At 71.8% G+C, this 223,716-nt stretch carries 211 protein-coding genes, 2 tRNA genes, 1 other RNA gene, 7 pseudogenes and 1 riboswitch (2 of these 222 cut by a window edge); of the genes and pseudogenes, 101 read left to right on the top strand and 120 right to left on the bottom strand.

Features of this window, described 5'->3' with window-relative positions:
• Nucleotides 1–66 carry the final stretch of a GNAT family N-acetyltransferase gene (locus N5875_RS27780; protein ID WP_318211355.1) on the top strand. It extends 453 nt beyond the left edge of the window, so only the last 66 of its 519 coding nucleotides appear in the window; its start codon lies off the left edge, out of view; its stop codon occupies nt 64–66.
• On the opposite strand, the gene pulA is transcribed toward N5875_RS27780, so the two are convergent.
• The 7 genes from pulA to N5875_RS27745 all read right to left on the bottom strand — a co-directional run bounded on the left by pulA (nt 53) and on the right by N5875_RS27745 (nt 13,239).
• Nucleotides 53–5,353, bottom strand: coding sequence for a pullulanase-type alpha-1,6-glucosidase (gene pulA, locus N5875_RS27775; RefSeq protein WP_338496872.1), 5,301 nt, complete (start codon nt 5,351–5,353; stop codon nt 53–55). The two genes, N5875_RS27780 and pulA, sit on opposite strands and share 14 nt — an antisense overlap.
• 80 nt (nt 5,354–5,433) lie before the next feature.
• Nucleotides 5,434–7,134 (bottom strand): carbohydrate-binding module family 20 domain-containing protein, encoded by a 1,701-nt coding sequence (locus tag N5875_RS27770; protein ID WP_318211357.1) that lies wholly within the window; start codon nt 7,132–7,134, stop codon nt 5,434–5,436.
• Between the two features lie 122 nt (nt 7,135–7,256).
• Entirely contained in the window at nt 7,257–8,342 is a 1,086-nt protein-coding gene (locus N5875_RS27765) for a LacI family DNA-binding transcriptional regulator (RefSeq protein WP_338496871.1), read from the bottom strand.
• On the bottom strand, nt 8,330–9,997 hold the full coding sequence (locus N5875_RS27760; RefSeq protein ID WP_338496869.1) for a glycoside hydrolase family 13 protein: 1,668 nt from the start codon (nt 9,995–9,997) through the stop codon (nt 8,330–8,332). The genes N5875_RS27765 and N5875_RS27760 overlap by 13 nt, the downstream gene beginning before the upstream one ends.
• 62 nt (nt 9,998–10,059) lie before the next feature.
• A complete protein-coding gene (locus tag N5875_RS27755; protein WP_338496868.1) occupies nt 10,060–10,932 on the bottom strand; it encodes a carbohydrate ABC transporter permease in 873 nt (290 codons plus the stop codon).
• Nucleotides 10,929–11,942 carry a sugar ABC transporter permease gene (locus tag N5875_RS27750; protein WP_073917450.1) on the bottom strand — a complete coding sequence of 338 codons (1,014 nt, stop codon included), beginning with the start codon at nt 11,940–11,942 and terminating at the stop codon, nt 10,929–10,931. The genes N5875_RS27755 and N5875_RS27750 overlap by 4 nt, the downstream gene beginning before the upstream one ends.
• Before the next feature lie 19 nt (nt 11,943–11,961).
• Entirely contained in the window at nt 11,962–13,239 is a 1,278-nt protein-coding gene (locus tag N5875_RS27745) for an extracellular solute-binding protein (protein ID WP_318211361.1), read from the bottom strand.
• Nucleotides 13,240–13,597: 358 nt separating this feature from the next.
• Here N5875_RS27745 and N5875_RS27740 point away from each other — a divergent pair, with 358 nt between their 5' ends.
• Together N5875_RS27740 and N5875_RS27735 are read left to right on the top strand one after the other, a co-directional pair.
• On the top strand, nt 13,598–14,626 hold the full coding sequence (locus N5875_RS27740; protein ID WP_318211362.1) for a LacI family DNA-binding transcriptional regulator: 1,029 nt from the start codon (nt 13,598–13,600) through the stop codon (nt 14,624–14,626).
• 123 nt (nt 14,627–14,749) lie between these two features.
• Nucleotides 14,750–15,784, top strand: coding sequence for a phosphatase PAP2 family protein (locus tag N5875_RS27735; RefSeq protein WP_338496864.1), 1,035 nt, complete (start codon nt 14,750–14,752; stop codon nt 15,782–15,784).
• On the opposite strand, the gene N5875_RS27730 is transcribed toward N5875_RS27735, so the two are convergent.
• Together N5875_RS27730 and N5875_RS27725 are read right to left on the bottom strand one after the other, a co-directional pair.
• Nucleotides 15,768–17,348, bottom strand: coding sequence for an amidohydrolase (locus tag N5875_RS27730; protein ID WP_338496862.1), 1,581 nt, complete (start codon nt 17,346–17,348; stop codon nt 15,768–15,770). The genes N5875_RS27735 and N5875_RS27730 overlap by 17 nt on opposite strands.
• Nucleotides 17,255–18,847, bottom strand: a complete 1,593-nt coding sequence (locus tag N5875_RS27725) for an APC family permease (RefSeq protein ID WP_338496861.1) — start codon at nt 18,845–18,847, stop codon at nt 17,255–17,257. The genes N5875_RS27730 and N5875_RS27725 overlap by 94 nt, the downstream gene beginning before the upstream one ends.
• 99 nt (nt 18,848–18,946) lie before the next feature.
• Between N5875_RS27725 and N5875_RS27720 the strand changes: the two genes are divergently transcribed.
• A complete protein-coding gene (locus tag N5875_RS27720; RefSeq protein ID WP_318211366.1) occupies nt 18,947–19,594 on the top strand; it encodes a TetR/AcrR family transcriptional regulator C-terminal domain-containing protein in 648 nt (215 codons plus the stop codon).
• A 49-nt stretch (nt 19,595–19,643) separates the two neighbouring features.
• On the opposite strand, the gene N5875_RS27715 is transcribed toward N5875_RS27720, so the two are convergent.
• A complete protein-coding gene (locus tag N5875_RS27715) occupies nt 19,644–22,631 on the bottom strand; it encodes a bifunctional [glutamine synthetase] adenylyltransferase/[glutamine synthetase]-adenylyl-L-tyrosine phosphorylase (protein WP_318211367.1) in 2,988 nt (995 codons plus the stop codon).
• 403 nt (nt 22,632–23,034) lie between these two features.
• Between N5875_RS27715 and N5875_RS27710 the strand changes: the two genes are divergently transcribed.
• From N5875_RS27710 to N5875_RS27700, 3 genes are all read left to right on the top strand, one after another.
• A complete protein-coding gene (locus N5875_RS27710; RefSeq protein WP_338496858.1) occupies nt 23,035–25,263 on the top strand; it encodes a PIG-L family deacetylase in 2,229 nt (742 codons plus the stop codon).
• Between the two features lie 149 nt (nt 25,264–25,412).
• The gene (locus N5875_RS27705) at nt 25,413–25,922 is read left to right on the top strand and encodes a pyridoxamine 5'-phosphate oxidase family protein (RefSeq protein ID WP_338496855.1); all 510 of its coding nucleotides are present in this window, start codon (nt 25,413–25,415) and stop codon (nt 25,920–25,922) included.
• Between the two features lie 11 nt (nt 25,923–25,933).
• Nucleotides 25,934–26,365 carry a VOC family protein gene (locus N5875_RS27700; protein ID WP_318211370.1) on the top strand — a complete coding sequence of 144 codons (432 nt, stop codon included), beginning with the start codon at nt 25,934–25,936 and terminating at the stop codon, nt 26,363–26,365.
• Here the strand turns inward: N5875_RS27700 and N5875_RS27695 are convergent.
• Both N5875_RS27695 and N5875_RS27690 read right to left on the bottom strand, forming a co-directional pair.
• Nucleotides 26,292–26,981: a histone deacetylase gene (locus tag N5875_RS27695; RefSeq protein ID WP_318211371.1), complete on the bottom strand. Its 690-nt coding sequence runs from the start codon at nt 26,979–26,981 to the stop codon at nt 26,292–26,294. The genes N5875_RS27700 and N5875_RS27695 overlap by 74 nt on opposite strands.
• Before the next feature lie 49 nt (nt 26,982–27,030).
• Nucleotides 27,031–27,525: a GNAT family N-acetyltransferase gene (locus tag N5875_RS27690; protein WP_318211372.1), complete on the bottom strand. Its 495-nt coding sequence runs from the start codon at nt 27,523–27,525 to the stop codon at nt 27,031–27,033.
• Nucleotides 27,526–27,592: 67 nt separating this feature from the next.
• On the opposite strand from N5875_RS27690, the pseudogene N5875_RS27685 reads away from it, so the two are divergent.
• Nucleotides 27,593–28,029 (top strand): annotated as a pseudogene (locus tag N5875_RS27685) (transposase family protein); the annotation flags it as partial.
• A gap of 111 nt (nt 28,030–28,140) precedes the next feature.
• On the opposite strand, the gene N5875_RS27680 reads toward N5875_RS27685, so the two are convergent.
• Together N5875_RS27680 and N5875_RS27675 are read right to left on the bottom strand one after the other, a co-directional pair.
• The gene (locus tag N5875_RS27680) at nt 28,141–29,502 is read right to left on the bottom strand and encodes a PQQ-binding-like beta-propeller repeat protein (protein WP_318211373.1); all 1,362 of its coding nucleotides are present in this window, start codon (nt 29,500–29,502) and stop codon (nt 28,141–28,143) included.
• 422 nt (nt 29,503–29,924) lie between these two features.
• Nucleotides 29,925–31,286, bottom strand: a complete 1,362-nt coding sequence (locus N5875_RS27675) for a glutamine synthetase family protein (protein ID WP_015033133.1) — start codon at nt 31,284–31,286, stop codon at nt 29,925–29,927.
• Nucleotides 31,287–31,534: 248 nt separating this feature from the next.
• Here N5875_RS27675 and N5875_RS27670 point away from each other — a divergent pair, with 248 nt between their 5' ends.
• The 4 genes from N5875_RS27670 (at nt 31,535) to N5875_RS27655 (ending at nt 34,008) form a co-directional block, all read left to right on the top strand.
• On the top strand, nt 31,535–31,972 hold the full coding sequence (locus N5875_RS27670; RefSeq protein WP_338496841.1) for a hypothetical protein: 438 nt from the start codon (nt 31,535–31,537) through the stop codon (nt 31,970–31,972).
• A gap of 74 nt (nt 31,973–32,046) precedes the next feature.
• Complete coding sequence (locus tag N5875_RS27665) at nt 32,047–32,694, top strand: DUF3105 domain-containing protein (protein ID WP_318211375.1); 648 nt, start codon at nt 32,047–32,049, stop codon at nt 32,692–32,694.
• A gap of 86 nt (nt 32,695–32,780) precedes the next feature.
• The gene (locus tag N5875_RS27660) at nt 32,781–33,380 is read left to right on the top strand and encodes a DUF305 domain-containing protein (protein WP_318211444.1); all 600 of its coding nucleotides are present in this window, start codon (nt 32,781–32,783) and stop codon (nt 33,378–33,380) included.
• A gap of 208 nt (nt 33,381–33,588) precedes the next feature.
• Nucleotides 33,589–34,008 (top strand): CBS domain-containing protein, encoded by a 420-nt coding sequence (locus N5875_RS27655; protein WP_318211376.1) that lies wholly within the window; start codon nt 33,589–33,591, stop codon nt 34,006–34,008.
• 26 nt (nt 34,009–34,034) lie between these two features.
• Here the strand turns inward: N5875_RS27655 and N5875_RS27650 are convergent, their stop codons facing one another.
• Both N5875_RS27650 and N5875_RS27645 read right to left on the bottom strand, forming a co-directional pair.
• Nucleotides 34,035–34,856 (bottom strand): alpha/beta fold hydrolase, encoded by an 822-nt coding sequence (locus N5875_RS27650; RefSeq protein WP_318211377.1) that lies wholly within the window; start codon nt 34,854–34,856, stop codon nt 34,035–34,037.
• Nucleotides 34,853–35,650 carry a DUF998 domain-containing protein gene (locus N5875_RS27645; RefSeq protein ID WP_338496837.1) on the bottom strand — a complete coding sequence of 266 codons (798 nt, stop codon included), beginning with the start codon at nt 35,648–35,650 and terminating at the stop codon, nt 34,853–34,855. The genes N5875_RS27650 and N5875_RS27645 overlap by 4 nt, the downstream gene beginning before the upstream one ends.
• A gap of 233 nt (nt 35,651–35,883) precedes the next feature.
• Between N5875_RS27645 and N5875_RS27640 the strand changes: the two genes are divergently transcribed.
• Nucleotides 35,884–37,641, top strand: coding sequence for an NAD+ synthase (locus N5875_RS27640; protein WP_338496835.1), 1,758 nt, complete (start codon nt 35,884–35,886; stop codon nt 37,639–37,641).
• Here the strand turns inward: N5875_RS27640 and N5875_RS27635 are convergent.
• Both N5875_RS27635 and N5875_RS27630 read right to left on the bottom strand, forming a co-directional pair.
• Nucleotides 37,610–38,857 carry an MFS transporter gene (locus N5875_RS27635; protein WP_338496833.1) on the bottom strand — a complete coding sequence of 416 codons (1,248 nt, stop codon included), beginning with the start codon at nt 38,855–38,857 and terminating at the stop codon, nt 37,610–37,612. The two genes, N5875_RS27640 and N5875_RS27635, sit on opposite strands and share 32 nt — an antisense overlap.
• Before the next feature lie 202 nt (nt 38,858–39,059).
• Nucleotides 39,060–40,070 (bottom strand): endonuclease/exonuclease/phosphatase family protein, encoded by a 1,011-nt coding sequence (locus tag N5875_RS27630; protein ID WP_318211381.1) that lies wholly within the window; start codon nt 40,068–40,070, stop codon nt 39,060–39,062.
• 418 nt (nt 40,071–40,488) lie between these two features.
• On the opposite strand from N5875_RS27630, the gene panB reads away from it, so the two are divergent.
• The 3 genes from panB (at nt 40,489) to N5875_RS27615 (ending at nt 43,360) form a co-directional block, all read left to right on the top strand.
• A complete protein-coding gene (panB, locus tag N5875_RS27625; protein WP_338496831.1) occupies nt 40,489–41,352 on the top strand; it encodes a 3-methyl-2-oxobutanoate hydroxymethyltransferase in 864 nt (287 codons plus the stop codon).
• A 164-nt stretch (nt 41,353–41,516) separates the two neighbouring features.
• Complete coding sequence (locus tag N5875_RS27620) at nt 41,517–42,509, top strand: ATP-binding cassette domain-containing protein (RefSeq protein WP_318211383.1); 993 nt, start codon at nt 41,517–41,519, stop codon at nt 42,507–42,509.
• Complete coding sequence (locus N5875_RS27615; RefSeq protein ID WP_318211384.1) at nt 42,506–43,360, top strand: ABC transporter permease; 855 nt, start codon at nt 42,506–42,508, stop codon at nt 43,358–43,360. The genes N5875_RS27620 and N5875_RS27615 overlap by 4 nt, the downstream gene beginning before the upstream one ends.
• Before the next feature lie 51 nt (nt 43,361–43,411).
• Here N5875_RS27615 and N5875_RS27610 read toward each other — a convergent pair whose 3' ends face one another.
• Entirely contained in the window at nt 43,412–46,759 is a 3,348-nt protein-coding gene (locus N5875_RS27610; RefSeq protein WP_338496828.1) for a BTAD domain-containing putative transcriptional regulator, read from the bottom strand.
• Between the two features lie 114 nt (nt 46,760–46,873).
• Here N5875_RS27610 and N5875_RS27605 point away from each other — a divergent pair, with 114 nt between their 5' ends.
• Nucleotides 46,874–47,668 carry a site-2 protease family protein gene (locus N5875_RS27605; RefSeq protein WP_318211385.1) on the top strand — a complete coding sequence of 265 codons (795 nt, stop codon included), beginning with the start codon at nt 46,874–46,876 and terminating at the stop codon, nt 47,666–47,668.
• Here N5875_RS27605 and N5875_RS27600 read toward each other — a convergent pair.
• Both N5875_RS27600 and npdG read right to left on the bottom strand, forming a co-directional pair.
• Nucleotides 47,665–47,903 (bottom strand): annotated as a pseudogene (locus N5875_RS27600) (hypothetical protein). The gene N5875_RS27605 and the pseudogene N5875_RS27600 overlap by 4 nt on opposite strands.
• Before the next feature lie 72 nt (nt 47,904–47,975).
• Nucleotides 47,976–48,689 carry an NADPH-dependent F420 reductase gene (gene npdG / locus N5875_RS27595; protein ID WP_338496826.1) on the bottom strand — a complete coding sequence of 238 codons (714 nt, stop codon included), beginning with the start codon at nt 48,687–48,689 and terminating at the stop codon, nt 47,976–47,978.
• Nucleotides 48,690–48,796: 107 nt separating this feature from the next.
• Between npdG and N5875_RS27590 the strand changes: the two genes are divergently transcribed.
• Together N5875_RS27590 and N5875_RS27585 are read left to right on the top strand one after the other, a co-directional pair.
• Entirely contained in the window at nt 48,797–49,399 is a 603-nt protein-coding gene (locus N5875_RS27590; RefSeq protein WP_318211387.1) for a hypothetical protein, read from the top strand.
• An 89-nt stretch (nt 49,400–49,488) separates the two neighbouring features.
• Nucleotides 49,489–50,805: an MFS transporter gene (locus N5875_RS27585; RefSeq protein WP_338496823.1), complete on the top strand. Its 1,317-nt coding sequence runs from the start codon at nt 49,489–49,491 to the stop codon at nt 50,803–50,805.
• 32 nt (nt 50,806–50,837) lie between these two features.
• On the opposite strand, the gene N5875_RS27580 is transcribed toward N5875_RS27585, so the two are convergent.
• Nucleotides 50,838–51,077 carry a hypothetical protein gene (locus N5875_RS27580; RefSeq protein ID WP_318211389.1) on the bottom strand — a complete coding sequence of 80 codons (240 nt, stop codon included), beginning with the start codon at nt 51,075–51,077 and terminating at the stop codon, nt 50,838–50,840.
• 61 nt (nt 51,078–51,138) lie between these two features.
• Here N5875_RS27580 and map point away from each other — a divergent pair, with 61 nt between their 5' ends.
• Together map and N5875_RS27570 are read left to right on the top strand one after the other, a co-directional pair.
• Nucleotides 51,139–51,996, top strand: coding sequence for a type I methionyl aminopeptidase (map, locus tag N5875_RS27575; RefSeq protein WP_318211390.1), 858 nt, complete (start codon nt 51,139–51,141; stop codon nt 51,994–51,996).
• Nucleotides 51,997–52,111: 115 nt separating this feature from the next.
• Nucleotides 52,112–52,762: a biliverdin-producing heme oxygenase gene (locus N5875_RS27570; protein WP_318211391.1), complete on the top strand. Its 651-nt coding sequence runs from the start codon at nt 52,112–52,114 to the stop codon at nt 52,760–52,762.
• Between the two features lie 51 nt (nt 52,763–52,813).
• On the opposite strand, the gene N5875_RS27565 is transcribed toward N5875_RS27570, so the two are convergent.
• The 3 genes from N5875_RS27565 to N5875_RS27555 form a co-directional block, all read right to left on the bottom strand.
• The gene (locus N5875_RS27565) at nt 52,814–53,494 is read right to left on the bottom strand and encodes a PhzF family phenazine biosynthesis protein (protein WP_318211392.1); all 681 of its coding nucleotides are present in this window, start codon (nt 53,492–53,494) and stop codon (nt 52,814–52,816) included.
• 105 nt (nt 53,495–53,599) lie between these two features.
• On the bottom strand, nt 53,600–55,270 hold the full coding sequence (locus tag N5875_RS27560; protein ID WP_338496816.1) for an HtaA domain-containing protein: 1,671 nt from the start codon (nt 55,268–55,270) through the stop codon (nt 53,600–53,602).
• Between the two features lie 58 nt (nt 55,271–55,328).
• Nucleotides 55,329–56,783 carry an HtaA domain-containing protein gene (locus tag N5875_RS27555; protein WP_338496813.1) on the bottom strand — a complete coding sequence of 485 codons (1,455 nt, stop codon included), beginning with the start codon at nt 56,781–56,783 and terminating at the stop codon, nt 55,329–55,331.
• Nucleotides 56,784–56,974: 191 nt separating this feature from the next.
• Between N5875_RS27555 and N5875_RS27550 the strand changes: the two genes are divergently transcribed.
• The 7 genes from N5875_RS27550 to N5875_RS27520 all read left to right on the top strand — a co-directional run bounded on the left by N5875_RS27550 (nt 56,975) and on the right by N5875_RS27520 (nt 64,717).
• Nucleotides 56,975–57,946, top strand: a complete 972-nt coding sequence (locus N5875_RS27550) for an ABC transporter substrate-binding protein (protein WP_338499282.1) — start codon at nt 56,975–56,977, stop codon at nt 57,944–57,946.
• A 50-nt stretch (nt 57,947–57,996) separates the two neighbouring features.
• Nucleotides 57,997–59,040, top strand: coding sequence for an iron ABC transporter permease (locus N5875_RS27545; RefSeq protein ID WP_338499281.1), 1,044 nt, complete (start codon nt 57,997–57,999; stop codon nt 59,038–59,040).
• Nucleotides 59,037–59,951: a heme ABC transporter ATP-binding protein gene (locus N5875_RS27540; protein ID WP_338496811.1), complete on the top strand. Its 915-nt coding sequence runs from the start codon at nt 59,037–59,039 to the stop codon at nt 59,949–59,951. Before N5875_RS27545 ends, N5875_RS27540 begins: the two co-directional genes overlap by 4 nt.
• 195 nt (nt 59,952–60,146) lie before the next feature.
• Nucleotides 60,147–61,301 carry an iron uptake system protein EfeO gene (efeO, locus tag N5875_RS27535; protein ID WP_338496809.1) on the top strand — a complete coding sequence of 385 codons (1,155 nt, stop codon included), beginning with the start codon at nt 60,147–60,149 and terminating at the stop codon, nt 61,299–61,301.
• Nucleotides 61,302–61,329: 28 nt separating this feature from the next.
• The gene (gene efeB / locus N5875_RS27530; RefSeq protein WP_338496807.1) at nt 61,330–62,775 is read left to right on the top strand and encodes an iron uptake transporter deferrochelatase/peroxidase subunit; all 1,446 of its coding nucleotides are present in this window, start codon (nt 61,330–61,332) and stop codon (nt 62,773–62,775) included.
• 30 nt (nt 62,776–62,805) lie between these two features.
• Nucleotides 62,806–63,684 carry an iron uptake transporter permease EfeU gene (efeU, locus tag N5875_RS27525; protein WP_318211399.1) on the top strand — a complete coding sequence of 293 codons (879 nt, stop codon included), beginning with the start codon at nt 62,806–62,808 and terminating at the stop codon, nt 63,682–63,684.
• Nucleotides 63,644–64,717 carry a hypothetical protein gene (locus N5875_RS27520; RefSeq protein ID WP_338496805.1) on the top strand — a complete coding sequence of 358 codons (1,074 nt, stop codon included), beginning with the start codon at nt 63,644–63,646 and terminating at the stop codon, nt 64,715–64,717. Before efeU ends, N5875_RS27520 begins: the two co-directional genes overlap by 41 nt.
• A 210-nt stretch (nt 64,718–64,927) precedes the next feature.
• Here N5875_RS27520 and N5875_RS27515 read toward each other — a convergent pair whose 3' ends face one another.
• Both N5875_RS27515 and N5875_RS27510 read right to left on the bottom strand, forming a co-directional pair.
• A complete protein-coding gene (locus N5875_RS27515; protein WP_318211401.1) occupies nt 64,928–65,707 on the bottom strand; it encodes a bifunctional DNA primase/polymerase in 780 nt (259 codons plus the stop codon).
• A 115-nt stretch (nt 65,708–65,822) separates the two neighbouring features.
• Complete coding sequence (locus tag N5875_RS27510; protein ID WP_318211402.1) at nt 65,823–66,443, bottom strand: TetR/AcrR family transcriptional regulator; 621 nt, start codon at nt 66,441–66,443, stop codon at nt 65,823–65,825.
• 180 nt (nt 66,444–66,623) lie between these two features.
• Between N5875_RS27510 and ddaH the strand changes: the two genes are divergently transcribed.
• Together ddaH and N5875_RS27500 are read left to right on the top strand one after the other, a co-directional pair.
• Entirely contained in the window at nt 66,624–67,454 is an 831-nt protein-coding gene (gene ddaH, locus N5875_RS27505; RefSeq protein WP_338496802.1) for a dimethylargininase, read from the top strand.
• A 218-nt stretch (nt 67,455–67,672) separates the two neighbouring features.
• Nucleotides 67,673–67,981: a hypothetical protein gene (locus tag N5875_RS27500; RefSeq protein WP_338496799.1), complete on the top strand. Its 309-nt coding sequence runs from the start codon at nt 67,673–67,675 to the stop codon at nt 67,979–67,981.
• A gap of 13 nt (nt 67,982–67,994) precedes the next feature.
• On the opposite strand, the gene N5875_RS27495 is transcribed toward N5875_RS27500, so the two are convergent.
• Both N5875_RS27495 and N5875_RS27490 read right to left on the bottom strand, forming a co-directional pair.
• A complete protein-coding gene (locus tag N5875_RS27495; protein ID WP_318211404.1) occupies nt 67,995–68,978 on the bottom strand; it encodes a small ribosomal subunit Rsm22 family protein in 984 nt (327 codons plus the stop codon).
• Nucleotides 68,979–69,064: 86 nt separating this feature from the next.
• Nucleotides 69,065–70,363, bottom strand: a complete 1,299-nt coding sequence (locus N5875_RS27490; RefSeq protein ID WP_338499280.1) for a Bcr/CflA family multidrug efflux MFS transporter — start codon at nt 70,361–70,363, stop codon at nt 69,065–69,067.
• A gap of 121 nt (nt 70,364–70,484) precedes the next feature.
• Between N5875_RS27490 and N5875_RS27485 the strand changes: the two genes are divergently transcribed.
• Nucleotides 70,485–71,507 carry a Gfo/Idh/MocA family oxidoreductase gene (locus tag N5875_RS27485; protein ID WP_338496796.1) on the top strand — a complete coding sequence of 341 codons (1,023 nt, stop codon included), beginning with the start codon at nt 70,485–70,487 and terminating at the stop codon, nt 71,505–71,507.
• Here N5875_RS27485 and N5875_RS27480 read toward each other — a convergent pair.
• Nucleotides 71,494–73,134, bottom strand: a complete 1,641-nt coding sequence (locus N5875_RS27480) for an alkaline phosphatase D family protein (protein WP_338496793.1) — start codon at nt 73,132–73,134, stop codon at nt 71,494–71,496. The genes N5875_RS27485 and N5875_RS27480 overlap by 14 nt on opposite strands.
• A 102-nt stretch (nt 73,135–73,236) precedes the next feature.
• Between N5875_RS27480 and N5875_RS27475 the strand changes: the two genes are divergently transcribed.
• Nucleotides 73,237–74,013: an SDR family oxidoreductase gene (locus N5875_RS27475; RefSeq protein ID WP_318211407.1), complete on the top strand. Its 777-nt coding sequence runs from the start codon at nt 73,237–73,239 to the stop codon at nt 74,011–74,013.
• Nucleotides 74,014–74,122: 109 nt separating this feature from the next.
• Here N5875_RS27475 and N5875_RS27470 read toward each other — a convergent pair whose 3' ends face one another.
• The gene (locus N5875_RS27470) at nt 74,123–74,446 is read right to left on the bottom strand and encodes a nuclear transport factor 2 family protein (protein ID WP_318211408.1); all 324 of its coding nucleotides are present in this window, start codon (nt 74,444–74,446) and stop codon (nt 74,123–74,125) included.
• A gap of 150 nt (nt 74,447–74,596) precedes the next feature.
• On the bottom strand, nt 74,597–75,688 hold the full coding sequence (locus N5875_RS27465; RefSeq protein ID WP_338496790.1) for an excalibur calcium-binding domain-containing protein: 1,092 nt from the start codon (nt 75,686–75,688) through the stop codon (nt 74,597–74,599).
• Nucleotides 75,689–75,856: 168 nt separating this feature from the next.
• On the opposite strand from N5875_RS27465, the gene N5875_RS27460 reads away from it, so the two are divergent.
• Nucleotides 75,857–76,303 carry a hypothetical protein gene (locus N5875_RS27460; RefSeq protein ID WP_318211410.1) on the top strand — a complete coding sequence of 149 codons (447 nt, stop codon included), beginning with the start codon at nt 75,857–75,859 and terminating at the stop codon, nt 76,301–76,303.
• A 100-nt stretch (nt 76,304–76,403) separates the two neighbouring features.
• Here N5875_RS27460 and N5875_RS27455 read toward each other — a convergent pair whose 3' ends face one another.
• Both N5875_RS27455 and N5875_RS27450 read right to left on the bottom strand, forming a co-directional pair.
• Complete coding sequence (locus N5875_RS27455; RefSeq protein ID WP_338496788.1) at nt 76,404–77,114, bottom strand: response regulator transcription factor; 711 nt, start codon at nt 77,112–77,114, stop codon at nt 76,404–76,406.
• Nucleotides 77,111–78,367, bottom strand: a complete 1,257-nt coding sequence (locus tag N5875_RS27450; RefSeq protein ID WP_338496786.1) for a histidine kinase — start codon at nt 78,365–78,367, stop codon at nt 77,111–77,113. Before N5875_RS27450 ends, N5875_RS27455 begins: the two co-directional genes overlap by 4 nt.
• Before the next feature lie 208 nt (nt 78,368–78,575).
• Here N5875_RS27450 and N5875_RS27445 point away from each other — a divergent pair, with 208 nt between their 5' ends.
• A complete protein-coding gene (locus N5875_RS27445; protein ID WP_338499278.1) occupies nt 78,576–79,679 on the top strand; it encodes a serine hydrolase domain-containing protein in 1,104 nt (367 codons plus the stop codon).
• A gap of 1,008 nt (nt 79,680–80,687) precedes the next feature.
• Here the strand turns inward: N5875_RS27445 and N5875_RS27440 are convergent.
• On the bottom strand, nt 80,688–81,149 hold the full coding sequence (locus tag N5875_RS27440) for a VOC family protein (protein WP_318211413.1): 462 nt from the start codon (nt 81,147–81,149) through the stop codon (nt 80,688–80,690).
• A gap of 125 nt (nt 81,150–81,274) precedes the next feature.
• On the opposite strand from N5875_RS27440, the pseudogene N5875_RS27435 reads away from it, so the two are divergent.
• From N5875_RS27435 to N5875_RS27425, 3 genes and pseudogenes are all read left to right on the top strand, one after another.
• A pseudogene (locus N5875_RS27435) lies at nt 81,275–82,216 on the top strand (YafY family protein); the annotation flags it as partial.
• Between the two features lie 154 nt (nt 82,217–82,370).
• Nucleotides 82,371–82,754, top strand: a complete 384-nt coding sequence (locus N5875_RS27430) for a VOC family protein (protein WP_318211414.1) — start codon at nt 82,371–82,373, stop codon at nt 82,752–82,754.
• 154 nt (nt 82,755–82,908) lie between these two features.
• On the top strand, nt 82,909–83,439 hold the full coding sequence (locus N5875_RS27425; RefSeq protein WP_338496783.1) for a DUF1203 domain-containing protein: 531 nt from the start codon (nt 82,909–82,911) through the stop codon (nt 83,437–83,439).
• 40 nt (nt 83,440–83,479) lie between these two features.
• On the opposite strand, the gene N5875_RS27420 is transcribed toward N5875_RS27425, so the two are convergent.
• Complete coding sequence (locus tag N5875_RS27420) at nt 83,480–84,439, bottom strand: SMP-30/gluconolactonase/LRE family protein (protein ID WP_338496781.1); 960 nt, start codon at nt 84,437–84,439, stop codon at nt 83,480–83,482.
• Between the two features lie 108 nt (nt 84,440–84,547).
• Between N5875_RS27420 and N5875_RS27415 the strand changes: the two genes are divergently transcribed.
• On the top strand, nt 84,548–85,012 hold the full coding sequence (locus tag N5875_RS27415) for an Lrp/AsnC family transcriptional regulator (protein ID WP_318211417.1): 465 nt from the start codon (nt 84,548–84,550) through the stop codon (nt 85,010–85,012).
• Between the two features lie 99 nt (nt 85,013–85,111).
• Here N5875_RS27415 and rnpB read toward each other — a convergent pair.
• Nucleotides 85,112–85,510, bottom strand: an RNA gene (gene rnpB / locus N5875_RS27410) — RNase P RNA component class A.
• A 124-nt stretch (nt 85,511–85,634) separates the two neighbouring features.
• Nucleotides 85,635–87,077, bottom strand: coding sequence for an RNB domain-containing ribonuclease (locus N5875_RS27405; protein WP_318211418.1), 1,443 nt, complete (start codon nt 87,075–87,077; stop codon nt 85,635–85,637).
• A gap of 236 nt (nt 87,078–87,313) precedes the next feature.
• On the opposite strand from N5875_RS27405, the gene yaaA reads away from it, so the two are divergent.
• Nucleotides 87,314–88,081, top strand: a complete 768-nt coding sequence (gene yaaA, locus N5875_RS27400; protein ID WP_318211419.1) for a peroxide stress protein YaaA — start codon at nt 87,314–87,316, stop codon at nt 88,079–88,081.
• A gap of 89 nt (nt 88,082–88,170) precedes the next feature.
• On the top strand, nt 88,171–88,827 hold the full coding sequence (eda, locus tag N5875_RS27395; RefSeq protein ID WP_338499276.1) for a bifunctional 4-hydroxy-2-oxoglutarate aldolase/2-dehydro-3-deoxy-phosphogluconate aldolase: 657 nt from the start codon (nt 88,171–88,173) through the stop codon (nt 88,825–88,827).
• Here the strand turns inward: eda and N5875_RS27390 are convergent.
• The 5 genes from N5875_RS27390 to N5875_RS27370 form a co-directional block, all read right to left on the bottom strand.
• Complete coding sequence (locus N5875_RS27390; RefSeq protein ID WP_318211420.1) at nt 88,808–89,626, bottom strand: GNAT family N-acetyltransferase; 819 nt, start codon at nt 89,624–89,626, stop codon at nt 88,808–88,810. The two genes, eda and N5875_RS27390, sit on opposite strands and share 20 nt — an antisense overlap.
• A 212-nt stretch (nt 89,627–89,838) precedes the next feature.
• Nucleotides 89,839–91,431: a bifunctional RNase H/acid phosphatase gene (locus N5875_RS27385; protein ID WP_338496776.1), complete on the bottom strand. Its 1,593-nt coding sequence runs from the start codon at nt 91,429–91,431 to the stop codon at nt 89,839–89,841.
• The gene (locus N5875_RS27380; RefSeq protein WP_318211450.1) at nt 91,431–92,174 is read right to left on the bottom strand and encodes a C4-type zinc ribbon domain-containing protein; all 744 of its coding nucleotides are present in this window, start codon (nt 92,172–92,174) and stop codon (nt 91,431–91,433) included. The genes N5875_RS27385 and N5875_RS27380 overlap by 1 nt, the downstream gene beginning before the upstream one ends.
• Complete coding sequence (locus tag N5875_RS27375) at nt 92,171–92,989, bottom strand: Nif3-like dinuclear metal center hexameric protein (RefSeq protein WP_318211421.1); 819 nt, start codon at nt 92,987–92,989, stop codon at nt 92,171–92,173. Before N5875_RS27375 ends, N5875_RS27380 begins: the two co-directional genes overlap by 4 nt.
• A 243-nt stretch (nt 92,990–93,232) precedes the next feature.
• Nucleotides 93,233–94,267 carry an iron-siderophore ABC transporter substrate-binding protein gene (locus N5875_RS27370; RefSeq protein ID WP_318211422.1) on the bottom strand — a complete coding sequence of 345 codons (1,035 nt, stop codon included), beginning with the start codon at nt 94,265–94,267 and terminating at the stop codon, nt 93,233–93,235.
• A 228-nt stretch (nt 94,268–94,495) separates the two neighbouring features.
• Between N5875_RS27370 and N5875_RS27365 the strand changes: the two genes are divergently transcribed.
• A complete protein-coding gene (locus N5875_RS27365) occupies nt 94,496–95,680 on the top strand; it encodes a hypothetical protein (RefSeq protein WP_338496774.1) in 1,185 nt (394 codons plus the stop codon).
• A gap of 48 nt (nt 95,681–95,728) precedes the next feature.
• Nucleotides 95,729–95,857, top strand: coding sequence for a hypothetical protein (locus tag N5875_RS27360; RefSeq protein WP_267499917.1), 129 nt, complete (start codon nt 95,729–95,731; stop codon nt 95,855–95,857).
• Between the two features lie 144 nt (nt 95,858–96,001).
• Here N5875_RS27360 and N5875_RS27355 read toward each other — a convergent pair whose 3' ends face one another.
• Genes N5875_RS27355 through N5875_RS27345 form a run of 3 tightly spaced genes read right to left on the bottom strand, consistent with a single transcriptional unit; the run spans nt 96,002 to nt 98,914 of the window.
• Complete coding sequence (locus N5875_RS27355; RefSeq protein ID WP_318211424.1) at nt 96,002–96,946, bottom strand: 3-oxoacyl-ACP reductase; 945 nt, start codon at nt 96,944–96,946, stop codon at nt 96,002–96,004.
• Between the two features lie 15 nt (nt 96,947–96,961).
• Nucleotides 96,962–98,038 carry a Zn-dependent alcohol dehydrogenase gene (locus tag N5875_RS27350; RefSeq protein ID WP_318211425.1) on the bottom strand — a complete coding sequence of 359 codons (1,077 nt, stop codon included), beginning with the start codon at nt 98,036–98,038 and terminating at the stop codon, nt 96,962–96,964.
• A 21-nt stretch (nt 98,039–98,059) separates the two neighbouring features.
• Nucleotides 98,060–98,914 carry a MaoC/PaaZ C-terminal domain-containing protein gene (locus N5875_RS27345; RefSeq protein ID WP_318211426.1) on the bottom strand — a complete coding sequence of 285 codons (855 nt, stop codon included), beginning with the start codon at nt 98,912–98,914 and terminating at the stop codon, nt 98,060–98,062.
• 259 nt (nt 98,915–99,173) lie between these two features.
• On the opposite strand from N5875_RS27345, the pseudogene N5875_RS27340 reads away from it, so the two are divergent.
• Nucleotides 99,174–99,329, top strand: a pseudogene (locus N5875_RS27340) (sensor histidine kinase); the annotation flags it as partial.
• Nucleotides 99,326–99,769, top strand: a pseudogene (locus N5875_RS27335) (response regulator transcription factor); the annotation flags it as partial. The pseudogenes N5875_RS27340 and N5875_RS27335, both read left to right, overlap by 4 nt.
• Nucleotides 99,770–99,794: 25 nt before the next feature.
• Here the strand turns inward: N5875_RS27335 and N5875_RS27330 are convergent.
• The 4 genes from N5875_RS27330 to N5875_RS27315 are packed head-to-tail and all read right to left on the bottom strand — an operon-like array spanning nt 99,795 to nt 106,162.
• A complete protein-coding gene (locus N5875_RS27330) occupies nt 99,795–101,081 on the bottom strand; it encodes a phospholipase D-like domain-containing protein (protein ID WP_338496766.1) in 1,287 nt (428 codons plus the stop codon).
• A gap of 10 nt (nt 101,082–101,091) precedes the next feature.
• On the bottom strand, nt 101,092–102,582 hold the full coding sequence (locus N5875_RS27325; protein ID WP_318211428.1) for an MFS transporter: 1,491 nt from the start codon (nt 102,580–102,582) through the stop codon (nt 101,092–101,094).
• Between the two features lie 49 nt (nt 102,583–102,631).
• A complete protein-coding gene (locus N5875_RS27320; RefSeq protein ID WP_338496763.1) occupies nt 102,632–103,828 on the bottom strand; it encodes a lipid-transfer protein in 1,197 nt (398 codons plus the stop codon).
• Between the two features lie 12 nt (nt 103,829–103,840).
• Nucleotides 103,841–106,162, bottom strand: a complete 2,322-nt coding sequence (locus tag N5875_RS27315; protein WP_338496761.1) for an acyl-CoA dehydrogenase — start codon at nt 106,160–106,162, stop codon at nt 103,841–103,843.
• A gap of 134 nt (nt 106,163–106,296) precedes the next feature.
• On the opposite strand from N5875_RS27315, the gene N5875_RS27310 reads away from it, so the two are divergent.
• Complete coding sequence (locus tag N5875_RS27310) at nt 106,297–106,683, top strand: hypothetical protein (RefSeq protein ID WP_338496759.1); 387 nt, start codon at nt 106,297–106,299, stop codon at nt 106,681–106,683.
• Between the two features lie 42 nt (nt 106,684–106,725).
• Here the strand turns inward: N5875_RS27310 and N5875_RS27305 are convergent, their stop codons facing one another.
• The gene (locus tag N5875_RS27305) at nt 106,726–107,691 is read right to left on the bottom strand and encodes a helix-turn-helix domain-containing protein (protein ID WP_338499274.1); all 966 of its coding nucleotides are present in this window, start codon (nt 107,689–107,691) and stop codon (nt 106,726–106,728) included.
• Between the two features lie 242 nt (nt 107,692–107,933).
• Nucleotides 107,934–108,260, bottom strand: a complete 327-nt coding sequence (locus N5875_RS27300) for an FKBP-type peptidyl-prolyl cis-trans isomerase (protein WP_318211432.1) — start codon at nt 108,258–108,260, stop codon at nt 107,934–107,936.
• 160 nt (nt 108,261–108,420) lie between these two features.
• Between N5875_RS27300 and N5875_RS27295 the strand changes: the two genes are divergently transcribed.
• On the top strand, nt 108,421–108,822 hold the full coding sequence (locus N5875_RS27295; protein WP_318211433.1) for a cupin domain-containing protein: 402 nt from the start codon (nt 108,421–108,423) through the stop codon (nt 108,820–108,822).
• Nucleotides 108,823–108,869: 47 nt separating this feature from the next.
• Here N5875_RS27295 and N5875_RS27290 read toward each other — a convergent pair whose 3' ends face one another.
• On the bottom strand, nt 108,870–109,862 hold the full coding sequence (locus N5875_RS27290) for an endonuclease/exonuclease/phosphatase family protein (RefSeq protein WP_338496755.1): 993 nt from the start codon (nt 109,860–109,862) through the stop codon (nt 108,870–108,872).
• A 123-nt stretch (nt 109,863–109,985) separates the two neighbouring features.
• Between N5875_RS27290 and N5875_RS27285 the strand changes: the two genes are divergently transcribed.
• Nucleotides 109,986–110,408, top strand: coding sequence for a DUF4259 domain-containing protein (locus N5875_RS27285; RefSeq protein ID WP_318211435.1), 423 nt, complete (start codon nt 109,986–109,988; stop codon nt 110,406–110,408).
• A gap of 25 nt (nt 110,409–110,433) precedes the next feature.
• Here N5875_RS27285 and N5875_RS27280 read toward each other — a convergent pair whose 3' ends face one another.
• The 4 genes from N5875_RS27280 to N5875_RS27265 are packed head-to-tail and all read right to left on the bottom strand — an operon-like array spanning nt 110,434 to nt 112,679.
• Entirely contained in the window at nt 110,434–111,135 is a 702-nt protein-coding gene (locus tag N5875_RS27280) for a hypothetical protein (protein WP_318211436.1), read from the bottom strand.
• Nucleotides 111,132–111,593 (bottom strand): hypothetical protein, encoded by a 462-nt coding sequence (locus tag N5875_RS27275; protein ID WP_338496752.1) that lies wholly within the window; start codon nt 111,591–111,593, stop codon nt 111,132–111,134. Before N5875_RS27275 ends, N5875_RS27280 begins: the two co-directional genes overlap by 4 nt.
• Before the next feature lie 2 nt (nt 111,594–111,595).
• Complete coding sequence (locus tag N5875_RS27270) at nt 111,596–111,871, bottom strand: DUF397 domain-containing protein (RefSeq protein WP_338496750.1); 276 nt, start codon at nt 111,869–111,871, stop codon at nt 111,596–111,598.
• Nucleotides 111,840–112,679: a helix-turn-helix transcriptional regulator gene (locus N5875_RS27265; protein WP_338496746.1), complete on the bottom strand. Its 840-nt coding sequence runs from the start codon at nt 112,677–112,679 to the stop codon at nt 111,840–111,842. The genes N5875_RS27270 and N5875_RS27265 overlap by 32 nt, the downstream gene beginning before the upstream one ends.
• Before the next feature lie 84 nt (nt 112,680–112,763).
• Between N5875_RS27265 and N5875_RS27260 the strand changes: the two genes are divergently transcribed.
• Together N5875_RS27260 and N5875_RS27255 are read left to right on the top strand one after the other, a co-directional pair.
• Nucleotides 112,764–113,171, top strand: a complete 408-nt coding sequence (locus N5875_RS27260) for an ATP-binding protein (RefSeq protein ID WP_318211440.1) — start codon at nt 112,764–112,766, stop codon at nt 113,169–113,171.
• A 56-nt stretch (nt 113,172–113,227) separates the two neighbouring features.
• Nucleotides 113,228–113,860: a class I SAM-dependent methyltransferase gene (locus N5875_RS27255; protein WP_318211441.1), complete on the top strand. Its 633-nt coding sequence runs from the start codon at nt 113,228–113,230 to the stop codon at nt 113,858–113,860.
• 67 nt (nt 113,861–113,927) lie between these two features.
• Here N5875_RS27255 and N5875_RS27250 read toward each other — a convergent pair whose 3' ends face one another.
• Nucleotides 113,928–115,553 carry a hypothetical protein gene (locus N5875_RS27250; protein WP_338496741.1) on the bottom strand — a complete coding sequence of 542 codons (1,626 nt, stop codon included), beginning with the start codon at nt 115,551–115,553 and terminating at the stop codon, nt 113,928–113,930.
• A 601-nt stretch (nt 115,554–116,154) separates the two neighbouring features.
• Here N5875_RS27250 and N5875_RS27245 point away from each other — a divergent pair.
• The 4 genes from N5875_RS27245 to N5875_RS27230 all read left to right on the top strand — a co-directional run bounded on the left by N5875_RS27245 (nt 116,155) and on the right by N5875_RS27230 (nt 119,843).
• Nucleotides 116,155–117,042, top strand: coding sequence for an N-acetylmuramoyl-L-alanine amidase (locus tag N5875_RS27245; RefSeq protein WP_318210957.1), 888 nt, complete (start codon nt 116,155–116,157; stop codon nt 117,040–117,042).
• Between the two features lie 125 nt (nt 117,043–117,167).
• Entirely contained in the window at nt 117,168–118,025 is an 858-nt protein-coding gene (locus tag N5875_RS27240; RefSeq protein ID WP_338496739.1) for a DUF5336 domain-containing protein, read from the top strand.
• A 124-nt stretch (nt 118,026–118,149) separates the two neighbouring features.
• Nucleotides 118,150–119,160 carry an LLM class F420-dependent oxidoreductase gene (locus tag N5875_RS27235; protein WP_318210959.1) on the top strand — a complete coding sequence of 337 codons (1,011 nt, stop codon included), beginning with the start codon at nt 118,150–118,152 and terminating at the stop codon, nt 119,158–119,160.
• A gap of 290 nt (nt 119,161–119,450) precedes the next feature.
• Nucleotides 119,451–119,843 (top strand): nuclear transport factor 2 family protein, encoded by a 393-nt coding sequence (locus N5875_RS27230; protein ID WP_318210960.1) that lies wholly within the window; start codon nt 119,451–119,453, stop codon nt 119,841–119,843.
• Between the two features lie 142 nt (nt 119,844–119,985).
• Here N5875_RS27230 and N5875_RS27225 read toward each other — a convergent pair whose 3' ends face one another.
• The 4 genes from N5875_RS27225 to N5875_RS27210 all read right to left on the bottom strand — a co-directional run bounded on the left by N5875_RS27225 (nt 119,986) and on the right by N5875_RS27210 (nt 124,098).
• A complete protein-coding gene (locus N5875_RS27225) occupies nt 119,986–120,546 on the bottom strand; it encodes a hypothetical protein (RefSeq protein ID WP_318210961.1) in 561 nt (186 codons plus the stop codon).
• A gap of 243 nt (nt 120,547–120,789) precedes the next feature.
• Nucleotides 120,790–121,875, bottom strand: coding sequence for a prenyltransferase (locus N5875_RS27220; RefSeq protein WP_318210962.1), 1,086 nt, complete (start codon nt 121,873–121,875; stop codon nt 120,790–120,792).
• The gene (locus N5875_RS27215; protein ID WP_338496732.1) at nt 121,872–122,684 is read right to left on the bottom strand and encodes a class I SAM-dependent methyltransferase; all 813 of its coding nucleotides are present in this window, start codon (nt 122,682–122,684) and stop codon (nt 121,872–121,874) included. Before N5875_RS27215 ends, N5875_RS27220 begins: the two co-directional genes overlap by 4 nt.
• Before the next feature lie 70 nt (nt 122,685–122,754).
• A complete protein-coding gene (locus tag N5875_RS27210) occupies nt 122,755–124,098 on the bottom strand; it encodes a glycosyltransferase family 4 protein (protein WP_338496729.1) in 1,344 nt (447 codons plus the stop codon).
• A gap of 227 nt (nt 124,099–124,325) precedes the next feature.
• On the opposite strand from N5875_RS27210, the gene N5875_RS27205 reads away from it, so the two are divergent.
• Nucleotides 124,326–124,955, top strand: a complete 630-nt coding sequence (locus N5875_RS27205; protein WP_318210965.1) for a TetR family transcriptional regulator — start codon at nt 124,326–124,328, stop codon at nt 124,953–124,955.
• Between the two features lie 189 nt (nt 124,956–125,144).
• Here the strand turns inward: N5875_RS27205 and N5875_RS27200 are convergent, their stop codons facing one another.
• The 19 genes from N5875_RS27200 to N5875_RS27110 form a co-directional block, all read right to left on the bottom strand.
• On the bottom strand, nt 125,145–125,669 hold the full coding sequence (locus tag N5875_RS27200; protein ID WP_318210966.1) for a hypothetical protein: 525 nt from the start codon (nt 125,667–125,669) through the stop codon (nt 125,145–125,147).
• A gap of 116 nt (nt 125,670–125,785) precedes the next feature.
• Complete coding sequence (locus tag N5875_RS27195) at nt 125,786–126,343, bottom strand: hypothetical protein (protein WP_318210967.1); 558 nt, start codon at nt 126,341–126,343, stop codon at nt 125,786–125,788.
• A gap of 137 nt (nt 126,344–126,480) precedes the next feature.
• Nucleotides 126,481–126,714, bottom strand: a complete 234-nt coding sequence (locus tag N5875_RS27190) for a ferredoxin (protein ID WP_338496726.1) — start codon at nt 126,712–126,714, stop codon at nt 126,481–126,483.
• Nucleotides 126,714–128,177 carry an aldehyde dehydrogenase gene (locus N5875_RS27185; protein ID WP_318210969.1) on the bottom strand — a complete coding sequence of 488 codons (1,464 nt, stop codon included), beginning with the start codon at nt 128,175–128,177 and terminating at the stop codon, nt 126,714–126,716. Before N5875_RS27185 ends, N5875_RS27190 begins: the two co-directional genes overlap by 1 nt.
• A 131-nt stretch (nt 128,178–128,308) precedes the next feature.
• Nucleotides 128,309–129,574, bottom strand: a complete 1,266-nt coding sequence (locus N5875_RS27180; RefSeq protein ID WP_338496723.1) for a site-specific integrase — start codon at nt 129,572–129,574, stop codon at nt 128,309–128,311.
• A gap of 78 nt (nt 129,575–129,652) precedes the next feature.
• Nucleotides 129,653–129,880 (bottom strand): helix-turn-helix domain-containing protein, encoded by a 228-nt coding sequence (locus N5875_RS27175; RefSeq protein WP_338496721.1) that lies wholly within the window; start codon nt 129,878–129,880, stop codon nt 129,653–129,655.
• Nucleotides 129,881–130,064: 184 nt separating this feature from the next.
• Nucleotides 130,065–131,258 carry a DUF3631 domain-containing protein gene (locus N5875_RS27170; protein ID WP_338496719.1) on the bottom strand — a complete coding sequence of 398 codons (1,194 nt, stop codon included), beginning with the start codon at nt 131,256–131,258 and terminating at the stop codon, nt 130,065–130,067.
• Complete coding sequence (locus N5875_RS27165) at nt 131,255–131,428, bottom strand: hypothetical protein (RefSeq protein ID WP_338496718.1); 174 nt, start codon at nt 131,426–131,428, stop codon at nt 131,255–131,257. The genes N5875_RS27170 and N5875_RS27165 overlap by 4 nt, the downstream gene beginning before the upstream one ends.
• Before the next feature lie 167 nt (nt 131,429–131,595).
• Nucleotides 131,596–132,525 carry a bifunctional DNA primase/polymerase gene (locus N5875_RS27160; RefSeq protein ID WP_338496717.1) on the bottom strand — a complete coding sequence of 310 codons (930 nt, stop codon included), beginning with the start codon at nt 132,523–132,525 and terminating at the stop codon, nt 131,596–131,598.
• A 176-nt stretch (nt 132,526–132,701) separates the two neighbouring features.
• Entirely contained in the window at nt 132,702–133,121 is a 420-nt protein-coding gene (locus tag N5875_RS27155) for an RNase adapter RapZ (protein WP_338496716.1), read from the bottom strand.
• Between the two features lie 11 nt (nt 133,122–133,132).
• Nucleotides 133,133–133,633: a hypothetical protein gene (locus N5875_RS27150; protein WP_338496715.1), complete on the bottom strand. Its 501-nt coding sequence runs from the start codon at nt 133,631–133,633 to the stop codon at nt 133,133–133,135.
• Nucleotides 133,634–133,802: 169 nt separating this feature from the next.
• Nucleotides 133,803–135,854 (bottom strand): plasmid transfer protein TraB, encoded by a 2,052-nt coding sequence (gene traB / locus N5875_RS27145; protein WP_338496713.1) that lies wholly within the window; start codon nt 135,852–135,854, stop codon nt 133,803–133,805.
• A 17-nt stretch (nt 135,855–135,871) separates the two neighbouring features.
• Nucleotides 135,872–136,447 (bottom strand): plasmid transfer protein TraA, encoded by a 576-nt coding sequence (gene traA / locus N5875_RS27140; RefSeq protein WP_338496710.1) that lies wholly within the window; start codon nt 136,445–136,447, stop codon nt 135,872–135,874.
• Nucleotides 136,448–136,464: 17 nt separating this feature from the next.
• The gene (locus N5875_RS27135) at nt 136,465–136,944 is read right to left on the bottom strand and encodes a hypothetical protein (RefSeq protein WP_338496708.1); all 480 of its coding nucleotides are present in this window, start codon (nt 136,942–136,944) and stop codon (nt 136,465–136,467) included.
• A gap of 47 nt (nt 136,945–136,991) precedes the next feature.
• The gene (locus N5875_RS27130) at nt 136,992–137,207 is read right to left on the bottom strand and encodes a hypothetical protein (protein WP_338496707.1); all 216 of its coding nucleotides are present in this window, start codon (nt 137,205–137,207) and stop codon (nt 136,992–136,994) included.
• A 14-nt stretch (nt 137,208–137,221) separates the two neighbouring features.
• On the bottom strand, nt 137,222–137,557 hold the full coding sequence (locus tag N5875_RS27125) for an RRQRL motif-containing zinc-binding protein (RefSeq protein ID WP_338496705.1): 336 nt from the start codon (nt 137,555–137,557) through the stop codon (nt 137,222–137,224).
• Nucleotides 137,557–138,558 carry a DUF2637 domain-containing protein gene (locus N5875_RS27120; RefSeq protein WP_338496704.1) on the bottom strand — a complete coding sequence of 334 codons (1,002 nt, stop codon included), beginning with the start codon at nt 138,556–138,558 and terminating at the stop codon, nt 137,557–137,559. The genes N5875_RS27125 and N5875_RS27120 overlap by 1 nt, the downstream gene beginning before the upstream one ends.
• Nucleotides 138,555–138,893, bottom strand: a complete 339-nt coding sequence (locus N5875_RS27115; protein WP_338496702.1) for a hypothetical protein — start codon at nt 138,891–138,893, stop codon at nt 138,555–138,557. The genes N5875_RS27120 and N5875_RS27115 overlap by 4 nt, the downstream gene beginning before the upstream one ends.
• Nucleotides 138,890–139,153, bottom strand: coding sequence for a DUF6284 family protein (locus N5875_RS27110; protein WP_338496699.1), 264 nt, complete (start codon nt 139,151–139,153; stop codon nt 138,890–138,892). Before N5875_RS27110 ends, N5875_RS27115 begins: the two co-directional genes overlap by 4 nt.
• 491 nt (nt 139,154–139,644) lie before the next feature.
• On the opposite strand from N5875_RS27110, the gene N5875_RS27105 reads away from it, so the two are divergent.
• Together N5875_RS27105 and N5875_RS27100 are read left to right on the top strand one after the other, a co-directional pair.
• Nucleotides 139,645–140,511 (top strand): winged helix-turn-helix domain-containing protein, encoded by an 867-nt coding sequence (locus N5875_RS27105; RefSeq protein WP_338496698.1) that lies wholly within the window; start codon nt 139,645–139,647, stop codon nt 140,509–140,511.
• A 13-nt stretch (nt 140,512–140,524) separates the two neighbouring features.
• Entirely contained in the window at nt 140,525–141,196 is a 672-nt protein-coding gene (locus N5875_RS27100; RefSeq protein WP_338496696.1) for an HAD family hydrolase, read from the top strand.
• Nucleotides 141,197–141,330: 134 nt separating this feature from the next.
• Here N5875_RS27100 and N5875_RS27095 read toward each other — a convergent pair whose 3' ends face one another.
• On the bottom strand, nt 141,331–143,034 hold the full coding sequence (locus N5875_RS27095) for a PIN domain-containing protein (RefSeq protein WP_338496693.1): 1,704 nt from the start codon (nt 143,032–143,034) through the stop codon (nt 141,331–141,333).
• 393 nt (nt 143,035–143,427) lie between these two features.
• Here N5875_RS27095 and N5875_RS27090 point away from each other — a divergent pair, with 393 nt between their 5' ends.
• The 7 genes from N5875_RS27090 (at nt 143,428) to N5875_RS27060 (ending at nt 151,263) form a co-directional block, all read left to right on the top strand.
• Entirely contained in the window at nt 143,428–144,465 is a 1,038-nt protein-coding gene (locus N5875_RS27090) for an MBL fold metallo-hydrolase (RefSeq protein WP_338496691.1), read from the top strand.
• Nucleotides 144,466–144,537: 72 nt separating this feature from the next.
• Nucleotides 144,538–144,614, top strand: a riboswitch (cobalamin riboswitch).
• A 95-nt stretch (nt 144,615–144,709) separates the two neighbouring features.
• Nucleotides 144,710–145,972, top strand: coding sequence for a prenyltransferase/squalene oxidase repeat-containing protein (locus N5875_RS27085; protein ID WP_318210971.1), 1,263 nt, complete (start codon nt 144,710–144,712; stop codon nt 145,970–145,972).
• Nucleotides 145,973–146,106: 134 nt separating this feature from the next.
• Entirely contained in the window at nt 146,107–146,775 is a 669-nt protein-coding gene (locus tag N5875_RS27080) for an SCO2322 family protein (protein ID WP_338496689.1), read from the top strand.
• A 40-nt stretch (nt 146,776–146,815) separates the two neighbouring features.
• Nucleotides 146,816–147,970 carry an energy-coupling factor transporter transmembrane component T gene (locus N5875_RS27075; RefSeq protein WP_338496687.1) on the top strand — a complete coding sequence of 385 codons (1,155 nt, stop codon included), beginning with the start codon at nt 146,816–146,818 and terminating at the stop codon, nt 147,968–147,970.
• Complete coding sequence (locus tag N5875_RS27070) at nt 147,967–149,697, top strand: ATP-binding cassette domain-containing protein (RefSeq protein ID WP_338496684.1); 1,731 nt, start codon at nt 147,967–147,969, stop codon at nt 149,695–149,697. Before N5875_RS27075 ends, N5875_RS27070 begins: the two co-directional genes overlap by 4 nt.
• On the top strand, nt 149,694–150,575 hold the full coding sequence (locus tag N5875_RS27065) for an ECF transporter S component (RefSeq protein ID WP_338496681.1): 882 nt from the start codon (nt 149,694–149,696) through the stop codon (nt 150,573–150,575). The genes N5875_RS27070 and N5875_RS27065 overlap by 4 nt, the downstream gene beginning before the upstream one ends.
• A 286-nt stretch (nt 150,576–150,861) precedes the next feature.
• Complete coding sequence (locus N5875_RS27060) at nt 150,862–151,263, top strand: transglycosylase SLT domain-containing protein (RefSeq protein WP_318210976.1); 402 nt, start codon at nt 150,862–150,864, stop codon at nt 151,261–151,263.
• A 113-nt stretch (nt 151,264–151,376) separates the two neighbouring features.
• On the opposite strand, the gene N5875_RS27055 is transcribed toward N5875_RS27060, so the two are convergent.
• Complete coding sequence (locus N5875_RS27055; protein WP_318210977.1) at nt 151,377–152,546, bottom strand: steroid 3-ketoacyl-CoA thiolase; 1,170 nt, start codon at nt 152,544–152,546, stop codon at nt 151,377–151,379.
• Between the two features lie 227 nt (nt 152,547–152,773).
• On the opposite strand from N5875_RS27055, the gene N5875_RS27050 reads away from it, so the two are divergent.
• The 3 genes from N5875_RS27050 to N5875_RS27040 all read left to right on the top strand — a co-directional run bounded on the left by N5875_RS27050 (nt 152,774) and on the right by N5875_RS27040 (nt 155,879).
• Entirely contained in the window at nt 152,774–154,039 is a 1,266-nt protein-coding gene (locus tag N5875_RS27050; RefSeq protein ID WP_338496677.1) for a cytochrome P450, read from the top strand.
• A gap of 77 nt (nt 154,040–154,116) precedes the next feature.
• The gene (locus tag N5875_RS27045; RefSeq protein WP_338496674.1) at nt 154,117–155,214 is read left to right on the top strand and encodes a DUF2330 domain-containing protein; all 1,098 of its coding nucleotides are present in this window, start codon (nt 154,117–154,119) and stop codon (nt 155,212–155,214) included.
• Entirely contained in the window at nt 155,211–155,879 is a 669-nt protein-coding gene (locus N5875_RS27040) for an O-methyltransferase (protein ID WP_338496672.1), read from the top strand. Before N5875_RS27045 ends, N5875_RS27040 begins: the two co-directional genes overlap by 4 nt.
• Before the next feature lie 51 nt (nt 155,880–155,930).
• On the opposite strand, the gene N5875_RS27035 is transcribed toward N5875_RS27040, so the two are convergent.
• The 4 genes from N5875_RS27035 to N5875_RS27020 form a co-directional block, all read right to left on the bottom strand.
• Entirely contained in the window at nt 155,931–156,803 is an 873-nt protein-coding gene (locus N5875_RS27035; protein ID WP_338496670.1) for an alpha/beta fold hydrolase, read from the bottom strand.
• Nucleotides 156,804–156,982: 179 nt separating this feature from the next.
• Nucleotides 156,983–158,155, bottom strand: a complete 1,173-nt coding sequence (locus tag N5875_RS27030; RefSeq protein ID WP_338496669.1) for a serpin family protein — start codon at nt 158,153–158,155, stop codon at nt 156,983–156,985.
• A 130-nt stretch (nt 158,156–158,285) separates the two neighbouring features.
• Nucleotides 158,286–158,483 (bottom strand): hypothetical protein, encoded by a 198-nt coding sequence (locus N5875_RS27025; protein ID WP_338496668.1) that lies wholly within the window; start codon nt 158,481–158,483, stop codon nt 158,286–158,288.
• Nucleotides 158,480–158,671: a hypothetical protein gene (locus N5875_RS27020; RefSeq protein WP_338496666.1), complete on the bottom strand. Its 192-nt coding sequence runs from the start codon at nt 158,669–158,671 to the stop codon at nt 158,480–158,482. Before N5875_RS27020 ends, N5875_RS27025 begins: the two co-directional genes overlap by 4 nt.
• Before the next feature lie 190 nt (nt 158,672–158,861).
• On the opposite strand from N5875_RS27020, the pseudogene N5875_RS27015 reads away from it, so the two are divergent.
• The 3 genes and pseudogenes from N5875_RS27015 (at nt 158,862) to N5875_RS27005 (ending at nt 160,466) form a co-directional block, all read left to right on the top strand.
• Nucleotides 158,862–159,116 (top strand): annotated as a pseudogene (locus tag N5875_RS27015) (hypothetical protein).
• Nucleotides 159,088–159,603, top strand: coding sequence for a DUF6879 family protein (locus N5875_RS27010; RefSeq protein ID WP_338496664.1), 516 nt, complete (start codon nt 159,088–159,090; stop codon nt 159,601–159,603). Before N5875_RS27015 ends, N5875_RS27010 begins: the two are co-directional and overlap by 29 nt.
• Nucleotides 159,604–159,617: 14 nt before the next feature.
• On the top strand, nt 159,618–160,466 hold the full coding sequence (locus tag N5875_RS27005) for a helix-turn-helix transcriptional regulator (RefSeq protein ID WP_338496662.1): 849 nt from the start codon (nt 159,618–159,620) through the stop codon (nt 160,464–160,466).
• Nucleotides 160,467–160,549: 83 nt separating this feature from the next.
• Here N5875_RS27005 and N5875_RS27000 read toward each other — a convergent pair whose 3' ends face one another.
• Nucleotides 160,550–161,074, bottom strand: coding sequence for a hypothetical protein (locus N5875_RS27000; protein ID WP_338496661.1), 525 nt, complete (start codon nt 161,072–161,074; stop codon nt 160,550–160,552).
• A gap of 776 nt (nt 161,075–161,850) precedes the next feature.
• On the opposite strand from N5875_RS27000, the gene N5875_RS26995 reads away from it, so the two are divergent.
• Nucleotides 161,851–162,003 (top strand): hypothetical protein, encoded by a 153-nt coding sequence (locus tag N5875_RS26995; RefSeq protein ID WP_338496659.1) that lies wholly within the window; start codon nt 161,851–161,853, stop codon nt 162,001–162,003.
• A gap of 299 nt (nt 162,004–162,302) precedes the next feature.
• Here N5875_RS26995 and N5875_RS26990 read toward each other — a convergent pair whose 3' ends face one another.
• Nucleotides 162,303–162,641 (bottom strand): HNH endonuclease, encoded by a 339-nt coding sequence (locus tag N5875_RS26990; protein WP_338496656.1) that lies wholly within the window; start codon nt 162,639–162,641, stop codon nt 162,303–162,305.
• A 42-nt stretch (nt 162,642–162,683) separates the two neighbouring features.
• Nucleotides 162,684–162,753: transfer RNA gene (locus N5875_RS26985), tRNA-Leu, on the bottom strand.
• A 112-nt stretch (nt 162,754–162,865) separates the two neighbouring features.
• Here N5875_RS26985 and N5875_RS26980 point away from each other — a divergent pair.
• Complete coding sequence (locus N5875_RS26980) at nt 162,866–163,156, top strand: hypothetical protein (protein ID WP_338496653.1); 291 nt, start codon at nt 162,866–162,868, stop codon at nt 163,154–163,156.
• A gap of 335 nt (nt 163,157–163,491) precedes the next feature.
• On the opposite strand, the gene N5875_RS26975 is transcribed toward N5875_RS26980, so the two are convergent.
• Complete coding sequence (locus N5875_RS26975; protein WP_338496651.1) at nt 163,492–165,240, bottom strand: recombinase family protein; 1,749 nt, start codon at nt 165,238–165,240, stop codon at nt 163,492–163,494.
• On the opposite strand from N5875_RS26975, the gene N5875_RS26970 reads away from it, so the two are divergent.
• Both N5875_RS26970 and N5875_RS26965 read left to right on the top strand, forming a co-directional pair.
• Nucleotides 165,241–165,579 (top strand): antibiotic biosynthesis monooxygenase, encoded by a 339-nt coding sequence (locus N5875_RS26970; protein ID WP_338496648.1) that lies wholly within the window; start codon nt 165,241–165,243, stop codon nt 165,577–165,579.
• A gap of 58 nt (nt 165,580–165,637) precedes the next feature.
• Nucleotides 165,638–166,123: a GNAT family N-acetyltransferase gene (locus N5875_RS26965; protein WP_338496646.1), complete on the top strand. Its 486-nt coding sequence runs from the start codon at nt 165,638–165,640 to the stop codon at nt 166,121–166,123.
• 80 nt (nt 166,124–166,203) lie between these two features.
• Here N5875_RS26965 and N5875_RS26960 read toward each other — a convergent pair whose 3' ends face one another.
• Nucleotides 166,204–167,010 carry a hypothetical protein gene (locus N5875_RS26960; RefSeq protein WP_338496644.1) on the bottom strand — a complete coding sequence of 269 codons (807 nt, stop codon included), beginning with the start codon at nt 167,008–167,010 and terminating at the stop codon, nt 166,204–166,206.
• Nucleotides 167,011–167,100: 90 nt separating this feature from the next.
• Nucleotides 167,101–169,164, bottom strand: coding sequence for an MFS transporter (locus N5875_RS26955; protein ID WP_338496643.1), 2,064 nt, complete (start codon nt 169,162–169,164; stop codon nt 167,101–167,103).
• A gap of 171 nt (nt 169,165–169,335) precedes the next feature.
• Between N5875_RS26955 and N5875_RS26950 the strand changes: the two genes are divergently transcribed.
• The 5 genes from N5875_RS26950 (at nt 169,336) to N5875_RS26930 (ending at nt 173,972) form a co-directional block, all read left to right on the top strand.
• Nucleotides 169,336–170,463 carry a peptidoglycan-binding domain-containing protein gene (locus N5875_RS26950; protein ID WP_338496642.1) on the top strand — a complete coding sequence of 376 codons (1,128 nt, stop codon included), beginning with the start codon at nt 169,336–169,338 and terminating at the stop codon, nt 170,461–170,463.
• A gap of 263 nt (nt 170,464–170,726) precedes the next feature.
• Nucleotides 170,727–171,395, top strand: a complete 669-nt coding sequence (locus N5875_RS26945) for an HAD-IA family hydrolase (protein ID WP_318210988.1) — start codon at nt 170,727–170,729, stop codon at nt 171,393–171,395.
• 338 nt (nt 171,396–171,733) lie between these two features.
• The gene (locus N5875_RS26940; protein WP_318210989.1) at nt 171,734–172,384 is read left to right on the top strand and encodes an HNH endonuclease family protein; all 651 of its coding nucleotides are present in this window, start codon (nt 171,734–171,736) and stop codon (nt 172,382–172,384) included.
• Between the two features lie 186 nt (nt 172,385–172,570).
• Nucleotides 172,571–173,149 (top strand): DoxX family protein, encoded by a 579-nt coding sequence (locus N5875_RS26935; protein WP_338496639.1) that lies wholly within the window; start codon nt 172,571–172,573, stop codon nt 173,147–173,149.
• A 199-nt stretch (nt 173,150–173,348) separates the two neighbouring features.
• Nucleotides 173,349–173,972, top strand: a complete 624-nt coding sequence (locus N5875_RS26930) for a VTT domain-containing protein (protein ID WP_338499272.1) — start codon at nt 173,349–173,351, stop codon at nt 173,970–173,972.
• Here N5875_RS26930 and N5875_RS26925 read toward each other — a convergent pair.
• Entirely contained in the window at nt 173,932–174,192 is a 261-nt protein-coding gene (locus tag N5875_RS26925; RefSeq protein ID WP_318210991.1) for a DUF2277 domain-containing protein, read from the bottom strand. The genes N5875_RS26930 and N5875_RS26925 overlap by 41 nt on opposite strands.
• Before the next feature lie 40 nt (nt 174,193–174,232).
• Nucleotides 174,233–174,454 carry a hypothetical protein gene (locus N5875_RS26920; protein ID WP_318210992.1) on the bottom strand — a complete coding sequence of 74 codons (222 nt, stop codon included), beginning with the start codon at nt 174,452–174,454 and terminating at the stop codon, nt 174,233–174,235.
• 187 nt (nt 174,455–174,641) lie between these two features.
• Here N5875_RS26920 and N5875_RS26915 point away from each other — a divergent pair.
• Nucleotides 174,642–175,398, top strand: a pseudogene (locus tag N5875_RS26915) (GntR family transcriptional regulator).
• Here N5875_RS26915 and N5875_RS26910 read toward each other — a convergent pair.
• Complete coding sequence (locus N5875_RS26910; RefSeq protein ID WP_338496635.1) at nt 175,340–176,146, bottom strand: MBL fold metallo-hydrolase; 807 nt, start codon at nt 176,144–176,146, stop codon at nt 175,340–175,342. The pseudogene N5875_RS26915 and the gene N5875_RS26910 sit on opposite strands and share 59 nt — an antisense overlap.
• 125 nt (nt 176,147–176,271) lie before the next feature.
• Between N5875_RS26910 and N5875_RS26905 the strand changes: the two genes are divergently transcribed.
• Nucleotides 176,272–176,721: a lamin tail domain-containing protein gene (locus N5875_RS26905; RefSeq protein ID WP_318210995.1), complete on the top strand. Its 450-nt coding sequence runs from the start codon at nt 176,272–176,274 to the stop codon at nt 176,719–176,721.
• Between the two features lie 109 nt (nt 176,722–176,830).
• On the opposite strand, the gene N5875_RS26900 is transcribed toward N5875_RS26905, so the two are convergent.
• The 3 genes from N5875_RS26900 to N5875_RS26890 form a co-directional block, all read right to left on the bottom strand.
• The gene (locus N5875_RS26900; protein WP_338496634.1) at nt 176,831–177,394 is read right to left on the bottom strand and encodes a DUF4231 domain-containing protein; all 564 of its coding nucleotides are present in this window, start codon (nt 177,392–177,394) and stop codon (nt 176,831–176,833) included.
• 122 nt (nt 177,395–177,516) lie between these two features.
• A complete protein-coding gene (locus N5875_RS26895) occupies nt 177,517–178,107 on the bottom strand; it encodes an SMI1/KNR4 family protein (protein WP_318211212.1) in 591 nt (196 codons plus the stop codon).
• 161 nt (nt 178,108–178,268) lie between these two features.
• Nucleotides 178,269–178,343: transfer RNA gene (locus N5875_RS26890), tRNA-Val, on the bottom strand.
• A gap of 177 nt (nt 178,344–178,520) precedes the next feature.
• Here N5875_RS26890 and N5875_RS26885 point away from each other — a divergent pair.
• From N5875_RS26885 to N5875_RS26875, 3 genes are all read left to right on the top strand, one after another.
• Entirely contained in the window at nt 178,521–179,291 is a 771-nt protein-coding gene (locus N5875_RS26885) for a DUF4097 family beta strand repeat-containing protein (protein ID WP_338496632.1), read from the top strand.
• A 221-nt stretch (nt 179,292–179,512) separates the two neighbouring features.
• The gene (locus N5875_RS26880; RefSeq protein WP_318210998.1) at nt 179,513–180,787 is read left to right on the top strand and encodes a hypothetical protein; all 1,275 of its coding nucleotides are present in this window, start codon (nt 179,513–179,515) and stop codon (nt 180,785–180,787) included.
• 123 nt (nt 180,788–180,910) lie between these two features.
• A complete protein-coding gene (locus tag N5875_RS26875; protein ID WP_229314900.1) occupies nt 180,911–181,129 on the top strand; it encodes a zinc ribbon domain-containing protein in 219 nt (72 codons plus the stop codon).
• Between the two features lie 9 nt (nt 181,130–181,138).
• Here N5875_RS26875 and N5875_RS26870 read toward each other — a convergent pair whose 3' ends face one another.
• The 3 genes from N5875_RS26870 to N5875_RS26860 form a co-directional block, all read right to left on the bottom strand.
• Entirely contained in the window at nt 181,139–181,981 is an 843-nt protein-coding gene (locus N5875_RS26870) for an HAD family hydrolase (protein WP_338499270.1), read from the bottom strand.
• 170 nt (nt 181,982–182,151) lie between these two features.
• Nucleotides 182,152–184,782, bottom strand: coding sequence for a phosphoribosyltransferase (locus tag N5875_RS26865; protein ID WP_338496627.1), 2,631 nt, complete (start codon nt 184,780–184,782; stop codon nt 182,152–182,154).
• A gap of 18 nt (nt 184,783–184,800) precedes the next feature.
• Complete coding sequence (locus tag N5875_RS26860; protein ID WP_318211000.1) at nt 184,801–186,042, bottom strand: HpcH/HpaI aldolase/citrate lyase family protein; 1,242 nt, start codon at nt 186,040–186,042, stop codon at nt 184,801–184,803.
• Nucleotides 186,043–186,219: 177 nt separating this feature from the next.
• On the opposite strand from N5875_RS26860, the gene N5875_RS26855 reads away from it, so the two are divergent.
• Entirely contained in the window at nt 186,220–187,191 is a 972-nt protein-coding gene (locus N5875_RS26855) for a TerD family protein (protein WP_338499269.1), read from the top strand.
• A gap of 87 nt (nt 187,192–187,278) precedes the next feature.
• Here the strand turns inward: N5875_RS26855 and N5875_RS26850 are convergent, their stop codons facing one another.
• From N5875_RS26850 to N5875_RS26825, 6 genes are all read right to left on the bottom strand, one after another.
• Nucleotides 187,279–188,019, bottom strand: coding sequence for a Tellurium resistance (locus N5875_RS26850; protein WP_338496626.1), 741 nt, complete (start codon nt 188,017–188,019; stop codon nt 187,279–187,281).
• 148 nt (nt 188,020–188,167) lie between these two features.
• On the bottom strand, nt 188,168–189,316 hold the full coding sequence (locus N5875_RS26845; protein WP_318211002.1) for a DUF475 domain-containing protein: 1,149 nt from the start codon (nt 189,314–189,316) through the stop codon (nt 188,168–188,170).
• Between the two features lie 28 nt (nt 189,317–189,344).
• Nucleotides 189,345–189,920 (bottom strand): TerD family protein, encoded by a 576-nt coding sequence (locus N5875_RS26840; RefSeq protein ID WP_318211003.1) that lies wholly within the window; start codon nt 189,918–189,920, stop codon nt 189,345–189,347.
• A gap of 82 nt (nt 189,921–190,002) precedes the next feature.
• The gene (locus N5875_RS26835; RefSeq protein WP_318211004.1) at nt 190,003–190,578 is read right to left on the bottom strand and encodes a TerD family protein; all 576 of its coding nucleotides are present in this window, start codon (nt 190,576–190,578) and stop codon (nt 190,003–190,005) included.
• A gap of 127 nt (nt 190,579–190,705) precedes the next feature.
• Nucleotides 190,706–191,164 carry a peroxiredoxin gene (locus N5875_RS26830; protein ID WP_318211005.1) on the bottom strand — a complete coding sequence of 153 codons (459 nt, stop codon included), beginning with the start codon at nt 191,162–191,164 and terminating at the stop codon, nt 190,706–190,708.
• Between the two features lie 163 nt (nt 191,165–191,327).
• Nucleotides 191,328–191,750, bottom strand: a complete 423-nt coding sequence (locus tag N5875_RS26825) for a DUF3052 domain-containing protein (protein WP_030321821.1) — start codon at nt 191,748–191,750, stop codon at nt 191,328–191,330.
• A gap of 418 nt (nt 191,751–192,168) precedes the next feature.
• Here N5875_RS26825 and aceE point away from each other — a divergent pair, with 418 nt between their 5' ends.
• Nucleotides 192,169–194,901, top strand: coding sequence for a pyruvate dehydrogenase (acetyl-transferring), homodimeric type (gene aceE / locus N5875_RS26820; protein WP_318211006.1), 2,733 nt, complete (start codon nt 192,169–192,171; stop codon nt 194,899–194,901).
• A 101-nt stretch (nt 194,902–195,002) separates the two neighbouring features.
• The gene (locus N5875_RS26815) at nt 195,003–195,806 is read left to right on the top strand and encodes a potassium channel family protein (protein ID WP_318211007.1); all 804 of its coding nucleotides are present in this window, start codon (nt 195,003–195,005) and stop codon (nt 195,804–195,806) included.
• Here the strand turns inward: N5875_RS26815 and N5875_RS26810 are convergent.
• Both N5875_RS26810 and N5875_RS26805 read right to left on the bottom strand, forming a co-directional pair.
• Entirely contained in the window at nt 195,787–196,173 is a 387-nt protein-coding gene (locus tag N5875_RS26810; RefSeq protein WP_318211008.1) for a peptidase inhibitor family I36 protein, read from the bottom strand. The genes N5875_RS26815 and N5875_RS26810 overlap by 20 nt on opposite strands.
• 127 nt (nt 196,174–196,300) lie before the next feature.
• The gene (locus N5875_RS26805) at nt 196,301–197,923 is read right to left on the bottom strand and encodes an MFS transporter (protein ID WP_318211009.1); all 1,623 of its coding nucleotides are present in this window, start codon (nt 197,921–197,923) and stop codon (nt 196,301–196,303) included.
• A 117-nt stretch (nt 197,924–198,040) separates the two neighbouring features.
• Between N5875_RS26805 and N5875_RS26800 the strand changes: the two genes are divergently transcribed.
• From N5875_RS26800 to N5875_RS26770, 7 genes are all read left to right on the top strand, one after another.
• Nucleotides 198,041–198,676, top strand: a complete 636-nt coding sequence (locus N5875_RS26800; protein WP_318211010.1) for a TetR family transcriptional regulator — start codon at nt 198,041–198,043, stop codon at nt 198,674–198,676.
• Between the two features lie 84 nt (nt 198,677–198,760).
• Nucleotides 198,761–199,975 (top strand): alpha/beta hydrolase, encoded by a 1,215-nt coding sequence (locus N5875_RS26795; RefSeq protein WP_318211011.1) that lies wholly within the window; start codon nt 198,761–198,763, stop codon nt 199,973–199,975.
• A gap of 74 nt (nt 199,976–200,049) precedes the next feature.
• The gene (locus tag N5875_RS26790) at nt 200,050–200,937 is read left to right on the top strand and encodes a DUF4429 domain-containing protein (RefSeq protein ID WP_338496619.1); all 888 of its coding nucleotides are present in this window, start codon (nt 200,050–200,052) and stop codon (nt 200,935–200,937) included.
• Between the two features lie 162 nt (nt 200,938–201,099).
• Nucleotides 201,100–202,452: a sensor histidine kinase gene (locus tag N5875_RS26785; RefSeq protein WP_318211215.1), complete on the top strand. Its 1,353-nt coding sequence runs from the start codon at nt 201,100–201,102 to the stop codon at nt 202,450–202,452.
• Nucleotides 202,449–203,129 (top strand): response regulator transcription factor, encoded by a 681-nt coding sequence (locus tag N5875_RS26780; protein ID WP_318211013.1) that lies wholly within the window; start codon nt 202,449–202,451, stop codon nt 203,127–203,129. Before N5875_RS26785 ends, N5875_RS26780 begins: the two co-directional genes overlap by 4 nt.
• 286 nt (nt 203,130–203,415) lie before the next feature.
• Nucleotides 203,416–204,396: an alpha/beta hydrolase gene (locus N5875_RS26775; RefSeq protein WP_338496616.1), complete on the top strand. Its 981-nt coding sequence runs from the start codon at nt 203,416–203,418 to the stop codon at nt 204,394–204,396.
• Nucleotides 204,393–205,610 (top strand): acyltransferase, encoded by a 1,218-nt coding sequence (locus tag N5875_RS26770; RefSeq protein WP_318211015.1) that lies wholly within the window; start codon nt 204,393–204,395, stop codon nt 205,608–205,610. The genes N5875_RS26775 and N5875_RS26770 overlap by 4 nt, the downstream gene beginning before the upstream one ends.
• A 113-nt stretch (nt 205,611–205,723) precedes the next feature.
• On the opposite strand, the gene N5875_RS26765 is transcribed toward N5875_RS26770, so the two are convergent.
• Nucleotides 205,724–206,740, bottom strand: coding sequence for an aldo/keto reductase (locus N5875_RS26765; protein WP_318211016.1), 1,017 nt, complete (start codon nt 206,738–206,740; stop codon nt 205,724–205,726).
• Complete coding sequence (locus N5875_RS26760; RefSeq protein WP_318211216.1) at nt 206,737–207,156, bottom strand: MerR family transcriptional regulator; 420 nt, start codon at nt 207,154–207,156, stop codon at nt 206,737–206,739. The genes N5875_RS26765 and N5875_RS26760 overlap by 4 nt, the downstream gene beginning before the upstream one ends.
• Before the next feature lie 61 nt (nt 207,157–207,217).
• On the opposite strand from N5875_RS26760, the gene N5875_RS26755 reads away from it, so the two are divergent.
• Nucleotides 207,218–208,048, top strand: a complete 831-nt coding sequence (locus N5875_RS26755) for a serine hydrolase domain-containing protein (protein ID WP_318211017.1) — start codon at nt 207,218–207,220, stop codon at nt 208,046–208,048.
• A 34-nt stretch (nt 208,049–208,082) separates the two neighbouring features.
• Here N5875_RS26755 and N5875_RS26750 read toward each other — a convergent pair whose 3' ends face one another.
• From N5875_RS26750 to N5875_RS26730, 5 genes are all read right to left on the bottom strand, one after another.
• On the bottom strand, nt 208,083–208,793 hold the full coding sequence (locus tag N5875_RS26750) for a hypothetical protein (RefSeq protein WP_318211018.1): 711 nt from the start codon (nt 208,791–208,793) through the stop codon (nt 208,083–208,085).
• On the bottom strand, nt 208,790–210,223 hold the full coding sequence (locus N5875_RS26745; RefSeq protein ID WP_338499267.1) for a HAMP domain-containing sensor histidine kinase: 1,434 nt from the start codon (nt 210,221–210,223) through the stop codon (nt 208,790–208,792). The genes N5875_RS26750 and N5875_RS26745 overlap by 4 nt, the downstream gene beginning before the upstream one ends.
• 146 nt (nt 210,224–210,369) lie before the next feature.
• The gene (locus N5875_RS26740; protein ID WP_318211019.1) at nt 210,370–211,062 is read right to left on the bottom strand and encodes a response regulator transcription factor; all 693 of its coding nucleotides are present in this window, start codon (nt 211,060–211,062) and stop codon (nt 210,370–210,372) included.
• A 48-nt stretch (nt 211,063–211,110) separates the two neighbouring features.
• Nucleotides 211,111–212,751, bottom strand: a complete 1,641-nt coding sequence (murJ, locus tag N5875_RS26735; protein ID WP_338496613.1) for a murein biosynthesis integral membrane protein MurJ — start codon at nt 212,749–212,751, stop codon at nt 211,111–211,113.
• Nucleotides 212,748–213,923 carry a peptidoglycan bridge formation glycyltransferase FemA/FemB family protein gene (locus N5875_RS26730; RefSeq protein WP_318211021.1) on the bottom strand — a complete coding sequence of 392 codons (1,176 nt, stop codon included), beginning with the start codon at nt 213,921–213,923 and terminating at the stop codon, nt 212,748–212,750. Before N5875_RS26730 ends, murJ begins: the two co-directional genes overlap by 4 nt.
• A gap of 208 nt (nt 213,924–214,131) precedes the next feature.
• Here N5875_RS26730 and N5875_RS26725 point away from each other — a divergent pair, with 208 nt between their 5' ends.
• The gene (locus tag N5875_RS26725) at nt 214,132–215,310 is read left to right on the top strand and encodes an Ig-like domain-containing protein (RefSeq protein ID WP_338496610.1); all 1,179 of its coding nucleotides are present in this window, start codon (nt 214,132–214,134) and stop codon (nt 215,308–215,310) included.
• A 19-nt stretch (nt 215,311–215,329) separates the two neighbouring features.
• Here N5875_RS26725 and N5875_RS26720 read toward each other — a convergent pair whose 3' ends face one another.
• Nucleotides 215,330–216,073 carry a pirin family protein gene (locus tag N5875_RS26720; RefSeq protein ID WP_338496608.1) on the bottom strand — a complete coding sequence of 248 codons (744 nt, stop codon included), beginning with the start codon at nt 216,071–216,073 and terminating at the stop codon, nt 215,330–215,332.
• Nucleotides 216,074–216,201: 128 nt separating this feature from the next.
• Here N5875_RS26720 and N5875_RS26715 point away from each other — a divergent pair, with 128 nt between their 5' ends.
• From N5875_RS26715 to fabF, 5 genes are all read left to right on the top strand, one after another.
• Entirely contained in the window at nt 216,202–217,383 is a 1,182-nt protein-coding gene (locus tag N5875_RS26715; protein WP_073917732.1) for a helix-turn-helix domain-containing protein, read from the top strand.
• Nucleotides 217,384–217,472: 89 nt separating this feature from the next.
• Nucleotides 217,473–218,390 (top strand): ACP S-malonyltransferase, encoded by a 918-nt coding sequence (locus N5875_RS26710; RefSeq protein ID WP_338496603.1) that lies wholly within the window; start codon nt 217,473–217,475, stop codon nt 218,388–218,390.
• A gap of 18 nt (nt 218,391–218,408) precedes the next feature.
• On the top strand, nt 218,409–219,440 hold the full coding sequence (locus N5875_RS26705; RefSeq protein WP_318211025.1) for a ketoacyl-ACP synthase III: 1,032 nt from the start codon (nt 218,409–218,411) through the stop codon (nt 219,438–219,440).
• A gap of 56 nt (nt 219,441–219,496) precedes the next feature.
• Complete coding sequence (locus tag N5875_RS26700; protein ID WP_030321861.1) at nt 219,497–219,745, top strand: acyl carrier protein; 249 nt, start codon at nt 219,497–219,499, stop codon at nt 219,743–219,745.
• 79 nt (nt 219,746–219,824) lie between these two features.
• Nucleotides 219,825–221,087 (top strand): beta-ketoacyl-ACP synthase II, encoded by a 1,263-nt coding sequence (fabF, locus tag N5875_RS26695; protein WP_318211026.1) that lies wholly within the window; start codon nt 219,825–219,827, stop codon nt 221,085–221,087.
• Between the two features lie 135 nt (nt 221,088–221,222).
• Here the strand turns inward: fabF and N5875_RS26690 are convergent, their stop codons facing one another.
• A complete protein-coding gene (locus N5875_RS26690; RefSeq protein ID WP_073807023.1) occupies nt 221,223–221,717 on the bottom strand; it encodes a DUF3145 domain-containing protein in 495 nt (164 codons plus the stop codon).
• A 259-nt stretch (nt 221,718–221,976) separates the two neighbouring features.
• Between N5875_RS26690 and N5875_RS26685 the strand changes: the two genes are divergently transcribed.
• Nucleotides 221,977–222,894 (top strand): SGNH/GDSL hydrolase family protein, encoded by a 918-nt coding sequence (locus N5875_RS26685; RefSeq protein ID WP_338496598.1) that lies wholly within the window; start codon nt 221,977–221,979, stop codon nt 222,892–222,894.
• 57 nt (nt 222,895–222,951) lie between these two features.
• Here the strand turns inward: N5875_RS26685 and N5875_RS26680 are convergent, their stop codons facing one another.
• Nucleotides 222,952–223,716, bottom strand: partial view of a glycoside hydrolase family 3 C-terminal domain-containing protein gene (locus N5875_RS26680; RefSeq protein ID WP_338496596.1) — the end only. The gene runs 1,695 nt beyond the window's last position; 765 of the gene's 2,460 nt are visible here — the last part of the coding sequence; its start codon lies off the right edge, out of view — the gene reads right to left on this strand; its stop codon occupies nt 222,952–222,954.

The following is a 223,716-nucleotide window of genomic DNA, read 5'->3' as shown; positions in this document are numbered from 1 at the left end:
AAGCTCGCCGCCGACGGCACGCGTTACGGGGTCACGCTCATGGAGCGGGCGATCACCCTGCCGTGAACACCGCCACCGTGCGCGCCGGGACCGTGAAGGTGCCCGAACCCGACTCGTAGGACGACGACTTCACGACCGTGTCCCCGCCCGCCGCCTGCACCGGGTGCAGCGCGTACGAGGTGCCCGCCAGGTCGGCGATCTTCTGCGACGTGCTCCGCGGGCTCGCGTTGAAGACCACCACCAGGTCGCCCAGGCGCATCGTGATCACGCCCGGGGTCTCCTCGCGGCCCGAGAGCGGGAAGGTCAGGGCGTCCTGCACCTGGCCCGTGGTCGCGAGGGAGAAGGCCGGCTCGGTGGTACGGATCTTCTGCAGGTCGCGGTACGCGGCGGAGGCGCCGTCGATCTGCTCGCAGCCGACCGTCAGGGCCGGGTTCACCAGGAGCGGCTTTCCGTAGCCCCACTTGGCCTTGTTGTCGGGGGCCGGCGGGAGACCGATGCCGAAGCCGTTGCCGTCGCCGCAGTCCCAGTGGATCGCGTTGAACCAGTCTCCGCTGTCGTACGAGTTGCGGTCGAGGGACTTGGAGCGCAGCAGGTCCGAGCCCGCCTGGGAGAGCGCCGGGCCCTGCGAGAGGGTCGCGGTCGCCATGGCGAGGACCTGCATCCGCGCACGGTCCGCCGGGGACACGGACGCCGGGAGCTTGAAGGCGAGCGCGTCGTACAGGGTCTCGTTGTCGTGGGCGTCGGCGTAGGCGAGGGCCTCACCGGGGGCGGCGGCGTATCCGGCCGGGGCGCCGTTGTAGTCGACCTCGGAGCCCTTGACCGTACGGCCCGAGGTGTCCGTGAAGGTGTACGAGGCGAGGTTGCCGGTCAGGCCCACCTTGATCAGGTCCTGGTAGTGGAGCAGGCGGGCCTTCTGCTGCTCCGGAGTGCCGTTCGCCGTGGAGGTGTTGGGGTCGGTGTAGAGGCCCGAGGCGAAGCCCTGCACGCCCGGGTCCTCGTCGAAGGGGCCGCCGCCGCGCACCGCGTCGCGGGCCCGGTCGGAGAAGGTGGCCACACCCGTACCGGCCATGTTCTTCTGGGTGGCCTGGACGAAGCGGGAGTCGTCGGCGATCTCGCCGAAGTTCCAGCCCTCGCCGTAGAGGATGATCGCCTTGCCGTCGACGCCGTCCTCGGCGAGGGTCAGCTCGTCGAGGGCCTTGCGCACGGCGAGGATGTTGGCCTTGGGGTGGTGGCCCATGAGGTCGAAGCGGAAGCCGTCGACCTTGTAGTCCTTGGCCCAGGTGACGATCGAGTCGACGACGAGCTTGCCCATCATCGCGTTCTCGGGTGCGGTGTTGGCGCAGCAGGTGGAGGTGGCGACGGTGCCGTCGGCCTGGAGGCGCTGGTAGTAGCCGGGGACGATCTTGTCGAGGACGGACTTGTCGGACTGTCCGGCGGCGACGGTGTGGTTGTAGACGACGTCCATGACGGTGCGCAGGCCGGTGCCGTTGAGGGCCTGGACCATCTGCCGGAACTCGACCGTGCGGCGGGTGCCTTCGGGGTCGGTGGCGTAGGAGCCCTCGGGGACGGTGTAGTGCAGCGGGTCGTAGCCCCAGTTGTAGGCGTCCTTGGCCGCGGCGGCTGCCACGCAGGCCTGCTGCTCCTCGGAGTCGGGGGCGTAGACCTTCAGGTCGCAGGCGGGGGCCTTCTGGTCGGACTTCTTCTCGGGGATGGTGCCGATGTCGAAGGCCGGGAGGAGGTGGACGTAGGAGGTGCCGGAGGCGGCGAGCGCCTTCAGGTGCTGTGAGCCCTTGCTGTTCTTGTCGGTGAAGGCGAGGAAGGTGCCCTGGTGGGCGTCCTCGGCCGTGGGGTCGGCGATCGAGAAGTCGCGGACGTGGAGTTCCTGGATCTGGGCGTCGCGCAGCGGAACGGCCGCCGGCTTCTTCAGGGTCTTCCAGCCCTGCGGGGCGAGCTTCGGGTCGGTGAGGTCGACGACGAGGCTGCGGGCGGAGTCGGTGGTGAGGGCGGTGGAGTAGGGGTCGGTGACCTTGTTCACGACGACCTTCTGGACGGTGGGCGCCCAGACCTTCACCACGTAGCGGTACGGCTTGCCCGTCCAGGACTTCGGGCCGGTGACGGACCAGACGCCGGAGCTGTCGTCGCGGCGCATGGGAACGGTCCGGCCGTCGAGTTCGAGGGCCACGGACTGGGCGGTGGGGGCCCACAGGGAGAGGCCGACCTTGCCGCCGCGGAAGACGGGGCCGAGAGCGGCGCCAGTGGCCTTCTGCGCGTACAGGTCGTCGAGGATTCCGGCGGTCTGCACGCCGGTGGCGGCGAGCAGGGCGCCGTTGGCGGCGCGCTGGGTGGCGACGAGCTGGCCGCGCAGGGAGCCGCGGACGCGGTCCCTGTCCCGGGGGTCGACGGTGAAGGCCGGGTACTCCTTGAGGTGCGGGTACTTCGCCTTCTGGGCGTCAGTCAGCGAGGAGGAGGTGAGCCGGAGCCACTGGCCCTCGGTGTTCAGTGCGCCGTCGGTGACGGTGATCCCGCCGTCCTTCGCGTACACGAGCTGCTGGCTGGTGGCCTCGGTGGCCTTGACCTTCCAGACGACGGTGTCGCGGTCGATCCACTGGGCCTCGGCCTTGCCGAGGTCCAGGTTCGGGGCGCCGCCGACGGTCGGGAGCAGGTACTTCTGCTGTCCGGAGAGCAGCCACACCTCGTGGCCGAGGCTCGCGAGGTCGAGGGACTGGTCGGTGGGCAGGTCCTTCTCGTCGCCCTTGTGGAGGATGTACGAGAGGGAGCTCGCGCCCTCGGTGAGCGGGACCTCGTAGACGGCGCCGTAGGCGTCGATCCGGGTCGGCATGAGGGGCTTGGACCAGTCGGTGGGCTGGGCGGCGCCGGTCCAGGTGTGGAGGCCCCAGCCGTCGTAGTTCCCGTCCGGGCGCTGGTAGTGGAGGACGGCCTTGGTCTTGTCCGGGGCGGTGGGGGCCGGGTTCGTGTCGGACTGGCCGTCCTGGCCCTGGGTGATCCAGACCTCGCCGGTGCGGCCCAGGTTGACGCTCCGCTGCGGGCCGTCGGTGGTGCCGTTCCGCTCGACGGTGTACGCGACGGTGGAGGCGCCCTCGGGGACCTTGACCCAGGCGAAGGCGCCGTGGGCGTCGCGGCCGGTGAAGGCGGCTTCCTGGCCTGCGGCCTTCAGGGTCCAGCCGTCGTAGTTCCCGTCCTCGCGCTTGTAGTGGACGACGGCGTACGTGCGCTCGACGGCGACCGGCTTCTCGGGCGCGGGGGCCTGTCCGGCGGTGCTTGCGGCGGTGGCGCTCGCGGTGCGGCCCGTGCTGTCGACGACGACGGCCTTGTAGCGCAGGGCGGTGCCGGCGGGGGCGGTGACGTGCTGGGTGACCTTGTAGGGGGCGTGGTCGGCGGTGCCGAGGGTCTGCCAGCGGCCGTTGCCGGTCTGGGCGGCGAAGACGACGCGGTTGAGGCCGCCGCCGCTGACGTCGGCGGTGAGCTCGACGGTGCCGGTGGCTCCGGCGGCGGGCGCCTTGAGGCTGACGGAAGGCTTCACGGCGGGGGCCGGGAGGGGCTTGTCGGCCTTGAGGACGAGGGAGGAGAGGGCGGGGACGGTGACGGTGACCTTGCCGTCGGTCGCCGTGACGGCGCCCTGGCTTCCGTACAGGGCGCGGAAGTTCGCCGAGTCGACGGGGACGGTGACCGTCTTCGTGGTGGTGGCGCTGTTGGTGGCGACGAGGTACTCGGTGCGCGTCTTCGTGTCCGTACGGGAGAAGGCGTAGACGGAGCCCTCGGCGTACCGTTCCTGCTGGACGCCGTCGCGGAGGGCCGGGTGGTCGCGGGTCAGCTTCGACAGGGCGGCGACGGACGTGTAGACCGGGTGCGTGGGGTCGTACGCGTCGGTGGCGTGGGTGCGGTCGGTGCCGAGCTGGTCGTCGTCGAGGTAGTCGGCGGTCTTCGAGGCGAAGAGGGTCTGGCGGGCGTCCTTGTCACCGCCGGGGCCGGTGAAGCCCTGCTCGTCGCCGTAGTAGATCACCGGGTTGCCACGGGACAGGAACATCAGCTCGTTGGCGAGGGTGGCCCGGCGGACGAGTTCGGTGTCGGAGGCGCCGGGGTTGTCCTGCTTGAGGAAGGTGCCGATGCGGCCCATGTCGTGGTTGCCGAGGAAGGTCACCTGCTCGTAGGCGTTGGCCTTGTCGGTGGTGTACCGGTAGTCCTCGGCGAAGACCTTGGCGAGGCGGTCGGCTCCGGCGCCCTGGGAGGCGAAGGCGCGGGCGGCGTCCTGGAAGGGGAAGTCGAGGGTGGCGTCGAGCCGGCCCCGGGTGACGTACGGGGAGGTGACGGCGGTGTCGGCGGAGTAGACCTCGCCGAACATGAAGAAGTCCTCGCGGCCCTGCTTCTTGGCGTAGGCGTCGAGGGCGGTGGCCCACTGGGTCCAGAAGTCGAGGTCGACGTGCTTGACGGTGTCGATGCGGAATCCGTCGATCTTGAAGTCGCGGACCCACTTCTCGTAGATCTTCCGCATGCCGTCGACGACCTCGGGGCGCTCCGTCCACAGGTCGTCGAGACCGACGAAGTCGCCGTACTCGGCGGACTCGCCGACCCAGGTGGAGTCGCCCCGGTTGTGGTACATCGTGGGGTCGTTGAGCCAGGCGGGGACCTTGGTGTCCGCCTTCTCGGTGGAGCCGACCGGGGTGTACGGGAAGGAGCCCGCGTCGACCTTGCCGATGGCGTCCCGGTCGTCGAAGGGGCGGCCCGAGGCGTCGAGGTACGGGTAGGCGCCCTTGGGGCGGTAGCCGTACTTCTGCTCGGCGTAGTCGACGGTGTCGGCGGTGTGGTTGGTGATGACGTCGAAGAAGACCTTCATGCCCTTGCGGTGGGCGGCCTCGATCAGCTTCTCCAGGTCCTCGTTGGTCCCGAAGTGCGGGTCGACCTGGGTGAAGTCGGTGATCCAGTAGCCGTGGTAGCCGGCGGAGGCGTCCTTGCCCTCCCCCTGCACGGGCCGGTTCTTGAAGATCGGCGCCATCCAGATGGCGGTGGTGCCGAGGCCCTTGATGTAGTCGAGCCGCTCCGTGAGGCCCTTGAGGTCGCCGCCCTGGTAGAAGCCCTTGTCGGTGGGGTCGAAGCCGGTCTGGGTCCGGCTGCCGGTGAGTCCGCCCCGGTCGTTGGAGGTGTCGCCGTTGGCGAAGCGGTCGGGCAGGACGAAGTAGAACTGCTCGCGGGTGAGGTCCTGGCGGGCGGGCTCGGCCGCGAGCGCCCGGTCGGAGGGCGGGGCCGGGGGCCTGGGCGCGGCGGCCGCGGGGACGGCCGGCACGAGGGCGGCGCACAGGGCGGCGGCCAGTGCGACCGCCGTTCTCTTGCGTGTCACGGGGGTGCTCCCTGGAGGAGGGACGGGGGTACGGGTGGGAGGGCCGCCCCGGCTGGGGGCGGCCCTGCGGGTGCGGAGAGTCAGCTGCGGAAGGTGTCGTTCAGCGTGATCTGACCGGAGGCGGGGACGGTCGCGGTGCGGTTGGCGCCGGACTCCCAGGTGACGTTTCCGGCGGCGTCCTTGCGGATGTACTTGTACTCGAAGGCCGTTCCGGCGGGCAGGCCGACGGTCAGCTTCCAGACGGGGTACGTGGCCGGGTCGAGCTTGAGGGCGGCGGCCGGGGACCAGTTGCCGAGTTCGGCGCGGTTCCCGGTGACGTAGATGTTCTGGCCGGACACGGTGGTGGCGGTGGCGTTGAAGGACGCGCCCGAGGTGGCGGGCGGGGTGGTGGTGCCGCCTCCGCAGCTGGTGGCGTTCACGTGCAGGGCCAGGGCGGTGTTGGCGCCGAGGGTGGCCGTGAACTGGCCGGATCCGTTCACCGTCACGGGCGTGTTCGACTGGACGTCGCAGTAGGTGCCGGCGGGCAGCGAGGTCTGGAAGGTGCGGCTGAGCGCCGAGGTCTCGTGGTTGATGGCCACGTAGGCCTTGCTGCCGCGGCCGAACGCGATCGCGTTGTTGCCGTTGTCCCACCAGCCGGTGACGGCCTGGCCGCGGGCGGTGTTGCGGAAGCCGACCATGGAGGAGATCTCGCGCCAGGCGTGCTGGCACTTCCAGCCGTCCGTGTAACAGGCGTTGACCTGGCCGCCGTTGGGCGGTCCGGCGTCCTTGTCGGTCCACTCGTAGCCGGAGTGGACGTCCGGGGCGCCGTAGGGCCAGGCGAGGGCGAAGACGGAGGCGAGGGTGTAGTTCGCGCCGTCCTTGTAGGAGAGGGTGTCGCCGCCGCGCTCGGTGTCGTGGTTGTCGACGAAGACGCCGGACTGGCCGGAGGGCATGTAGCCCCAGGCCTCGCCGAAGTTCTTGAGGTAGGCGAGCTTCTCGCTCTGCAGGACCCGCTTGAGGTCCCGGGCGTAGCGGAACTCCTGGACGTCCCCGCTGCCGAGGTACTCGCTCGGGGAGACGGCCTCGCCGGCGCCGTGGATGGCCTCCAGCTTCCAGTACACGCCGGGGTTGGTGAGCCGCGACTTGATGTTCGCGAGGTCGGCGGCCGGCATGTGCTTGGCGGCGTCGATGCGGAAGCCGTCGACGCCGAGCGAGAGCAGGTCGTTCAGGTAGCCCGCTATCTTCCCGCGGACGTAGTCCTCGCCCGTGTCGAGGTCGGGGAGCTGGACCAGTTCGCAGTTCTGGACGTTGCCGCGGTCCTGGTAGTTGGTGATCGAGGAGCGGCAGTCGTCCATGTCGGAGCCGGAGTAGAGGCCCGGGTAGTCGTACTTGGAGAACGGGGTCCCGCCCGTTCCCGTACCGGAGCCGTTCGCCATGTGGTTGATGACGGAGTCGGCGACGACCTTGACGCCGGCCGCGTGGCAGGTGTCGATCATGCTCTTGAAGGCGGTGCGGTCGCCCAGACGTCCGGCGATCTTGTAGCTGACGGGCTGGTACGAGGTCCACCACTGGCCGCCCTGGAGGTGTTCCTGGGGCGGGGAGACCTGGACGTATCCGTATCCGGCGGGGCCGAGGCGGTCGGTGCACTCGCGGGCGATGGAGCTGAACTTCCATTCGAACATCACCGCGGTGACGTCCTTCTCGCCGGGCGGGGCGGCCTGCGCCGGGGCGTTTCCCGTGACGGCCACAGCGGCAGCTCCCGCCACGAGGGCGAGTGCAGCGGCCACGGTTTTTCTGGCCATGATTCCTCCTGCTGACTTCACTGTCGCAAGAAGTTGCCGAAAACTTCAGCAACTGTTTTCAGCCGTGACCGTACGAGTGCCCCGACGCCCGGTCAACCCTCCGGACACCGCAACGCAAGTTGTTACGCAAGGACTTGCGGCAGCGCGGCGCGGGCGGGCGGCTGCGCCGTCGACCCGCGCACCACCAGCTCAGGCTGGAACACGAACTCCGTGCGCTGCACCGGATTCCCCTCGATCTCCTCCAGGAGCGCGCCGACGGCCGCCGTCGCCATGGCCTGGACGGGCTGGCGCACGGTGGACAGCGGAGGGCTGGTGAAGGCGATCAGCGGCGAGTCGTCGAAGCCGACGACGGAGACGTCCCCGGGCACGTCGAGGCCCCGGGCGCGGACGGCGCGGATCACGCCGAGCGCCATCAGGTCGGAGCCGCAGACGATGCCGGTGCAGCCCTCGCGGAGCAGGATGTCGGCGGCCGCGTGCCCGCCCTCGACACCGAAGAGCGTGGGTCTGATGAACCGTTCCGCGTCGGCGCGCTCGACGCCGAGGAGCTCGTACAGCTCGGCGGTGAAACCCTCGGCCTTGCGGCGCGAGGGCACGTAGCGGGTGGGGCCGATGGCGAGGCCGATGCGCTCGTGCCCCAGCTCGACCAGGTGCCGTACGGCCATGCGGGCCGCGGCCCGGTCGTCCGGGGAGACGAAGTTGGCGTCGATGTGCTCGTTGTAGCCGTTGATGAGGACGTACGGCACGCCACGGGCGGTCAGCCGGGCGTAGCGGGCCGGGTCGGCGGAGGCGTCCGCGTGCAGCCCGGAGAGGAAGACGATGCCGGCCACCCCGCGCTCCACGAGCTGCTCGACGAGCTCGTCCTCGGTGGCGCCGCCGGGCATCTGGGTGCAGAGCACCGGGGTGTAGCCGTGCCCGGCGAGGACCTGCTCGACGACCTGGGCGAACGCCGGGAAGATCGGGTTGGTCAGCTCGGGCACGACGAGCCCGACGAGTCCCGCGCTGCGGCGTTTCAGGCGTACGGGACGCTCGTAGCCGAGCACGTCGAGCGCCGCGAGCACCTTGTGCCGGGTCGCGCCGGCCACCCCCGCCTTGCCGTTGAGGACCCGGCTGACGGTGGCCTCGCTGACCCCGGACTGGGCCGCGATGTCCGCGAGCCGCGGGGCGCCGTTCCCGGCGCCCCGCGGCAGGGGGATCGTCACACCGCCCACCAGGCGGTCGAGTCGGCAGGCAGGACCGCCTCGTCGTCGACGATCGTGATCTCCTCGTTGGAGAGAAGGAACCGGCCGGGCAGCGGGACGGAGATGGCCCGGCCGGTGGTGTTGGCGATGCAGGCGAAGCCGTCGCGGCGGAAGGAGAGCACACCCTCGGGTGCCTCCAGCCACTCGACGGCCTCGCCCGCACCGAGTCCGGGCTGCGCCCGCCGCACGGCGAGGGCGCTGCGGTACAGCTCCAGGGTGGAGCCGGGGTCGCCGGCCTGCGCCTCGACGCTCAGACCGCCCCAGGTGGCGGGCTGCGGCAGCCAGGAGCCGCCGGCGCCGAAGCCGTACGAGCCGCCCTCGACGGTCCACGGGATCGGGACCCGGCAGCCGTCGCGGAAGCCGTCCTGGCCGGACGCCCGCCAGAACGACGGGTCCTGGCGGACCTCGTCGGGCAGGTCGGTGACGTCGGGCAGGCCGAGCTCCTCGCCCTGGTAGACGTACGCCGAGCCGGGCAGCGCCAGCATCAGCAGGGTGGCGGCGCGGGCCCGGCGCAGGCCGAGTTCGCGGTCGCCGGCCTCGCGGAGCTGGGTGCCGAGGCCCGCCGGGTTGGCGAAGCGGGTGGCGTGCCGGGTGACGTCGTGGTTGGAGAGCACCCAGGTGGTGGGCGCGCCGACCGGGCGCATCGCCTCCAGCGACTCGTCGATGACGCGGCGCAGCTCGGCGGCGTCCCAGTGGGTGCCCAGGTACTGGAAGTTGAAGGCCTGGTGCATCTCGTCGGGGCGCACGTAGTTGGCGGTGCGCGCGACGGTCGGGGTCCAGGCCTCGGCGACGAGGACGCGCTCGCCGTCGTACTCGGAGAGGACCTTCCGCCAGGTGCGGTAGATCTCGTGGACGCCGTCCTGGTCGAAGAAGGGCATGACGTCGTTGCCGAGCAGCTTCAGCTGGTCGTGGGCGCCGAGGTCGGGCAGGCCCTCGGCCTTGACGAGGCCGTGGGCGACGTCGACGCGGAAGCCGTCGACGCCCATGTCGAGCCAGAAGCGCAGGATGGAGCGGAACTCGTCGCGTACGGCGGGGTGTTCCCAGTTGAAGTCGGGCTGCTCCGGGGCGAAGAGGTGGAGGTACCAGTCGCCGGGGGTGCCGTCCGGGTTCTCCGTACGGGTCCAGGCGGGGCCACCGAAGATGGACTCCCAGTCGTTGGGCGGGAGTTCGCCGTTCTTCCCCTTGCCGGGGCGGAAGTGGTAGCGCTCGCGCAGGACCGACCCGGGGCCCTCGCGCAGCGCGCGCTGGAACCACTCGTGCTGGTCGGAGGAGTGGTTGGGGACCAGGTCGACGATGATGCGCAGGCCCAGGGCGTGGGCGTCGCGGATCACGGCGTCGGCGTCGAGGAGCGAGCCGAACATGGGGTCGATGGCCCGGTAGTCGGCGACGTCGTATCCGGCGTCGGCCTGCGGCGAGGCGTAGAAGGGGGAGAGCCAGACGGCGTCGACGCCGAGTTCCTTGAGGTACGGCAGCCGGCTGCGGATGCCCTCCAGGTCGCCCATGCCGTCGCCGTTGCCGTCGGCGAAGCTGCGCGGGTAGACCTGGTAGATCACCGCGTCTCTCCACCAGCCCGTGTGCGTGCCGGTGGTCGGGGCGTCGGCCGGGGTGGCGAGATGCTGGGTCATGTCTTCCCTGGGAGGTAAGGAGGTGCGTACAGAGGTGCGTACAGAGGGCGGGCTCAGGGCCGTCAGCCCTTGACGGCACCGGCGGACATGCCGGTGACGAGGTGGCGCTGGGCGAAGAGGAACACCAGGGCCGCGGGGATGGCGATGAGCACGGAGGCCGCGGCCATCGGGCCCCACTGGGCGCCGTACTGGTTGACGAACTTCTGGAGTCCGCCGGCGAGCGTGAGGTTCTCGTCGCCGACCATGAAGGCGGAGGCGTAGGCGACCTCGCCCCAGGCGGTGATGAAGGAGTAGAACGCGGTGACCGCGATGCCCGGCTTGGCGAGCGGCAGGATCAGCCGCCAGAAGGTGCCGAAGGGCGTGAGGCCGTCGACGTAGCCGGACTCGTCGATCTCGCGCGGGATGGTGTCGAAGAAGCCCTTCATCATCCACGCGCAGAACGGGACGGCGATCGTCAGGTACGTGATGACCAGGCCGACCGGCTGGTTGAGCAGGCCCATCGACGCCATGATGTTGTAGATCGGCACGATCAGGACGGCGACCGGGAACATCTGGGTGATGAGCAGCGTCCACATCAGGCCGCGCTTGCCGGGGAAGCGGAAGCGGCTGACGGCGTAGCCCGTGGTGGCGGAGATGAAGACGCCGATGACGGTGGTGAGACCGGCGACGAGCAGCGAGTTGGCGAACCAGGTGAGGAACGGGGTGTCGTTCAGCAGGTTCGTGTAGTTCTCGAGCGTCGTCTCCTTGAAGAAGTCCGTGGTGATCGCGTACTTGGCCGGCTTGAGCGAGGTCAGCAGGACCCACAGCACGGGGAAGACGGCGATCACGGACGCCACGATCAGGGTGACGTGGAGGGCGACCGAGGCGAGCGGCGAACGGCGGCCGCGGATCGGCGTGTTGGCGACGGCCTGGGGGGTGGGGGTCGTGGTCGTCACCAGACTTCTCCCTGCTTGCGGAGGACTCGCCGGTAGACCGCGGCGAAGAGCATCAGGAGGACCAGGATGAGCACGCCCCAGGTGGAGGACTGGGCGAAGTCGCGCGGACTGACCTCGAAGGAGAACTTGTACGCCTGGGTGACGAGGATCTGGGTGGCCTCGCCGGGTCCGCCCCGGGTGAGCAGGAAGATCACCGGGAACATGTTGAAGGTCCAGATGGTGGAGAGCAGGACCACCGTCGTCGACACCGAGCTCAGGCCGGGCATGGTGATGTGCCGGAAGCGCTGCCAGGCGTTGGCGCCGTCCATCTCGGCGGCCTCGTACAGCTCACCGGGGATGGACTGGAGCCCGCCGAGGAGGGCGACCATCATGAAGGGCACGCCGAGCCAGACGTTGACGAGGATGACCGAGAACTTGGCCCAGGTGGGGTCGTTCAGCCACGGGACGGCGTCGATGCCGCCGCCCGCGAGGATCTTGTTGAGGAGACCGTTGTCCTGGTTGTAGAGGAAGCGCCAGGCGAAGACGGAGACGAAGCCGGGCACGGCCCAGGGCAGGATCAGCAGCAGCCGGTAGAAGGAGCGGCCGGCGATCTTGCGGTTGAGGACGTTGGCGAGGGTGAGGCCGAGCGCGAAGGTGACCGAGACGCAGGCGACCGTCCACAGCAGCGTCCAGCCCAGGGTGGAGAGGAACTGGCCGCCGGTGAGCGCGTCGGCGTAGTTGTCCAGGCCGACGAACTCGTAGGTGGCCGGGATCTCGTTGACGCCGATCGACCGCGCGACGTTCCGCTCATTGGCGTCGGTCAGCGACAGGTAGATGCCGCGGACCAGCGGATAGCCGATGATCACCGCGATCACGATCGTCACCGGGGCGATCATCGCCCAGGCGTACCAGTGGGTGGCGAGGGAGCGCTTCCTGACGCTCCTGCGCTTGCCAGTTCCGCGGCTCCGGCCGCGGGCGACACTGTCGCCCGCGGCCTTCACCACCGACTGGCTGGGGGTGTCCACAGCCATCAGCCGGCCTGCCTTCCTGTTACTTCCAGTCCTTCAGGAGCTTGCGGTAGGCGTCGCCCGTCGCCTTCGCTCCCTTGTCCGGGGTGGTCTGGCCGGTGAGGACCTTGGTGTACTCGGTGACGAGCGGCGCGAAGAGGCTGCCGGTCTCCGGGATCCAGGGGCGCTCGACGGCCTTGTCGACGACCGGCTTGAAGAAGCCGATCATCTCGTTGGTCGCGACGTCCGGCTTGATGTAGACGGACTCACGGGTCGGGAGCAGGCTGAGCTCCTTGGCGACCGTCGCCTGGGTCTCGGCCGAGGTCATGTACTCGGCGAAGGCGTAGGACGCGTCGAGGTTCTTGGAGCCCGCGTAGACGGCGAGGTTGTGACCGCCCTGCGGGGCGCCCTGGCCGGCCGAACCGGCGGGGACCGGGGCGATGCCCAGGTTCGCCTTGTCGGTGAACTCCTTGCCGGCGTAGGTGTCGGCGACGGCCCACGGGCCGTTGATCATCATCGCGACCTTGCCTTCCTTGAAGGCGGTCTGCATGTTGTTCCAGCCGTCGGTGGCGTCGGTCTTGGCGGCACCGGAGTCCACCAGGTCCTTGACGACCTTGAAGCCCTTCACACCGGCCGGGTTGTCGACGGTGATCTGCTTCTTGTCGGCGTCGACGAGGTCGCCGCCCTCGCCGTAGAGGAAGGAGAGGAACCAGTAGGCGTCGTCGCCGCGCAGGTAGAGACCGGGGTTGCCGGTCTTCTTCTTGATCTTGGCGGAGACGGTCTTGAGCTCGTCGATGGTCTTGGGGACCTCGACGCCGGCCTCCTTGAAGATCTTCTTGTTGTAGAAGATGCCCATGGAGTCGATGACCTGCGGGACGGCGTAGGTCTTGCCGTCGTACTTGGTGGAGGCCGCGGCCTGCTCCAGGAAGTCGTCCTGGTTCTTGAGGGCGGTGGTGCCGTCCAGCGGGGCCAGGTAGCCGAGGTCCGCGAACTCCGGGGTCCAGGCGACCTCGGAGCGGATGACGTCGGGGGCGCCGGAGCCGGACTGCGCGGCGTTCTTGAACTTGTTCTGCGCCTCACCGAACGGCACGTTCACGTACTTGACGGTGACCTTCGGGTGCTTCTTCTTGAAGTCCTCGGCGACCTTCTTGAAGACCTTGTCCTCGGAGCCGACCGTGGAGGTGTCCCACCAGGTCACGGTGCCGGAGAGCTCGCCCGAGCCCTTCGAGCCGCCGCCGCCCGAACCGCTGTCACTCCCGCACGCCGCCAGGGTCACGCCCAGGGCCGCGACCAGCGCGGTGGCCGCTATGCCACGCCGCATGTGAACTCCTTCAACTGATCCCGGGGGGACGAGGGGCTGGAACCTTCCTCATGCGACCGCTCCCTCGCGGCGCTCCGGGTTGCCAGGAACGTAACAGGGATGAAAACGAGCCGAAAGACCTTGCGAGAACTTTCTGCAAGGACCGGGGATCGTTACATCCGCGTGTCCCTAAGGTTGCCGTTGAATCGCTTGACAGCAGCTGACACACGCCCCCGGGCGCCGTACGACCCCGCGCGCACGCCCCTGACACACCACGCGCGCCCCGCAAGTTCTGCAAGAGCTTGCGGGGTGGCTTGCACCACTCGTACCTCACCCATGCGGTGGGCAATACGCCCCGTGACCGGTACAGTCCATCCCCATGACCGCGCGGCTCTCCGACATCGCAGCCCAGGCGGGGGTCAGTGAGGCCACAGTCAGCCGCGTGCTCAACGGCAAACCCGGTGTGGCCGGGGCCACCCGCGAATCCGTCCTTGCCGCGCTCGACGTGCTCGGCTACGAGCGGCCCGTACGACTGCGCCAGCGCAGCGCGGGCCTCGTCGGCCTCATCACCCCCGAACTGGACAACCCGATCTTCCCCGCGCTCGCGCAGGTCATCGGGCAGGCCCTGACCCGGCAGGGGTACACCCCGGTCCTCGCCACCCAGACCCCCGGCGGGTCCACCGAGGACGAGCTCACCGACATGCTGGTGGAGCGGGGCGTCGCCGGCATCATCTTCGTCTCCGGACTGCACGCCGACACCACCGCCGACATGACGCGCTACGACCAGCTCCGCGGCAAGGGTGTCCCGTACGTCCTCCTCAACGGCTTCTCCCCCAAGGTGCAGGCGCCCTTCGTCTCCCCCGACGACCGGGCCGCGATGCGGCTCGCGGTGACGCACCTGGCCGCGCTCGGGCACACCAGGATCGGGCTCGCCGTCGGACCGAAGCGGTTCGTGCCGGTGCTCCGCAAGATAGAGGGCTTCCAGCAGGGCATGCAGGAGCGGCTCGGCCTCGGCTCCGAGGAGTCCGAGGCGCTGATCCAGCACTCCCTCTACACCCTGGAGGGCGGCCAGGCCGCGGCCGGGGCGCTGATCTCCCGCGGCTGTACGGCGGTGGTCTGCGCGAGCGACATGATGGCGCTCGGCGCGATCCGGGCCGCACGGCAGCAGGGGCTCGACGTCCCCAGGGACGTCTCCGTCGTCGGCTTCGACGACTCTCCCCTCATAGCGTTCACCGATCCGCCGCTGACCACCATTCGGCAGCCCGTGCAGGCGATGGGGCAGGCGGCGGTCCGCGCACTGCTCGAAGAGGTCGGGGGCACTCCCGCCCCGCACTCCGAGTTCGTCTTCATGCCCGAGCTGGTCGTCCGCGGGTCGACGGCCTCGGCCCCGCCCTCCGTCCGTACCTGACACCTACCCGGCCCCCTACGGCACCCCTCCGTACGACCTCCTTCCTGAGGTGGACCGGGTGCGCCCCGAACCCGTCGGAGGGATGATCGGTCGGGGGGAAGGGATCTGGCAGACTCTCTCCCTATGGGTGAAACGACCGTGAAGAGTTTGGACAACCGGACGACCCCGTCGTCACCCACCGTGGCCGACGGCAGGTACGCGCGCTTCCGTGCGCGCGCGCCGCGGCGCCCCACGATCTGGTTCGAGATCGCGCTGATCGCGGTGAGCTACTGGACGTACTCGCTCATCCGCAACGCGGTGCCGGAGCAGAAGGCCCAGGCCTTCAAGAACGCCGACTGGATCTGGGAGGTCGAGCAGTCCCTCGGCCTCGCCTTCGAGCACGCCGTCAACCATGCCGTGAACTCGGTGACATGGCTGATCGTGTCGATGAACTACTACTACGCGACGCTGCACTTCATCGTGACCATCGGTGTGCTCGTGTGGCTGTACCGATGGCACCCGGGCCGTTACGGGGCGTTCCGCACCGTCCTGTTCGCCACCACCGGTGTGGCCCTGGTCGGTTACTACCTGTACCCGCTCGCGCCCCCGCGGCTCATGACCAGCGAGAGCTTCGTCGACACGGTGCTCGTCCACCACACCTGGGGCTCAATGGCCTCGGGCAACCTCAAGCACGTGTCGAACCAGTACGCGGCGATGCCGTCGATGCACATCGGCTGGTCCCTCTGGTGCGGCCTGACGATCTTCCTCCTGGCCAAGGCGCCCTGGGCGAAGATCCTGGGCCTGCTGTACCCGATGGCGACCCTCGTCGTCATCGTCGCCACCGCCAACCACTTCTGGCTGGACGCGGTCGGCGGCATGATCTGCCTCGCCTTCGGCTTCGCCGTCTCCTACTTCTGGTACGGCTCCCGCCCGCACCGCCTGCCCAAGCTGGTCGAGCCGATGGCGGGCGCGGTGCCGCGGAGCGGCCCGCTCCCGGAGGGGGAGACGGACCGCGAGGACGAGAGGACCGCCGCGGTCTCCGCGACCGAGGCGGCCACTGCGACCGAGATGGCCACCGCCACCGAGATGGCCACCGCGAAGGACGTGGCCGAGGTGGCCACCGCGGAGGACGTCGCCGAGAAGGCCGATACGGAGCGCTCGGTCAGTTCCGGTAGGTGATCCGGCCGCCGGCGACGGCGAGGCGGATCGGGGCGTTCTCCGTCTCGTCCGCCGGGGCCTCCACCGGGTCCACCGCGAAGGCGGTGAGGTCGGCCCGGTGCCCCACGGCGATCCGCCCCGCGATCCGCTCCTCCCCCGCCGCGACCGCCGCGTGCGTGGTCATCCCCTCCAGGGCCATCAGGCCCGTGAGCCCGTGCCGGGCCGAGGCCGCACCGCGCGGGGCCTGCGCGGTGGCGAGGACCTGCCGGGCGTCGTAGTGGGCGATGGGCCAGTCCGAGCCGAGCGCGAGGTGCGCCCCGGCGTCCCGCAGGTCGCGGCAGCGCCAGGCGCGGGCCGCCCGCTCCTCCCCGAGCCGCCTGGACCACTCGTCGGTGTGGTCGGCGCGGGTGTACGCGGTGTGCGGGGGCTGCATCGAGGCGACGACGCCGAGCGCGGCGAAGCGGCCGAGCTGGTCGTCCGGGACCGTCTCGATGTGCTCGATGCGATGGCGGGGACCGCCCGTACCGAATCCGCCGAGGCCTTCCACGGTGTCGAGGACGTGCCGTACGGCGGCGTCGCCGATGGCGTGGGTGGCGGTGCCGACCCCGGCACGGTGGAGATGGCGTACGGCGGCCGTGTACGCGGCCGGGTCGGGCCAGAAGGCGTCGGTGCCCCGGCCGTGGCAGTCGGCGTGTTCCAGCCAGGCGGTGCCGCCCTCGACGGTGCCGTCCATGAAGAACTTCACGCCGCCGATCGTCCACATGCGCCCGGCCCGCCCCTGGAGCCGTACGAACTCGTCCAGCTCCTCTTCGCCGACGCCCGGCATGCACCAGGGCGCGAGGCGGAGGCGGAGCGGCAGCTCGCCGTCCTCCTCCAGGGCGGTCAGGAGGCCGGGTACGTCGGGTCCGCCGAGGTCCATGACGTGGGCGGAGGTGAGTCCGGTGGCGGCCATGCCGGTGAGCAGGTCGACGAGCCGGTCGCGGCGCTCGGCGTACGGCTGGGCGGGCAGGAACGGGGTCATCAGGTCCATGGCGGCGTGCTCGACCAGATGGCCGGTGGGGCGTCCGTCGGCTCCGCAGACGATCTCGGAGAGCTGGGCGAAGGCGCGGGGCCCGTCGATGCCGGCGGCCTTGAGGGCGGCCGCACTGGCCAGGACCGAGTGTCCGTCGTAGAGGCGGAGGTACGCGGGGGCGCCGCCGAGGACGTCCTCGATCAGGTCGCGGTGGACGGGGCGGCCGCCGAAGACGTTGTGGTCGAGGCCGAAGCCGATGATCCAGCCGTCGCGGCGCTCGGCGTCGCGGAGGGCGGCCCGCAGTCCTTCGAGGTCGGTGACGCCGGACAGATCGGTGCCGGTGAACATCTCCAGGCCCCAGACGGGGTGGCTGTGGGCGTCGGTGAGGCCGGGGGTGAGGGTGGCGCCGGCCAGGTCGACGACCTCGGTGCCGGGGCCGCGCCAGGCACGGGCGTCGGCGGCGTCGCCGAGGGCGGTGATCAGTCCGTCGCGGACGGCGACAGTGGTGTGGCCGCTCGGTTCGGGGGTACGGAGGCGGGCGTCGACGAGGAGGAGGTCGGGGGCTGCGGACACGAGGCGTCGGCTCCTTCGGTGGGCTGCTCGGCGTGCGGGTCGGGGTGCGGCTCGGCGGGCTGCTCGGTGGGCGGTTCTTCGGCGAATCGGGCGTAGACCTCGGGGCGCGTGCGGCGCAGCCGGTACGCGAGGAGGAGCCCGAGGACGAGGACGGCGGGGACGACGGCGACGAGGACCGCGTTGACCGTCGGGGACGCGCCGGTGAAGAGCGCGACCTTGGAGGCGACCAGCCAGATCGCCACGGCCAGCAGGGCGGCCGCGGTGACGGGGGCGACGAGGGTGCGCAGGGCGCCCTCCTGGTGCGGGACGCGCCGGAAGTAGCGGACGACGGCGAGGGCGGCGAGCAGCATCAGCGCCATGAGCCCGAGCATCCCCGGGGTGTTCACCCAGAGCAGCAGCTGGGTGTACGGGTCGGCGCCGGCGGCCGCGAAGCCGAGGACGACAGCCGCGCCGAGCACGGTCTGGGCGATGCCGGCGACGTACGGGGAGCGGTGGCGGGGGTGGATCCGGCCGAGGGCGGCGGGCAGGACGCCCTCCTCGGCGAGGGCGAGGGCGTAGCGGTTGATCGCGTTGTGGAAGGCGAGCAGCGAGGCGATGATGCTGGTCACGATGAACACGTGCATCAGGTCGGCGGCCCAGGAGCCGACGTAGGTGGTGATGGCGGCGAAGAAGAGTCCGCCGGTGTCGCCGGCGGCGGCCGCGACGACCTTGTCGTCGCCGAAGGCCTGGATCACGGTCCACACGACGAAGGCGTAGAACAGGCCGAGGAAGCCGACCGCGATGTACGTGGCGCGGGGGATGGTGCGGGCCGGGTCGCGGGCCTCGCGGCGGTAGATCACGGTGGACTCGAAGCCGGTGAAGGCCGAGAAGGCGAAGGCCAGGACGGCGGCCGTGCCGGGGACGAGGACGTTGCCGGGGGCGAAGGAGGCGAGGGAGAGCCCGTCCGCGCCGCCCTTGAGCAGCACGCCGCCGGCGAGGAGGACGAGTATGCCGGTCTCGGCGACGAGCAGGACGCCGAGGACCTTGGCGCCGAAGTCGATGGAGCGGTGGCCGCCGTACCAGATGAGCAGCAGGCCGCCGAGGGCGATCGGGAGCCAGGGCAGGTCGACGCCCCACAGGGCGCCGGCGGTGTCGGCGGTGGCGGAGCCGAGGAGTCCGTAGACGCCGATCTCCATGCCGTTGTAGCCGACCATGGCGACGAGGGCGGCGGCGATGCCGAGCGGTGTGCCGAGCCCCTGGGCGATGTACGCGTAGAAGGCGCCGCCGCTGCGGACGTGGCGGCTCATGGTGGTGAAGCCGACGGCGAAGATCGTGAGGGTGATGCCGGCGAGGAGGTAGCCGGCCGGGGCGCCGATGCCGCCGAGGACGAGGGCGATGGGGGCGACGCCGGCCATCACGGTCAGCGGTGCGGCGGCGGAGACGACGAAGAAGGAGATGTCGGCGGTGCTGAGGGTTCCGGTGCGCAGGCCGGGCGGCTCGCCGGAGGTGCTGGAGGACATGCGGGAGAAGCCCTTCTCGTAAACCTAAAGGCTTTCGGTTGGCGCAATGTAGCCTCGTGTCCAACGATTCGGGAAGAGCTGAACAGCGGGAGAACGTGAATGGGCCGGCCGCACAAGCCCCTGCTCGACCGGGTGCGCATCACCACCACGGCGCTCGAACTCGTCGACGAGCAGGGCGACTTCAGCGTCCCCCAGATCGCCCGGCGACTCGGCGTACAGACGGCCTCGGTGTACCACCATGTGGACGGCCGGGACGGCATCGTGGAGCTCCTGCGGGAGCGGGTCTGTGCCGCCATCGACGGCGGCACCCTCGACGGACAGCCGTGGGACGCGGCCGTCGCCGCCTGGGCACGCTCCTACCGGGCCGCCTTCGCCGCCCACCCGAAGGCGATCCCGCTGCTCACCGGCTCACCCGTGCGCGCACCCAGGGTCCTTGAGCAGTACGAGAAGGCGGTCGCCCTCCTCCTCGACGCGGGCTTCGCCCTGCCGGACGTGATGCCGGTGATCATCGCCCTGGAGAACCTGGTCCTCGGCTCGGCCCTCGACATGGCGGCCCCGGAGGCGATGTGGGAGCTGGCCGACGACACGGCGACTCCGCGCCTCGCACGGGCACTCGCCGCCTTCCCCGAGGGCGGCCGCACCGACACCGCCTTCGAACTGGCCCTGGCCGGCTATCTGACCCACATCCGGGGCATGCCGGACGGGTCGGTGACCCGCACGGACCCCCGTGGGGCGTACGCCCCGTAGAACAGCTCCTCGGCGGACCTACGCCCCGTAGAACAGCCCCCCGTCGGACCTACGCCCCGTAGAACAGCTCCTCGACGACCGCCCTGGCCCGCCGCGTGATCCGCCGGTAGTCGTCGACCATCTCGCCGACGTGGCCGGACTCGTACCCCAAGTACCGTCCGACCGCCGCGAGTTCGCGCGGGTCCGAGGGGAAGGTGTCGCCGGGCCGGCCGCGGACCAGCATCACCGCGTTGCGGACGCGGGTGGCGAGGACCCAGGCCTCGTCCAGGGTCTGCGCCTCCTCCGTCGGGAGGAGGCCGGCCGCGTGGGCCGCCCCGAGCGCCTCGCGGGTACGGGTCGTCCGCAGCCCCGGTTCCACCCAGCCGTGCCTCATCTGGAGCAGCTGGACCGTCCACTCGACGTCGCTCAGGCCACCGCGCCCCAGCTTGGCGTGGAGGGTCGGGTCGGCGCCGCGCGGCAGCCGCTCGGACTCCATCCGGGCCTTGAGGCGGCGGATCTCGCGGACGGCGTCCTCGCCGAGGCCCTCGGCCGGATAGCGCAGCGGGTCGACGAGTTCGATGAACCGGTCACCCAACTCGCGGTCGCCCGCGATGGGTTCGGCGCGCAGCAGCGCCTGGCTCTCCCAGACGAGGGACCAGCGGTGGTAGTAGGCGGCGTACGACTTCAGGGTGCGGACCAGGGGGCCGCTCTTGCCCTCCGGTCTGAGGTCCGCGTCGATCAGCAACGGCGGGTCGGCGGTGGGGAGCTGGAGCAGTCGGCGCATCTCGGCGACCACCTTGTTCGCGGCCTTGGCCGCGTCCTGCTCGTCGACGCCCTCGCGCGGCTCGTGCACGAACAGGACGTCGGCGTCGGAGCCGTACCCCAGCTCGTGACCACCGAAGCGGCCCATGCCGATGACGGCGAACCGGGTGGGCAGTTCGTCGCCCCACTCGGCGCGGACGGCGGCCCGCAGGGCGCCCGCGATCGTCGCCGCGTTGAGGTCGGTGACGGCCTCCCCCACCTGGTCGACCAGGGCGCCCGGGTCGGGCTCGCGGGGGCTGTCCTCGGTGCCGTACGAGCGGATGAGATCGGCCGCGGCGGTCCGGAACAGTTCCCTGCGGCGCACCCCGCGGGCCGCCGCGACGGCCTGCTCGGCGTCGGACGCGCGGCCCACCGCCGCCAGGACCTCCTGCTCCAGGTGGTCCCGGCCGCGCGGCCTGAGGCCCTCCGGGTCGCCGAGCAGCGCCACCGCCTCGGGGGCACGCAGCAGCAGGTCGGGGGCGAGGCGTCCGGCGGAGAGGACCCGGGCGAGGTTCTCGGCGGCGGCGCCCTCGTCGCGGAGCAGCCGCAGGTACCAGGGGGTCTTGCCGAGGGCGTCGGAGACCTTGCGGAAGCCGAGCAGGCCGGCGTCCGGGTCGGCCGAGTCCGCGAACCAGCCGAGCAGCACCGGGAGCAGCGTCCGCTGGATCGCGGCCTTGCGGCTGACCCCGGAGGCGAGGGCCTCCAGGTGGCGCAGGGCGGCGGCGGGGTCCTCGTACCCCAGTGCTTCGAGCCGCTGTCCCGCGGCCTTCGGGCTGAGCCGGATCTCGCCGGGGGCGAGCTGGGCGACGGCGTCGAGGAGCGGCCGGTAGAAGATCTTCTCGTGGAGGCGGCGGACGACGGCCGCGTGCCGCTTCCACGTCTTGTTCAGCTCGGCGACCGGATCGGTGCGCAGTCCGAGCGAACGGCCGAGGCGCCGCAGGTCGGCCTCGTCCTCGGGGACGAGGTGGGTGCGGCGCAGCCGGTACAGCTGGATGCGGTGCTCCATGGCCCGCAGGAAGCGGTAGGCCTCGTCGAGCTGGGCGGCGTCGGCCCGGCCGACGTAGCCGCCGGCGGCGAGGGCGGCGAGCGCGTCGAGGGTGGTGCCGCTGTGCAGTCCGGCGTCGCTGCGGCCGTGCACGAGCTGGAGGAGCTGGACGGCGAACTCGACGTCGCGGAGGCCGCCGGGGCCGAGCTTGAGCTCGCGGTCGACCTGGGCGGCGGGGATGTTGTCGACGACCCGGCGCCGCATCTTCTGCACGTCGGGGACGAAGTTCTCGCGCTCGGCGGCCTGCCACACGAGCGGGGAGACGGCGTCGATGTACTGGGCGCCGAGCTCCGGGTCCCCGGCCACCGCGCGCGCCTTGAGCAGCGCCTGGAACTCCCAGGTCTTGGCCCAGCGCTGGTAGTACGCGAGGTGGGAGGAGAGCGTACGGACGAGGGGGCCGTTGCGGCCCTCGGGGCGCAGATTGGCGTCGACCGGCCAGATCGTGCCCTCGACGGTGGTCTCCGAGCAGATCCGCATGAGGTGCGAGGCGAGCCGGGTCGCGGCCTGCATCGCCTTGCCCTCGTCGGCGCCCTCCGTGGGCTCCCCCACGAAGATCACGTCCACGTCGGAGACGTAGTTGAGCTCGTGGCCGCCGCACTTGCCCATGGCGATCACGGCGAGCCGGCACATGGCGGCGTCGGCGGGCGCGGCGGTGCGGGCGATGGCGAGGGCGGCGCGCAGGGTCGCCGTCGCCAGGTCGGCGAGCTCGGCGGCGGTCTCGGCGACGTCGATGGTGCCGCACACGTCACGGGCCGCTATGGCCATCAGGCACCTGCGGTAGGCGACCCGCAGCGAGACCGCGTCGACGGCCTCGGCGAGACCGTGCTCGAACTCGGCGACCCCCGGGTGCAGGTCGGTGGCCTCGTACGTGACGAGGGACTCCCAGTCGCGCGGGTGCCGGGCCAGGTGGTCGGCGAGCGCCTCGGAGGCGCCGAGCACCCCGAGGAGCCGGTCCCGGAACGGCTTGGCCGCGAGCAGGGTGGTCGTGAAGGTCTGCCGCTCGGTCTCGGGCTGCGCCTCGACGAGACGGACGAGACCACGCAGGGCGAGGTCGGGGTCGGCGGTCGCGCCGAGGGCGTCGAGGAGGACGGAGTCGCCGCGCAGCGTGGACAGCTCGGGCACGTCCAGGAGCCGCTCGGCCCCCGACGGGTCGGTGAATCCGTGCCGCAGCAGACGTGAGAACGTGCTGCTCCTGCGTCCCGGCACCGTCATTCCGCCGCTCCCTCCGAGCAGGTCCGCCCCGGGGTCGACCCCAGGGCTCACCCCGGGGTCGGAACCCGGGCGGATCGAGCCTATCCGGAGCGGGAGACGGGGGCGTTCAGGCCTTCGGTTCGCAGCGGATCACACGTGATGTCCCGCACATCGATGGCTTTTCGAGGCCGATGAACCGTATTCCTTGAAAGTCCGTCTTGCTGGGGGCGGACCACTCCCGCCTGCCCGAACCCGCCGAAGCGACCCTGACGCGGACCCGAACGCATGTGCGGGACCACCCCGCCTGCCCGAGCCCGATCAGGCGACCCCTGACGCGACCCCGTACGCCAGCGCGGGACCGCACCCGTGCGCGAGCACGGGGACCGATCCACCCGCCCGACCTGTTGAAAGCGCGCCGCCGACCATGCCCGTACGCCCCCGTCGTCTCTCCCTGTCCCGCCGCGGAGTCGTCTCCACCGCGGTCACGGCCGTCCTGGTGGGCGGCACCTTCGCCGGACTCCTGTCGGTGACCGGTGCGCCGAAGACGGCCGCGGCGCAGTCGGCGACGCCGGACGTGACGGTGCCCGCGACCCGGGCCCCGGCCACGCCCCGGGCCACGGCCCCCTCGCCGGTCCCCATGGCCGACGGCCCGGACTCCCAGGACCGGGACTCCCGGGACCCGGCCGCGCCGCCCGGGGAGCCCGGACGGACCCCGTACTCCCCGGCGTCCGGCGCGCCCAGGGCGAACTCCGCCGCCTCGGTCATGCAGATCGTGGCGCACCCGGACGACGACCTGTTCTTCATGAACCCGGACATATCCCAGACCATCCGCTCGGGCACCCCGCTGGCCGCGGTCTATCTGACGGCCGGTGAGTCCGACGGCGTCAACGCGCGCCCCCGCGACGCCGCCGCCGCCAAGGCCGACAAGGCGGGCTACGCCGAGGCCCGGCAGAACGGCATACGTGCCGCGTACTCCGAGATGGCGACGGGCAGCCGGACCAGCCCCTGGGACCGGGTGGCGATCCCCACGGCCGGCGGCGGGCTGGCCGAGCTGGACACGCTGCGCGCCGACCCGAAGGTCACACTGGTGTGGCTGCAGATACGCGAGGCGGGGTCGACCAACCACTACCGCCCGCACAGCCTGAACGGCCTCTGGCACGGACTGATCGACACGCTGGAGTCGCAGCGCTCCTCGGGCACCCCGGTCGCCGCCGACTTCAGGTACACGAAGGACGAGGTCGTGGCGACGATCGCCGGGCTGCTCGACCGGTTCCGGCCGACCTTCGTCCGGATGCAGGACCCGAGCCCCGGCACCGACCCGAAGACCGGGAAGATCCGCGACCACCAGGACCACCTGTACGGCGCGAGGTTCACCCAGGCCGCGCTCGCCCGGTACGCGGAGCTGCCCGGACGCCCGCGCATCGGCGTGCAGAACTACCTCGGCTACCCCACCAGCGTCCTGCCGCACACGCTCGACCCCGAGACGGCGGGCGCCAAGCTGAAGACCCTGAAGACCTACGCCTGGCTGGACGGCGTCAACGACTGCGGGACGCCCGCCGGCTGCGGCGACCTGAAGGTGGCCGCGCGTCCCGCCGGACGCGGCTGGACCGCGACCGTACGGTACGCCCGGGGCACCTCCACCTCCTGGGTGCAGCCGGACCGGGCCGGCGGGCTGCACGCCTTCTCCGTCCTCGACGGACAGCTCGCGGCCTGGCGGAAGCCGGCCGACGGCGGCGCGTGGCGCGGCCCGACGCTGCTGCCCGGCGGAGGCATGGACAGCGGGGTCACGTCGGTGTCGCTGCCCGACGGCCGCATCGCGGTCTACGGCACCCGGACGCTCCTCGCGGGCGGCCCGGCCGGCTACCGCCGCGAGGTCGTGACCACCGAGCAGACGGCGCCCGGCGCCGCTTTCGGCCCGTGGCGCTCGCTCGGCACGCCCGAGCGGAACGACGCGGCCGGCACCTCGGACATCAGCGCGCCCGCCGTGACCGTGGGCGCCGACGGCCGCGCGACCCTGGTCCTGCGCGACAGCCTGCGCCGTCTGACGGCCCGCGAGCAGCGTACGGACGGGGTCTGGGGGCCGTGGCGGGTGCTCGGCGGCGTGGAGGTGGTCGGCGACCCGGTCGCGGCGACGGACGGGAAGGGCCGGGGGTACGTCTTCGCGAGCACCGCGCAGACCGTTCTCGTCTGGGCGCAGCACGTGCCCGGCGGGCCCCTCACGGGTCCGGCGCTGACCGCGCTCCCGCCGACGACCCTGGCCCTGAGCGCGACCCCGGCGCCGAACGGCGACGGCGTACGGCTCTGGTTCCGCAAGCCGGCCTCCGGCGATCTGCGCAGCGCCGACTTCTCGGGCGCCGGCCCGGTGTCCCCGTTCACGGAGCTGCCCGGCGGAGTGGCGGGCTTCGGCCCGGTGAGCGGCGGCGACGGGCTCCTGGCGGTCCGGTCCCGGACCGGTTTCCTGGCGACGGCACCGCACGGCAGGACGGGGGCGGCGGGGCCGGCGTGGAAGCTGGAGAAGTTCCTGTTCGCGGGGGCGCCGGACGCGGGGACGGACGGGGTGGCGGCGATCGGCCTGGACGGCCGTCTGCACTGGACGCCGGCGGAGCGTGGCGTGCCGGCCGGGCGGGGAGTCGCGACGGCGGCGGCGGAGTGAGCCGCGGCGGACGGCTGAGCCGCGGCTCGCGCTGAGTCTCGGGGGCCGCTGAGTTTCGGCGGGCCGATGAGTTTCGGGGGCCGGTCCGGTCGTCACCTGTGAACGCTGTGAACGCGCACGCAGCGGAGCAGACGACGAAGGGACCGGCGATGAACCCGCAGAGCCCACAGACGGTACTCGACCCCCGGTACAGCGACGACAAGGCGGGCCCGGTCCCCTGGTCCGAGGCCGAGGAGCGGCTCGCGGCGGCCGAGGTCTTCTGGCTGACGACCGTACGCCCCGACGGCCGCCCCCATGTGACGCCACTGATCGCCGTCTGGTCGGAGGGCGCGCTCCACTTCTGCACGGGCCCGGACGAGCGCAAGGCCCGCAATCTGGAGGGCAACACCTCGGTGGTCCTGACGACGGGCACGCCCGCGCTCGGTGAGGGCTTCGACCTCGTGGTCGAGGGCGAGGCGGCGCGGGTGACGGACGAGGACCGGCTGGCGGCGCTCGCCGGGGCATGGGTGGAGAAGTACGGCGAGGACTGGCGTTTCGAGGTGCGCGACGGGGCGTTCCGGGGGGACGGTGGTACGGCCCTGGTGTTCGCGGTCGCGCCTCGCACGGCCTTCGGCTTCACCAAGGGCGACCCGTTCGGACAGACCCGCTGGCGTTTCTGAGGAGAGCCCCCGTGAACTGGACACTGGAAGTCGTCCCGGTCCCCGTCACCGACCTGGACCGGGCGAAGGAGTTCTACGCCGGGAAGTGCGGCTTCACCGTCGACCTGGACGACGCGGTGGCCCCGGGCGTGCGCATCGTCCAGCTGACACCGCCGGGCTCGCGCTGTTCGCTCGCGCTGCTGAGCGGGATGCCGCCGATGCCGGGCACGAAGGAGATGGCCCCGGGCACCCTCCAGGGCCTGCAGTTCTGCGTGACGGACATCGAGGCGGCCCGGGCGGAGTTCGTCGGGCGCGGGGTGGAGGTCTCGGAGATCCAGCACGTGGGCGAGAAGGGCTGGGAGGCCGGCAAGGGCGGCACGTGGAACGCCTTCATGACCTTCGACGACCCGGACGGGAACGGCTGGATGGTCCAGGAGGCGCCGTCGGAGCTCTCGGAGCGCTGACGGCGGCCACGTCCTCCGGCGTCCAGTGCCCCGCCGCGCCGGGCCGGGAGGCGAGATAGTCGGCCACCTCGGCGGGCCGCCACGCCCCGGCCTCGTGGAGCCCCGCCGCAAGATGCCGCAGATAGGCCGCGGAGGGCGGGCTGAGCCCGTCCGCCGGCGGCATCGGCCAGGGCGCGGTGAGGGTGAGCACGGGGAAGCCGTCGATGCGTCCCGGGCAGACGAGGGTCTCGTACCGTCCGGGACCGAGCGCGCAGCGGCCGGTGGCGAGGACCTCGGTCAGATCGAGGTCGGCGCCGGGCTCCCGGTACATCTCCTGCGCGGCGATGTCGGAGAACTGACCGGCGGTCAGCAGGTGCGCGACACCCCACGCGGTGCCGTCCGCGTCCGGGTCGTAGAACGCCCGGCCGCCGGTCCACACGACCGACTCGGTCGCGAAGTACACCTGCCCGGCCAGCTCGACGGCCACGGACCGGTCGGGGCCCCGCGGGTCCCGGCACCCGGGAAACTCCCGCGCGCCCCCGGCCGGCCGGCCGCCGGCGAGATAGCAACCGAGGCGGTCGGCATGCATGTTGGAGCCGTAGGCGGCGTACCAGACGCGGGGACGGGGTTCCGGCATGGAACCCGACGCTAGCGCGGACGGCCCGTCACACCTGGGAAGACCCCGCCTAGAACCCCACGTAGAAGTGCCGGAGCTGCTCGTCCTCCGCCACGCACGGCATCCCGGCGGCCTCCATCACCCGATGGGACGCCGGATTGTCCAGGTCGGCGTCGCCCTTCACGCCGGAGATACCGGCCCGCCGGGCGATCTCGAGGAGCGCCCGAAGCGCCTCGGAGGCGTACCCCTTGCCGCGCGCGGCAGGCACGAGCCCGTACCCCACGGTGGCGACCCCGATCTCGTCGGGCGGCCCGTGGAACCCGATCCCCCCGACGGTGACCCCGGTCTCCGCGAGCCGTATCCCGTACACCCGGAACACCCCCGGGTCACCGCGCTCGGCGACCCCCCGCAGAAACCCGGTGGCCGAGCGGACGTCCCCGTCGCCGGGATACCCCTCTTCCCACAGCTCCCCGGCCCCGGGTTCCCGGGCGACGACGCGCTCGGCCTCGGCAACGGTCATCGGATGGAGCAGGAGCCGCTCGGTGGCGACGGATTCGATCTTCACCGGGGCAGTCTGAACGGACCCACCGCCCCGGGCAACGGATTTAACGCCCCTACAGCACCGGCAGGTTCTTGCGGAGCTGCGGTGCGGTGACACCTACGCCCAACTGGCCGCCGGGTTCGGCATCGGGATCGCGACCGTCTACCGCTACACACGTGAAGCCGTCGAGGCCCTGTCTACCCTCGCCGCGTCCCTGGCCGAGGCGATGCGGACGATCCGGGAGAAGCGTTCGTCATCCTCGATGGCACCCTGCTGCCGATCGACCGCATCGCCGCCGACACCCCCTATTACTCCGGGAAGCACAAGCGTCACGGCATGAACGTGCAGGTCCTGACCGATCCGTTCGGACGGCTGCTCTGGGCCTCGCCGGCTCCGCCCGGCTCGACTCACGACCTGACCGCCGCGCGACAGCACGGGATCACCGAAGCCCTCACCGAAGCAGGACTCAGATGTTGGGCGGACAAGGCGTATCAAGGCTCGGCCGCCCGGCGCACCGCCGCGCGCCGGCGGACCGTGACCGGCCGGGCAACTGGAGTTCAGCGGCAGTCGTCCTCGTCGAGGTCGACGACCCGCGCCTCGGCCGGGCGGCCTGTCTTGCGGCAGGAAACAGCTATCGGCTCACCAGCGCTCGAACGCGGTGAAGGCATGGTCGCCAGCCGCCCCGGCGACGATGATCCGCCCGTCGTGCTCGAAGAAGTAGCCGCTGGGCGCTTCCTCACGGAAATGGCGCTCGTCGAGTTCCTCACCGTTGCCGGCGTCGTACACGAGCAGCTCGGTGATGGCGCTGGACTGGGTCGACCACTCGCAGAGCACGTTGACCCGGTCGCCCCGCACGGCCAGTCCGGCGGCGGGCTCGTCCAACTCGTCGTTCCACACCTCTTCGCCGGTCTTCAGATCGAAGGCGACCAGCCGGTAGTGCCGTCCCTTGTGATAGGTCCACGCCAGCGCGTACATCCGCTCGCCGGCGACCTCCGCCGCGTCGATCTGGCCGTAGTCGCCGCTGAGCTCGATGCTCGACCGAGGACGCCCGTCCTGGCCGAAGGAGACGAACGCGCCCGTCGCCTCGCCCGAGTTGCCGTTCGAGGACCGCACGACCCTCAGGACGAAGGGGTCGGCCGACTCGATGACCACGCTGGAATCCCTCAACACGGGGCGACGGGCATCGATGGGAACGTTCCACTTCAGGGCGCCGGTGCCGCGATCGAAGGCCGCCGCCATCAGCTCGACGTCCCCGCCGCTGCCGGAGCCCGGGGCGTCCGCGTCCTCCCCACCGCAGGCCAGGACAGCCTGGACCTGTTCCTTGCCCACGAACGTGTCCCTCACCCCGCACGCGCTGGGAACGGCCGCCGTCCAACGGGCCTTGCCCGTGCGGAGGTCGAGGGCGCGCAGGGAACGGTTGCCACCCGGCGTCCGCACCTCCTGCTCGGTCCGTTCGTCGTGGATCAATGCCAGGCCGCCCTCCGCATCGAGGAATCCGTCCCCGGGGAACCGGCCGTCCGACACGGTCCGCGGGACGCTCCACAGCTCCCGCCCGTCCTTCACGTCGAAGGCAAGGACGGCCGAGCAACCCTTGCCCTTGCCCGGCGAGGCGGGCGTGCCGCTCCCGCCGCTGGTGGCACTGCTCTCCGTGCCGTACGCGACCAGGAGGACCCCCTCGTCCGCACGACGCGCGCTCCCGCAGATCTGGGCGCGGCCGGGCGGTACGAACTCCCAGAGCTTCTTCCCGTCCTGCCCGTCGGCGATGCCGAAACCGGTCACCGCATCGAACCGGCTGCGGACGGCGACGTCCCCGACGACCCAACTGCCGTTGGCCTTGCCATCGCTGGGCCGGTCCTTCGCGGTGGCCCAGGTCCGCACCATGGAGTCGCCGGGCAGGTACCCCTCGAATGACAGGAACCAGGCGGTGATGGACCCGATCACCCCAAGTACGAGCCCGATCACCGCCAGCGCCTTCATGAGCCCTGCTCTGCCTGACGTCACACGCTCCCCCTACCGTGCATGGCACACCCCCTGCGAGCGGCGTTCCGGAGACCCGCCCGACACGTTGATCTTCGAACGACGGTCAGGCTAAGGGCAGGGCCCCCCAGCGGTCCATGCCGATCCGGCACGGGTGGGGGACGTGCCGGACGAGGGCGAGCTGCGAACGCCGCCGGCGGCGCGCAGTCGGCGGGACGGGCTCCTCCGACGTCCGGTGTGCGGGCAGCTTCGCATAGCGCTGCGGCAACCTGCGGAGGCGCGCTCGGTGGCGCGCGCTCGGCGGACCGTCGACGGCGTGCACAGGGCCTCCCTCGACGTCGGACGGCCCGCAGACGGCCCAGGGCGACCGGAACGGGGCTGGGCCGCCGGCAGTCCGCCGCCGGCCCAAACCCTCGCGTCAGGGTCGTACTGCTTCTGACGTGCCCCTACAGCACCGGCAGGTTCTTGCGGAGCTCGAAGGCGGTGACCTCGGAGCGGTACTCCTCCCACTCCTGCTTCTTGTTGCGGAGGAAGAAGTCGAAGACGTGCTCTCCCAGCGTCTCCGCCACCAGTTCGCTCTTCTCCATCAGGGCGATCGCCTCTCCCAGGTTCTGCGGGAGCGGTTCGATGCCCATCGCCCGGCGCTCCGCGTCCGAGAGGGCCCAGACGTCGTCGTCGGCGCCGGCCGGGAGTTCGTAGCCCTCTTCGATGCCCTTGAGGCCGGCGGCGAGCAGGACCGCGTAGGTGAGGTAGGGGTTCGCGCCCGAGTCGATGGAGCGGACCTCGACGCGGGAGGAGCCCGTCTTGCCCGGCTTGTACATGGGGACGCGGATCAGGGCCGAGCGGTTGTTGTGGCCCCAGCAGATGTACGAGGGAGCCTCGCCGCCCGAGCCCGCCGTGCGGGACGAGCCGCCCCAGATGCGCTTGTACGAGTTGACCCACTGGTTCGTCACGGCGGAGATCTCGCCCGCGTGCTTCAGCAGGCCCGCGATGAACGAGCGTCCGACCTTGGACAGTTGGTATTCGGCGCCCGACTCGTAGAACGCGTTCCGGTCGCCCTCGAAGAGGGAGAGGTGGGTGTGCATGCCCGAGCCCGGGTAGTCCGAGAACGGCTTCGGCATGAACGTGGCCTGCACGCCCTGCTCCAGCGCCACCTGCTTCATGACGAGGCGGAAGGTCATGATGTTGTCCGCCGTGGAGAGGGCGTCGGCGTAGCGGAGGTCGATCTCCTGCTGGCCCGGCGCGCCCTCGTGGTGGCTGAACTCCACCGAGATGCCCATCGATTCGAGCATCGTGATCGCCTGGCGGCGGAAGTCCATGCCCACGTTCTGCGGGGTGTGGTCGAAGTACCCCGAGTTGTCCGCCGGGGTGGGGCGGGTGCCGTCGAGCGGCTTGTCCTTGAGGAGGAAGAACTCGATCTCGGGGTGGGTGTAGAAGGTGAAGCCCAGGTCCGAGGTCTTGGCCAGCGCCCGCTTCAGGACGTACCGCGGGTCCGCGAAGGACGGCGAGCCGTCCGGCATCAGGATGTCGCAGAACATCCGCGCCGTCCCCGGCGCCTCGGCCCGCCACGGCAGGATCTGGAACGTCCCCGGATCCGGCTTGGCGATCATGTCCGACTCGTACACGCGGGCGAAGCCCTCGATCGCGGAGCCGTCGAACCCGATGCCCTCGTCGAAGGCCTGCTCAAGCTCGGCGGGCGCCACGGCCACCGACTTGAGGAAGCCGAGCACGTCGGTGAACCACAGACGTACGAAGCGGATGTCGCGCTCCTCGAGCGTACGGAGCACAAATTCCTGCTGCTTGTCCATTTCCACACCCATCCTCGCTGGTCAGGCCGCCTGCTCCCACCGCCTCGAGCACATCGGGGGGCACCTGAGCATCCCACCACATGGTTTCGCGCACGTTGCACACCCATAGTGCCTGCTCGGGTGTGACTCAGGTAACGCGGGAAGGTCGGCGTCCGGGTGCCCGTTCGCCCCTCCGCCGCCCACCCGTCGGTACCGAGTGGTACCCCGTTCGGCCCACAGAGCCTCCGCGCCCACTACGATCTGCGCCCATGGGGGCCACACGGCTCGTACGCCCGTCCCAGCACGCGCGTCCCATGGCACTGGTGAGTGCCGTGGCGACGCTCCTCGCCGCGCTCTTCTTCTGTCTGGGCGCCGGGTCGGGTCCCGAGAACCATCACGCGGGGGCCGGGGCGGAGACGGCGAGCGGCTCCACGGCCACCGGTTCCACGGCCGCCACCCGCGCGGCCACCACCCGCGCGGCCGCCGGCCCCGTCGTCGAGTACATCTGCCCGTACGACCGCGGTGGCTGCTCCCTCTTCCCCTCGCTCTCCCCCGCGGTGCTCAGCGCGCCCCCGCTCGATCCGCCGCTGCACGCGGCCGACGGGCTCCCGCGCTTCGAGCCGCCGTCCGGTGACGGCGCCGCGCGCCGCTCCGGCGTCCGGCCGCGCGCGCCGGATCTGCACGTCCTTCAAGTTCTCCGGACGTAGCGGCGGCGGGCGTCCCGCCCCCGCACGTCCACCCCCGAACTCCATCCCCATCCCTGAAGAAGGACGACATCACCATGGCCGCCAAGAGCTCCGCCAACGCCGACCGCCGCGCCCGAATAGAGGAGATGCGCCGCGCCGAGCAGGCCCGTGAGCGCCGCAACCGCTTCATCACGATCGGCATCTCGGGCGTCGTCGTCCTCGGCCTCGTCGGCTTCGGCACCTTCGTACTGATGAAGAAGTCCGACGAGCAGGACAAGAAGGACGCGGCCGCGAAGGCCCCGATCGCCGCCGAGAAGTCCTGGGACGCCAAGAAGCTCGGCCGCAACCACGTCGAGACGGCCGTGAAGTACGAGATGAAGCCGCCGGTCGGCGGTGACCACCACCCGGTCTGGATGAACTGCGACGGCGTCGTCTACAAGAAGGCCATCTCCGAGGTGAACGCCGTGCACTCCCTCGAGCACGGCGCCGTCTGGGTGACGTACAACAAGAAGGCCGCCGCCGACGACGTGAAGAAGCTCGAGGACAAGGTCGGCAAGACCCAGTACACGCTGATGAGCCCCGTGGACGACCAGACCGGCGCCATCATGCTGTCCGCGTGGGGCAAGCAGGTCACCGTGGACAACGCGAGCGACCCCCGCATCGACGCCTTCTTCACCAAGTACGTCCAGGGCCCGCAGACCCCCGAGCCGGGCGCCGCCTGCACCGGCGGGATCGGCCAGTGAGCCGGGTCGGCGAGGACAGCGACGACGACGGCTACGACGTACCGACGGCTCCGTCCCGGCGGCCGAACCGGACGCAGTGGGCGGCGATCACCGCCGTCGCGCTCGCCCTGCTGTTCGCCGGGGGCGCCGTCACCGTCGCCTCCGCCGAGCGCGAGGAGGCGCCGCGTACGCCCACCTCGCTCTCCGCGGACGCCGGCTTCGCCCGGGACATGGCCGTCCACCACCAGCAGGCCGTCGAGATGTCGTTCATCGTCCGGGACCGCACCCAGGACGAGGAGGTGCGCCGTCTCGCGTACGACATCGCCAACACCCAGGCCAACCAGCGGGGCATGATGCTCGGCTGGCTCGACCTGTGGGGGCTGCCCAAGATCGAGTCCGGCGTCGAGCCGATGACCTGGATGGGCATGGGCGGCTCGGGCGACACCGGTCCGCTCGACGGGGCGCTCATGCCGGGCATGGCGACCGACGCCCAGCTGGACGAGTTGCGCCAGGCGAGCGGCCGCGAGGCCGAGGTCCTGTACCTGAAGCTCATGACCGAGCACCACAGGGGCGGGGTCCACATGGCCGAGGGCTGTGTCCAGAAGTGCTCGGTGGACATCGAGCGCAATCTCGCACAGGGCATGGTCGACGCCCAGAAGTCCGAGATGCTGCTGATGGCGGACATGCTCAGGAAGCGTGGCGCCTGACGGCTCGGGTCGGTGACCCCTCGGCCCCCGTGACCCGCCGCGGTCGCGGGGGCCGTGTCGTAAGCCGACAGGTCGCGGCGGTCGGCGTGCGCCGACAAGTCGCGGCGGTCGGCGGGCGCCGACAAGTCGCGGCGGTCGGCCCGTACGCCGAGAATGAGTGGGCTCGGGGACGTACGTGTGACCACGTTCGACGAAAGGTACGCACCCCATGACCACGGCGAAGGACATCATGCACCCCGGGGCCCAGTGGATCCCGGCACACGAGACGCTCGACCGCGCCGCGCAGCTGATGCGCAACCTGAACGTCGGCGCGCTGCCCGTCGCCGACGAGAACGAACGGCTCTGCGGCATCATCACGGACCGCGACATCGTGGTCGGCTGTGTGGCCATGGGCCACGACCCGGCGAAGATCACCTGCGGCGAGATGTCCAAGGGCACCCCCCGCTGGGTCGAGTCGGACGCGGACGTGGGCGCCGTCCTGGAGGAGATGCAGAGCCACCAGATCCGGCGGCTGCCCGTCATCGAGGAGAAGCGGCTCGTCGGCATGATCAGCGAGGCCGATCTGGCCCAGCATCTGTCGGACGAGCAGCTCAAGGGGTTCTGCGAGAGCGTCTACGCGCCTTCCTGAAGCGTCTACGCGCTTTCCTGAAGCGTCTACGCGCCTTCCTGACCGGATCGCAGGATCACGGTCGCGACCGCTTCCGGGCGGTCTTTCATGACCAGATGGCCCGACGGCACGGCCGCCTCGTAGCGGGCGCCGAGCCGTCGGGCCAGCGCGCGTTGGCGCCGTTCCCAGCGGGCCGAGCCCTCAGGGGCGGCGAGGACGGTGACGGGGAGGCCCGGCGGGAGCGGGTGCGTGGTGCGCAGGGCGAGGAGTTCGGCGGCGACGGCTCCGTAGTGGGCGTTCTCCCAGAGGGTGCCGCGCAGGACGCGTGAGGTGCGGTAGACGCGGTGGACGAGGGCGGTGGGGGCCGGGTCGTGGCGTACGGCCGCGCGGCGCACGGCGGGGCCGAGGGCGGCCGGGACGCCGGCGGCGGACAGGACGGCGCCGAGGACCCGGACGACGGCCCCGGGGGACGTACTCACCCGGGGGTGCTCCTCCACCGACGAGTCCACGAGCACGAGCGCGGTGGTCCGGTCCGGGTGGAGCCGGGCGAAGGCCTCGGCGTGGAACCCGGCGATCGAGTGACCGACGACGGTGGCGGGGCCGGGGAGCCCCAGCGCGTCGAGGAGGGCGGCGATCCGGTGGGCCTCGCCGGCGGCGGTGGGCGGGACGGTGGCGGGCTGGGAGAGGCCGTGTCCGGGGCGGTCGAAGCGGACGACCGTACGGTGCGGGGCGAGGAGCGGGACGACCGGGTCCCAGTCGAACCAGCTCATGCCGAGCCCCGCGCTCAGGACGCAGACGGGGCCTGAGCCCTCGACGACGACGTGGTGGGCGACGCCGTCGACCCGTACGAAGGTCGGCCTTCCGGTCATCGCGCCTCCTCGGGGGTGGGCCGGGATGCCACGAGGGAGTACGCCAGGACCGCGAGCCACACCGCCACCAGGAGCACCTGGAGCCGCTGGCCGGCCCCGAGCGCCCAGGTGCCCTTCCCTCCCTCGAAGGCGGCGACGGCGGCGAGGGTCCAGACGGTGGCGGCGAGCTCCAGGGCGACGATGACCGGGCCCGTACGGGCGAGGGGCCGCCAGCGGCCGTACCGGCGGGCGGCCACGGTCAGGGCGACGAGGGCGACGAGGGCGCCGGTCATGGCGAGAGCGGAACTGACGGCATGGGCCGTATGGGTGACGGGCACGAGCCCGGCGGTCTCGCGCAGGGCGCACTCGGGGTCGGCGGTCGCCGCGCAGCTGAGCGGGAGGCGCGAGTCGGCGACGGTGGCGGCGCCGAAGAGGGCGAGCGCGCCCCAGCCGAGAAGCGCCCAGGGCTCGCGGACCCGACGGGCCCGGCCTCCGACGTCCGGACGACCGACCTCCGACGGACCGACCTCCGGACGACCGACCTCCGGCGGACCGGTCTCCGGCGTCCGGGCGTGGCGGGCGCCCCTCGTCCCCGCCCATCCCAGCACGGCCCCCGCCAGGACCAGCGTCCCCGACACCAGATCCGTGGCCCGGAAGAAGGTGCCGAACGGCTGGTCCGACGCCGCCAGTTCGGAGACGTACGTCCGGACGGGGTCGAGCCCGGTCCGGACGAGGACTTCGAGGGCCCACGCGGTGTACGCGAGCGCGCCGAGGGCCAGCAGGGCGGCCGAGGCTCGCGTCACGTTTCCGGGCATGGTGGTTCTGACGCTACGTCGTGCCGGAGGGTTGCCGGTGGTCGGGGTGGTCCGTGGTCGTCATGGGGCCATGATCGGCGCGGGCCGACCGCCCCGCATGCCGAGGATCCGGGACTCGTCGCCGCCCTCCAGGCCGGAGATCCGGGCCTCGACGACCGCCCTCTCTCCCGAAGATCCGGACTCGACACTCGGATCCCCAGACATAACGTCGGTCTGACGATTACACTGACCGGGTGCCTCAACTACGCCTCGCCCTGAATCAGATCGACTCGACCGTCGGAGACATCGCCGGGAACGCCGAGGCGATCGTGCACTGGACCCGGCACGCCGCCGGACAGGGTGCGCATCTCGTCGCGTTCCCCGAGATGGCGCTGACCGGATACCCCGTCGAGGACCTCGCGCTGCGCGCCTCGTTCGTCGAGGCCTCGCGGGTGGCCCTGCGCGGTCTCGCCCGCCGGCTCGCCGACGAGGGCTTCGGGGAGGTGCCGGTCGTCGTCGGTTATCTGGACCGCTCCGAGCGGGCGGAGCCGAAGCTCGGCCGGCCGGCCGGTTCGCCGGAGAACGCCGCCGCCGTACTGCACCGGGGCGAGGTGGTGCTGCGCTTCGCCAAGCACCACCTGCCGAACTACGGCGTCTTCGACGAGTACCGCTACTTCGTGCGGGGCGACACGATGCCGGTCGTCCGGGTGCACGGAATCGACGTGGCCCTGGCGATCTGCGAGGACCTGTGGCAGGACGGCGGCAGGGTCCCGGCGGCGCGCCACGCGGGGGCGGGGCTGCTGCTTTCGGTCAACGCCTCGCCGTACGAGCGGAACAAGGACGACACGCGCCTCGAACTGGTCCGCAGGCGGGCCCGGGAGGCCGGGTGCGTGACCGCGTATCTGGCGAGCACCGGCGGTCAGGACGAGCTGGTCTTCGACGGCGACTCGATCGTGGTGGACGCGGCCGGCGAAGTGATCGCGCGGGCCCCGCAGTTCGTCGAGGGCAGCGTGATCCTGGACCTGGAGCTGCCGGCGTACGACCCCGACGCGCCGGAAGGCCTGGTGAACGACGGGCTGACGATCGACCGCGTGGTGCTCTCGGAGGAGCCGCTGCCGGCGTACGAGCCGGAGCTGACGGGCGGTTACGCGCACCGGCTCGACGACGAGGAGGAGGTGTACTCGGCGCTGGTGATCGGCGTCCGGGCGTATGCCGCGAAAAACGGTTTCCGCTCGGTGATCGTCGGCCTCTCCGGCGGCATCGACTCGGCGCTCGTCGCCGCGATCGCCTGCGACGCGCTGGGCGCGGAGAACGTGTACGGGGTGTCGATGCCCTCCAAGTACTCCTCGGAGCACTCGCGCGGCGACGCCGCCGAGCTGGCCCGCCGCACCGGGCTCCACTACCGCACGGTGTCGATCGAGCCGATGTTCGACGCGTACATGGGCGCGCTCGGCCTCACCGGGCTCGCCGAGGAGAACCTCCAGTCGCGGCTGCGGGGCACGACGCTGATGGCGCTCTCCAACCAGGAGGGCCACATCGTCCTCGCGCCGGGGAACAAGTCCGAGCTGGCGGTGGGCTATTCGACGCTGTACGGCGACTCCGTCGGCGCGTTCGGGCCCATCAAGGACGTCTACAAGTCGACCGTGTTCCGGCTGGCACGCTGGCGCAACCGGGCGGCCGAGGAGCGCGGCCAGACCCCGCCGATCCCGGAGAGCTCGATCACCAAGCCGCCGAGCGCGGAGCTGCGCCCGGGGCAGGTCGACACGGACTCGCTGCCGGACTACGACACCCTGGACGCGATCCTCGCCCTGTACGTGGACCAGGACCGGGGCCGGGACGAGATCGTGGCCGCCGGCTTCGACAAGGAGCTGGTCACGCGGACGCTGCGGATGGTGGACACGGCGGAGTACAAGCGGCGCCAGTACCCGCCGGGCACCAAGATCTCGGCGAAGGGCTTCGGCAAGGACCGGCGCCTGCCGATCACGAACCGCTGGCGGGAGACGACGAGCTGACCTGACGGCCGGCGGCGGGACGTTCGGCGAGGGGGCTTTGCGCGACGACGCGCGAGGCCCCCTCCCCCGTACCCCGGTCGCGGTCGAGGAGGCCCGCCACCGCCGCGATCGCCAGGCCCACCACCGTGAGGCCCGCGCCGACGAGCGTCGGCGAGGTCCAGCCCCAGCCGGCGGCGACGGCCGCGCCGCCGGCCCAGGCGCCGCCGGCGTTGGCGAGGTTGAAGGCGGAGTGGTTGGAGGCGGAGGCGAGCGTGGGGGCGTCCTTGGCCTTGTTCATGACCAGCATCTGGAGCGGGGTGGTGGTCATGAAACCGACCGCGCCGAGCGCCACGACCGTGACCAGGGCCAGCCAGGGCACATGGATCGTGAAGCGGAAGGCGACCAGGGCGAGGACGAGGGCGGCGAGCGAGCCGTACAGCGTCGGGCGGAGTGCCCGGTCGGTCAGCGGGCCCGCGGCGAGCGCCCCGCCGGTCATGCCGAGGCCGAAGAGGGCGAGGACGACGGTGACGGTGGAGTCGCCGAAGCCCATCACCTCGGTGGTCATCGAGGCCAGGTACGAGTAGACGGCGAAGACGCCCGCGAAGCCGAAGACGGCGGTGAGCAGGCCGAGCAGCACCTGCGGGCGGCCCAGCGCGCGCACCTCGCGGCCCAGGCTCTGCCGCTCGTCCACGGGGACGTACGGCACGAGGCGGGCGAGCGCTGCCATGGCGAGCAGGCCGACGGCGGAGACGACGAGGAAGGTGGCCCGCCAGCCGAGGTGCTGCCCGAGCAGGGTCGCGGCCGGTACGCCGAGGATGTTGGCGACGGTCAGGCCGAGGAACATCGTGGCCACCGCCCGCGCCTGCCGGCCCTCGCGCACGAGCCGGGCGGCGACGACCGCGCCGAGCCCGAAGAACGCACCGTGCGGGAGCCCGGCGAGGACCCGGCCGGCCACCAGCCAGCCGAAGTCGGGGGCGAGCGCGGAGGCCAGGTTGCCGACCGTGAAGAGGGCCATGAGCAGGAGCAGCATCCGCTTGCGCGGGACGCGGGAGCCGAGGGCGGTGAGCAGCGGGGCGCCGACGACGACGCCGATCGCGTACGCCGAGACGAGGTGTCCGGCGGTGGGGACGGAGGTGCCGAGATCTTCGGCGACCTGCGGAAGCAGGCCCATCATCACGAATTCGGTGGTACCGATGCCGAAGGCGGCTACGGCCAGCGCGAGCAGCGCCAGGGGCATGGGGAGGGCCTTTCCGGAAGATAGTTCTTCAGCGGAACAAAGACTCTCAGATGTTTTCTTCCCGGCGGCTTCCGGGGAGTGAAGAGAAGATTTCGGCCCGTGTGCCACGCGGCGCCACGGCGACCCGGAGCCGCGGCTCCGCGACTCCGCGACACCGCGGCACCGCGACTCTGTGACCCCGCGACTCCGCGACTCCGCGGCGTCAGAACTTCACGCGGGCCGCGACCGGGAGGTGGTCGCTCCGCGTCTCCGGGAGGGCCCAGGACGACATCGGCTCGACTCCCTTGACCAGGATCTGGTCGATGCGGGCCATCGGGAACGAGGCGGGCCAGCTGAAGCCGAAGCCGTCGCCCGCCGCGCCCTGGGTGGAGCGGAGCTGCGAGGTGATGCCGTTGAGGGCGCGGTCGTTCATGGTGCCGTTGAGGTCGCCGAGGAGGACGATGCGCTCGTGCCGGTCCGCGGAGATGGCCTCGCCGAGGGCGTTCGCGCTGGCGTCGCGCTGGTTGGCGGTGAAGCCGGCGTTCAGCTTGACCCGGACGGACGGCAGGTGGGCGACGTACACGGCGAGCTCGCCCTTGGGGGTCACGACGTCGGCGCGCATCGCGCGGGTCCAGCCCATCCGGATGTCGACCGGCTGCGGGTCGCGCAGCGGCAGCTTGCTCCAGAGACCGACCGTGCCCTGGACGGAGTGGTGCGGGTAGGCCTTCGCCAGGCCCTTCTCGTACGCCGGGACCATGTCGCCCTTCAGTTCCTCCAGGGCGAGGACGTCGGCGCCGGACGCGGCGAGCTGCTCGGCCGTGCCCGCGGGGTCGGGGTTGTCGGCGTTCACGTTGTGGGTCGCGACGGTCAGGTCACCACCGGCCGCGGACTTGTCGGCGACGAGCCCACCGAAGAGGTTCAGCCACACCACGGCCGGCAGCACCAGGGCGATCAGCGCGGTGGCTGAGCGGCGCAGCAGGGCGAGGACGAGGAGGAGGGGGACGAAGAGACCGAGCCAGGGCAGGAAGGTCTCGGTGAGGCTGCCGAGGTTGCCGATCCGGTTGGGGATGTCGGCGTGGAGGACCATCAGCAGGGTGAGGGCCACGGCGAACAGGGCGAGCAGGATGCCGCGGCGCCAGATCCCGGGGTCACGGCGGAGTCTGCCGAGGGCGGTCCGGAAGCGGGAGGAGCTCGGGGTCTCGTTCCCCGCGCCGCCGTGCTCGGTCTCCGTCATGTCCACCCGCGCCATCGCCCGTCCTCACTGCCTTGCTGCCGTGCTGCCTTGCCGTCTTGCTGCCGTGCTGTCCTGCTGCCGTGCTCCGTGACCCGACGTCGACACTAGGGGATGACGGGGTCGTCGTACGCCCGGTGGGACGACAGCCGAGGCGTGGCGGGTTCCTGCAGGTGGCGCCCTCGGGCGGGCTGTGACAGAACGCGCACATTTGGCCGGGTCCGGTCTTGTCGTGCGGGCGCCGGTCGGTCTCGGGGCCTGAGCCCCTCCCTCGCCGCGGGCGGGTGGGCGCCCCACCGGCACGCCGGTGTGAACAGCGCCACTCCGGCCCACTTCCCCGCCCGCCCGGCGAAGTGCCACCATGGATGTGGTCCGGGGACGCCGTCAGGGCGCCTCGAGATGACACAAGGAGCCGTGCACCATGACGCTTCAGGCTGCGCAGAAACCGCCCGCGGACAGCAGCAAGGCGCTGTACGGCGGCAAGGGAACGCGCCGCATCACCGTCCACGACATCGCCGCCGCCAAGACGCGCGGTGAGAAGTGGCCCATGCTCACCGCCTACGACGCGATGACCGCGTCCGTCTTCGACGAGGCCGGCATCCCGGTGATCCTCGTCGGGGACTCCATGGGCAACTGTCACCTCGGCTACGACACCACCGTGCCCGTCACGATGGACGAGATGACGCTGCTCTCCGCCGCCGTCGTACGGGGCACGAAGCGCGCCCTCGTCGTCGGCGACCTCCCCTTCGGTTCGTACCAGGAAGGGCCCGTCCAGGCCCTGCGCAACGCCACCCGGCTGGTCAAGGACGCGGGCGTCGGTGCGATCAAGCTGGAGGGCGGCGAGCGCTCGCTGCCCCAGACCGAGCTGCTCGTCCAGGCCGGCATCCCCGTCATGTCCCACCTGGGCCTCACCCCGCAGTCCGTGAACACCATGGGCTACCGGGTGCAGGGCCGCTCCGACGAGGCCGCGCACAAGCTGCTCCGCGACGCGAAGGCGGCGCAGGACGCCGGCGCGTTCGCGGTCGTCCTGGAGCTCGTACCGGCCGAGCTGGCCGCCGAGGTCACCCGTTCGCTGCACATCCCGACCATCGGGATCGGCGCGGGCGCCGGCACCGACGCCCAGGTGCTCGTCTGGACCGACATGGCCGGCCTGACCGGCGGCAAGGTCCCGCGCTTCACCAAGCAGTACGCCAACCTCCGCGAGACGCTCGGCGACGCCGCGCGCGCCTTCGCGGAGGACGTCGGCGGCGGGGCGTTCCCCGCCGAGGAGCACACCTTCCACTAGTCGCCTCCCACCGGTCGCCTTCCACCGGTCGCCTTCCACCAGTCGTCGCGACAGGACCTCACCAGCCACCGCGGCACCACCCGACAGCCCGCCGACATCCCCCATCGGCGGGCTGTCGGTCATCTGTCGGAGGATTGTCGGTGGCGGCTGGTCTAGTAGGGGCCATGACGCGATCACACACCAACGCCGTCGAGGTCCGGGGCCTCGTGAAGCACTTCGGCGACACCAAGGCCCTCGACGGGGTCGACCTGGACGTACGGGAGGGCACCGTCCTCGGCGTGCTCGGGCCGAACGGCGCCGGGAAGACCACCCTCGTCCGCTGCCTCTCCACCCTGCTGGTGCCGGACTCCGGGACCGCCACCGTCGCCGGGTACGACGTGGTGAAGCACCCCCGCCAGCTGCGCCGCACCATAGGGCTCACCGGTCAGTACGCCTCGGTCGACGAGAAGCTGTCCGGCTGGGAGAACCTGTACATGATCGGGCGGCTGCTCGACCTCTCCCGCGCCGACGCCCGCCGCCGGTCCGACGAGATGCTGGAGCGGTTCTCCCTCACCGACGCCGCCAAGCGGCCCGCCATGAACTACTCGGGCGGCATGCGGCGCCGGCTCGACCTCGCCGCCTCGATGATCGGACAGCCGGCCGTCCTCTACCTGGACGAGCCGACCACCGGTCTCGACCCCCGCACCCGGAACGAGGTGTGGGACGAGGTCCAGCGGATGGTCTCCGAGGGCGTCACCGTCCTCCTCACCACCCAGTACATGGAGGAGGCGGAGCAGCTCGCCAAGGAGCTGACCGTCATCGACAAGGGCAAGGTCATCGCCAAGGGCGGCGTCGACGAGCTCAAGGCCAAGGTCGGCGGCCGGACCCTGAAGGTCCGCCCGGTGGACCCGGACCAGCTGTCGGCGATGGCCGCCGCGCTCCGCGAGACCGGCCTCGACGGGGTGGCCGGCGCGACCGTCGTGCCCGACGAGGGCGCGCTGTACGTGCCGATCCTCACCGACCAGCAGCTGACCGCCGTCGTGGCGCTGTTCGGCGCGCGCGGCTTCGGCATCGCCCACATCGGCACCCACCTGCCCAGCCTGGACGAGGTGTTCCTGGCGATCACCGGCCAGAAGACCACCGTTTCCGACGAGATCCCCGAGGAGGTCGCCGCGTGAGCACGACCACGGTCACCAAGTCCCCCGTCGGCGCCCCGGGTCCGGCCGCGGCGCGGCACGCGCCCGTCGCCGAGGGCCGGATCGGCCTGCGGGCCAATCTGCGCCACATCGGCGCCCTCGCCCGTCGCAACGCGCTCCAGATCAAGCAGGACCCGGAGTCGATGTTCGACGCGGTCCTGATGCCGATCATCTTCATCCTGCTCTTCGTGTACGTGTTCGGCGGCGCCATCGCCGGCAAGGGCAACAACGAGGTCTACGTCAACTACGTGACCCCGGGCCTGATGGCGATGATGGGCATGAACATCGCGATGGCCGTCGGCGTCGGCATCAACGACGACTTCAAGAAGGGGGTCATGGACCGGTTCCGGACGATGCCGATCGCCCGGTCCTCCGTCCTGATCGCGAAGATCGTCGTCGAGGTCGGCCGGATGCTGATCGCCACCTCGATCCTGCTCGGCATGGGCTTCCTGCTCGGCATGGAGATCCACACCTCGTTCTTCCACCTGCTCGCCGCGATCGGCCTGTCGATGGTCTTCGGAGCGTCGCTGATGTGGATCTTCATCCTGCTCGGTCTCACCCTGAAGACCGCCCAGGCCGTCCAGGGCATGGCCATGCTGGTCCTGATGCCGCTCCAGTTCGGCTCCTCGATCTTCGCCCCGCCGACGTCGATGCCCGGCTGGCTGAAGGCCTTCACCGACTACAACCCGCTGTCGAACCTCGCCGACGCCGCCCGGAACCTGATCAACGGCGGCCCGGTCGCCCACTCCGTGTGGATGACCCTCGGCTGGGCGGCCGTGATCACCGTCATCACGGCGCCCCTGGCGGTGACCAAGTTCCGCAAGAAGACCTGAGTCCGGCACGGCCTGTCCGGCCCTGATCGGCCGGACCCGCCCCACGGGGGTTCAGGACTCGGCGCGCTCACTGATCGCGTCGGCGGCGCGACCGAGCAGGGCGGCGGCCTCTTCCAAGGAGAGGCCGCCGCCTTCGGCGTGCGCCGCCGCGAACGCGTCCTCGCCGAGCGCGGACCGGGTCAGTTCCGTCGCCCGCCGCAGGTTGTCCGCTTCGAGCGGCAGCGACAGGTGCTCCGGCGGCAGCAGCGCCTCCGCCGCCCCGAGCAGCACCCCGCCGATCCGCGCCACCGGCCCGCCGAGCCCCGCGAGGGCCCAGGCCGCGACGGTCAGGTGCACCGAGGGCATCTGCGGCGCCACCATCAGCGAAAGGTCGCTTGTGGAGCGCTCGTACGCCTCCCTGACCAGGCCGAACCCGGACGCGTACTGCCCCTCGACGACGTCGAGCCAGCCCAGGCTGCCGATCGCGAAGCCGTCGAAGAGTGACAGCGTCTCGGAGCCGAACTCCTTCCGCAGCTCGTTCAGCTGCTCGCGGGCCTCGTCGATGCGCCCGCTGCGGCCGAGCGCCAGGCCGAGGAAGAGCCGGGCACCGAGCAGCGGTTCGTGCCCCAGGCTGGTTCCCCCCTCGACGATCTCGCGGAGGATCGCCTCGCCCTCCTCCAGCCGCCCGGTCTCGACCAGGACACTGGCGTACCGGGCCCGCAGCAGGGCCATCTGCGACTGGGCGCCGATCCGTTCCGCGTAGCCGATGGCGGCGACGTAGTCCGCTGCCGCGCCCTCGAACTCGAGCCGACGCTCACGGGACTCCGCGCGGGAGGACAGCGCCTCGGCCGCGCCCCAGGCGTCGCCGAGCCGTTCGAAGATCTCCAGGCTCTCGTCGGCGTCCGCGCTCGCGCTGCGGGCCATGTCGGACCGGTTGGCGGACATGTTGGCGCGCATCTGGAGCGCGTTGCCGAGTTCCCAGGTGTAGCCGTGGCGGCGGCAGGCGTCGACGGTCGCGTCGAGGAGCTCGCGCAGCCGGCCCGCCTCGCCGATGATGAGGACCGCGAAGACGGCGAAGGAGCCGGGCAGCCGGCAGGTCTGGGGCAGGCCTGGCGGGTAGACACCGGTCATCTCACGGAGCCGGCGCACGCCCTCGGGGCGGGTCCACCGCCCGGAGTCGTGGTCCATGTTGAGGAGTTCGACGAGCCGCACCCCGCGCCGGGCCTCCCAGCGCTGCTCCTCGGAGAGTGGTGGCGGCGTGGCCGTGCACGGCTCGTGCAGGGGTACGACGGGGGCGGCGGGCGCGGTGAACGGGTCGGGTCCGAGGGCGGCGGCCGCCCGCGCCCAGTGCAGGGCGTCGGTCCGCAGATCGCGCATCTGCCAGTACCAGAGCAGGGAGTGGACGAGGACGAGCGCCTCGTCCTCGTCGTGGGCGTCGACGGCCCGGCGCAGGGCGGTGCGGATGTTGCCGTACTCGCGGCCGAAGCGGGCGATGGCGGCGACCTGCCCGGCGCCGCGCAGTTCCGGGTCGGTGCGCCGGGCGAGTTCCCGGTAGTACGTCAGATGACGCCGCTCCGTCGCCGCCCGCTCCCCCGACTCCCCCAGACGCTCCCCCGCGTACTCCGCCACCGTCTCGAGCAGCCGGAACCGCATCCCCTCCCCGTCCCGGCCCGGCCCCGCCACCACCAACGACTTGTCCACCAGCGCACCCAGCACGTCCAGCACGTCCGGAGCACCCACACCCCCGCACACCGCCTCCGCCGCCTCCAGATCCGCACCACCCGTGAACACCGCGAGCCGCCGCAGCACCGCCCGCTCCGGCTCCTCCAGCAGATCCCACGACCAGTCCACCACCGCCCGCAACGTCTGCTGACGCGGCAACACCGTCCGCGCCCCCGACGTCAACAACCGGAACCGGTCGTCCAACCGATCCGCGATCTGACGCACCGACAACAACCGCAACCGCGCCGCCGCCAACTCGATCGCCAACGGCAGACCGTCCAGACGCCGGCACACCTCCTCCGCCGCCCCCGGATCCTCCGCCACCACGAACCCCGGCCGCGCCGCAGCACCCCGCTCCCCCAACAACCGCAACGCCATCCCCACCGGCAACGGCCCCAACGGCCGCACCATCTCCCCCGGCACCCCCAACGGCTCCCGACTCGTCGCAAGGATCCGCAGCTCCGGGCAGCGGGCGAGCACGGTCTCGGCGAGTGCGGCGGCGGCCGCCACGAGGTGCTCGCAGTTGTCGAGGAGCAGGAGCATCCGGCGGCCCGCGCAGTGCTCGACGAGCCGGACGAGCGGGTCGTCCCCGGCCCGCAGCTCCTCTGCTCCGGCGCCGCGCAACACCGTCTCGCGGGCGCCGACGGCCGCGAGGACGGCCTCCACGACCGCCTCCGGGTCGGTGACGGCCGCGAGTTCGGCGACCCAGACGCCGTCCGGCCAGGCCCCGTCGGCGGCCCCGCGCTCGGCCGCCTCCTGGGAGAGCCGGGTCTTCCCGGCGCCCCCGGGCCCCAGCAGGGTGACGAGCCGGGCGGTGCGCAGCTCGTCCTGGAGGGCGGCGATCTCCTCGTCGCGGCCGACGAAGCTGGTGAGCCGCGCGCGCAGATTGCCCCGGACGGAGGTCTCCGCCCGCTTCGCCGGAGCCTCCTCCTTCCCGGGCTCCGGGGCGGGCCCGGACTCGGGCCGGGGTGTCCGCGGTCCCGCGAGCAGCTCCGCGTGGAGGGCGCGCAGGGCCGGCGACGGGTCCGTACCGAGGCGGGTGGCGAGGGCGCGCCGGACCGACTCGTACGCGGCGAGGGCCTCGGCCGCGCGTCCGGTGTCCCGGAGGGCCCGGATCCGCAGGGCCTGGAGGGTCTCGTCCAGGGGGTGGGCGGCGCAGAGGGCGGTCAGGTCGGGGAGGGCGGCGGGCGCCTCGCCGAGTCCGAGGGCGGCGTCGAGTCTGGCCCGGCGGACGTCGAGACGGCGGGCCTCCCAGCGGGGGGCCTCCGCGTCCCGGTCGGGCAGGTCGGCGAGGGCGGGCCCGCGCCAGAGCCCGAGGGCCTCGTCGAGGAGTTCGGCGGCACGGGCCGGGTCCCCGGCGCCGAGCGCGGCCACGCCCTCGACGGCCAGGTGCTCGAAGCGGCGGGCGTCCACGTCCTCGGGCCGGGCGTCGAGCCGGTAGCCGCCCTCGGCGGAGACGATCCGGTCCCGGCCGAGGGCCTTGCGGAGCCGTCCGACGAGGGCCTGGAGCGCGGCGACGGCGTCGGCGGGCGGCTCGTCGCCGTGCCACACCTCGTCGACGAGGTCCGGTACGGGCACGGTCCGGCCGGCCCGCAGGGCGAGGACGGTGAGCAGCGCGCGGACCCGCGGGCCGCCGACGGCCACGTCGGTGCCGTCGGACGTGCGGGCGAGGGTCGGGCCGAGGACGCAGTAGTGCACGGCCCCATTCTCCGTGAGAGGGTCCCCGACTCCGGAACTCGCCCCGTCACCCGATACGTTTCCCGCACATCAGGCACCGAACGACGCCACCTCCGTCCCCTGGGAGCTCCCGCGATGACCACGGCCACCACCCGGCGCCACGAGCGGCGGATCAGCCCCGTCTTCCTGGCGATCCTCGCCGTCATGGCCGTCACCGGCTGGGCGGTGTGGACGGACTTCGCCGCCTCGCCCGGTCTGGCGATCTTCCTCTTCGTCACCTCGGCGTGGGTGGTGTCGCTCTGTCTCCACGAGTACGCGCACGCCCGTACGGCGCTGCACGGCGGTGACATCACGGTCGGCGCGAAGGGCTATCTGACCCTGAACCCGCTGGCGTACACCCACGCCGTCCTCAGCATCATCCTGCCCGTGCTGTTCGTGATCATGGGCGGGATCGGTCTGCCGGGCGGCGCGGTCTTCATCGAGCAGGGCCGGATCAAGGGCCGCTGGAAGCACAGCCTGATCTCGGCGGCGGGCCCGCTGGCGAACGTGCTGTTCGCGCTCGTCTGCACGGCCCCGTTCTGGCTGGGCGCGCTCGACGGCGTCCCGCTCCCGTTCCAGTTCGCGCTGGCCTTCCTGGCGTTCCTCCAGGTGACCGCGGCGCTCCTGAACCTGCTGCCGGTGCCGGGACTCGACGGGTACGGGATCGTCGAGCCCTGGCTGTCGTACAAGCTGAAGCGGCAGATCGAGCCGTACGCGCCGTACGGCTTCTTCATCGTGATCGCGCTGCTGTTCGTGCCGGCGATCAACGACGGCTTCTTCGACGCGATCGACGCGCTGATGCGGTCGCTCGGGGTGCCGGAGGCATCCCGCTACTGCGGCTCGCAGCTGTTCCGGTTCTGGCAGGAGACGCCGGAGTTCTGCCAGGTCTAGGCCTCGGCGGCCGCGGCCTTCTCGACCTTCGCGCGGCGGATGTAGTACCAGGCCATATTGGAGGACAGACCGGCGATCAGGACCCAGACGACGCCGAGGAAGCTGCCCTCGACGAAGGAGACGACGGCCGCGGCGACGGCCAGGGCGCAGACCACGAGGGCGTAGAGGGCGAGGCGGGGCATGGGGGTCGGCTCCTGTCCGGGTACGGCTGCTGTGCCCGTCCAGTGTCCCCCATGCCCTCCGTCCGGCCCGGACCGGCTCGGGCGTTCTGCCCGGAAGCGGCTCGGGCGTCCTGCCCGGCAGCGGCTCAGATGTCGGTGACGCGCAGCCCGGCGTGCGCCTTGTAGCGGCGGTTGACCGAGATCAGGTTGGCGACGAGCGACTCGACCTGGTGGGCGTTGCGCAGCCGGCCGGCGAAGACACCGCGCATGCCGGGGATGCGGCCGGCGAGGGCCTGGACGAGCTCGACGTCGGCGCGCTCCTCGCCGAGGACCATCACGTCCGTGTCGATCTCGTCCAGCGAGGTGTCCTGGAGGAGGACGGCGGAGAGGTGGTGGAAGGCCGCGGCGACGCGGGAGTCCGGGAGGAGCGCGGCGGCCTGCTCGGCGGCCGAGCCCTCCTCGGGCTTCAGCGCGTAGGCGCCCTTCTTGTCGAAGCCGAGCGGGTTGACGCAGTCCACGACGAGCTTGCCCACGAGCTCCTCGCGCAGGGACTCCAGGGTCTTGGCGTGCCCGTCCCACGGCACGGCGACGATCACGATGTCGCTGCGACGGGCGCAGTCGGCGTTGTCGGCGCCCTCGACGCCGTGGCCGATCTCGTCGGCGGCCTCCTGGGCGCGGTCGGCGGCGCGGGAGCCGAGGATCACCTTCTGCCCGGCCTTGGCGAGCCGGTAGGCGAGGCCGCGGCCCTGGTCCCCGGTGCCGCCGAGGACACCGACGACGAGGCCGGAGACGTCGGGGAGGTCCCACGGGTCCTTGGGGGCGGCCTTGGCCGCGGGGGTGCTGGGAGTCGAGGAAGTCATGGACCCGACATTACCGAGCGGTCGGCCCGCCCGGGGCGGCTCCCGTACGAGTGGAACCACCCCGACCGGCCACGCGAGGGCCACTGTCTGGTGCAGGATGCGGGCCCATGGATGCCGTACGGGTCGCGTTGCTGCGGGAAGTGCTCGCCGGGACGGAGTGGCCGCGGGCGGCCCGCCGGTTCGCGGGCGCGCTCCGGTCCTCGGTCGTCCCGCACCGGGGCGGGCTGCTCCTGGTGGGCACGGAGGAGTACGAGCCCTGGCATCTGGCGGCGCACCTGGTCGACGAGTCGGCCTGGTCGGGGATCCCCGAGCTGGCGCCGACGCTGGTACGGCACCGGGTGCGGCCGGGGGATCCGGCGCATCTGGCGGTGGGGCTCGGTCGTCTTGAGGTGGCGGGGCGCGGGGCGACGCTGCTGATGGTGACGCCGGAGCGGCCGGACGCGGGGCTGCTGCAGCGGGTGCACGACGCCCGCCGGGCGGGGGCGACGGTGCTGTCCCTCGACGGGGGCGACGAGGAGGTGCGCGGGCTGGCGCACGAGACGCTCACGGTGGCGGAGGGGGCGGAGGTCGATCTGGACACGGTGCAGCATCTGGTGAGCGCGGCGGCCGGCGAGAACAGCCTGCCGTCACCGCGGGGGAACCGCCGCCTCCGCGACCGTCTCTCGGAGCTCGCGGACCGCCTGACGGCACCACCGCCGGCCCGCTGGTAGGAGGGAGGAGGCCGCTTCGGTCGGGACGGTTCACGCGGGGCGGGAAAATCGTTTGCCCCGTCCCATTCGTCACCGGAGCATGGCCTCTCGTGTCTCCTGCCTTCGCGAAGCTCTCCGCGCTCCTGCCCGATCCGGCGCCGTGGCGCGCGTCCCGGGACTTCCGGCTGCTCTGGGTGCAAGGCCTCGTCACGTACTTCAGCAGCGCCATGGCGATGATCGCCCTGCCGCTGCAGATCAAGGAACTCACCGGTTCGCCGCTCGCCGTCGGCGCGATGGGCGCGGTCGAGCTGGTGCCGCTGGTGGTGTTCGGTCTGTACGGCGGGGCGCTCGCCGACGCGGTCGACCGGCGGAAGGTGATCCTCCTGACCGAGGCGGGTCTCGGCCTGCTCGCCGCGATCCTGCTGGTCAACGCGCTGCTTCCCACCCCGCTGCTCTGGCCGCTCTACGTGGTCGCGGCCGGCGTCTCGGCCCTCGCGGGGCTGCAACGGCCGGCCCTGGACTCGCTCCTCGCCCGGATCGTGCCGCACGAGCACCAGACCGCCGCGGCCGTGCTGAACTCGCTGCGCTGGCAGATCGGCTCGATCGCGGGCCCGGCGATCGCGGGCCTGGTCGTGGCGTACGCGGGTCACGCGCCCGCGTACGGGGTGACGATCGTCGGCTTCGCCGCCTCGGTGCTGCTGTGCCGCCGGCTCTCCCCCGCCGCGCCCGCGCACGACGCGGAGAAGCCCTCGCTGCGGGGCATCGCGGAGGGCGCGCGGTACGCCTGGTCGAGGCCGGTGCTGCTCGGCACGTACGCGATCGACCTCGCGGCGATGTTCTTCGCCTTCCCGAACACGATCTTCCCGTTCCTCGCGGACGAGCTGGACGCCGACTGGTCGCTCGGCCTGATGTACGCGGCGGGTTCGGTCGGCTCGCTTGTGCTGGGCCTGACCAGCGGCTGGACGTCGAAGGTGCGCCGGCACGGGCTGCTGGTGGTCGGGGGCGCGGCGGGCTGGGGGCTGGCGATCGCGGCGGCGGGCTGGTTCGGGAACATCTGGCTGGTTCTGCTCTGTCTGGCCTTCGCCGGCGCGGGCGACATGCTGAGCGGTCTGGGCCGGGCGACGATCTGGAACCAGACGATCCCGGAGGAGCTGCGCGGCAGGCTCGCGGGCATCGAGGTGCTCTCGTACAGCGTCGGCCCGCAGCTGGGCCAGGTCAGGGCGGGCGCGATGGCGGGCTGGACCGGCACCCGGTCGGCCGTCTGGACGGGCGGCGTGGCCTGTGTCGCCTCGGTGGGCCTGCTCTGCCTCGCGCTGCCGAAGCTCCTGACGTACGACTCCGAGACCGACGAGGACTCGCTGCACCGCAAGGCCCAGCAGGAGGCCGCCCGGAAGGACGCCCCGCAGGAGGCGGCCGGGACCGTGTGAGCGGCCCCGGCCGGGTCCTTGTGTCGGACGGGCTAGTCCGGGGGTTCCTGCGGTTCCGGCTTCCCCGCCTTGTCGTGCCAGCGCGGGTCGGTCTCCCACTCCAGGTTCCGCTCGCGGGCGGTCTCCATCGCGTGGGAGGCCTCCTCACGGGTGGCGTACGGGCCGAAGCGGTTCTTCGCCGGGCAGTCGGGGCCCTCTTCGACCTTCTTGTGCTCCAGGCAGTAGTACCACTCACCCGGTTTGCCCACGGTGCGCCTCTTGAACAAAGCCATCGTCGTCGGCTCCTTCCTCCGAGACCATGCTGCCCCAGACCCGGTCGTTAGACTCGCTGGCATGTCTGGCCAGTCGCTTCTCGTCCCGGGGGAGCTCTCCCCCCATCGTTCCGTTCCGGGCTCCATCCGCCGCCCCGAGTACGTCGGGAAGCCCGCCCCGACCCCGTACAGCGGGCCCGAGGTGCAGGATTCCGACACCATCGAGCGGATGCGGATCGCCGGCCGCATCGCCGCGCAGGCGATGGAGGAGGCCGCCAAGCACATCGCCCCCGGTGTCACCACCGACGAGCTCGACCGGGTCGCGCACGAGTACATGTGCGACCACGGCGCCTACCCGTCCACCCTCGGCTACCGCGGGTTCCCGAAGTCGCTGTGCGCCTCGATCAACGAGGTCATCTGTCACGGCATCCCGGACTCCACCGTCCTGCGGGACGGCGACATCGTGAACCTGGACGTCACGGCGTACATCAACGGCGTCCACGGCGACAACAACGCCACCTATCTCTGCGGCGACGTCGACGAGGAGTCGCGGCTGCTCGTGGAGCGGACCCGGGAGTCCCTGAACCGGGCCATCAAGGCGGTCAAGCCGGGCCGCCAGATCAACATCATCGGCCGGGTCATCGAGTCGTACGCCAAGCGCTTCGGCTACGGCGTCGTCCGTGACTTCACCGGGCACGGCATCAACTCGTCCTTCCACTCCGGCCTGATCGTCCCGCACTACGACTCGCCCCACCACACCACCGAGATCAAGACCGGCATGACCTTCACCATCGAGCCGATGCTGACGCTCGGCACCCACGACTACGACATGTGGGACGACGGCTGGACGGTCGTGACCAAGGACCGCAAGCGGACCGCCCAGTTCGAGCACACGCTCGTCGTGACGGAGACAGGGGCGGAAATCCTCACGTTGCCCTAGCCGTTCGAGTGGGTAGGTCTTTTACCGACAGGACGTCGGGAACCAGTTGACTTAGGTAAGCCTAACTTGGCAGGATCGTCACTGGTTCCCGTCCCATCGGTCCCGGAGGCACGCCTTGGACACGCCCTTCTCCACGCTCATCCGCACTGCCTCGCACGAGCAGCACACGGAGGCCGAGACCTCGTCCTTCATGGGCGACCTCCTGGGCGGACGCCTGGCCGTCGACGCCTACGCGCGCTACACCGAGCAGCTCTGGTTCGTGTACCGCGCCCTGGAGGAGGGCGCGGAGGCACTGCGCGAGGACCCGGTCGCCGGGCCCTTCATACAGCCCGAGCTGTTCCGCACGGCCGCCCTGGAGCAGGACCTCGCCCATCTGCGGGGCCCCGACTGGCGCGCCGGGGTCTCCCCGCTTCCCGCCACCGTCGCGTACGCCGAGCGGGTCGCCGAGTGCGCCCGCGACTGGCCCGCGGGGTACGTGGCCCACCACTACACGCGCTACCTGGGCGACCTGTCGGGCGGCCAGATCATCCGCGACAAGGCGGAGCGCACCTGGGGCTTCGCGCGCAAGGGCGACGGCGTCCGCTTCTACGTGTTCGACACGATCTCCAACCCGGCCGCGTTCAAGCGGGCGTACCGGGAGCTGCTCGACGGGGTGAACGCCGACGACCTGGAGAAGCAGCGGATCGTCGACGAGTGCAAGCGCGCCTTCGCCTTCAACAGCGCGGTCTTCCAGCAGCTGGGCGGGGAGTTCCCGCTGACCGCGTGAGCCTTCGGGACGTTCACGTGCTCAGCACGTGAACGTCCCCCCAGGGGGACCTCAGCGCGTGAGCGTCCCCTCCAGGCGGACCCGTCCGCCGAGTTCCACGATGCCGTCAGGGCCGGGGGCAGTGAGCAGCTGCGAACCCCGGCCCTGCGTGATGTTCAGGGCCCGGCCGAGCTCCGCCGTGAGCAGCAGCGCCGCCGCACCGGTCGCCTCGTCCTCGTCGATGCCGTCGCCCCGGCCCGGGAACGCGCGCGCCCTGACCCGGCCCGCGGCCTCCTCCTCCCAGGCCCAGGCGTAGATCCACTGCCCCGGCTCGGGCACGTCGAGGGCCTCCACCTCGGCAGCGGAGCCGTACTGGCGCAGGGTCCTCGGCGGCGCCCACTCGGCGCGCGCCTCGATCCAGGTGAACTCCCCGTCGCCGCGCACCCACACCTCGCCCGCGGGCGGGTGGACGACCTCCAGGTCGAGCAGCCAGGCGGCGCCGACCAGCGGGTGCCCGGCGAAGGGCAGCCGCACGCCGGGGGTGTAGATGTCGACGATCCCGCGCTCCGGGTCGTCCACGAACACGGTCTCGCTGAACCCGAGCTCCTTGGCGAGCGCCTGCCGGGAGGCCTCGTCGGGGTGGGTACGGGCGTCCCGTACGACTCCGAGGGCGTTGCCGTGCCGGCCGTCGCCCGCGCAGAAGACCCGGAGGACGTCGATGTCGGTGGCGGCGTTGGGCACGGTCGTGTTCATGGCGGAAATTGAACCATTTCGCGACGCGCCGACAGGACCGCACCCGCGAATCGGGGGCGGTCCTGCCTCTTATGGGGGCGGCGGCTTTCGGGAATGGGTGGCGGGTCAGGACTCCATGGCGCGGCGGCGTACGGCGATGACGACGGCCGCTCCGGCTGCGGCGAGGGCACCCGAGGCGCCGAGCAGGAGGCCGGTCGGGGCGCCCGAGCCGGTCGCCGCGAGGGAGCCGGAGCCTGAGCCGCCCACGGAGCCGGCGCCGCCGACCGTACCGGCCCCACCGACGGTTCCGCCGCCGCTCGTGCCGGTCGAGCCACCGGCCGCGCCTCCGCCGGTGTCGCCGCTGGTGCCGGTGGAGCCGGAGCCGCCGGTCCCGCCGGAGGTCGACGGCAGCGTGGCGTCCTCGTCGAGCGAGAGGGTCAGGGTCAGCGGGTCCATCGGGGTGCCGACCGGGTAGCCGCCCTGGCCGCCGGGGGCGCTGAACGTGGCGGAGCCGGCCGCCGTGAGCTTCGCCGGGATGCTCGCGAGGGTGACGACCCCGTCGTGCGCCGTCCAGTCGGACTTCGACAGGTCGAGGTCGGCGAAGGCCACGTCGTTGTCGGTGCCCCGGGCGCTGGTGACGTCGGCGGTGAGGGTGCCGGTGGAGCCGGTCGCCCTCACCTTCACGTCGCTGACGGTCCAGTTGATGTCGTGGGCGGCGCAGACGAAGGCGAGCTTGCCGGAGAAGGCGGCCTCGGCCTTGCGGGCCTCGGCGTCGAGGTCGGCCTTGACGAAGCCGAACTCGTAGGCCGTGCCCTGCTTCTTCGCGCCGCCGGAGGCGGTGACCGAGCCGCCGCACAGTTCGCCGACGTACTTCTGCCAGCTCTGCTTCACGCCCCAGGTCAGCTTGCCGTCGACGACACCGGACGGGTCGCCGGACGGGTCGCCGGACGGCTGCGTGGTGGTCGGCGCGGTCGTGGCGGGCGCGGTCGTGGCCGGGTCGGTCGGCTGCGTCGTGGTCGGCGCCGGGCTCGTGGGTGCGGTGGTGGTCGGGGCCGGGTTGGTGGGGGCGGTCGTCGGGGCCGTCGTGGTCGGGGCGGTGGTCGGGGCGGTCGTCGTGGGGGGCGGGGTGGTCGGCGGCGCGGTCGTCGGCCGGCTGCCCGCCTTCACCGTGAGGGTGGCGGCGTCGAGTTCGTCACCTTCCTTGTAGAAGCCGGCGAACGCGGCCGAGCCGTCCTTCGTCAGCTTCGCCGGTATGTCCTTGAACGTCATGACGCCGCCCGCGCCCTGGGCCGGCCGGACGCCGGTCATGTCGAGCGCGGCGATGGCGATGTCCGAGCGGGTGGAGACGGAGCCGTCCTTCTCCTTGGTGACGACGTCGGCGGTGATCTCGCCGGTGGGCGCGGCCGTGCCCTTCGTCGACAGCCGGACGTCCGAGATCCGGATGTCGAGGGCGCCGTGGTGGGCCTCGAAGCGGACGCCGCCCTTGAAGGAGTTGGCGGTGGCGTGCGTGGTCGTGTCGTACGTGCCGGTGCCGTCGACGAAGGTGAACACGCCGTTGTTCGCGGCCTGCTCGGCGCCGCCCTCAAGGGTGGTCCTGCCGTTGGCGAAGCCCCCGGCCAGATACGTACGGAAGGACTGCTTGATGCCCCAGTCCAGCGTGCCGTCGCTCAGCGTCATCGGGGGCACGGTGTCGGCCGCCGCCGGGAGCGCGAGAGCGACGGCGCCCGTGCCGAGGGCGGCGGCCGTGGCGACGGCCGCGGCCAGGGTGACAGAACGGTGGCGCAAGGGCGTGGGCATGACGGGGTTCTCCTGGGTGGGACGCGGGGCGCAGGGCGAGGGGGTCAGGACGTGGGGGTCAGGACGCGGGGGTGCCGACGCTGCGGCGACGGCGTACGGCGACGAAGACCGCGAGCGCGGCGGCGAGCAGCACGCCCGCACCGATCGCGAGGTACGTGCCGGTGGACGAGGAGGAAGCAGAGGAGGAAGCAGAGGAGGAAGCGGACGCGGCAGCCTTGGCCGCCGGGGTGGCGGCGGTCGTCGACGGGGACGGCTTCGCATCGCTGCCGAGGTCGGGAAGCGCGGGCAGCTGGGCCCTGGTGTCGACGGCGACGGCGAGGGACACCGGGTCCATCGCGGTCCCGGCCTTGTACATCCCGCCGAAGGCCCTGGCGCCGCCCTCGGTGAGGGTGGCGGGGGCCTCGGTGACGACGGCGAGGCCGTGCTTCGGAGTGAGGTCGCGCGCGGTGAAGGTGACCAGGGGGACGGCCTTCTCGGTCTTCCCGGCGCTGGTGACGTCGGCCCCGAGGGTGCCGGTGCCGCCGCTCACCTTCACGGTGACCTTGCCGAGCGTGAGGTCGAGGTGGGCGCCGGTGAAGCGGACGCTGCCCGCGAAGGCCGCGTCGAGGGTGCCCTTCCTCGGGTCGTACGTGCCCTTGCCGCTGGGGAAGCGGAAGAGCGCGCCGCCGTCCTGGGCGCCGTCGGCGAGGGTCCACTTCCCCTGGGAGATGGCGCCGGTGACGTATTCGCGGAAGGTGCGACGTACGCCCCAGTCGACGGCGGCAGTGGTCAGGCTCGCGGTGGCAGGGCCCGCCTGGGTCGAACCGACCGTGGCGGAGGGCGACTTGGAGGCCCCGTCGGTCGGCTCGGTGGTCGGTACGGCGGACGTGCTCGGCGTCGCCTTCCGGGGCGCCCGTACGTCGACCGTGAGGCTGACGGGGTCGAGCGACGTACCCGCCGGGTAGTAGCCGGCGAAGGCGCCGGCGCCCTGCGCGGTGAGCGTGGCGGGCACGCCGGTGAGCGATACGGGGCTGCCCCCGCCGCGCATGTCGATGCCGCCGACGTCGAGCGTGGCGAGCGGCACCTGCGAGGAGACGGTCGTCCGGCCACTGCCCTTGGCCTTGCTCGCCATGTCGGCGTAGAGGGTGCCGCTGCCGCCCTGGATGCGGACCCGGGGGCGGCTGATCGTGAGGTCGAGTTCGTTCGTGCCGTCCGCCTTGCGGTGGCCGGTGAAGTGGACGCCGCCGGAGAAGGCGGCTTCGAAGGCGCCGGTCTCCGGGTCGTACGAGCCCTGCGCGGAGTGGAAGCGGAACTGGCTTCCGCCGATGGTGGCGGCTCCACCGGTGAGGCCCCAACCGCCCTGGGCGATGGGCCCGGTGACGTAACCCTGGAAGGAGGACTTGATGCCCCAGTCGAGCCGTCCACCCTGCACCGTGCGGCTCTCCGCGTGCGCGGCACCGGCCGGAACGAGGGCGGCGAGCAGGGCCGCGAACAGGGTCACGGCGAGCGCGCGGGCGGGTCTGGACAGCATCATGAAACCCCTCCGAGGATTAGCAAGTGAGGTAAGGCTAACCTAAGCTACATCGAGTCTTGGTGGGAATCCCCCGGCGCGAACGCGACGGCCCGGAACCACGGCAGCACGAAGCGGAACGAACGACAGGACGGTGCCCGGTGCGCAGAACTCGCCTCGCGGGAGCGCTGACAGCAGTGCTCACCCTCGCCCTCATGGCCACCGGCTGCGGCGGTGCAGGCGGCGACGGGACCGGAAACGGAAGCGGAACCAATCCGTCCACCATCGATGTGCCCACCGCCGCCCGCGACCGGGTCGAGCCGCTCGCCGACCCGGTCGCGCCCCGGCTTCCCGTCACCGTCCCCTCGGCCGACGGACGCCCGGTCACCGTCACCTCCACCGACCGGATCGTCCCGCTCAGCGGCTCCCTCAACGAGATCGTCTTCACCCTCGGCCTCGGCACGAAGGTCGTCGCCCGGGACATCACCGCCACCTTCGAACAGGCCGGGAAACTCCCGGTGGTGACGCGCGCCCACGACGTCTCCGCCGAGAGCGTGCTCTCGCTGCGGCCCACCGTCGTCCTCGCCGAGGGCACCACGGGACCGGCCGAGGCCATCGCCCAGATCCGCGACGCGGGCATCCCGCTCGTCGTCGTGAAGCCCGCGAAGGCGCTCGCCGACGTCGGCACCCGGATCGACGCGGTCGCCGCCGCCCTCGGCGTACCGGACTCCGGCACCGCCCTCAAGAAGCGCACCCAGAAGCGGATCGACGCCGTACGGAAGGGAATCCCGGCCCGCGCGGAGAAGCCGCGGGTGGCCTTCCTCTACGTCCGCGGCTCGGCCGCCGTCTATCTGCTCGGCGGCGCCGAGTCCGGCGCGAGCTCCCTCCTGGAGGCCGCCGGGGCGATCGACGCGGGCAAGGAGTCCGGCCTCGTCAAGGACTTCACCCCGATCACCAGCGAGGCCCTGGCGAAGGCCGCGCCCGACGCGATCCTCGTCATGAGCAAGGGACTCGCCTCCGTCGGCGGGCTCGACGGCCTGGTGAAGATCCCCGGCGTCGCCGAGACCCCGGCCGGCGCCGACCGCCGGGTCGTCACCGTCGACGACGGCGTCCTCCTCAACTACGGCCCGCGCACCGACCAGGTCCTGGAGTCCCTGGTCGACCAGTTGTACGGGGCGAAGAGGTGACGGCACTCCAGGAGACCCCGCCTACACGCGGCAAGGGCACACCGGCCGACCTGCCTCCCGTCGCACGGCCGCGTACCGCCGTCCTCCTCACCGCCGCCCTCCTCGGCGCCCTGCTCCTCCTCGCCCTGCTCTCCGCCGGGATCGGGGCGTACGAGATCCCGCTCGGTGACGTCCTCGCCTCGGTGCGGCACCGGATCGGGCTCGGCGGGCACGCGCTCGACCGCACGGCCGAGAGCGTCCTGTGGAACATCCGGCTCCCCCGGGTCGTCCTCGCCGTCCTCGTCGGCGCCTCGCTCGGCTGCGCGGGCGCCCTCATGCAGGGCGTGTTCGGCAACCCTCTTGCCGAGCCCGGGGTCATCGGCATCTCGGCGGGCGCGGCCGTCGGCGCGGTCGGCGCCATCGCGCTCGGCCTCACCTTCCTCGGCAACTGGACGGTGACGGTCTGCGCGTTCGTCGCCGGGCTCGCGACCGTGCTCCTCGTGTACGCGATGTCCCGCTCCGACGGCCGTACGGAGGTGGTGACGCTGATCCTCACCGGTATCGCGGTGAACGCCTTCGCGGGCGCGCTCATCGGCCTGTTCATCTTCCTCGCCGACAACGCGCAGGTCACCCAGATCACCTTCTGGCAGCTCGGTTCGCTCGCCCAGGCCACCTGGCCGAAGGTCCTCGCCGTGCTGCCGTGCGCGCTCCTCGGCCTCGCCGTCGCCCCCTTCCACGCCCGCCGGCTCGATCTGCTCGCCCTCGGCGAGCGGCCCGCCCGGCACCTCGGCGTGGACGTGGAGCGGCTGCGGGTCGCCCTGATCCTGGTGGTGGCCCTGCTGACGGCGGCCGCGGTCGCGGTGGCCGGCATCATCACCTTCGTCGGCCTGCTCGTCCCGCATCTGCTGCGGATGGCGAACGGGCCGGGCCACCGCTTCCTGGTGCCGGGCAGCGCGCTCGGCGGCGCGGTCGTCCTCACGGCCGGCGACCTCGCGGCCCGTACGGTCGCGGCCCCGGCCGAACTTCCCCTGGGCGTCCTCACCGCCCTCCTCGGCAGCCCGTTCTTCTTCTGGCTGCTGCGCAGGACCCGTCGCAGGCAAGGTGGTTGGGCATGACGTCCGTACTGGGCAGGACATCCGCAGCGGGCAGGACATCGGCAACGGGCAGGACATCCGTACGGCTCCGGGGACTGCTCCCCGCACTCGCGAACCGCCGCACGCGCGCGCTGCCCTCCCCCGCCGCGCCGGGCGAGACGCTCGCCGAGGCCGTCGGCGTACGGGTCGAGCGGGCCGGCCGGGCGGTCCTCGACGGCGTCACGATCGGGGTGCGGGCCGGCGAGGTGCTCGCCCTGGTCGGGCCCAACGGGGCCGGGAAGTCGACCCTGCTCGCCGCGCTCGCCGCCGATCTCGCGCCGAGCGCCGGGGAGATACGGATCGGGGGCCGGCCCGCGGCCGGCTGGACGCCCGGCGAACTCGCCCAGCGCCGGGCGGTGCTGCCGCAGGACGCGGCGCTCTCCTTCCCGTTCGCCGTCGCCGACGTGGTGCGGATGGGCCGGGCCCCGTGGGCGGGGACCGAGCGGGAGGACGAGGACGAGGCGGCGGTCGCCGAGGCGATGGCGGCCACCGAGGTCGAGGCCTTCGCCGGGCGCCCGTTCTCCGCGCTGTCGGGCGGCGAGCGGGCCCGGGTCGCGCTGGCCCGGGTCCTGGCCCAGCGGACCGGCCTCCTGCTGCTCGACGAACCGACGGCCGCCCTCGACCTGCGCCACCAGGAACTGGTCCTGCGGGTCTGCCGGGAACGGGCCGCGGCCGGGGACGCGGTGGTGGTCGTGCTGCACGACCTCGGGCTCGCGGCGGCCCACGCCGACCGGGTCGGGGTGCTGCACGGGGGCCGGATCGCGGTGGCGGGGCCACCCGCCGACGTCCTTGAGGAGGAGTTGCTGAGCCGGGTCTACCGACAGCCGGTGGAGGTGTTCCCGCACCCGCGGACCGGCGTCCCGCTCGTCACGCCGAGGCGCACCGGCACGTAGGCGAAATGCGGACAACTCCCCGGCCTTGACCCGCCTTTGACCCCGCCATGAGGAGCCCATGAAGCCCCTGTGATCCCGCCGTGTCCGGTCCGCCGGAGCTGAGAGCCGAATCACTGGACGACCGGGTATGGCTGAGGTAAGCCTCGGTTAAGTTAGGTCTGCCTCAGTCCCCGTCCCCGCGTTTCTGGAGTCTCCATGCGAGCCGTTCGCCTCTCCGCCGTCACCGCCGCAGCGACCGCGGCGGCCCTGGCCGCCGTCACTGGCTGCACCGAGAAGAGCGACGCCACGGCGGACGACGGCACGATCACCGTCGTCGCCAAGGACGACTCCTGCGAGGTCTCGAAGAAGGAGTTCCCGGCGGGCCACGTACGGCTGTCCGTCGAGAACCGCGGCTCCAAGGTCACCGAGGTGTACATCCTCTACCCGGACGACCGGATCGTCACCGAGCGCGAGAACATCGGCCCCGGCACCAAGGCGAGCCTGACCGCCGAGATCAAGGCCGGCGACTACGAGATCGCCTGCAAGCCGGGCATGGTCGGCGACGGCATCCGCCGGCAGGTCAAGGCCACCGGCGGCGCGGCGGGCGTCAAGCGTTCCCCCGAGATGGACGCGGCGGTCGCCGCCTACCGCCAGTACGTCCAGGCGCAGGCCGACGCGACCCTCCCCAAGGTGAAGGTCTTCACCGACGCCGTCCGCGCCGGTGACATCGAGGCCGCGAAGAAGGCCTACGCCGAGTCCCGGATCGGCTGGGAGCGCACCGAGCCGGTCGCCGAGTCCTTCGGCGACATCGACCCCAAGGTCGACGTCCGCGAGGACGGCCTGGAGGCCGGCCAGGACCCGGCGAAGGACTGGACCGGCTGGCACCGCCTGGAGAAGGCCCTGTGGAAGGACAAGAAGATCGGTGAGCGTGAGAAGCAGCTCGCCGACACCCTCGACAAGGACCTCGCGGACTGGGTGAAGCGGGTCGGCAAGGCCGAGATCACCCCGACCTCGATGGCCAACGGCGCCAAGGAGCTCCTCGACGAGGTCGCCACCGGCAAGGTCACCGGCGAGGAGGAGCGTTACTCCCACACCGACCTCGTCGACTTCAAGGCCAACGTCGAGGGCGCGCAGAAGTCCTTCGACCTGCTCAAGCCGGTCGCCACGAAGAACGACCCGAAGCTCGTCGCCGAGCTGGAGAAGCAGTTCGCCGCGCTGAACACGCTGCTCGACAAGTACCGCACGGACAAGAGCAGCTACGTCTTCACCTCGTACGAGAAGGTCGGCAAGCCCGAGCGCAAGGAGCTGTCGGACGGCGTCAACGCGCTGGCCGAGCCGCTCTCCAAGCTCTCCGCGGCTGTCGTCAAGTAACGGACGGCGAGAGCGGGGAGACGCGGACATGCCCGAGGAGACCCAGGAGCCCCAGGAGCCCCAGGGGTCGGCGCCCGTGGCCCAGGAGGCCCAGGAGTCGGCGCCGGCGGCCGGGGAGACCCAGGAGTCGGCGCCGGCGGCCGGGGAGACCCAGGAGTCGGCGCCGGCGGCCGGGGAGACCCAGGAGTCGGCGCCGGCGGCCGGGGAGGCCCAGGAGTCGGCGCCGGCAGCCGGGGCCGCCGCGCCCTCCCGCCGTACGGTCATCGCCCTGGGCGGTGCCGGGCTCGCGCTCGGTGCCGCCGTGGCGGGCGGCGCCGCCGCCCTGCTGGCCCGGGACGGGGACACCCCGGTACCGGTCGCCGACAGCGGCGCGGCCGTGCCCTTCCACGGCCCGCATCAGGCCGGCATCGCGACCGCCGTCCAGGACCGGCTGCACTTCGCGGCCTTCGACGTGACGACGACCGACCGCGCCGAGCTGGTCCAGCTCCTCAAGGACTGGACGCGGGCGGCCGAACGCATGACGGCCGGTGCCGAGGTCGGCGAGGGCGCGTACGGCGGTCTCCCGGAGGCGCCGCCGGACGACACCGGCGAGGCCCTCGGCCTCAAGCCCTCCCGTCTCACCCTCACGATCGGCTTCGGCCCCTCGCTCTTCGACGGGCGTTTCGGGCTGAAGAACAAGCAGCCCGGGGCCTTGGTGGAGCTTCCCAAGTTCCCGGGCGACAACCTGGATCCGGCGCGCAGCGGCGGCGACCTCTGCGTCCAGGCGTGCGCGGACGACCCCCAGGTCGCCGTGCACGCCATCCGGAACCTCGCACGGATCGGCTTCGGCAAGGTCGCGGTGCGCTGGTCGCAGCTGGGCTTCGGCAAGACGTCCTCGACGACCCCGGACGCCCAGACCCCCCGTAACCTCTTCGGCTTCAAGGACGGCACCCGCAACATCGCGGGCACCGACACCGAGGGACTCGCGCGGCACGTGTGGGTCTCCGGCAAGGACGCCGAGGGACCGGCCGCCTGGATGGACGGCGGCTCGTACCTCGTCGCCCGCCGGATCCGGATGAACGTCGAGACCTGGGACCGTACGCCGCTCGCCGAGCAGGAGGACATCTTCGGCCGCGACAAGCGCGAGGGCGCGCCCGTCGGCAAGGCCAAGGAGCACGACGAGCCGTTCCTGAAGGCGATGAAGCCGGACTCCCACGTCCGGCTCGCCCACCCGGACACCAACGCCGGGGCGACGCTCCTGCGCCGCGGCTACTCCTTCACCGACGGCACGGACGGCCTCGGCCGCCTGGAGGCCGGGCTGTTCTTCCTGGCGTACCAGAAGGACGTGCGGACCGGCTTCATCCCGGTGCAGACCTCGCTGGCGCGGGCCGACGTCCTCAACGAGTACATCCAGCACGTGGGTTCGGCGTTGTTCGCGATCCCGCCGGGCGTCCGGGACAAGGGCGACTGGTGGGGCCGGGCGCTGTTCTCGTGACACTCCACGCAACCCCGGGAGGGAACCGGCGTGTTCGGTAACTATCTGATCGGCCTGCGCGAGGGCCTCGAAGCCAGCCTGGTCGTCTGCATCCTCATCGCCTATCTGGTGAAGACCGGCCGGCGCGACGCGCTGAAGCCGATCTGGATCGGCATCGGCGTGGCCGTCGGGGTGGCGCTGGCCTTCGGCGCCGGTCTCGAGTTCGGCTCCCAGGAGCTGACCTTCGAGGCCCAGGAGTTGCTCGGCGGCTCGCTCTCGATCGTCGCGGTCGTCCTGGTGACCTGGATGGTCTTCTGGATGCGTCGCACCGCCCGGCACCTCAGGGCCGAGCTGCACGGCAGGCTCGACGCGGCCCTCCAGATGGGCACGGGCGCGCTCGTCGCCACCGCCTTCCTGGCCGTGGGCCGCGAGGGCCTGGAGACGGCGCTGTTCGTGTGGGCGTCGGTCCGGGCCTCCTCGGACGGCACGTTCGCGCCGCTGGCCGGGGTCCTCCTCGGCCTGCTCACGGCGGTGCTCCTCGGCTGGCTGTTCTACCGGGGCGCGCTGAGGATCAACCTGGCCAGGTTCTTCACCTGGACCGGCGGAATGCTGGTCGTGGTGGCGGCGGGTGTCCTCGCGTACGGCGTGCACGACCTCCAGGAGGCCCGCTTCCTCGACGGTCTCGCCGACAAGGCCTTCGACATCTCGGCGACCATCCCGCCGGACAGCTGGTACGGCACGCTCCTCAAGGGCGTCTTCAACTTCCAGCCCAACCCGACGGTCCTTCAGGTCACGGTGTGGGCGCTGTATCTGGTCCCGACGCTCGCGCTGTTCCTGGCCCCGATAGGGTCGGGTCCGTCCGTGCGGGTGAAGAAGCAGAAGGCGACCGATGAGAAGGCTGACGCTGAGGCGAGCGCCGAGACCGCTTGAGCGGCTGTCGGCAGGACGGTCCACACGACGCACGGGAGCCGCGCGCCCCGCGCGGCCCGTACGTCTTCTCGCGGCGACGGCGGCCGCGACCGTCCTCGCGCTGACGGCGAGCGGCTGCGTCACCGTGCACGGTGAGCTGGCCCTGATGCCGCCGGCCACCCAGGCCGAGGCCGCACAGGCCCTCGCCGACTTCACGGCCGCCTACAACCGGGCCGACCAGGCCAACGACCCGGCCCTGGCCGCGGGCCGGGTCACCGGTCCGCTCGGCGAGATCAACCAGGCGGGGCTGCGCGCGCGGGCGGTCACCGCCCCCGACGGCAACCCGAACCACCGGCCCCTCGAACTGTCGGACGCGCGCTTCGTGCTGCCCAAGAAGGCGGGCTGGCCGCGCTGGTTCCTCGCGGACACCGACCCCAACCTGGACGCGGACGAGGGCGCCGGCGACCAGCGCTGGCTCGTCGTCTTCGTACGCAACGGGCCCCAGCAGCTGTGGGAGGCGGCCCACCTGGTGATCCTGAGCCCGTCGGCGGTGCCCGAGTTCGCCGAGGAGGACGGGTTCGCGGTGCCGGTCGCCGCGGACACCGACACGCTCGCGGTCGCGCCCGAGGACCTCGGCGAGGAGTACGTCTCGTTCCTGAAGGACGGACAGCCGGGGCCGTACACGGCGGGGGCGCACACGACGCTGCTGCGGGAGCAGCGGCAGAAGGGCGCCAAGCGCCCGGGGCTCGCCACCCAGTACCTGGACCGGGTCGCGGACCAGGGCGACTTCGCCCCGCTCGGGCTGCGGACGAAGGACGGCGGCGCGTTCGTCTTCTTCGCGACGCGGTACTTCGAGCGGCAGACGGCGGCGCCGGGCTACCGGCCCAAGGTCGACCCCGACATCAAGGCGCTGCTGACCGGCGAGGTCAAGAACACGGTCACCAAGGAGTGGGTGTCCAACCAGGCGGTCCTGGTGAAGCCGGCGGGCACCGACCGCGACGGCGTCACGGTCAAGGCCCGGCTCCAGGGCGTGGTGGGCGCGCAGGGCTCGTAACGGCCCGGTCGCCCGCCGAGCTCAGGGCTCGAAACGGCCCGAAGGGCCGACGGGCCAGCGGGCCGACGGGGCTGGGTGTCAGCGGATCCAGCGGGTCTGCGTGCCAGCGGGTCTGCATGCCAGCGGATCCAGCGGGTCTGCATGCCAGCGGGTCTGCGTGTCAGCGGATCCAGCGGATCCAGAGGGTCTGCGTGCCAGCGGGTCAGCGGGTCAGCGGGTCAGCGGCCAGGCGATCTCGTGGGCCGTGTGCTCGCCGTCGCCCTCCGCCTCGCGCGCGGCCGCGTGGCGGGCGCAGGCGTCCTGGAGGGTCTCCAGGAGGTTCAGCGGGTCGGGCAGCGGGTGCTCGGGGCCGCGGAGCCAGGCGACGACCGGATGGGCGCTCTCGTCCCCGGGGAGCCGGGCGGGCGGTACGAGGACGTAGCTGCCGCGGCAGTGCCAGCGGAGCCCCGGGTGCTCGTCCATCGTCTCGGGGTGGCAGTCGAGCTCACACGGCCACCACTCGTCCTCGTCCTCGGGGGTGCCGCGGGTCGCGGTGAAGAAGAGCATCCGCCCGCCGACCGTGTCGACGTCGGCGGACTCGGCGACCGGGCCGACCTCGACGCCCTCGGCGAGGAGGCGCTCCAGGGCGGCGCGGCCTGCGGCGAGCGGTACGTCGAGGACGTCGTGGACCATGCCGGTGGCGGTGATGAAGTTCGCCTCGGGCTCGTTGCGCGCCCAGCGCTCGATCTGGGCGCGGTCGGTGGTCGACTGCGTCTGCCAGGCGAAGGAGACCGGGTGCCGGGCGGGCGTGGGACAGCCAATCCGCTCACAGGAACAGCTGTAGCCGACGGGGTACGCGGCGGGGGCGAGGGGCATCCCGGCGGCAGCGACGGCCAGGAGCAGCTTCTCGCGGTCGTTCTCGTCGTCGGCCGCGGTGCGTTTCGGGCGCCTGCGCAGCCACTGTGCGAGTTTGCTCTCCGTGCCGCGGTAGCGGTCGATCCCGTCGCCCATCTATCCCCTCACACCTCATGCTCGCCCGTTCGGCTCTGCCCATGGTCCCACCATCCTGCGCCCTGGGTGACCGGAGTGCGGAACCGGGGTGTGGAACCGGTGTGCGAGGGACGTTTCAGACCCTCGGCGCGAGGCCGCGCAGGGCGAGGTCGACGAGGCTGTCGGCGTAGGCGTGGGTCAGCGGCAGGGTGCGGTGGAGCCAGCGGTGGTGGAGCGGTCCGACGAGGAGTTCGAGGGCGATCCGGGGGTCGATGTCGGGGTCCACGTCGCCGGTGGCCTGGGCCGCCTCGATGCGGCGGGCGTAGTACTGGAGCTGCGGTTCGAGGAGTGCCTCGGTGAAGCGGGCGCCGAGCTCGGGGTCGACGATGCCCTCGGCGGCGAGCGCGCGGGTGGGGGCGTCGAAGGCGGGGTCGTTCATCTCGTCGACGGTGGCGCGCAGGACGTACTTGAGGTCGGCGGCGAGGTCGCCGGTGTCGGGGATCTCACTGTCGGCGTCGCCGCCGAGGGCCTCGTTGGCCCGCGCGGCGAGGTCGAGGAAGGCGTCGAGGAGGACGGCGGCCTTGGAGGGCCACCAGCGGTAGATGGTCTGCTTGCCGACCCCGGCGCGGGCGGCGATGCCCTCGATGGTGGTCTTCGCGTAGCCGGTCTCGGAGACGAGGGCGAGGGCGGCGTCGAAGATGGCGCGGCGGGAGCGCTCGCTGCGGCGGGAGGCGTCGGGGGCCTTGGTGTCGGACATGGGGCCCAATCTAGCAGCGTACGAGACGCCACGTCTCGCGAGTCATGGCCAGAGCCGAACCACCCGAACGGTCCACAGCGCGCCGGGCCCGGAAGGCGGACCATGGGGTCACCGATCCGGCGGATCACTCCGACCTTCACCCGCCGGTGCCTCTGCCGGCCCGTCCGTGAGGAGCCCTCATTGCGCACCACTCCGCGCACGTCCTCGCCCCGCCGTTATCTGATGTGCCCACCCGCGCACTTCACGGTGACGTACTCCATCAACCCCTGGATGGACCCCACGAAACCGGTCGACCTGCCGCTCGCCCTCGCCCAGTGGGAGGACCTGCGCGACCGCTACCGCGCCCTCGGCCACACCGTCGACCTGCTCGACCCCGACCCGGCGCTGCCGGACATGGTCTTCGCGGCGAACGGCGCCACCGTCGTCGACGGGCGGGTCCTCGGAGCGAAGTTCGCCCACGCGGAGCGCGCGGCCGAGGCCGGGGCGCATCTGGCCTGGTTCCGAGTAAACGGTTGGGCAGCCGACGCCGTACGGGCTCCGGAGCACGTCAACGAGGGCGAGGGGGACTTCGCCGTCACCGCCTCCTGGATCCTCGCCGGGCGCGGCTTCCGCTCCAGCCCGCTCTCGCACGACGAGGCGCAGGAGTTCTTCGGCCGACCGGTGATCGGCCTCGAACTGGTGGACCCGCGGTACTACCACCTGGACACGGCGCTGTGCGTCCTGGACGACGCCGCCGACGAGGTCATGTACTACCCGGACGCGTTCTCCCCCGGCAGCCGCGCGGTGCTCGCCCGGCTCTTCCCCGACGCCCTGATCGCGACGGCCGAGGACGCGGCGGCCCTCGGCCTGAACGCGGTCAGCGACGGACGGAACGTCCTCCTCCCCCAAGCGGCGGTGGGCCTCTTCGACCCCCTGCGGCAGCGGGGCTTCGAGCCGATCGGCATGGACCTGGGCGAACTCCTCAAGGGCGGCGGCAGCGTGAAGTGCTGCACCCAGGAGCTGCGGCCCTAGGGTCGACGGCGCTCGCCCGCCTCCGTAAAGTGCCCCTCCTGGTCTGCGGAACATCGGAAACGTGACTTCGGGGGGGCATTTTCGGTGGGTACGCACAGGAACCACCGATACGTTCGCGCCGCGGTCGCTGTCACGGCGGCGGCCGCCGCCGTGCTCCTCGCGACCGGATGCCAGAGCCAGGGCGGGCGCGTGTGCACCCTGATCGGCGCCGATCGGGGGTGACCGTCACCTGGCAGCCCGGCGACTTCCCCGCCGGGGCCCACTACCGGCTCTGCGTCGACGGGACCTGCCAAGAGCGCCGGGACGCGGCCTTCCTCAACCTGGACATGCCCGAGGTCACCGGTGAGAAGCAGGTGACGGTACGCCTCGTGGTCACCGACCCGGCAGCCTCCCATCGCACGGTCTACGACCGCAGCGCCCCGTTCACCCTGCGCAGGCACGCGCCCAACGGCGAGGGCTGCGGACCGGTCGTCTGGTCGACCGGTGTCCGCGCCGACCCGGTACGCGGCCTGGTCTCCCCCGTCTGACCGGGCCGGACTCTCAGCCCTCGTCCTCCGGCGGCCAGGAGTCGCCCCACTCGGCGTCGCGGGCCTGCTTGTACAGGGAGCCGTGGCGCTTGGTGACCGTCTCGCGGGCCAGTCCGTCCGGGCCGCACAGTTCGAGGAGGACCAGGCCCTTGCGGATCTGCGGCCTGCGGGTGATCCGGGAGGCCGCCGGAGCCGGCGGGAAGCGGGTCGCCGCCACGTAGCTGTACTTCTCGTCCTCGTACGGCAGCGAACCGCCCTTCACCTTCCGGTGCAGCGAGGAACGGCTGACCCGGGCCGAGAAGTGGCACCAGTCCGTGCCCGGCACGATCGGGCAGGCCCCGCTGTGCGGGCAGGGCGCGGCGACCGTGAATCCGGCCTCGATCAGCAGGGTGCGGGCGGCGATGATCCGCTCGTAGCCGTCGGGGGTGCCGGGCTCGACGATCACGACCGTCTGCGCGGCACGCGCCGCCTCGGTCACGAGGGCGGCCCGGTCGGCCTCGGTCAGCTCCTTGAGCACGTACGAGACGGTGACGAGGTCCGTGTCGGCGAGCCGCAGCGCGCCACCGATCCTGGCCGTGCGCCACTCGGCGTCCAGGGCCCCGGCGGCGAGCTCGCGCCCGAGGGCGAGGGCCGGCTCGGCCCAGTCCAGGACGGTGGTGCGGGGCGGCTGCTCCTCCCAGGCCTCGGCGACGGCCCAGCTCGCCGCGCCCGTACCGCCGCCGACGTCGGTGTGGGTACGCGGCTCCCAGTCGGGCGCTGCCTCGCGCAGGGCGTCGAGGGCGCCCCGTACCGCCTCGAAGGTCGCCGGCATCCGGTACGCGGCGTACGCGGCGACGTCGGAGCGGTCGCGCAGCACGGGGGTGTCCGTCGGGGTGGTCCCCCGGTAGTTGGCGATCAGCCGGTCGACGGCCTGGGCGGCCTGCTTGGGCGGCAGCCCGTCGAGGAGCCCGGCGAGGGCGGCGCGCAGGGAGTCGGCGGAGGGAGCGGAGGCGTTCACCGAGACAGTCTAGGCGGCGGCACGTCCAGCCCCGGCGGCCCGGAGTCGGCGGCCCCGCGAGCCCGGCATGGTCCGAAAGACAGGCCCTAGGGGTTCGTGGGCGCCGCGCCCGACCTTCCCTGCCGCCACGGCCTGCACAGGCCCAGGAAGCAGGCCACGGCCAGGACCGCGCAGGTCAGCTGGACGACCGCCATCGGGACGGCGGTGTGTTCGCCGGCGATGCCGACGAGCGGGGAGGCGACGGCGCCGATAAGGAACGACGTCGTGCCGAGCAGCGCGGACGCGGAGCCGGCCGCGTGCGGGGTGCGCATCAGGGCCTGGGCGTTGGTGTTCGGCATGGCGAGGCCCATCGCGGACATCAGGACGAAGAGTCCGGCCGCGATCGGCACGAGCCCGACCTTCCCGAAGACGCCGCTGGTCATGAGGAGCAGCGCGAGGGAGGAGACGAGGATGATCCCGAGGCCCCAGCCGAGCGCCTTGTCGAGGCTGACGCGGCCGACGAGCAGCTTGCCGTTGACCTGGCCGACGGCGACGAGGCCGATGGAGTTGAGGCCGAAGAGCAGGCTGAAGGTCTGCGGCGAGGCCCCGTAGATCTCCTGGACGACGAACGGCGAGGCCGAGATGTACGCGAAGAGGGCGGCGAAGGCGAGCCCGCCGGTCAGCATGTACCCGGCGAAGACGCGGTCGGCGAGCAGCCCCTTCATGGTGCGCAGGGCCTGGCCGACCCCGCCCTCGTGGCGCCGCTCGGGCGGCAGCGTCTCGCCGAGGAAGCGCCAGACGACGAGGGTGAGGAGGATGCCGATGACGGTGAGGACGTGGAAGACGCCCCGCCAGTCGGTGATCCGCAGGATCTGGCCGCCGATGAGGGGCGCGATGATCGGGGCGACGCCGGAGATCAGCATCAGGGTGGAGAAGAACCGGGCCATCTCCACGCCGTCGTACAGGTCGCGGACGACCGCGCGGGCGATGACGATGCCGGCGGCGCCGGCGAGGCCCTGGAGCAGCCGGAAGCCGATGAGCGTCTCGGCGGTGGGGGCGAGGGCGCAGACGGCGGTGGCGAGGACGTACACGATCATGCCGATGAGCAGCGGGCGGCGACGGCCCCACTTGTCGCTCATGGGGCCGACGACGAGCTGGCCGAGGGCCATGCCGGCGAGGCAGGCGGTGAGGGTGAGCTGGACGGTGGCGGCGGGGGCGTTCAGCGCGCCGGTGACCTCGGGCAGGGCCGGGAGGTACATGTCCATGGAGAGCGGGGGCAGTGCGGTGAGCCCACCGAGGACGAGGGTGACGAGGAGCCCGGTGCGCCGGGTGGTCGCCTGACCGGTCGGCTCGGGGGCTCTTTCGGTTATGTGTCCTTGTGTTGTCTTCTGGCCGCTCTCCGGCATCGACCGCTCCATTTCGTTGAATCCTTGCCTATGCTCTCAGCTCGACAGGCATGGTCGAGACCTCTGCGGATCGAGGGGGATCGATGGGACAGATGGGAACGGGTGGGGACGGGTGGGGAACATGGGTGACACGGTGCGCTGGGGAATCCTGGCGACGGGCGGCATAGCGGAGCGGTTCGTCACGGACCTGCGGACGCTCGACGGTGCGGAGATCGTCGCGGTGGCGTCCCGTACGGAGGCGTCCGCCAAGGCCTTCGCGGACCGGTTCGGCATCCCTCGGGCGTACGGCGACTGGGACGGGCTCTTCGCCGACGAGGACGTCGACGTGGTGTACGTGGCGACCCCGCACCACGCACACCGGGAGGCGGCCGGCCGCGCCCTGGAGGCGGGCAAGGCGGTGCTCTGCGAGAAGGCTCTCACGCTCAACGCCCGCGAGGCAGAGGAACTCGTCACCCTGTCCCGGGACCGTGGCCTCTTCCTGATGGAGGCCATGTGGATGTACTGCAACCCGCTGGTCCGGCGCCTCGCGGAGCTCGTCCGCGGCGGGGCGATCGGCGAGATCAGGACCGTACAGGCGGACTTCGGGCTCGCGGGCCCGTTCGCGGCGGACCACCGGCTGCGGAACCCGGCGGTGGGCGGCGGGGCGCTGCTCGACCTGGGCGTGTACCCGGTGTCGTTCGCGCAGCTGCTGCTCGGTGAGCCGGACACGGTCCACGCGCACGCGCTGCTCTCACCGGAGGGCGTCGACCTGAACACCGGGATGCTGCTCGGCTGGTCGGACTCGGGGGCGTCGGCGCTGCTGTCCTGCTCGATCGACGCGGACACCCCGCTGACGGCCTCGGTGACGGGCTCGCTGGGCCGGATCGACGTCCCGCGCGGCTTCTTCTACCCCGACCGCTTCACCCTGCACCGCAACGGCCACGAGCCGGAGGAGTTCGTGTCGGACGACGACCCCCACGCCCTCCGGCACGAGGCCGCCGAGGTCATGCGCTGCCTGCGGGCGGGCGGGACGGAGTCCCCGCTCGTCCCCCTCGAAGGCTCGCTCGCGGTGATGCGGACGCTCGACGCGGTACGGGACCGCATCGGCGTCCGCTATCCCCAGGAGACCGCCGTACCCCAGGAGGCTCTGGTCACGCAGGCTTGAGGCCCGGGTCGCCCGCCTCCGTGACGAACGAGGCGGCCGTGGTGACGGGAGCGCCCTGGGTCGTCACGTACGGCACCGTACGGAAGTCGGCCCGTGCGGACTCCTCGCCGAGCGCGACCGTCACATAGCCGCGCCGCCCGTTGAAGAACCTCAGGTGCGGGTTGGCCTGCATGAGCTTGTCGTAGTTCGACGGACGGTCGGCGCCGTCCTTGCCGCTGCTGATCGAGGTGGCGACGATCTCGGTGCCGACGGTCCGCGAGGCCGGGTCGCGGAAGTCGGCCTTGATGTCGAGGCCGTAGCCGACGTGGACGTCCCCGGTGAGCACCATCAGGTTCTCGACCCCGGCGGCGTCGGCACCGGCGAGGAGCCGCTGCCGGGAGGCCGGGTAGCCGTCCCAGGAGTCCATGGACAGCTTGAAGTCGGCGGTGGCGCGGTCGCGGCGCTCGGCGAAGACGACCTGCTGCGGCAGGACGTTCCAGCGGGAGCGGGAGCCGCGCCAGCCGTCGAGCAGCCACCGCTCCTGCGTGGCGCCGGTCATCGTCCGCGCCGGGTTCTCGGACTCCGGGCCCGGGACCTGCCAGCCGTCGCCGTACGCCTGGTCGGAGCGGTACTGGCGGGTGTCGAGGATGTCGAACTGGGCGAGGCGCCCGAAGCGCAGCCGACGGTAGAGCCGCATGTCGGGTCCCTGGGGCCGCTGGGGCGCGCGGAGCGGCTGGTGCTCCCAGTAGGCGCGGTAGGCGGCGGCGCGACGGAGCAGGAACTCCTCCGGCGGGACGCTGTTCTCGGGTGTGCCGCCCGCGTAGTTGTTCTCGGTCTCGTGGTCGTCCCAGGTGACGACGAAGGGGTGGGCGGCGTGCGCGGCGCGCAGGTCGGGGTCCGATTTGTAGAGCCCGTACCGGAGCCGGTAGTCGTCCAGGGTGAGCGTCTCGCGGTTGAAGACGGCCGGGATGGTCCGGTCGGTGTAGGCGCGGGCGCCGCCGGTGGCGTTGACGGCGTACTCGTAGAGGTAGTCGCCGAGGTGGAAGACGACGTCGACGTCCTCCTGCGCGAGGTGGCGGTAGGCCGTGAAGTAGCCGTCGTGGTACGCCTGGCAGGAGACGGCGGCGAGCTTGAGACCGGTGTTGCCGGCCCAGGGGGCGGGGGCGGTGCGGGTGCGGCCGACGGGGCTGGTCCAGTCGCCGACGCGGAAGCGGTAGAAGAACTCCCGGTCGGAGTCGAGGTGCTCGACCTCGACGTGGACGGTGTGGCTGAACTCCGGGTGGGCGGTGGCCCGGCCGCGGCGCACGGTCCGGGTGAAGCGCTCGTCGCGGGCGAGCTCCCAGTGGACCGAGACCCGCTCGGCGGGCAGGCCGCCGCCGGGCTCGAAGGGGCGGGGCGCGAGCCGGGTCCAGAGCAGGACGGAGCCGGGCAGCGGGTCGCCGGACGCCACACCGAGGGTGAACGGGTCCTCGGATATGCGCCGCCCGTCGAGCTCGGCCGCGGCCGCGGAGCCCGCGACCGGGAGCTGCGTGGCGAAGGCGAGCGCGGCGGCGGCCCCGGTGACGGTGAGGAACCGGCGGCGGCCCAAGTGGCGTGCGGCGGCGCGGAGTTCCTCGGAATGCTCGTGAACGTCGTGTACGCGGTTCATGTGCCCCTCCCCAGACGGATGCTGTCCGTCCGTCATTCGAGGGGGGCGGGGCGACCTCACGTTGTCGGGTACAGAACATCCACGTGTCGGGACGATGAGTTCATGGGGCACGCGTCTCGCGTACGCTGCGCGCCCATGAGCATCGCAGTGGTGACGGGAGCGGGATCGGGCATCGGCCGGAGTGTGGCCCTCGCCCTGGCGGCGGCAGGCTGGTCGGTGGCCCTGGCGGGCCGCCGGGCCGGCGCCCTGGAGGAGACGGCGGCGGCCTCACCGGACGGGGACTTCCTGACCGTCCCCACGGACGTGACCTCGGCGGAGGAGGTGGCGGCCCTCTTCACGGCGGTACGGGACCGCTACGGCCGCGTCGACCTGCTCTTCAACAACGCCGGTACGTTCGCGGGCGGCGGCGTCCCCGTCGAGGACCTGGACCCGGACACCTGGCGCGCGGTCGTCGACGTCAACCTGACGGGCGCGTTCCTCTGCGCCCAGGCGGCCTTCCGGTCCATGAAGGAGCAGGACCCGCAGGGCGGCCGGATCATCAACAACGGCTCGATCTCGGCCCACGTACCGCGCCCGCACTCGATCGCGTACACGGCGACGAAGCACGCGATGACGGGCCTGACGAAGTCCCTGTCGCTCGACGGACGCCCGTACCGGATCGCCTGCGGACAGCTCGACATCGGCAACGCGGCGACGGAGATGACGGCCCGCATGCAGACCGGCATCCTCCAGGCCAACGGCGAACTGGCGGCGGAACCGGTGATGGACGCGGCGGACGTGGCGGCGACGGTGGTGCACATGGCGGCACTGCCGCTGGAGGCGAACGTACAGTTCGCGACGGTGATGGCGACGACGATGCCGTACATCGGGCGGGGGTGACCCGCCCGACGGACGGACAGCCGGACGGACAGCCGGGCGCACGGACTCCCCCGGACGCACGGACGGACGGGCGCACGGACTCCCCCGTGCGCCCGGACTGCGGACGGTGTCAGGCCTGACCGGTCTCGAAGCGAGAGACCTTTCCGCCCTCGACGACGAAGTGCCAACGGGTCTTCATCTCGCCCCAGGTGTCGTTCCGGAACCGGGCGACGAGATCGAGCCCGCCGCCCTTCTCGGACTCGATCTCCATGTGCCCGCGCGAGGAGAAGATCTCCCGCTCGGTCCACTCGGACAGGTCCCGCTCGGACCCGTCGTCGGACATGGTCGCACCGGGAGTAAGAGCCTCCCGGAAAGCCGTCTGGTCATTGGCGTTGAGGGCCGCGACGAACGCACGCACGGCCGGGTCGGTGAGCCGCTCCACGGGAATGGTCATGCCCTACCCGTACACCTCACCGGGCCCCCGGCGCGTGTCGCACGCCGAAGGGACCCGGCAGGCTGCCCCGGATGACCGATACCGACCGGGCCGGCCGAGTCGGATTCGGGCCGAGGCGGGCGGGCCGAGGCAGGGAGGCGGGGCGGGCCGTCAGGACCAGTCGCAGGCCTTGCCGTCGTTGTCCCGGTCGAGGCCCGAGCGGTAGCCGGGCTGGCCTCGGTAGATCGGGGCCTTGCCGGCGGCGCGGACGGCGTCGCAGTTCTTGTAGTAGGCGAGGCCGCCGCCCGAACCGCCGGAGTCGCCCGAACCGTCCGAACCGCCGGAGCCGCCGTCGGTGCCGCCGTGGCGGTCGGGGTCCGGGTCCGGGTCCCCGTACAGGCGGGCGTAGTCCTCGCTCGGGCAGGACAGACCGGGCCGGGCCAGGGAGAGGCGTACGGACATGTGGGCCGGGCGCTCCACGTCCTCGCCCGCCTCCGGGCTCTGGAAGCAGATCCGCCAGTCCTCGTGACGGGCGCTCAGCTCCACGTCCGTGTACACACTGGCGCCCCGGATCTCCGTGAGGCCCACCTCGCGGAGCTCGGCCGAGCCCTTCGCGAAGGTCTTGCCGACGACGTTCGGCACCTTGGGGAAGACGACGGCCTCGCCGTCCCGCGCCGGGCACGGACTGCTCTTCTCGACGACGGCGAACTCGATCCTGATCCGCCGCCCCTTCTCGGTCGTGGCCGTCTCCCCGGCCGCCGGCTCCTGGAAGCAGACCTTCCAGTTGCCGTCCACGAGCTGCATCTTGTCGTCCTCGGTCGCGTCGTGCGACCGCGCCCGGAACCCGGCCTCGTACGCGGCCCGGGACGCCGCCTCCAGGTTCTGTCCCCGGTAGTCGGCCACGACCCGCCGCACGGTGGGGGTCGGCGTGGGCGTCGGCCGGGTGTACGGGGCGAACGCCGTCGGGCGCGTGCCGGCCGAGGGCTTCGCGCCCGCGACCGCTGGCTCGTCCGCCGGCGGATCACTCGTACCCACCGCCACGAACCAGACGCCCGACAGGACGGTGGCGAGCACCTTCCGGCCCGGCGACCACCGGGTCCACCAGGCCAGCACGATGCCCACCGGGGGCATCACGACCAGGCAGAAGACGACGAACCCGGGCCGCCGCCACCAGCGTTCCCCGGCCGGCGCGTTCGCCGGTCCGCCACTCCCCGCCTTGCCGAGCGAAACGCCCGACCCACTCTGATCCCGATCCTGCTCCACGGCGCGCGGAACCTGCCCCTCCCTGACGACTTCTCAGCGCCACACAGCCTATGACCTGCGTGTTCGCTGGCACCGGGCAGGGCCGTACGGGCACTGTCCGGCATGACCACAGCACGCGATCCACCGAACACATGCAACCCACGCAACCCACGTAGCCCAGGAGGAGCGATGTCGAACGCCGGCAAGGTCGTCAAGCTGTACGCGAAGGGGGCCCCGGTCGGGGTCGAGGACGGAGCCGTCGTCGGCTTCCTCGTCGACCCGACCCGAGCCGGGGAGTGGCTGATCACCCGGGAGGACGAGGGCTTCCGGCTCACCGCCAAGGGGACGGAGGAGACCATCGCCTCGGAGGGCCCCGAGCGCGCACCCGTCGTCGTCCGCCCCGACGACTCCCCCGCCTCCGTCTGGCGCTTCCAGCGCGTCGACGGCGACGGCGACACCCTCGCGCTCACCACGATCACCTCGCTCGCCGACCTCCGGGACGGCACGTACGTGATCGACCAGAACGGTCTGGCCCTCGGCCGCGACCTGTTCGAGGACCGCTCCCTGCTCCCGAAGCGCATCTTCGTCCGTACGGACGACCGGGACCCTCAGTGGACGGTCGAGGTCCTCGCCTGAGCCCGTGGGCCGCACCCACCCGCCCGGGAGGGACCGGCCAGGGGACGCACCTGGCCGGTCCCTCCAGGGCCCCGGGCCCGGGAACGCGCCGCACGCCGCGTCAGCCGGTGAACCCGGGCACCACCAGACCGGACTCGTACGCGATGACCACCGCGTGGGTCCGGTTCTGCGCGCCCAGCTTGGTCAGCACGTTCCCGACGTGCGTCTTCACCGTCTCCAGGCTCACCGTCAAGGACTCCGCGATCTCCGGGTTGGAAAGCCCGGTGGCCATCAGCCGCAACACCTCTTCCTCCCGCCCCGTCAGCGCCGCCCTCGGCAGCGCCGCTGCGGAGTCCAGCGGACGGGCGGCGACCATCCGCCGCAGTGCCGTCGGGAAGAGGATCGCCTCCCCCGCCGCCACCACCCGGACGGCCTCCGCGATCTGCCGGACCGGGAACCGCTTGAGCACGAACCCGGCGGCACCCGCGCTGAGCGCGGCGGTGACGTAGTCGTCGTTCTCGAAGGTGGTGATGACGACGACCTTCGGCGGAACGGTCGGGTCGGCTGATTCGTCTGATTCGGCTGATTCGGCAAGGAGTTGCCGGGTGGCCTCGATCCCGTTGCGGCGGGGCATCCGTACGTCCATCAGCACCACGTCCGGACGCAGCCGCCGCGCCCGCTCGACCGCCTCCACGCCGTCGGCAGCCTCCCCGACCACCTCGATCCCCGGCTGCGCGGCAAGCAGGGTACGCAGACCGCTGCGGGTCACCTCGTCGTCGTCCGCGATCAGGAGGGTCGTGACGGTTTCGCCGACGTCGGAGCGGCCGGTCATGCCGACAACCGTACGGGCAACCTGACCGCCAGCCGCCAGTGCCCCGGCCCGTCCGGACCGGCCTCGATCTCCCCGTGCAGCAGTCGCACACGCTCGACGAGACCCGGCAGGCCGTGCCCGGAGGTGGGGAAGGCCTTCCGACGGCCCGGACCCTCGCCCGGACCCGCGCCCGGATCCGTACCGACCCCGGTCTCGTTGACCACTCCCAGCTCAAGAACCTCCGGTCCGGCCGCCACGCGGACCTGGATCGGGCCGCCGGCTCCGTGCCGCATGGCGTTCGTCAGCCCTTCCTGAAGGATCCGGTACGCCGCCCGGGACAGCGTCCCCTGCACCTGCGCCAGATCCCCCGACCCGTCCCACTCCACCACCGCGCCCGCGTGCCGCACCCGATCGAGCAGATCGGGCAGATCCGCCAGGGCGCGGGTCGGTGCCGTCTCGGCCTCCTGCTCGCGCAGCACGCCGAGCACGTAGTCCAGGTCTTCGAGCGCGGCCCGGGCCGACTCCTCGACGCTGCGCAGGGCGGCCCGCGCGGCCACCGGGTCGGCCGCCATCAGCTCGCCCGCGACAGCGGCCTGGATCGTGGTCGTCGTCAGGGTGTGCCCGATGGAGTCGTGCAACTCGTGGGCCAGCCGGTTGCGTTCGGCCAGACGCAGCTCCCGCTCGGCCGCGAGGGCGAGCCGCTCGGCCGTCGACGGCCCGAGCAGCCTCGGCGCGGACCACCGCAGGGCGTTCGTGACCAGCACGCAGACGGCTGCCGCGAGCAGCAGACAGCCGAGCGCCACCGCCCAGCTCTGCCAGCCGTCGTCCACCCGTACCGACCGGCCGAACAGGCTCAGCTCGAACTCGGCATCGAGCCAGCCTCCCGGGAGGGCCAGGGCCACGAAGAACAGCAGACCGCTCGCGAGCGCACCCGTCCAGCCGAGTGCCACATGCAGCAGCAGCCAGAGAGGAGTCCGCCGGCGGTCGACGACGGACTGCAGGGCGGCCGGGGTCGGCAATGCCACCCTCAGCATCCGACGGGCGGAAAGGATCAGCACGCGCCGCGTGGTGCGGGCGAGGCCGACCAGGCCGATCAGTGCCGCCCAGACGAGCAGGACCATGACGACCTGCACACCCTCGGGGGCGGATCGCCACGCCAATGCCGGGAGCAGCGCGAAGGAGAGCAGGGGAAGGCTGGCCAGAACGGCGCTGTAGGCGAACAACGCTCCCGAGTACGTGGAGCGGCGCAGCAGCGGCCGAAGTCCTTTGATCATAATCGGCCAGTATGTACGGGCGGTTCACGAGCGGCCTCCCCCGATCGGGGGAGCGAGATCTCCCGCCTTCCCGCGATGCGCTTCCAGACCCTGGAAATCATGATCGTGTCCTGCCCGATCGACGGAAGGACAGCTGATGAACACGCAAGCCATGAAGACGTCGAGGTTCCGCTTCTCCCGGCGGCAGGCGGGAGGCCGATGCGGAGGAGTGGCCGCCGCGGCGGCGGTGGTCGTCGCCGTGATGACGGCGGGCGTCCTGGCGCCGCCCTCGGCGTTCGCAGCCCCGAAGCACGACACCGTCCAGCAGGGCCTGAACGCCCTGGTGCGCGACGGTCAGCCCGCCGCGCTGGCGAGCGTCAAGGACAGTGAGGGCCGCACGCGTACCTATACCGCCGGGGTCGGTGATCTGGCGACCGGCGCGAAGGTGCCGAGGGACGGTCAGGTGCGGATCGGCAGCAATACGAAGACGTTCACGGCGGTGGTCGTCCTGCAATTGGTCGGCGAGGGAAGGATCGATCTCGACGCGGACGTCGACACGTATCTTCCGGGCCTGGTACGCGGGGAGGGAATCGACGGGCGGCAGATCACCGTACGTCAGCTCCTGCAGCACACGAGCGGGATTCCCGAGTACGGGAAGGACATCAGTGACGACGAACTCCCGTACCGGTACTTCGAACCCCGCGACCTGGTCGACATCGCGCTCAAGCACAAGGCCGAATTCGCGCCGGGGGAGAAGTGGAGTTACAGCAACACGAATTACGTACTGGCGGGCCTGATCATCCAGAAGGTCACCCATCGGCCGCTGGCCGAGGAGATCGACCGGCGCATCATCAAGAAGATCGGGCTGCGGCACACGTACTTCCCCACCGTCGGTGACAAGACGATCCGGGAACCCCATCCGAGGGGTTATCACAGGACGAAGGCGGGAGAGCCGCTGCGCGACTTCACGGAAATCGACCCGTCGGTGGCCTGGGCGGCGGGTCAGATGATCTCCACGAACTCCGATCTGAACCGGTTCTTCGACAAGCTCCTCGGCGGAGACAGCCTGCTCGCCGAGGCCCAGCGCGCGCAGATGCGCACCACCGTCCCCGTCGAGGGCACCCCGTTCCGCTACGGGCTGGGGCTCATGAGCAGGCCGCTGTCGTGCGGCGGCGTCTACTGGGGCCACGGGGGTGACATCGCGGGCTACGAGACCAGGGGCGGAGTCACGGACGCCGGCCGCGCAGCCAACGTCACGGTGACGAGCATCCCGACGGAGAAGGCGGCCATCAACGGCGTGCAGAAGGTCGTGGACACGGCTTTGTGCAGCTGAGAGGGGTCGGGGGGCGGGGCGGGCCTGGGGTGGGCCGACTGTGAGGGTGCGGGTGCGGCCGCCCTCTTTCCGAGTGTGGCGTCCTCCACCACCGCGTCAAGGGCGCTCCTTCGTCGCGTCGGCTTCGCCGATTCCGCTTCGCTCCACCCTTGACCCGGCGGCGGAGGCCGCCTTTTCACACTCGGAGGGCGGCCGAGGGCCGGGGCCACGCGGGGGCCTCGGGGGTGGTTGCGCGTCGTGGGCGGCGTGGGGCTGGTGGGTGGGGTGCGAGGCCGGGCATCGGCGGGGGCGTGTGTTGGCTGTGTGCCTGAGTGGGTGGGGGCTTGGTTCGTAGCTCGGGCCGGTGGGTGAAGTCCGGTGGGTTGGGGGTGCGCGGCAGTTGAATGGGGCGGCCCGGCTTGGCTCAGCGGGTTGCGGCCGGCGGTTGGCTGGGATTCAGGCCCCGCTGGTCCGTGTTCGTGGGTGGTGGGAGCGGTCGGCGTGAGTTTCTTGCACTTTCATCGCCCGATAAGGGTGATTCGCCCCCAATGAGGCTTAATCCGGGGCCTGTTACTTCGAGAAATGCAGAGTTACTCACGCCCCCACCCACCCGGAGTGACCAGCGGGGCCTGAAGCCCCGCCCCGGCCGACCTTCCGACGCTAAGCGTCGCCCCGCCGCCCCATTCAACAACCGCGCACCCCGACCGACGGGAACGCGCCCACCGGACCCCCACCACGAACCCAGCCCCCACCCACCGGCCGGCACACGCCCACGCCGAGCGGCCCCTGCCCGAAGCCCGGCGGTGACCCCGCCCCCTGGACCGCCCTCCGAGAGTGTCTTCGCTCCTGGAGGTGGTGGGTCAAGGGTGGCCGAAGGCCATCGCGCAGCGACGCGACGAAGGAGCGCCCTTGACGCACCACCGGAAGGAGCGACTCTCGGAAAGAGGGCGGTCCCACCCGCACCAAGGAAGTCGGCCCACCCCAAGGACCCCAAGGACCCGCACCCACCCGCACCCACCCACCCGCCCCTCAGTCCAGGCAGAACTCGTTCCCCTCCGGGTCGGCCATCACGATCCACCCGTCACTCATCGGCGGCTCCGGCTCGAAGCGGCGCAGCCGCTTCCCTCCCAGTGCCACCAGCCGTTCGCATTCGGCCTCCAGCGCCGCCATCCGTTCCTCCCCCTCCAGCCCAGGCGCCGCCCTGACATCGAGGTGCACCCGGTTCTTCGCCGTCTTGCCCTCCGGCACCTGCTGGAAGAACACCCGGGGCCCCTGACCCTCCGGGTCCTCCAGGGCCGATCGCGTGTTGCGCTCCTCCTCCGGTACGCCCAACTTCGCGAGGAACTCGTCCCACGCGGCCATCGGGTCGGCCCCCTCCGGCAGTTCGACTCCCGGCGGGCCCGGGTGGACGTACCCCAGTACGTCACGCCAGAAGGTCGACAGCGCCCCCGGGTCGTGCGCGTCGAACGTCACCTGGAATTGGCGGCTCATCGTGCTGCTCCATTCGTTGCGGTGTGAAGGGAGAGGTCGCGCAGCAGGCATACCTCGGTCCATGGATCCACCCTGACACCCGAGGCGGACAGGATCGGTCCGCCACCTCTGGCAGGCTGGCCCACATGGACGAGTTGGGTACGACCGAGCGGGTACTCGCCCTCCTCGGGCTGCTGCAACAGCGGCGCGCCTGGTCGGGGCCCGAGCTGGCCGGCCGGCTCGGCGTCACTCCGCGTACGGTGCGACGTGACGTCGAGCGGCTGCGCACGCTGGGCTATCCGGTGCACGCCGGTCAGGGAGTGGGCGGGGGCTACCGGCTGGGCCGGGGTCATGATCTGCCACCGCTCCTCCTCGACGACGAGGAGGCGATCGCGACCGCGGTCTCCCTGCTCGCCGGCGCGGCCGCGGGCACCGGCGATGCCGCGCTCCGGGCGCTGACCAAGCTGGACCAGGTGCTGCCGACCCGGTTGCGGCACGAGGTGCGCACCCTGTCCGGCTCGGTGGAGTTCTTCGCCACGGGCCGCACACCGGTCGACCCCGAGGTGCTCATGACGCTGGCCGGAGCCTGCCGCGAGGAGGTCGAGGTGGGCTTCGACTATCCCTCCAGAGCCACGCCACGGTCGCGCCGCGTCGAGCCCTACCGCCTGGTCGCCTCCGACCGGCGCTGGTACCTCCTCGCGTACGACCTCGACCGTGACGACTGGCGCACCTTCCGCGTGGACAGGATGACGACGGTGTCGGCCCGGACCTGGCGCTTCCGCCCCCGCGCGGCGCCGGACGCGGCGGAGTACGTACAGGAGGGGGTGACGAGCCGGGTGTACGCCCATCAGGCACGCTTCCTCGTCCACGCACCGGCGGACACGGTCCGGGCGCAGATCCCGGCGTCGGCTGCGGTCGTACGGGAACGGGGCGAGGACCGCTGCGAGGTGCTGAGCGGCGCGGCGAGTCTCGACCGCGTGCTCACGCACGTACTCCTCCTCGGGCACGAGTTCGAACTGCTCGATCCCCCTGAGCTCAGGGAGCGCTGCCGGGCTCTGGCGGAGAAGCTCCTGTCGGCCGCGGCGGCGGACGCGGCGGCGGACGCGGCGGCGGACGCGGCGGCGGCCACGCCGCGAGCGGACAACGGGCGGACGGAGGAACGAAGGGCGGACGGAGGAACGACGGGCGGGCAAACGAAAGAGGGTCGCGGTCCTCGCGTGGTCTCTCCATACACTGACGGCCATGGCATGCCGCATCAGTGAACTGGTCATCGACTGCGCCGATCCCGACCGGCTCGCCGCGTTCTGGAGCGAGGTCCTCGGCTACGTGGAGCTCGGCCGGGAGGGCGACGGAAGCATCGAGATCGGGCCGCCCGACGTCGGCTTCGGCGGTCCGCAGCCCACTCTCGTCCTCAGCCCCAGCAGCGACCCTCGCACGGGGAAACTGCCGCTGCACATCGACGTCAACCCCACAGACCGCGACCAGGACGCCGAGCTGGAGCGGCTGCTGGCGCTCGGCGCCAGGCCGGCGGACGTCGGTCAGACCGGCGCCGAGAACTGGCACGTCCTGATCGACCCGGAGGGCAACGAGTTCTGCCTCCTGCACCGTCGGCTCCAGCCGCTCTGAGCTACGTGGTGATCCACGTGTCGGTCGTCCGGACGGTCCCGCGGCTTCACCCGCAGGGGGCCGCGGATTCGGGGCCCCACCCAGGTCCCCGACCCGCACCTCCGTGTCCGAATTGCGCCAGCGCCCCCATCCCCGCCGCGCGACGCTGGCGGGTATGAGCACCGAGACCGAGACCACTACCGCCGCCTCCACCGCCTACGCCGCCCGCCCCATCGCGCCCTCGGCCCTCGCCGAGCTGCGGGTCACGGATGACGCGGGCCGCGCCTGCGCCCCGTACACCGTCACCGAAGGCGGTGACCCGCTCCGCTGCTGTCTGCGTCGCTCCGCCCCGGGAGAGCGGATCGCGCTCGTCTCGTACGCGCCGCTGCGGCGCTGGGCGGGCGAGACCGGGGCCGAGCCGGGCGCGTACGACGAGCAGGGGCCCGTCTTCGTCCACGCCGAGGAGTGCGGCGGCCCCGCGCCCTCGGAGACGTACCCCTTCGCCCATGCCGGTGCGCTTCGGACCCTCCGCCGGTACGACGCGGCGGGCCGCATCGTCGGGGGCCGGCTCCTGGAGATCCCGGAGGCGACGTCCGAGGGCTTCGACCGGGCCTTCGGGGAGGCCTTCGCCGACCCGGCCGTGGCACTGGTCCACGTCCGGGCGGTCGAGCATGGCTGCTTCCTCTTCGAGGTCCGTCGCCCCTGAACGACAGGCACCCCTGAACGACAGGCACCCCGCGGCCGGTTCAGCGGGAGCGCGGGGCCTGCCAGGGCCTGTGCCCGGGTCCGGTCGGGTGGGTGCCCGTGACGGCCATGACGACCGAGTAGAGGCTGGTCTCGGCGGCGATGAAGAGACGGTTGCGCTTGGCGCCGCCCCAGGCGATGTTGGCGACCGCCTCGGGGACGTTCAGCCGTCCGATCAGGGTGCCGTCGGGGTCGTAGCAGTGCACGCCGTCGTCCATCGCGGCCACCCAGAGCCGGCCGCCGTCGTCGAAGCGGAGGTTGTCGAAGCGGGCGTTCCCGCGGGCGGCGGCCTCGGCGAAGATGTCGCCGTCCGACAGCGTGCCGTCCTCGCGCACGTCGAAGACCCGGATGAAGCCCGCCCGGGTGTCGGAGACGAAGAGCTGCCGCTCGTCGGCCGAGAAGACGAGGCCGTTGGGTGCGGCGAAGCAGTCGGCGACCAGCCGCACGTCGCCCGTGTCCGGGGCGATGCGGTAGACGTTGTTGGCGCCGATCTCGCTCTCCGCGCGGTAGCCCTCGTAGTCGCTGGTGATGCCGAAGTCCGGGTCGGAGAACCAGATGGAGCCGTCGGACTTGACCGCCGCGTCGTTCGGGCTGTTCAGGCGCTTGCCCTGCCAGCGGTCGGCGAGGACGGTGATCGTGCCGTCGTGTTCGGTGCGGGTGACTCGCCGGTTGCCCTGCTCACAGGTGATCAGGCGGCCCTGGCAGTCGAGGGTGTTGCCGTTGGTGTGACCGGCGGTGCGGCGGAAGACGCTGACGGCGCCGGTCTCCTCGTCCCAGCGCAGCATCCGGTCGTTGGGGATGTCGCTCCAGACCACCTGCTTCCAGGCGGGGAGGTAGATCGGCCCCTCGGCCCAGCGGCAGCCGGTGTACAGGACCTCCAGGCCCTCGTCGCCGTTCATGCAGCGGCCGGTACGGAACCGGTCGTCGAACATCTCGTACAGTGCGGGGCGCTCGCTGGTCATGCGGGTTCCTTCCCATCCACACGGATGCCGTTCCGAATGCCGTACGGCTCACAGGGAAGATTGCCGAATGAGATACGGTCTTCGCAAGATCGGACCGAACGGAGAGTTGTGGATCACATCGACCGCGCCTTGCTGACGCACCTTCAGCAGGACGCCACCCAGTCCTACGCCGCCCTGGGCCAGGCCGTGGGCCTCTCGGCCGGAGCGGCCCACGAGCGCGTCCGGAAGCTGAGGGAGCGCGGCGCGATCCGGCGCACCACCGTCGAGGTGGACCCGGCGGCGGTGGGCGGTGCCGTCCTGGCGTACGTGATGGTCGACTCGGTCTCGTGGATGGGCGATTCGGCGCAGGACTTCGCCGCGCTCCCCGAGATCCTGGAGGCACACGTCATCGCCGGCAGCGCGTCGGTCCTCGTGAAGGTCAGGACGGCGACCACGGAGCAGTTGCAGGACGTGCTGCGCCGGATCTACGCGATCGACGGGGTCAGCGGAACGCAGGCCACGGTCGTACTGGAGACCTTCTTCGAGCGACCGGTCTCCCCGGAGCTCGGCGGCCCCGCCGAGCTGCCGGAATGACGGGACCGAGCGGGCTGCCGGAATGACGGTCCCGAGCGAACGAGAAGGGCCCCCGCCCAGGCACATCGCCTGGACGGGGGCCCTCCCCACGTGGGCCGACAGACGAGTCGGGCTGTACGCCGGGTTCTGTGCCCCGGGACCTCGCGGTCGTCGGGGCGACGGCCATCCATCTAGGACCGGCGTTGCCACCGGCCTCCTGCGGTCTACCCGCGAACTCGGGCGAGCAGCCCTCGAACGTCCGCGCAGGGACACCGAGGTGTCCCTTCTTGACCTTGCTCCGAGTGGGGTTTACCTAGCCGCCTGAGTCACCTCAGGCGCTGGTGGTCTCTTACACCACCGTTTCACCCTTACCGAGGACCGAAGTCCCCGGCGGTCTGTTTTCTGTGGCACTGTCCCGCGGGTCACCCCGGGTGGCCGTTAGCCACCACCCTGCTCTGTGGAGCCCGGACGTTCCTCGGGAAGATCCGAAGATCTCCACGCGGCCGTCCGCCCGGCTCGTCTGCCGTGCCGACCATGCTACCCGCCGATCAGGAGGGCGACGGACTCAGAGGAAGTCGGCGGTCTCCAGGTCGCTTCCACGCCGACGACGCGCGTGCCCTGTACCGCGAGCTCCGCCCGGCCGTCACGCGGGCGCGAACAGTACCTTCGCCCTCCCCGGGTCCGCTTCCGCGAGTCTGACCCGCAGCCACTCCCCCAGCGGCAGGCGTGTCGCGCCGCCCTCGATGCGGGCGACGACCGCCGGATCGTCCAGGTGGACGGTACCGACGGCCGGTTCGCGTTCCTTCACGTCGATCACGTACGCGTCGAAGATCTCGCCGACCCGTTCCCGCAGCAGCGCCGCCTCGACGATGTCGACGCTCTCGCGCTCCACGGTGTTGGCGCGGCGCGAGCCGGCGGCCATCTCGTCGGGGAGGGTGGGCAGGGCGGCCCGTACCCACTCGGGCGGTTCGTCGCCCGCCACCGCCGCCAGGCACAGCTCGCCCGCGTACCGGTCGGCGAGGCGGCGCAGGGGCGCGGTGCAGTGGGTGTACTCGTCGGCGACGGCGGCGTGCACGGCGGGGGTGGGGATGTGGCCGTCGGTGAAGACGGTGTACCCGGCGCCCCGGAGCAGGGTGGTGCACTCCTGGAGGAAGGCGGCGTGGCGGGGGTCGGTGGGGTCCGCGGCCCGGACGACGTCGGCGTACGAGACGTGGTGCGGCCAGTCGACGCCGAGGGCCTGCGCGGAGCGGCGCAGGCGGGCGACGGCGCCGTCGGGGGCGGTGGGGAGGGTGCGCAGGATGCCGGTGCCGGCGGCGGTCATGAGGTCGGCGGCGGCCATGCCGGTGAGCAGGGAGATCTGGGCGTTCCAGGCGTCGGCGGGGAGCGGGGCGCGGTAGGCGAGCGAGTAGGTGTGGTCCTGCTCGACGATCTCCTGTTCGGGGACGTTGAGGGAGATCCCGCCGCGTTCGGCTTCAAGGCGTTCGCGGAGGCGGCCGATGTCCCGGAGGAGGGCCACCGGTTCCTCGGCCGTTCCCGTGTCGATCTGCCGCTGCACGCCCGCGTAGTCGAGTTTGGCGCGGCTGCGGACGAGGGCTCGGCGGACGTCGGTGGCGACGCGGCGGCCGTCGGCGTCGAGGTCGATGCGCCAGAGGAGGGCGGGGCGGGGCTCGCCGGGGAGGAGGCTGGCGGCGCCCTCGGAGAGGACGGCGGGGTGGAGGGGGACCTTGCCGTCTGGGAAGTAGAGGGTGAGGACGCGCCGGTGGGCCTCGGCGTCGAGGGCGGAGCCGGGGGTGACGAAGGCGGCGACGTCGGCGATGGCGTAGTGGACGCGGTAGCCGCCGTCGGCTCTGCGGGCCAGGTGCATGGCCTGGTCGAGGTCGGTGGAGGTCGGCGGGTCGACGGTGAAGAAGGGCAGGTCGGTGGCGTCGTACGCGGGGAGCCGGGGGGCTTTCGCGGCAGCCTCGGCCTCGGCGAGGACGGCGGGTGGGAAGTCCTCGGGGATCGCGAGCTCGGTACGGAGTGCGCGCAGGGCGGCCCGCAGCGGAGCCTCGGCTGCGCCGGTCACGTGAATGTGGCGGCGGGGCATGGACCGAGCGTATGGGGAGGGGAGGGGCGCGGCACCTCGTACGGGGGGGGAGCGGCATCTCGTACGGAGGGGAGCGGTACCTCTCACGGAGGGGAACGGCACCTCGTACGGAAGGGCGCGGCCGCCGTCTCCGTGCGTGGGCGGCACCTCCGCCCGTACGGGACAGGGCGCCGTACCTCGTACGCTGGGCTCCTGGGGCCGCACCCCCATCCCCGTACGGACGAAGGAGAACCACCGTGCTCGTGCTGTTGCCGCCCTCCGAGGGCAAGGCCTCCTCGGGGCGCGGGGCGCCGCTCAAGCCGGAGTCGCTGTCCCTGCCGGGGCTCGCGGAGGCGCGGGCGGCGGTCCTGGACGAGCTGGTCGAGCTGTGCGCGGCCGACGAGGAGAAGGCACGCGAGGTGCTGGGCCTGAGCGAGGGTCTGCGCGGCGAGGTCGCGAAGAACGTGGAGCTGCGGACGGCGGGCGCGCGGCCGGCCGGGGAGATCTACACGGGCGTGCTGTACGACGCGCTCGGTCTGGCGACCCTGGACGCGGCGGCCAAGCGGCGGGCGGGGCGGTCCCTGCTGGTCTTCTCCGGGCTGTGGGGCGCGGTGCGGGTGACGGACCGGATCCCGTCGTACCGCTGCTCGATGGGGGTCAAGCTGCCGGGGCTCGGCGCGCTCGGCGGGCACTGGCGGGGCGCGATGGCCTCCGTGCTGCCCGAGGCGGCCGGGGAGGGGCTCGTGCTGGACCTGCGCTCGTCGGCGTACGCGTCGGCGTGGAAGCCGAAGGGCGAGGTGGCGGCGCGGACGGCGACGGTGCGGGTGCTGCACGCGCCGACCCGGAAGGTGGTCAGCCACTTCAACAAGGCGACGAAGGGCCGGATCGTCCGGAGCCTCCTTGAGGCGGGGGCGGCCCCGCGTTCGCCGGAGGAGTTGGTGGCGGCGCTGCGGGACCTGAGGTACGTGGTGGAGGAGAGCGGGAAGCCGGGGGCGCTGGACGTGCTGGTGGACGAGATCCACTGATCCATTGATCCACTGATCATTCATTGCACCCTGCGCAACGATCGTTGCGTGGGGCGCTCGGCGTGGGGAGGATGAGGCCCATGACGAGCGTGACGAGCGTGTTCGACCTGGCCCCGGAAGCCTCTCCCGTACCGGTGGTCCCGGTGGTCGTGATCGAGGACGCCGCCGACGCCGTGCCGCTCGCCCGGGCCCTGGTGGCCGGCGGGCTTCCGCTCGTCGAGGTCACCCTGCGCACGCCGGCCGCGCTCGACGCCGTGCGCGCCATCGCGGCCGAGGTGCCGGACGCGGTCGTCGGCGTGGGGACGGTCGTCTCGGCGGCCGGCGTCGGGGACGCGGTCGGCGCCGGGGCGCGGTTCCTGGTCAGCCCCGGCTGGACGGAGCGGCTGCTCGGCGCGATGCGCGACTCGGGCCTGCCCTTCCTCCCCGGTGTGTCGACGACCTCGGAGGTCGTGGCCCTGCTCGAACAGGGCGTGGCGGACATGAAGTTCTTCCCGGCCGAGGCGGCGGGCGGCGTCCCGTACCTGAAGTCCCTCGCGGGGCCGCTCCCCCGGGCCCGGTTCTGCCCGACGGGCGGTGTCTCGCTCGCCTCCGCCCCCACCTACCTCTCCCTCCCGAACGTCGGCTGCGTCGGCGGTACGTGGATGCTGCCGCCCGATGCTCTCGCGGCCCGCGACTGGGGGCGGGTGGAGGCGCTGGCGCGCGAGGCGGCGGCACTGCGGGGGCCGGTCAGCGTGCCGTCCCGGTGAACTCCACCCCCAGGTGGTCGAGCACCGGTCGGTAGCCGAGGCGCTGGTAGAGGGCGTTGCTGGTGGGGTTGGAGAGGTGTGTGAAGAGCAGGACCTGAGCGGCGCCGCCGTCCAGGGCGGCGCGGCTGACGGCCTCGGTGACGCCGGCCGCGTAACCCCGGCCGCGTTCGGTGGGCGGGGTGTAGACGAGGTGGACGCGGGCCTGGCCCTCAAGCGTGCGGGAGACGCTCGCCATCGACACCGGGCGCCCGTCGGGGTCCTCCCAGAGGAGCAGGCGGCCGTCGGAGATCCGGTCCGTGACCAGCTCGGTGAAGGCGGTGGGGTCGGCGTCGGGGTCCTCTCCGATGTCGCGGGAGAACTCCCTCGCCCAGGCGGCGGCGAGCGGGATGTCGGCCGGGCCGGCCACGCGCTCGCGTCCGGCGGGGGCGGGGTCCGGCGGGGTGAGGGTGCCGAGCCGGAAGAGCCGCATCCGGGCGGTGGGCGCCCAGGGGCGGCCGGTGGCGTTCGCGAAGGCCTCGACGGCGTCCGTCTCGCCCCGCAGGGCCGTCGGCTCCTCCTCGTCGTCGAGGGTGGCGAGCGCGCGGGCCGCTTCCACCGTGATCGCCCCGAAGGCGGGCACGCGCGGCGGGGACACCACGAGGACTCCTGTGACACGGCCGTCGGGCTCGGTCCACCAGCCGAGGCGGCCGGCGGTGTCCATCATCGTGAGGACGGCGGTGTTACGGGCGGGCTCGGCGGCGAGCAGGGGTGCGGCGGCCGCACGGAAGGCGGCCGGGTCCTCGGTGAAGTGCCACGTCATGAACGGTGATGGTGGTACGAGGGTGGGGCGGCGCGCCACCCTCTTGCACGACTCCTCCTGCGGAGGGCTCCGCTCCCGTGCACCGCTCCCCGTGCGGAGGGGCCCTCCTGCTGCCGGAGGCGCCGCTCGCTCGCCGGGGAACGCGCTCCCCTGCCGGAGGCCGCCGCCCGGGTGCGCCGCGCCTGCGAGAGGTTCCCGCTCCCCCGTTCCCCCTACCTCAGGTGGGAGGTGTCGTTGAGGAGGCGTACGGACGCGTTGCCGTCGGCGTAGTAGGCGACCGCCGAGATCGACGCGGCCGACAGCTCCATCCGGAACAGCGACTCCGGCGGGGCGCCGAGCGCGAGCCGGATCAGGGTCTTGATGGGCGTGACGTGGGTGACGAGGAGGACGGTCCGGCCCGCGTAGGCGGCGGTGAGCCGGTCACGGGTCGCGGCCACGCGGCGGGCGACGGTCGCGAAGCTCTCGCCTCCGCCGGTGGGCGCGGCCTTCGGTGAGGCGAGCCACGCGTCGAGGTCCTCGGGGTACCGGTCCCGCACCTCACCGAACGTCAGCCCTTCCCAGGCACCGAAGTCGGTCTCCCGCAGCCCCTGCTCGACGCGCACGTCGAGCCCGAGGCGGGTGGCGACGGCGGCGGCCGTCTGGCGGCAGCGGGTGAGCGGCGAGCTGACGATCTCCTGGATGGTGCCGCGCGCGGCGAGCGCCTCCGCGACGGCCTCGGCCTGCCGGAGGCCGGCCGCCGAGAGCTCGGGATCGGTCCCCCCGCTGCCGGAGAACCGCTTCTCGGGCGTGAGCGCGGTCTCGCCGTGCCGGAGGAGCACGAAGGTGGCGGGCGCGCTCATGTCGGGCCCACCGGACCAGCCCTGCCGGGGGGCGGTGCCGCTCTGCGGCTGCGTGGCGGGGGCCGTCGCGACGCGGGCGGCCTCGGCGCGGTCGGCCTCCGGGCCGGCGCCCTCAGGACCTGCGTCCTCGGCCCTGCCCGCCGCCGCGGGCGTCGCGGGCGCCGCCCCGGTCGTCTCCGGCGGGTGGGTGCGCGCGGTACGGCCCGTGGGGGCCGTGGCGCCTGCCTGTGCCTCGAAGTCCCCTGAGGCCGGGTCAGGCACCGGAGCCGTGAGGGCCTCGTCGGCGGCGAACAGGCCGTCGTCCGGCGCGGTGGTCGTGCCCGACGGCCGCGACACGCCGCTCGGCCAGGCGGCCGCGACCGGGACGGAGGGCCCGGTGGCCTCCGTGGCGCCCGGTCGCGTGCCCAGCGCCGCGCGGGCGCGGGCCGCGCCCGCCGTCGCGTCGCCCGGAGGGCCCGAGGGCGCCGGGGGGAGGGTCGCGGCGTTGCGGGCGGCCGCGGCGTCCAGGGCGGCCGTCGAGTCGGACGGCTCCCACTGGCGGCCGCGCTTGCCCGCGTCCATCGCCTCGTTCGCGAGCCGGTCCGCGTGCTTGTTGCGCTCGCGCGGGATCCACTCGTAGCGGACCCGGCCCGCCGGGAAGACCCGGCCCGCCTCGGCCGCGAGCGGCTTCATGTCCGGGTGCTTGATCTTCCAGCGGCCGGACATCTGCTCGACGACCAGCTTGGAGTCCATCCGGACGTGGACGGTGGCGTCGGGGAACAGCGACCGCGCCGCCTTCAGGCCCGCCACCAGGCCCTTGTACTCGGCGACGTTGTTCGTCGCCACGCCGATGTACTCGGCCGCCTCCGCGAGGGTCTCGCCCGTCACCGGATCCAGGACCACGGCGCCGTACCCGGCGGGCCCCGGGTTGCCCCGGGAACCGCCGTCCGCCTCGACGATCACCTCACGCGAGGACGACGACGTCATTACAGGCCGGACTCCGACGTGCGGACCAGGATCCGGCGGCAGTTCTCGCAGCGCAGGACCTCGTCCTTGGCGGCGGCACGGACCTCGTTCAGCTCGGTGATGTTGAGCTCGATGTGGCAGCCCTCGCACTTGCGCTGGTACAGCCGGGCCGCGCCGACCCCGCCCTGCTGCACGCGCAGCTTCTCGTACAGCTTCAGGAGGTCCGCGGGGACGGTGCCCGCGACGAGCTCGCGCTCCTTCTCCACGGACGCCTCCTCGGCGGCGAACTCGCCCTCGGCGGCGTCGCGGCGGGCGGTCGCGTCGTCCGTCTTGGCCTGGACGGCGGAGACCCGCTCGTTCAGCTCGGTGAGACGCTCCTGCACGGACTCGCGGCGCTCCATGACCTCCAGGACGATCTCCTCGAGGTCGCCCTGGCGCTTGGCGAGGGAGACGATCTCGCGCTGGAGGTTCTCCAGGTCCTTCGGGGAGGACACGGCGCCCGAGTCGAGGCGCTGCTGGTCGCGCGCGGCCCGCTGGCGGACCTGGTCGACGTCCTGCTCGGCCTTGGTCTGCTCACGGCCGCAGTCGCTCTCCTCGGTCTGCGCGGCGACGAGCAGGTCGCGCAGCTGGGTGAGGTCCTTGGTCAGCGACTCGATCTCGGCGTGCTCGGGCAGCGACCGGCGCTTGTGCGCGAGCTGCTGGAGGCGGACGTCGAGGGCCTGGACGTCGAGGAGGCGGATCTGGTCGGCGGGCGCGGCGTTCAGTTGGGGGCTCCAGGGGAGGTGTGGTGGGAGGACCAGGGGTCGGTGACCGTCTTCGAGACGTGGACGCGGAGGTCCCAGCCCTGACGGTCGGAAATCTCGTCGAGCTGGGCGGCGGCCTGCTCGCACCAGGGCCACTCGGTGGCCCAGTGGGCGGCGTCGACCAGGCCGAGCGGTGAGTGCTGGGTCGCCTCGGAGGCGGGGTGGTGGCGCAGGTCGGCGGTGAGGAAGGCGTCCACGCCGGCGGCCCGTACGGCGTCGAAGAGGCTGTCTCCGGAGCCGCCGCTGACGGCGACGCGGCGCACGGTCATGCCGGGGTCGCCCGCGACCCGGATGCCCTGCGCGGTGGCGGGCAGCCGCTTCGCCGCGCGGGCGGCGAACTCGGCGAGGGTCTCGGGGTGGTCGAGCTCGCAGATCCGGCCGAGGTTGTTCTCGGGGACGAGGGGGCCGGTGACCCGGAGGTCGAGCGCGCCGGCGAGGGCGTCGGAGACGCCGGGGTCGGCGGTGTCGGCGTTGGTGTGCGCGACGTGGAGGGCGATGTCGTGCTTGATGAGGTGGTGCACGACGCGGCCCTTGAAGTGGCCTGCCGCGACGGTCGTCGTCCCGCGGAGGTAGAGCGGGTGGTGGGTGACGATCAGGTCGGCGCCGAGGGCGATCGCCTCGTCGACGATCTCCTGGACGGGGTCGACGGCGAAGAGCACACGGGTGACCTCGGCGTCGGGGTCACCGCAGACGGTGCCGACGGCGTCCCACGACTCGGCCCGCTCTGGTGGCCAGAGGGCGTCGAGCGCGGCGATGACTTCAGACAGACGGGGCACGAGGAAAGGCTACCTGGCCCGCCTTCGCGGCTGGTACCGGCGCCGTTGCGGTACGGACGACGGACGACCCCCGGCACCGTTGCGGTACGGACGACGGACGACCCCCGGCACCATTGCGGCGCCTACGGCAGGGGCGCCCCCGTCGCCCTCCGCCCCGACGGCGGGCGACCCCCGGCGCCGTCGGCCGGCGTCGGGGGTCGCTCGTTCACCGCTTGCCTCGTGTTGCCTGACGAGGCAACCGCGTTACTTGACGAGGTAGCCGCGCAGGTCGTCGAGGACCACGTTCGCCGCCGTCACGCCGAGGCCCAGGTACCAGGTCTCGTCCGGGACGTCCTTGGCCTGGCCGGCCTTGACGGCCTTGAGGTTCTTCCAGAGCGGGTTGGCCTGGGCGGTGTCCTTCTTGGTGGCCTTGGCCTCGCCGTACACGCCGGTGAAGATCCAGTCGCCGTCGGCCTCGTCGATCTTCTCCGGGCTGATCTCGGCCGCGAGGTCGTTGATCTGCTGGTTCTTGGGCCGCGGCAGGCCGGTGTCCTCGAGGATCGTGCCGATGAAGGACGCCTTCGCGTACAGGCGGATCTTGCCGGGGAGGTAGCGGACCATCGAGACGGTCGGCTTGTTCGGGCCGATCTCCGTGCCGAGCTGCTTCGCCTTGGTCTCGTACGCGGAGAGCTTCTCCTTCGCCTCGGCGGTCTTGTCGAGCGCGGCGGCGTTGAGGAGGTAGTTCTCCTTCCAGGTGAAGCCCGGACGGATGGAGAACACGGTCGGCGCGATCTTCGACAGCTCGTCGTACTTGTCCGCGGCGCGCAGCTGGCTGCCGAGGATCAGGTCGGGCTGGAGGTTGGCGATGGCCTCGAGGTTGAGGTTGTTGATCGTGCCGACGGACTTCGGGGCTCCGGCGTCCTTCTGGAGGTAGGCCGGGATGCCGTCGTCACCCTCCGCGGGGGCGTAGCCGACGGGCTTGATGCCGAGGGAGACGACGTTGTCGAACTCGCCGACGTCGAGGACGACGACCCGCTTCGGGGCGGCCGGCAGCTCGGTCTTGCCGAGGGCGTGCGTCAGGGTGCGCGGGAACTGGCCGGCCTTGGCGTCCGTGCCCATGGCCGCGGTCTTCGCGGCGGCGTCGCCGAAGTCCTTGCCGCCGGTGGCGACGTCCTTCTTCTTGGACGTGTCCTCCTTCTTGGAGGCGTCGGATCCTCCGTCGCCTCCTCCGCAGGCCGCGAGCGAGAGCGCGGCGGCGAGGGCGACGACGGCGGCGGTGCCGCGGCGGCGGAGGGACATGAGAAGGCTCCTGTACGGGTCCTGGCGGGAAATACGGGCGCGACCGGCCGGAGCCACGGACTCCGTTTAGGTTCGCCTTACCTTACTCATCACTGGCAACTCCAGCACAACCACCCCCCACCCCTCAGCGGAATCGTCACAGCACCACCCTTATGTGTGAAGTGACCCTGCTCGTGTTGTTCGGCTGGAAGTGCGAAAACTAGCTTCGTGGCCGGAGGTGACGAGTCGATGACAGCGTGTGCCATCGAGACCACGGCCGAGGACGACGACCGCGACGGGGAGCACCCCGGCCGCGGCGCCCGGCCGACGGAGTTCACGACGGGTCTCACGATCACGGCGAACGGCGCGTACGCGGCCAGGCTCGCGGGCGACGGCGACGCCCTGTACGTGGAGAGGTGGACGCTCGACGGCCCGGAGCCGTACGCCGTCCCGCTCCCCCTCGACCAGCCGGAGGAGCCCGGCACCCAGCTGCTGCCCCTGGCCGACGGCCGGGTCCTGGTCGCCCGCCGCGTGGACGGGCGGCGGAACACGTTCTCGCTGCTCTACCCCACGGGCCCGGCCACCGGGGAACTCCGGCTCGGCTCCGTGGAGGCCCCGGGCTCCGAGCGTCTGGTGCTGCTGCCGCCTTCCCCCGACGGCATCTGCGCGTACGCCATGTGCGTCGGCCCCGACACGACCACGCTGTGGCTGGTCGCGGGCGGGGCCTTCGGTCCCGAGCAGGTCGCGGAGGTGAAGGGCCGGTGCGCGGGCGGGGTGTGGCTCGACCGTACGGGCCGGATGCTCGCGCTCGACCGGCGGCTTGACGACGGGCCGGTGAAGGCGGTCGCCGTCGACCTGGAGCGGGGCGGGGAGGTGACGCCGCTGCTGCAGATCACCGAGGACAGCAACGACCGGCTGCTCCTCGCGGATCCGGACAGCGGGCTGCTCCTGATCCGTTCCGACGCGCCGTCACCGGGGCACGACCGGCTCGGCTGGGGCGTGCTCGGCAGTCTGCTGCCGGTGCGCTTCCCGGAGTGCCTGCGGCTCGACGACGCGGCGGTGACGCCGTTCGCCGTCCAGCCGGGGCAGGTCCTGATGCCCGAGACCTGCGCGGTGGCGCTGCGGATCGACGCGGCGGGCGGCAGCTGGGTGGGGACGTGGCAGCCCGTGGCCCGCCGGATGGGCCAACTGGCCGCACCCGTGGGGTGGCTGGCCGGGGCGGGCCTGTGGACGGCGGGGGGCGTGCTCCGGCTGCCGTACGCGACGGCCGGGGCGCCCTGCGGTCTCGCGGACGTGGAGGCGCCGCCGGTGCCGGAGCCGGAGCGCGATCCGGTGGCGGTGACCGTGGCCGCTGAGGCCGTCGAGGAGCCCCGCGTGTGCCGTCCCGTGCCGTTGCAGCAGGCTCCCCTCACGGACGGGAAACCCGCTGGCTAGACTCTCGGGCTGCACAGCACGACCGATGTCAACGGGGTGAGTTCGACCATGTCGGAAAACAGCACGACCGGGCAGGAGCCGAACGGCTCCGGCAAGCACCGCGGGGACGCCGCGCCGACGGAGGACTCCGCATCCTCCCCGCACGGCCGACACCGCCGCGAGCCCGTCTCGCAGTAACGAAGTACCGAGAAGTACCGAGCAGTACCGAGCAGTTCCAGGTCGAGCGAAGGGCCCCGGGTCGCCCCGGGGCCCTTCGTCTTCCCCACCATCCCTCCGGCCGAGCCGCACCCCGGCCGGTGGTCACCCCCGGTCCCCCTGGTCTCAGCCCTTCTTCAGGCCGAGGACCTCCGACGCCGCGAAGGTCTCGCCCGCCGGGCGGGACGCGTAGTGCGGGGTCAGGAGGCCGTCCAGTTCCTCGTACGTGAACGCCTCCTTGGCCGTGTCGAACTTGGCCGCCACCCGCGGCCGGTCCACGATCGCGACCATCCCGCCGTGGACGACGAGCAGTTGGCCGTTGACCGCGGCGGCCGCCGGGGAGGCGAGGTAGCCGACGAGCGGCGCCACGTGCTCGGGGGACAGCGGGTCGAGGTCGCCCTCGGCCGTCGGCTCGGCGAAGCCGGCGAACACGTCCTCCGTCATCCGGGTGCGCGCCCGGGGGCAGATGGCGTTCGCCGTCACCCCGTACCGGGCGAGCGCGAGCGCCGTCGAGGTCGTCAGGCCCACGATGCCGCCCTTGGCCGCCGCGTAGTTGGGCTGTCCGGCCGAACCGGCGAGGAAGGCCTCGGAGGAGGTGTTGACGATCCGGCCGTACACGCCGGACTCCCCCGCCTTCGCCCGGGTCCTCCAGTGCACCGCCGCGAAGTGCGTGGTGTTGAAGTGGCCCTTGAGGTGGACCCGTATGACCGAGTCCCACTCCTCCTCGCTCATCGAGAAGACCATCCGGTCGCGCAGGATGCCCGCGTTGTTGACCAGGATGTCCAGCTTGCCGAACTCGGCCACGGCCAGGTCGGTCAGGGCCCGTGCCGTCTCGAAGTCGGCGATGTCGCCGAGGTGCGCGACCGCCCTGCCGCCCGTCGCGCGGATCTCCGCGGCGACCTCCTCGGCGGGCGCGGCGGAGGCCGCGCCCGAGCCGTCGCGCCCCGGCTGTCCGTAGTCGTTGACGACGACGGCCGCGCCGAGCCGGGCGAGTTCCAGGGCCTCGGCGCGGCCGAGACCGCGCCCGGCGCCGGTGACGATCGCGCTCAGGCCCTCTAGGGGGAGTGACATCTCGCAGGTGTCCTCTCAGATCTCGATGCAGGTACGGAGGGCCGCGCCGGTCCGCATCTGCTCCAGGGCCTCGTTGATGCCCGCGAGCGGTACGCGGTGGGTGATGAGCGACTCCAGGTCGATGCGGCCGGCCCGCCAGAGCGCGATGGCCCGCTCGTAGGAGCGGAGCACGTCGCCGCCGCCGTACATGGAGGGCAGGATCCGCTTCTCGTCGAAGAACAGCTCGAACATGCTGAGCTGGAGGTAGTCGTCGAGGGCGCCCGCGCCGACGACGCAGAGGGTGCCGCCGCGCCGGGTGTTCTCGTACGCGGTACGGGCGGTGGCCGACTTGCCGACGACCTCGAAGACGTAGTCGAAGCCCTCGCCCGCGGTGATCCGCTGCTTGGCGTCGGCCAGCGCGTCGGGGGCGACGGCCTCGGTGGCGCCGAAGCGCAGCGCGGCCTCGCGGCGCGACTCGACGGGGTCGACGGCGACGATCTGGGCTGCGCCCTGGAGCTTGGCGCCCTGGATCGCGGAGATGCCGACGCCTCCGCAGCCGATGACGGCGACCGACGAACCGGCCTCCACCTTGGCCGTGTTGATGGCGGCGCCGAGGCCGGTGGTGACGCCGCAGCCGATGAGGGCGGCGATGTCGAAGGGCACGTCGTCGGGGATCGGGACGGCGCAGCCCGCGTCGACGACGACCTCCTCGGTGAAGGTGCCGGTGCCGGCGAAGCCGAAGACCTCACCGCCGGGGCGCTTGAAGTTGGGCGTGCCGGCGTTCATGAACCCGGCCAGGCAGAGTTGGGTCTGGCCGCGCTTGCAGGCGGGACAGCTGCCGCAGGCGGGCAGCCAGCAGAGCAGGACCCGCTGGCCCTGGGTGAGTCCGGTGACGCCGTCGCCGACGTCGAGGATCTCGCCCGCCCCCTCGTGGCCGGGGATGAAGGGGGCGGGCTGCGGGAGGACGCCGCTCATCGCGGAGACGTCGGAGTGGCAGAGGCCGGTGGCCCGGACCCGGATCCTCACCTTGCCGGGGCCGAAGCCCACCGCCTCGACGTCGTCGACGACTTCGAGCTTGTCCTGACCGATCTCGTGCAGTACGGCTGCGCGCATGGTGCGGCTCCAATCAGGCGATCAGGAGTGTTCGACGAGGGTGTCGGCGAGGACCGGGGCGTCGTCGCGCTCCACGGCCGTCACCGCCAATTGGACGCGGCCGTCCCCGGCCCACATCCGGATGCGCAGGGTCTCGCCGGGGAAGACGATCCCGGCGAATCGGGTGCGGTACGAGCGGACGCGGGTGACGTCGCCGCCGAGCACCGCGTCCACCACCGCCTTGAGGGTCATGCCGTACGTGCAGAGGCCGTGCAGGATCGGCCGCTCGAAGCCCGCGAGCTTCGCGAACTCGGGGTCGGCGTGGAGCGGGTTCCAGTCGCCGGAGAGCCGGTAGAGGAGCGCCTGCTCCTCGCGTACGGGGCGTTCGACGGTCCTGTCGGGCTCGCGGTCGGGCAGCGCGAGGCGCTCGGAAGGGCCGCGGTCGCCGCCCCAGCCGCCTTCGCCGCGGACGAAGATCTGGGCGTCGCTGGTCCAGAGCGGGCCGTCGGCGTCGGAGGCCTCGGAGCGAAGGACGAGGACGGCTGCCTTGCCCTTGTCGTACACGGCGGCGACGCGGGAGGTGGAGACGGCGCGGCCGGCGACGGGGACGGGGCGGTGGAGGGTGACCGTCTGGCCGCCGTGCAGGACGGCGGCGAGGTCGATGTCGATGCCGGGGGCGGAGAGCCCGCCGACGACGCCCATGCCGGCGCCCGCGACGGTCGCGAAGCTGGGCAGGACGTGGAGCTTGGATTCGAGGGTGTAGCGGAGCTCGTCGGGGTCGGTCGCCGGGATTCCGGCGCCCAGTCCCAGGTGGTAGAGCTGGACGTCCTTGTGGTCCCAGGAGATCTCGGCGCTGCGGGGTTCGGCGGCGACGGCCTTGGCGGGGTCGATGGGCATCGGGCTGCTGCTCCTCGTGGCGGTGAAGACCTCGGCGCGGCCGTCCGCACCGTCGGCCGCACCGAGGCCGTGCGGGGACCGTCCCGGACGCGGCCGTTCTAGAACGCGTTCTAGGTCGGTGGCCCCCATGTATAGCCGAGGCGGCAGGAGTTGGGAACCCTCCCGGCAGTCGCTAGCTGACGGTACGTCAGAGATGTGGTCACCGGCGACGGGCGGGGCCGGGCCGACGGCCGGGCGGGGCCGGGCCGACGGCGGCACGCCGGGCAGCGGACCGCGGGGCTTGCGCGCGCGGGTCGCGGCGCCAGGAGGCACTCTTGATTCGGGACCGGCTCCACTGGGCGGGTCCCGGGTCACCGCGGAGCTCCCCGTGGAGACCCCCGTCCCGCACGCACGCGAGGGGGAGCCGACGGCATGATCCGACTGCTGCTGGCGGAGGACCAGGGGACGACGCGCGGAGCGCTGGCCCTGCTGCTCGGGATGGAGCACGACATGGAGGTCGTCGCGCAGGTGGGCCGGGGCGACGAGATCGTGGACGCGGCGCTGCTCGCGCGGCCCGACGTGGCGCTGCTCGACATCGACCTGCCGGGCCGTTCGGGCCTGGACGCGGCGGCGGACCTGCGGACGGAGGCCCCGGACTGCCGGGTCCTGATCCTCACGACCTTCGCCCGCCCCGGGTACCTCCGCCGTGCCATGGAGGCGGGCGCGGCGGGGTTCCTGGTGAAGGACGGCCCCGTGGAGGAGCTGGCCGAGTCGATCCGTCAGGTCCTGCGGGGAGAGACGGTCATCGACCCGGCCCTCGCGGCGGCGTCGCTCGGTGCGGAGCCGGACCCGCTCACGGCCCGTGAACGGGACGCCCAGGGGTGACTGTGGATCCCGGCGTCTACCGGCCCTCGATCGCGGCCGCGCGCTGGGCCTCGAAGTTCCCCACGTACGCGTCGAAGACCGTCGCGTCCTCGTACTTGAGCAGCGTCTCGTCGTTGTACCTGAGCGCCGTCACCGTGTAGGTGTGGCTGCCGGTGAAGACGATCTTCTTGTTCACGCCGCCGTTGTACGTGCCCTCGACCAGCAGGTACTTGGTGTGGGAGTCGGAGCCGCCGCGCTTGTCGTTGTCGAGCTGGTGCAGGGTGATGCGGCCCTTCCCCGTCACCGGCCTGGTCAGCCAGTTGGCGACCTGTCCCATGGGCTTGTCGTCGGCCGTCCAGTTGTCGAGCGACCGGTAGACGATCTCGATGTCGCACCCCGCGTTGGCGAGTTCCCACAGTTTCCTGGCCACCTCGGTGCGGGTGATGTGGCCCTGGGCGATGCGGATCTTCGTACGGCCGTCCGCGGTGCCGAAGCCCGGGGAGTTCCCCGTGCAGGAGTCCGGGGTGCCGACCGGCGCCACCGTCCCGAGGATGTTGACGACCGTGTCGGTGCTGGACCGCGGGAAGAAGTAGACCTTCGCCTGGCCCGCCTGGGTGTCGTGCGCGTAGTCCGCGACCTGGGGCGTCTGTCCGATGGCGGCCGCCGCCTGGTCGTCGAAGTACCGGGTGTACGCGTCGAACAGTTCCGTGTTGTCGGCGACGGTCAGCGCGTCGTTCCACCAGTCGTCGGTGTCGTTGGCGGTGAGGTTCCCGGAGCCCTGCACCACGACGCGGTCGACCGGGACGGTGCCCTTGCCCTTGGTGCGGGAGAACAGGAAGAACTTGTTGTGGTTGACGTTGTCGTACGTGCCGTTCGGATCCGCGGCCGTGGTGCCCGGGTCCAGGGCCAGGCAGGCTTCCTCAGCCTTGCAGCCGCGGACCCAGGAGTCGGGGCTGCCCGCCGGGTCCGCGAGCCGGCTCTTCAGCGTGTCGAGCCCCGTGGACCTGCTGTCGTTGTCGACGACGACCTGGACGGACACGCCCCTCTTGTGGGCGTCGCCCAGCTTGTTGGCCAGGTAGACGGAGTGGAAGAGGTACAGGGAGATCCGGATGGACGACCCCGGCTCCGCGCCGTCGACGAGGCCCGCCAGGTGGGAGAGGATCCGCCCCCTGGCGGAGGCGTCGGCGCTGTTGGGGTCGTTGAACACGGCGCCGGTGGTGACGGCCAGGACCGGTTCCGCCGAGGCCGACGGCGCGACCAGGAGGGACGCGCCGACGGCCAGCGCGGTCGCGGCGGTTCTGAACTTGTTCTTGATCGATATCACCCGGGCATTGTCACCCGCGGCGGGCCACCGCCTTGGCCGCCGGCTTCGGGAGCCACAGGAGCATCAGCACCGCCGCCCCGATCAGGACCCCCGTCGCGGCGCGGAACGCCATCGCGTACCCCGGGACCAGGGAGGACGGATCCGGCGCCGCCGAGGTGACGGCGGGGGTGGCCGCCGCCGCGATCGTCGAGAGGACCGCGAGGCCCAGCGCGCCGCCCATCGTGCGGGAGGTGTTGACCAGGCCCGAGACGAGGCCCGCGTCGGACGGGGAGGCGCTGGAGGTGGCGAGGGTGGCCAGGGGGGTGGTGGCCAGGCCGAGGCCCGCCATCATCAGGATGCCGGGGCCCAGGATCGTCCCGAGGAACGTGCCGTCGGCCGTGAGCGTCGACTGCCAGGCGAAGCCCGCCGCCCCGACGAGGGCACCGATGACGGCGAGGTTCCGCGCGCCGACGATCGGCATCAGGTACGGGGCCAGCTTGGAGCCCAGGACGACGCTGAGGGAGCTGGGGACCAGGGCGAGGCCCGCCTGGAGCGGGGTGTACGCGAGCACGCTCTGCGCGTAGGTGGTCATGAAGAACCACATGCCGAAGGAGCTCGAACCGCACAGCAGGATCGCCACGTTGGCCGCCGACACCGCGCGCGTACGGAAGATCCCCAGCCGCATCAGCGGCTCCGCCGTGCGGGCCTCCACCGCGACGAAGACGCCGAGGAGCGCCAGACCGCCGAGGAGGGTCAGCAGGGTCGTCGGGTCCGTCCAGCCCGCCTCCTCGGTCTGGACGATCCCGTACGCGAGGGTGGCGAGCCCCGCCGTGACGAGGACCGCGCCGGGCAGGTCGAGGCGGCGGCCCGCGCCGGTGCGGGACTCACGGAGCCAGAACAGCGCGCCCACGAGAACGAGGCCGCCGACGGGGACGTTGATGAGCAGGACCCAGCGCCAGGACAGCAGGTCGACCAGGAGGCCGCCGACGAAACCGCCCGCCGCGCCGCCGGCCGCGCCGACCGCCGTCCAGGTGCCGATGGCCCGGGTGCGGGCGGCTCCGGCGGGGACGGCGGCGGTGACCAGGGTCAGCGTGGCGGGCGAGAGGACGGCCGCGCCGAGGCCCTGCACGGCGCGGGCGGCGACGAGTTGCCAGCCTTCCTGGGCGAGGCCGCCCGCGACCGACGCGGCGGTGAAGAGACCGAGCCCGAGCAGGAACATCGCCTTCCGCCCGTAGAGGTCGGAGGCACGTCCGCCGAGCAGCATGAAGCCGGCGAAGGCGATGGCGTAGGCGTTGAGGACCCATTGCAGACCGAGGGCCGAGAGTCCGAGGTCGGTCCGCATCGACGGGAGCGCCACGTTCACGACGGAGACGTCGAGGACGACGAGGAACTGGCCCGCGCAGGCGGTCAGGACGACCGCCCAGGCGCGGGGCGTGGGTATGGAGGGGGTGGCGGGGGTGGCAGGGGTCGCGGGAGGCGTCCGTACGGAGGCGGAGTCGGAATCGGAGTCGGTCTGCGGCATGAATGTGATGGTCGCAGACCGTATCCGCCCCGTACATGGGGATAAGGTCCTACGCCCTGCGCAGCAGCGTCACCACCGCCGCGCCGCCCAGGCCGATGTTGTGCGCGAGCCCGACCCGCGCCCCCGCGACCTGCCGGGCCCCCGCCTCGCCCCGGAGCTGCCAGACGAGTTCGGCCGCCTGCGCGAGGCCCGTCGCGCCCAGCGGGTGGCCCTTGGAGATGAGGCCGCCGGAGGGGTTCACGACCCAGCGGCCGCCGTACGTCGTGGCGCCGGACTCGACGAGCTTGCCGGACGCGCCCTCCTCGCACATGCCGAGCGCCTCGTACGTGAGGAGTTCGTTGATGGAGAAGCAGTCGTGCAGTTCGATCACGTCGACGTCCTCGATGCCGAGCCCGGAGCGCTCGTACGCCTGCCGGGCGGCGGCCCGGGACATCGGGCGGCCGACGGCGTCGATGCAGGAGCCCGAGGCGAAGGACTCCTCGGTGTCGGTGGTCATGGCCTGTCCGGCGATCTCCACCGCCCGGTCCCGCAGCCCGTGTGCGTCGACGAAGCGCTCGGAGACGACGAGGGCCGCCGCCGCGCCGTCGGAGGTGGGCGAGCACTGGAGCTTGGTGAGCGGCCGGTGGACGGTCTTCGCGGCGAGGATCTCGTCGACCGTGTAGACGTCCTGGAACTGGGCGTTGGGGTTGTTCACCGAGTGCTGGTGGTTCTTGGCGCCGACGGCCGCGAGCTGCACTTCGGTCGTCCCGTACCGCTCCATGTGCTCGCGGGCGGCGTTGCCGAAGATCTGCGCGGTGGGCGGGGACGCCTCGAAGCCGTGGGCTGCGGCCATGATGCCGTAGTGCCGGGCGACCGGAGACGTCCTGAAGTCGCCGGCCCCCGATCCGCCGCCGAGCGCGCCCCGGCTCATCTTCTCGAAGCCGACGGCGAGGACGCAGTCGGCGATGCCGCCCTCGACGAACTGGCGGGCGGTCATGAGGGCGGTGGAGCCGGTCGCGCAGTTGTTGTTGAGGTTGTAGACGGGGATGCCGGAGAGCCCGAGTTCGTACACGGCGCGCTGTCCGGCGGTGGAGGCCTGGAAGCAGTAGCCGACGGCGGCCTGCTCCACGCGCGCGTAGGGGACGCCGGCGTCGGCGAGGGCGGCGGTTCCGGCCTCCTTGACCATGTCCCAGTACTGCCAGTCACGGGTCTCGGGCTTCTCGAACTTGGTCATCCCGACACCGACGACGTACGCCTTGGTGGTCATCGCGGTTCCCCCTCAGTCTCTCGGCAGGCCGAGCAGCCGCTCGGCGACGACATTGAGCTGTACCTGTGTGGTGCCGCCCGCGATGGTGAGGCAGCGGGACATGAGCAGGCCGTGGACGGCCCGTTCGCCGGGGCCCTCGCGCACGGCGCCTTCGGGGCCGAGGAGTTCGAGGGTGAGTTCGGCGAGTTTCTGCTGGTGGAGGGTCTGGACGAGCTTGCGGACGCTGGCGCCCGCACCGGGTTCGAGCCCGGACACCTGGAGCAGGGTGGTGCGCAGGCCGATGCACGCGAGCGCGTGCGCCTCGGCGAGCAGGGCGCCGATCCGTACCCGTACGGAGCTGTCGACCCGGTCCGCCTCGGCGATGACGGCTTCGAGGCCGGTGTCGAAGGCGACCTGGTCGGCCATGTGGACGCGCTCGTTGCCGAGGGTGTTGCGGGCGACCCGCCAGCCGTCGTCGACCTCGCCGACGACGGCGTCGGCGGGGAGGATCGCGTCGTCGAACCAGACCTCGTTGAAGAGGGACTCCCCGGTGATCTCCTTGAGCGGCCGTACGTCGATCCCGGGGGTGTTCCGCATGTCGACGAGGAAGTAGGTGAGGCCCTTGTGCTTGGGGGCGGCCGGGTCGGTACGGGCGAGCAGGATGCCGTGGTGGGCCCATTGGGCGGCGCTCGTCCACACCTTCTGGCCGTTGATCCGCCAGCGTCCGTCCTCGGTGCGCTCGGCCCGCGTACGGAGGGAGGCGAGGTCGGATCCCGCGCCGGGCTCGGAGAAGAGCTGGCACCAGAGGCGCTCGCCGCGCAGGGTGGGGCCGAGGTGCTCGTCCTGCTGGGCGCGGGTGCCGTGGGCGAGGAGGGATGGCACGACCCAGGTGGCGATGCCGAGCCCGGCGACGGTGATCCCGGCCTCGTCGAGTTCACGCTGGACGGCGAGCTGTTGGAGGGGGCCCGCGCCGAGTCCGTACGGCTCCGGGAGGTGCGGGGCGGCGTAGCCGGTGGGGGCGAGGGCGCGGCGGGCGGCGGCGGGGTCGAGTCCGACGGCGGGGGCGACGGCCTCGCGGGCCGCCCTCCTGTACGGGTCGGCCTCGGCCGGCAGATCGAGCCGGAGACCGCGCCGGACGCCGCCGGCGGCGAGCCGGAGGGCGGCGAGCCGGTGCCGGTCGCCGGTGCCGAGGAGCTGGCGGGCGACGAGGGCGCGGCGGAGCAGCAGGTGGGCGTCGTGCTCCCAGGTGAAGCCGGTGCCGCCGAGGATCTGGATGCAGTCCTTGGCGCAGGTGAACGCGGTGTCGAGGGCGGTGGCGGCGGCGAGCGCGGCGGTGAGGGACCGGGCCTCGTCGTCACCGGCGCGGGCCTCGTCGCCTCCGGCGCGGGCCTCGTCGCCTCCGGCGCGGGCCTCGTCGTCACCGGCCCTGGCGGCGTCGCGGACGAGGTCGCGGGCCTGTTCGTCACCGGCCCTTGCGGCGTCCCAGGTGAGGGCGCGGGCCTGTTCGAGCCGGACGAGCATGTCGGCGCAGAGGTGTTTGACGCCCTGGAACTGTCCGATGGGGCGGCCGAACTGTTCGCGGGTACGGGCGTGTTCGGCGGCGGTCTCGACGGCGCGGGCGGCGGTGCCGCAGGCGTCGGCGGCGAAGAGGACGGCGGCGAGGTCGTGGACGAGGGCGGTGTCGAGGGCGAGCTCGCGAGCGGCGGGGACGTGACGGGCCCGGGCGGTGATCTCGGCGGTGGGGCGGGTGGGGTCGGCGCTCTCGTGGGGCCGGACCACGAGCCCGTCGGCGTCGACGGCGAGCCAGACGGAGCCGTCGGCGGTGGCGGCGCGCAGGATGACGAGATCGGCCTGGGCGCCGCCGAGGACGGGGGGCGCGGTGCCGTCGAGGAGGTAGCCGCTCGCGGTACGGACGGCGGTGAGGCTCCCCGTACCCCCCAGGGCGACGGCCCCGACCCGCTCCCCGCCTGCGAGTGCGGCGGCGAGCTCCCCGATCCGCTCCCCGATCCGCTTCTCGCCCGCGAGGGCGCCGGCGAGCTCCCCGTCCCCGGCCCGTCGAAGCAGCTCGGCGGCGAGTACGGAGGGGAGGTACGGCCCCGGGAGCAGCGCCCGGGCCGCCTCCTCCACGACCACGACGAGATCCCCGAGGTCGCCGCCCCCTCCCCCGTACCCCTCGGGAAGATGCAGCCCGAGGAGCCCCTGCTCGGCGGCGGCGTCCCAGTACGCCGGGCGGCCGGTGGCGGTGTCGGGGACGTCGAGGTGCTTGCGGACCTCCTCGGGAGGTACGGCGCGGGTGAGCCAGCCCCGGACGGATCGGGCGAGCTCCCGCTGTTCGTGCGTGATGGCGATGCCCATGCGCGGCAGACTAGAACACGTTCCATTCTGACGGAAGGTCAGATACGGGATCGGGCGCGGGCGGGCGCGCACAGCACGCGTCGCCCGACGGGAAACGCGTGGTCAGGCGGGTGGGGGTCCGGCAGCATGTGCTCATGAACATCGCGAACGGTCCCGGCGACGACCCCGTCCGGCTGCTGATCGGTCACGAGGTCAGCGCCGTGTCGTTCGTGCGCGACTACGTCGAGCTGCACTTCGACGGCCCGGTGCTGCGGGCGCTGGCCGACCCCGTGGGGGTGTACGGGGGCAGCGAGTGGCGCTTCCCCGAGCCCGGGTCGCCGGACCTCATGCGCCGCTACATCGGCGAGACCGTCGACGGCTGTGAACTGGATCCGGACCGGATCATCGCCCTGCACTTCGGCGAGCACCGCTTCGCCATTCCCCTGGACGACGGTTCGAGCGGGGGCCCCGAGGCGGCCCACCTGGTCGGCACCGACGAATCCGGCCGGACTTCCGTCCTCGGCGGGGTGTGGGTCTGGTAGCGGCCTGCTCATACGGGGCGCCCAGCCGGACCGGCTGACGACTCACCTGCCTGCCCCGATCCCGGGGCCGGGGCCGGGGCCGGGGCCGAATCGTCGCCGGTACTCCGAGGGGGCGAGGCCCGTCTCCCGGCGCATCAGCGCGCGCAGATGCGCGGCCGTACCGAGCCCGCTGCTTCGCGCGACCGCGTCGAGGCGCGCCTCGCCCCGCTCGATGAGCCGACAGGCCAGGGCGATCCGCTCCCCCGTGAGCCAGGCCAGCGGCGTGGTCCCCAACTGCACCCGGAAACGGCGGTGCAGGGTCGCGGGGCTGACGGAGGCGCGCGCCGCGAGGGTGGCCACCGTCAGGGGCTCGTCGAGGCGCGCCTGCGCCCAGGCCAGGACCGGGGCCAAGGACTCATCGGGGAAGTCGGGCACGGGGCGCTCGATGAACTGCCGCTGCCCGCCGTCCCGGTGCGCCGCGAAGACAAGGCGGCGACTGACGGCGTTGGCGATCTCCGCGCCGTGGTCACGGCGGACGATGTGCAGTCCGAGGTCGAGCGCGGCGGCGCTGCCGGCCGCGGTGAGGATGTCTCCGTCGTCGACGAAGAGGACGTCCTCTTCGAGCGTCACGGCGGGGAAGCGCTCCCGGAAGGAGTCCGCCCACTGCCAGTGCGCGGTGGCCCGCCGCCCGTCGAGCACCCCGGCCTCGGCGAGCGTGAAGGCACCGCTGCAGAACCCGACGAGCCGCGCACCGCTCGCGTGCGCGCGCCGGACGGCGTCGAGGACCGCCGGGCGGCGGGGCACGTCGACGTCGGGGCGGTTGGGGACGATCACGGTGTCCGCCCCTTCGGTCGCCTCCAGGCCGGCGACCCCGGAGAGGGTGAAGAAGCCGTCCCGCATGAGGATGTCCGGCTCGGGCGAGCAGAGGCGGAAGTCGTACAGCTCGCGGCCGATCTCGGGCCGGCGCAGACCGAAGACCTCGGTGGCGCAGCCGAGCTCGAAGGGGTTCGAGTGGGCGTCGACGATCACGACGACCCGGTGGAGACGGTGGAGACGGTCGAGAGGGTGGAGAGGGTGGAGAGGGTGGAGAGGGTCGGCGGAGGCTCCCTGCGAGGATTCGTGCGGCATGGGCGATTCCTAGCACGCACGCGGTCCGTACGCGGTCCGCACTCCACCGGCGGGGGCCCGCACTCCACCGGCGCGGGCGTTCCCCCGGCCCCGCGCTCGCCGGGGGAACAACGCCACGCTCGGACGGACGGCCGCCGTGGCCACTAATTGATCTTGAGGAGCTCCACGTCGAAGATGAGCGTGGCCTTGGGCGGAATGGCGCCCGGAACACCCCTGTCGCCGTAGCCGTAGTCGGAGGTGATCGTCAGCTTGGCACGCTCGCCCAGCGACATCTGGGGGACGCCTTCGTCCCAGCCCTTGATGAGCTGGCCGATCCCGATCTTGCTGACGAACGGCTCGCCCCTGTCCCGGGACGAGTCGAACTTCTTGCCGTTCTCCAACGTGCCCGTGTAGTGCATCCGCACCACGTCTCCGGGCTTGGGGAAGTTCTGGCCGTCCCCGGCCTCGATGACTTCTCGCGTGACACCCATGTGTTCCTCTTCTCGGCTGCGAGCTCGGCTGTGAGCTCGGCTGTGAGCCCGACTGTGAGCGGTCGTGACGAGGGCGACGATACGTACCTGCGAGGATTCTTGCGACATGTGCGATTCCTGGCACTCACGCGGCCCGCGCTCCACCGGCGACGATCCCCGTATGAGCAACGGCAACGACCCCATCGCCCTCGACCAGGCCCTGGCCTCCTTCGACGCCCTGTGGAGCCCCCGCATCGTCACGCACGTCAACGACTACGACGTCCGCGTCGCCAAGGTCGGGGGCGAGCACGTCTGGCACGCCCACGACACCACCGACGAGTTCTTCCTCGTCCTCGACGGCGAGCTGCACCTCTCGCTGCGCGAGCCGGCCGGGGAGCGCACGGTCCGGCTCCCCCGGGGCTCGGTCTTCACCGTCCCGCGCGGCACGCAGCACAAGCCGTACGCCCCCGAGGGCGCCGCCATCCTCATGTTCGAGCCCACGGGCACCTCGACGGTCGGCGACCGCCACGACGCGCTCCCCGAACACGTCGACGCCACGACCGGGCACGCGCTCGACGCCTGACGGGCCCACGTCTCCCGGACGACTTCTCCCGGGCCAGTTCTCCCGGGCTACTTCTCCCAGGCCGCCGCGCCCCGGAGGAGGTGGTGGTCGGACAGCCCCTGCGTGCAGGGCAGGGCGTCTCCCTGCACGGTCTTGAACCACTCGTAGCTCAGGAAGACGTAGTCGATCTTGCTGGTCTCGGTCGTGTGATCCGAGCAGGTCGTGCTGGCGGTCGCCTCGCCGCTGCGGCAGCGGTCCGCCGTCTGGGGGCAGTCGACGTCCGTGAACTGCTCCTTGTCGTTCTCGTCGACCTCCTGGAACCGGCCGGCCGAACCCGCCCCGTGGTTGTAGAGGGTGTTCATGTCGGCGTGCTCGGGCACCTGGTTGAAGTCCCCCGCGAGGACCACGGGCTCCCCGCCCTGCCTGCCGGCCTCGACGAGCTCCGCCACCTCGGGGATCTGAAGTGCCGTGGTCGCGTCATGGAAGTCGATGTGCGTGTTGCAGGCTCGGGCCGTACGGCCCTCCAGCCCGGCCTGGGCGCACAGGAGAATCCGGTCCTCCGTCGGCGCCGTGGGCACCTCGGGGAGGAAGGTGACGCTCCGCGTACCGTCGACGATCGAGCCCTGCCCCTTCGAGAAGATCGCCAGTCCGAAACGGCGGTCGACCGGGTCCCACTGGTCGCAGTCGGAGGCGGAGGCCAGCGACGCACCCCACACCGAGTCGTAGCTGTCCTCCCCGCCGCGCTGCGGCGCCAGCGCGTCCCGGATCAGCTTCCACTGCCCGTAACAGAGCTCCTGAAGCATGACCAGGTCGGTGTCCCAGGCGTCGATCTCCGCCACGAGGCCGGACACCCACGCGGACCTGATCGCCACCATCTCCTGCTCCGTCCTCGTCCCCTCCGAGAGGGGGCAGCTCGCTCCGCACACGTTGTACGAGATGAAGCGCAGCGGCTTCGCGTTCTCCGGGGTGACCTCGTCCGCCTGGGCGGGACCCGTCCCGGCGGTGAGGAGCAGGCCTATCGAGAAGAGCGCGGCGAGCAGCGCTCTGAACGACGCGCGCATGGGCACGTCCTTTCATGATCGGTGACGGACGGCGCATCCTCGCACGTCCCACCGGGCGGAAGGGCGTTGTCAGTGGGGCCTGTCACGATGCTTACAGAACGCGAGCAGAGGAGCGAACACACCATGGGCACCTGGGACATCGGCCCCTTCGACAACGACACCGCCGCCGACTTCTCGTACCGGGTGGACGAGGCTCCGGCGGAGAAGAAGGCGGAGGTGCTGCGTACGGCCTTCCGCGAGGTGATCGAGACCGGCGACGCCTACCTGGACGCGGACCTGGCGGACGAGGCGATCGCCTCGGCGGCCCTGGTCGCGGCCCAGTGCCCCGGCGGCGACCCCGTCACCACCGCGTACGGCCCGAAGGACCCCCTGCCGCCTCTCCCGGCCGACCTGCGCCCGCAGGCCGTGGCGGCCCTGGACCGGGTCCTCACCGAGCCCTCCGAACTCCTCGAACTCTGGGAGGAGTCGGACGGCGAGCAGTGGAAGACGGGGGTACGGAAGCTGCGCGCGGTCCTGGACGGAGCGGGCACGGGACCGGTCTCCTGAAGCGCCGGCGCTGACGCTCGCGGCTCTACCGGTCGTCGTACAGCGCGGCCCGCACGTAGGCGATCAGGCCGTCGCCCGGTACCTCGGTCCAGTGCGGAGAGGGCAGTCGGACGCTGCTGACCTCATAGCGCCCCTCCTCCGGCTCGTACACCACGACCTGACGGCTCGCCCAGTACATCGGGTCCACCCGCAGCCGGACGGCGCGGTGCGTCATCGTCGGGAACGTGTTCCGCAGCACGTCGTCCGCGTGGAGGCGGCGCAGAAGGCTCCGCTGCCCCCGGTAGTACTCGGACGCCAGGAGGTCCGCCCACTGCGCGGCGGTCGGCTCGCCCGCCTCCAGCGCCCTGGTGAACTCGCCGAGCTCCAGGAAGTCGAACCTCGCCGCGAGTTCGTCGAACGGAACTCCGTCCCGCCACGCCGCGATCGCCTCCACGAGCGTTCCCAGATCGTCCGTGCGGCCGATGTCCCAGCCGAAATCGGGAATGTGGGTGCGGAGCCTGAAACGACGTTCCTCGGTCACCGTGTCGACCGACAGGTAGCCCCTCGTCGTCTCGATGCCGACGGCGTCGACGGCCCAGGGCGGCAGGCCGATGTCGCAACCGCGCGCCTCCGCCGCCTGCCGCAGGGCCGCCACGAGGCCGCCCGAGGCGGTCACGGCCAGGTGGTTCCATTCGGCGACGACCTCCGGCGCGGCCCTGGGCGGCAGGTCGAACTCGGCGTCGTTCATGCGCTTCTCGCTTCTCTTTCCTCGGTCCGGTGACGATCGGAAGGACGCCGCAGCGCGAGGACGAGGCTCGTGACGGTCGCGGTGACCGCGATGAGCGCGAGGGCGAGGAGCGCCGGGTTGACCCACCACGGGACGACCTCGATGCCGTGGCACACCAGGCTCACCGGCAGCGCGCTGCTGGAGTCCGGGTAGTCCTTGATCCCCACGCCGAACCAGCACGCGTCTTCCGGGAAGAGGAACGGCAGGTACGACAGTCCGTACAGGTGGACCGCACCGCCTGCGAGGTACGCGAGCCCGGCGACCCAGGCGGCCTTCTTGGCGGGTGTGCGGCGGGGCCGGGGCGGTTGCGGCTGGGGCAGTTCGTCGCCCCGGCGGGCCCGGACGAGGCCGACGTAGGTGATCCCCGCCCAGGCCGGCAGGCCGATGGCGAGGATCATCGTCCCTATGAGGGTCGCCATGATCAGCGACCGCCGATACGCCCTTCGGCGGCGGCGCTCACGAAGGCCGTGAAGGCGGCGGGGGTGGCGAGGAAGGCGGGGCCTTCGGGGTTCTTGGAGTCACGGACGGCGATGTGGGCGGTGAGGTCGGCGAACTCGATGCATTCACCGCCGTTGGGACCGCTGCGGGAGGACTTGCGCCAGTTGGCAGTGCCGAGCGGGGCGCACTCGACGCAGTCGCCGCCATCGGATCCGCTGTAGGACGACTTACGCCACCGCAGGTCCTGGCTGGTGCCCATACCGCTCCTCCATCACGCGTTTGATCAGCGCCGCCGAGTCCTCCCGGGAGAGGGCCGAGGCTTGCAGCCGAGCGTAGCTGACGGACCGCTCCCTGATCACTTGCGGATCGGCGGTCAAGTGGCCCCCGCCGTAGACCGGCGCATAGAAGAGGTCCGGGTCGTCGTCGAAGCGGAGAAGGTTGAACGAACCCATCATCGCCGAGTGCTGTCCCACCTCGAAGGGAAGCACCTGCACCTGGATCCACGGATGGTCCAGGAAACCCAACAAGTGGGCGAGTTGGTTCCGCATGACCTCGGCCCCACCGATCTCCCGGTACAGCACCGCCTCGTCGAGCACGACACACAGCACCGGCGGATGCTCCCGTTCGAGGATGCGCTGGCGCTCCATCCGAGCCGCCACCATCTCGTCCAGTCGCCCCGGGTTCTCGACGCTCAGCACCGCCCGTGCGTACTCCTCCGTCTGCAGCAGGCCGTAGACCAGTTGCGACTGGTACGTCGAGATGTACGTCGCCTTCGCTTCCATGTCCGCGTACGGCTGGAACCACGTCGGCAGCTGGCTCTTCAGCACCAGCCCCACCAACCGCGAGAACACGCCTCCCGTCAGCAGTGCCGCGTCCAGCCGTTCCGAGAACTCGCGCGTGGGGACCTTCTTGGCCGTCTCTATCTGGCCGATGAGCGAGGCCGTGCAGAAGACGATGTCACCCAACTGCTCCTGATTGAGGCCCGCCTCCTCTCTCAGGCGGCGGAGTTCCGATCCGAAGTAGTCCAGCGGCGAGGCGCTGGGATCCAGGCTGCGGATGTTGACCACGACGAGGTCACCCCCAAGCTCACGCGGCGAGGCGTTGTGTTCAGGCCGTAGCCGAGCGTAACGAAAGCCGTCGACGCTGGTGGCATGAATCAGGCAACAGACCTCTACCCTGCGGTACTTGCGACGAGCTACCGCATGGGGTTCACCGTCGGTGAGCACTCCGCCGGTCACATGCGCCGCATCCTGCGCATGTTCCTCACGCGTTGGGAACTCGACCTGCTCGCCGACCCGGCGACCCTCGCGCTCACCGAGCTCGTCGCCAACGTCGTCCGGCACGTACCCGGCCGGCGGTGCTCCGTGCTCATGCTGCGCGAGCCGTACGGGCTCCGGGTGGAGGTCTCGGACGCCGTCCCCGGGGCCGTCTTCGCGAAGCTCGCCGGTCCGCTGGAGGAGAGCGGGCGGGGGCTCGCGCTCGTGGAGGCCCTCACGGACCGGTGGGGGGTCGACGAGACGGCCGGCGGCAAGACGGTCTGGTTCGAGTGCGACGCGTAGGGCACGCGTAGGGCACGATGGGCGCCGTACCCGCGTACCCGCCAGTAGGAGTCACCATGTCCGAGCCCGCGCCCGAGATCCTCGCCGCCTTCGAGGCCGCCAAGGGCTTCATGCCCGTCGGTGAGGGGCTCGCCCTGTACGCGGCGGCCACCGAGGCCGCGAAGCTCGGGCTGCCGCTCCTGGAGGTCGGTACGTACTGCGGGCGGTCCACGATCCTCCTCGCCGACGTGGCACGGCAGGCGGGGACGGTCGCGGTGACCGTGGACCACCACCGGGGCAGCGAGGAGCAGCAGCCTGGGTGGGAGTACCACGACGAGACCGTGGTCGACCCGGAGGTCGGACTCATGGACACCCTGCCGACGTTCCGGCGGACGCTGCGCAAGGCGGGGCTCGAAGAGCACGTGATCGCTGTGGTCGGGCGGTCGCCGCAGGTCGCGAAGGTGTGGGGCGGGCAGCTCGGGTTCGTGTTCGTCGACGGCGGGCACACCGACGAGCACGCCACGAACGACTACGAGGGCTGGGCGCCGAAGGTCGCCCCCGGGGGCCTGCTGGTCATCCACGACGTCTTCCCGAACCCGGAGGACGGCGGCCAGGCGCCGTACCGGATCTACCTGCGCGCGCTGGAGTCGGGGGACTTCGAGGAGGTCTCGGTCACGGACTCCCTGCGGGTCCTGCGCCGCCGGGGCTGAGTCTGCGGACAGGCCGACGGCCGCCCCCTCCGAAGGGGACGGCCGCCGGACACGCCTCCCTGAGAGGTCAGAAGCCCGACGTCACGTACAGGCAGTTCGTGTAGCTGTAGCCCGGTTCGATCTTCGCCTTGCTCGACTTGGTGTCACCGGCCGTGGCGGTGCCGGTGGAGACCCGCTTCTGGAGGAAGTGGTAGTCACCGGCGGGCAGCAGCAGGGTCGCCTTCGGGTACTTCGAGGACGGCCCGGTGCAGGCCTTGATCTTCTTGCCCTGCGAGAGGATCGGGCCGGGGTACTTGGTGCAGGTCCCGCACGACTTCAGGGTGATCTTGCCGGTCATCGGACCGGTGTAGAGAAGCTCGACCTCGCCCGGACCGTCGTTGCTCACCACCATCACCATCCGCGAACCGCCGGGCACGTCGCCCGAGGGCAGCTTCCCGCCCGCCGCCGGCTCCTCTTCGGCGATCTCGGCGGCGATGGCGACGGCGCGGGCCTGCGCGGCCTGCGGGCTGTCCGGGTAGTCCTTCGCGTACGCCGTCATCGTGTCGAGCGCGGCCTTGAAGTCCTTGTCCTTGAACTGGTCGGTCCCGCAGGCGAAGTCGCCCTTCTGGACCGCCGCGTCGGCCTGGTTCGCGGCGCCCTCGATCGACGGGTCCGTCATGCCGTCGAGCGAGGCGTCGATCACCTGCAGCTCCTTGGTGGTGTCGCAGGGGGCGCTGCCGCCCGTGAGGGCGTCCGTCCGGGTCTTGATCGACGCCTCGAAGGCCGGTGCGACCCGGGGCGCGTACGTCGACTTCGGGAAGGTCTTGAGGAGTTCGTTGAAGCTTTCCCTGGGATCCGGCTCGTAGGGCGCCTTGCCGAGCCCGGCCGCCCCGCACTCGTACAGGGAGTGGGCCAGCGGCTCGTCGGTCTTGGCGGGCCGGGTGCCCAGCAGATCCTTGTCGACGGTGGCCGGGAGCCCCCGCAGGTACGTGAGGCGCGGGACCGCGTCGCAGTACGCCTTGTCCTCGTACGGGGTGGAGATCGTCGCGAAGTAGGTGTCGAGGCGCACGGGGACGAGCTTCCCCGCCCGCGATCCCGCGTGCTCCGTGCCGAGCTTCTCGTACTCGTCGAGCGCCTTGCGGAAGGTCGGCTCGGCCTTGTCGAAGGCGAGGCCGTCGGCCGACTTCACGAGCCCGTCGGCGGCGGTGAGGCGGTCGAGCAGGGCCTGCTCCTTCGCCTCGTCGCGGGCCGCCCCGTACGCGAGCGAGCCGCCCGCGGGTACGGCGAGCAGCACGAGGGCCAGCGGCAGCGCGAGGCGGCGGAAGGACGTGCCGATCCGGAGGGTCGCGCGCAGGCCGCGGCGGGCGCCGTCGGCGGCGACGGCGAGGAGGAAGACGCCGTAGCCGACGAGGAGCCCGAGGGGCACGCCGTCGACGTCGGCGGGGAGGGCCAGGACGAGCAGGGCGGCGGTGGCGATCCAGCAGAGCGCGGCGCCGATCCAGTTGCGCAGGAGGACGTAACCGAGGCCCAGGCAGGAGAGGTTGAGCAGGCCGATCATGGCTGCCTGGGCGCCGTTCGCCTCGCCGCGCGGCTGCGCGGGCGGCTGCCCGCCGTCGCCGGGCGGCGGACCGAACCCGGGAGGTCCGTAACCGGGCGGCGGCCCGTACCCGGGCGGGGCGCCGGGCGGCGGCGGAGCGTCCCGGCACCGGCCCATCCGGGCGCGGTGGCGGGACCGGCGGCGGGAGCGGAGCCGGGCACCGCGCCGTAAGCGGGGCCGGGGGCGGGAGTGGGACTGGGGCCGGAAGCCTCGGGGCCGGGCCGGGTCGCCGCGCTCGGGGGCGGGTCGGTCGGCGGTCCGAAGCCCGCCGAGGGCCGCGCCTCCCAGGGCGCGGGGGCCACCGGCGCGGGCGTGACCGGCGCGCCGGAGTCCGGGGCCGGCCGGTCCGGGGCCGGCCGGTCCGGGGCCGCGGCCCGCAGTATCTGAGTCGACGAGTCGAGCGAGCCGCCCTGACCGGTCTGACCGGCCTGACCGGTCAGACCCGGCTGATCCGACTGACTCGACTGACTCGACTGGTTCGATCTGTCTAATACGTCGTCCTGCACAGGCCTGTCGGACGGCTCGGGACGTGCGTCGTTCGGTTCTTCCCCCACCACGGTTCCCCCTCGTGGGTCCATGCGCGGTGACACCCCACCGTCGCCTCTTGCACCTACCCTTCACGGTCTGCTCACACGCGTCCACCGTTCCGCGAAGCGGTGACCAAGCTGCGACGTACCCGCTGCGGGTTTTCGTCCCGTACAGGGCCTAGAGTCGCCAGGTGCCGTACGACCACCGGAACACCACCCGCCGCACCCGTACCCGTACCCGCAGCCTCGCGCTCGCCCTCGTCGCCACGGGCTGCTGCGCCGTACTCGCCGGCTGCGGGGCCTCGCAGGCCTCGCAGGCCTCGCAGCCGGACGGGAAGTCCACGGAGAGCCCGAAGGCCGCATCGCCCGCTCCCACCCCCACCCCCACTCCCACCCCCACGCCCCCCTCCCTCGCCGGGCGGACCGTCGTCCTCGACCCCGGCCACAACCCCGGCAATTTCCGCCATTCAACGGAAATCAACCAGAAGGTGAACATCGGGACGAACCGCAAGGAGTGCGACACCACGGGCACCTCCACGAACGCGGGATACACCGAGGCCTCCTTCACCCTCGACGTCACCCACCGGCTGCGGGACCTCCTCACGGCGCGCGGCGCCGAGGTGGTCCTGACGCATGACGCCGACCGCCCCTGGGGCCCGTGCATCGACGAGCGGGCGAAGATCGGCAACGCCGCCCGCGCCGACGCCGTCGTCTCCGTCCACGCGGACGGCTCCGCCGTCGGCAACCGCGGCTTCCATGTGATCCTGCCCGCACGCGTACGCGAGGGCTCCGCCGACACCGCGAAGATCGTCGGCCCCTCCCGCGAGCTCGGTGAGCGGATCGCCGACCGGTTCGCCCGCGCCACCGGAACGGCCCCCGCCAACTACCTCGGTTCCGGTACGGGGTTGGACGTCCGCGACGATCTCGGCGGACTCAATCTCTCAACCGTCCCCAAGGTCTTCGTCGAATGCGGCAATATGCGTGATCCGAAGGACGCACAGTTGCTCTCGTCGACGACGTGGCGACAGAAGGCGGCCCAGGGGATCGCCGACGGCATCGCCACCTACCTCAAGGGGTAGAACCGGCGGGCGATAGATTCGCTCCGTACGATGGGGGGCCGCTCCGTGCCGTCCCCCCCGTGCCACCCCCCGTACCAAGACCTGAGCGCCACTCCGACGCGACGACCCGACGAAGGACTTCTTACGTGAATATCCGCTCCCTCACCCGAGGCGATGCAGTGCTGATCGGTGCAGCGGTGGTGCTGTTCATCGCCTCGTTCCTGGGCGTGGCCGGCTGCGACGGCCCCGACGCCATCTGCGACCAGTACGAGACGCCGAACTCTTGGGAGGTGTCCTACCTCGGCTGGGGCGCGTTCTTCCTCGGCATCGCGGGTGCCGCGCTGGTCGTCCTCTCCCGCGGTCCTCTGCAGCAGCGCAAGGTGGCCGGCCTGGAGCTCGGCCAGGTCGGTGCCGCGTTCACCATCGCCGCCGCGTGGAACCTGCTCATGTGGATCTTCGAGGCGAACAACGCCGGTGCGGGTCTCATCCTCGGCCTGATCGCCTCCCTGCTCCTCGCCGGTGCCGCCGTCGCCGGATCGATGGTCCCGGCCCTCCAGGCCCCGCTCGTCGGCGCGCCCAAGCCGCAGACCCCGCAGCCGTACGGCATGCAGCCGGGCCAGCCCGGCCCGCAGGGCGTCCCCGGCGGCTACGGCTACCCGGGCGCGCAGCACCCGCAGTACGGCGGTCCGCAGGACCCGTCGCAGGGTGCGGGCCAGCCGTTCGGCGCACAGGCCGCCGCCCCGCAGCCGCAGGCCGCGCAGCAGCCCGAGCCGCAGGCGCAGGCCCCGCAGGGGCAGCCGGCCGCGGGCTTCGAGCCGTTCTGGTTCGCGGTCCCGGTGGCCCGTCCGCTGTACGCGGAGGACGGCTCGCAGGCGCCGATCGCCGAACTGGCCCCGGGTACCTGGTACCTGGCGGTCGAGCAGCGCGGCGCCACCCTGGTGGCCCAGACGCAGGACGGCCGTCGTGGCGTCCTGCAGGACACCACGGGCATCCAGCGCGGCTGATCCCGCCACAGCAGCACGACCGACGGCCCCCCGCCCGGAAGCGAATCCCTTCCGGGCGGGGGGCCGTTGGCGTACAGTCCCCGCATCCACCTGAACTGACGGATCGTCAGAAAGGATGCGGGGCATGCGACTCGGACTCGCCCTCGGCTATTGGGGCCGCGGCCCCTCCCCCGTCCACCTGGACCTCGCCCGCGAGGCCGAACGGCTCGGCTACGACTCGGTGTGGACGGCGGAGGCCTGGGGCTCCGACGCGTTCACCGCGCTGACCTGGATCGCCGCCCACACCAGCCGGATCAAGCTGGGCACGGCCGTCGCGCAGATGGCCGCCCGCGCCCCCACGACCACCGCGATGCACGCGCTCACCCTCGACCACCTCTCCGGCGGGCGGGTCATGCTCGGCCTCGGCCTGTCCGGACCGCAGGTCGTCGAGGGCTGGTACGGGCGCCCCTTCCCCCGCTCCCCGCTCACCGCGACCCGCGAGTACGTGGACGTGGTCCGCCAGGTGCTGCGCCGCGAGGCACCGGTCCGGCTCGACGGGCGCCACCACTCCCACCCGTACACCGGCTCCGACGGCACCGGGCTCGGCAAACCCCTCAAGCCGATCACCCACCCCCTCCGGGCCGACCTCCCGATCCTCCTCGGCGCCGAGGGACCGAAGAACATCGCGCAGACGCTCACGATCGCCGACGGCTGGCTGCCGCTGTACTGGTCCCCCGAGCGCTGGTCCGAGGTGTACGCGCTGCCCGAGCGGCTCCCGGAGGGCTTCCTGGTCGCCCCCATGGTCCGCGCCCAGGTCTGCGACGACGTGGCGGCCGGGCTGCTGCCCGTCAAGGCGATGCTCGGTTTCTACATCGGCGGCATGGGGCACGCGGCCCGCAACTTCCACGCCGACCTGATGGGGCGGATGGGGTACGAGAAGGAGGCCCGGCGCGTCCAGGAGCTGTTCGCCGCCGGGCGGCGCGAGGAGGCCGTCCTCGCGGTCCCGGACGCCTTCGCCGACGAGATCTCGCTGGTCGGCCCGCGGAAGCGGATCGCCGAACGGCTGGACGCATGGCGACGGGGCCCGGTGACGGACCTCCTCGCCACGTCACCGGACCCCGCGACCCTCCGCCTGCTCGCGGAGCTCAACGCCTAGGACTCGTCGGTCGATCAAGTCCGCAGCCAGAGGACCAGGGCTGCTGCTGTCGCGGTGCCGAGGAAGACGTACCCACGCTTGTCGTAGCGAGCAGCCGCTCCCACTCGGCATCCGTCAGGTCACCCCACCTCATGTCCACATCAACGACACCGACATGAAGGAGACATGACCGACTGGTCAGCTTCCGGGGGCGGGCGTCCAATCAGGTGGCGGGGCCGGCGAAGTCGGTGTGCCTGAGTCCCGCCGGCCGGATCCGACCTAGGTTCGTAGGGAGATCAAAGGAGGCTGCCATGGCCGATCACCCGAATATCGGGGTGTTTCACCGGGCTCTGGAGGCGTTTTCGGCCGGCGATATGGAGGCGCTGGCGGAGGTGTTCCACCCGGATGTGGTGTGGCATCTCGGCGGCCACGGTCCGCTGGCCGGTGACTACCGGGGGCGCGACGCCGCCTTCGCCCTGTTCCAACGGGAATTCGAGCTGACAGGCGGCACCTACCGCCCCCAGCTCCACGATGTGCTCGCCAACGACGAGCACACGGTCGCCCTGCTCCACGTCACGGCGTCACGCGAGGGCAAAGAGCTGGACATGGACGAGACGATCATCTTCCACATCCGGGAGGGCCGGATCACCGAAGCCTGGGTGCTGTGGTCCGACCAGAAGGCGTACGACGCGTTCTGGTCGTAGAGACGCCGCCCGTTCGCCACGCGCAGGACCGCCCCGGCACGGTGGCGGTCCTGCGTTCGTGGAAGTCCGGTACCCGCGCCAGGCGTCGTAGACCCACCCGGCCGAGATCCACCGGACAGGGCCCAGGGGGGGTGCCTCCGGGTCACCCGCCGCTGAGCTGGGAGGCGCTGGGGACCTTGTCGACGACCTCGGCGCCGGCGCTCTTGCCCGCGTCCTTGACGCTGTTGATGACGTTCTCGAAGGCGCCGACGTCCGCGTCGCCGACCTCGCCCTTGCGGAGCTTCGTCCCGAGCTCCTTGAGCGACTCGATCCCGGCCGTGAGCGGCGCGACCGCCTTCGACAGGAGCGGGTCGCCCTTGGCGTTGTTCGTCGCCGCCTTGAGCCGGTTGTACGTGAACGCGCCCGCGAGTCCCGCCTTCACCAGGGCGAAGGTCCGGCCGTCCGCGCCCTTCTTGAACTTGCCCGCGCGGTACGGCTTCACGATCCACTGGTACGTGGCCCCCGCGGCCAGCCCGGCGTTGGCCACGAACCGGGTCTTGGCGAGCTTCTGCTGCTCGAAGCTCGCCGAGGCCGTCGGGGTCGCGGCGCCGCTCGCGCTGGCGTCGTCGTCGCCGTTGCAGGCGGCGGTCGTCAGGAGCAGGGCGCAGGACAGCATCAACGCCACGACACCGCGCGACACGGACCGGGGGATGGATCTGGGCACGACAGGACCTCCCTGGGGGTTGTGGCGCCAGCCTCACCCGCGGCCCCGGGTGCCGCCACACGAGCGACTCCGAACGGGTCCGTCCCGCTGGGGCCCGTCCACCGGGTCCCGTCTCGCTGGATCCCGTCCCGCTGGATCCCGTCCTGCTGGATCCCGTCTCACTGGATCCCGTCTCGCTGGATCCCGTACCGCTGGATCCGTCCCGCGCCCCGGGCGGTCACGGACCCCCGGGGCGGTCCGGCATCAGCAGCAGTCGGGCGCCAGCCCCGTCGGAAGCCGTTCGCCGCCGAAGACGGCCACGGTCGCCTCCTCGCCGCCGAGGGCGGCCACCGCGAGCAGCAGGGAGCCCGCCGTCCAGGCGGTCTGCTCCTCGGGCCACACGGCCTTGTCGGCCTCCGTGTCGCCCTCGAAGACGTAGCCGGTCCAGTACATGCCGTTGTCGGCGCGCAGGTGCTGGATGTCCTGGAGGACGGTGAGGGCCCGGTCCGACTCCCCCATCGCCCAGAGGGCGAGGGCGAGTTCGCAGCTCTCGCCGCCGGTCACCCAGGGGTTGGGGATCACGCAGCGCACTCCGAGGCCGGGCACGACGAACGCGTCCCAGTCGGCCTCGATCCGGGCCTTCGCCTCCGCCCCGGTGACCGCCCCGCCGAGGACGGGGTAGTACCAGTCCATCGAGTAGCGCGACTTGTCGAGGAAACGCTCGGGGTGCCTGCGTATCGCGTGACCGAGCGCCCCGGCCGCCAACTCCCAGTCGGGCTGCGGCTCTTCACGGGTCTCGGCGATGGCGAGGGCACAGCGGAGCGCCTGGTGGATCGACGAACTGCCGGTGAGGAGCGCGTCGTTCACCGGCGTGCCGTCGGCCTCGCGCTTCCAGCCGATCTGGCCGCCGGGCTGCTGGAGCCCGAGGACGAACTCGACGGCCGCGTAGACGGCGGGCCACATCCGGTCGAGGAAGGCGTCGTCGCCGGTGGAGAGGTAGTGGTGCCAGACGCCGACCGCTATGTAGGCGACGAAGTTGGACTCCCGGCCGCGGTCGGTGACCTGGTCGGGCTCGCCGTCGTGGTAGGCCGCGAACCAGGAGCCGTCGCTGTTCTGGTGCCGGGCGAGCCACTCGTAGGCGCGGGCGGCGGCGGCGTGCTCACCGGCCGCGTCCAGGGCCATGGCGGCCTCGGTGTGGTCCCACGGGTCGAGGTGGTGGCCGCGGAACCAGGGCAGGGCGCCGTCCTCGCGCTGTACGGCGAGTATCCCGGCGACGGTCTCGGCGGCCTGCTCGGCGGTGAGGACCCCGGGCAGGACGAGGTGCTCGGCGATCCGCTCGGGAGAGGTCACTTGGCCGCGTCCGCGGCGTCGGCCTTGGGGTGGGGGTGCCCCCCGCGAAGCGAGGGGGAGTGGGGCTTGGTCGCGTAGGCCACGAAGCTCTTGCCGACGACCGGGTTGAGCAGCTGCTCGGCGACCCGGGTCAGGGCGGGCTTCTTCATGATGTCCCAGACCAGGAGCTTGTGGTACGCGCGGACCGGCAGCGCCTTGTCGTTGTCGACGCCGAAGGCGCACTTCAGCCACCAGTACGGCGAGTGCAGCGCGTGCGCGTGGTGGGTGCCGTACGGCTTGAGTCCGGCCTGCCGGATCTTGCCGAGGAGTTCGTCGGCCTTGTAGATGCGGATGTGACCGCCCTCGACCTCGTGGTACGCGTCGGAGAGCGTCCAGCAGATCTTCTCGGGGCCGTACCGCGGGACGGTGATCGCGATCCGCCCGCCGGGCTTGAGGACGCGGACCATCTCGGCGAGCACACCCTTGTCGTCGGGGATGTGCTCCATCACCTCGGAGATGATGACGACGTCGAAGGACTCGTCGGGGAACGGCAGGTTGAGCGCGTCACCCTCCATCGCGGTGGCGGTCGCGCCGGCCGGCGCCTCACCGGCCTCCTTCATCGCCGCGAACCACTTGGCGACCTCGCGGATCTCCTCGCCGTTCTGGTCGAGGGCCACGACCTGGGCACCGCGCCGGTAGCACTCGAAGGCGTGCCTGCCCGCCCCACAGCCCAGATCGAGCACACGGTCGCCGGGGGCGAGCGGGAAGCGGGTGAAGTCGACGGTCAGCACGAGGTCTGCCTTTCGGTGGTGACGGAGGGTTGTGGGCAATCGTTCCGCGGGGCGGAACGGGTGGGCACAACCCCACCACCGGGCCGCACCCGGCAACGAAGGCGAGGGGTCACCGGCGGGCCCCGGCTCCTTGACGGGCCACGGCTTCGCGGTACAGCTCGGCGGTGCCCCGCGCAGCGCGGGCCCAAGTGAACCGCGACAGCACCCGCTCGCGCCCCGCCGCACCCAGCCGCGCCCGAAGCGCAGAGTCGCCCAGCACCCGCCCCAGCGCCGCGGCCAGCGCCCCCGCGTCGCCCGGCGGCACGGCGAGGCAGGTCTCGCCGTCAGCCCCCGCGACCTCGGGGATCGCGCCGCCGGTCGTCGCGACGAGCGCCGTCCCGGTAGCCATGGCCTCGGCGGCGGGCAGCGAGAACCCCTCGTACAGCGACGGCACGCAGGAGACCTGCGCCGATCGCACCAGGTCGACGAGCTCCGCGTCACTGATGCCCTTGACGAACTCGACGGCTCCGGCCAGCCCGTACCGCTCGATGGCCGCGGCGACCGGCCCGTCCTCGGCGCGCTTGCCGACGACGACGAGGTGCGCGTCCGGGTTCTCGGTGCGGAGCTTGGCCAGTGCCTCGATCAGGTGGATGAGGCCCTTGAGCGGGACGTCGGCGCTGGAGGTGGTGACGATCCGGCCGGGGACCTCGGCGACGGCCGGGTCGGGCGACCACAGGTCGGTGTCGGCGCCGATGTGGACGACCCGGATGCGGTCCTCGCGTACGCCGAGGTGGTCGACGATCTCCTGCCGGGACGTGCCGGAGACGGTGAGGACGGACGGCAGCCGGCGGGCGACGCGCTTCTGCATGCGGGTGAAGGCGTACCAGCGGCGGACGGAGGCGCGGCGCTTCCAGTCGGCGGCGGCGTCGAGTTCGAGCTGCCGGTCGACGGTGATGGGGTGGTGGATCGTGGTGACGAGCGGGGCGCCGATCGCGCGCGGGCCGCCGAGGAGCCCGTACCCGAGGGTCTGGTTGTCGTGGACGACGTCGAAGTCGCCGCGGCGGGCGGCGAGCATGCGCCGGGCCCGCAGGGAGAAGGTGAGCGGTTCGGGGAAGCCGCCGGTCCACATGGTGGCGACCTCGAGGCCGTCGATCCAGTCCCGGTACTCGTCGCGCTTCGGGGTGCGGAACGGGTCCGGCGAGCGGTAGAGGTCGAGGCTGGCGAGCTCGGTGAGCGTGAGCCCGGCGAGGTCTGCGCCGTCGACGACCTCGTCGAGTACGGGGTACGGCTGGGAGCCGATGACCTCGACCCTGTGGCCGAGTCGGGCGAGTTCCCGGGAGAGGTGCCGGACGTAGACGCCCTGACCGCCGCAGAAGGGGTTGCCCTTGTACGTGAGGAGAGCGATACGCAACGGTCTGTCACCGGCTGCGGTGACGCCCTGCCGGGGGCTTGCCTCTATGGCCTCAGCGGTCATGCGCGACCCCCTTCGAGCGTGGTTTCGCCGGAGCGTAACCGCTCGCGCTAATCTAGAACAAGTTACAGACTTGATCGTTCTTGATCTTCTGGCCTGCTCTCCTTGATCCTTCAAGGAGGACAGAATCTACCGGCAGGTAGCTCTGTGGTGAGAGCCGGAACAGGTGATTCGCGCCACGGCGCCCGCACCGCCATACTGTCGCTCCCCACCGCACGGAACGGGACCTCATGACCGCAGACATCAGAGCGGACCACAGACCCGCGGCGCCGCCCCTCACGGAGCGCCAGGAGGCACGGCGCCGCCGCATCCTGAACGCCAGCGCCCAGCTCGCGGCGCGGGGCGGCTTCGACGCCGTGCAGATGCGGGAGGTCGCGGAGGCGGCCGGGGTGGCCCTGGGGACGCTGTACCGCTACTTCCCCTCCAAGATCCACCTGCTGGTCGCGACGATGCAGGACCAGCTCCAGCACATGCACACGACCCTGCGGAAGCGGCCGCCGGCGGGCGCCGATCCGGCGGAGCGGGTGGCGGAGACGCTGATGCGGGCCTTCCGCGCGCTGCAGCGCGAGCCGCAGCTCGCCGACGCGATGGTGCGGGCGCTGACCTTCGCGGACCGCGGGGTGAGCCCGGAGGTCGACACGGTCTCGCGGCTGACGACGGCGATCATCCTGGACGCGATGGGGACGGAGCACCCGACCCCGGAGCAGCTCTCGGCGGTCCGGGTGATCGAGCACACCTGGCACTCGGCGCTGATCACCTGGCTGTCGGGGCGCGCCTCGATCGCACAGGTGAAGATCGACATCGAGACGGTCTGCCGGCTGATCGACCTGACGGCGCCGGAGGCGACGGCGCACCGCTGACGGGACGCGCCGCTGACGGGACACGCCGCTGACCGGACGCACCGCTGACCGGACTCGCCCCGCCGACCGGACTCGCCCCGCGCCGGGGCACCGACGGGACGCGCCCGCGCCGGAGCCCTCGACAGCCCGGCGAGACGCGCCCGCGCCCCCGGCGGCTGATGTGCCGGGGGCGCGGGCGGTGTCGGCGGATCAGGACGAAGGCTTGACCTTGTTGGCCTCCGCGATGACCGCCGCGCACTCCGGGCTGCTGTCGACGGCCACGAACATCACCAGCTTCAGCGGGCCGGCGGAGTGGTTGCTGGCCTGGAGCTGCCAGCTGCTCTTCTTCAGGGACTTGATCGTCGAGCCGCCCTGCTCGGTCTTCTGCCCCTCGTTCCAGCCGCCCTTGGTCAGGGCCGCGACCGTGTCCGTGAAGGACTTGGCCGGGTCCGCCGCCTTCTCGGCGTCGGCCGTCCAGCTGACCATGCAGTCCTTGGCCTCGGCCGGAATCTGCTCGCCCGAGGCGTCCTGCGTGAAGCCGGCCCCGGTCGCCGCGGTGGTGAGCTCCGTGGTGACCGCGGCCCCGGTGAGCCGCTCGCCGCCGGAACCGCCGGAGCCGCCCGTCGAGGACGAACCGGCCGAGGACGAGCCGGAGGACGAGCCGCCCTTGTCCGTACCGCCGCCCTCGCTTCCGCAACCGGAGACCAACAGCACCACACCGGCAGCCGCGGCCACCCAATTCGCCTTGCGCACAACACTCCCAAATACGCACGTACGACGGCCTCTTGCCCCCGTTTTCAGGGCACAGTTTTGCACGTGGGAACGGACCGCGTACGCAAGGACGCCTTTCCTCAGCCCTGTTCGGCGTCCTCCCCGAACAGGGTCTTCCGCTCCTGCTCGGTGAACCGGTTCATGCACGCGGTCTCCGTGGCCTGCAGGGAGATCATCTCCATGCCCAGGGACTTCGGCGCGCCGGTGTGCCGGGCGTACATCACCCAGCCCCGCTTCCTGAGCGTGACCTGGAGCATGGTGCCGCCTTTCTCGTCGAGCTTCTCCACCTGGCGCTCGCCCTGCACCCAGCCCTCGGCGACGAGGGCGGTGACCGCCTTCTCGAGGTCGCCCCTCGATCCGTCGACGGGCTGGCCGAAGTGCTGCCACGCGGCGGTGCAGGCGGTGACGCGCTCCTCGAGCCGCTCCCGCTCCGTGGACGGGGTGGGACGCGGCGTGGAATCCGTGGGGGTCGCGCCGCCGACTCCCGGGAGGCCGGACTTCGGCAGCCCCGCCTTCTCGACGGCGGCGACGATCTCGGCTTGCGCCGTCGCACGGCCGAAGGGGGAGGCGGGGGCCGAGGCGGACGCCCCTCCCCCGGCCCCCGTGCCGGTCCCGCATCCCGCCCCGAGGAGCACCACTGCCGTCGCTCCCGCGACCGCCGCCCACCGTCTGCCCCGACCCCGCATGCCTGCCCCGTTCCCTGCGCGTGTGTACATGTGCCGAGGGAGTCTCACACACGCGGTACGCGCAGGTCACGGCAGTTCAGGCGGCCCGGCTACTCCTCCGGCGGGAACACCGGTTCCCCGCCCTCCGCGAGGGTGATCACGATGGCCTCCACCGGGCACCCCTCGGCCGCCGCGAGCAGTGTCTCGCCCGCGTCCGACTCCGGTTCGCGTGCGTGGGACTGGCGGGCGGTGTCGAGGCGGAAGCCGTCCGGGGCGTGGTTCACACACATGCCGGAGCCGATGCAGACGCTCCGGTCGACCTCGACGTGCCAGCGGTCTCCCATCACGCGCCGCCCTCGTAACCGGCCGGCAGGTGGATCATCTTGTGCTCCAGGTACTCGCCGAAGCCCTCGGGGCCGAACTCCCTTCCCAGGCCGGAGTTCTTGTAGCCGCCGAAGGGTCCGAGCATGTCCAGGCTGAAGGTGTTGACGTTGAACGTGCCGGTGCGCACGCCGCGGGCGAAGTCGATGCCGTGCTCCACGTCCCCGGTCCAGACGCTGCCGCTGAGCCCGAAGTCGGAGTCGTTCGCGAGCCGGAGGGCCTCGGCCTCGTCCCCGTACGGCAGGAGGCAGATGACCGGGCCGAAGATCTCCTCGCGGGCGATCCGCATCGAGTTGTCGACGCCGCCGAAGAGCGTCGGCTCGACGTACCAGCCCCGGTCGAGACCGGCCGGACGTCCGCCGCCCGAGAGGACCTTGGCGCCCTCCTCCTGGCCGATGCGGATGTAGTCGAGGGAGCGCTGCTGCTGCCGCTGGGCGACCAGCGGGCCGACCTGGGTGGCCGGATCGAGCGGGTCGCCGACGACGAGCGCGCCGGCCGCCGCGGCGAAGGCCTCGGCGGTCTCCTCGTACCGGGAGCGGGGGACGAGGATCCGGGTCTGCGCGACGCACGCCTGGCCGTTGTTCATCCAGGCGGCCGGGACGATCCCGGCGACGGCGGCCGCGAGGTCGGCGTCGGGCAGGATCACGGCGGCCGACTTCCCGCCGAGTTCGAGGGTGACGCGGGTGAGGTTGCGGGCAGCCACCTCCATGACCCGCTTGCCGGCGGCGACCGAACCGGTGAAGGAGACCTTGTCGACGCCGGGGTGGCCGACGAGGTACTCGCTGACCTCACGGTCGGCGGGCAGGATGCTGAGCACCCCCTCGGGCAGCCCGGCCTCGGTGGCGATGTCGGCGAGGATGTACGAGTCGAGCGGCGCCTCGGGCGAGGGCTTGAGGACCACCGTGCAGCCGGCGAGCAGCGCGGGCCCCAGCTTGGCGGCCGCGGTGAACTGCGGCACGTTCCACGGGATGACGGCCGCGACCACACCCACCGGCTCGCGCCGGACGAGCAGCGGGCCGAGGATGCCGCCGCGCCGCTCCTCGTACGTGAAGTCCCGGGCGACGGTGATCGCCGCGTCCCAGACCATCATCGCGCCGAGCGCCTGGGCGAGGACGGACCAGGAGTACGGGGAGCCGTTCTGCGCGCTGATGGAGCGGGCGATCTCCTCGTGGCGTACGGCGATCGCGTCCTTGATGCGGCTGACGACGGCGATCCGCTCCTCCACCGACATCCGGGGCCAGGGCCCTTCGTCGAAGGCCCGGCGGGCGGCCGCCACGGCCCGGTCGACATCGGCGGCGGAGGCGTGCGGGACGCGCCCGATGACCTCCTCGGTGTGCGGGGAGACGACCTCGATGACGTCCTCGCCGAGCGGGTCGGTCAACTCCCCGCCGATGAACAGCTTTCCGTGCTCCACAAGCTCGGTCATGACCGCCGCCTTCTGGGGAGATGGAATCTTCTGACGATGTCTCAGAACTGATACCAGTTCTAGTTATAGGGAGCAATGCCCCGGACGGAATGGGCCCCCACCAGCCGTTTTGCGGCTGGTGGGGGCCTCCGTCATGCGGCCTGGGCCGTCCCCGGGCCGTCAGACGCTCCGGCGACCCTCCGATACATGTCGTCGACGGCCGTCCGGGTGCGGCTCTCACTGCTCGGCATGAGGTGCGTGTACACCCGCAGCGTGAACCCGGGGTCGACGTGGCCGAGGTAGCCACTCAGTGCCTTGATGTTCTCCCCCGCGTCCAGCAGCACGGAGGCGTAGAAGTGCCGGAGAGCATGCATCCCGTGCTCCCGCGACTCCTGGATCCGCTCCCCCGGCTCGGGCTGGGGAATGACGCCGGCGGCCACCAACGCGGGCTTCCAGGAGGCCGTGTTGAAGTAGTGCCTCCCCACCGCCTTGCCCTCCTCCGTGGTGAAGAGCAGCCTCTTGGTCACCGGCGGCCCGTCAGGGGTCTCCCACGGCAACGTGACCTCCTCCGGCGGGAAGCGCTCCATGTGCGCCGCGAGCGCTCGGCCGACGTGCTCGGGCAGCGGCACATCACGCACCTTGCCCCGCTTCGGCGGCGCGAAGACTGCCCTGCCGCCGATCAACTTCACCTGATAGCCGACGTGCAGCCACCCAGTGAGGAAGCCAACCTCATCGACCGGCAGTCCGAAGATCTCGCCCTGCCTCAACCCACAGCCACCACCGACGTCGGTCATCGCTCGGTAGTGGGCCGGGAGCCCCTCCCGTACGGCGAACACCTGCTCCGCACTCCACGGCCGGACGCGACTGGACGAGAGTGCCGGCGCCTTGACCGAAGCCGCGCGGCAGGGGTTCCGCGAGATGAGCCGGTCGTCGAGGGCGGCCGTAAAGACGGCCGACACGTTGGCGAAGATGACGCGGCGGGAGGAGGCGGCCAACCCCGCGTCTTCCAGCTTCCGCAGCCACTCCCGGATGTGCTCGGGCTGGAAGGCCGCGAGGGGGCGCGATCCGATGTGGGGGTAGGCGTGGAGCCGGATCCTGGACTCCACGCTCGTGCGCGTGGCGATGTCGGTCGTCTGGGCGGCGACCCACCGTCCCGCGTACTGCTGGAAGGTGGTGCGCCCGGCCTTGGGGTCGATGAACTCGCCCCGAGCCATGTCCACCTCGATGCTCTTGAGCCACTGCTCGGCGAGCCGCTTCTGCTTGTCGGGGAAGCTCTTGGACTTCTCGGTTCCGTCCGGGCCGACATACCGGGCCCGGTACCGGAGGCCGGTTCCGTAGCGATCGGTCTTGACGCGCCGAGTCCTACCGTCGTCTCCCTGCTCGTCCTTGAACCAACGGTCTTGGATGTGGCCAGCCATGCGGTAGTGCCTTTCGAGAATGACCGTGGGGCGGGGCCACGGCCCCGCCCCACGGAACGGCTTGATCGGTTGTCGGCCTCAGGCGGCCAGGTCGGCAGCCATACGCTCGCTCGTCCACCGCTGGACGGCGACGGGGTCGTACCGGACGTGCTTGCCAACCCGGAACCCGGGCGGTCCGGTGCGCTTCCGGCGCCACTGGTAGACGGTCTCCAGCGGCACGCCGAACAACTCGGCGATGTCGTCCGGGGTGAGGTAGCGGTCCGGGAGTCCGGCCCGCAGGGTGGTCACAGCGGATGCCACGGTCATCTCCTCTGTCGTCGGCTCGACGCGGCGGGGCTTCCCGCCCCTTCCTGTCAGGTCCGCTACTTCCGCTACCTCCGCTACCGCCCTGGTCAGGGGCATGATCGAGGTAGCGGAGAGGGGTAGCGGTAGCGGACGTGTCCGCTACCGGCCCCGGCCTTGGGGGCGCGGGGCCGGTAGCGGGTAGCGCTTAGGTAGCGGACGGGAAGAGCTCTTCCGCTACCGTTTCCGGGCCGCTGACCTGCGGGGTAGCGGAGGTAGCGGAGGTAGCGGCCCTCAGGAGGGGTGGGGGGCAGTAGCGGGCCCACGCGTCGTGGAGGTCGGCGGCGTAGTAGCCCTTGAGGACGGTCCCGGCGGTCTTGATGTTGCGGGCCTTGACCGGGGTGTTGTCGCTGGTCATGTACTCCCCCAGCATCTTCGCGAGCCCTCGGGAGTCGAGCGGCCGGCCGCTCATGTCGGCCCATGGCGCCTCGTCGAGGGAGCAGAGCCGGTCGAGGACGGCGACGGTGGGCAGCCGGTCGATGCCGACCAGCACGTGGTCACGGAGGTCGGTGAGGAGCCGGATGCCGATCGAGCCCTTGTCGTCGGCGCGGGCCGCGTTGACCAGCTCCACGCACGCGGCGCGGGCACGCTCGGGCCAGTCCCCACCGGCCGCATCGGCGACGGACAGCAGGGGCTCCCAGACGTCGGCGGGGCGGTCGGTGACCCCGTCGGGCATCTCGGGCCAGCGTCCGGCGACGTCCTCGCGGACCTGGTCGGCCCACTGGGCGAGCCGGTCGCGGAGCTGGTTGCCCTCGGATTCGTGCAGGCGGGCCCGGAAGGGTTCGACGTGCTCGTTCCTGGCGCGGCGGCGCATGCGGATGATGACGGAGCGGGTGGTGATGGTGTCGGGCAGGCCGCCGAGTCCGGCGACGGCGACGGCGGTGTAGGAGGGGAACTCCACGACGGTCTGGTTGCCGCCGTCGCCGATGCACCGGTAGGTGACGCCGGAGCGGCGGTGGCCGGCGTTGAGGAAGCCGCGGAGTTCCTCGTTGTCTCCGGCCTTGGGGCCGAAGACGGTGTCGATCTCGTCGAAGAGGATCGTGGGCCGTCCGGCGGGGTCGGAGACCGAGCGGAACAGGGCGGCGGCCCGCGCGTTCACCGCCAGCATCGGCCGCGGTACGAGGGTCTCGACGACCTCCAGGGCGCGGGACTTGCCGGAGCCGGGCTCCGGGGAGAGGAACGCGAGCCGCGGGGTGGAGTCGAAGGCGTCGAGGAGGTGGGAGTGGGCGTCCCACAGGGCGACGGCGACGTAGGCGGCCTCACGGGGGAAGACGTTGAACCGGCGGTGGAAGGCCTCCACCTCGTTGAGCAGGGCGGCGCCGTCGATGGGCTGCTGGGTCATGCGGCTTCCTTCCTTTCGGTCAGGAGCGGGCAGAGGGCCCGGTGGGCGGTGTGGTCGGCGACGAGGGCGAGTACCTGGTGGTGGCCCGTGGCGAACAGGTCGCGTCCGCACTCGCAGCGGGACGTGGCGCTGGGGACGGAGCCGCGGTCAGGCAGGGTGATGTGGAGCATCCCGACGATCCGGGGGCCGGTGGTGGGGTGCGGGTCAGAACCAGAAGGGACGCCTTCGGCGACGACCCTTTGGGCGCCCACGGCTACCGGGGCTACCGGCTGCTCGGCGGCGCTGGACTGGTTCGTGGTCCGGGTGTGGCTCTTTAACAGGGGAGGGGTCGGGTGGTTCATGCGGCCCGCCGCTGCGGGTTGTGGGCGATGGACCAGTTCAGCCCGCTGCGGATCGTCGCCGCACAGGCCTTCGGCGCCAGGCCGGCAGCCTCCCCCGCCTGTTGAAGAGCCTCCTCAACCACGTCCCGGGGAAGATCGCCCCACGCGACGAACCGCCCCAAGGCTCGCGCCGCCGACAGCAGCGTGGAGTTACGCTCGCCCTGCATCGCCCCCGCCACGCTCGCGGTCTCGGCCTCCAGGCCGCGCAGCGCGTACCGCTGGGCACGGACCGCCTGGTCGGCGACCGCCGCACGGGACGGCGCCATCGAGCGGGACAGGGTGAGCAGGCTGTGCAGCCACGCGGGGAGGGGTGCGGGGGCGCGGTCGTCGAGGACCGTGTACGGGCCGGTGGGGGTGAGGCTGCCAGGGGCGACGACGTACCCGCCCCACGCGCGGGTGTCGATCAACTTGGCCAGCTTTCCTGCCGAGTTGGGCATGCGGATACCGGGCGGGGCGGTGAAGTAGAGGTGCGTCCCGCCGCTCGCGGTCCGCGTGCGGTAGGTGGCGGGGACGGGCTGTCCGGCGCGCTCGCAGAGCGCTTCGAAGGTCGTCGCGCCGTCAGGCGCGTCCTGACTGCTGTTGGGCTTGGGCATGTCGAGGTCGACGACGAGCAGCCCGGACGGGCCGGTGGCGATGCCGACGTTGAAGGGGCGGTCCGCCCACGCCCGCCGGATCCGGTCCGGGTCGGTCGTGGCACGGTCCTCCCACTTCCGGTGCCCGCCGGCGCAGTCCCGGATCCGCGGGCACTGCTCCTCACCGTGGAGCGCGGGCCGCTTGGTGCCGGGGCGGAGCGGGAAGACTTGCCAGCCGCGGTCGGCGGCGCTGAGAGCGGCGTCGAGCGTCGACGGGTGCTCGCCGTCTCGCCGGATCGGGGTGGGTTGGGTCATGCTGGAGACCTCCACAGGTCTGTAGAGAGATCGATGGAGAGCAGGGCGGCCCCGGACTTTGGCGAGACGGGGGCCGCCCTTCGTGCTGCTACGCGGCGATCAGGCCGCGCTGCCCGGCTCGACGTCGTTGGCGACGACGGCGGGCGGGGCGGTGGTGGTGACGGGGGTGAGGACGGTCACCGCTGGTCGGTCAGAAGGGGGGTGCGGGCGGGGAGGATCGGGTGGTTGATGTGGCGGTGGTGGGTGTGGACGTAGTCGTCGAGGACGGAGAGGTCGGCGGCGAGGAGTTCGGCGATGGCGACGGAGCGGTGTCGGCCGCCGTAGCAGTGGACGTGGACGTCGATGTGCTGCTCGCCCCGGACGATGCGCTGTTCGATGTCGCGGCGGGCGGTGTCGAGGAGGTTGTGGGCGCCGGGGGTGGCCAGGACGTAGGCGGCGACGTCGGGGTGTCGTCCGGTGAGCTGGGTCAGCGTGGCGCGGACGGCGGGGTCGTCGGGCGGGTTGTGCAGGGCGGTCGTGTCGACGACGACCGGGTCGGGGGCGGCGGGGTTGTCGTCGTGTCCGGTGCCGTAGGAGGTGATCCGGATGTGGGCCATCGGTTGCGCTCCTAGTGGTGGTTGATGGTGCCGTTGGCGCGGCCGAACAGGCCGGTGGCGGTGATGTTCTGCGTGATGTGCGTCGTCGCCCCCGACCCGCCGCCGCCGCTGCCGGTGGCGCGTCGGGCGGTGCGGATGAGGACGGGGACGGCGATGACGGTGGCGACGATGAGGGCGGCGGCGGACCACAGGGCGTGGCTCATGGCGATCAGTCCCGGGGCGGCGTAGGAGAGTCCGATGCTGGCGGCGGCGACGCCGCCACCGACGGTGGGCGCGAGCAGTGCGGTGGTCTTCGCCCATGCCGGGACCGGCCGGGCGGCCGGCACGGGGGCGGGCAAGGCGGGGGCGAGGGCGTAGCCGGTGATGATGCGGCCGTCGGGGAGCTGGATGCTCTGCACGGCCGGGAGCCCGGTTGGCGGGGCGGCGGCGAGCGGGGCGCTCACGGCGGAGTGGTGGAGGGGGACGGGGTAGTGGACGGCGGTGGGCCCGGGGGGCTGCTCGGGGTAGGGCATGGCGAGTCCTCGGGGTACGGCACGGGCCCGTGACGGGTGAGTGTCACGGGCCCGTGGGCGTGGGTGTCAGGGGGTGTCACGCGGGGGTGTCAGGGGCGCGTGACACCCCCGTTTGCCTGAGGGTTTGGGTGTCAGGGGCCCGTGACGGTGTCAGGCGTCACGCGGGGTGTCAGGCGGCGGCCAGGACGGGCACGATCCGCCACCGCCCGCTCTGGTTGGTGGGCTGGAGGCGGCCGTCCATGGCCGCGTCCTTGAGCCGGGCGGAGACCCAGGGTCGGCTGTAGCCGTGGGTGTCGCACCAGTCGGTGAAGTCCTTCGGGCCGACGATCATCCGGCCCTCCTCCTCGAACTCCTCCAGCGCCTGAGCGAGCAGGAGCCGGGCCTCATCCGGGCTCGGCTTACGGCCGGTGTCCGTGCCGAACACGGGCTCGTCGTCGCCCGGTTCGTCGTCGGGGAGGTCGGCCTCGGGGTCGATACCGTGGTCCTCCGGGTCAATGAACGAGTCCTCGAACATGTCGTCCTCCTCCACACCGTCCACCTCCGACGGGCCGGTCTGAGGGGCGGGGGTGCTGTCGAGGGTGTGGCGGCGGCGCTTGGTGTAGGCGTTGCCGACGGTGCCCTCGGCGGCCCGGGTGGTGATCGGGTCCATAGCCGGGCCGTGGGCGGCGGCCCAGTCCGCGAGCTGTTCCATCACGTCCATGGAGCGGGAGGTGAAGCGGCGGGTGCGGCCCGGGGCGGGGTAGCGGTCCTCGGGGATGCCCGGGGAGACGACGTAGCAGTAGCCGGGGCGCCGGTTCCCCCACGCTCCGGGGTGGGCGCCGGAGTCGATGACCGTCTCCGGAAGGGAGAACCCTTCGTCGCGGGGGTCGCAGCCGAACGCGATCACCGACGGGAGGGACGCGCGGGTGCTGGTGCTCATCTGGTCATAGCTCGGGCGCTGGAGCGAGACGACCAGGGAGACGCCGGCCGCACGGGCCTCCTGAGCGATGCCGGTGAACGCGTCGTCCCCGAGCGCGCGCAGCGTGTTGGCGGCCTCCTCGAACCAACCGACCAGGTAGGCCATGCCGGGGCAGCCACACGCCGTGCCATCACTCCGGCAGGAGTGCGCCGGATCGGTCTGCCGCTCGGCGGCTTCGGGGAGCCACTGGCGGTAGCGGTGGGCACCGAGCCAACGGGTCCGGGCGGGGATGACGGCCTGGAGTGCTTCGACCATCGCCTCCGTACCCGCTCCGCCTTCCTCGGCCCAGTCGAACGCGGGCAGGAGGGGGCGGAAGTCCTGGAAGGACTTCGGGTCGGACAGCCACACGTTGACGTCCCGGCGGGAGAGAATCTCCGTGAGGACGTTGAGAGCGCCGTCGCCCTTGCCGGAGCCAGTGCCGCCCGCGATCAGCACGTGCGTGGCGTTGCGGCCCGCCTCCGGGTCACCCGGCAGCCACAGCATGAGCGGCGAGCCGTCGTCGTACCGGCCGATGATCAGCGGGTCGGCGATCGAGCCACCCAGCTGGGACGGTCCGTCGTACTCGACGACCTCGGCGAGCATGTCTTCGGGGACGATGACCAGCTCACCGCGCCGGGCGGAGTCGGCGTTCGGCATGTAGCGCAGGGCCGTGGTCGGCAGGTCCAGGGCTGAGGCGAGCCGCGGGAGGACCTTGGTGACGTCGTCGTTGGTCTGCTCGCCCGGCTCCAGCGCGATAGGGGCGGTGACCCGGTTCGGCTCGACCTTCGCCGCACCGATCGCCGCCCGCGCCAGGCCGACCTTCTCCAGCAGCCCCTTGTCGGAACTGGAGGCCGCGGCGTCGGCGTCGGTGCGGCGCATGACCATGCGCACGTTCCACGACAGGGCGATCACCGGGCCGCCCATCAGGAACAGGTCCCCGAGCGGTCCGGCGGCCGGTCCGGCCAGGCACGCGCCGGTCAGCCACGCCGACCCCGCGGCCACCGTGATCGCGGAGTGCAGGCGCCGCTGCTGGCTGGTGTTCCTGCCGATCCACCATGTCGCACCGGTCAGGGCCACCGAGGCGACCGTGAGGCCGACGCCGGCGGCGGCGCTGTCGGCCCACCGCATGTGGCCCAGCGCCCCGGCCAGGCCGGTGCCCGCGACGCCGAGCCACGGCGGCAGATGCGGCTTGGCCCGGTGCAGCAGGTAGCCGCCGATGCTCCCGCTCTCCGAACCGCCCCGTGGGTGGTCGTCGAGGACGTATTCCGTGTGCTTGCGTGCCATGGCCGTTCTCCCTTCGGCTACTGCTGGGCCCAGTCCATGCGCGGTGTGGCGCGGGGGCGGGCGCGGTGGCGGACTCGGTTGATCTCTTCCTGGTACTCCTGCTGGAACGTGGCGTATGCGGCGGCGGCGTTCTTGGCCGCGTCGCGCAGGTCGTCGGCGGCCTTGCGGAGCTTGCGGGACACCTTCGCGGCCCGGATGCGGGAGCCGCCGATGCGGCCCTCCGGGTCCGGGACCGCCGCAAGCACGCTCTTGAGGATCTCCGTCCCCATCGCCACCTCGATGGAGAGGGCGACGGCGGCGGCCCGCAGGCTGTTGCAGTAGTTCCGCACCTGCGCCGGTGAGCTGAAGTCCGGTGCGGGCAGCAGCGCTTCGGCGTGCGGCCGGCGCCCGCCCCCACCGCGGTTGGTGGTGCGGTTGACGGTGACGTTGATCGGCGGGGCGAACGAGCCGCCCATCGCGCCGACGAAACCGCCGACGGCGGCACCGGCGCTGGCGAACTTGTCCGACTTGCCGTTACTCGGACCCGCGTTGTTGGTGCTGGGCCGGGGCTGCCGGGGGCGGGTGGTGCGGCGACTGTTGGGAATCTGGGCCATGACGGGAACTCCTCAGGTCAGTGGGAGCGGCGGACGACGAGCCAGAACACCTGCGCGGCCGTGGCGAGCAGCAGCCACAGCCACATCAGCGGGCCGGTGAGCGGCCCGAAGTGGACCGTGGCGGCGGCCCAGCCGAGTGCGGCCGTGGCCAGGACCGTCAGGGCCACCAGACGGGCGGTGTGCTCGCCGAAGGCGTCGGGACGTGAGCGGCGGACCCACCACAGCCCGCCGGCGGGCGCGGGCGTCAGGGCGGCGAGGGCCCAGACCATCCACGGCGCGATGACGTGCACGGCTCCGACGGCGGCGAGGACGCCGACGGCGATGCCGGACGGGGCCCACATCGTGCGGTGACGCCACAGCCAGCCCCCGACGGCCCACGCGGCCCGGGAGGTGAGCGAGGGCCGCTGTTCGGGGATGAGGACGACGACCGGGGCGGCGGGGCGGAAGCCGCGCTGCCTGGGGATACGCACGGTCGTGGCGCCGGCAGGCACCTTCACCGCACGCGAACGTGAACGGGATCGGGATCGGGACACAGCGGGCCTCCTCAGACGGTGTTGGGCTCGAAGGCGAAGTGCAGGACGACCGCACCCTCCATCGACGGGTACTGGCGCACCGCGTCGAGACGGAGCTGGGCGAGGATGTCGAACCGGGTGAGCCCCGGCGGCGGGGTGTAGGTGCCGGAGAGGGTGCACGCGCTCTCCTGGCGGTTCTGCATGGTCAGCACGTACATGTGCGAGCCCTGCTGGGTGTTGCTCTGCACGGGAAACCTCCAGGTCAGGCAGCGAGTTGGGGAGCGTCCGCACACGGGACGCACATGCCGAGCGAAGTGGGGATGCGGTATCCGGCGTCCCGCCCGCATTCCGGGCAGACCCGGCGGGCCGCGTTCGCCCGCTCCAGAGCCGCCCACCGCGCCGGAGTCATCGGCCGGACCGGCCGGGCCAGGTCGACCCGGTACAGGAACGCGACCAGCGGCCCGCGCTTCCGGCGGGGCCGTTCGAGCTGGGCCACCACCGGCTGACCACCGGGCCGCAGGTTCATGGCCCGCAGCTGGCGAAAGGTGGCCAGCCCCTCCGGCGCGAGCCGCCAGCGGTAGACGGGCAGCGCGCTCACTAGGCGGCCTCCTCAAGCGGCTGGGCGGGACCCTGGTCGCGCAGTTCCTGGTAGCGGCTGGAGACCCAACCCACCGACCAGCCGCACAGCTCAGCGGCCTGCCGCACCGGGACGCTCGCCGCGTAGGCGGCGGCCACGGTCTTACGGGCCTGCTCCTCGGACTGCTTCACCAGCGCGGGGCCGGCGGCGAGCAGCTCGGCGCGTTCACGCTCGGCACGCTCGGCCTCCTCGCGCTGTTCACGCCGGGCCCGCTCCTCGCGCTCCCGACGCTCCCTCTCCATGCGCGCGGCAGCGTCACGTTCACGGCGTTCACGCTCGATGCGCTGCTGTTCACGCTCACGCTCGGCACGCTCACGCTCGGCCCGCTCCGCCCTCTCGACGGCCTCGGCCCGCTCGCGCTCCTCACGCCGCGCGCGCTCTTCCCGCTCAGCCTGTTCACGGGCCAGGGAGGCTTCATGCTCGCGCTGTTCACGCGCCATCCGGGCGTCGAACTCCCGCGCCTCACGAGCCCGCTTCTCCGCCGCGTCCGCACGCTCGACAGCGGCCCTCTCCCGGGCGTCCCGCTCAGCGCGTTCACGCTCCTGATGTGCGGCGAGCGCGTTCGTGATCGCCCGGCGGTAGGCCAGACCAGTCTCCGCCGTGACGATCAGCAGCAGCGGCGCCACCGCGTGGACCGCCACCCCGACCAGGTCTTTCCTCAGAGCAGAGTCGGCGACGTTCAGGGCCAGGGTCATGCCGCCGGTCATCCACCGCAGCGTGACCGGCCAGCGTCCGCCATGCCCGCCCAGACGGGCCAGGACGGAGTCGAGACGGACCACGATGACGACCGCCGCGTCCACCACGAGCGGCAGAATCGGGGACGTCCACCGCCACTCGGCCGGCGTGTGGGCGGCCATCAACGGGGTGACCGTGAGGACCGAGTACAGCATCGCCCCGCCCACGATCAGCCACGTGCCCACTGACAGGGCCCGCTCCGCTGAACGGATCTGAACACCGTTCACGACCCAACTCCCGCACCCGCCAGAACCGACTTGACGGCCGGGACCTTCGCGTAGCCGACCAGCTCCAGCTCAGCCCCGGCGAACGTCGCGTGAACACGCAGGACGCCGGTCTGACCGCCGACCTGAACGCGATGAACAACGGACTCGGGGGCGATGTTCAAGGCCTCGCGCCACGCCTCGAAGGCGGCGAAGTCGTCGTGGAACGTCAGCTCCAGCCGCTCCGGGTAGATCGGCGAGACCTCCACGGTCGGCGCCGCCATGTGCGCGAACTCCGCCGTCAGCAGCCGCAGCGCCAGCAGCGGGGCGGACAAGTCCGCCAACGTCCGGGCCCTCACGCGGCACCGCCCGACTGCACGGCGGCGCGGTTCGTGAGGTCCCGGCGGGCCGCCACGACCCGGTGACGGGCCCGGCGGATCCGCCGCTCGTCCAGCTTGGTGACGGGACGGTCCAGCGTCTTGATCACCGCGTCGAGCAGTTCGACGTCCGCCAGGATCAGCGGCATCTCGTTCTCGATCGCGTTCAGCTCGGCGTCCGACGGCTCACCGTCGAACGGGGTAGCCGTAACAACGGCCTGAAGTGCAGCGATGGACAACATTGGGTGTGTTCCTTCCAGTCAGGAACGGCCCGAACCGAGGCCCCGGTGTCCTACCACCGGGGCCTCTCGCCGTTAGAACCAGGAATCTCCGGCTCCCCTCAACCCCGCCCGTACGGCACCCCGCGAACGGGGACCGGACGGGCGGAGGAGGCAACCGGCCGCAGCAACCGCTGCGGATCAGGTGGAGCAGGTGGTGCGGATGTCTCGCCTTCGGGAACACGAGCTCCCGGCTTAGGCATGCGAGACGGCGACCTTTCGGTCTCGCCCTCCGGTTGACCAGGGATCCGGGGCCCTCAGCCCCATCTCTCAGGGGCTCCTTGTCGTGCAAGCACGCCCCTGACCTGCGTCTTGACGACACAGCTCTCCCGTTCAGCCTGACTCACTTGGCTAGCCCGGTGGGCACAGGATGAACATAGCCAGCCTGGCTAGCCACGTCAACATGTGACTAGCCAGGCTGCTCAAATAGTCAGGTTCGCCGTAGCATCGAGGGCATGACCTTTGAGCTTGAGCCGCTGGACCCGGACGACGACCGACCGCCGTATGAGCAGGTGGCCCGCAGCTTGGGTGCGGCGATCCGCACCAGGAAGCTCGGCCCCGGAGAGAAGCTGCCGTCACACGCGAAGCTGACAGAGCACTACGGGTTCGCCCGAGCCACGATCCAGCGCGCGCTCCGGGACCTTGAGGACGAAGGGCTCGTCGTCTCCCGGAAGGGCAGCGGCGTGTTCGTCCGACACCGGACCGAGCGGCCGGCGGGGCTTCGCCCCTACGTGGAGCAGGCATTCGCCAGCCGGAACGTGACGATCGACTTCGCGGGATTCTCCAGCGAGACGCTCCACGGCGCCCTACAGGAACCGCTCGACAAGATCCGGACCGGACGGCTGACGCCCTCCAGCATCCAAATTCGGATCCTCGTCCCGGATATGGCTGTCCCCCAGGCGGCACCCGTACGTCGCGAGGACTGTGCCGACGACCCCCGGCTGCGGGCTCGCATGCACGACATCATGGTCGGCTACACCCGGAGCATCACGGACTCCATCAGCGAGTTGGAGCACCTGGGTCTCGTCCAGGAAGGCAACGTCAGCGTGCGCGTCCACAGCGGCACGCAGTTCTTCAAGCTCTACGTCGTCAACAAGGAAGACGCGTTCTTCGGCTACTACCCGATCCGCCCGAACAAGGTGGTTGCTCAGGGCGAAGCCATCGAGATCTACGACCTGGTGGGCAAGGACACCATCCTGTTCCACCACTCCCTCAACGACGGCGACTCGTCCAGTGGCGCCCAGCAGGTGGAGCAGGCACGGATGTGGTTCGACAGCGTGTGGGAGACCATCGGACGGGAGACCACCGCGGATGCACTCTGACCCGCTGACCAGCATGCTCGCCAACTACGATGCGATCCTCTTCGACTTCGACGGCCCGATCTGCCACGTCTTCCAGGGGCTCCCCGCCTCGGGGGTCGCCAAAGACCTCTCGGCACTGCTCGCCACGCTCGCCCCGGAACTCGCGCACAGGGCCCACGCGACGGACGACCCAATGATGGTTCACCAGCTCGCGCGCGAGGGCGGGCAGGGTGTCCTGGCCGCTGTCGAGGCGGCACTCACGGACGCAGAGATTCGGGCGGTCGGCGTCGCTGGGGCCCCGACGGCTGGGGCAGTCGAGGCCCTGACGGCCGCACGCGCTTCGGGGCGACGCGTGGCCATCGTCAGCAACAATTCCGTGGACTGCGTGCATGTCTACCTCACGGCACAGGGGCTCTCCCGGGTAGTGGAGACCGTGGTCGGTCGACCGGCCCTTCGGCCGGATCTCATGAAACCGTCGCCGTACCCCCTACTGGAAGCCGCGGTGATTCTCGACGTCTCGCCTGAGCGGTCGGCACTGGTCGGCGATTCTGTCACTGACATCACGGCGGCACGATCGGCAGGAGCGGGAAGTATCGGGTTCGCGAACAAAGCAGGTAAGCAGCCCAGCCTCATCGCCGCGGGCGCCGACACCGTGGTATCGGATATGCGGACCATTGCTCACGCTCTTGCCCATCCGCAGGCATAGCCAATACATCGATCGGGCGACCCACGCAAGTAGTGCGGAAGCTCGCTACGGGCTTCCGCACCATTCTTAGCATCACTAGCGGGGTCTAATGCGCCCCTTCGGCTCTCCTGCTCATCGGCCACGGAATAGACAGTTCACTGCGGACCAGATTTTCGCATCGCTCTCCCCAGAGCCCTGATCAGGACCGAATCATCGTCCGGCCCTCTCCACTGAACAACTTCTAGACGCCGACCCGCGAGACCCGACGAACCGTCAATGGCAGAATTGAACTCTTGCACCCGCGGCGCCAGAGGAGCGTTAGTCACCACAAGCAGTGAAATGACACCGGTTCCGACGGTAGCAAGTCTTCCAGCCTCTCTGGAAAGATTACTCTCATTAAACGAACCACCGGCGATAAACTGGACCTCAACCGCGGCGAATGAGCCGGGATTCATGGGGTCGCCGACCAGGAAGTCAAACAGCGATCCATCTACGCGACTTTCCGTTACGGAAAATCCACCGCGATTAAGCGCTTCATGGATCGCAGCCTCAAGCTGCGCCGCCTGATATCGAGGAGCGTTGACTAGAGTTAGGTAATCCACAACCTCTCTGGCCATTGCCACAAACGCCAGCGCACCTTCTTGGGTAAACTCAACTTCATCGCCGTGCGCAATCTTGTTGCGGACGGTTCGCAGCTCACGGACTCGCCTCATAACATCTGTCGGTCCATGGATCTTCTCCAGGAGCCTCAAGCGCATTCCAGACGTCACGCGTGCCTGACCGAAAGCACTTCCGGGAGCTAGCTTCTCAAGTGCGGCCTCAACCTCATTCCACGCCCCTAGAACGGCTCCGGTCGCGTCATACTCGGCTCGTTCGCCCAGGGCCCGAAACGCCGCGTCGGCGGTGGACTGAGCAGCCACCATCTCGACATTCTGAACCGAGTCCTCAGCAACTTCAACTTGAAGGAAATCTCGCGCGTAAGACAACAATTTCTCAGGCTTAAGCATGTAAAGTCGCGTCCCGACCTCCTGCCGCAACTCCTCAGACAGTTCATTGCGCGGGCCGACAGGAATATTATGACGCGTCCTCCACCAATCTTCCTTGACATCCCCAGTCACCAAAAGAACATCAACACTCCTCTTTTTTGCCTCTCTAATGAGCTGAACCCAGACAAGGTAATCCCCGACCTCAGAGTCGTCCCCTCGGGAAGCTTTCGACTTATCCTTAAACCCTGGTGGCACCTGATTCTGAATACGCCTCTTGCCTTCTGCAATTTGCTCCGCAAGATCCTTTTGCTCCAAAGGCGGCCCCACTTTTCCCTTCAGGAGAGCATCTAGGGCCAAAATTACCTTATCCCGTGACGTGTCTCGCGACATCTCCCCTTCGCCACCATTGACGACTTCAGCCATCGACTCGATGACTTTCTCAAATGCCACGTCGAGAATTGACTCAAGCTTTTCGACATTGGACGGCTCAAGCGAGACCCTGTTCGCCCACCCTCGAAGATCCTCTATGGCCTTTTGCAACCCCTTCTTCAGGGCCTGCTCAGAAGTAGCAAGTTGCCTACCGGGGTCCTCGATCGCCCCCTCCCTGTTTCGCCAGAACTCTTCCATCACCTGATGAGGAACCCACAGGCAGCCTCCGAGACTCTGAAGTGTTCCCAGAAACGCCTCACGAGCCGCCTGGTTATATCGATAGAGATTCAGCAAAACGTTCGTGTCGATTACCACGAGACCATTACGGAGTACACCCCTCCAATCTTCATCGGTGGGGGTTACATAACCCGAAAATCCATCGAATACGCCGCGATGGGGGACGGGACCATCTTCGCTTACCTTCTCTGGTTCTTCATGCTCCACGGCCGCAGCGTAGCGTCAGGGCGCCCGCCGCGAGCAGCCCTTACGGAACCCGTGAGAAGTGAAAGCACGCTGGGTGCGGTCGGGCCATCCGCACGGGAGGCCCCTTCGCATCGCCCACCTAGGGGCGCCAGGAGCAAAGGTCGCGCGAGGGACCCTGGCCGGCTTGGGCGAGCGCTCGACAAGTTCCGATCGCTCGGGCCGTCCGTGGGCCGTGCAAGAGGGCTGGGCATCGACCAGCAACGACCAGCAACGACAACTGGTTCGCTGGTCACAGGCGGGGGGAAGTCCACTCACCAGCGACTACCCTGACGGATCGTCAGTTCTAGTTATGATGGGCAACGGTCGAACACGCTCCGTACCGCCGTGGAGAGATGAGGATCCATGCAGGGACCCATGCCCCAGGTGACCGAGCACGGCGGAGGCGTCTGGTCGCTCCGGGTGCCCATCCCCGACAATCCGCTCGGCCACACCCTGGTCCACGTCCTCGACACCGACCGCGGTCCGGTCCTCGTCGACACCGGCTGGGACGATCCCGCCTCCTGGTCCGAACTCACCGGCGGGCTCGACGCGTTGGGGCTCGACGTATCGGAGGTCCACGGGGTCGTCATCACGCACCACCACCCCGACCACCACGGGCTCTCCGGCAAGGTCCGCGAGGAGTCCGGGGCCTGGATCGCCATGCACGCCGCCGACACCGCCGTCGTACGCCGCACCCGCGAGTCCGAACCCGGCACCTGGCTCGACTACCTCGCCCGCAAGCTCGCCACCGCCGGCGCCCCCGAGGACCACCTCGCCCCGCTGCGGGCCGCCCGCGCATCCGGCCGGATGCGCACCCTGCCCGGTCTGCACTCCGCCCTCCCCGACCGGGAGATCGTCCCCGGCGAACTCCTCGACCTCGCCGGGCGTCGACTGCGCGCGATCTGGACCCCCGGCCACACCCCCGGTCACGTCTGCCTCCACCTGGAGGAGGAGCACCCCTCCCGGCTGCCCGGCCACGGCCGGCTCTTCTCCGGCGACCATCTGCTGCCCGGGATCTCCCCGCACATCGGCCTCTACGAGGACCCCGACGACCTCACCGAGACCGACCCCCTCGGCGACTACCTCGACTCCCTCGAACGCATCGGCCGCCTCGGCGTCGCCGAGGTCCTCCCCGCCCACCAGCACGCCTTCACCGACGCCGCCGGCCGGGTCCGCGAGCTCCTCGACCACCACGAGGAGCGGCTCACCGGACTCCTCGGCCTGCTCGCCACCCCGCTCACCCCCTGGCAGCTCGCCGAGCGGATGGAGTGGAACCGCCCCTGGGACCAGATCCCCTACGGCTCCCGGAACATCGCCGTCAGCGAGGCCGAGGCCCATCTGCGCCGCCTGGTGAAACTCGGCCGCGCGGAGGCAGTGCCGGGCACGGAACCGGTGGAGTACGTCGCGGTGTGAGGCGCCTCGCACCCGCCGGGCCGCGGGCGTACGGGCCGGTAGAGTGGCCGGGTCGTCATCATGCCCGTACGGGGGGAAGCCGGTGGAACTCCGGCACTGACCCGCAACCGTGAGTGGCCCCCGTCCGGGAGCCGTGAGTCGGAATGCCCCGTCCGGGACGTGACCGCCGGCACCGTCGAGGAATACGGAGCCGGAGCCTGGTGCCCCTGAGGCGTGCCGGTGCCCGGCCGCAGGAGAGGGCCCCATGAACACCGTCCGCCGCGGCGCCACCGCGCTCGCAGCCGCCACCGTCCTGCTCGGCACCGGAGCGGCCGGGGTGGCAGGGGCGGCCACCGCCGCGCCCTCCCCCACGCCCTCGGCCGTCACGATCCCGGACGGTCTGTACGGCACGAAGGACCCGACGTACGACGGTGTCTGGCGTCAGTCGCTCGCCTTCCTCGCCCAGCGCGCCACCAACTTCCAGCCCTCCGACAAGGCCGTGGACTGGCTGCTCGGCCAGCAGTGCGCGGACGGCTCGTTCAGCTCGTACCGCGCGGACGCCACGGCGGCCTGCGACGCCAAGACCATGCGGGACACCAACGCCACCGCCCTCGCCGTGCAGGGGCTCCGCGCCGTCCGGAAGCAGTCCGCCTCCCCGGAGACGATCGACAAGGCCGTCAAGGCGGGCTCCGACTGGCTGCGTACCGTGCAGAACAAGGACGGCGGCTGGGGCTACAGCCCCGGCGGCGCCAGTGACGCCAACTCCACCTCGGTCGTCGTCGGCGCGCTCGCCGCGACGGGGGTCCGGCCGGGCTCGTTCACCTCCGCCGAGGGCCGTACCCCCTACGACGCGCTCCTCACCTTCGCGCTGCCCTGCTCGGACAAGGACGGCGCGGGTGCGTTCGCGTACCAGCCCGACAAGGCCGGAAAGCTGCTCGCCAACGCCGACGCCACCGCCGCGGCCACCCTCGCGGGGCTCGGCAAGAGCGTCGTCGCCACCAAGGCCTCGCCCGAGCAGCCGCCGGTCTGCAACGACCTGTCGAAGCCGACGGTCGAGCGGGCCGCGCTCAACGGCGCCTCCTACCTGGCGAAGGCCCTCGCGAAGACGGGCCACCTGACCCTGCCGCCGATGCCGGGTGCCACCGACACCACCGAGCAGCCCGACGTCGGCAACACCGCCGACGCCGTCGTCGCGCTCGCCGCGTCCGGCGCCGCGAAGGAGGCGAAGCCCTCCGTGGAGTGGCTGGAGAAGAACTCCGCCGCCTGGGCGAAGGAGGGCGGACCGGCCGCGTACGCGCAGCTGATCCTGGCCGCGCGGGCGACGGAGACGGACCCGCGCGAGTTCGGTACGGCGGACCTGGTGGAGCAGCTCAACGCCACCGGCCCGGCGCCGAAGACCCCGGACACCTCGGCCTCCTCCACGAGTGACGACGAGGGCGGCCTGGGCTTCGACATCTGGTGGATCATCGGCATCGGCATGGTCGTCGGCGTCGGCATCGGCTTCCTCGTGAGCGGCCGCAAGAAGTGACCGCCGCGAGAGGGAACGGTGCGGGGCGGAAGACTGCTGCGCGGGAGGACGCTGCGCGCGGGAACGGTGCGGGGCGGCGTGGCTCGCGTGTCGCGGGAGCTGCGGCCGGGGCGCTGCTGACGTTCACCGCGGTCGTGGCCGCGGCGGCTCCGGCGCAGGCTTCCGGTTACCGCTACTGGTCGTTCTGGGAGAGCGACGGCGGAAAGCCCTGGGCTTACGCCACACAGGGTCCGGCGACCGCCCGCCCCGCCGACGGCGACGCGATCGGCTTCCGCTTCGCGATCAGCAACGGCACGAACGACACCTCGCTGCCGTCCGCCGCCCCCGACTTCTCGGGGATCTGCGGGGGCGTGGAGAAGAAGGACGGCACGAAGCGGGTCGCGGTCGTCGTCGACTTCGGCGGCCCGGCGGACGCGGCGCCCGGCGAGACCCCGCCGGCGAAGCCGATCAAGGTCGGCTGCGCCCAGGTCCCTGAGGACGCGACGGGCGCGGACGCGCTCGCCGTGGTGGCGAAGCCGCTCCGGTACGACAGCGCGGCGATGCTGTGCGGGATCGCCGGCTACCCGGCGCGGGGCTGCGGCGAGCCGGTCGCGGAGAGCGGCGAGACCGGCGAGAGCGGGGATGCCGGCGAGACCGGGGATGCCGGCGAGACCGGGAGGACCCCGGCGGCGGCCGCGCCGAGCGACGCGTCGGCGTCCGCCCGCGAGGGGGGCGGGGGCCCGTCCTTCGGCGTGCTCGCCGGCGGGGCGGCCGTGCTGGCCCTGGGCGGGGCGGCGATCTGGAAGGCCCGCCGCCGCAGATGAGCCCGGGTAGGCCCTGTACGAAGACGAAGACGAGCCCCGTATGAAGGTGAGTTCCGTCCTCCGCGCCCCGGAGGCGAGCCGGTCCAACGCCCTGCACGCCGGTGCGTGGTGGGTGTGGGCGCTCGGCCTGGCCGTGGCCGCCTCGCGCACGACCAACCCGCTCCTGCTCGGTCTGCTGGTGGGGGTCGCGGGCTATGTCGTGGCGGCCCGGCGTACGGACGCGCCCTGGGCGCGCTCGTACGGCGCGTTCGTGAAGCTCGGTCTGTTCGTCGTCTTCCTGCGGGTCGTGTTCTCGCTGCTGCTCGGCTCCCCGATCCCGGGGACCCACATGCTGTTCACGCTGCCCGAGGTGCCGCTGCCCGAGTGGGCGCAGGGGGTACGGATCGGGGGGCGGGTGACGGCCGAGCAGCTGGTGTTCGCGCTGTACGACGGCGCGAAGCTGGCGACCCTGCTGATCTGCGTGGGCGCGGCGAACTCGCTCGCCAACCCGGCGCGGCTGCTCAAGTCGCTGCCGGGCGCGCTGTACGAGGCCGGGGTCGCCGTCGTCGTCGCGATGACGTTCGCGCCGAACATGGTCGCGGACGTGGTGCGGCTGCGTACCGCCCGACGCCTGCGCGGCCGCCCCACCGGCGGGGTGCGGGCGGTGCTCCAGATCGGTCTGCCGGTCCTGGAGGGGGCCCTGGAGCGGTCGATCGCGGTCGCTGCGTCGATGGACGCGCGCGGGTACGGCCGTACGGCGCAGGTCCCGGCCTCGGTACGCCGCACCACGAACGTCCTGACCCTGGGCGGACTGCTCGGAATCTGCGCCGGATCGTACGGGCTCCTCGCGGCGGAGGGCGCGGGATACGGGCTGCCGCTGCTCGGCGCCGGGCTGCTCGCGGCCATGGCGGGGCTGCGGCTCGGCGGGCGCCGCACGGTCCGCACCCGGTACCGGCCGGACCGCTGGGGGGTGCGGGCCTGGCTGGTCGCGGGCTCGGGGGTGACGGTGGCGGTCCTGATGATCTGGGCGAACGCGTACGCGCCGGAGGCGCTGCACCCCGGGGTCGTACCGCTGGAGGCGCCGGAGCTGCCGCTCTGGCCTGCGGTGTCGGTCCTGGTAGGTCTGGTGCCGGCGTTCGTGGCTCCCGTACCCGTACCCGCTCCCCTACCCGTACCCGCTCCCGTACCCGCTCCCGCTTCGAAGGAGAAGGCGTGATCCGCTTCGAGAACGTCTCGGTGAGGTACGGGGAGGACGCCAGGCCCACCCTGAAGGGCCTGGACCTCACCGTCCCCGAGGGGGAGCTGGTGCTGCTCGTCGGCCCCTCCGGCGTCGGCAAGTCGACCCTCCTCGGCGCGGTCTCCGGCCTCGTCCCCCACTTCACGGGCGGCACCCTGACCGGCCGGGTCACGGTCGACGGCCGCGACACCCGCACCCATCCGCCGCGCGAGCTGGCGGACCTGGTGGGCACGGTCGGCCAGGACCCGTCCGCGCACTTCGTCACCGACACGGTCGAGGACGAGCTGGCGTACGGCATGGAGTCCCTGGGCCTCGCGCCGGGCGCCATGCGGCGCCGGGTCGAGGAGACCCTGGACCTGCTCGGCCTCGCGGAACTCCGCGACCGCCCGATCGCGACGCTCTCCGGGGGCCAGCGCCAGCGGGTCGCGATCGGCTCGGTCCTGACCCCGCACCCGAAGGTCCTGGTCCTGGACGAGCCGACGTCCGCGCTGGACCCGTCGGCGGCGGAGGACGTCCTGGCGGTGCTGCAACGGCTGGTGCACGACCTGGGGACGACGGTGCTGCTCGCGGAGCACCGGCTGGAGCGGGTGGTGCAGTACGCGGACCAGGTGCTGCTGCTGCCGGACGGCGTGATGGGCCCGCCGGCCGAGATCATGGCGGTGTCGCCGGTGCATCCGCCGGTGGTGGGGCTGGGTCGGCTGGCGGGGTGGGATCCGTTGCCGATGACGGTGCGGGACGCGCGGCGGCGGGCGGGCGGGTTGAAGGCGCGGCTGGAGGGGCGGGTTCCCGGGGGCCCTGCGGGGCTCTTTCCCCACCCCGCCCCTTCCCGTAACCGGGGCTCCGCCCCGGACCCCGGTCCTCGAACGCCGGACGGGCTGAACCTTCGCCCGGCGGGCCGGCTTTCCGCGCAGTCCCTCTTCAAGCGGCGCCGCCCCCACGCACCGGGCCCCACCACGGCCCCCCTCGTCCTCACCGAACGCCTCGGCGTCCGCCGTGGCCGCGTCGAAGCCCTCCGCCGCATCGACCTCCAGGTCCAGGCGGGCGAGACCCTCGCCCTCATGGGCCGCAACGGCGCCGGCAAGTCCACCCTCCTCTCCACCCTCGTCGGCATGATCGCCCCGACCTCCGGCACCGTCCGCGTCGCGGGCCGGACCCCGCACACCACCAGCCCCCGCGAGCTGATCCGCCAGGTCGGCCTGGTTCCGCAGGAGCCGCGCGACCTGCTGTACGCGGACACCGTCGCCGCCGAGTGCGCGGCGGCCGACGGGGACGCGGGCGCGGCGCCCGGGACCTGCCGGGCGCTGGTGTCCGAGCTGCTGCCGGGCGTCGCGGACGACACCCACCCCCGGGACCTGTCGGAGGGCCAGCGGCTGGCACTCGCGCTCGCCGTCGTCCTGACCGGCCGCCCGCCCCTGCTCCTCCTGGACGAGCCGACCCGCGGCCTGGACTACGCGGCGAAGGCGCGGCTCGTCGCCCATCTCCGTACCCTCGCCGCCGACGGACACGCGATCGTGCTCGCGACGCACGACGTGGAGCTGGCGGCCGAGCTGGCGCACCGGGTGGTGATCATCGCCGACGGCGAGGTGGTGGCGGACGGGCCGACGGCCGAGGTCGTCGTCTCCTCCCCGTCGTTCTCGCCGCAGGTGGCGAAGATCCTGGCCCCGCAGCCGTGGCTCACGGTCGAACAGGTGGAGGCGGCGCTGTGAGTACGCGCCCGGTCCGCCCGGTCCGCGCGGTCCGGCTGGGGCCCCGCTCCGTCGCCGCCCTGGCCCTCGTCTCCCTCATCGGGCTGTTCGCCTTCTGCTGGCCCCTCTTCGCGGACGCCGGCTCCGCCGTGACCTCGCACGCCGGGGACGCGCCGTGGCTGTTCGCGGCGCTGCTGCCGCTCCTCGTCGCGGTGGTCGTGGCGACGATCGCGGACTGCGGGATGGACGCGAAGGCGGTGGCGATGCTGGGCGTGCTGGCCGCCGTCGGCGCGGCCCTGCGGCCGCTGGGCGCGGGGACGGCCGGTCTGGAGCCGATGTTCTTCCTGATGGTGCTGAGCGGCCGGGTCCTCGGGCCGGGCTTCGGCTTCGTCCTCGGCGCGGTGACGATGTTCGCGTCGGCCCTGCTCACGGGGGGTGTGGGGCCGTGGATGCCGTTCCAGATGCTGTCGATGGGCTGGTTCACGATGGGCGCCGGGCTGCTGCCCCGGCCGGGCCGGCTGCGGGGCCGGGGTGAGCTGCTGATGCTCTCGGCGTACGGCTTCGTGGCGGCGTTCGCGTACGGCACGATCATGAATCTGCAGGGCTGGGTGCTGCTCCAGGGCCTGAGCAGCGGTGTCTCGTTCCAGCCGGGCGCCCCGCTGCACGAGAACCTGGTCCGTTTCCTCGCCTACATCACCGCCACCTCCCTCGGCTGGGACCTGGGACGGGCCGTTCTCACCGTCGTCCTCACCGTGACCATCGGCGGGACGCTCCTGAAGGCGCTGCGGCGGGCGACGCGGCGGGCGAACTTCGAGGCCCAGGTCACATTCGAGGGCCCCGAGAAGCCCTCCCCGGGTGAGCCGCCCCACAGGACCTACGTCACGTACGAGCCGGAATAGTAGCGGGGCGGTACCCGCACAAACCGCCCATCACGGCACATGACCTGCGGAAACGTCCCACACCCAGCCCCCGGGCCCTTCACCTGACGTCCGAACCTTCCTCGTACAGGGGGTCGTTGCATCGGCGTTCCAGCCCTGGTTGTCTGGTGGACGTCGCCAGGCAGCCGGTGCTCACCACGGCGCCTCGGACGGCCGGTTCCCTCCAGTTCCCGGGTTCCCCCGGCTCTGGTTCCGGCTTGCCGAAATCGCCTGACGCAGCCCTTGTTCCCGAAGTTAGGTAGAAACCTTGATCCGCTCGATCACCACTCGTGTCGCCGCCCGCAAGAAGACCTTCGCCGCCTCCGCAGCCGTGCTGCTGGGTGCGTCGGGTGCGGTGCTGGGCACGACGGGCGCCGCCTCGGCCGCCAGCCCGCAGGAGCTCGCCCGGGAGATCGTCCCGGCCTCGCAGTACGCGTCCTTCAGCAAGATCGTGGAGCACGAGTCGCACTGGAACCACAAGGCGACCAACTCCTCCAGCGGCGCCTACGGTCTCGTCCAGGCCCTCCCGGCCTCGAAGATGTCCTCGGCCGGTTCCGACTGGAAGACGAACCCCGCCACCCAGATCAAGTGGGGCCTCAACTACATGAACGAGCGCTACGGCTCCCCGAACGCCGCCTGGGCGTTCTGGCAGGCCAACGGCTGGTACTAAGAGTCACCGCCGCACAGCGCACACCCGCAAGGCCCCGCCTCCCGTCAGGGAGGGCGGGGCCTGCGGCGTTTTTCCCGCAGCCGGTTCCGCCGGTTCAGCCGGTTCCGCCGCCTCTACAGCCGCTGAATGATCGTCCCGGTCGCCACCGCCCCGCCCGCGCACATCGTGATCAGCGCGAACTCCTTGCCGGTGCGTTCCAGCTCGTGCAGGGCGGTGGTGATCAGCCGGGCCCCGGTCGCCCCGACGGGGTGGCCGAGGGCGATGGCGCCCCCGTTGACGTTGACCTTCTCCAGGTCCTGGTCGAAGACCTGCGCCCAGCTCAGCACCACCGACGCGAAGGCCTCGTTGATCTCCACGAGGTCGATGTCCCGGAGCGACATCCCGGCCTTGCCGAGGACGGCACGCGTCGCGTCGATCGGTCCGTCGAGGTGGAAGTGCGGGTCGGCGCCGACCAGGGCCTGGGCGACGATCCGGGCGCGGGGCTTCAGCTTGAGGGCACGGGCCATGCGCTTGGAGGCCCACATGATCGCGGCGGCGCCGTCGGAGATCTGGGAGGAGTTCCCGGCGGTGTGGACGGCGGTCGGCATGACGGGCTTGAGGCGGGCGAGGCCCTCCATGGTGGTGTCGCGCAGGCCCTCGTCGCGGTCGACGAGCCGCCACATGCCCTGCCCGGCGGCCTGCTCCTCCTCGGTGGTGGGGACCTGGACGGCGAAGGTCTCGCGCTTGAAGCGCTCCTCGGCCCAGGCGTTCGCGGCGCGCTCCTGGGAGAGCAGGCCGAGGGAGTCGACGCGTTCGCGGGTGAGGCCGCGGTGGCGGGCGATGCGCTCGGCGGCCTCGAACTGGTTGGGCAGATCGACGTTCCACTCGTCGGGGAAGGGCTTGCCGGGGCCGTGCTTGGACCCGGAGCCGAGCGGCACGCGGGACATGGCCTCGACACCGCAGCTGATCCCGATGTCGATGACGCCCGCCGCGACCATGTTGGCGACCATGTGGCTCGCCTGCTGCGAGGAGCCGCACTGGCAGTCGACGGTGGTGGCGGCCGTCTCGTAGGGGAGGCCCATGGTGAGCCAGGCCGTGCGGGCCGGGTTCATGGACTGCTCGCCGGCGTGGGTGACCGTACCGCCGACGATCTGCTCGACGCAGTCGGCGTGGATGCCGGTGCGTCCGAGGAGTTCGCGGTAGGTCTCGCCCAGGAGGTAGGCGGGATGGAGGTTGGCGAGCGCGCCTCCGCGCTTGCCGATGGGGGTGCGTACGGCTTCGACGATGACGGGTTCCGCGGCCATGAGCTCGTCCTCTCCTCGACCGGACGGGGCGTCCCGGCAGCCCGTCGGTCGGCGTCACGGGGAACTAGTACGCGTTCTAGTTCTCTGTGCAGTCTTATGACTGCTACCGCGGGTACGCAAGGGTCCGGGAGGCAACACTTCCCGTTCCAACCCTTGCTACTTGTAGAACTCGTTACTAACTTTCCCGGCAACTTCTGATGGTCCATCAGATTTGGAGAGTGTTGCCGATGGCCGCCTGCCCCCATCTCCCCACCGGACGTCTTCCCGAGGGGTTCGACGCCACCGACCCCGATCTGCTCCGCGACCGCGTCCCCTTCCCGGAGTTCGCCCGGCTGCGGCAGACGGCCCCCGTCTGGTGGTGCGCCCAGCCGCCCGGCGTCACGGGCTTCGCGGACGGCGGGTACTGGGCCGTCACGCGCCACGCGGACGTCAAGTACGTCTCCACGCACCCCGAGTTGTTCTCCTCGAACGAGAACACGGCCGTCATCCGCTTCAACGAGCACATCACCCGGGACCAGATCGAGGTCCAGAAGCTGATCATGCTCAACATGGACCCGCCCGAGCACACCCGGGTCCGCCAGATCGTCCAGCGCGGCTTCACCCCCCGGGCGATCCGGAACCTGGAGACGGCCCTGCGCGACCGCGCCCACGCCATCGTCGACGAGGCCAGGCGCGCCGCGGACGCCGACGGCACCTTCGACTTCGTCACCAAGGTCGCCGTCGAACTCCCCCTCCAGGCCATCGCCGAACTCATCGGCGTCCCCCAGGAGGACCGTTCCCGGATCTTCGACTGGTCGAACAAGATGGTCGCGTACGACGACCCCGAGTACGCCATCACCGAGGAGATCGGCGCCGAGGCCGCCATGGAACTCATCGGCTACTCGATGAACATGGCCGCCGCCCGCAAGGAGTGCCCCGCCGCCGACATCGTCAGCCAACTGGTCGCCGCCGAGGGCGAGGGCAACCTCTCCTCCGACGAGTTCGGCTTCTTCGTCCTGCTGCTCGCCGTCGCCGGGAACGAGACCACCCGCAACGCCATCAGCCACGGCATGCACGCCTTCCTCACCCACCCCGATCAGTGGGAACTCTTCAAACGGGAACGGCCGGCGACCGCCGCCGAGGAGATCGTGCGCTGGGCCACCCCCGTCGTCTCCTTCCAGCGGACCGCGACCCAGGACACCGAACTCGGCGGTCAGAAGATCGCCAAGGGCGACCGCGTCGGCCTCTTCTACTCCTCCGCCAACAACGACCCCGAGGTCTTCACCGACCCCGAACGCTTCGACATCACCCGGGACCCGAACCCGCACCTCGGCTTCGGCGGCGGCGGACCCCACTTCTGCCTGGGCAAGTCACTCGCCATCAAGGAGATCGAGCTGATCTTCAACGCGGTCGCGGACGCCCTGCCCGACCTGACCCTCGCCGGCGAACCGCGCCGGCTGCGGGCCGCCTGGCTGAACGGGGTGAAGGAACTCCGGGTCCGCGCCGGGGCGTGAGACACAGGGGGTGGGGCGGCCCCGGAACCGGAATCCCACCGGGGAACCGGAACGACACCCGGCGCGTCCCACCCCGCATGCGGGGGACACACAGAATTCTCACCACCATCGTCGCGCTGCTCGCGCTCCAGCTCGGCTCGCTCGTCGCACCGGCGTACGCCTGCGGCTGCGGCGCCATGATCCCGACCAAGGACCAGCGCATCGGCGTCGACCGCGAGGAGTCGGCCGTCCACTGGGACGGCCGCACCGAGACCGTCGTCATGCGCTTCAACGTCCACGGCAACGCCCGGAACGCCGCCTGGATCATGCCCGTACCGCACCGCGCGGACGTCACCCTCGGCGAACCGGAACTCTTCGACGCGCTCGACCGGCTCACCGAACCCGAGCAGCGCGACCGCTTCCACTTCTGGCCGCGCGAGGGCGACTGGCCGTTCGACCTCGACTACGGGGACGGGGCCGGGGCTCCGCCGCCCGGCGCGGGCGGTGTCGGCGTCGTCGGCCGCGAACGGCTCGGCCCCTTCGACGTCGCCCGGCTGACCGCGACCGACCCGAAGGCCCTCGGCACCTGGCTGCGCGCCAACGGCTTCGAGCTGCCCGAGCGGCTGACCGACGCGCTCCAGCCGTACGTGGAACGGAAGTGGGAGTACGTCGCCGTCCGCCTCGCACCCGAGGAGAAGGACGGTGTCCTCCAGGGCGAGCTGACCCCCCTCCGCATCACCTTCGCCTCCACCGAACTCGTCTACCCCATGCGGCTTTCGCGCCTCGCGAAGACCGCCCAGACCCTCGGCCTCTCCATCCTGTCCGAGCACCGCATGGAACCCCGCTCCCCCATCGGCGGCGACGCCCCCGAGGTGACCTTCGCGGGCCGGATCGAGCGGCCCGACGGCGCGGTCGCCCGGCTCACCGGGGACCGGCCGGTCCATCTCACCGTCCTGGAGCAGGAGTTCCCGCACCCGGAGCGGATCGACGACGACCACCATCTGCGGGCCGTCGCCGACACCCCGTACCGGCAGGTCGAGTACACCGACCGGCTGCTGACCGTGGGCGGCGGAATCCCCGCGTGGCTGCTGACGGTCGGCGGCGGTCTGCTCCTCGCCACCCTCACGACGCTCCTGGTCGTACGGGTGACAAGGCGCCGCCCGCCGGTCGACGGCGGTGTACGTTCGGCCGCATGACGAACCATCAATGGAACGCGGTCGACGCCTACTTCACAGAGACGATCTCCCCCGCCGACGAGGCGCTGACCGCCGCGCTCAGCGCCTCCGCGGCGGCCGGACTGCCCGAGATCGCCGTCGCCCCCAACCAGGGCAAGCTGCTCCACCTGCTCGCCCACATGCAGGGCGCCCGGAACATCCTGGAGATCGGCACCCTCGGCGGCTACAGCACGATCTGGCTGGCCCGCGCCCTGCCCGCCGACGGCCGGCTCATCACCCTCGAGTACAACCCGGCACACGCGGACGTCGCCCGCGCCAACATCGCCCACGCCGGCCTGGACAAGCTCGTCGAGGTCCGTACGGGCGCGGCCCTGGACACCCTTCCGCAGCTGGAGGCGGAGGGCGCGGGCCCGTTCGACCTGGTCTTCATCGACGCCGACAAGGTCAACAACCCGCGCTATGTGGAGTGGGCCCTGAAGCTCTCCCGCCCCGGCACGGTGATCATCGTCGACAACGTGGTGCGGGGCGGCAAGATCACCACCCCGGACCCGGACGACCCGGCGATCACCGGCACCCGTGAACTCTTCGACCTCGTCGCCGCCGAACCCCGCCTGGACGCGACGGCCGTCCAGACGGTGGGTACGAAGGGCTACGACGGACTGCTGCTGGCTCGCGTGGTGAGCTAGGACACCCCCATGGGTACTGCCCCCGGCGCCGGGGGCAGTACCCGTGGCACGTCAGACGAGCCGGGCCAGCAGCTCCGCGAAGGGCTCGGGACGGCTGAAGTAGCCGACGTGCGAGCTGTCCAGGGTGTGCACCTCGAAGGGGTTGTCCGGGGTCAGCTCGTCGGCCTTGCCGATCATGTGGTCCTGCACCGCCGGGGTGATGCCCGCATCCCGGGAGAGCCGGACGTACGTGTGCGGGACCCGGCCCCAGCGCTCCGCCGTGACCAACGCCCCCGGCTCCAGCACCCCGTAGTTCTCGTCCGGGTCCAGGGTGTCGAGCAGCGCTCCGAACGAGTGGTCGGTGGAGTCGGCCATGACGGCGGCCTTCAGCTCGGCGAACACGGCGGGATCGGCGTGGGCCGCCCGCCAGTTCAGCCGGACCACGCCCGGTTCGGCGGCCTCGCCGGTGAGCGGCACGGCGATCCGCGCCACCGCCGCGTCGAGCAGGTTCTCGTCGGCCACGTCCCATGCCCCGGTGAGCATCGACGGGTCGGCGAGACAGAGCGCGGAGAGGTAGACCACCCGGTCCACCAGATCCGGTACGGCGTCGGCGACGGCACTGATCGTCAGACCGCCGAGGCTGTGGCCGACCAGCACGACGGGCCCCAGCGGGGCCAGTCGCCGAAGGACGTCCGTGACGTGCCGCACGTTGTCCCGCAGCGTGACGCCGCTCATCGGGGACGGGGCGACGGCCAGCGCGGTCAGGTCCTGGGGCTGCCGGTAGTAGGCGGCGGGCCCGTCGGCCCGGTCGCCGTGTCCGGGCAGGTCGACGGCGTAGGAGCGGTGACCGAGCAGCGCCAGCTCGTTCTGCAGCGGGCCCCAGGCCCGTGCGTTGCTGGCGCCGCCGTGGACGCATACGAAAGTGGGGCGCGAGTGTGCGCGCATGGTGGGATTCCTCGTCATCATCAGGCGAACGGTGGACGGCGAACGGCGGAAGCCGGTCCGGGCGCCGGACGCAGGCCGGCACCGCGGTCAGCACCCCGAACGGGTCCTGCACGCCTGCCAGTTGTGGATGACGGAACTCATGCGAACCACCCTAACAGAACGGACCGTCTCGCGACGGGCTACCGGGCTCCGGCCCCGGCCGGTGCGCTCTGCCGCCAGCCGGCGAAGAGGGGGAGCTCACCCGTGGTGTCCATGACGACCACACCGAAGGGGCGGTCGAATGCGACGCGCTCCACGACCTCGTGGCGGGCCGGGGCCGCGCCGCGCGTCATCGTCACCTGGGTAGCGGCGGCCGCCTCCACACCCTCCTCGGCAACCTCGACGATCACCTCCTGCACCACCTTGGAGACGTGGAGACCGGCCGGGGACAGGCCCGAGAAGTCCGCCACGGGCCGCAACGCCCGGCTGATGCCGAGCGCCGCCAGATGGGCGTCGGCCTCGGACTTCGTACGGAGAGTGAAGCGCGGCAGCGTGAGGTCGGCCGCGTCCGCGGCGAGCGGCGTCCGTGCCGCGGGCCCGGCCCAGGCGGCGGGCAGCACGTCGGCCGGCCCGGCGCCGGGCCGGCCGAGAGCGAACCGCACCCGGGCGGCCTCGTCACCCGCGCACGGCAGTTCCACGACGGTGACCCCGTCGACGGACCAGACCCGATCGGCCGGAATCCGCTGCCGCATGGTCGGTACGGGCCGGGTGTGGCCGTGGCCGTCGGTGAAGGGCTCGTCGCGGGTGAGGTGCGCGGGGAAGGCGGTCAGCCAGGAGGCCTTCAGGGCAAGGGCGTTGACCAGGACCAGGTCCTCGGAGCCGTCGAGCCCGAGCGGCAGCCGGGGGACGCGCCCGCCGGTGGCTCGCCCTATCCAGTCGTCGAGTTCGTCCTGGGCGACGGGGGGAATCTCCCCCAGGGACACGTCGTCCGTCGCTCCGAGCACCTCGTCGGGCAGCTCGAACCAGGCCGGTGCTCCGCGCAGCACCCCGAACCCCACATCCGGCAGACCGCGTCGAAAGACGTCGAGCACCGGCACCCTGCTCCACACGCCGGTCGCCGCCGCGACCCCGTCCGTCGCCGCGAGCCGCCGCCCGACCACGGTCACCACCCCGGCGGCCGCCTCCCCGTCGACCCCGAGCAGCCCCCGCAACTCCTCGGCGGTCCGCCCCCGGGCCCCAGAGGCCACAGCGGCAAGCGCCACCCACAGCCCCACCGGGGAACAGACGAAGTCGTCATCCCCCAGACAGGGCAACCAGCGCGCGGCGAGAGCCTGTATCGCGTCCGCCTCGAAGGCGGTGGGACCGGGAGTCATATCCTGCCCTTCATGAGCATCGTGAAGATCAACGAATGGGTCAAGCCACTCACATAGAGCTTGATCGGCGAGTACCGCTACGACTAACCAGCCTAGAAGCCGTCAGCCCACGCCGTTGGCCCATGCCCAACTACGCACGCCGAACATGGTCGGGCGGGACGAGCCACTCCCTCCCGCCGCGCTCGGGCCACAGGAAGGCCATGGGGCGCTTCCGCCGCTCACTGGGCAACTCGGCGGAATCCTCGTAGTCCCGGATCACGTCACGCAGGATGCCGACCCTTCCCGCACCGTCCTCGACGCGCCGGCCGATGTCTTCCGGGCCGATCACGCGGGGCACTTCACGTGCTGGTAGACGGCCTTGTCGGGCTGAGACGGCTCGCGCAGCGTTCCCCTGCGGCAGCGTTCGAGCGATGCGATCGGCTTCTTGCAGGCGGGACACGCCTCGCCCGAAGGGGCGTAGGTCGTGTACTCCCACTGCCGTGCGTCCGTTTCGCGTTCCTGAGCCTTGCCGGGCATGTCGTCGTCCCCTCAGTCCGTCCGCCTGCGTTCCTTGCCGAGGACGCTAGGAAGACACCCGACCGAAGCTCCACGAAATTGCACGAGTTTGCATGCCAAATCACTTGTCTCATTCGCGCATTGACGCTCCGAGTGCAGGTCGGCATGGTTCATGCAAGCCCACGCAATCACCTGGACCAGGGAGTCAGCCATGGCCGTAGAGTTCGTAGGCATCGACCCGAACACCGACCGCGATCACTGCCCGACGGTGTGGGCGGACGCGGAAGCTCAGGAGATCTTGTAGCAAGGCTGGAAGCCGGACAGCGAGACTCAGGCCCAGTGCGAGGCGAGCAGCCCCGCGAACGGACCGGTTCCCGACAGCGAGGCCATCGTCAGGATTCCGGCCCGCATGATTCCGATGATCCGGGAGGCGTGCGATGCCGTCGAGCGTGCCCAGCTTCGCTGAGCTGTTGGGTAGGTGCGAGCGGTCCGCCGTGCACCTGGAGATGCGTGACTCGTACGCGTCCACCGACAGATTCGAGGCATGGAAGCGCGGCGAGCGCATCGTCTGGGACGACCGCGCGTCCTGGTGGCACCCGTACGACCAGTTGATCACGGACACCGTGGCGCGAGGGGTGTCGATCCGTCGCGCCCGGATCGTCTCCGAACCCGTGACGGAGTACATCCGGTGGGAGCACTACGTCACGCACGCCAACGTCACGGCCGGCGAGGACATCCGATGGCTGCCGCGCCGCAGGGCCACGGACATCGGCCTCCCCGGCAATGACTTCTGGCTCTTCGACGGCGAACTCCTGCGCGTGCACCACTTCTCCGGCGACGGTGCGGTGGTGGAGGACGAGATCACGGACGACCCGGCGACGGTGAAACTCTGCGCATCGGCCTTCGAAACCGTCTGGGACCGGGCCGTCCCGCACCACCTGTACGCGATCTGAGGACAGCCAGCTCCATGCCCCCACACCCCTCATCGAGCGTCCAGCAGGCTCGTGAAGCACTCGCGGGCCGGCTACGCGAGCTACGCAGGGACGCCGGAATCAGCGGGCGGGAGCTGGCCGTCAGGCTCCGCTGGTCGGACTCGAAGGTGTCGCGCATCGGCAACGCCAAGACCCCTCCGTCCGACGCCGACATTCGGGCATGGTGCCGGGCGTGTGGAGCCGACGACCAGGCGCCGGATCTCATAGCGGCGAACAGGCAGTCCGCGGATGCCCACATCCAATGGAAACGCCTCCAGCGAGGCGGCCTACGGCACGTGCAGGAATCCACGGAGAGCCTCTACCGGCGCACACACCTCTTCCGCGTCTACGTCTCCGACGTGATCCCTGGCTTCCTCCAGACACCCGGGTACGCGACTGCGCTCCTGTCGTCCATCGCAGACTTCCGTGGAACACCGGATGACGTGGCAGAGGCCGTCAAGGTCCGCATGAGGCGGAATGCGGTGCTGAACAACGCGGCGCACCGATTCTCGTTCGTCCTGGAGGAATCGGTCCTGCGTTACCGGCTGTGCACCGTCGAGACGATGGCGGCGCAGCTCGGTCACCTCTTGGCGGTCATGGACCTCCAGAACGCGGCCGTGGGCATCGTCCCGTTCTCGACGCAGCGAACCGTGTGGCCCATGCCGACCTTCACCATCTTTGACGACACGAGGGTGCACGCGGACACTCTGGACGCCGCGTCCACGCTGACGCAGCCAAGCCAAGTCGAGCTGTATGCACGAGCCTTCGACCGACTGTCGCAAGGGGCGGCACGGGGAGCGGCCGCACGCTCGCTCGTGACATCCGCCTTGTCGTCGCTCGGCTGACCGTCCGGCTTACTGCGGAAACGCCAAAAGGCCCCTGCGCCCTCTCCGACCATGGAGAGAGACACAGGGGCCGTAGGGCGGCATCAGCCGTTCAGTACGCCGGTGAGGCGTGCGGCTGCCTTACCGCCGAAGAGCGCGATGCCACAGTAGAAGTCGATGCGGGTTCGGTAGACCGGCTTGTCGTGGGACTCGCCCAGGTCGGTGACCTGAACGCCACCGTTGGTGAGTCCGGAGACACCGGCGTCCGCCTCGGTAGCGCCGAAGCGAACAGCGTAGATGTCACCGGTCTCCGCACCGCCGGTCCCGGTCGTCAGCGGCAGCACGTCCGTACCGTCGAGACGCTGGCCGGCGTCCAGCAGCGGGATGCCGTTCCACATGACCGTGGGCTTTCCACCGATGTCCGTGCTCAGCAGCTCACTGCCACCGAGGCGACGGAAGCCGGATGCGATCTTGGCGCGCAGCGCGGCGTTCATGTAGAGCGCGCCGTTCGTGCCGTTGGTGCCCCGCACCTGGTTCGTCAGGGTGTCGAGCAGATCGAAGAAGTCATGACCGTGGGCCACGCCGGGAAGGCAGGACTCCTCGTTGCACTTGAACGCGCTTCCCTCCACCTGCACAAGGGGAAGCCGGTCGAGAATCGGCGACTCCTGAACAAACGTCTCGATGACGCCGCGCTGAAGCTGGTCAAGGGTATCTTTGCCGATTCGGCAAGAGTGAGAGTCAAGGAAAGTCCTTCCATAGGTGGCTAATTGATCAGCACATGACTCTCCATAGAAACGCTCAAATGAGCCATGCGAGTTTTTTGCCTCCCTGCCGATCTTTTGGCGGGAGGGAGGGGAGTTCCCCCCTGGTCAGAACGGCGGACGCTCGGTCGCCTCACGGTGAGACCTGCGCTCCGCAGCGAATCCGCCGGGCTGATGCTTCGCGGTCTCGCGGTTGTGACACGTCGAGCACAGCGGACGCAGACGAGAGAACGCGTCCGGATCGGTCACGCCACGTGCGACCAGCGAGCGGCGCGACTCGGGGAAGTGGTCCGCGACCGTGGCCGTACGTCCGCACAGCAGACACCACGGATGCCGGTAGAGGAACGCGCGTCGGACGCGCTGCCACCGCGTGCTGTAGCCCCGCTCAGTCGAGGAACCACGCAGCCGCTCAGCCTCGCGCTGATGCTCGGCACATCGGCCACCACGAGCAGTCAGCTCGGGGGCACCCGGGTACCGAACACGGGGGGCGGGATCGTCGGGGCACAGGGGATCACCTCCAGCAAGTTCATTTCGGCAGGTATATCCAGGTTTGTTCCTCTATTCGCCAGGCTTCGCCAGGGTGCGCGCCATGGTGCGCCACTTGCGACCGGGTGTCAGTTAGCGGAAGACCTACAGGAGGAATCGTGTCCATCAGCAAAGGCCAGACCAACCCGCCACCACGCTTCGAACTCCGTCTCGGCGGACTGCACCTGACCGTTCAGCGCGTCCCCGGATGGCTCGTCGCCCTGATCACCACCGCCGGCGGGGCAGCGGGGACGTGGTGGGCACAGCGGTAGCGCCCCCGCTCGGCTAGGCGTGACGCGAACGGGTTGATGTCGTTGGCCTGTCATGACCCCGGAGTGCCTACCGAGGTCCCCGGAACCGGTTTCCTGGCCCCTGACAGAAGGAGTGCAACGTGGTGATTCAGACGGAGTTGACGACACCGGACATCTGCAGGCCGATCGCCGACTGTCAGTGCGGTCCGGGATGTAGCTGCGGCTGCCAGAGCGGCGGACCTTGTCAGTGCGGCGGTGGCTGCGGCTAACGCCACGCGAAATGCCCGCCTCGGGTGCGACATCCATCGCCCGGAGCAGCATCATGTGGCGCGCCCGAACTCTGTGCTCGTCTTGAGCTGGTGACACCCCCGGCACAGCACTTGAACGTTGCCGTCCGTGTCGGTCCCTCCCATCGAGAGGGGCCGCACGTGGTCCACGTCCACGTCAGCCGTGGGGAAGTGATTCAGGCACCAGTCACACCACGCGTGCCCCTTCCGCTCGATAGTCCGGCGGAGCCGTGCAGCAGCATCGTTCCGGGCCGTTCGTGGTCGGCTCCGTGCTCGCCGTGTGCGGACGGTCGGGCGGTTCTCGTACGCCCCGTGGTGGATCTTGCAGCGGCCCCGATGGGTCGCCGGCTCCGTGCAGTCGATACAGCGCATGGCGCCCCCTCGATGTCGTCGGCCTGGTCGTCGGTTTCTGCGTGCCCGCCCCCGGACTCGAACCGGGAACACCACGGGTCTAGGCCGTGTGCCTCTGCCGATTGGGCTGGGCTGGTAGTCGTGCGTGTCAGCGGGTCGAGTGCGTTCCCTCTGGATCATTCGTTCGTTACAGCGGGAGGGACCGGAGTTGCGTCCCCCCGAGCGACGATCGGAAGGTGCTCATAATGAGTCGCAGGATTCGGGCCCTCGGCGTACTCGCCGTTGCAGCCACCCTCGCCCTGATGGTGCCGAGCTCGGCCCACGGAACGAGCGGTGTCCTTGTCATCGACGGGTTCGGATACATCGATCCGAGCGGGTGCTACAACACCGCTGAGACTCCCGCGACGATCATCAACCACACAGGAGACATCGCCTACGTCTTCAGTGGCCGGGACTGCACGGGCGAGATCGACGCTGACGTACATCCCGGTGAAACGGCTGTCTCGGACTCTGGTGAAAGTGTCTGGATCAACTAACTTCTGTCCGGCCGCGAGCCGTGCCGCTCGGTCCCTCACTGCGATGTGGGGACCACCGGATTCCCGAGGGCGGAGCATGACGGGATGGCGTTTCGACGGACGGTTTGGTTTTCTCCTTATTTTTTTCTTGTGCATACGAAAAAGACTCTGAATCGTCATACCGTCATGGCTCCGCCCGCTGGTCGGCCCCGCTACGGACACAGCCAAGCCCCGGCGGTCCGCCAGGGACTACCGGGGCTTGGCTGGGGCGACCCGTAAACCGGCGAGGCTCAGGAACGCCATACGGCCCGCCACCCGCTTTCCTAGCGGCGGACCGTGTAGACCTCTCAGGCGGCTCAGGCACCCGCAGCATCAGGCGCCGCAGCCCATCGCACGATCACCCGGTCCCTCGTGTTCGCGTTCCGGCCCCTGCCGACGGACTTGGCGATCCTCACGGAGTCGATGAAGAGCGCCAGGAACTCCCGCTTCTTCTCCAGGTCCCATGCCGCCCATGTCGAACCCTCTCCGATGGGTTCTCCGTTCACGCTCGTCCACTCGTTGGGGATCCGGATGCTTCGGTTGCCGGTCGCCTCCAGTTCCGCCAACCGTTCGGCGGTCCGCTCCTCGTGAGCAGCCAACCGCGCCATGGACTCCCTGAACATCTGCGCACCGGTCTCGTCACCGTAGACGCCGGCCAGCCGGTCCACGTGGAGGATGCGGCGGGACTCCCGTACGTGCTCCAACTCAGCTCGTACCGCCGCGCGTTCCGCGTCTCGCTGGGACGTGTCCTGTTGGCGGGCGAAGCGTCGTGATGCCTCGGCCAGCCATTCGAGGTCTTCCGAGTCGTCAGGGTCCATCGCCTTGAGACGGGCCCACACGCGCCCCGCCGTCTCGCTGTCCGCCGCATCCTGGCCAATGACGAGACCACCGTGGCCCGGGACTACTCCCCCGGCCCGGTTGCACTTGTAGTAGAGCTTCCCGGCCCGCCGGTCGGTCACCATCACGGAGCCACAGACGTCGCAGAACAGCAGTCCGTGTCCGGCCAGCAGAGTCGGGACGCGTCGGCCCGCACGTACGACCACCTGCGTCCGGCCGTCCAGCACGTCCTGGAGCTTCCACCACTCATCCGTGGGGATCAGCCCTTCGTGCGACTGGACGGGCTGCCCTTCGTCGTCACGCAGGATGACGCGCTTCCCCGTCTTGCCGGGGACGGGGTTGCCGTCGGCGTCCTTGGTCGCCTGTACCCGTCCCTGCCACTCGATTGCGTACCCCGCAAGGCGCGGGTCCCGCAGGATGCGCAGGACTGTCGACGACACCCATGCGGGGCGCTCCACCGCTTCCGAAACTCCGCGCGCACGGCGCGAGGCGAGGCGCTTGGCCCCCGACTCTCCCAGGGACTCCGCCTTCGTCGGCACGCCGTCCTCATTGAGCCGCTTGGCGATCTGCGAGGCGGAGACTCCCTCTGTTGCCCACTTGGCCATGTCACGGACGTGCGGGGCTTCCACGGGGTCCGGGACGAGTCGTACGACGGACAGCTTGCCGCTGGTCGCCCTCTCCGCCGTGAAGCCGTAGGGGGCAACGCCGGAGACATGGCTACCGGCCCGCCGAAGCGTGTCCTTCGTGGCGGAGACATAGGCCGACTTCATGTCGGACTCCTGCTGCGCCAGACCCGCGATGATGGCGAGGATGCCGACCCCGACCGGAGTGGACGTGTCTAGGTACGGCTCTTCGACGCTCACCAGCCGGACGCCGTGCGTCTCCAGTTCCTCGATGATCCGCATGGCTTCCAGCGCGCCACGACGGGTCAGGCGGGACAGCGAGAAGACGACCACGGCGTCCACGTGCCCGCCACGGACGGCCGTCATCATCTCTTCGAAGCCGGGGCGGTGGATGCTCGGATCCCATCCCGACTTGCCCACGTCCTCGAAGTGGCCCGCGTCGCTCCACCCCTTCGACGCGATCAGCGAGGCGCACCGTTCGCGCTGCGCCACGGGCGACGCCTGCGAGTCGTCCTCACGCCGCTTTGACTGGCGGATGTACGAGACTGCACGTACGTGATCAAGGCTCGGCGCAGCGCCCGGCCTGTGCTTCCTGAGAGGTGTCATGTGCCTAGTGTGGTAAAGATCAACGTCCTGACCGTGCCGGCCGAGCAGCGTGAGGTTCTGGAGCAGCGGTTCGCCTCCCGGGCCGGGGCCGTCGAGGGGTCCGACGGTTTCGAGTGGTTCGAGCTGCTGCGCCCCGTCGAGGGCACCGACCAGTACCTGGTGTACACGCGCTGGCGCAGCGAGGAAGACTTCCAGGCCTGGATGAACGGTTCCATGAAGGCCGCGCACGGGGGCGGCGGCGCGGGCGGTGCCGAGGGTGGCGAGCGGCCCAAGCCTGCCGCGTCCGGCTCCACCCTCTGGTCCTTCGAGGTCGTCCAGCAGGCGTCGCCGAAGAGCTGACCCTCCGGCCGCGCACCCGGAGAAACCGAGCTGCGCCCCGGGCCGTGCGCGCCGCACAATGGCGCGCATGACCTGGACCTTCTCCCCCGAACGCGTCGACACCCCGGACGCCACCGCCCTGCGCCGCGACTACTACGGCGATGTCGCGAGCCGCTACTGGAAGCGGCCCGCGACGGCGGCGGAGATCGACGAGGGGCTGACCAACGACGGGGTCGAGCTGCTCACCCCGCCGACCGGGCAGTTCCTGGTCGGGCGGTACGAGGGCAAGCCCGCCGCCTGCGGCGGGGTGCTCCTCCTCGACGGGGACCGCGCCGAACTGACCCGCGTCTTCCTGCGTCACGCCTTCCGCGGCCTGGGCGGGGCGAGCACGCTCCTGGGGGACCTGGAGGACACGGCACGCGAGCTCGGCGCCCGCCGGATGGTCCTGAACACGCGCCTCGACCTGGTCGAGGCGCGTGCCCTGTACACCCGGCACGGGTACGGGGAGATCCCGGCGTACTGCACGGGCCCGTACATGGACATCTGGTACGGCAAGGACCTCTGACCGATCCGCCCCGGGGCCGGTCCGCCCCGGGGGCCGATCCACCCCGGGGCCGATCCGGCCCGGGGCCACGGGGATTCCGGTCAGCGGCTCCAGACGACGACGTCGAAGACGGCGCGCGTGTCGGAGGCGAGGCCGGCCAGTTCCTTGACGGTCAGGCGGGCGAGGCGGCCGTCGTTCGTGCTCGCGCAGAGGACCAGGCCGGTCTTCAGCTCCATCTCCGACTCGGTGCCCAGGGTGTCGATGTCCCGCGCGCAGTCCGCGTACGAGGGCGTCCTGTTCGTCGTGTCCTTCCACACCAGGGCCTTGGCGCCCGACTCGGGGCGCAGCATGTGGCCGCCGAACGGGTAGACGGAGAAGTCGTTCTCCCTGCCGATCTCGGACTCCGCGGGCGGCACCGAGTCGAGGTCCTTGTCATCCGTGTACGTGATCACCAGGGCTCCCTTCCACTCTTCCGTGCCGGCCGGCTTCGCGGGCGGGGTCGAGGGTGCCTCGGTCGCCGGGGGCGCCGAGGTCTCCGGGCCGGGGGTGGACTCCTGGCTCTGCGAGGCGTCCGCGGGGGCGTCGTCGCCGCCCCGGGTCTCCGCCCCGGAGGGAGTGGCCGGGGCCGTGGCCGGGGCCTGCGCCGTGGGCGGCGCGGGGTTCTCGTTCTTGTTGCTGCTCACCAGGTACGTACCGACGACGCCGATGACCGCGGCCACCAGTGTGGCTCCCGCGCCGATCCAGGCACCTCGGTGCGAGGACGTACGCGCCACGACGATCGGCGCCTGGGTGCCGTAGCCGCCGCCGTACCCGCCTCCGTACCCGTCGTGCCCACCGTTCGCCGGCGGACCGGCCGGCGGGTGGCCCGGAGGTGCGGGCCAGCCCTGGCGTGGCTCTTCGCTGTTCATCCTGCGCGATCCCCCTGTGATGCGATCTTGGAGGGGACAGCGTACTGAGGGTTTCTGAATGATGGTCATACCGGGTTTGCGGCCGCTGAGTCAGGCGTGGTGGTCGCCGGGCGGCTCCGGGTCGTGGGGGCGTTCCGCGTCCGATCCGCTGAGTTCGGCGGTCAGTTCCTCCACGAGTTTCACCAGGTCGGTGGGCCGTTCCGGTCCCCACCAGTCACCCAGCAGCTCGGCGAGCGACTCCTCGCGGGCCGCGGCGAGCCGGGTCGCGATCTGGACGCCCTCCTCGGTGAGCACCAGCTGGAGCCCCTCCCGGGTGACCAGGTGCCGTTCCTCCACCTGCCGGGAGGCCTCCGTGATCACCCGCAGCGGCACGGGCACGTGCTCGGCGAGCCGGGCGGGTTCGACGGTGCCGTGGCGGCGGATACGGAGCAGCAGCCAGCTCGCGGCGGGCAGCAGGTCGAGCCCGGCGCGGGCGGTGATCTTCTCGTAGATCGCCCTGCGGCCCTCGCGGGAGCCGAGGACGGAGAGGGCACGGGCGCATTCGTCGTACGAGGAGCGCTCGACGGGGTTGGACGCGAGTGTCTGGCTGGTGTCGGGCGCGGTGACCGAGGCCCGCAGCTTGTCCTCCTTGAGGAACCAGGCGACGACGAAGGCGACCAGGACGACGGGCGCCGCGTACAGGAAGACGTCGGTGATGGACGTGGCGTACGCGTGGAGGACGGAGGGGCGCAGGTCGGCCGGGAGTTCGGCGACGGTGCGCGGGTCGGCGGCGACCTGCTCGGGGCCGATGCCGGGCGGGACCTCCGGTCCGGCCGCCGCGAAGACGTCGTCGAGTTTGTGGGTGAGCCGGTTGGCGAAGATGGTGCCGAAGACGGCGACGCCGAAGGAGGCCCCGATGGAGCGGAAGAAGGTGGCTCCGGAGGTGGCGACGCCGAGGTCCTCGTACGGGACGGCGTTCTGCACGACCAGGACGAGGACCTGCATGACCAGGCCGAGTCCGGCGCCGAAGACGAAGAAGTAGACGCTCATCTCCCAGGTGGAGCTGGTCTCCGTCAGCTCGTTGAGCAGGAGCAGCCCGAGGCAGGTGACGGCGGTGCCGGCGATCGGGAAGACCTTCCAGCGGCCCGTACGGGAGACGATCTGGCCGGAGGCCGTCGAGGTGATCAGCATGCCGGCGACCATCGGCAGCATGTGCACGCCGGACATGGTCGGGGTGACGCCCTGTACGACCTGGAGGAAGGTCGGCAGATAGGTCATCGCGCCGAACATCGCGAAGCCGACGACGAAGCTGATGACCGCGACCAGGCTGAACGTCCGGATCCTGAACAGCTTGAGCGGCAGCACGGGTTCGGCCGCCCGCCGCTCGACGCACACGAACCACACCAGGAGTACGGCTCCGAGGACGGCGAGTCCGATGATCTGCGGCGATCCCCATGCCCAGGTGGTGCCGCCGAGCGAGGCCACGAGGACCAGGCAGGTCGCGACCGAGGCGATGAGGAAGGTGCCGAGGTAGTCGATGGTGTGCCGGGTGGAGCGGACCGGGATGTGCAGCACGGCGGCGATCACGAAGAGGGCGACGATGCCGATCGGCAGGTTGATGTAGAAGACCCAGCGCCAGGAGAGCTGCTCGGTGAAGACTCCGCCGAGCAACGGACCGAGGACGCTGGTGGCGCCGAAGACGGCGCCGAAGAGCCCCTGGTACTTGCCGCGTTCCCGCGGCGACACGAGGTCGCCGACGATCGCCATCGACAGGACCATGAGACCGCCGCCGCCGAGGCCCTGGACCGCGCGGAAGGCGATGAGCTGAGGCATGTTCTGGGCGATGCCGCAGAGCGCGGAGCCGATGAGGAAGAGGACGATGGCGGCCTGGAAGAGCTTCTTGCGGCCGTACTGGTCGCCGAGCTTGCCCCAGAGGGGGGTCACGGCCGTGGACGCCAGCATGTAGGCGGTGACCACCCAGGACAGGTGCTCCATGCCGCCGAGCTCGCTGACGATGGTCGGCAGCGCGGTGGAGACGATGGTCTGGTCGAGGGCGGCCAGCAGCATGCCGAGGAGCAGCGCGCCGATCGCGACGAGGACGGCGCGGTGGCTCTGCCCCGCTCCGGGCGCCGGGGCGCCGCCGCCCAGCTCGGAGGGGCTGACTTCCTGGGCCATGGGCGTCTCCTCGGGGCGTCGCGTCGGTCGTCCCGCCGGGCGACCCATGGGACGGCCTCTCCATCCTGGTGCGAATGCCCGGATATGGCCTGCGGAGGGCACGGCTGTTCGCCTGCCGGAAAGGGGTGGGCTGCATAATCGCCAGCAGTTGTCTCGGGGAGGGGACCCATCATGACCGGACAAGTCTGTCCTGAATGCGGTGTACAGAGACCTGGCTGCGCCTGCGCCCGGGCGGAACTGGCGGCGGCCGAGGACTTCGATCCGCTCCGGATCAGGCCGTACGTGACGCTGGACGCGCCGGAGTCCGGCGCGGGGGCCGTGTCGGGACCTGAGGCAGGATCGGGGGGTGCGGGGTCGGGGGGCCCTGGCTCGTACGGCCCTGATTCGCGCGGCCCCGACGCCCGCGAACCGGACGCGGACGGCCCGCCTACGGCGCCGCTGGCGGCGATCCGGCCGGACGGGGGTGTCGCCGCCGGGGACGGGTACGGGGGGTACGAGCCGTACGGCACCGCGGCTTTTCCGGCCGGTGCGCACCCCGGGGGCGAGCCCTCCGAGACCATGCCGCTCCTGCTGCGCGGCGTCGGTGACATATCCCCGCCGCCCGGCCACGGGCACGGGCGGGGCCACGGGCAACGGGGAGACGGGCGGGGACGAGGGCGCCGGCGCGGCGCGCTGGTCGCGGCGGTGGCCGCCGTCGCCGTGGCGGGCACCGCGGCCCTCGCGGCGGCCGTGCTCGGAGGCGGGGAGGAGCCCGACGACCGGGCGGCCGTACCGGACGTGACCACGAGCGCGTCCCTGAACCTCGCGGTGTCCGAGGCACCGTCCCCCTCCTCGTCGTCGCAGAGTCCGGAGCCGACGTCGTCGTCTCCGACCCCGCGCGAGACGTCGGCGTCCCCGTCGGCCACGTCCGCCTCGCCGACCCCCACGACCGCGTCGCCGAGCGCCTCCGTGACCACGACTGGCGCGGCGGCACCCCCGCCTGCGTCCTCGTCGACGCCGGCCACCGCGCCGACAACGACGTCGCCGACCACGCCGACGCCCCCGGCCGGGTCGCCGGAGGAGGGCGGGGAGGAGGTCACGACCCTGAGCCTGGGCGCCTCCGGTCAAGAGGTGCGGGAACTCCAGCGGCGGCTGACCGCCGTGTGGGTGTACGACGGCCGTATCAACGGGAGGTACGACGAGGAGGTCCGCGACGCGGTGGCCCGCTACCAGGAGTGGCAGCACATCCCGGAGGACCCGGAGGGCGTCTACGGCCCCGAAACGCGCCGGATCCTGGAGCAGAACACCTCCGACATCTGAGCCGCGGGCGGCCCGCGCCCCGGGCCGACGGGCGGGCAGCCCCGGGCCGACGGGCGGGCAACCCCGGGCCGACAGGCGGGCAACCCCAGGTCCCGGACGGCCCACCCTGGGTCCCGTGCAGCCCGCCCGGGTCCCGTCATGCGGACCGGTTGGCCAAGACGCCCCCCGGTTTTGTATCGTAGAAAAACAAAGTGGCCCCGCCCGCATACCCTGACCGGTGGGCGGGACCGCTTCGTTCTCCGCACACCCCCTCTGGAGACCTGATGCCTGCCACCACCCCGGCAACGCTCACCGCCCGCGCCCTCCTCCTCGACATGGACGGCACCCTCGTCAACTCGGATGCCGTCGTCGAGCGCTGCTGGCGACGCTGGGCGGAGCGGCAGGGCCTCGACGGGGATGCCGTACTCGAGGTGGTCCACGGACGCCAGGGGTACGCGACCATGGCCGTCCTCCTCCCGGACCGCCCGATGGAGGAGAACCACGCCGACAACCGGGTCATGCTCGCCGAGGAGACCGCCGACCTCGACGGGGTCGTGCCCGTCCCCGGCGCCCCCGCCTTCATGGCCGCGCTCGCCGGGCTGCCGCACGCCCTGGTGACCTCGGCGGACGAGGCGCTCGCGCAGGCGCGGATGGGCGCCGCGGCGCTCCCGATGCCGGAGACCCGGGTCACCGCCGAGTGCGTGGGGGCCAGCAAGCCGGACCCCGAGGGCTTCCTGAAGGGCGCGGCCGAGCTGGGCTTCACCCCGGCGGACTGCATCGTCTTCGAGGATTCCGAGGCCGGCATCCAGGCGGGCCGCGCGGCAGGCATGCGGATCGTGGGCATCGGCCCGCGCGCGGCGGCCTTCGCACCGGACGTGCACATCGCCGACCTCACCCATCTGCGGGTCGAGCCCGCGGCCGACGGTTCGATCACGCTGACCGTGCTTCCGTAGGGCTTCAGGACTCCACGAGCTCCACGACGGGACGAGACCCCGGGCCGAAAGGGCCCGGGGTCTCGCCGTACCCCCACATCGCCGTACCCGCGCATGCACGGCATACCCGCACAGACACGCCACCTCTGACGCGCTCCCCGCCCCAACTCCCGTGATCCGGGGCGGAACCTGGCGCTCCATCAGGACACGTCACACCCCTTGATGTGACGTGCTCATGTCGCCACTCTGTTACCTGGCGCACCCCCCACCGAAACCTCGCGCCGCCACGATGACCGGGCCATCGCCCGGCACCCACGGGGACGGCACCCGCCAAGGTCCCCCACCTCAAGGGAGTTCCCATGCCCGTCGGCAACGTCTACGCGCGTCGACTCGCCGTGTTCGCCACCTCCGCCGCCCTCACCGTCACCGGCCTCCTCGCCACGGCGCCGGCCGCCCAGGCCGCCATGCCCACCCCGGTCAGCGCCGCCACCGCCCGCACCTACCTGGCCGCCCTCACCGTGAAGGCGGAAGGTTCCTCCACCGGCTACAGCCGGGACCTCTTCCCGCACTGGATCACCCAGTCCGGCGCCTGCAACACCCGCGAGACCGTCCTCAAGCGCGACGGCGTGAACGTCGTCACGGACTCCAGCTGCGCCTCGGTCAGCGGCAGCTGGTACTCCGAATACGACGGCGCCACCTGGACCGTGGCCTCCGACCTCGACATCGACCACGTCGTCGCCCTGTCCGAGGCCTGGCGCTCGGGCGCGAACGCGTGGACCACCGCGCAGCGCCAGGCCTTCGCGAACGACCTGACCCGGCCCCAGCTCATAGCCGTCACCGACAACGTCAACCAGTCCAAGGGCGACCTGGACCCGGCGGAGTGGCTGCCCTCGCGCACGTCCTACCGCTGCACGTACGCCCGCGCGTGGGTACACGTGAAGTACCACTGGAACCTCAGCGTCGACTCCGCCGAGAAGAGCGCCCTCCAGTCCGTGCTCAACGGCTGCTGAGAACCCCCCTACTGACTCAGCGTCAACAACGGCCACCGGGAAGTGAACCTCACCACACACTTCCCGGTGGCCTAATGTTGAACTTGCAAGTACTAGTGAGGGGTGCCTAACCTGACGGCCTCATCGGTTTCCGTCCCCCACTCCCCGTCCACCCCACGGACGGGGCCAGGCCGAAGGAGTCCCCCCATGGCCACCCCGAACACCCTGAACAGTCCGAACGGCCCGAACAGCCCGAACAGCCCCGACCAGGGCAACGCGAAGAATCGACCCGGCGGTGTGAGCACCCTCTCGGGCCGCCTCGACCAGTCGCAGCCGTACGCGCTGGGCCTCTTCCGCATTGTCGTCGGCCTGCTCTTCGCCTGTCACGGCGCCGCCTCGCTCTTCGGCGTCCTCGGTGGCGCGATGGGCGGCGGGACGATCCCGGCCGGCACCTGGCCGGGCTGGTACGCCGCCGTGATCCAGCTCGGCGCGGGCGGCCTGGTCCTGCTCGGCCTGGGCACCCGGAGCGCCGCGTTCCTCGCCTCGGGCTCGATGGCGTACGCGTACTTCAAGGTCCACCAGCCGGAGGCACTCTTCCCGCTGCAGAACGGCGGCGAGACCTCGGCGCTGTTCTGCTGGGCCTTCGTGCTGCTCGTGTTCACCGGGCCGGGCGCGCTGGCGCTCGACAGCCTCTTCCGCGGCCGGGTCGGCGCGGGCTCCACGGCGCACCGGACGAGCGCGGAGCGCGAGGACCGCGAGGAGCAGGCCACCCCGGCCACGGCCTGAGCAGCCTCGGCCGCATACAGGAAAGGGCCGGACCACGCAGCACTGCGTTCCGGCCCTTTCCGCATCCCCCTGGCCCGGCCCCGGCCCCTCACCTCGGGCACATTCCCGCAAAGTCGCACACGTTCGCGCGGGTCCGGCGGAGCCCGGCACCCACCCGGCGGGCGGCCACCGCCCCCGCGTAGGCTCTGCCCCTGTGAATCTGCTCGACAGCCTTGGCTCGCTGCGGTCGCTCACCGCCGGTCCATGGATCTACGCGGTGGTGGCGACGTCGATCCTGCTCGACGTCTTCCTGCCCGTGCTGCCGAGCGGCTTCCTGGTGATCACCGCGGCCACGGCGGCGGCGTCGGCCACCGCGGCCACCCCCGACGTACCGTCTCTCCTCCCCCTGCTCCTCTGCGCGGCCACGGCCTCGGTGCTCGGCGATTTCCTGGCGTACCGGCTGGCGCTACGGGGCGGCGCCAGGCTCGACCGGACGATCGCCCGGTCCCGGCGCCTGTCCCTGGCGCAGGAACGTCTCGGCACCGCGCTGGCACGGGGCGGCGGGCTGCTCGTCGTCCTCGCGCGCTTCGCACCGGCGGGCCGCTCGGTGGTCTCACTGGGCGCGGGCGCGGCGAAGCGGCGCGTGGAGGAGTTCCTGCCGTGGTCGGCCCTGGCGGGCGTGACCTGGGCCTCGTACAGCGTGGGGCTCGGCTGGCTGGGCGGGCAGTGGCTGGGCGCGACCTGGTTCAGCGCGGGGGTGTCGACCCTCGCGCTCTTCCTGGCGGGCGGGCTCGCCGCCTACCTCATACGGCGTCCGGCTGCGGCTCCCGCGCCTGCCTCCTGACGGCGGGGTGGGCACCCCGTACCTCCAGGCCGTCGAGAAGTCTCGCGGTCGCGTCGGCGATGTCGTCCACGGCCCGCTCGAAGACCTCGCGGTTGTGGGCGGCGGGGGCGCGGAACCCGGAGACCTTGCGGACGTACTGCAGGGCGGCGGCGCGGATGTCGTCCTCGGTCGCCTCCTCGGGCAGCGCGGGCGGTCGGAGCGTCTTGATGCTGCGGCACATGCCTCCAGTGTGGCGCGCCCCACTGACAACCGCCGGAGCCTCAGGCCGGCCCCCGTCGGCTACGCGCGTTGATCTCGGCGGCTCGGGCGCGCAGCTCGCGCAGCGGCGTGGCCGGCTGGACGTCGGCGGGCTCGGCCTCCCACTCGGCGTCTCCGTGCACGGCCCGGATCAGACAGCGTCCGGAGACGGTCCCGACGTAGAAGCCGACGCGTCCGGTGGCGGCGTCACGGACGAGGTCACCGACCTCGGGCAGTGGCTGCACGTATCCCCTCCGTCCCGATCCCTGAAGCCTGGGGAGAACCAGAGAATCCCTCCGTCCCCTCCCTGTCAACGTATCTCTAGAGATGTCCCCCGATGGATGGATCGGCCGGGCGGGGCGGCGCACACGTGTGCACCCTGGCCGCGGGGTGCGCCGTAGGGTGTGCGCAGATGAAGGGAGTGGTCCACCCGTGACTGACCAGGACAGCGCTCGTCGGCCCAAGTACCAGCGCATCGCCGATGAGTTGAGAACCGCGATCCAGTCGGGCGCCTTCTCGCCGGGTGACCGGCTCCCCGGTGAGAACGACCTCATGACGACGTACGCCGTGGCCCGGATGACGGCCCGCCAGGCCCTCTCCGTGCTGCGCGCCGAGGGGCTCGCCGAGGCCCGCAAGGGCGCCGGGGTCTTCGTCCGGGTCTTCCGCCCGCTGCGCCGCCGGGGCATCCCGCGCCTGTCCGGCGAGCAGTGGGGCAACGGGCGTTCGGTCTGGTCGGCGGACGTGGAGGACCGGGACCTGGTCGTCGACCAGATCGAGGTGGGCGAGACGGAGGCGGGGGCGCGGGTCGCGGGGGCGCTGAACCTGACGCCGGGGGCGCCCGTGTGCGTGCGCAGCCGCTTTCGTCCTCGACGCCAAGCCGGTGCTGCTGTCGGTCTCGTACCTGTCGGCGGAGTTGGTGCGCGGGACGCCGATCGCCGAGCCGGACACGGGGCCGGGCGGTACCTATGCCCGGCTGACGGAGCTGGGCCACCGGCCGGTGCGGTTCCGGGAGGAGATCCGCTGCCGGATGCCGACGGCGGACGAGTCGGACCGGCTGGCTCTGGAGTTCGGGACGCCGGTGGTGCTGATCGGGCGTACGGCGTTCACCGGGCCGGGGAAGGCCGTGGAGCTCAACGAGATGACGCTGGACTCGTCGTCGTACGTCCTGGAGTACGACTTCGACGCGTGACGTCGAACCGGAGCCCGGGATCGGCGTGGGCGATGTCACCCGTGTACGCCTCGGCGGCCCGCGCGACGGCTTCCCCGGGCGGGAGCGCCGGCCCCACATGGGTCAGGACGAGCCGCCCGACCCCGGCCTCGGCCGCGGTGGCGCCGGCCTGCGCGGCGGAATGGTGTCCGGGGGTGTCGCCGTCCGCCTCGCACACGAACAGGTCGCAGTCGCGGGCGAGTTCGACGAGGGAGGGGCAGGGCTCGCAGTCCCCGGAGTAGACGAGCGAGCGCCCGTCCTCGTCCTCCACGCGCAGCGCGAAGGCGGGAAGCCCGTGCTCGACGGCGCGGGAGGTCAGGGTCAGGCCACCGACGCGGGCGACATGACCGTCGTACAACTCCTGGACGCCGAAGGCCCGTTCGACAGGACTGCGGTCGGGGCCGTTGGTGAGGAACCCGGCGAGCCGATCGGCGATCCCGGCGGGCCCGAAGAGGGGCACGGGCAGGTCCGGCTCGAGTCCCGCGTAGAGCAGGGCGTAGAAGAAGGTGAGCAGATCGGCGGAGTGATCGGCGTGCAGGTGGGAGATCCACACGGCGTCGACGTCACCGAGGGCCACGTGCCGCTGGAGTTCGGCGAGTGTGCCGCTGCCGGCGTCGACCCAGACGCGCACCCCGCCGCCCTCGACGAGATAGCCGGAGCAGGGGTTGCCCGGCCGGGCGAAGGGGGTGGCGGACCCGAGCACGGTGATCCGCAAGGACGCGTCGAACATGAGCCAAGATTAAATTACCCCCGCGCCAACTCCCGCGAAGTGTGCGGATGGAGTGAAGAGCGTGCGTATTCTGTGTGCTCGTCGGGGCCCATCGGCGGGCTCCCGGCAGAAACCGAGGGACATTCATGCTTCGCGCACGCACGTTCGCGGCCGTGACCGCGGCCGCCGCCTCCGGCATCCTGCTGCTGCCCACGCAGGCACAGGCCGCCGGCTCGGTCCACCTGTACAAGATCTACTACGACAGCCCGGGTACGGACCGCCGCTCGAACACGAGCCTCAACGCCGAGTACGTACAGATACGCAACACGACCGGCGCGGCGGTCAACCTGCGCGGCTGGACGCTGACGGACGCAGCGAACCACAAGTACACGTTCGGCAACTTCGTCCTCGGCAAGGGCAAGATCGTGACGGTCCGCACGGGCCGCGGCACGAACTCGGCCACGAACGTCTACCAGAACCGCGGCGCGTACGTCTGGAACAACGACCGTGACACCGCGACGCTGAAGAAGTCGAACGGCGCGCGGATCGACACCTGCGCGTACAACTCGACGCGGGTCGACTACAAGTGGTGCTGACCCACCACGAGGGTTGATCGCCTCGGCGCCGACCCGCAGGGGCCGATGACGCCCCCGCACATGCCTCAAAGGACGGCCCCGGGAAGACATCCCGTGGCCGTCCACGCGTCTACTTCTCTGCCTTCTCCCCGGCCTCGGGCTCCCGGGCGACCGGAATGCCGTGCTGCCCGTGCTGCCCGTGCTGCTGGACGTCGGAGTTGACCTGCCCGCCGAGTGTCATGACGTTCAGGGTGGCGGAGTTCTCGTTGGCGATGGCCTTCTCGACCCGGGCGACGAGCATCGAGAACGCGTCCCGCTTCGGCAGGTTGCGGTACGGCCCGACCTTGGTCTCGAAGTAGACCCGCTCGTGCCCGAGCAGCTGCTCGGTGGACCGGTAGTTCTTCCACTGCTCGCGGTACCGGTAGACGCTCTCCAGCGACACGGCGGCGACGACCACGACGCTCAGCACGGTGGCGGTGACCCGCGCGAAGGCCAGATCCAGATTCACGAACACGGGCACGAGCGCACCACCGACGACGGAGACGGTCCGCATCCGCAGATGCATCGCCTTCATCCGGGTCGCCTTGACGTCGTACCAGCCCTGGTACTGGCAGAGCCTCGTCTCGATATACCGCTGCGCCGTCATCTCGCCGCCCTGCACCCCGGGTTCGGGCGCGTCCCCCACCTCAGCCATCCCGCGAGTACACCGGCCCTGCCATGCCCCCGTCAACCTCACCACCGCCCTGCCACTCACGCCGCCGACTTCCGCCGGAGCACGGACAGCCCTGTCCAGGCCGTCACTTTCGGACCGTCTCCTCAGGTCCCCTCGAACCAGGAGCGGCCCTGAGCCCAGTGCGTGGCCCAGCCCGCGAAGCCGGGGACGCCCGGCATCACGGCATCAGGCGACTCGGGACCGAAAGGCATGGCCCCCTCCCCGGCGATCTGCCAGACCTGACCTCGCTGCGGGCCGGTGACGATCAAGTGCCAGTACATGCCGCAGCCGTCGGTGCCCAGCAGCAGCGAGCCGTGGTCGAACACGGGGTCCGTCCGCGCCTCGAACTCCTCCACCGACAGCGCCTCCTCGTCGCCGTCCGCCTCCCACGGCCACGCCGCCGTGAGCGGAAAGGGCTCGGCAAGCAGGCGTTCGGGGCGGCCGGAGCCCCAGTCCGGGGGCGTCTGCGCGAGAGGCAGCAGACCGTAGTAGGGCGGCCCGGCACGCAGTCCGTCGCAGACCTCTGCCACGAACGTGCGATACGGCTCCGGGAGCACGATGCCGTGCTCCGCCTCGAAGGACCACACCGCCTCCCACCCGGCCGGCGGCGCCGCCTCGGGGCGGGACGAGAAGATCTCGCGGAGGGCGGCCAGCTCGGCCGGGTCGCAGGCTTCCGTGTTCATGCCCGTCATCATGCAAGACCCGAAAGAGACGGCCTAACGGTGTGACCGGGACTTCGTGGACGATCTCCCACAGAGCAGCAGGCACGCCGATGTCCGCACCTCGAACCCCCGCAAACACCCAGGGCCCCGCTCCGACGAAACGTCATCGGAACAGGGCCCTAGGGCTACCTCACTGGTGGGCGCGGACGGTTTCGAACCGCCGACATCTGCTTTGTAAGAGCAGCGCTCTACCCCTGAGCTACGCACCCGTGGAAGAGGCAACAGCCTACATGGCGCATGGGTGGGTGCTGCAAACCGATACCTCTCGGTGGGGGGTTAGCCCCACCCTTGGGACGGTGGGTCGCCGGATCGTGACGGCGGGTGGTGGGGGATTACGGTCGGGGGACTGTCCGCGTTTCTGGTTTTCTTGTGGGGGTCTCGGCGTCATGGCCGCTGTACGTCGTCCGTTCCGGGTCCTGCTCGCCTCCGGTGGGGCGCTCGTCGCCTCTCTCGCGCTCGTCGGGTGCGGCTCGGCCGATGTCGGGGAGGCGCCCGTGGAGCGGAAGACGTTCGCCTTCGACGGGGACGCCCTCACCGTCGACTCCGACGACTCCGAGCTCGTGATCACCGCCGCCGACATCGACGACGTACGCGTCGAGCGGCAGGTCGACGGGTGGGTGTTCATGGGGTCGGGGCCAGAGCCCGAGTGGAAGCTCGTCGACGGGAAGCTGACCCTGCGGGTCGACTGCGACGGTGTCGCCTCCGACTGTGACGCGGTCCACCGGATCCAGGTCCCCCGCGACGTCGCCGTCACCGTCGAGAACGACAACGGCCGCGTCACCGCCGAGGGCTTCGCCACCCCGATGAAGGTGCGCTCCGACAACGGCGACGTGCGCGTGCGCAAGGCCGGCGGTGCGCTCGACCTGGGCACCGACAACGGCGACGTCGCCGTCGAGGCCGGAGCCACCGCACCCGAGGTCGTCGCCCGCTCCGACAACGGCGACGTACGCATCACCCTCGGCACCGTCCCCCGTCACGTCGACGTCGTCACCGACAACGGCGACGTCCACGTCTCCGTCCCCACCGCCGAGTACGAGGTGACCGGCGCCAGCGACAACGGCGACGTCCGGATCGACGTCCCCCGCCGCGACAAGAGCGAGCACACCGTGAACGTCCGCAGCGACAACGGTGACGTCTCCGTCCTCACGGCGAACTGACCGGCCCGTGTGTTCGTCCTTACCGGGTGGGAGAATGAACCGGACCGGGCACGGCGGACACAGCACGGGAGAGGTACGTGGCGGCGAGCGACGCGAGGGGGGCGAGCGGCGTCCGGCGTCGTGACGCGCCAAGCCGGGGACAGACCCGATCCGAAGGCGGCCCCAGGCCGGGCATTTCCGGGCTTCGGCTCGCACTTCTCCTTCCGCTGCTGGCCGGCGCGATGCTGCCGCACGCCTTCGCCGGCGGCGGCAACCGCCGCTGGTTCGGCGGGCGCGGTGAGAGCCAGCGCGCCGAGGCCCAGGCCGCCAAGGACGCCGCCGCCTCCGCCTTCTACGAGCTCGACACCGCCCAGCGCGGGCTCCGCATCTCCATCGAGACCATCACCGCCGTCGACAGCTCCCCCGAGACGCGCCGCGCCGTCGAGGGCTTCGAGGCGCTCGGGCGCCGCATCGACGAGGTCAGCCACAGCTACATCAGCGCCGTCGACGCCCACGACCTCGACCGGGACGAGCTCGACGCCGCGACCGCCGGCCGGGCCCGCGCCGAACTGACCCGCGCCAAGGACGAACTGGACCGCGTGAAGGGCGAGCTCGACCGGTTCGAGGCCGGGCTCGCCCCCCTGCTCGGACAGGCCGAGACCCAGCTCGCCCGCCTCGCCCCCGCCGTCGAGCGGGCCCGGCAGGCCCTGCGCGGCGCGAGCGGCGCCCTCGACTCCGTACGGGAGAGGGGGCTGCGCGCCGACGACCTCGCCGCCCGGCTCGCCGCCCTCGGGCCCGAACTCACCCGGCTCAACGAGGGGGCCGGCCGGCACGGCGTCCCCGAGACCCTCCAGCGTGCCGACACGGTGCTGCGCGACGCCGAAGCCGTACGGGCCGAGGCCGAGCGGCTGCCCGAGCGGGCCGCCGAGATCGACCGGCGCCTCGTCTCCCTCCGTACCCGCACCGAGGCGCTCACCACCCGCACCAGTGGCGTCGAGCCGATCCTCTCGGAGCTGCGGCGGCGCTTCACCGCGCCCTGCTGGCAGGACCTCCAGCACGTGCCCGAGCAGGCCGCCACCACGCTCCGGCAGGCCGAGGACCGGCTCGCGGAGGCCGGAAGGGCGCGCGCGGAGCAGCGCTGGCCGGACGCGACCTCGATGCTCTCCACCGTCCGCGCGCTGCTCGACTCCACCGACGAGGCCGTCTCGGCCGCCGGCGACCGGCTGCGCCGCCTCGACGCCGTCGCCAAGGACCCGAAGGCGGAGACCGACCGCGCCCGGTTCGCGGTACGGGACGCCCAGCGCCTCGCGATGGCCGGGCGCAGCACCCCCGACCCGCGCCACGCCCGGCCCCTCGACGAGGCCGTCGCGCGGATCGACCGGGCGGTCGACACCCTGGAGGGCCGCCACCCGGACTACTGGCACTTCCTGACCGAACTGGAGGCCGTACGGGCCACGGCCGCGCACGTCGTCGGTCGGATCAGGGAGGAGCGGGGCGCCACCGCCACCGGGCACTGACCCGGGGAGGACGGATGCGGTTGGCCGGTCGGGGACCGGGGACAGGGGACGTCGGTCGCCCTGGGGCGGACGGAGGGGGCAGGTGCCCTGCCCGTGGCCGGTCTCAGGCTCTAGCCTGTTCCCATGCCTCGTTACGAATTCCGCTGCCGGACCTGCGGCGACACGTTTGAGCTCAGCCGGCCCATGGCCGAGTCCTCCGACCCGGCCTCCTGCCCCGCCGGGCACGACGACACCGTGAAGCTGCTCTCGGCCGTGGCCGTCGGCGGCTCCGCCTCCGCCGCCCCCGCGCCGAGCGGTGGCGGGGGTGGCGGAGGCTGCTGCGGTGGCGGTTGCTGCAGCTGATCCCGTCGGCTAGACGGCGGCCGCCGCCCTGAAGCGGCGCAGGATCTCCTCGCCCGCCGCGACCCCGCGTTCCGCGAGGACGTCCAGGTGGGGGGCCGTCCAGTCGCTGTCGGCCAGTTCGCCGTGGCCCGGGCGCCACGCCCGGTCCGCGGCGAGCAGCAGGTCCGCGTCGAGGAGCGAGTCGCCCGCGGCCAGGGTGAGCGACGTGCCGATGCGGCGGGCGACCTCGCGGACGGCCGCGCTCTTGGTGAGCGGCTTCGGTACGGCGTACACCTTGCGGCCCTGGAGCGAGACCGTCCAGCCCCGCTCCCCCGCCCAGGCGCCGAAGCGCTCCAGCCAGTCCACGGGCAGCCGCTCCCGCTCGACGACGAGGTACGCGAACAGGTCCTCGGCGACGCGGTGCTTGCGTACCCAGGACAGGTCCGTGGTCGCGGTGAGGTAGGCGCGGACCTCGGAGAGCGGTGCGCATTCCTCGGCGAGCCTGAGCATCACGGAGGCGTGCCAGTCGGCGTCGGTGACGCCGTTGACGAGGAGGTGCCCGCCGTTGGCGCAGATCGCGTACTTCGGTGCGCTGCCGGGGAGTTGGATGCGCTGGTACTGCTTGCGCGTCCGGGTGGTGGTGGGGACGAAGACGGCTTCTTCCGTCAGTCTCGCCAGGAGCCCCGCCGCGTGCTCGGTCATGTACGAGAGCGGCTTGGACTCGTGGACCTCGACGCAGAGCAGCCGGGGCGCCTGGGCGTCCGGCATGCCGAGGGCGAGGGCCGCGGACGAGTAGATGAGGGTGCGGTCGAGGTCGCTCGCCACCAGGACGGGGGCGGTGATCGCGTTCGGGGTCTGGTTCGCGGCCGGGATCGGGACCGGAGCCGGGGTCGCGGCCTGGATCGAGGCCGGAATCGGGGCCGGGGTCGAGGCCTGGGTCGGAATCGGGGGCGTCGTCGTGGTCTTCACGCTCGTCGCCGTACCCGCCGTACCCGGCGCCGTACCCGTCGCACCCGTCGCCGTATCCGTCGTACTCGCCGTACTCACTGGGACACCACCGCCTTGCCGTCGGCGCCTGTCGCGCCCCGCGTGTACTGAGGGTGTATCAGACCGACGCAGCTGTACGGGAGTTCGTCGACCTCCTCGACCGGTACGCCGCGCTGCTCGGCGAGCAGCCGGACGTGCGCGAGGTCGGCCTCGGCGCCCCGCTTGGCGAGGATCTTCCAGGGGACGCGGCGGAGCAGTACGCGGGTGGTCTCGCCGACGCCCGGCTTGACCAGGTTGACGTCGTGGATGCCGTACTCCTCGCTGATCCGCTCCACAGCCGCCCAGCCCTCCCAGGTGGGGGTGCGGTCGGCGGCCAGGAGTTCCTTGACGTCGGCGTCGACGGCCGCGCCGACCTCGTCGAAGCGGGCGGCGACGGCATCGAGGAAGGCGTTGGAGACATCCGCGCCGGCCAGCTCGCGGTAGAACTTTCCGCCGTGGAAGTCGTTCGGTCCGACCAGGTCGGCGCGGAGCACCGTCCGCGAGATCAAGCCGGAGACCGTGGAGTTGAGGCAGGCGGAGGGGATCAGGAAGTCCTCGCGCGTGCCGTACGTACGGACACAGGAGCCGGGGTCGGCGAGGACCGCGATCTCCGGGTCGAAGCCCGTGACACCCTCGGCCGCCTCGAACTCCTTGATGGCGTCGGCGAGTTCACGGGTGATGGCGCCCTTGCCGGTCCAGCCGTCGACGAACACGACGTCGGCCGGGTCGTGGTGGGCGGCGAGCCAGCGCAGCGCGTTGGAGTCGATGCCGCGGCCACGCACGATGGAGACGGCGTAGTGGGGCAGGTCCAGGCCGTGGCGGGCCTGCGCCCAGCGGCGCATGAGGACGCCGACGGGGGTGCCGGCGCGCGCGAGCGAGACGAGCACGGGGCGGTGGCCGGGGCGCTCGCGCTCGGCGAGGACGGTCTCGGTGACGGTGCCGACGGCGCGGGCGATGCGGGCCGCCGAGGTCTCCAGGGCGGCGTGGAACAGCTCCTGGTAGCGGTCGCTCGGCTGGTACTCGACGGGGAGCGACTCGGCGTAGTGCGCGCCGCCGCTCTGGATGGCTTCCTCGCGTTCCTCGGTGGGCGCCTCGAGCTCGACGTCCGAGAGGTCCTGGAGCAGCCAGCCGACCTCCTCGGGTGCGTACGAGGAGAAGGCGGGGCCGCGGAGGGGCTCGGGCAGCATGGAGCTCCTTTCGGGAGCTTCGGTGGCTTCGGTGACCTCGGGCGTGGCTTCGTACGGGGCGTACGGCGAGGCCGTGGGCGTGTACGAGGGGACGACGGCGAGCACGACGCGCGGGATGTGCGCGGCGAGCTGGGCGAGCAGGCCGTCCGGGGCGTGCAGGGCCGGGGTGTCGGCGGTGGAGTCGACGACGAGGACGACGGCGTCGAAGCCGGCGCCGGCCACGTTGTAGGCGTAGCGCTCGCCGGGGCCGTCGGCTGGGTCGTCGTGGGCGGGGAAGACGAGCCGGGTGCGTATCGCGTAACCGGGGTCGTCGACGGCGAGGACGGGCGAGCGGGTGGTGGTGGAGTAGCGGACGTCGTGCCCGGCGTCCTCCAGGGCGGTGCCGAGGCGCAGGGGCGCGTACATCAGCTCCTCGAAACCGAGGACAAGGAGGCGGGGCCCTGCGGGCGGCGGGGTGGGGACGGCGCGCGGTTGTTCGTCGGGGGTCCCGCCGAGCGCCGCCTCGGCGGACGGGTCGGCGGACGGGTCGGCGGACAGGTCGGCGGACGGGTCGGCTCGCAGTGCCTCGGTGATCCTGCCCGCCATCGTGGGCAGCGCCGCCTCCAGGCGGTCCCGCTGGTCGGGCGTGAAGCCGTGCCGCCCACCGTCGGGCACCTCCTCCGGCCAGTCCAGCGCCACGCGCGCGTACGCGTGCCGACGCGGGGCACGCGGGGCCGCGGCACCCGTACCCGTACCCGAACCCGTACCTGCCGGCTCGTACGCCCTCTCGTGTTCCGCCACCAGCGCCTGGCCCTTCTCCAGGACCCCTTCCGGGAGGCGAACGGTGCCGGCGGCGCCGGATATCAGGTCGACGCGGGCGCCTATCTCCGCCGCGAAGGCGTCCAGGCGGCCGAGGTCGGCGGCCGAGCGCATGTCGACCAGGGCGACGACGACGTACCGGTCGCGCGGGTAGCGCTCGTGCAGGGCCCGCACGGTGTTCAGGACGGTGTTGCCGGTCGAGAACTCGTCGTCGACGAGGACCAGCGGGCCGTCGCCGGCGAGCAGCTTGGGGTCCTCGGGCAGCAGCAGGTGCGAGGTGGCGTGCGAGTGGGACTCCTCGAAGCCGCCCGCGCGGGCGACCCCGGCCACCGGCCGCCGGGTGGAGTGGAGGTACGGGGCGAGGCCGAGGCCGTCGGCGACCGCGTGGCCGAGGGCGGTGGCCGTCTCGGCGTACCCGAGGACGACGGACCGCGCGGCCTCCTCGTCGCCGAGGAGCGCGCGGACGCGCCGGCCGAGGTCGAGGCCGGAGCCATAGACCACGGACGGCCGCTGCGGCACGTGCTTGCCGAGCACGCTGGAGACCAGCAGATGCGCGCGCTTGGGGTTGCGACGCAGTGCGAGGCCCAACAGGGCCGGCAGCGCCTCGTCGCCGATCAGTTCGACGCCCAGTCGCTCCGCGACCCACGTTCCGGTCCACACCACGTCGTCGACGTCCCTTCGTCAGCCGGCAAGTCCGGCGGTGAGCAGATCCACGAAGCCGACGTCCTCCTTGGCGACGCCGAAGACCTCGGCGCGCAGGAGGGTGCGTTCGGCCCACGCGCGATGCGGCTTCACTTCGTTCATCTTGTTCGTGTACGCGGAGCGCAGCACCCCGCCGCCGCCCTGTTCGGGCCGCAGGATGTCCTGCGCGTCGCTCCACTCCTCGTGGCTGACCACGGAGAGCGCGTGCACCGGCACCACATGGGTGGGGTGGATGCAGGTCTTGCCGAGCAGGCCGTTGGCGCGGTCGAGTTCGATCTCGCGCAGCAGGCCGTCGAGGTCGTGTTCGATGAGGGCCGTGCGCAGGTCCTCCGCGCTGCCCTCCAGGAAGGGGCTGCGGCGCAGCTGGGGCTTGAACATGCGCTCGCCGGGCCGGAAGTACTCCCAGACGGGTCCGGTGACGGTGAAGCCGGTGCCGTCGGAGCGGCCGAGGACGTTGACGACGTCGGCGATGACGTTCGCGACGATCTTGACGTCGTAGGCGGTCATGTCGGGCGAGCGGCGCAGCCCGTAGGCGGAGCAGAAGTCGGTGACGCCGAGGCGTAGGGCGAGGACGCGGTCGCGGTACTTGTCGGTGACCGCGGCGATGCCGGCGAGGGTCTCGGCCCGGGTCTCCAGGTGGAGGAGCTCGGGGGACTCCAGGACCGGCATGGCGAAAAGACGCCTGCCGCTCGTCCGCTCGGCCAGGGCGAGCGCTTCGAGGAAGGCTTGGCCGCGCACCTCGGTGAACTTGGGCAGTACGAATCCGGACAGCAGGCGGACCGTTTCTCCAAGCCGGGCGACGAGGTCGGTGATCTGGCGCGGATCACGGACCCGGATGAAGAGCAGGGGCAGATCCGCGGCGGTGCCCGTGGCGGTGTCGGCGTCCGTCACGGTCCCGGCGGCGCGATCGGCCAGGTCGGTGCGATCGGTGCGATCGGCGAGGTCGGCGAGGTCGGCGAACTGGCGTACGAGGTTGTCCTCACCCGCCTCGACATCGGCGTCGCTGATGGAGTCCTCCAGGCAGAGCACCATGGAGACCACTCCACGGGCCGCCTGCTTGCGCACGTCGTCGGCGAGCCGGGGCCGGGTGGCCGGGCTGTAGAGCGTGGCCCCCAGGGCCACGGCGAGCGTGCGCGCGGGCGAATCTGCCGTGAACTCGACCGGCTCCCGATGGAAGAGGCCGGCCCGCGTCGCGGACGGAACATGCCCGAAATGACGCATATAAGTCCCCCATCTACCTCTCTGGAACCTGACGACATGTGGCCGGTAATAGTACGTAGGTGCGGGTGTCCGCAGTTCCCTTCGAGCATGAAATCCAGGTAACTCGCCAGCGTCCGAAACGCCGTCCCGGTATCGATGACGCCCCCGCGTTGTCCGCGGGTCTGCCGGGAGGGCAGGATTACGGTCATGACGCACGCGATGCTGAAGGGCTCCAACGTCCCTCTCGACACCGCGGCCGTACGGGCCGTGCTCCGCTGGACCCCGGGCTCCGGGGTCCCCGACGTGGATGCCTCGGCCCTGCTCCTGGGGCCCTCCGGCCGGGTGCGGTCCGACGAGGACTTCGTCTTCTACAACCAGCCGCGCCACCCTTCGGGCCTGGTGCGACGGCTGCCGAAGAAGCGTGACTCCAAGGGTCTCACGGACACCGTGGAAGCCGACCTCGGCAGCCTCGACCCGTCCGTCGACCGCGTGGTGATCGCGGCCTCCTCCGACGGCGGGACCTTCCGCTCCGTCTCCGACCTGCGGATCCTGCTCTACGACGCGACGGCGGGGCCCGAGGCCGAGGCACTGGCCCTGTTCTCCGTGACGGCGGAGACGGGCGAGGAGACGGCCATCATCTGCGGCGAGCTGTACCGCCGTGGGGACGGCTGGAAGTTCCGCGCCGTGGGTCAGGGCTATCCGACGGGCCTGGTCGGCCTCGCCACCGATTTCGGCATCTCGGTCGACGAGGACGCGCAGGACGCGGCGCAGGAGGCCGCGCAGGCGGCCCAGAACGCCCAGAACGGCCAGAGCGCCCAGGACGGCCCTCAGGAGGCCCAGGGCGGCTTCCGCGAGGTGTCGGGCGGCCAGGGCTCCCCCGGCGAGGTCCAGGAGGCCACGGCGGCCACCGTCGCCTCCGCCGGCGGCGGGGACCCGGATCTCGACCTGACCGTCGCCCACACCCCCGTACCCGTCCCTGCCCCCGTACCCCCGCAGCCGACCATGCCGCCGCCCATGCCCGACCGGGCGCCCGCCTACGGCTACCCCCAGCCTGCGAACGCGGCCCCGGCCCCGGCGTACGGCTATCCGCAGCCGGTGACCGCCCCCGAGCAGAACCCGGCACCGGAGTTCCGGATGCCGCCGATGGGTCCCCAGTTCGTCAGGTCCTGAAGGGTCTGAAGGGTCTGAGGGGTCTAACGGGTCTGACGGGTCTGACGGGCCCGACAGACCCGAGGGCCCTGCGGACGCGGGCAACCGCTACGCCTTGGTCTTGTAGCCGCGCCCCCACTGGAGACCCCAGCCGTACAGCCGGTCCAGTTCGGCCTGGAAGCCGTACACGAAGCGCACCTCGCGGCGGACCGTCAGCTCGCCCTTGGCGTTCTCCACGGAGAAGACCGCGCAGGAGCGGGCCTGCGGGGCGCGCTCGTCGAGCTCGATCTCGATCCGGGGGCCGTTGCTCGGATAGAGCGTGATCTTGGCGTGCGTACGGTCGAAGGCAGGCGTCTGGTCGTAGATGTACACGAAGAACAGCAGGCGCTTGATCTCGTCCTTGTGGTCCAGATTGACGAAGATCGTCTCCCCGGAGGAGCCGCCGAAGCGGTCGTCGCCGCTGAGCTTCACGTACGGCGCGCCGTTCAGGTCTCCGTAGAAGCCTCCGAGCGGCTGCACCACGCCCTTGCTGCCGTCGCTGAGCTCGTAGAGGCAGCCCAGGTCCAGATCGACGTTGACCATGCCCTGGGTGTGCGCCTGCACGACCTCGGGCTTGAAGAACTGGGACGGGTTGCGGAGCAGCCGCCCGCTCTGCCGGGAGCGTCCTTCGAGGTCGGAGGTCCGCATCCGCCAGGAGAGGTTCACCCGGAGGTTGCCGGTGGCGGCGCCTTGTTTGGTGAGCGAGACGGACGGGCGCCGCTTCGTCAGATCGATCGTGTTCGACGCGGCGCTGCCCGAATCGAACTGCGACGCCGCCCTCCCCGGAAAAAGGTTGTCCCAGAAGGCCATGCCGCCTTCACCCCCCACTGGTGTCCGACCCACTGTCCGCAGGCACCGCTGATCACACACCACTGATCACCGACACCGCGCACATGCCTGCGGGGCGGCCGGGTGCACCGGCCGCCCCGCAGTGAATCGTTCCTCATTGCCGGGGGTGTCACACCCCGGACGGCACCTCGGTCTTGTCGTCCGACGAGCCGGATCCGCCCTCGGCCGCCGCGAGCCGCTTGTTGCGGCGTACGGAGGACCAGAAGGACCAGGCGATCAGGATGACGCCGATGGAGCCGGTGACGACCTCGGGGATCTCGTACCGGATGGTGACCAGGAGGAGCGCGGCGAGGGCGCCGATGGCGTAGTGGGCGCCGTGCTCCAGGTAGACGTAGTCGTCGAGGGTGCCCTGGCGGACCAGGTAGACCGTCAGGGACCGGACGTACATCGCGCCGACGCCGAGGCCGAGGGCCATCAGGACGATGTCGTTGGTGACGGCGAAGGCGCCGATGACACCGTCGAAGGAGAAGGAGGCGTCGAGGACCTCCAGGTAGAGGAACATGAAGAAGGCGGCCTTGCCGGCCAGCTGGATCGCGGGAGCCTTCTTGCCGCTGCGCTTGGCCTCTTCCTCGACCTCGTGCTCGCGCTCCTCTTCCTCCTCCAGCTTGTTCTCGAAGTAGCCGGAGAGACCGCCGACGACGAGGTACGTGATGAGGCCGAAGACGCCCGAGAGCAGGACGGTCGCCGCCTTGTCGACGTGCGTGCCGCCGTGCTGGTGGGCCTGGGTCGCGAAGGTCATGGCGCTGATCGCCAGGACGACGAGGGCGATGCAGACCGACAGCATGTCGATCTTGCCGAGCTTGGCCAGCGGGCGCTCCAGCCAGCCGAGCCACTTGATGTCGCGGTCCTCGAAAATGAAGTCGAGGAAGATCATCAGCAGGAACATCCCGCCGAAGGCCGCGATCGACGGGTGGGCGTCGGTGACGAGCTGTTCGTAGCGCTCGGCGTCGTTGAGCGCGAGATCGACGGCCTCGATGGGGCCGATCTTGGCACTGATCGCCACGATCACGACGGGGAAGACCAGCCGCATACCGAAGACGGCGATGAGCACACCGATGGTGAGGAAGATCTTCTGCCAGAAGGCATTCATCTTCTTCAGGATTCCGGCGTTGACCACTGCATTGTCGAAGGACAGCGAGATCTCGAGGACACACAGGATCGCGACGATCCCGAACGCCTCCCACCCCCCGTAGAGCACCGCTGCGACCAGGCCGAGCACCGTGATGGCGAACGACCAGCCGAAGGTTTTCAGAACCACTGTTTGCCCCATCGTGAATTACATGGCTTTACGAGACGTTGACCCCGAAGTCTAGAGCGATGCCCCGCAGCCCGGACGCGTACCCCTGACCGACCGCGCGGAACTTCCATTCGCCGCTGTAACGGTAGAGCTCACCGAAGATCATCGCGGTCTCGGTGGAGGCGTCCTCGGAGAGGTCATATCGCGCGAGTTCCTGACCGTCCATCTGGTTCACCACGCGGATGAACGCGTTGCTGACCTGACCGAAGCTCTGGCCCCGGTTGTCGGCGTCATGGATCGACACCGGAAAGACGATCTTGTCGCAGTGGGCCGGCACCTTGGAGAGGTCCACGATCAGGGACTCGTCGTCCCCGTCACCCTCGCCCGTGAGGTTGTCGCCGGTGTGCTCGACCGAGCCCTCGGGGCTGCGCAGCTGGTTGTAGAACACGAAGTACTCGTCCCCGAGGACCCGCCCGGCCTGGCACAGCAGCGCGCTGGCGTCGAGGTCGAAGGGGGCTCCGGTGGTGGAGCGCGCGTCCCAGCCGAGCCCGATGAGGACCTGGGTGAGGTTGGGTGCGGCCTTGGAGAGGGAGACATTGCCTCCCTTGGCGAGCGTGACGCCCATGATTCGTTTCCTCCCCGGTGGTGATGAGGCACGTCCGGCGCCGCACGGGATGTGCGGCGCCGGACGGTTCGAACGGTTCGGCTCAGACGTTGACGCCGAAGTCCTGCGCGATACCGCGCAGGCCCGAGGCGTAGCCCTGGCCGACGGCGCGGAACTTCCACTCGTCGCCGTTGCGGTACAGCTCGCCGAAGACCATGGCGGTCTCGGTCGAGGCGTCCTCGGAGAGGTCGTACCGGGCGATCTCGGCGCCGCCGGCCTGGTTCACGACGCGGATGAACGCGTTGCGCACCTGGCCGAAGGACTGCTGACGGTTCTCGGCGTCGTAGATCGACACCGGGAAGATGATCTTGGCGACATCGGCCGGCACCGTGGCCAGGCTGACCTTGACCTGCTCGTCGTCACCCTCGCCCTCGCCGGTGAGGTTGTCACCGGTGTGCTCGACGGAGCCGTCGGCGCTCTTCAGGTTGTTGAAGAACACGAAGTCCTGGTCGTTGCGGACCTTGCCCTCGGGGCTCACCAGGATGGCGCTGGCGTCGAGGTCGAAGTCCGTACCGGTGGTGGTGCGGACGTCCCAGCCCAGACCGACGGTCACGGCGGTGAGGCCAGGGGCCTCCTTGGTCAGCGAGACGTTGCCGCCCTTGCTGAGGCTGACTCCCACGAGTCCCTCCATGTGGTTTTCAGGGGCAGCGCCCCCGGTCGTGCGTTGGCATCGGATCAACGAGTGGATCCTAGTGACGGGTTCCCGCTCGAAACAGTCGATTCGCCCGGTGAATCCAGGTGTCGGGTCAGATCGCGTCGAGGGCCTTGACGTACTCGCCGAGGTCGCGGGCGTCCGGCAGGGCGTTCACGACGGTCCAGCGGACGACACCCTCCTTGTCGATGATGAAGGTGCCGCGCACCGCGCAGCCCTTCTCCTCGTCGAACACACCGTAGGCACGGGAGGCCTCGCCGTGCTTCCAGAAGTCGGAGAGCAGCGGGTACTCCAGGGATTCCTGCTCGGCGAAGACGCGCAGGGTGTGGATGGAGTCGTTGGAGACGGCGAGGAGCTGGGTGTCGTCGTTGACGAACGTCGGAAGGTTGTCGCGCAGCTCGCCGAGCTCACCCGCGCAGACGCCGGTGAAGGCGAAGGGGTAGAAGAGCAGCACCACGTTCTTCTCGCCGCGGAAGTCGGAGAGCCGGACGGTGCGCCCGTGGTTGTCCTTGAGCGCGAACTCCGGGGCCTCGGTGCCGACCTCGATCGCCATCGCGTACGCATCCCTTCGGCGGGGCCCTGACCTTGGGCCGAATCGGTGAACCCCACCCTACGGCCTGTCCGCGCGAGCCCCCGCGAGGCCCGGCGGTCCGGCCGGCCCGCGCGCACGAAAGCCCCCGCCGGGGGACCGGCGGGGGCTTCTCGCAGCGTGGTGATCAGCGCTTGGGGGCGGTCAGGCGGGTGCCCGTCCAGTCCTTGGCGACGCTGATGCTCTTGGTCTGGGAGAGACCAGCTGTCTGCGCGGCATCGTTGATGTCGCTCGGCTCGATGTAGCCGTCGCGGCCGGTCTTCGGCGTCAGCAGCCAGATGGTGCCGCCGTCCTCCAGAAGACCGATGGCGTCCACCAGGGCGTCGGTGAGATCGCCGTCCTCGTCGCGGAACCAGAGCACGACGGCGTCAGCGACGTCGTCGTAGTCCTCGTCCACGAGCTCGGCCCCGATGATGGACTCGATGCCTTCACGGAGATCGTGGTCGACGTCGTCGTCGTAGCCGATCTCCTGGACCACCTGTCCGGGCTCGAACCCCAGCCTGACGGCCGGGTTGGTCCGCTCCTCCGCGTGGTCCGCGGTCGCGCTCACGGCTTGCCTCCTGCTCATTCGGTAAATGCTTGGGCCGCGCGTATGCGCGCGGCGCTGGCCGTAGTCCACACGTGCCGGGGTGGATCGCGCAAGTACCCGGCCGTGGAGACCGCCGAAACGGTGACGTTTGGGGCCGTCTCGCCGCAACTTCCGGCACCGTGGAGACCCCGCTCCGTGATCAGGCACACATGATTCATCCCGGTTTACTTCCTTCTGCGGTTTCAGTCTGCCGAACGCCCGGACGAAACGCATGTGCGGGTTGAGCGTAAGGTTGCGATTTGACCCCACCCGGACACATGGAGGACACCGCTGGGGGTTACCTCTCGGTAAATGTGACGTCTGGCGCACACGGGGTACACGATGGACATCCCGGCCACTTCGTGGCCCCGTGGGTACCACCGAACAGCGAAGGAAGAGCGTGGCTCCCGGATCCGATCGCAACCCGATCATCATTGGCGGCCTTCCCAGCCAGGTCCCGGATTTCGACCCGGAAGAGACCCAGGAATGGCTCGACTCCCTCGACGCGGCCGTGGACGAGCGGGGCCGTGAACGGGCCCGCTACCTCATGCTCCGGCTGATCGAGCGGGCCCGCGAGAAGCGCGTGGCCGTGCCCGAGATGCGCAGCACGGACTACGTCAACACGATCGCCACGAGGGACGAGCCCTTCTTCCCCGGGAACGAGGAGATCGAGCGCAAGGTCCTCAACGCCACCCGGTGGAACGCGGCCGTCATGGTCTCGCGCGCCCAGCGTCCGGGCATCGGCGTCGGCGGCCACATCGCGACCTTCGCCTCCTCCGCCTCGCTGTACGACGTCGGCTTCAACCACTTCTTCCGCGGCAAGGACGAGGGTGACGGCGGCGACCAGATCTTCTTCCAGGGGCACGCGTCGCCCGGCATCTACGCCCGCGCGTACCTCCTGGACCGGCTGAACGACACGCAGCTCGACGGCTTCCGCCAGGAGAGGTCGAAGTTCCCGAACGGGCTCTCGTCGTACCCGCACCCGCGGCTGATGCCGGACTTCTGGGAGTTCCCCACGGTGTCGATGGGCCTCGGCCCGCTCGGCGCGATCTACCAGGCCCGGATGAACCGCTACATGGAGGCGCGCGGGATCGCCGACACCTCCAAGTCGCACGTCTGGGCGTTCCTCGGCGACGGCGAGATGGACGAGGTCGAGTCGGTCGGCCAGCTCTCCATCGCCGCCCGCGAGGGCCTGGACAACCTGACGTTCGTCGTGAACTGCAACCTCCAGCGGCTCGACGGCCCGGTGCGCGGCAACGGCAAGATCATCCAGGAGCTGGAGTCGATCTTCCGGGGCAACGGCTGGAACGTCATCAAGCTGATCTGGGACCGCTCCTGGGACCCGCTGCTCGCGCAGGACCGCGACGGCATCCTGGTCAACAAGTTCAACACCACCCCGGACGGCCAGTTCCAGACGTACGCCACGGAGACCGGCGGCTACATCCGGGACCACTTCTTCGGCGACGACCACCGGCTGCGGGCGATGGTCGAGGGCATGTCGGACCAGCAGATCCTGCACCTGGGCCGCGGCGGTCACGACCACAAGAAGATCTACGCGGCCTACGCGGCGGCCAAGGCCCACTCGGGCCAGCCGACGGTGATCCTCGCCCAGACCGTCAAGGGCTGGACGCTCGGCCCGAACTTCGAGGGCCGCAACGCGACCCACCAGATGAAGAAGCTGACGGTCGACGACCTCAAGCGCTTCCGCGACCGGCTGCACATCCCGGTGACCGACCGGCAGTTGGAGGACGGCCTGCCGCCGTACTACCACCCGGGCCGGGACTCCGAGGAGATCCAGTACATGCACGACCGCCGCAACGCCCTGGGCGGGTACGTCCCCACCCGGGTCGTGCGGTCGAAGCCGCTGGTCCTCCCCGACGACAAGACCTACGCGGCCGCCAAGAAGGGCTCCGGGCAGCAGTCGATCGCCACCACGATGGCCTTCGTCCGCATCCTGAAGGACCTCATGCGGGACAAGGAGATCGGCAAGCGCTTCGTGCTGATCGCCCCCGACGAGTACCGCACCTTCGGCATGGACGCCTTCTTCCCGAGCGCCAAGATCTACAACCCGCTGGGCCAGCAGTACGAGGCGGTGGACCGCGAACTCCTCCTCGCGTACAAGGAGTCGCCGACCGGCCAGATGCTGCACGACGGCATCTCCGAGGCCGGCTGCACGGCCTCACTGATCGCCGCGGGTTCGGCGTACGCCACGCACGGCGAGCCGCTGATCCCGGTGTACGTCTTCTACTCGATGTTCGGTTTCCAGCGGACCGGCGACCAGTTCTGGCAGATGGCCGACCAGCTGGCGCGCGGCTTCGTCCTCGGCGCCACCGCCGGCCGTACGACCCTGACCGGTGAGGGCCTCCAGCACGCGGACGGCCACTCCCACCTGCTGGCCTCGACCAACCCGGCCTGCATCGCCTACGACCCGGCGTACGGATTCGAGATCGCGCACATCGTCAAGGACGGTCTGCGCCGCATGTACGGCTCCGAGGCCGAGGACGTCTTCTACTACCTGACCGTCTACAACGAGCCGATCCAGCACCCGGCCGAGCCGGCGGACGTGGACGTGGAGGGCATCCTCCAGGGCATCCACCGCCTCAAGCCGGGCGAGGCGGGCACGATCCCGGCGCAGATCATGGCCTCCGGTGTCGCCGTGCCGTGGGCGATCGAGGCGCAGCGGATCCTCGCCGAGGAGTGGAACGTCCGGGCCGACGTCTGGTCCGCGACCTCCTGGACCGAGCTGCGCCGCGAGGCCGTGGCCGTCGAGGAGCACAATCTGCTCCACCCGGACGAGGAGCAGCGCGTCCCGTACGTGACGCGCAAGCTCCAGGGCTTTGAGGGTCCGTTCGTGGCGGTCTCGGACTGGATGCGTGCGGTGCCGGACCAGATCTCCCGCTGGGTGCCGGGCACGTACGGCTCGCTGGGCGCGGACGGCTTCGGCTTCGCGGACACGCGGGGCGCGGCCCGTCGCTACTTCCACATCGACGCCCCGTCGATCGTGCTGGCCGTGCTGACCGAGCTGGCCCGCGAGGGCAGGATCGAGCGCTCGGCCCTGAAGCAGGCCGTGGACCGCTACCAGCTGCTCGACGTGGCGGCCGCCGACCCGGGCCCCGCGGGCGGCGACGCCTGATCCGGTAGCCCTCGGACGGTTCTCCGGTAGCACAGCGCACCTGGTGAGGGGCGGTGGGACCTCGGTCTCGCCGCCCTTCGGCGTTCTCTACGATTCCCCGCATGAGGGATCGCTGGGAAGAACGCACACAGGCACCGCTGCTCGTGCTCGCCGTGGCGTTCGGCGTCGCGTACGCCGTGCCGATCGTGGCTCCCGGCGCCGCCCCCTGGGTGCACCGGCTGTGCACCCATGTCGAGTGGGCGGTCTGGGCGGCCTTCGCCCTCGACTATCTGGTCCGGCTGTCCATCGCCCCGGCCCGCTGGGCCTTCGTCCGCTCCCACCCCCTCGATCTGCTCGCGGTCGTGCTGCCGATGGTGCAGCCGCTGCGGCTGCTGCGGGTCGTCTCCACACTCCTCCTCGTCGGCCGACGGGCCCGGATGGCCCCTCAGATAACGCTGACCACCTATGTGGCGGGGGCGGTCGTCGGGCTGATGATGTTCGGCTCGCTGGCCGTGCTGCACGTCGAGCGGGACGCCCCCGACGGCAACATCAGGACGCTCGGGGACGCGGTCTGGTGGTCGTTCACCACGATGACCACCGTCGGCTACGGCGACCACGCCCCCACCACGGGTCTCGGCCGGGTCCTCGCGGTGGGCCTGATGCTCTCGGGCATCGCCCTTCTCGGTGTCGTCACCGCCAACATCGCCGCCTGGTTCATCTCCCGCTTCGACCGCGACGACGCGGTGGAGCGCCGTCAGACCGAGCTGCTGGAAACGCTGACCCTGGAGGTCCGCGAACTGCGCGCGGAGGTCGCCCGGCTGTCGGTCCCGGCGGGGGTGGTCACGGACAGCGTCGCCCCGGCGGCTGTTCCCGCGCCGCACGAACCCCAGGACGTCGCCGCCGTCCCTACCGCTCCCACAGCTTGAACGCTCTGACCTCGTAGGGCGTCTGCGGCACCCAGGTCCCGCGCCCCGGGTACGTCTCGAACTCGCCCGTCTCCGCGCACTCGGCGGACTGGTACGTGGTGACCGGTCGTCCCGTGCGGTTGGCGAGGGACTGGGCCGAGGTGCCCGGCGGCAGCGCGACACAGCTCTCGATGTCGGTCGTGGCCAGCTCGTGGCTCTGCGCCCTGCCCTTGAAGTCGGGCTTGGGCCAGAGGCAGAGCCGGCCCGGCCCGCAGGCCCCCAGAGCGGTCCCGGACGGCACGGCCGCCGCCGGGACCGCGGGGACGGCGGTCAGAAAGGCGGTCAGGACGGCCGCGACGGCCAGTGCGGTCTTCGTATACACGTACATGCTGATGAACCCCCGTTCAGTCACTCTCTGTAATCAAAAGCATGGCGGAGGTCACCCGGAGACGGAAGAGGGGCCGCCCCCGTTCACGCGAACGGGTGACGGCCCCTTACGGGAACCCCGAGGGACGTCAGATGTGACCGCCCATGCCGCCCGCCTCCGCGTTCGCGCCGCGCTTGGTGAGCGTGGCGACGAGGGCCGCGACGACGGCGACGACACCGGCGACGGTGAAGGCAAGACCCATGCCGTCGAGGAAGGTGTCGTGGATGACGCCGGTGATCTGCTGGAGGAGGTCGGGGGTCATCCCCGGCGCCTGGGCCAGCTCCGGCGGGGCCATGCCGAACTCGGCGGCCTGCTCCAGACGCGGGTCGACCGGGGCCTGGATGCCGGCGTCCTTCCAGTTGCCCTCGAAGGCGTCGGAGACCTTGGAGGACATGACGGCGCCGAGCACCGCCGTACCGAGCGCGCCGCCGACCTGCATGCCGGCCTGCTGGAGACCGCCGGCCACGCCGGAGAGCTCCAGGGGCGCGTTGCCGACGATGACCTCGGTGGCGCCGACCATGACCGGGGCGAGCCCGAGACCCAGCAGCGCGAACCAGAGGGACATGACGAAGGTGCCGGTGCCGGCGGAGAGCGTGATCATGCCGAACATCGCGACGGCCGTGCAGACCATGCCGCCGACCAGCGGCACCCGCGGGCCGAACTTGGTGATCAGCGCACCCGCGAGCGGCGAGGAGACGATCATCATCGCGGTCAGCGGCAGCAGGTGCAGACCGCTGTCGACCGGGCTGAGCCCCTTCACTCCCTGGAGGTAGAAGGTCACGAAGAACAGGCCGCCCATGAAGGCGAAGGCCATCAGGACCATCAGCACCACACCGGCCGAGAGCGGCACGGAGCGGAACATGGCCAGCGGGATGAGCGGCTCCTTGACCTTGGTCTCCCAGAAGGCGAAGACCGCGAAGAGCAGCACCGCGCCGAGCAGGCCGCCCCAGGTCTTGCCGCTCGACCAGCCCCAGGACTCACCGGCCTTGATGAGGCTCCAGACGAGGGAGGCCATGGCGCCGGAGAGCAGCAGGATGCCGAGGACGTCGAAGGAACGCGGTGCGTTCTCCGCGCGGTGGTCCTTGAGGATGACGAGGCCGAGGACGAGCGCGAGGACGCCGACCGGCACGTTGATGAAGAAGACGGACTGCCAGCTGACGTGCTCGACGAGCAGGCCGCCGACGATCGGGCCGCCCGCGGTGGACGCGCCGATGACCATGCCCCAGATGCCGATGGCCATGTTCAGCTTCTCGGCGGGGAAGGTGGCGCGCAGCAGGCCGAGCGCGGCCGGCATGAGCAGGGCGCCGAAGAGGCCCTGGAGGACACGGAAGGCGATCACGGCCCCGATGGAGTCGGAGAGGCCGATGGCGCCGGAGGCGAGGGCGAAGCCGGCGATGCCGATGAGGAAGGTCTGCCGGTGGCCGAAGCGGTCACCGAGCTTGCCGGCGGTGATCAGCGCGACGGCCAGGGCGAGCAGATAGCCGTTGGTGATCCACTGGACCTGGGCGAGGGAGGCGCCGAGGTCGGTCTTGATGGCGGGGTTGGCGATGGCGACGATCGTGCCGTCGAGCGCGACCATCATGACGCCGACCGCGACTCCGAACAACGTCAACCACGGATGGCCACGCAGTCCCTTCGCCGGGGCCGGTACGGGTTCCCGGGCGTCCCCCTGGCCCTGCGGGGCCTTTTCCACGGTGGTCTGACTAGTCATGCGAACGAGGCTAGTGACAGTCACTGACAATTGACAAAGCGATTCACACGCCGGTAACTGTCACGTAGCTCACAGGTAGGCTGAGCCGGACGAAATGCGTGAAAAGAGGATCCTGACGTGACCTTGCCCGGCCTGCGGGAGCGGAAGAAGCAACGTACGCGCGAGGCGCTGATCAAGGTGGCCCTCGAGCTCTTCACCACGCACGGCTACGAGCGGACGACCGTCGACGAGATCGTCGACACCGTCGAGGTCTCCCAGCGCACCTTCTTCCGCTACTTCTCCTCCAAGGAGGAGGTCGCCTTCGCCGTCCAGCACATGGTGGAGGAGCGTTTCATCGAGGCCCTCCGGCAGCGGCCCCCCGGCGAGGGCCCGTTCGACGCCATGCGCAACGCCGTGCTCTCCGGCTGGGACACCATCGGCGACGCCATCACCGAGGTCGTACCGCTGGAGCTCTATCTGCGCTCCTTCCAGCTGATCGAGTCGACGCCCGCGCTGCTCGCCGTCCATCTGCGCCGCTCCACGGAGATGGAGGAGACCCTCGCCCGGATCATCGCCGAGCGGGAGGGCCTCGACGTCGACGCGGACCCGCGCCCCCGGATCGCGGTGGCGGCGTTCAGCGGTGTGATGCGTGTGACAGGCCAGCTGTGGGGGCGGGGTACGGACCAGAGCCTGGAGGCCATCCGCGCCCTCACCGAGCGGTATCTGGACCACCTCGGACCGGCCCTGGCACCCCGCTGGCGCGACCGGATCTAGAGGGCCTGGCGGTCGCGGGCGGTCGGGTCGTTCACCCAAGCCCCGGTCGGGGTCGTTCACCCGCGCCCCGTAGGGTGGCCGCCCGTGACCCCCGTCGAAGCCGACTCCCCCACGCTGGTCGTCCTGCGCACCCTGCTCGCGCTCGCCGTCGTGTTCGTGCTGCTCACGACCACCGGCTGGACGACGATCAAGCACCGTCCGGCGCCCGGCCCGTCCCGCGAGGCCGCGCTCGCCGCCTGGGCCCGCGACCGGATCGACCACCGCCCCCTGCCGGGACCGACCACCTCCGCCAGGGGCATCGCCGCGTTCTTCGCCCGGCTCGGCCACGCGCGCGCGGCCGGGCTCGCCGAACGGCATCCGCTCGTCGTCGGCAATCTCGACGGCGCCCCGGTCGCGCTGCGCTACCGCGCCAACCGGATCACCCTCGGCCGCGCGCTCACCGTCGAACGGGGCAGGATCCACGACACCCGGCTCTCCGCCGACGGACGGCACGAGGCGCAGCGGCGCCTCGACCGCTTCGTCTCGCTGATGCGGCCCGGCCGGCAGATCCTCGCCTTCGACCCGACCGGTACGGGGCGGACGGCCGAGGTCCTCGGGGACCTGACGCGGGCCCGGCACGTCTCGGTGATCGTGCCCGGCGTCGACACCAACCTCCTCACCTTCCAGAAGACCCACGGCCGGTACGGGGCTCCCGCCGGCATGGCCCGGTCCCTCTACCGCGCCGAGCGGCGGGCCTCGCCCGGCGCCAGGGTCGCCGTGATCGCCTGGGCCGACTACACCTCGCCCGCCGGGGTCGGCGTCGACGCGATGACCGGACGCCTCGCCGAGGGAGGCGCCGCACGGCTCGTCCGGCTGACCGAGGCGCTGCCCGGCGACGCGCGCGTGGCGCTGTTCTGCCACAGCTACGGCTCCGTGCTCTGCGGGGTCGCCGCGCCCCGGCTCCCCGCCCGGGTGACGGACCTGACGGTGGCCGGAAGCCCCGGGATGCGGGTGGAACGGGCGGCGGAACTCCGCACCCCCGCGCGCGTGTGGGCGATGCGGGACGCCGACGACTGGATCGCGGGCGTGCCGCACGTGGAGGTGGGTGGAGTCGGGCACGGGGCCGATCCGGTGGCCCCGGAGTTCGGCGCCCGGCTGCTGTCGGCCCGTGGCGCCATCGGCCACAGCGGCTATTTCGAGCCGGGCACCGAGAGCCTCGGCAACTTCGCCGCGATAGGCGTCGGCTCCTACGGGACGCTGGTCTGCGCACGTGCCGACAGCGCTTGCCACGGGGGAATATCCGGTACGGAAGGGCGCTGACGCGCGTAGATCACGTAATTTCGGGACCTTTCACGGGGGCGACGCACGGGCACGCGCCGCTTACGATGAGGCGTATGGGTGATGTGCTGGCCGGAATTCATGCCACCTGGGAGTTCGAGAGTGACGCCCTCGTCATCCGCTTCGACCGGGGGAACCGTGCGCCAAGGCTCTTCAGCGTGCTGCGCGAACGACGTGTACCGCACGAGGCGCTGGCGTCCGTGACGCTCTCGCCCGGCAAGCGGGGCACCGTCGTGCTGCACGCCGTGCCGAGACCGGGCGCCGATCCGCTGATGGAGGCGGCCGCGGGGCAGCTCTCGGAGAACTGCGACCCGTACCGCCTGGTGCTGCCGGCGGACCGGGAGACGCTCGCCGAGTACTACCAGGACGAGCTACGGGCCGTACTCGGGCCCGGGACGGCGGGGGCGGTGTACTCCGACGGCCCCCCGGACGGGGGCGACGTGACGCCCGCCGACCGTTTCCTCGTGGCGCCGCCGCAGGGTCCGCAGTCCTTCAAGGCGTACGACGGGAAGGCCGGCTTCGACGGGCAGTCGGAGGTCTCGTTCCGCTGGTCCTGGACGGGAGCGTCCTCCGAGAAGTGGAAGGCGGGTGACCAGTTCTTCCACGTACGTGATCTCTGCGGGGTCGAGTGGCGCTCGCCGGACGTCCTGGACGGGCATCTGCGGCTGATCCCCCGGGGTGGCGAACCCCGCGCGTCCCAGCCCGACCGTGACCCCGGCTCCGTCGTGTTCGGCCTCGGTTACGGGCCGGTGCACCTGTCCCTCCCCTTCGCGGCGGCCGTCCTCGCGGCGATCAGGACCTCGGACCGCGTCCCGGCGCGCACGGCCGCCGCTCCCGGGGTCGTCGCTGAAAGGATTCGGCACCTGGGTGAACTGCATCAGGCGGGACTGGTGACGGACGAGGAGTTCTCGGCGAAGAAGGCGGAACTCCTCGCGGAGCTGTAGCCCTAGCCCCGGCCTCATACCCCGGTATCAGGGCAGAGCCCGGTCCCCGGTATGACGTCGGGGGCCGGGCCCGCTGCCTACCCTGAGCTGGTCATGGCTACCGAACCGCGGCACGAGCCGCCCACCAGCACCCTGCGGCAGCTCAGCACCCGGACACGCGAGATGTTCCAGGGGCTCGGGACCGCGCTCACCACGCCCAGCACACCGGGGGCGCCCCTCCTCGCCGAGGCCGCCTCGCGGTGGGTGCGCTTGCTGCCGTACGTCGTCGCCCTCGCGTTCGTCGCCTCGCTGCTCCCCACCACGGTCCACCTCCTCGCCGGGGACTACGGGGTCAACGGCGCGCTCGCCGGGGCCATCGGCACCGCCCAGACCGCGCCGCTGCTGCTCGCCGTCGCGCGCCCGCTCCAGGCCTGGTGGATCATCTTCGCCGCCGATGTGCTCGGCGCGGTCGCGCTGCTCGCCGCCGACGGCCCGCGCGCCGAGCTCTGGCCGTGGACCCCGCCGATCGTCGTCGGCTACTGCGCGCTGATGATCGCGCTCGGCCTGCGCGAATCCCGCCGGGCGCTGTTCGGGGTGTGGCTGGCGACCGGCGTCGCCGGGTACGTCCTGGAGGTCTTCCGACCGGCCGGGTACACCAGCGTCCACACCCTGCTCGTCGTCCTCAGCGGCGTGCTGCTCCTCCTCACCTCGGCGGTACGCGCGCGTGGCGACGCCCAACGGCGGCTCGTCGAGCAGGAGACCATCAGCGAGGCCGAGCGGGCCCGCCGCACGCTCCTGGAGGAGCGGGCCAGGATCGCGCGCGAGCTGCACGACGTGGTGGCCCACCACATGTCGGTGATCACCGTGCAGGCCGACTCGGCCCCGTACCGCATCCCCGACCTCCCGGACGCGGCGCGCGAGGAGTTCACCTCGATCGCGTCGAGCGCGCGCGAGTCGCTGGCCGAAATGCGACGGTTGCTGTCCGTGCTGCGCAGTGACGGCAGTGAGGGCGAGCGGGCCCCGCAGCCGGGTCTCGACCGGGTCCAGCAGCTCGTCGAGGCGACCGTACGGGCGGGGGTGCCGGCCGAGCTGCGGCTCGCCGCCGACCTCGGCGACGTACCGCAGACGGTGGACCTGTCCGCGTACCGGATCGTGCAGGAGGCCCTCGCGAACATCGTCCGGCACGCACCGGGGGCGCCGACCCGGGTGTCGGTCCGGGCGGAGGGCGGATGGCTGACGGTCCTCGTCGTCAACGGGCCCTCGACGGAGGCGGATTCCGCGGTGGAACGCGGCGCGTCCGGCACCGGGCACGGGCTCGTCGGCATGAGGGAACGCGTACGGTTGACGGGCGGCTCGCTCGACACCGGGCCGCTGCCGGACGGCGGCTTCCGGGTCGCCGCGCGGCTGCCGCTGACCCCGGACCCGACCCCCGCCGTGGCGACGCCCCCGGCCGGGGACCCGGCACCGGCCACGGCCACGGCTCCGCCCCCGGCTCCGACCCCGACCTCGCCCCCGACCGTCAAGGACTCCGAGTGACCATCCGCGTGATCATCGTCGACGACCAGGCCATGGTGCGGGCCGGATTCGCCGCGCTGCTCGCCGCGCAGCCCGACATCGACGTCGTGGGCGAGGCCCCGGACGGGCGGCAGGGCATCGACGTGGCACGCTCGACGCACCCGGACGTGGTCCTCATGGACGTGCGGATGCCGGAGCTGGACGGGCTCGCCGCCGCCCGGGAGATCCTCCACCCGCCGACCGGGGTCACCCACCGGCCGAAGGTCCTCATGCTGACCACCTTCGACGTGGACGACTACGTGTACGAGGCGCTGCGCGCCGGCGCCTCCGGCTTCCTCCTGAAGGACGCGCCGCCGGCGGACCTGATCGCGGCGGTACGGGTGGTGGCGGCGGGCGAGGCCCTGCTCGCCCCGTCCGTGACCCGACGGCTCATCGCCGACTTCGCCGCCTCCCGTCCCGCGCCGCGCAAGGACACCACGGCGCTGCGCCTGAACGGGCTCACCCCGCGCGAGACCGAGGTCCTCGAACTCATCGCCCGCGGCCTGTCCAACCAGGAGATCGCGGACCACCTCGTCCTCGCCGAGCAGACGGTGAAGACCCACATCGGCCGGGTACTGGCCAAGCTGGACCTGCGCGACCGGGCGCAGGCGGTGGTCTTCGCCTACGAGTCGGGGCTCGTGACTCCGGGCACGTCCTGACGCCCGGGTAGCTGCCCCCTGGGTGGCTGTCCCCGGGTAGCTGCCCCCGGGGTAGCTGCCCCCGGGGTAGCTGCCCCCGGGGGTAGCTACCCCCCAGGTGGCTTTCCTCCAGGTGGCTTTCCCCCGGGGGAAAACCCCACCCCGCACCTGGTGTTGCCTGCTCCTCCACCCCCTACCCCGGTATCGGACGGGAGTTGGCCCCCCGGTGTGACGTGCCGTCACCCGTCGTCTTCCTACCTTCCTCTCGCCAGCGAACGAGCGAGTACCGGAGAGGGAGGGCGACCCCATGCGCCGTATTTCGAGGACCCTGATCACCGCGGCCCTGGTGACCGCCGTGGTCGGCGGGACGGCCGGCTGGGCGTCCGGTGACAGCCAGGAGGCCGTCACCGGGGCGCCGGTCGGGACGGCGGAGTGGCGGGCCGCCGGGCTGCCGGACCCTGAGCGGATGGACCCGGCCGGGGTGGCGCGGTTCTTCGCCGGCCTGAGCCCCGTACGGCAGCGGGAGCTGACCCGGACGCACCCGACGGTCGTCGGGAACCTCGACGGGGCACCCCTGGAGCTGCGGTACGAGGCCAACGCCCGCACCACGCGCGGGGCGTTCGGCGGTGCGCGGGTCCTCGCCCACGACGCGCGCGGCCGCGGCCAGGTGGCCCTGGTGTACGGGGATCTGACACGGGCCGAGCACATCGCGGTGATCGTGCCCGGCTCGGACATCGACGCGGACCACGTGCGGCCGCTCACGGACATGGCGGCCGAGCTGCGCCGGGAGACCGGCGGCGACACGGCGGTCGTCGCCTGGGCCGGGTACACCACCCCGGTCGGCGTCGGTCTGGACGCGGCCACCGGCCGGCTCGCCGAGGCCGGGGCGGACCGGCTCACCCGCTTCGTGGACGGTCTCGCAGCCGTCGGGGCGGCCGAGCCGTCCGTGTTCTGCCACAGCTACGGCTCCGTGGTCTGCGGCCTCGCCGCCCACGATCTGAAGGCCAAGGACCTGGTGGTCTTCGGCTCGCCCGGGATGCGCGCCGACCACGTGAACGAGCTCGGCACCTCCGCCCGTGTCTGGGCGGCGAAGGATCCCACCGACTGGATCGACCGGATCCCGAACGTCGAGGTCGGGGACCTCGGCCACGGCGCCGACCCCGCCGACCCGGCGTTCGGGGCCCGCCGGATCGCGGCCGACGACGCGACCGGCCACGGCGGCTACTTCGCGCCGGGCACCTCCTCGCTGCGCGCCTTCGCCGCGATCGCCGAGGGAGACGTCCGATGAGCGCCCTCGCGACCATGGCCCGCCGCACGGCACAGAAGATCGAGTCGGGCACCCCCGCCCACCGCGACCGGGCGATCGACGGGCTGCGCGCCCTGGCCCTGCTCGCCGTGCCCACCGGGCACTGGCTGCTCGGCGGGTTCACACTCTCCTCGGACGGCGCGATCCACAACGCCAGCCCGCTGGGTACGTTCGCGGGGCTCGCGCCGGTCAGCTGGATCCTCCAGATGCTGGGCATCTTCTTCCTGGTCGGCGGCTACGCCTCCGTCCTCTCGTACCGGCGCAGGAAGGGCTCCACGCGCGCGTGGCTCAGTGCCCGGCTCGCACGGCTCGGCCGCCCGGTCCTCGGCGTCACGGCCGTCTGGGCGGCGCTGCTGCCCGTGCTGCACTTCGGGTTCGACGTGCCCGTGGACACCCTGCGGACCGCGTCCACGCTGGTGATCCAGCCGCTGTGGTTCGTCGGGGTGTACACGGTGGTCACCGCGCTCACCCCGCTGTGCGTCCGGGCGGCCCGCCGCCTCGGGGTGTGGGCCGCGGCCCCGCTGCTCGGCTCGGTCGCCGTCGTCGACTTCCTGCGGTACGGCCCGTACGCCGACGCCGTACCGTCCTGGCTCAGCCTTCTCAACATCCTGCCCGGCTGGCTCTTCGCGTATCAGCTCGGCGTCTCCTGGGGCGAGGGCCGGGTCACCAAGCGGCACGCCCGGGGGCTGCTGATCGGTGGGGCCGCGCTCTTCGCCGCCCTGCTGCTCGCCTTCGGCTACCCCGCCTCGATGGTCGGCGTCCCCGGCGAGGCCCGCACCAACTCCCACCCGCCGTCGCTGCTCGTCCTCGCCCTCGCTGCCACGCAGAGCGGCGCCGCGATCCTGCTCAGGGACCGGCTCGGCAAGCTCCTGAGGCGGCCCGTGCTGTGGGCGCCGGTCGTGGTCGTCAACCTCTCGGCGATGACGATCCTGTGCTGGCACCAGACGGCGATGCTCAGCGCGGCGATCCCCGCCTCGTACCTCGGGGAGGTCCCGGGTCTGGTCGGCGCACCGGACTCGGTCGGCTGGATCCTGGCGCGGCTGGCGTGGATGCCGGTCTTCGCCGGACTGCTCGTCCTGATCGGGCGGTACGCACGCGGGTTCGAGTCGCCCTGGGCGAGGACCGGTCCGGGCCGCCGCACCCTCGCGGGCCTGCTCGCGGCGGGATTCGCGGTCTTCGCCCTGGGGCTCGCGTGACCGACGGACCCGACGCGAGCCGCAGCCCCTCCGAGGCCGGAGTGACCGACGGACCCGACGCGAGCCGCAGCCCCTCCGAGGCCGACGGGCGGGCCGTCGGCCCGCGCGAGCCGTCAGGCCTCGCGCGCCACCGCGGTGAAGCGCATGTCCGGGTAGCGGTCGCCCGCCACCAGGCCGGCGATCGGCTCCAGTTCCGCCAGCTCGGCGGCGGTGAGGGTGATACGCGTGGCGGCGGCGTTCTCCTCCAGCCGGGAGCGCTTGCGGGTGCCGGGGATCGGGACGACCGTCAGGCCGTGCGCGGAGGCCCGCTGCTGCACCCAGGCGAGGGCGATCTGCGCCGGGGTCGCGCCGTGCGCGGCGGCGATCTTGCGGACCGGGTCGAGCAGGGCGGCGTTCCGTTCGGCGTTCTCGCCGGTGAACCGGGGCTGGTGCCGGCGGAAGTCGCCGCCCGTCAGGTCCTTGGCGGCGTCCGCGAACGCCCCGGTGAGGAAGCCGCGGCCGAGCGGCGAGTACGGCACGACGGTGACGCCGAGTTCGGCGGCGGCGCCGACGGCGCTGCGCTCCACGTCCCGGGAGAAGAGCGACCACTCCGACTGGAGGGCCGCGATCGGGTGGACGGCGTGGGCCTCGCGCAGTTCGGGCCCGGTGACCTCGCTGAGGCCGAGGTGCTTGACCTTGCCCTCCCGGACCAGTTCGGCCATCGCGCCGACGGACTCGGCGAGCGGGACCTCCGGGTCGCGGCGGTGCATGTAGTAGAGGTCGATGGTCTCGATGCCGAGGCGGCGCAGGCTGCCCTCCACGGCGGCCCTGATGTACGCGGGGTCGTTGCGGATCCCCCGGTAGGCGGGGTCGTCGGCCCGACGCTCCAGGGCGAACTTGGTGGCGAGGGTGACCTCGTCGCGGTGGGCGGCGAGGAACGGGGCGAGGAACCGCTCGTTGGCGCCGCTGCCGTAGGCGTCGGCGGTGTCGATCAGGGTGACGCCGGCCTCCAGGGCCGCGTCGAGGGTGTCGCGGGCGGCTGCCTCGTCGGTGTCGCCGTAGAACTCGCTGATGCCCATGGCGCCGAAGCCCTGGACGCCGATCTCGGGTCCGTCCTGGCCGCCGAGACGTACGGTGTCGATCCTGGTCATGAAGGTGTTCCTCCGCAGACGGTCCCATAGTGGCTGATCTTGATGTCGAGCACGGCGAGCGTGTCCTGGAGCTCGGTGATCCGGGAGAGCACGTCCCTCCTGGTGGCCTCCAGGAGCTCCCGTCGTGCCTCCCGGGTGTGGTCGCCCTCGCGCACCAGCTCGGCGTACCGGACCATGTCTGCGACCGGCATCCCCGTCAGCCGCAGCTTGCCGACGAACGCGAGCCAGCTCAGGTCCTGCTCGGTGAAGCGGCGCTGGCCGGTGTGGGAGCGGTCGACGTGCGGCATGAGACCGATCCGCTCGTACCAGCGCAGGGTGTGTGCCGAAAGACCGGTCAGCGCGGAGACCTCGCTGATGGTGTGGTGTGTCCGGGTTCCGCTCGGGTTCGGGCTCGTGCTCGTGCTCGTGCTCGCCATCACGCTCATGACCCCCACGCTAAAACGTTGGAGTGCACTCCAAGCAAGTAGGCTCGGCTCCATGCAGAGCAGCGTGCCGAGCCTGGCGTCGATCGAGAACTGGCCCGTCCCCACCGCGGCGGCCGCCGTGGTCCGCGCGGACGGCACCCTGGCCGGGTCGCACGGCCCCACCGGGCAGCGCTTCCCGCTCGCCTCCGTCACCAAGCCGCTCGCGGCGTACGCCGTCCTCGTCGCGTACGAGGAGGGGGCGATCGACCTCGACGAGCCGGCCGGTCCCGAGGGGGCGACCGTGCGCCATCTCCTCGCCCACACCTCGGGGCTCGCGTTCGACGAGAACCGGGTCATGGCAGCGCCGGGCACCCGCCGGATCTACTCCAACACCGGTTTCGAGGCCCTCGGCGACCACCTCGCCAAGGCGACCGACATCCCCTTCGCCGAGTACCTGCACCAGGCGGTCCTGGCGCCGCTGGGCATGACGTCGACGACGCTGGAGGGTTCGCCCGCCAAGGACGCCGTCTCCACCGTCGACGACCTGGTGCGGTTCGCCGCCGAGGTGCAGGCGCCGCGGCTGCTCGACCCGCGCACCGTCCTGGACGCGATGAGCGTCACCCACCCCGGCCTGACCGGCATCCTGCCCGGTTACGGGCACCAGCGGCCCAACGACTGGGGCCTCGGCTTCGAGATCCGCGACGGCAAGTCCCCGCACTGGACGGGCGCCACGTCCTCGCCGCGCACCTTCGGGCACTTCGGGCAGTCCGGCACGTTCCTGTGGATCGACCCGGACGCGCGCGCCGCGTGCGTGGCGCTGACCGACCGGCCCTTCGGGGCGTGGGCGGTCGAGGCCTGGCCGCCGTTCACCGACGCGGTCCTCGCCGATCTGCGTACCGCCTGAGGCTCGGCTGCTCGTCGTACCGCCCGAGGCTCGGCTACTCGTCGCAGCGGGCGGTGGGCAGGATGCCGTCCGGGCCGCTGAGCGACACCTCGACCAGGCCGGCCGGGTGCTCCGCGTAGGCGGTCGTGCACACCAGCTGGCGGACGCCCGCCTCCGGCAGCTTCTTGACGGGGAAGGGCGCCCGGACCCAGATCAGCCGGCGCGCCGGGGTCCCCGTCGAGGGATTCGCCGGCAAAGGACCCTCCGTCGCCTGCAACATGGTCGGGCTCCCCGCCTTCGGTCCGGGCAGGGCGGTGGTGATGCCCGCCGCGGCCTCGTTCGCCCCGGGGCCGGCGAGGAGCATGGCGAGGATCTTGTCGGTGACGATCCCGCCGCGGCGCAGGTCGTCGCGGGATATCTCGTAGTCCGGGCCGAACGGGTCGGTCGGGGTGTGTTCTCCCGAGTCCTCCGGCGGGGAGGTGACCTCCGGGCCGGGGTGATCGAGATCGCGGGTCACCGGCATGGACCGGCCGTCGGGGCCGACGAAGTAGAGCACGAGCCTGTCCTCGGGTACCGGCTGGACGTGGAGCGTCGCCGCCCCGCCCGCCTCGACGACGTCGCTCTTCTGTATGCCGCAGCCGGCCAGCGCCGGCGGCGTCAGCAGGGCGAGCAGGGCGACGGCCGCCGTTCTGCGGCGCCCCCGCCGCCGCGCAGCGCCCCCGCCCGCCCGGCCGAGGTGGACGACCGTGGCTCCCGGGCCCTTCACAGCGGCATCCGCACCGTGAAGACCGCCCCGCCCTCGGGGGCGTTGGCGGCCGTGACCGTGCCTCCGTGGAGCCGTACGTTCTCCAGGGTGATCGCGAGGCCGAGGCCGCTGCCCGCCGAGCGGGTACGGGCCTGGTCCGCCTTGTAGAAGCGGTCGAACACGTGCGGCAGGACGTCCGGGTGGATGCCGGGACCCCGGTCGGCGACCTCCGTCACCAGCTGGTCCCCCTCCGCCCACAGCCGGACCGTCACCGGCGCCTCGCCGTGCCGCAGCGCGTTCCCGACGAGGTTGGCGACGACGACGTCGAAGCGGCGCGGGTCGAGCCGGGCCCTGATCCCCTCCGTGAGGTACGGGAAGACCTGTGCCGGGTCGGTCCAGTGCCGGTGCTGGAGGGTCTTGCGGACACAGTCGGCGGCGTCGACCTCGTCCGTGTGCAGCTCGGCGGCGCGGGCGTCGAAGCGGGAGATCTCCATGAGGTCTTCGACGAGCACGGCGAGCTTCCCGGTTTCCGCGCTGATCAGACGGACGGCGCGGGCGGTGTCGCTGTCGAGGCTCCCGGCGTCCTCGTCGAGGACCTCGGTGACGGCGAGCATCCCGGCGAGCGGGGTGCGGAGTTCGTGCGAGACGTCGGAGGCGAAGCGGCGGGCACGGGCCTCGGCGTTGCGGAGTTCCGCGACGGAACGTTCCAGCTCGGCGGCCGACTCGTTGAACGTCCGGGCAAGATCGGCGAGTTCGTCGCTGCCCTTGGCATGGATACGGGTGTCGAGCCGGCCGCGGCCCATGCTGTGGGCCGCGTGGCGCAGCTCCCGTACGGGCCGGAGCACGCCGCGCGCGGCGATCAGTGCGGGGATCAGGGCGACGGCGAGCGCGGGCAGGGCGCCGTCGCGGGCGGCCATGACCATCGCCTCGATGTTCGCCTCCTCCTCGGCGAGTTCCATGACGGCATAGAACACGAGACCGGTGCGCTGCGGCGGCCCTTCGGGGGAACGGGCCAGGAAGACGGCGGGCACGGCGATCGTGAGGTACGGGGTGCCGTTCTTGACCACCCGCTGGAAACTGCCGTGCGGGACGGCCTCGTCGTCGGCGGCGCGGGCGCGCAGCTCCGGCGTGATGACGGAGGAGGTGGGCCGGTCGGTGGAGGAGACGCGGAGGGTGCCGTACTCGGCGTAGACGCGCCAGGCGCGGGGCTTGCCCTGGCCGGCGATCCTCATGAGCGAGTCCCGCAACGAGTCGGGGTCGACGGGCAGGTCGATGCCGAGGGCGTCGATCTGCTCGCGGAAGGCGGAGACGGCGGTGTCCTGGGTCTGCTCCAGGATGGCGTTGCGGGCGGCCCGGTAGGTGAGCGTCGCCGTGGTGCCGCAGCCGACGGCGGCGACGAGCAGGAAGGCGAGGACGAGCCGGGTGCGGAGCCCGAAGGGGTGTGGCCGCAGCCGCGGGCTCCGGCCCCCGCGCCGGGAGGCGCGCCCGTGCCCCGCGGTCCCGTGCCCGTCACCACGGGCGTGACCGCCGTGCTCCTCCCGCCCGGCGTGGACGTGTCCCTCCTGCCCGGCGTCCTCGTCCGGGGTGACGCAGGCCTTCACAGCGGTCCCAGCGGACCGAAGCGGTAGCCGAAGCCGCGCAGGGTCTGGATGTAGCGGGGTTCGCCCGGGGTGTCCTCGATCTTGTTCCGCAGCCGGCGGACGCAGGCGTCGACCAGCCGGGCGTCCCCGTGGTAGCTGTGCTCCCAGACGTGTTCGAGGAGCTGCTGCCGGCTGAAGACCTGCTCGGGCGCGGCCGTGAGGTGGAGCAGCAGCTTCAGCTCGGAGGGGGCGAGGGCGATCCGCTCGCCCGCCTTGGCGACGGTGAGACCGGCGCGGTCGATGGCCAGCTCGCCGTGGAACTCGACGGCGGCCCGGCCGCCGGCCGGCTCCTCGATGCGCCGCAGCACGGCCCGGATCCGCGCCTCGATGACCTCGGTACGGGCGGGCTTGACAATGTAGTCGTCGGCGCCTGCCTCCAGGCCGATGACGACGTCGAAGTCGTCGCCGCGGGCGGTCAGCATGATGATCGGCAGCTGGCTGCTCTCGCGGACCCGGCGGCAGACCTGCACGCCGTTGATGCCGGGCAGCATGAGGTCGAGCAGCAGCAGATCCGGCCGGAACTCCGCGAGCGCGTCGAGCCCGGCCTCCCCGGTGGCGGCGGTGCGCACCTCGTGCCCGCGGCGCCGGAGCCCGAGCTCGACGCCTTCGCGGACGGAGGGGTCGTCTTCTATCAGGAGCACGCGGGGCATCTGTGAAGTATCCAAGGTCGAAGGGCCCCTCCTGCCGGAGGGGGTGGCTCAGGTGCGGTGGGCGAGGCCGCGCAGTCGGCCGCTCCCGGCCCCGATGAGGGCCTGGACCTCGGTGAGCCGGAGGGGCTGGGCGAGGACGGCGAAGACGGTGAGGACGGTCAGCGCTCCGGCGATCCCGGAGGGTACAGCCCCGGCGGGGCCGGTGAGGTCGGTGATGAGGAGCCCGTAACCGGCGGCGGGCACGGCGACGAACAGCAGCCGCGCGAGCGCGGAGCCGGAACCGCCGGAGCCCGGCCCGCTCCCCTTGAGCCGCCTCCGCAGCACGTATGCCGTGAGGCCCCAGCCCGCCCAGAGCGCGAGCGTGTACCCGGCGGCCATGCCGGTGACGGCCCACCGGGTGGGCAGGTAGTGGAAGGCGGCGCAGGACAGCCCCGCGTTGAGGCCGGCGATCACCAGGTTGAGCAGGAACGGGGTACGGGTGTCCCGCAGCGCGTAGAAGGCGCGGTTGCACACGTACTGCCCGGAGAGGGCGACGAGGCCGGGCGCGAAGGCCATCAGGATCCAGGACATCGCGCGGATGTCGTCGCCGCTGGTCGCCCCGTACCGGAAGACGACCGTCATCAGCGGGACGGCGAGCGCGAGGAGGGCGCAGGCCGCCGGGACGACGGCGGCCTGGCTGGTCCGCAGGGCGTACGAGACGTCCCGGCGGACCCCCGCGAGGTCGCCGTCGGCGGCGGCGGCGCTCATCCGGGGCAGCAGCGCGGTGACGAGGGAGACCGTGATGATGCCGTGCGGGACGGACCACAGCAGATAGGCGTTGTTGTACGCGGCGAGGCCGCCGCCGCTGACCGTGCCGCCCGCCGAGGTGGCGAGCAGGGTGGTCACCCAGTACGCGCCCTGGTTGGTGAGGACGAGCAGGACCAGCCAGCCGGCCGAGCGCAGCGGTGTGGCGAGGCCGCTGCCGCGCCAGTCGAAGCGGGGCCGCCAGCGGAAACGGGCGGCGCGCAGCGAGGGCACGAGGGCGAGGGCCTGGAGCACGATGCCGGCGGTGGTGCCCCAGCCGAGCAGGGCGGTCTCCCCGGGGGTGAGGGCGCCGCCGTCGCTGACCACGAGGAAGAGGGCGAAGACGGAGACGACGACCACGTTGTTGAGGACGGGGGTCCACATCATGGCGCCGAAGCGGCCCCGGGCGTTGAGGACCTGTCCGAGCAGGGTGAAGAGGCCGAGGAAGAAGATCTGCGGCAGGCACGCGCGCGCGAAGGCGAGGGTCATCTCCCGCTGCTCGCCGACGTAGTCGGTGTACGTGTCGACGATCAGGGGCGCGGCGAACACCGCGGCGGCGGTGAGGGCGACGAGGGCGAGCACGCAGAGGGTGAGCAGCCGGTCGGTGTAGGCGACTCCGCCGTCCTCGTGCTCCTTGGCGGCCTTGACCAGCTCGGGGACGAAGACGGCGTTGAGGGCGCCGCCGAGGAGGAGCGTGTAGATGATGGTGGGGACGGTGTTGCCGACCGCGTAGCCGTCGGCGACGGCGGCCGCGCCGAGCGCGGCGGCGACGACGGAGGCGCGGACGAAGCCGGTGGCCCGGGAGACGAGCGACCCGGCGGCCATGAGCGCGCCGCTGCGCAGCGCGGACGGGGTGGCCTTCGCCCGGCGCCTGCCGGGCCGTTCGGCGGTGAGCGTGGCCGTCATCGGCGGGCCATGTACGCCTGGAAGGCGCGGAACAGCGCGTGGTTGGTCGTGCCCTGCATCGGTGTCTCCCACTCCCCCAGCGTCTCGACGACCTGTCCGCCCGTACCGAGCTTCCAGCGGAGCAGCCCGTGGGCACGGTCGCCCGGGTCGAGGGTGGAGGGTACCCCGCGCAGGTCGTAGACGGCGGCGCCGAGGGCGTGGGCGTCGAGGAGCATGCGCCACTGGAGGGCGTTGGAGGGCCGGACCTCGCGCCGGTGGTCGGCGGACGCGCCGGTCTGGTACCAGACGCGTCCGCCGACGGTGACCATGGTGTGGGCGGCGAGGATCTCGCCCTCGTGGCGGGCGAGGTAGAGCTTCATCCGGCCGGGGTGTTCGGCGTTGAGGACGGCGTACTGGCGCTCGTAGTAGGCGAGGGAGCGGCCGAGCCGGAAGCCGTCGCGCTCCTCGGTGATGCGGAGCAGCCGGTAGAACTCGGGGAGGTCGGCGGCGGAGCCGACGGTGATCTCGACTCCGGACTTGCGGGCCTTGCGGACGTTGCGCCGCCACTCCTGGTTGAGGCCGGTCCACAGGTCGTCGGGGGTGCGTCCGGTGAGCGGCACCTGGAAGACGTGCCGGGGCTGGGCGTCGGCGCCGTCCTCCGACTCCCCGCCGCAGCGGCGCCAGCCGCGTGCGCGGAGCCGTTCGGCGACGGCGGTCCCCAGCGGGTCGACCTCGTCGGCGAGGACGTCGGAGAGCCGGCGGCCGGGTCCGGTGGCGGCCTTGACGGTGGCGGCGTTCCACCGCCGGTAGGCGGGCCCGGGGCCGATGCGTACGGCGAAGGCGCCGCAGGAGCGGAGGTGGCCGAGGAGCGGGGCGAGCCAGCTGTCGATGTCGGCGTCGGCCCAGTCGGCGACGGGGCCTTCGGGCAGGTAGGCGAAGTACTTGCGGGTGCCGGGGAAGGGCCGCAGGAGGACGAGGGCGACGCCGGTCAGTGCGCCGGACTCGGGTCCCCAGCCGATCAGTTGGTGCTGCCAACCGTCCTTCACCTGGGCCCAGGCCGGGACTTGGAGGAAGCTGGGCCCGTCCGCACCGGAGCGGGACGCGAGGAAGGCGCGGTAGACCTCGGGGGTCACTTGGCCGAGCCGCAGGGCGCGGCGCTCGGTGGGTGCGGCCGTCACGAGCAGGGCTGACACAACGGGAGCCTCCTTGTTCCGCCCCTCGGTGGTGGGGCGCACAGCAGGCTCACAGCCGAATTCGACGGAGTCGCGCGTCGTTTGTGACCGGACGATGACCGTTCTGCCGCAGCCCTTGTCATACGGGCCCCGGGCCCCCCGTGCGGCGCGGGAAGCGACCTACAGTCCGAAACATCCCACTCACTCCTCATCACTGCGGAGGTCTCCCGTGCTGCGCATACGCACGCCCCGTCCCGTTCTCGCGGCAGTAGCGCTGACCGTCTCCCTGACGGCCTGTACGGCTCAGGCGGCGAGCGGTCCCGCGGGGACCGGTGCTCCCGCGGCGGACGCGTCGAAGGCCCCGCCGGCGAAGGTGACGGTGGTGGACCCGGCGGCCGGCGTCCCGGTGACGGTGACCGCGACGGGCGGCACGATCTCCGAGGTGAAGGTCGTGGACGCGGACGGCGGATCGCTCGCGGGGCGGGCGGCCGCGGGCGGCACCCGCTGGGTCTCGGACCGCAAGGCGGCGCCGGGGACCAGGTACACGGTGGAGGTCGTCTCGCGTACGGCCGACGGCAAGGAGTCGACCACCCGGTCCTCCTTCGAGACGGCCGAGGCGGACAAGGTCAACAAGCTGACCCTCGCCCCCGGCAAGAACACCACCGTCGGCATCGCCCACCCCGTCTCGATCGTCTTCGACCTGCCGGTGACGAAGAAGGCGGACGTGGAGAAGCAGCTCAAGGTGACCACCTCGAACGCGACGGAGGGGTCCTGGGGCTGGGTCAAGGACCACTCGGGCCGGGACAGGGCGGACTGGCGCCCCCGTACGTACTGGAAGCCGGGCACGAAGGTCACCCTGGAAGCGGACCTGAACGGCACGGACTCGGGCGGCGGTTGGTTCGTACGCGACTACCGCACCGGCTTCACGATCGGCGCGGCGCAGATCGTCAAGGTCGACCTGGACCGCCACAAGCTGACCCTGGACAAGGACGGGCGCACGGTCCGTACGATCCCGGTCTCCGGCGGCACCCCGGGCGGCGACAAGCGGTCCTGGCGGGGCACGGCCGTGCTGATGGCGAAGGAGGGGACCATCAACATGAATTCGGAGACGGTCGGGCTCGGGGACGCGTACGACAAGGACGTGGACTACTCGATGCGCCTGACCTGGTCGGGGATGTACGCACACGCAGCCCCGTGGAACGCCCGGTACTTCGGCAACGCCAACATGAGCTCCGGCTGCATCGGCATGAGCGACGCCGACGCCGCGTCCTTCTACGGCGCGGTGAACGTCGGCGACCCCTTCGAGATCACCGGCAAGGACACCAAGGGCACGGTCGCCGAGGGCAACGGCTACGGGGCGTGGAACCTGAGCTGGGAGCAGTGGAGGAAGAAGAGCGCGCTCGCCTGAAGGGCCGGCCCTCGGTCGATCAGCCGAGGGCCTTGCGCCAGTCCCGCATCTCCCAGATCAGGACCTCCGCATCGGTCGTGGCGACGAGGGTGCGCCCCCGGACGTCGGTGATCGGGGCGTCGGCGATCCGGGCATCGGCGATCCGGGCGCCGGCGATCCGGGCGTCGGTGATCCGGGCGTCGGCGATCCGGGCGGCGTCGCCGGGGGCGAGGTCGTCGCCTTCGAGCCGGACCGTGCCCCGTACGACATGGACGTACGCGAAGTCGGCGGCCGGTACGGGGACGGTCTCGCCCGCCGCGGGGCGGTGGACGTGCAGCCGGGCGTCCGCCTCCGGGAGGTCGTACGGCTCCGAGAGCCCGCGCACCACCTCGTACGAGGGCTCCCCGCCCGGCGACAGCGGTGCGAGCCACATCTGCACGAAGACGAGCGGCACGTCGGCGTCGTTGCGTTCGACGTGGCGGACTCCCCCGGCGGAGCTCAGCCGCTGGAGGTCGCCGGGGCGGACGACCGTGGTGTGGCCGGCCGTGTCGTGGTGGGTGAGTTCCCCCTCGACGACCCAGGTGACGATCTCGGTATGGCTGTGCGGATGCTCGTCGAAGCCCGCGCCGGGCGCGAGCCGCTCCTCGTTGCAGGCGAGGAGGGCGCCGAAGCGGAGGTTGTCGGGGTCGTAGTGCGGCCCGAAGGACAGGGCGTGCCGGGTCTCGATCCCGGCGGCCGGGTCACCCCCGGGGTACCGCTCCGCCGTGCGCTGGATGCGTATCACGCGTCCTACGGTAGTGCGCCGCCACGAGACGCTCCGGGGGTTGCGGCGGGGTCGAGCCGCCGGCCCCGCCGGAGACGAACCCGCCCCGACCCCGCACGCCGCCGTCCCGATAAGGCAGTCTTGTCCCCGTGCCAGAACCCACGAACGCCCCTCACCCGCACGCCGCGACCCTGAAGCGCCTCGAACAGTCCTCCGGGCGGCTCGCCGCCAACGCCATTGCCCGCATGGACGAGACGCTGCCGTGGTACCGGGCGATGCCGCCCGAGAACCGGTCGTGGATCGGCCTGGTCGCCCAGGCCGGTATCGCCGCGTTCACCGAGTGGTTCCGGCACCCGGAGACCCCGCAGGCCATCTCGACGGACGTCTTCGGCACCGCGCCCCGCGAGCTGACCCGCGCGATCACCCTGCGCCAGACCGTCGAGATGGTGCGCACCACCATCGAGGTCATGGAGACGGCGATCGAGGAGGTCGCCGCCCCCGGCGACGAGTCCATCCTCCGCGAGGCGCTCCTCGTCTACGCCCGGGAGATCGCCTTCGCGACGGCCCAGGTGTACGCGCAGGCCGCCGAGGCCCGGGGCGCCTGGGACGCGCGGCTGGAATCGCTCGTGGTGAACGCGGTCCTCTCCGGCGAGGCCGACGAGGGCGCGGTCTCCCGCGCGGCGGCCCTCGGCTGGAACTCCCCGGACCATGTGTGCGTGATCCTCGGCACCGCCCCCGACGGCGACAGCGAGCTGACCGTGGAGGCGATCCGTCGCGCGGCCCGGCACGCCAAGCTCCAGGTCCTCACCGGTGTCCTCGGCAACCGCCTGGTCGTCATCGCCGGCGGCAACGACAATCCGCTGGCCGTGGCGAAGGCCCTGATCGGCCCGTACGCGGCGGGCCCGGTCGTCGCGGGCCCCGTCGTCCCCGACCTGCTGGCGGCCACGCGCTCCGCACAGGCCGCCGCGGCGGGTCTGAAGGCCTGCTCGGCCTGGCAGGACGCGCCCCGGCCGGTCCTCGCGGACGATCTCCTGCCGGAGCGCGCCATCGCCTCCGACCCTTCGGCGCGCGAGCAGTTGGTGGAGGAGATCTACAGACCGCTGGAGGAAGCGGGCTCGGCTCTCCTTGAAACTCTCAGTGTCTATCTGGAGCAGGCCAGCAGCCTGGAAGGCGCGGCCCGCATGCTGTTCGTGCACCCCAACACCGTGCGCTACCGGCTTCGACGTGTGACCGACGTCACCGGCTGGTCACCCTCTGATGTCCGTTCCGCGTTCACGCTGCGGATCGCGCTCATTCTCGGACGCTTGGCCGACGGAGATCCGCAGTCCTAGACTTTTGTCGAACACCAACAATTCCCCCGACGGTTCTTCGTCCCTGTCCCCACGGGCGCTCGGAGCCGTCCGCAAGAGAGAGTGTGAGGGTGCTCGTACTCGTCGCTCCCGGCCAAGGCGCCCAGACGCCCGGCTTCCTGACTCCCTGGCTCGACCTCCCCGGCGCCGCCGACCGCATCGCGGCCTGGTCGGAGGCCATCGGGCTCGACCTCGCCCACTACGGCACGAAGGCGGACGCGGACGAGATCCGTGACACCGCCGTGGCACAGCCGCTCCTCGTCGCCGCCGGTCTGCTGTCCGCCGCCGCGCTCGGTGAGGTGTCCCCCGGCGTCGTCGCCGGTCACAGCGTCGGCGAGTTCACCGCCGCCGCGTTCGCGGGCGTCCTCGACGACACCGCCGCCCTGCGTCTCGTACGGACCCGTGGGCTGGCGATGGCCGAGGCCGCCGCGATCACCGAGACCGGCATGTCCGCGCTGCTCGGCGGCGACCCCGAGGTGACCGTCCCGCACCTGGAGAAGCTCGGCCTCACCGCGGCCAACGTGAACGGCGCGGGCCAGATCGTGGCCGCCGGCACCCTGGAGCAGCTGGCCGCCCTGGAGGCGGACAAGCCCGAGGGGGTCCGCCGGGTCGTCGCGCTCAAGGTCGCCGGTGCCTTCCACACGCACCACATGGCCCCGGCCGTGGCGAAGCTGGAGGAGGCGGCGAAGGAGCTGTCCCCGGCCGCCCCGACCACCCGCTACGTCTCGAACAAGGACGGGCAGGTCGTCACCGACGGCGCCGAGGTCGTGGCCCGTCTGGTCGGCCAGGTCGCGAACCCGGTCCGCTGGGACCTGTGCATGGAGACCTTCCAGGCGCTCGGCGCGACCGCGCTGATCGAGGTGTGCCCCGGCGGCACCCTGACCGGCATCGCCAAGCGCGCCCTGCCGGGCGTGGCCACGGTCGCCCTCAAGACTCCCGACGACCTCGACGCGGCCCGTACGCTCATCGCTGAGCACGCGGCCGTCTGACAAGGAGTGTCGAGAAGCATGTCGAAGATCAAGCCCAGCAAGGGCGCCCCGTACGCACGGATCCTCGGTGTCGGCGGCTACCGCCCCACCCGGGTCGTGCCGAACGAGGTGATCCTCGAGAAGATCGACTCGTCCGACGAGTGGATCCGCTCGCGCTCCGGCATCTCCACCCGCCACTGGGCCTCTCCCGAGGAGACCGTCGCCGCCATGTCGGTGGAGGCCTCGGGCAAGGCCATCGCCGACGCCGGGATCAGCCCCGAGCAGATCGGCGCCGTGATCGTCTCCACGGTCTCGCACTTCAAGCAGACCCCGGCCGTCGCCACCGAGATCGCCGACAAGATCGGCGCCGGCAAGCCGGCCGCGTTCGACATCTCCGCCGGCTGCGCGGGCTTCGGTTACGGCCTGACGCTCGCCAAGGGCATGATCGTCGAGGGTTCCGCGGAGTACGTGCTCGTCATCGGTGTCGAGCGGCTCAGCGACCTGACGGACCTGGAGGACCGCGCGACGGCCTTCCTGTTCGGCGACGGCGCCGGCGCCGTGGTCGTCGGCCCCTCGGACGAGCCGCACATCGGCCCCACGGTGTGGGGTTCCGAGGGCGACAAGTCCGAGACGATCAAGCAGACCGTCCCGTGGAACGAGTTCCACGTCGGCGACGTCTCGAAGCTGCCGCTCAACGAGCAGGGCGAGATCAAGTTCCCCGCGATCACGCAGGAGGGTCAGGCGGTCTTCCGCTGGGCCGTCTTCGAGATGGCGAAGGTCGCCCAGCAGGCCCTGGACGCCGCCGGCATCTCGGCGGACGATCTGGACGTCTTCATCCCGCACCAGGCGAACATGCGGATCATCGACTCGATGGTGAAGACGCTGAAGCTGCCGGAGCACGTCACGGTCGCCCGTGACGTCGAGACCACCGGCAACACGTCCGCGGCCTCGATTCCGCTCGCCATGGAACGACTCCTGGCGACCGGCAAGGCGAAGAGCGGCGACACGGCGCTCATCATCGGCTTCGGGGCGGGTCTCGTCTTCGCCGCGACGGTCGTTACCCTCCCCTAGGCACTCCGGTTCTCCCGGAAGCCTTTTCCCAAGTAATCACAAGAAGGAGCGCCACCATGGCCGCCACCCAGGACCAGATCGTCGAAGGCCTCGCCGAGATCGTCAACGAGATCGCCGGCATCCCGGTCGAGGACGTCCAGCTGGACAAGTCCTTCACCGACGACCTGGACGTCGACTCGCTCTCCATGGTCGAGGTCGTCGTCGCCGCCGAAGAGCGCTTCGACGTCAAGATCCCGGACGAGGACGTCAAGAACCTCAAGACGGTCGGCGACGCTGCCGACTACATCCTGAAGAACCAGGCCTGATTCGGCCCTCGCTGACTCGGTCCGCCACCCGGCGGTGGCGCCGTATTCCGACCATCACACACATGGAGAACGAATTCCTGTGAGCTCGACCAATCGCACCGTGGTCGTCACCGGTATCGGCGCAACCACACCGCTGGGTGGCGACTCCGCGTCGACCTGGGAAGGTCTTCTCGCGGGGCGCTCCGGCGTCAGGCCCCTGGAGGGCGAGCGCTTCGCCGAACTGCCCGTGCAGATCGCCGCGACCGCCGCCGTCGACCCCGGTGACGTCCTGCCCCGCCCGCTCGCCCGCAAGCTGGACCGCTCGGCGCAGTTCGCGCTGATCGCGGCCCGTGAGGCCTGGGCCGACGCGGGCTACACCGCCCCCGCCGGCGAGGACGCGTCCATCGCGCCCGAGCGGCTCGGGTCGGTCATCGCCTCCGGCATCGGTGGCGTCACGACCCTGCTCGACCAGTACGACGTGCTGAAGGAGAAGGGCGTTCGCCGCGTCTCCCCGCACACCGTGCCCATGCTCATGCCGAACAGCCCCTCCGCGAACGTGGGTCTCGAGGTGAACGCCCGGGCGGGCGTCCACACCCCGGTCTCCGCGTGTGCGTCGGGTGCCGAGGCGATCGGCTACGCCGTCGAGATGATCCGTACCGGCCGTGCCGACGTGGTCGTCGCCGGTGGTACCGAGGCCGCGATCCACCCGCTGCCGATCGCCGCCTTCGCCAACATGATGGCGATGTCCAAGAACAACGACGAGCCGACGAAGGCCTCGCGTCCCTACGACACCGGCCGTGACGGCTTCGTGCTCGGCGAGGGCGCGGGCGTCGTGATCCTGGAGTCCGAGGAGCACGCGAAGGCCCGTGGCGCCCGCGTCTACTGCGAGGTCCTCGGCCAGGGCCTGTCGGCCGACAGCCACCACATCGCGCAGCCCGAGCCGACCGGCCGGGGCATCGCCGCCGCGATGCAGAACCTGCTCGACTCGACGGACCTCAAGCCGTCCGAGGTCGTCCACCTCAACGCGCACGCCACGTCGACGCCGCAGGGTGACGTCGCCGAGATCAAGGCGCTGCGGAAGGTCCTGGGCGACGACCTGGACCACGTCGCGATCTCCGCGACGAAGTCGATGACCGGCCACCTCCTCGGCGGCGCGGGCGGCATCGAGACCGTCGCGACGGTCCTGGCCCTCCACCACCGCCTGGCCCCGCCGACGATCAACGTCGACGAGCTGGACGAGGCGGTCGACGCGGACATCGTCCGCGACGAGCCCCGCGAGCTCCCGCAGGGCACGATCGCCGCGATCAACAACAGCTTCGGCTTCGGCGGCCACAACGTGGTGCTGGCGTTCCGCACGGTCTGACACGCCACATGGCACGAGAGAGGCCCGCTCCCCACCCGGGGGCGGGCCTCCGCCACACCCGGCGGACGGAGTCCTGCACAGCGCCCCGAAGCCCGCGAAGCGGCGCGAGGGACGCACGAAGAAGAGGTCGGCCGGTCAGACGACCTGGTGCAGCCAGCGGACGGGGGCTCCCTCGCCCGCGTACCGGAAGGGCTCCAGTTCGTCGTCCCAGGGCTTGCCGAGGAGCCGGGCGATCTCGGCCTCCAGCTGGGTCTCGCCCTGCGCGGAGCGCGCGAGCGCGGCCCGCAGCCGGTCCTCGGGGATCAGGATGTCCCCGTGCATGCCGGTGACGGCGTGGAAGATGCCCAGGTCGGGGGTGGCGCTGTAGCGCTCGCCCTCGGCGGTGGGACAGGGCTCCGCGGTGACCTCGAAGCGGAGCATCTGCCAGCCGCGCAGGGCGGAGGCGAGTTCGGAGGCGGTGCCGGTACGGCCCTGCCAGGAGAACTCGGCTCTCCAGGTGCCGGGGGACGCCGGCTGGCGGATCCAGTCGAGCTGGACCCTCGCACCGAGGACACCCGCCACCGCCCATTCGACGTGCGGGCACAGCGCGCGCGGTGCGGAGTGAACGTACAGGACTCCACGTGTCGTCACCGGGACCTCCAGTGTGGGACGAGGTTCGCCTTTCCCAGCGGCCTCAGTAAACAGCATCAGGAGCAAAACGTCACAAACCCTTAAAAAAGGGACAGGATGTGACGTGATGTAATTTACCGGAGCCGGTCGGCAAAGGTGCCTCTGGTTCGACGGGGGAAAAGCTACCGTGCCGCACCGTCATCGGTGTGACGTACGGTCGGTCCGGGGGCGGGTGAACACGAAGCTTTCACCCGCCAGGACGCCGAAGGAGGGGCCGGGGATGCGCGGCCGACGCAGAATTCGTACCGCTGTCGCCACCGCGACGGCGGCGCTGCTGTGCGCGGGGGCCCTGTCCGGCTGCACCGCCGGGGAGCCCGCCGCGAACGCCCCGGAGGCGAGAGCCACACCGAAGACGGCCCCGAAGACGGCCCCGACGCCGACTCCGAAGCCTGCCTCGCTGTGGGACGTCTCCCCCGCCTCCGTCGCCGCCGTCGGCGACTCCGTCACCCGCGCCTTCGACGCCTGCGCGGTCCTCGCGGACTGCCCCGAGGCGTCCTGGGCGACGGGCACGGACACCGCCGTGAACAGCCTGGCGCTGCGCCTCCTCGGCCCGGAGAAGGTCGCCACCCGCAGCTGGAACCTGGCGCGGTCCGGGGCCCGGATGGCGGAGCTTCCGGAGCAGATGGCCGGGGCCGCGGCCGAACGGCCCGAGCTGGTCACGGTGATGATGGGTGCGAACGACGCCTGCCGGGCCACTCCGGAGCTGATGACTCCGGTCGCCGACTTCCGGACGCATTTCGAGACGGCGCTCGCCCGGCTGCGGAAGGGTGCGCCGAAAGCGCAGGTGTACGTGGCGAGCGTGCCGTCCCTGATGCACCTGTGGTCGACGGGGCGGGTCAGCCCGAGGGGTCTCGAGGTGTGGAAGCTGGGGATCTGCGGCGCGATGCTGGCGGACGCGGAGGACCTGAGCGCCGCGGCGGAGCGGCGGCGCGCCGAGGTGCAGGGCCGGGTGGTGGCGTACAACCGGGTGCTCTCGGAGGTGTGCGCGAAGGACGAGCGCTGCCGGTACGACGGCGGGGCGGTCTTCGGATTCCGGTTCGACAGCGGCCAGTTGAGCCCCTGGGACTTCTTCCACCCGAGCAGGGACGGCCAGGCGCGGCTCGCGGAGCTGGCGTACCGGCGGATCACGAAGGAGTGAGGACCCCGGGGCGGTTGTCAGGTGCCGCCCCGGGGCCGGTCGTGGGGACCCCCGGGATCAGATCTCGACGGTGGTGGTCAGGCGGGCGTCCGTGAGGGAGTGGGCCGCCAGGACCTCGTAGGTTCCGGGGACGAGGGTCCAGTCGTTCTTCTCCTCGTCCCAGATCTCGAAGGCCCGGCGGGGCAGCGCGATCCGGGTCTCGACGGTCTCGCCGGGGCCCGCCTCGACGCTCGCGAAGCCGGCCAGCCAGCGGGCCGGGCGCTCCACGGAGTCCGCCACGGGCGCCAGATAGACCTGGACGACCTCGCGGCCGGTGCGGTCGCCGGTGTTGGTGAGGCGGACGGTCACGGTGTCGGGGCCCGCCGTCAGGGAGTCGTACGTCCAGCTCGTGTAGCCGAGGCCGTGACCGAAGGCGTACGCGGGGACGGCGCCGGCCTTGTCCCAGGCGCGGTAGCCGATGAACACGCCCTCGGCGTAGTCGAGTTCGCCCTCGGTGGGGGTGGTCTCGGTGACGGGGACGTCGGCGAGGGCGACGGGCCAGGTGGTGGGGAGGCGGCCGCCGGGCTCCTCGGCGCCGGTGAGGACGTCGGCGAGGGCGGCGCCGCCCTCCTGGCCGGGGAACCAGCCGAGGAGGATCGCGGCCACCTCCTCGCGCCAGGGCAGCTCGACCGGGGAGCCGGCGTTGACCACGACGACGGTGTTCGGGTTGACGGCGGCGACGGCGTGTACGAGGTCGTCCTGGCGGCCGGGGAGGGCGAGGTCCTTGCGGTCGAAGCCCTCGGACTCGACGCGCTCGGTGGTGGCGACGACCACGACGGCGGT

The sequence above is a fragment of the Streptomyces sp. SJL17-4 genome (assembly GCF_036826855.1).
Classification (GTDB): domain Bacteria; phylum Actinomycetota; class Actinomycetes; order Streptomycetales; family Streptomycetaceae; genus Streptomyces.
This window is presented reverse-complemented; position numbering and strand designations above follow the sequence as displayed.

What these genes read in the sequence shown, in the direction of transcription:
- N5875_RS27770 (WP_318211357.1), bottom strand. Translation starts at nt 7,134, where the DNA reads ATGGCCAGAAAAACCGTGGCCGCTGCACTCGCCCTCGTGGCGGGAGCT.
- N5875_RS27760 (WP_338496869.1), bottom strand. Translation starts at nt 9,997, where the DNA reads ATGACCCAGCATCTCGCCACCCCGGCCGACGCCCCGACCACCGGCACG.
- N5875_RS27750 (WP_073917450.1), bottom strand. Translation starts at nt 11,942, where the DNA reads ATGGCTGTGGACACCCCCAGCCAGTCGGTGGTGAAGGCCGCGGGCGAC.
- N5875_RS27745 (WP_318211361.1), bottom strand. Translation starts at nt 13,239, where the DNA reads ATGCGGCGTGGCATAGCGGCCACCGCGCTGGTCGCGGCCCTGGGCGTG.
- N5875_RS27740 (WP_318211362.1), top strand. Translation starts at nt 13,598, where the DNA reads ATGACCGCGCGGCTCTCCGACATCGCAGCCCAGGCGGGGGTCAGTGAG.
- N5875_RS27735 (WP_338496864.1), top strand. Translation starts at nt 14,750, where the DNA reads ATGGGTGAAACGACCGTGAAGAGTTTGGACAACCGGACGACCCCGTCG.
- N5875_RS27725 (WP_338496861.1), bottom strand. Translation starts at nt 18,847, where the DNA reads ATGTCCTCCAGCACCTCCGGCGAGCCGCCCGGCCTGCGCACCGGAACC.
- N5875_RS27720 (WP_318211366.1), top strand. Translation starts at nt 18,947, where the DNA reads ATGGGCCGGCCGCACAAGCCCCTGCTCGACCGGGTGCGCATCACCACC.
- N5875_RS27715 (WP_318211367.1), bottom strand. Translation starts at nt 22,631, where the DNA reads ATGACGGTGCCGGGACGCAGGAGCAGCACGTTCTCACGTCTGCTGCGG.
- N5875_RS27710 (WP_338496858.1), top strand. Translation starts at nt 23,035, where the DNA reads ATGCCCGTACGCCCCCGTCGTCTCTCCCTGTCCCGCCGCGGAGTCGTC.
- N5875_RS27705 (WP_338496855.1), top strand. Translation starts at nt 25,413, where the DNA reads ATGAACCCGCAGAGCCCACAGACGGTACTCGACCCCCGGTACAGCGAC.
- N5875_RS27695 (WP_318211371.1), bottom strand. Translation starts at nt 26,981, where the DNA reads ATGCCGGAACCCCGTCCCCGCGTCTGGTACGCCGCCTACGGCTCCAAC.
- N5875_RS27675 (WP_015033133.1), bottom strand. Translation starts at nt 31,286, where the DNA reads ATGGACAAGCAGCAGGAATTTGTGCTCCGTACGCTCGAGGAGCGCGAC.
- N5875_RS27670 (WP_338496841.1), top strand. Translation starts at nt 31,535, where the DNA reads ATGGGGGCCACACGGCTCGTACGCCCGTCCCAGCACGCGCGTCCCATG.
- N5875_RS27665 (WP_318211375.1), top strand. Translation starts at nt 32,047, where the DNA reads ATGGCCGCCAAGAGCTCCGCCAACGCCGACCGCCGCGCCCGAATAGAG.
- N5875_RS27655 (WP_318211376.1), top strand. Translation starts at nt 33,589, where the DNA reads ATGACCACGGCGAAGGACATCATGCACCCCGGGGCCCAGTGGATCCCG.
- N5875_RS27650 (WP_318211377.1), bottom strand. Translation starts at nt 34,856, where the DNA reads ATGACCGGAAGGCCGACCTTCGTACGGGTCGACGGCGTCGCCCACCAC.
- N5875_RS27645 (WP_338496837.1), bottom strand. Translation starts at nt 35,650, where the DNA reads ATGCCCGGAAACGTGACGCGAGCCTCGGCCGCCCTGCTGGCCCTCGGC.
- N5875_RS27635 (WP_338496833.1), bottom strand. Translation starts at nt 38,857, where the DNA reads ATGCCCCTGGCGCTGCTCGCGCTGGCCGTAGCCGCCTTCGGCATCGGT.
- N5875_RS27630 (WP_318211381.1), bottom strand. Translation starts at nt 40,070, where the DNA reads ATGACGGAGACCGAGCACGGCGGCGCGGGGAACGAGACCCCGAGCTCC.
- panB (WP_338496831.1), top strand. Translation starts at nt 40,489, where the DNA reads ATGACGCTTCAGGCTGCGCAGAAACCGCCCGCGGACAGCAGCAAGGCG.
- N5875_RS27620 (WP_318211383.1), top strand. Translation starts at nt 41,517, where the DNA reads ATGACGCGATCACACACCAACGCCGTCGAGGTCCGGGGCCTCGTGAAG.
- N5875_RS27605 (WP_318211385.1), top strand. Translation starts at nt 46,874, where the DNA reads ATGACCACGGCCACCACCCGGCGCCACGAGCGGCGGATCAGCCCCGTC.
- npdG (WP_338496826.1), bottom strand. Translation starts at nt 48,689, where the DNA reads ATGACTTCCTCGACTCCCAGCACCCCCGCGGCCAAGGCCGCCCCCAAG.
- N5875_RS27590 (WP_318211387.1), top strand. Translation starts at nt 48,797, where the DNA reads ATGGATGCCGTACGGGTCGCGTTGCTGCGGGAAGTGCTCGCCGGGACG.
- N5875_RS27580 (WP_318211389.1), bottom strand. Translation starts at nt 51,077, where the DNA reads ATGGCTTTGTTCAAGAGGCGCACCGTGGGCAAACCGGGTGAGTGGTAC.
- map (WP_318211390.1), top strand. Translation starts at nt 51,139, where the DNA reads ATGTCTGGCCAGTCGCTTCTCGTCCCGGGGGAGCTCTCCCCCCATCGT.
- N5875_RS27565 (WP_318211392.1), bottom strand. Translation starts at nt 53,494, where the DNA reads ATGAACACGACCGTGCCCAACGCCGCCACCGACATCGACGTCCTCCGG.
- N5875_RS27560 (WP_338496816.1), bottom strand. Translation starts at nt 55,270, where the DNA reads ATGCCCACGCCCTTGCGCCACCGTTCTGTCACCCTGGCCGCGGCCGTC.
- N5875_RS27555 (WP_338496813.1), bottom strand. Translation starts at nt 56,783, where the DNA reads ATGATGCTGTCCAGACCCGCCCGCGCGCTCGCCGTGACCCTGTTCGCG.
- N5875_RS27550 (WP_338499282.1), top strand. Translation starts at nt 56,975, where the DNA reads ATGGCCACCGGCTGCGGCGGTGCAGGCGGCGACGGGACCGGAAACGGA.
- N5875_RS27540 (WP_338496811.1), top strand. Translation starts at nt 59,037, where the DNA reads ATGACGTCCGTACTGGGCAGGACATCCGCAGCGGGCAGGACATCGGCA.
- efeO (WP_338496809.1), top strand. Translation starts at nt 60,147, where the DNA reads ATGCGAGCCGTTCGCCTCTCCGCCGTCACCGCCGCAGCGACCGCGGCG.
- efeB (WP_338496807.1), top strand. Translation starts at nt 61,330, where the DNA reads ATGCCCGAGGAGACCCAGGAGCCCCAGGAGCCCCAGGGGTCGGCGCCC.
- N5875_RS27520 (WP_338496805.1), top strand. Translation starts at nt 63,644, where the DNA reads ATGAGAAGGCTGACGCTGAGGCGAGCGCCGAGACCGCTTGAGCGGCTG.
- N5875_RS27515 (WP_318211401.1), bottom strand. Translation starts at nt 65,707, where the DNA reads ATGGGCGACGGGATCGACCGCTACCGCGGCACGGAGAGCAAACTCGCA.
- N5875_RS27510 (WP_318211402.1), bottom strand. Translation starts at nt 66,443, where the DNA reads ATGTCCGACACCAAGGCCCCCGACGCCTCCCGCCGCAGCGAGCGCTCC.
- N5875_RS27490 (WP_338499280.1), bottom strand. Translation starts at nt 70,363, where the DNA reads ATGCCGGAGAGCGGCCAGAAGACAACACAAGGACACATAACCGAAAGA.
- N5875_RS27485 (WP_338496796.1), top strand. Translation starts at nt 70,485, where the DNA reads ATGGGTGACACGGTGCGCTGGGGAATCCTGGCGACGGGCGGCATAGCG.
- N5875_RS27480 (WP_338496793.1), bottom strand. Translation starts at nt 73,134, where the DNA reads ATGAACCGCGTACACGACGTTCACGAGCATTCCGAGGAACTCCGCGCC.
- N5875_RS27475 (WP_318211407.1), top strand. Translation starts at nt 73,237, where the DNA reads ATGGGGCACGCGTCTCGCGTACGCTGCGCGCCCATGAGCATCGCAGTG.
- N5875_RS27470 (WP_318211408.1), bottom strand. Translation starts at nt 74,446, where the DNA reads ATGACCATTCCCGTGGAGCGGCTCACCGACCCGGCCGTGCGTGCGTTC.
- N5875_RS27460 (WP_318211410.1), top strand. Translation starts at nt 75,857, where the DNA reads ATGTCGAACGCCGGCAAGGTCGTCAAGCTGTACGCGAAGGGGGCCCCG.
- N5875_RS27455 (WP_338496788.1), bottom strand. Translation starts at nt 77,114, where the DNA reads ATGACCGGCCGCTCCGACGTCGGCGAAACCGTCACGACCCTCCTGATC.
- N5875_RS27450 (WP_338496786.1), bottom strand. Translation starts at nt 78,367, where the DNA reads ATGATCAAAGGACTTCGGCCGCTGCTGCGCCGCTCCACGTACTCGGGA.
- N5875_RS27440 (WP_318211413.1), bottom strand. Translation starts at nt 81,149, where the DNA reads ATGAGCCGCCAATTCCAGGTGACGTTCGACGCGCACGACCCGGGGGCG.
- N5875_RS27430 (WP_318211414.1), top strand. Translation starts at nt 82,371, where the DNA reads ATGGCATGCCGCATCAGTGAACTGGTCATCGACTGCGCCGATCCCGAC.
- N5875_RS27425 (WP_338496783.1), top strand. Translation starts at nt 82,909, where the DNA reads ATGAGCACCGAGACCGAGACCACTACCGCCGCCTCCACCGCCTACGCC.
- N5875_RS27420 (WP_338496781.1), bottom strand. Translation starts at nt 84,439, where the DNA reads ATGACCAGCGAGCGCCCCGCACTGTACGAGATGTTCGACGACCGGTTC.
- N5875_RS27405 (WP_318211418.1), bottom strand. Translation starts at nt 87,077, where the DNA reads ATGCCCCGCCGCCACATTCACGTGACCGGCGCAGCCGAGGCTCCGCTG.
- N5875_RS27390 (WP_318211420.1), bottom strand. Translation starts at nt 89,626, where the DNA reads ATGACGTGGCACTTCACCGAGGACCCGGCCGCCTTCCGTGCGGCCGCC.
- N5875_RS27385 (WP_338496776.1), bottom strand. Translation starts at nt 91,431, where the DNA reads ATGACGTCGTCGTCCTCGCGTGAGGTGATCGTCGAGGCGGACGGCGGT.
- N5875_RS27370 (WP_318211422.1), bottom strand. Translation starts at nt 94,267, where the DNA reads ATGTCCCTCCGCCGCCGCGGCACCGCCGCCGTCGTCGCCCTCGCCGCC.
- N5875_RS27365 (WP_338496774.1), top strand. Translation starts at nt 94,496, where the DNA reads ATGACAGCGTGTGCCATCGAGACCACGGCCGAGGACGACGACCGCGAC.
- N5875_RS27360 (WP_267499917.1), top strand. Translation starts at nt 95,729, where the DNA reads ATGTCGGAAAACAGCACGACCGGGCAGGAGCCGAACGGCTCCGGCAAG.
- N5875_RS27355 (WP_318211424.1), bottom strand. Translation starts at nt 96,946, where the DNA reads ATGTCACTCCCCCTAGAGGGCCTGAGCGCGATCGTCACCGGCGCCGGG.
- N5875_RS27350 (WP_318211425.1), bottom strand. Translation starts at nt 98,038, where the DNA reads ATGCGCGCAGCCGTACTGCACGAGATCGGTCAGGACAAGCTCGAAGTC.
- N5875_RS27345 (WP_318211426.1), bottom strand. Translation starts at nt 98,914, where the DNA reads ATGCCCATCGACCCCGCCAAGGCCGTCGCCGCCGAACCCCGCAGCGCC.
- N5875_RS27325 (WP_318211428.1), bottom strand. Translation starts at nt 102,582, where the DNA reads ATGCCGCAGACCGACTCCGATTCCGACTCCGCCTCCGTACGGACGCCT.
- N5875_RS27320 (WP_338496763.1), bottom strand. Translation starts at nt 103,828, where the DNA reads ATGACCACCAAGGCGTACGTCGTCGGTGTCGGGATGACCAAGTTCGAG.
- N5875_RS27315 (WP_338496761.1), bottom strand. Translation starts at nt 106,162, where the DNA reads ATGGGCATCGCCATCACGCACGAACAGCGGGAGCTCGCCCGATCCGTC.
- N5875_RS27310 (WP_338496759.1), top strand. Translation starts at nt 106,297, where the DNA reads ATGAACATCGCGAACGGTCCCGGCGACGACCCCGTCCGGCTGCTGATC.
- N5875_RS27300 (WP_318211432.1), bottom strand. Translation starts at nt 108,260, where the DNA reads ATGGGTGTCACGCGAGAAGTCATCGAGGCCGGGGACGGCCAGAACTTC.
- N5875_RS27295 (WP_318211433.1), top strand. Translation starts at nt 108,421, where the DNA reads ATGAGCAACGGCAACGACCCCATCGCCCTCGACCAGGCCCTGGCCTCC.
- N5875_RS27290 (WP_338496755.1), bottom strand. Translation starts at nt 109,862, where the DNA reads ATGCGCGCGTCGTTCAGAGCGCTGCTCGCCGCGCTCTTCTCGATAGGC.
- N5875_RS27285 (WP_318211435.1), top strand. Translation starts at nt 109,986, where the DNA reads ATGGGCACCTGGGACATCGGCCCCTTCGACAACGACACCGCCGCCGAC.
- N5875_RS27280 (WP_318211436.1), bottom strand. Translation starts at nt 111,135, where the DNA reads ATGAACGACGCCGAGTTCGACCTGCCGCCCAGGGCCGCGCCGGAGGTC.
- N5875_RS27275 (WP_338496752.1), bottom strand. Translation starts at nt 111,593, where the DNA reads ATGGCGACCCTCATAGGGACGATGATCCTCGCCATCGGCCTGCCGGCC.
- N5875_RS27270 (WP_338496750.1), bottom strand. Translation starts at nt 111,871, where the DNA reads ATGGGCACCAGCCAGGACCTGCGGTGGCGTAAGTCGTCCTACAGCGGA.
- N5875_RS27260 (WP_318211440.1), top strand. Translation starts at nt 112,764, where the DNA reads ATGAATCAGGCAACAGACCTCTACCCTGCGGTACTTGCGACGAGCTAC.
- N5875_RS27255 (WP_318211441.1), top strand. Translation starts at nt 113,228, where the DNA reads ATGTCCGAGCCCGCGCCCGAGATCCTCGCCGCCTTCGAGGCCGCCAAG.
- N5875_RS27250 (WP_338496741.1), bottom strand. Translation starts at nt 115,553, where the DNA reads ATGGGCCGGTGCCGGGACGCTCCGCCGCCGCCCGGCGCCCCGCCCGGG.
- N5875_RS27235 (WP_318210959.1), top strand. Translation starts at nt 118,150, where the DNA reads ATGCGACTCGGACTCGCCCTCGGCTATTGGGGCCGCGGCCCCTCCCCC.
- N5875_RS27230 (WP_318210960.1), top strand. Translation starts at nt 119,451, where the DNA reads ATGGCCGATCACCCGAATATCGGGGTGTTTCACCGGGCTCTGGAGGCG.
- N5875_RS27210 (WP_338496729.1), bottom strand. Translation starts at nt 124,098, where the DNA reads ATGACCGCTGAGGCCATAGAGGCAAGCCCCCGGCAGGGCGTCACCGCA.
- N5875_RS27205 (WP_318210965.1), top strand. Translation starts at nt 124,326, where the DNA reads ATGACCGCAGACATCAGAGCGGACCACAGACCCGCGGCGCCGCCCCTC.
- N5875_RS27190 (WP_338496726.1), bottom strand. Translation starts at nt 126,714, where the DNA reads ATGGGAGACCGCTGGCACGTCGAGGTCGACCGGAGCGTCTGCATCGGC.
- N5875_RS27185 (WP_318210969.1), bottom strand. Translation starts at nt 128,177, where the DNA reads ATGACCGAGCTTGTGGAGCACGGAAAGCTGTTCATCGGCGGGGAGTTG.
- N5875_RS27180 (WP_338496723.1), bottom strand. Translation starts at nt 129,574, where the DNA reads ATGGCTGGCCACATCCAAGACCGTTGGTTCAAGGACGAGCAGGGAGAC.
- N5875_RS27175 (WP_338496721.1), bottom strand. Translation starts at nt 129,880, where the DNA reads ATGACCGTGGCATCCGCTGTGACCACCCTGCGGGCCGGACTCCCGGAC.
- N5875_RS27170 (WP_338496719.1), bottom strand. Translation starts at nt 131,258, where the DNA reads ATGACCCAGCAGCCCATCGACGGCGCCGCCCTGCTCAACGAGGTGGAG.
- N5875_RS27165 (WP_338496718.1), bottom strand. Translation starts at nt 131,428, where the DNA reads ATGCTCCACATCACCCTGCCTGACCGCGGCTCCGTCCCCAGCGCCACG.
- N5875_RS27160 (WP_338496717.1), bottom strand. Translation starts at nt 132,525, where the DNA reads ATGACCCAACCCACCCCGATCCGGCGAGACGGCGAGCACCCGTCGACG.
- N5875_RS27155 (WP_338496716.1), bottom strand. Translation starts at nt 133,121, where the DNA reads ATGGCCCACATCCGGATCACCTCCTACGGCACCGGACACGACGACAAC.
- N5875_RS27150 (WP_338496715.1), bottom strand. Translation starts at nt 133,633, where the DNA reads ATGCCCTACCCCGAGCAGCCCCCCGGGCCCACCGCCGTCCACTACCCC.
- traB (WP_338496713.1), bottom strand. Translation starts at nt 135,854, where the DNA reads ATGGCACGCAAGCACACGGAATACGTCCTCGACGACCACCCACGGGGC.
- traA (WP_338496710.1), bottom strand. Translation starts at nt 136,447, where the DNA reads ATGGCCCAGATTCCCAACAGTCGCCGCACCACCCGCCCCCGGCAGCCC.
- N5875_RS27110 (WP_338496699.1), bottom strand. Translation starts at nt 139,153, where the DNA reads ATGTTGTCCATCGCTGCACTTCAGGCCGTTGTTACGGCTACCCCGTTC.
- N5875_RS27105 (WP_338496698.1), top strand. Translation starts at nt 139,645, where the DNA reads ATGACCTTTGAGCTTGAGCCGCTGGACCCGGACGACGACCGACCGCCG.
- N5875_RS27100 (WP_338496696.1), top strand. Translation starts at nt 140,525, where the DNA reads ATGCTCGCCAACTACGATGCGATCCTCTTCGACTTCGACGGCCCGATC.
- N5875_RS27090 (WP_338496691.1), top strand. Translation starts at nt 143,428, where the DNA reads ATGCCCCAGGTGACCGAGCACGGCGGAGGCGTCTGGTCGCTCCGGGTG.
- N5875_RS27085 (WP_318210971.1), top strand. Translation starts at nt 144,710, where the DNA reads ATGAACACCGTCCGCCGCGGCGCCACCGCGCTCGCAGCCGCCACCGTC.
- N5875_RS27075 (WP_338496687.1), top strand. Translation starts at nt 146,816, where the DNA reads ATGAAGGTGAGTTCCGTCCTCCGCGCCCCGGAGGCGAGCCGGTCCAAC.
- N5875_RS27055 (WP_318210977.1), bottom strand. Translation starts at nt 152,546, where the DNA reads ATGGCCGCGGAACCCGTCATCGTCGAAGCCGTACGCACCCCCATCGGC.
- N5875_RS27050 (WP_338496677.1), top strand. Translation starts at nt 152,774, where the DNA reads ATGGCCGCCTGCCCCCATCTCCCCACCGGACGTCTTCCCGAGGGGTTC.
- N5875_RS27045 (WP_338496674.1), top strand. Translation starts at nt 154,117, where the DNA reads ATGCGGGGGACACACAGAATTCTCACCACCATCGTCGCGCTGCTCGCG.
- N5875_RS27040 (WP_338496672.1), top strand. Translation starts at nt 155,211, where the DNA reads ATGACGAACCATCAATGGAACGCGGTCGACGCCTACTTCACAGAGACG.
- N5875_RS27035 (WP_338496670.1), bottom strand. Translation starts at nt 156,803, where the DNA reads ATGCGCGCACACTCGCGCCCCACTTTCGTATGCGTCCACGGCGGCGCC.
- N5875_RS27030 (WP_338496669.1), bottom strand. Translation starts at nt 158,155, where the DNA reads ATGACTCCCGGTCCCACCGCCTTCGAGGCGGACGCGATACAGGCTCTC.
- N5875_RS27020 (WP_338496666.1), bottom strand. Translation starts at nt 158,671, where the DNA reads ATGCCCGGCAAGGCTCAGGAACGCGAAACGGACGCACGGCAGTGGGAG.
- N5875_RS27010 (WP_338496664.1), top strand. Translation starts at nt 159,088, where the DNA reads ATGCCGTCGAGCGTGCCCAGCTTCGCTGAGCTGTTGGGTAGGTGCGAG.
- N5875_RS27005 (WP_338496662.1), top strand. Translation starts at nt 159,618, where the DNA reads ATGCCCCCACACCCCTCATCGAGCGTCCAGCAGGCTCGTGAAGCACTC.
- N5875_RS26990 (WP_338496656.1), bottom strand. Translation starts at nt 162,641, where the DNA reads ATGCGCTGTATCGACTGCACGGAGCCGGCGACCCATCGGGGCCGCTGC.
- N5875_RS26980 (WP_338496653.1), top strand. Translation starts at nt 162,866, where the DNA reads ATGAGTCGCAGGATTCGGGCCCTCGGCGTACTCGCCGTTGCAGCCACC.
- N5875_RS26975 (WP_338496651.1), bottom strand. Translation starts at nt 165,240, where the DNA reads ATGACACCTCTCAGGAAGCACAGGCCGGGCGCTGCGCCGAGCCTTGAT.
- N5875_RS26965 (WP_338496646.1), top strand. Translation starts at nt 165,638, where the DNA reads ATGGCGCGCATGACCTGGACCTTCTCCCCCGAACGCGTCGACACCCCG.
- N5875_RS26960 (WP_338496644.1), bottom strand. Translation starts at nt 167,010, where the DNA reads ATGAACAGCGAAGAGCCACGCCAGGGCTGGCCCGCACCTCCGGGCCAC.
- N5875_RS26955 (WP_338496643.1), bottom strand. Translation starts at nt 169,164, where the DNA reads ATGGCCCAGGAAGTCAGCCCCTCCGAGCTGGGCGGCGGCGCCCCGGCG.
- N5875_RS26950 (WP_338496642.1), top strand. Translation starts at nt 169,336, where the DNA reads ATGACCGGACAAGTCTGTCCTGAATGCGGTGTACAGAGACCTGGCTGC.
- N5875_RS26945 (WP_318210988.1), top strand. Translation starts at nt 170,727, where the DNA reads ATGCCTGCCACCACCCCGGCAACGCTCACCGCCCGCGCCCTCCTCCTC.
- N5875_RS26940 (WP_318210989.1), top strand. Translation starts at nt 171,734, where the DNA reads ATGCCCGTCGGCAACGTCTACGCGCGTCGACTCGCCGTGTTCGCCACC.
- N5875_RS26935 (WP_338496639.1), top strand. Translation starts at nt 172,571, where the DNA reads ATGGCCACCCCGAACACCCTGAACAGTCCGAACGGCCCGAACAGCCCG.
- N5875_RS26925 (WP_318210991.1), bottom strand. Translation starts at nt 174,192, where the DNA reads ATGTGCCGCAGCATCAAGACGCTCCGACCGCCCGCGCTGCCCGAGGAG.
- N5875_RS26910 (WP_338496635.1), bottom strand. Translation starts at nt 176,146, where the DNA reads ATGTTCGACGCGTCCTTGCGGATCACCGTGCTCGGGTCCGCCACCCCC.
- N5875_RS26905 (WP_318210995.1), top strand. Translation starts at nt 176,272, where the DNA reads ATGCTTCGCGCACGCACGTTCGCGGCCGTGACCGCGGCCGCCGCCTCC.
- N5875_RS26900 (WP_338496634.1), bottom strand. Translation starts at nt 177,394, where the DNA reads ATGGCTGAGGTGGGGGACGCGCCCGAACCCGGGGTGCAGGGCGGCGAG.
- N5875_RS26895 (WP_318211212.1), bottom strand. Translation starts at nt 178,107, where the DNA reads ATGATGACGGGCATGAACACGGAAGCCTGCGACCCGGCCGAGCTGGCC.
- N5875_RS26885 (WP_338496632.1), top strand. Translation starts at nt 178,521, where the DNA reads ATGGCCGCTGTACGTCGTCCGTTCCGGGTCCTGCTCGCCTCCGGTGGG.
- N5875_RS26880 (WP_318210998.1), top strand. Translation starts at nt 179,513, where the DNA reads ATGCTGCCGCACGCCTTCGCCGGCGGCGGCAACCGCCGCTGGTTCGGC.
- N5875_RS26875 (WP_229314900.1), top strand. Translation starts at nt 180,911, where the DNA reads ATGCCTCGTTACGAATTCCGCTGCCGGACCTGCGGCGACACGTTTGAG.
- N5875_RS26860 (WP_318211000.1), bottom strand. Translation starts at nt 186,042, where the DNA reads ATGCGTCATTTCGGGCATGTTCCGTCCGCGACGCGGGCCGGCCTCTTC.
- N5875_RS26850 (WP_338496626.1), bottom strand. Translation starts at nt 188,019, where the DNA reads ATGGCCTTCTGGGACAACCTTTTTCCGGGGAGGGCGGCGTCGCAGTTC.
- N5875_RS26840 (WP_318211003.1), bottom strand. Translation starts at nt 189,920, where the DNA reads ATGGGCGTCACGCTCGCCAAGGGAGGCAATGTCTCCCTCTCCAAGGCC.
- N5875_RS26830 (WP_318211005.1), bottom strand. Translation starts at nt 191,164, where the DNA reads ATGGCGATCGAGGTCGGCACCGAGGCCCCGGAGTTCGCGCTCAAGGAC.
- N5875_RS26815 (WP_318211007.1), top strand. Translation starts at nt 195,003, where the DNA reads ATGAGGGATCGCTGGGAAGAACGCACACAGGCACCGCTGCTCGTGCTC.
- N5875_RS26810 (WP_318211008.1), bottom strand. Translation starts at nt 196,173, where the DNA reads ATGTACGTGTATACGAAGACCGCACTGGCCGTCGCGGCCGTCCTGACC.
- N5875_RS26805 (WP_318211009.1), bottom strand. Translation starts at nt 197,923, where the DNA reads ATGACTAGTCAGACCACCGTGGAAAAGGCCCCGCAGGGCCAGGGGGAC.
- N5875_RS26790 (WP_338496619.1), top strand. Translation starts at nt 200,050, where the DNA reads ATGGGTGATGTGCTGGCCGGAATTCATGCCACCTGGGAGTTCGAGAGT.
- N5875_RS26785 (WP_318211215.1), top strand. Translation starts at nt 201,100, where the DNA reads ATGTTCCAGGGGCTCGGGACCGCGCTCACCACGCCCAGCACACCGGGG.
- N5875_RS26775 (WP_338496616.1), top strand. Translation starts at nt 203,416, where the DNA reads ATGCGCCGTATTTCGAGGACCCTGATCACCGCGGCCCTGGTGACCGCC.
- N5875_RS26770 (WP_318211015.1), top strand. Translation starts at nt 204,393, where the DNA reads ATGAGCGCCCTCGCGACCATGGCCCGCCGCACGGCACAGAAGATCGAG.
- N5875_RS26765 (WP_318211016.1), bottom strand. Translation starts at nt 206,740, where the DNA reads ATGACCAGGATCGACACCGTACGTCTCGGCGGCCAGGACGGACCCGAG.
- N5875_RS26760 (WP_318211216.1), bottom strand. Translation starts at nt 207,156, where the DNA reads ATGGCGAGCACGAGCACGAGCACGAGCCCGAACCCGAGCGGAACCCGG.
- N5875_RS26755 (WP_318211017.1), top strand. Translation starts at nt 207,218, where the DNA reads ATGCAGAGCAGCGTGCCGAGCCTGGCGTCGATCGAGAACTGGCCCGTC.
- N5875_RS26740 (WP_318211019.1), bottom strand. Translation starts at nt 211,062, where the DNA reads ATGCCCCGCGTGCTCCTGATAGAAGACGACCCCTCCGTCCGCGAAGGC.
- murJ (WP_338496613.1), bottom strand. Translation starts at nt 212,751, where the DNA reads ATGACGGCCACGCTCACCGCCGAACGGCCCGGCAGGCGCCGGGCGAAG.
- N5875_RS26705 (WP_318211025.1), top strand. Translation starts at nt 218,409, where the DNA reads ATGTCGAAGATCAAGCCCAGCAAGGGCGCCCCGTACGCACGGATCCTC.
- N5875_RS26700 (WP_030321861.1), top strand. Translation starts at nt 219,497, where the DNA reads ATGGCCGCCACCCAGGACCAGATCGTCGAAGGCCTCGCCGAGATCGTC.
- N5875_RS26685 (WP_338496598.1), top strand. Translation starts at nt 221,977, where the DNA reads ATGCGCGGCCGACGCAGAATTCGTACCGCTGTCGCCACCGCGACGGCG.